The sequence below is a fragment of the Brevibacterium linens genome (assembly GCF_003999335.1).
GTDB lineage: Bacteria > Actinomycetota > Actinomycetes > Actinomycetales > Brevibacteriaceae > Brevibacterium > Brevibacterium linens.
Genome location: NZ_CP026734.1, coordinates 2,756,439 through 2,987,124, shown reverse-complemented (window position 1 = coordinate 2,987,124; position 230,686 = coordinate 2,756,439). Strand labels below are relative to the sequence as shown.

Here is a 230,686-nt window from a genome sequence, read left to right as displayed (position 1 = left end):
GCCCGGATGGTCACAGCGCGTGACAACGACATAACTGAGGTCGATGAGCCAGGCGATGACGCTGATGATGCCGATAGCGAGATAGAGCCTGACGGCAGTGCGGATGCTCGCGCGGAGTCGTCAGCCATCGGCGGAGGCGACACCGACGTGCCCGAAACAGATGCGGATCTGTCCGACACCAAAACGCCGTTGGCCACCCTGTCCCTGATCTATCGGAAGCTCGGTGGACGGACCCTCATCCCGGCAGGATTTGCATCACTGACATTCATCCTGGCGGCGGCCAGCGTCCCTGTGTTCTATGTGTGTCTCGCGGGCATGCTGGTCGGTCTGGGCTTCCTGTTCGTCCATCGGCGCAGCCTGAAATCGAAGAGCCGGCTGGCGGGGATTCTTCGTGCGAGCAATTCTGCAAGAGCACTGGCCGCAACGACGCTCGCAGCTTTCTGGACCGTCGAATACGGGATGAACTGGGCCGTCATCACGGCAGCCGTCATCCTGGTCGTCACGATCGTCATGGAATCCAGCCTGTCCAAGTCGTGGAAAGTGACCGGACTCGAAGCACGAAACCTGCCGAAAGCGGAGACGCGTGGTTTCCAGCCGATCGGACGCGGAATGGTTGCTGTGTCCAACGCGATTGTGATCACCGTGGGCTGGCTGCTGGCGAACTTCGGCATCCTCGAGTTCGCCTTGCTGGTTCTTTCCCTTGCCCCGGCACTCCTTGCGACAGTTCTGTTTGCATCCGGCCTCCGACGAGGGATGCGCAGTCTTGAACTGGACAACCGTCTGAATGAAATCCTGCGCGACTATGACGCCGAGTTCGTGGTCTACTTCGGCTCGAACGTCGGCATCGGCTATCAGCTTGGTATGTGGTTGCCATACCTCGAGCGGATCGGCAAGAGGTTCATCATCGTCACCCGCAGCCTGAAAATGATGAGGACAGCGGGGCAGATGACGGAGGCTCCGGTGATCTACCGCCCGACCTTGCGCAGCCTCGAGGACGTGATCACCCCTTCGGTCGGCGCGGCTTTCTACGTCAACAACGCGGGTAAGAACACCCATTTCATCGAACGTCGAGAGATGAAGCACGTCTGGCTCAACCATGGTGACTCCGAGAAGCCTGCCTGCTTCAATCCAGTGCATGCGATCTATGACGTCATCTTCACGGCAGGCCAGGCGGGAATCGACCGCTATGAACGGCACGGCGTCCGAATCCCGCGTGAAAAGTTCGAGATCGTCGGGCGCCCCCAGGTCGACCAGATCCGGTTCACGGAACGATCTTCTGCTGCACAGAGCACAGGCAAAACGGTGCTCTATGCGCCGACGTGGAAGGGCGCATACGAGGATTCGGAACTGTATTCGCTGCCATTCGGTGCTGAAATCGTACGGGAGCTCATCGGCAGAGGCTGCACTGTCATCTTCCGGGCGCACCCCCTCAACTACAGGTATGAGAACGCCAAGAAACACATCTACGAGATCCAGAGCATTCTCGCAGCCGATGCGGAGGTCAGCGGGCGACAGCATCTGTGGGGCGATATCGCAGAAAAGGAGATGACCACCGACGACTGCTTCAACGCATCGGAGGCCATGATTTCGGATGTCTCGGCAGTTGTCACCGACTACCTGCAATCAGGAAAGCCGCTGTCGGTCGTTTCCGTTTCTCGTACCAGGACCGCCCTGCTCAACGAGGTACCAGCGGCCAAGGCGGCTTACGTCCTCGAAGAAGACCTATCGAACCTCTCGGAAGTAATCGACGGTTTGCTCATCGACGACGTCAAGGCTGCTGAGCGCAACACAATGCGGAAGTATTACCTCGGAGATTTCCATGCTGAGACATATTCTGACGCGTTTCTCGCAGCCGCGAGACAGGTGATCGAAGTGGGACAGCAACGGCACAGAGACGACGATCTATCGAGTGGAGAACAGGACCGTAACAATGACTGATATTCTGCTTCGCGCCTCCAAAGAGCCCTGGGAGCCCGTTTCGGCGCCTGACGTGCTGAAGTCGAACACAATCGCGAACAACTCGGGGAATCTTCTGTTCGGCCAGTCCGTCTATCGCATGCTCTCGGCACCTGACGCGTCGATCACCCCCGACCGCTATGCGAGTCACAGGAAGAAGAACGCAGCAGATTATGCTGCCTGGGTAAACGAATCCTTCGACCACTTCGTCATCCCGCTGGCCAACGCGTTTCGTCCGGCGTTCAGACCGGCACTCAGACGACTGACCAAAGTCGTTCGAAGGCTGAAAACTCCGGTCACCGTCATCGGTGTCGGCAGTCAGCACAGCCTTGACGGCGGATCTTCGGATGATGAGCTCAGCCGAGACGTCCAGGCCTTCATGACAGCGGTGCTCGACCGTTCGGCCAGTGTCGGTGTGCGTGGGGCGAGGACCGCGGAATTCCTCGGTTCGCTGGGGTTCGGTGATGATCAGGTCGATGTCATAGGTTGTCCCTCCGTGTTCATGAACGGATATCCGCGGCCTGTCGAGAAGGCAACTCCATCCATTACCGATGGCTCGAAGATTGCAATGACGATCTCGCCTTACGTCAGAAAACTCAATAGCATAGTCGCTTCGCACACGAAGCAATATCAGAACCTCACCTATATACCGCAGAATCTCAAAGATCTGAACATGATGGTCTGGGGAGAGAACCGTTCGAATCCGAAGAATCGGTGGAACCCAACTCACGTCGCTCACCCGCTGTATACCGAGGACCGTATGAGGTTCCCGCTCGATCCCCGAACCTGGGTCGAGTACCTCACCGACTTCGACTTCGTTTTCGGCAGTCGCATCCACGGGTCCATCGCAGGCATTCTGGCCGGGGTTCCGACTATGCTGCTGGCCCACGACTCTCGCACTCTCGAACTCGCCGAATATCATGCGATTCCGCATCTGAAGGTGACCGAGCTGAGCTCGGAAACCGATGCGAAACAGCTGTACGAGCAGACGGACTATTCGGAATACAACGCACGAGTGCCCGAAATCCAGAGAGTCCTGGCCAGTTTCCTGGAGAAGAATGGACTCGACCACGTTCTGGCCGAAGCTGATGCGACGACGGAATTCGACAGAAAACTGGCTGAGGCCGAATTGCCGGAGATGGTGACTACGCTCTATGCCGCTGGACGTGACGGCAGAGCCGCAATTCTGGATCGAGTCCGCACACTGCACCGGGATCAGACCGCGCTCGAAGCGCGTGTCGCTGGATTGGAAAAGCACATCGCTGATTTCTCCTTTGAAGCCGAGGCACGGAAACTGTTCGGCACATGGCGAAGCCGAGCCAAACGCAAAATCGGGCTGCGCAGATGAAGAAACGACTTCGACGAGCAGTAAGAGCCCTGCTGGACTCCAGCGCTGGCGGTTATCTCAAATCTCTGATCAGTGACAGCGGTCCCGCCCGTCGGACTGGTATCCATACGCATGGTTCGGGCCGGTCGGCGGAGGTCATCGCCTATTTCGGTGACAGCCCCGACAAGCTGTACCAATTGGAGCAATGGCTGCCGGCACTGGAGCATCTCGACCAGAATCGCCCGGTTGCCCTCGTCCTGCGGAATGCGGAGTCTTTTGCGGCGATCAAGAGAGTCACAGGGCTTCCGCTGGTGCTGGCAGAGACGCAACCTGATCTCACCGACCTGTACGCGGAAACAGACTACAAGTTGGCGATCTACGTGAACAACAGCATGCGGAATTTTCAATCGATAGCTGAGCCATCGATCATTCACGTACACGTCGATCACGGGGAGAGCGATAAGATCAGTTCGATCTCGAACCAATTGAAGGCTTACGACAAGGTATTCGTAGCCGGCCGGGCAGCAGAGGAACGGTGCCTGAGGGCTCTCTGGGGATTCGACCGAAGCAGAATGGAGCTGATCGGGCGGCCGCCGTTGGACGGTGACTTCACGCCTGTCCTCCCGCCGGACGACCGGCTGACTGTGCTCTATGCTCCCACTTGGCAAGGAGAGAACGAAGGGAACAACTTCACGTCGGTCGACATTTTCGGCCCCGATATCGTACGCACTCTGTTGGAGTCTGGCGCCCGAGTGGTCTATCGACCCCATCCCCGGATGGCGGAGATGGGGGCATCCGCGGTCCAACGTGCAGACGAAGAAATCCGAACGCTTCTGTCGCGTGCGGGCGCAAGCCGTGGAGGCCATGTGACAGCGCTCCACCACCGGCTTTTCGACCTTTTCGAGGACGCAGATGCGCTGATCACCGATGTGTCCAGCGTCGGTCTGGATTTCCTCTACTTGCACCCGAGCAAGGCACTGCTGCTGACAGACCGGCATAACGACAGAGAGAAGATGAGGTCGCTGTCTCCCATCGGCGCCGAGCTGGCCGAAATCACCTCTGACACAATTCCAGATCTTCCTCGCCTTCTTGAGAACTCGAGAACGGACGAATCTGCTCTTGCCGCACGGGAGAAGCTGAAAGCTCACTACTTCGGTGAGCCTGCAAGCGATCAGTCAACCGCCAGATTCATCAAAGCCATCGAAAGCGCCATCAGCGAACGATTCGAAGCCAAGAGAGCATAGTTCGATCGGGTACTGGTCCAATTCGAACTCCGTGGCGCGGCACAGGACGGCCGCGACTGGAGGAGAGAACTGACCTCGTTATATCTCAACTTGGTGACGATTGACTACTCACGATATGAGTAACTCTTGCCAAAATCGCAATTTTTGTGCAGACTGTACGGGTGGTCACAGAAAGTAAGGGTGCTGTCAGCACACAGGTATCTCTGGTCGCCCGTGTCCGTGACGCCATTAAAAATGCCGGAATCAACCACAGCGAAGTCGCCCGACGGATAGGGCTCGATGCCAGCAAACTCTCGAAATCTCTGGCTGGAACACGGAAGTTCCGGGTCGAAGAGATCTCACGTATCGCCGAACTCACCGAGGTCAGCACCGATTGGATCACGACCGGGAGACCGGCTGAGTATTTGAAGCTTTGGGGACCACCCGATCGTGCGGTTGGGGACCACCGATATTGCCTGTGGGGGCCAGCAGCCGTGGACCTCGGGGCCACTGGCCGCCCATCAGCTCATCGTCACGGGTTCAAAGCAGCATGTTCTCTCATGTTGTGACTGCCGGTCTCGACCCAGACCGTGTTGTGCACGATCCGGTCCATGATCGCATCCGCGTGGACTCCGGATCCGAGTCGTTGATGCCAGTCCTTCTTCGCATACTGGGTGCAGAACACCGTCGACGCACAGTCGTAGCGGCGTTCGAGCAGTTCCAACAGCATGCTGCGCATCGACTCATCCGGATGATCGAGCAACCATTCGTCTATCACGAGAACGCTGAACGCGGCGTACTTCTTCAAGAACTTCGTCGTGCCCATCGGTTTGTCCAACGCCTGCGCCCAAGCTTCTTCAAGATCAGGCATGCGAATATAGTGCGCACGGATCCGGTGCTGGCAGGCCCGTTTGGCCAAGGCGCACCCCAGGTACGATTTCCCGGAACCGGTGAACCCTTGGAACACGACGTTCTGGCCCCGCTCGATGAAACTGCAGGTCCCCAGCTGGGCGATCACGTTCCGATCCAGGCCGCGTTCATCGACCCTATCGAGTTGACGCAGGTCGGCTGCCGGGTAGCGCAACCCGGCCCTGCGGATGAGTCCCTCGATTTTGGCGTGATTGAATACCGAATGGGCTTCATCGACGACCAGTCGCAACCGTTCGTCGAAGCTCATTCCCATGGTCAGATCCTCGTCTTGGGCCTCGAGTGCCTCCAGCAGGGCCATCGCGCCCATTTCGCGCAGTTTGCGCTTGGTCTCTGTATCGATCGAAGTCACCGAGTCCCTCCTGCATAGTAGGAGGCACCGCGGACGTAGCCGCCGTGCTCGACAGGTTCGGTCCGGGCGGGTCTGGTCTGGTCCTGACCGGTGGCAAGGAGCGGTTGCACATGCGCATACCGTGGCGACCGCACCGGCCCCGCCAGCGTAATCCGGCAAGCGGCTTCGACCCGGTCGGCAGAGTAGCGGCGAGAGAGTCTCAACACCGCCAACGCCGGGTTGACCCCTTGCTCGTCGATGGCTACGGACTCGAAGATGCGATTGATGACGACCAGCGTCGACGCCCCGATCCTCTCGGCCCATTGGCGTATCCGGGCCGCGTCCCACTGCTGGTATCTGTCCCCAGCAGGAAGGTCAGCATCATTCGTGCGATACTCATTGACCGCAGTCTCTGGCAGCAGCAGGTGAGTCGTGACTCGCTGGTCCCCGCGGTAGACTTCGAGGCTGCGGTCGGTGATGCGCAGATCGACTTTGGATCCGATGTGCTCAAACGGCACCGAGTAATAGTTGCGCGCCCAGCTCACATGCCCGTTCCTGGCCACACGCCGCCCATAGATCCACTGACTGATCTCGTAGGCCACCTGCGGCAGCGGTGTCAACAGCGGTTCCTCCTCCGTGGTGAAGACACTGAGCCTGGATCCGGGCCGCTTCTGGAAAGGTTCAGCATTATAAGCGCAGACTCTCTCCTCGATCGCGGCCGTCAACGTCGGCAGCGATGTGAACCGCCGGTCACGTAGCCCTGCGATCACCCATGTGGCGACATGTCCAACAGTATTCTCAACACTCGCCTTGTCTTTTGGTGCCCTGATTCTGCCCGGTAGAACAGCAGCCGAATAGTGGGCAGCCATTTCCCGATAGGCGTCGTTGAGCACGATTTCACCGTCGCGAGGATGAGTGATGACTCCGGTCTTGAGATTGTCGGGCACGATCCGCGGTGTTGAACCGCCGAAAGCGGTGAACATCGCCACATGCGCCCGGAGCCACGAGTCCTGACTCATGTCCAGGCTCGGGTGCACGAATGCGTACCTGCTGAAGGGCAGACACGCGACGAACAGATAGACCGTCTTCGGCTTGTCTGCCCCCGTGTGCAGTTGCATTGTCGGACCGGACCAGTCGACCTCGATGGTCTGGGCGGCTTTGTGTCCCACACGAGAAGCTGCACCGGTGACGAGGACGTGGCGCTGATAGGTGCGGCAGAACCGGTCATAACTCATCGCCGGATCACCAGCCGCAGCGCACTCATCGGCGTACTCGCCATGGAGGAGCTTCAGCGTCACCCCGACCCGGGCCATTTCCTTATGGATTGCCTTCCAGTCAGGTTGGGCGAACACGCTGTGATGGTCCCCGCGGCCCGGAAACAGGAGGCCATACACTTCACTGTCAGCACGGTCCTTGACATCATCCCACCCGAGTCCCGCAGCGTCGGCGGCCTCGAGGACCTGCGTGACCGATTTGCGTGACATTGCCTGGGAGCCAGCGATCGCTCTGCCCGAGAGCCCCTCGGCTCGAAGCTGTAACACCAGCTTGGCCCTGATCTTGCGTACCATTGATAATCTCCTTTCGCCGCGTGCCCAATACACGCGGTGAAAGGAGCTTATAGTTCGTGGCCCCCGCACACGCCATAGATGGTCCCGACGCCCACGATCACGCGACCAAGCAACTGGCCCCCGAGCTCACGATTGACGGCCCCCAACAAGACGGATATTCAACCGGCAGGGTCGCCTCGGCGGGGGAGGACCACAAGCGCTGCTGGAAACGTTCGCGCCGGCTCGACACTTACTGATGTATCGACAGACGGCGCAGATGTCCCAACGGCTTCCGGCCAGAGCGACAGCCCAGACGCACCCGCGGCTGACCCCACGCAGGAGTGGATGTCCAAAGGCACCCGCAACCGGGTGAGAATCATCGCCGCGGCCTGGGAACTCTACGCCGACCTCGGCATCGCCAAAGTGCGCACCGACGACGTCGCCCGCGCATCCGGCATGACCGCCTCGGCGGTGAACTACCACTTCCGGACGAAAGACCAGCTGCTGCAGGCTGCCCTGCGCCACTCCCTCGATGTCATCGCCGAGACCCGCCACCTCAACGATTCCGCCGACCCCATCGGCGTGCTCCGTCACTTCGCACGCATCCATGCCGGAGTCGACCCGAAGATCCGGAGAGTGTGGTCGATCTGGCTCCAATGCTGGGCCCGTGCAGCCACCGACGAAAGGGCCCGTGCGAACCTCACCGCCGTCTACCGCGAATGGATGGACATGATCACCACCGTCATCGACGGCGGCCAGCGCACGGGAACGATCCGGAAAGGCAACACCGCACTGATGGTGAAATCCCTGTCGATCTTCATCGACGGCCTCGGCGTTGCCCGCACCACCGAGCACATGCCCATCACCGATGACGAGGCACTGACCATGCTCGAGAACTACCTCGCTGCTCACATCCTCAACAGCGACGCGTCCACCGACGACACCCGACACCCGAAGTCAGACCGGGTCGCCGCAGCCAGCCGACCCGAACCGGCGTCCTAGGAAGAAGGCACATGAGAACACCGAACCGAAGACAAGCGCTGGGCGCAGGCCTTGCAGTGGCCGGGGTCGCGGGTCTAAGCGCCTGCGGCGGCGGGGAAGTCGGTGCCGCCGACGCCGGCGACCCCGTCAAAGGCGGAACCCTGCGCGTCGGGATCACCGGCGGCAACTCAGCCGACACCGTCGACGCCCACATCCCCGTCAACAACGGTGACGTCTGCCGCGCCGTCAACCTCTACAACGCCCTCTACGGCTGGGACGACGACGCCCAGGTCGTGCCCCTGCTGGCCGAATCGATCAAAGCCAACTCCGACTCCACCGTGTGGACGTGCACGCTGAAGGAGGGCATCAAGTTCTCCGACGGCAAGCCGATCACCTCCGAAGACGTCGTGTTCACCTTCGAGCGGATCAACGACCCCGACGATCCGAAGACCGCGGCCGCGAACTTCTCCATGCTCGAGAAAGTCGTTGCCAAGGACGAACGCACCGTCGAGTTCCGCCTCAACGAACCCAACGGCCTGTTCAAGGACGCCGTCGCGGAATACACCGCCGCCATCGTCCCCGTCGGCTACGACCCGGAGAACCCGGTGTGCTCGGGACCGTTCAAACTCAAATCCTTCACGGCTGCTCAGTCGACGGTGCTCGTGCCCAACGAGCACTATTTCGACTTCGACAAGATGTACCTCGACGAGGTGGAGTTGCTCAACTTCAACGACGACGATGCCCTCATCAACGCCCTCCTATCCACCCAGGTCGACGCGATCGCCGGCATCCCGCTCGCCCTCGTCGAAGTCATCGCCGCCGATGAGCGCATGTCCATCCTCAACTCGAAGACCGGTATGTGGCTGCCCTTCACCATGCGCGTGGATAAGAAGCCCTTCGACGACGTCAAGGTCCGGCAGGCGTTCCGCCTCGTCGTCGACCGCGAACAGATGATCGAACAGGTGCTGTCGGGCTTCGGCACCCTGGGCAACGACATGTTCGGTCCGCTGAGCGAGAACTACCCGAAGTTCCCCCAACGCAAACAGGACCTCGACAAAGCGAAGAAGCTCCTCGCCGAGGCGGGCTACCCTGACGGGCTCGACGTCGAACTCGTCACCGCCCCCATCCAATCCGGAGCAGTCGAGGCCGCCCAGGTCTTCGCCCAGCAGGCCGCCGACGCCGGAATCCGAGTCAAGATCCGCAAGGTCGACGCCACCACGTTCTTCGGCGACGGATACCTCCAATGGGACTTCGCCCAGGACTTCTGGTACACCCGTGACTTCATGCCGCAGGTCATCTCCTGCGCCCTATCCGAATCACCCTTCAATGAAACCCACTGGGACGAACCGAAGTTCAACACGGTCTTCGACAAAGCTCGAGCCATTCCCGACGCAGGGGAGCGGCGGGACCTTGAACACGAGCTGCAGAAGATGCTCTACGACGAGGGCGGCTACATCATCTGGGGCTTCGCCAACCAGGTCGACGCCTTCCAGAAGTACGTCGGAGGGCTCGTCCCCAACTCCACAGGACGTCCGCTGAGCGGTTGGAGATTCGACCGCGTGTGGATTGGAAAGGTGTGACATGTTCGGAAAAGTGATCGGAAAGCGGCTGCTCTTCTCCGCCTTCATCCTCATCGCAGTCTCCCTGCTCGTCTTCGGCGCCACCCTGCTGCTGCCCGGTGACGCGGCACGCGCGATCCTCGGCCAACAGGCCACACCCGAACGCATCGCGGCACTCAACGAACAGCTGGGACTCAACCAACCCGCCTGGCAGCGGTACCTCACCTGGCTGGGAGGCCTCTTCGTCGGCGACTTCGGCACCTCCTCGGCGAGTGGCGGCTCCGTGGCCGCACTCCTCGGTGATCGTGTGTGGGCGTCCTTCGTCCTCATGGGCCTGGCCGCGGTCATTTCCGTGCCGTTGGGCATCGGACTCGGTGTCTTTCAGGCCCTACATCGCGGGAAGCGGCGCGACCAGGCGATGACCGGCATCAGCCTGGTGCTTGCGGCCATGCCCGAGTTCGTCATCGGCATCGGACTCATCGCGATCTTCGCCACCTCGGTGTTCCAGATCCTGCCGGCCGTGACCCTGGCACCGCCGGGCGAACCCGTCTGGAACCGACCTCAGCAGCTCATTCTGCCGACCCTGACGCTCATCCTCGTCGTCACCCCCTACATCGTGCGGATGATGCGAGCGACGATGATCGAAGTCCTCGACTCCGGCTTCGTCGAAATGGCGCGACTCAAAGGCGTCCCGGAGAAACGCGTGATCATGCGTCACGCCGTGCCTCACGCCCTCGGACCGGTCGCTCAGGTCGTCGCGATCCAGCTGGCCTGGCTGGCCGGCGGTGTGGTCGTCGTCGAGTTCCTCTTCCGCTATCCGGGACTCGGCCAAGCACTCATCGACGCGGTGACCTACCGTGACGTGCAGGTCGTCCAGGCGATCTCCATGCTCGTCGCCGCCGTCTACGTCGTGGTGAATCTGGCGGCCGATGTCGTCGGCATCCTCACCAACCCGAAACTCAGGAGCGCAGCATGAGCACCGACGCCAACAGTCTTGATGACCTCAAGTCCGCGGCCACCGATGCCGCCGAGGTGCCCAAGGAATCCCAGACCACCTATGTGCCCTTCTACAAGCGGGTGCTCGCCCAGAAACAGGGCAAGATCGGCCTGATCATCACCGTGGTCGTCGTGGCGCTCGCCCTGTGCGGACCGCTGCTGCTGCCCTGGGCGACCGGCAACACCGCCACCGAATTCGTCACGAAGCCGTTCAGTCCCTATGGTCTGTTCGGCTCGGACAACCTCGGCCGCGATGTGCTTTCCCGGTTCCTGGCCGGAGGACTGACCCTCATCGTCTACGCGGTGCTCGCCACGGCGCTGGGCATGATCGTCGGTGCCCTCGTCGGCATGCTTGCCGCTTATATCGGCGGGACGTTCGATGCCGTGATCATGCGCATCAACGATGTCTTCCTCGCCATCCCACAGCTCGTGTTCGCCCTCCTGGCGATCACCGTGCTCGGACCGCAGGGATGGGTGCTCGTGACCGTCATCGGCCTCACCCACGCACCACGCATCGCCCGCGTCGCGAGGTCAGCGACCCTGGGCGTCATCACCGAGGACTACATCAAGGCAGCGGAGATGTACGCGATGCCCCGGTGGAAGGTGCTCATCCGTGAGCTGCTGCCCAACATCACCGGACCGCTGAGCGTGGAGGCAGGCCTGCGCCTGACCTACTCGATCGGCTACATCGCCTCGCTGTCCTTCCTCGGACTCGGCCTGCAGCCGCCCGCGGCTGACTGGGGTCTGATGATCAACGAGAACCGCATCGCCCTGTCCATCCAACCCTGGGGTGTGCTGCTGCCGGTCATCGCGATCGCACTGCTGACCATCGGCACCAACCTGCTCGCGGACTCCTTCGCCCGAGCCACCGCATCAACATCCGTGGAGGCATGATGAGCCCGAAGACAGAGACAGTTCGCCACGATGATGCGAACGAACCGAACGAGAAGATCGTCCTGCGTGTGTCCGACCTGCGCGTGCTGACGAACGCCGGGGACGAAATCCTCCACGGAGTCGACTTCGCCCTGTCCCGCGGTGAGATCCTCGGACTCGTCGGCGAATCCGGTTCCGGTAAGACCACGGCCGGCCTGGCCTGCATGGGACACTTCCGAGAAGGCCTGAAATTCGGATCCGGGTCCGTGAGCATCTGGCCGCGCGGTGATGCCTCCCATCTTGAGGTCGGGGACCTCGACGAGGTGGCCCTGCGAGATCTGCGCGGATCCCGAATCGCGTACATCCCGCAGGATCCGGCGCTCTCGCTCAACCCTGCCATGCGCGTGGGTGAGCAGATCCGGGAAGTCCTCGACATCCACGGCTTCGGAGCCTCCGACCGTGAGCGAGCCGATCGCGTCGCCGAGGTGCTCGTCGACGTCGGCCTGCCAGGAGATCGTGCCTATCAGCGACGGTGGCCCCATCAGCTCTCCGGCGGACAGCAGCAGCGCATCGGCATCGCCATGGCCTTCGCCATGTACCCTGACGTGCTCATCCTCGACGAACCGACGACCGGTCTGGACGTGTCCACCCAGTCGGTCGTGCTCGACACGATCCGGCAGATGACGGTGGCGAACAACGTCGCCGGTCTCTACATCACCCACGACCTCGCGGTGATCAAGGACATCTCCGACCGGGTCGCCGTGATGCTGCGCGGCAACCTCGTCGAAGAGGGCCCGGTGTCGGCAGTGCTCGAACGTCCGCAGCATGAGTACACGCACATGCTCATGGCTGCGGTGCCCGACCTCGCCGGCCGCAAGACCATCGGCGACGGCGCCGCCGAAGCGAAAGCCGTCACCGAGTCCGACGAGAAGACGCACGTCCTCGTGTCGGCCGGGGAGAAGCCGGTTGAGACGGATCGGGATCGGACCGAGGCCGACGGGGCGACCGCCTCGGCGGGGGATGGTGCTGCCCCGAACGCGCCTCTGCTCGAGGTCAGGGATGTGGCGCTGGCCTACGGAAAGGCGCAGATCCTCGACGGGATCAATATGGTCCTGGAGCCGGGGGAGTGCACGATGCTGCTCGGCGAATCCGGATCGGGTAAGACGACCCTGTCGCAGTGCGTGGCCGGGCTCAACGACGACTACAAGGGGTCTGTTCGACTGCGCGGCACGGAACTGGCACGGTCGACGCGCAAACGCACGAACGAGCAGCGCGTCGGCATCCAGTATGTGTTCCAGTCGCCGTTCTCCTCCCTCAACCCCAGGCGGTCGATTGGTCAGTCACTGACTGTGCCCTTGGAGATGAGCGGCCAGGGTACGGCCGCGAGCCGGAAGGCCGCTGTCGAGGAAGCACTCGATTCGGTGCGGCTGGGACGGACGTTCTACCACCGGCGCCCCGGTGACCTTTCCGGCGGTGAGCGGCAGAGGGCAGCGATCGCCCGCGCCCTGGTCAACGCGCCGTCGGTGATGGTCTGTGACGAGATCACCTCTGCGCTCGACGTCAGCGTGCAGGCATCGATCGTGGCGCTGCTGCGGAGCCTGCGGGAGGAGCGGCAGCTGGCGATGCTCTTCGTTACGCACAACATCGCACTCTCCCGGCACATCGCGGACAATCTTGCCGTGCTCAACAAGGGCAAGATCGTCGACTACGGGCCGACTGCCTCGGTGCTCGAGGATCCGTCGCACGAGTACACGCGGGCGCTGATCGCCGACGTGCCGAAGTTCTGAGGGGCAGCTATCCGGGCGGGCGGGGCGAGGTCAGCGCGGTACGGCCCCCGCCCGTTTTCTTGCTGAGGCAGTTGGTTGCTGAGTCTGAGGGGCGGGGACGACTGCACCGGGAGGGCGCAGTCAAACTGCGTCCCCTATGTCAGGGACGACAGATACAGTCGATCTATGGCACAGCAGAGACGCGCTGGCAGCGATTCGAGATGCTGCACCCGGCAAGATCCTCCCTTGATTTGGCGGGACTATGTTGATGATCTGCACCCCTCCGTTGTTGCAATGGACCGGTGGTTGGATGGCCTTGTTCCATTCGAGAGATTCCATCAAGAAGGGGAGAACGCCGAGCTGATGGAGGCTGCCGCGGCCGGGGAACTGTGGGACAGCGGCGACGAGACAGCCCGAATCAAGCCCATTTACAGTGATCCTGATGTCTACGAACTGCGGAGGCGGGCGCTGACCAAAGCACTGCGCTTCTATCACGCTGAACCAGTCGAACTGCCGACAGCATTGGTCTCACTGCACCGGCATATCAAGTCAGATTCTCCGAGCCAGCAGAGTGAGATCGATTTTGCAGTAGAGCGCTACCGAGCTGGTGCGGGGAACGGTTGGCAACCGCGCTCCTCGCCACCTAACAACCTGTAAGTTGTTTCTGTATAATGAACGATATGACTGCCGCGCGGACGAATGCTTTGTCGACCCTGAATCCAGAGCTCGTGCGAGCGCGCGCAAAAGTTCTTGCGCGTGAAGATCGGGAGCTCAAGGCAGAGTTGATCAGAATCCGCCAAGAGTCCGGTCTTACTCAGAAAGAGCTCGCCGACATCATGGGAGTGACGCAGCAGGCTATTCACAAACTTGAGCGCTATGACTCTGATCCGAAAGCGTCGACGTTGCGACGATACGCGAATGCCCTCGGCGCGTTTTATGAACACCAGGTGCATAAGGATCAGGGACAGTCGGTGTGGCTTGCAGCCCGCCGCGAGTGGGAGACTGCGCGAACGACAACTGTTTCAGTGTCTTCGGCTGGTGGTGGAGGTGCACCTGCCGCTGGTAGATCATGGCGCACCGTCAAGCAGTCCGACTTCGGGCTTGCGAGGTGATCTTCCATGACATTTGAAGGCGACGACCCTCTTGATGAAGTTCGAGCTCTCATTGACCAGGTGCAACTTGAATCAGTGGAATTCCATGAAGTGTCTGCCCGCCGTTTCGACTCCGGTTCGGACGGGGAGGACGGGGAGATCTCGATCGAAGTGCAGATCAGAGAAGGGTCAGGCGGGTTCGGCGTTCGGTTGATAGCCACCGCAGAAGTGGCAATCGGCGAAGCCGTCGTCAGCGTGGCGGGCGAGTATTCGATGTCTGAGGGCGCCGACCCCAGCAGTCGGACGATTAAGCAGTTCGTCAATGAAGTTGCTGTCATGACCGTGTTGCCCTACCTCCGTGAGGGGATGACCACGATCACCGCGAAAGTGTTCGGCAAGGCGCTGTACATACCGATCATTCCGCGTGGCGATATTGCCGTGGAGCTCGACGACGAGGACGCTGTGAGAGGCGACGCTCAAGTGTAGACGCAGCTGAAAGTGTGGCGGCGACAGCTATGGACCCCGCGCGGGCTCTGGCCGGCGACGTGCCGAAGTTCTAGTCGACGTCGGCGTTGGGGCCCTCATCGCTGTCGTCATCGTCGTCGGCATCGTCGTGCCGACCGAACTCCTCGGGATCGACGTTGTCGAGGTAGGCCGCCGACGGCGCTCCACCGGCATCGTGGTCGAGATTCTCCGCAGCCTTGCGCATACTGCCTGCGGTGCTGTCGTCAGTGCTGTTGTCTTCGGTCGACATGAAAGTCGCCTTTCGCTGGAAAGCGCGGGTGGAAAGTCAGTCTACGGGGTGGTGTTGAGCGCGTCGACCGAACATTTCGACAATCCGGTGGAGGGCCGGTCACTCACTCGGTGAACGGCGTTCGGGTTGACCGAGTGAGTCGACGAGGTCACCGGCGAGCGTGCGCAGTTTGATATTGCGATGCGATGACGCCTTCTTGAGAATGGCGACAGCTTCCTCCTGGCTGCAGGCCGCCTGGGCCATGGTGATTCCGATGGCCACGTCGATGACGGTACGCGATTCCATCGCCCGCTGTCGGTGTTCGGCTGCTTCGGCGAAGCGCGCGGTTCGGACTGCCACGCGCAGTGACCTCTTCACCGGTTCCACGAATCTTTGCACTTTCGACAGCATCGGCTCCCCGAGGCTGCGGGGTTGCATGGCGTAGAAGGTCATGACCGCTTGCGCAGTGTCATCGATGTCGAGCGGGACCGCCACCAAGCTTCGCAGATCGTCAAGCACAGCGATGTCCATGAAGTCTCGCCAGCGCTTCTCTTCCTCGGCGTCATCGACACAGATGATCGTGCGGCTCTTCGTTGCCTCCACACGCGGGCCGGCTCCGAGGTAGGTGTGGATGTCTTCGAATCGTCTCGCTGCGTCGTCGCTGCCGCCGACAATGGTGTTGCGTCTGTTGCGGACCAGCGTGATCCCGCACGAGACCGGAGAATCCTGACTGACTTCGGCGGCGGCCATGATTGCGAGCTCATCCACGAAGGTGCCGAGCTCGTCTTCTGAGGCCAGGAGCCTGATGAGGAGTTCTGCGACCGATTCGTGGTGGGGGTCGGACGCAGCAACGGTGTCTTTCAACGTCGGCGGTTCAGTTCTGAGCCGCTGGCGTTGATGATCCGCGCGAGAATCTGCGGGCAAAGGGGAAGGCGATACACAATCAGGGGTCCTCACATCTGGAGGCCGCCTGCTTAACCTTGCAACATCCTACGCAAGGCTGGTGCTGCGCCCAAAATCGGTTTCGGGCAATTGCTCAGGCGGTCAGACTGGGACACGATCGGTGTACCGGGCAGCACCCCTACCGAGTTGCCCGGAACAGTGTCAGCATGGGTGCATGCACTCGATAGAGAAGGGATGATCGTGATGAGCGATTCCAGCGAAGACCAGAAGGACCCGACAAAGATCCCCGAGGACGCCAAAGATGATGTTGCAGAAAGGCCCGGCACGGATTCCGCGTCGATACAGCATAAAGACAACTTGGTCGATGAATGGGAGGAAGAGTCCTTCCCCGCAAGTGATCCGCCGGCGCACTACTGACACCCGTAATCGCAGGGCCCGGCACCGTTGCACAGGTGCCGGGCCCTGTTTTGCCGCCGAGACGGAGCTCGAAGCCGCGGCGGCCCCGCCGCCAGCTCGGTGAGGACTGCGTTTCGTTTACTCGTCCATGGTGAGTACGAGTTTTCCGGTTGTGCGATTGGTCTCGCCCTCTCGGTGGGCTTCCGCTGCCTCTGTGAGAGGGAACGTCCCGGCGATGGTGGCACGCAGTGCACCATCGTCGACGAGTCCGGAGACGACTTCCAGCGTGCTGCGCGAGGAGTCCACGAGCATTCGAAGAGCTCTCACTCCGAGCTGATCTGCTTCGCGAAGGAGATCAGCGGAGCCGACGGGGATGAGCGACACGAGACAGCCGCCTTTGCGAAGAGTGTGCAGGGAGCGCATCGCTGTGTCACCGCCGATCGTGTCGAGCACCGCGTCCACGTCTCGCACTCGATCGGCGAAGTCGTCCGTACGGTAGTCGATGACCTCATCGGCGCCGAGTTCGCGCAAGAAGCTGTGTTTCTCCGCGCTCGCGGTTCCGATCACGTATGCGCCCCGCGCCTTCGCGGTCTGCACAGCGATGTGCCCGACGCCGCCTGCGGCCGCGTGGATCAGCACGCGCTGTCCCGACTGCACGTCCGCATTCTCGACGAGCGCTTGCCAGGCGGTCAGTGAGACGAGGGGGAGTGCTCCCGCCTGCACATGATCGACGGATCGGGGTTTCGCTGCGAAGAATCTGGACGGGGCGGCGACGTATTCGGCGTGGGAGCCGAGTCCGAACGGGTACGACAGCATGCCGAACACCTCGTCTCCGGGTGCGAACGTCGCGACGCCGATGCCGACATCTTCGACTACGCCAGAGACATCCCAGCCGAGCACCAAGGGCAACGTGTCAATGAAGCCGCGGCCGGAACGATGCTTCCAATCAGTGGGATTGAGGCCCGCCGCCTGAACTTTGACGAGGATTTCGTTGGGGCGGGGCTCTGGGCGCGGAATCTCGGTGATTTCGAGAACGTCGGCGCTGCCGAAAGTCTGCTGGCTAACGGCGCGCATCATCGCTTCGGTGTTCATGGTCCCATTGTGTCACTTCAGAAGCCGTAGCCGTCCTGACAATCCCCTGGGCGATGGTGCATTGCGGCCGAGTGCAGCGGGGCCCTGCTGTTCGATGGCGAAGTCGTCGATGAGCTGACCGTCTGTCTCCGCAGGGGTCCATTGTCAGGCTCGGGCCGTTGTCAGCGGGAGTGAGAGGTGTCACGATGAAGACCATTGTGTAGTTGGGCGAACCGACGAGCGAGACGTCCTGCCTCGCGGAGAGAAGGAGAATATCATGCTCATCGTCTTGTGGGTCATCGCAGGAGTTCTGGCGCTGTCTGGCGTCCTCGCTCTGTTCCGAAAGGAGTACAAATTGGGCATCGTCTGTCTCATCGCCGCCTGCATCGTCGGTCCTGTGCTGACCGCCTTCTTCGGAGGGCCTCCGGCCGGTCCGCGAAGTTGACCTGAGATCGTATCGCTAAAGGCCCGGCCCATGGTTGTCAAGACTGTTTACAGGGGTCTCCGCACAATGCCAGGCTAAGAAGACCGCGCACACCGCGGCGGGTCCCCGCGGGGTCCGGACAGATAAACACAGATGCTGAGGAGGAACAAGGGATGAACCACAGTCACTTGCGCACGGTCTACGAGAGCGGCGGTCCATATGCCACGGTCTACCTTGAGGGTCGTGCTCCTTCAGCGGATGCCGAGACGCAGCTGCGCCTGCGCTGGTCGGAGCTGCGGGACCAGCTGTCCGAAAGCGGGGCAGAGGAGTCGCTCCTCGAGCCCATTGACGCGATCATCCTCGTCGACGAACCCACCGAGGTGCACACGGACGGTCGGACCATCGTTGCGAACTCGGGGGGAGTTCTGCTTGACGAACACTGGGATGCGGCGTTGGGAGATGGCGACGCGGCGCACTACGGAGACGTGCCCGAACTCGGAGCCTACCTCCGCCAGGAATGCAGGCAGTTCGACGTCGTGCTTGTCATCGCCGGACAGGATGGAGCGGCCGTGCGTGAACTGAGCGTGACTCCGGATCGTGAACGCACCGAAAACGAGTCGGTCCACGTGACCGGCGACAACGACGAAGACATCAACAAGCCGCGGCGAGGAGCCTACTCACACAACCAGATCCGGCGTCGCGTCGACGAGATCATCAAAGACAACGCTCGCGCTGTCGCCGACTTCATCGACCGACTGATCACCGACCATGCACCGAACGCCGTCGTGTTGGCAGGAGAAGTGCAGGGCAGAACGGTTGTCAAGGCCGAACTGTCGGTGAGGGCCGAAGAGCTGCTGCACGAGATATCAGAAGGCGGCAACGACGATGATGGTGCCGAAGAGGCGATCGATGTGGCCATCAGGGCGTTGGCGACGAGGCTCGCCGAAGAACGAGAGGCTGAGAACTCGGAGCGTCTGGGCGAAAGCAAAGCACACGGCCGTGCGGTCGAAGGGCGAGCAGAAGTCGAAAAGGCAGTGGAACGCGGAGCGGTGGCGGTCCTGCTGCTCGATGATGCCGAGGCCTCAGCAGGAGAAGCGGAGATCGTCTCCGCGGCTATCCTGTCCTCAGCTGAGATCGGTCTCAGCCATGATCCGATGAGCGACGGCATTGCTGCGATCCTCCGCTACGACGTCGGCGCTGCGCTGGCGGACTGAGCAGCAGCTATACGATGGCCAACAGTATCCAATGGGTGACATGTGTATGGTTGGTCCGTGACAGCCGATCTCGGCAGGCCGGAAGGATCCCCTGATGAATCGCCCGACGGAACGCTCGACCCCGCCTGACCCGAAGTCGCTCGGCGACGAAGTCATCCGCCGAACCCGCACCCCGCGGCACGTGCTCGTGCTCGGGGCGACCGGTTACATCGGCGGTCGCCTTGTGCCGCGACTGCTGCAGGCCGGGCACCAGGTTCGGGTCGGGGTGCGGCGACCGGAGAAGCTCAAGCAGGTTCCATGGGCAGCCGACGTTGACGTGAGAACCGTCGACCTGGACACCGGTCGTGGACTGTCCGACAGCCTCACCGGCATCGACACGGCCTACTACCTGGTGCACTCCATGGGCTCTGGCGGGGACTTCGAAGCCGCGGAGTCCGCGGCGGCCACGCGTTTCGCCGACGAAGCCGCCGCGGCCGGTGTGGGCCGTGTCGTCTACCTCGGAGGGCTCCATCCGGATGGACGTGAGCTCTCGAAGCACATGCGTTCACGAGCGAACGTCGGACGGATTCTGCTCGACTCCGGGGTCGACGCGATCGTCTTCAACGCCGGCATCATCATCGGCTCCGGATCGGCTTCGTTCGAGATGATCCGCCACCTCGCCACGACCCTGCGCTGGATGCCGGCACCGGACTGGGTGTCCAACCGCGTCGAGCCGCTGTCGGTTCGTGACGCTCTCTACTATCTTCTCTCCGCGGCTGATGTGCAGGAGGCGGTCAACCGGTCCTTCGATATCGGTTCACGTCAGATCCTCACTTATGCGAACGTGATGCGTACCTTTGCTGCCGTTGCAGGGCTCAAGCCCCGCCACGTCATCGCTTTGCCTCTTCCCGCGCCGACGCTGTCAGGCATCTGGGTCGGGTTGGTCACCCCGTTGCCGTTCAGCCTCACCTTGCCGCTCGTCCAATCCTTGCAGGAAGACGCGGTGGCTTCGTCGCACGAGGTTGATGAGGTCATTCCGCCGCCCGAGTCCGGGCTCATCGGGTTCGCCGACGCCGTCCGACTCGCCCTGCGCCGCGAAGTCGAAGGTGCCGTGGATACGAACTGGGACGCCGACGCCGGAGAGCTCGACGAGGCGGCCCAGCCGTCGCCCAGCGATCCGAAGTGGTCCGGCCGGCGCACCTACAGCGATGAACGCTCGACGACGATCAGCGGTGTCAGCGCCGCCGAGGTGTGGCCTGTGATCGAGGGGATCGGCGGGTCGAACGGATGGTACTCATGGCCGTTGGCGTGGAAGATCCGAGGAGTCTGGGATAAAGCCGTCGGGGGAGCGGGCCTCAACCGGGGCCGACGGCTGCCCGACAGCCTGCGCATCGGCGACCCCGTCGACTGGTGGAGAGTCGAGGAGCTGGAGCCGAACTCTCGTCTTCTGCTGCGCGCCGAGATGAAGGTCTCCGGGCACGCGTGGCTCGAATTCGCTCTGACAGACTCAGTCGAAGGCTGTGAGTATCACCAGACGGCGACCTTCATCCCCACTGGAGTGCGAGGCCGCATCTACTGGGCCCTCGTCGCCCCGTTCCACCGATTCATCTTTCCCGCCATGGCGAAGAACATCGCAGCCGAGGCGCGGCGCCGGGCCTGAACGTCCCGAGTTTTGTTCATGATCAGGGGGCTGTCGTCAGGATCGAAGCGAAGCCGTGCCGGTACGTGGGGTAGCCGAGTTCGCCCATGAGCGAGCCGAAGCGAGTTCCGTCGATACGTTTGCCGCTCGGCGTCTCGTCCTCGGCATGGCCGGGGACGGGCACGCCGAGGCGGTCGGCGATGAAGGCGGCGACGTCGCCCATCTGAGCAGGAAGCGAATCGACAGCGTGGACCAGGTCCGGCGGTTCCGAGCCAAGTGCCAAGCGCTCGAGGCCGCGAACGAGGTCGTCTCGGTGGATGCGGTTCGTCCACCGCTGATGATTGAACTGCTGCCCGCGACGCACGGAGTCGATGAGACGAGTGCGGCCAGGTCCGTAGATACCCGCCGGGCGCACGATCGTGACGTGGTCGAAGAGTTCGGCCGCTTCGGATTCGGCTGCCGCGAGGACCTCACCCGGCCCGGACTCCGGGGCGCTCGGAGAGTCTTCGGTGATCACACGTGTCGGGTCCTCAGCGAGGACACGCGTGGAGGAGACCAGGATGACTCGGCCCGGCTGTGACTCGAGCACGCGCGCGAGACCTCTCAGCCCGTGGAGGTAGGACCGTTCGTATCCGGCCCGAGTCGGTTCGTCCGGAGTGAGGGTGATGACGACCGCGTCGAGTGCGTCCAGTCGTGGATCGCTGCGGACCGGGACGTCTGCCCCGCCGCGGTCGGGCGCTCCGAGGAGGGAGAGGTCCATGCTGATCGTCTCGAAGGCCTCGGGCAGTTCGGCGACGCGCCGGCGCAGTCCGATCACCTCGTGCCCCTGGTCGACCAGCCGCAGTCCCAACCGCGTGCCGAGGTCTCCGCACCCGGCCATGAGAATCCTGTGTCCGTTCGTCGTGCTCATTTCGCCTCACTCTTCATCCGGTCATAGGCGGCCAATGCCGCCTGGCGCGATGCCTTGAGATCGACGATCGGCTCGCGATCACCCCGCGAGCGTTTCGCCCGAGTGAGACCGCCCGGACCGCGGCCCAACCACCTGCCCACGTACTCGTAGTCGGGATCGAAACGCTCACGTTGGCGTTCGGGATTGAAGATCCGAAAATACGGAGCAGCATCGGCCCCGCACCCGGCCACCCATTGCCACGAGACGGGGTTGTTGGCTTCATCGGCGTCGACCAGCGTGTCCCAGAACCACTGCTCGCCGTGCCACCAGTGGATCAGCAGATTCTTCGTGAGAAAGCTCGCCGTGGCCATCCGCACTCGATTGTGCATCCATCCGGTCTGCCACAGCTGAGCCATGCCGGCGTCGACGAGGTCGATCCCGGTCGTACCGCTGCGCCAATGGTCGAGTGCCTCGGGGTCGTCCTCATAGGGGAAGGATGCGAATTCCGGCCGCATCGGCTCGGACTCGACGGCCGGCAGGTGATAGGTCAGGTGCCAGGAGAACTCCCGCCAGTAGAGCTGGCGGATCCATGCCTGCCGGTCATCATCGCTGACCGTCGGCAGGTCCAGGGCCGCGGCCAGCAGCTGCCGTGGGGAGAGTTCGCCGAAGCGCAGTCTCGGAGACAGGCCGGACGTGCTGTCGGGGTCGGCGGGGACATCGTGCGAATCTGCGTAGTCCTCGACCCCGTCGCTCACGTCCGCCAGCGCTCGCGCCGCCTCTCGACACCCGGGGCTCCAGTGCTCGGCCACGGTCGTCTGCCACCACTGCGGGGTCCTCGCCGAGGCGAATTCGCCCGAGCCCGTGTCTGTTCCGTCGAGAAGGCCGAGGCCGTCGAGGTTGCGCACCCACGAGTGCCCGTCGAGCGTCTGCCGGTGCGCCTTCGTCAGAGAGGTCTGTCTGCGCGGGGCCGGGAGGACGTCGCCGACGCTGCGATCGCGTACGGCGTTGAAATAAGGGGTGAACACCTTGTAGAAGTCTCCGCCCTGCGGGCTGATAGTCCAGGGTTCGACGAGCAGCGCGCCGGTATGGGAGTGCACGGCACGACCGGCATCAGCCAGGTCCGTCTTGATCTGCGCGTCGAGGCGACGTGCAGCCGGCGCATAACGGCGCGACCAACGCACAGCATCGACTTTCAGGTCCGCAGCCGCCTGCGGGACGATGTCGGCGGCGGAGCCTGCTGCGAAGAGCAGCGGGATACCGACCTGTGCGAGTTCGGTCTCCAGGACGCGCAGCGATTCGTGCGCCCACCACCGGGCCGCCCCGCCTAACGGGCGTGGGCCCAGGCCATCGTCGCCGCGGCACTCTCTGATCCAGAGGCCGATCACCTGCCCGTCGCCGCAGGCCGCTGTCAGGGCCTCGTGGTCCTCGACGCGCAGGTCGTCGCGAAACCAGACGAGGGTGAGGGACTCGCGGTCCTGGCTCATCGGCAGACTCCTCCCACAGCTGGTTCGCCCAGTCGGCATTTACACCAAAGTGTAGTATCCGAGCAGGGTTACTGGATTGTGAGGACGTCAGCTGCTGGTCGAGTAGACCTGCTGCGAGCCTCCGGCACGGGTGCGGTTGCGGCGACGAGTCTCGGGGCTGGTGCCGCGGGATTCGGACGCGCGACGGCTGCTCGGCTGACGACTCGAAGATTCCGCGCGCTGACCGCCCGAGCGGCCATTGCCGGAACGGCCGCCGCGGGAGTTCTCGCGACGACGATTTCTCTCGCCGGTGTGCCCGGCGCCCCGGCCGCGGCCGCCGCTCTCACTGCGACGCGATTCGCCGCTGCGACCGCCACCGGTGGCGGTCGAGTTCTCACGGCTGCGGTCGCTGCCGCCGTTGCCGGCCTCACCGCGACCCGAGCTTCCGCCGCGTCCGCCACGGCCGCCTCGGCGACGGCGGGATGAACGACCATTCGACGTGGAAGGTTCGGTCTTCTTCCGCGGCTGGATGGGGTCCTTCGGCTGCGGGGCGACGAACTCGGCGATCTCACCGACGAGCTCGGTCACCTCGGGGGACTCTGCGTTGACCTTCTGCGGGGTCGCCTTGATGGCGGCCTTGCGCAGGAGGATCTGAGTGTCCTTGCGCTCTTCGGCGGTCATCACCGTGACGACGTCACCGGCGCTGCCGGCACGTGCGGTGCGACCGGAACGGTGCAGGTACGCCTTGTGCTCGGTCGGGGGATCGACGTGGACGACGAGCTCGACGGAGTCGACGTGGACGCCGCGGGCCGCGATGTCCGTGGCCACAAGGACCTTCGCGTCACCATTCGTGAACGCGGCGAGGTTGCGGTCGCGAGCACCCTGGGACAAGTTGCCGTGGAGGTCGACAGCGGGGATTCCGGCTGCCGTGAGCTGGCGGGCGAAGCGTTTGGCCCGGTGCTTCGTGCGGGTGAAGAGGATGCGGCGGCCCGTGCCGGAGGCGAGCTTGTGGACGAGCGCGTTCTTGTCGTCGTTCGAGACCTCGAACACGTGGTGAGTCATGGCCGAGACGTGCGAGGTCGCCTCATCGACGGAGTGGAGGACCTCATTGTGGAGGAAGCGACGGACGAGCTTGTCGACGTCGTTGTCCAAGGTCGCGGAGAAGAACATCCGCTGCCCCTCGGCCGGGGTCTGCTTGAGGATGCGGGTGACACCAGGCAGGAAGCCCAGATCAGCCATGTGATCGGCCTCGTCGAGGATGGTGACCTCGATGTTCTCGAGCGTGAGGATGTCCTGCTGGAGCAGATCCTCGAGGCGGCCGGGGCAGGCAACGACGATGTCGACGCCCGCATTGAGGGCGTTCTCCTGTCGGCGCTGTTTGACCCCGCCGAAGATCGTCGTCGTCTTCAGACCGGCGGCCTTGGCCAACGGGTCGATGACCTCGGTGATCTGCGTGGCGAGCTCACGGGTGGGGGCGAGGACGAGTCCGCGCGGGTGGCGGACCTTCTGGGTGCCCTTGCCGGATTCGGCGAGGCGGGCGACGAGCGGGATGGAGAACGCCAGGGTCTTGCCGGACCCGGTCTTTCCGCGGCCGAGCACATCGCGGCCGGCCAGGGTGTCGGGCAGGGTGTCCTGCTGGATCGGGAAGGCCTGGGTCTTGCCCTCCTTGCTCAGCGTGTCGACCAGTTTCTGGGGGACACCGAGCTCGGCAAAAGTGGTCGGGGCTGGGGAGGCCTTCTTCGTGCGATCGCCCGAGGCGTCGGCGGCGGTTGTGGCGGTGTTTCTGTTGCTGCCTCCGCGGGTGCGGGTGCGGGTGCTGTTGGGATTGGTGCGAGTTTGTGACGTAGTGATGGGGTGGCCCTTCGACGTGCCGGAGGGCGTGCCGGTGCCGTGAATAGGTGGCAGGCAGCCGCTTCCGGTCATGGAATGAGCGCTGTCGGCGCTCTCGATCGCCGAGAGAAAACGGCTTCGGAAATGCGCGGGTTCTTTCACCCAGCTGCAGAGACGAGGCGTCCTGACGACGCAGGGAACCCGAAAACGGGTTCGCAAGTGATTACAGTATAGCCCCGGCGGTGCGTGAGACAGAATCCGCGGGCTTCGCGGCGGGCACGGAAACAGGCTCGGACACTGCGGCGACCGGCCGTCGGCGTGCTCTGCGGTGCCCGGTCACCCATGCGGAGAGTGCCACCGACGCCCAGCCGATGCCGATGCCCGCGATGTCGTCGAGGATGTAATGCCATCCGAAGTAGAGGGTGGCCACGACCGTCACACCGAAGAAGATCCAGGTGAACGCTCGAACGGCGCGATGCTGTTTCGTCAGCGTCATGAACAGAGCAGCGGCGAAGGTGACGGAGACGTGAAGCGATGCGAACGCGGCGACACCCTGGATGGAGTCACTGCCGATCGGGTTGCTCAGGTAGTCGAGGCGAGTGTCGATGAGTGACTCCTGGAGCTCACTGACTCCGGTCTCGGGCAGCGCCCGGAAGACCTCTGGGTGGCTGAATACCGGACCGACCGACGGCAGGAGATAGTAGCTGACGGTGCCGAGCACCCAATTGAGACTCAACATCGTCGTATACCAAGCGCCGACGGCGAGTCTGCGATTGAGCACGAGGACCGCGCCGAGGGTGATCGGGATGGCCGGAAGGTAGGCGAGGTAGGCGATGGACAGCAGATTCGCCGCGATGCCGGTGCCGAGGAGATCGTGCAGCAACACCGACGGGGTGTGTCCGAAGCTGAGCCAGTTGTCGAGTCGGAACAGCTGCCGATCGAAGAGCGTGCCTTCGCGGTACACCGGCAGCACGCTCTTGAGATTGCGATAGGCCACGTAGCAGATGTAGAAGCTCAGGAGTCCGGCGCCGATGCACAGCAGCCGGTGAGTGTTCCACTCTTTCCGGGCGACGTCGGCGATGGTCGTCGGCAGGTTCCGCCACCCGCTTCGCCTCACCGCTTCCACGACCAGACCGCCGCCGATGAATCCGAGAGCCAACAAGGGCAGCCGGATGTACGAGGGCCCGAGGAAACCGTCGGGATCCCGCAGCGGGAGATCGAGGTAGAGGGAGGAGAACATAGCGCCCGCTCCGACGAGGAGGGCGAGCGCCATGGCAAAGGTGTAGGGCCAACGTCGCAATCTGGTCATCGGAACACCGTAGTGATTCACTTTTAGTACATCTTCGGATTTTCCTCGGAAGCGGCTGATCGTAGCCCCGTCTCGCCCGCGCCGGCGGACCAGAACAGAATGGCCCACCCACTGTGCGGCTCGCGGCATTAGTGTTGGTTCATGACAGAAGGTCCATTGAACGCGCCTCCGAATCGCGATGATCCGATACCCGAGGGACTCAGACTCGGTGCCCGTTTCACCGGATACCTGCTGGTGATCATCGCGGGAATCACAGTCGCGATCTTCGTGGCACTGCAGGTCGCACAGATCGTCGTTCCATTCCTGGCCGGCCTCGTCCTCTCTGCCCTCCTGGTGCCCATGGCGACGTTCCTGCAGCGGCATCGGTGGCCGAAATGGTTGGCGGTGGTCACCGTCTGGGTCGTCGTCCTCGGCCTGTTGGCCGGGCTCGTCCTCCTCATCACCTTTCAGATCAGAAGTGAGATACCTGAGATCCAGAAGCAGGTGGCGACGACCCTGGACGCGGCGAAGCAGCTCTTGGCCACGCAGCCGTTCGGACTCACCGAAGCCAAACTCAATGATCTCGTCGATTCCTCGGGGAAGTGGCTGCAGGACAACGCCGCCGGTCTCGGCTCCGGTGCCGCCGAGGTGGGCACGACGGCGGCTCATGTCATCGAAGGCGTCATCATCATCCTGTTCGTCACCCTCTTCGCGCTCATCGACGGACGCGGCATCTGGACCTGGGTCGTCAACATCTGGCCGAAGAAGGCGCATGCGCGGATCTCCGCGGCCGGTGAGGCCGGTTGGAGGACGCTGACGAACTTCATTCGGATCCAGCTCGTCGTCGCGGCCAGCGATGCGATCGGAATCGGAGTGGGTGCACTGATCCTCGGCGTCCCCTTGGCGGTGCCGATCGCCATGGTGGTCTTCCTCGGTGCCTTCGTGCCGTTCGTCGGAGCGATCGTGGGCGGAGCGGTCGCAGTGTGCTTGGCACTGCTCTTCAACGGCTGGGTGCACGGCCTGATCATGCTCGGGATCGTCATCGTCGTCCAGCAGCTCGAAAGCCACGTCCTGCAGCCGTGGCTGACAGGACCCACAGTGAAGATCCACCCCTTGGCGGTGATCCTCGGTGTGACAGCGGGAGCAGCGGTGGCGGGTATCGCCGGGGCCTTCTTCTCCGTGCCGGTCATCGCGACTCTCAATGCGATGATCCACGCGGCCAAGGACTACAGAGTGGGACAGCGTTGAGACGGGCCGGGCCACGGCTGAATCGAGTGCGAATCGTCAAGGGCGCTCTTCGGCGTCTGCTCGACGACGAGTGCCTCGACAGAGCTGCCGGGCTGAGTTTCTACGCTCTGCTCTCTGCTGCCCCGGCGATCCTCGCCATGGTGTCGCTGCTCGGCGTGGTCGGGGAAGCCGAGTCGACCACGAAGGCGGTGCTCTCCCTGGTCCACGGAGTCTCGGCCGAGGCGGCCACGGCGATCCGCCCGTTCATCGTCGAACTCACCGAGTCGTCTTCGGCCGGAGTCACCCTCATCGGCAGCCTGCTGCTGGCGATCTGGTCGTCGTCGAAATACATCGGCGCGCTCGGCCGTGCCCTGAACGCTGTCTACCGGGTCGAGGAGACTCGGCCGTACTGGAAGTTCAAACCGCTCATGCTCCTGATGACCGTGGTCACGCTCATCGTCCTGGCCGCTCTGGGGCTGCTGCTCGTGCTGTCCGGGCCCATCGCCGAAACGCTCGGCGAGCTCATCGGAATGGGCGCGGTCGCCCTGCTGATCTGGAACGTGGTCAGATGGCCGGTCTTCGTCTTCTTCGTCATGCTGCTCATCGCCCTGCTCTACTACGTGACCCCGAACGTCAGGCGGTCGAAGTTCCGGTGGGTCAGCCTCGGTGCGTTCGTCGCGCTGCTCGTGCTGCTTACCGTGTCGGCCTGCTTCGTGCTCTACATCAACAACTTCAGCAGCTACAACGTCACCTATGGGTCGATCGGGGGAGTGATCGTCGGGCTCGCCTGGGTGTGGATGGTCAACCTCTCGCTGCTCCTCGGCGCCGAGTTCGACGCGGAGATCGAACGCGAGCGGCAGCGGCAGTCCGACGGTGCCGCAGACGAGCGGTTGCGACTTCCGTAGAGAGCCGGTCAGTCGAATGGAGACAGTCGTCGGCGCACAGCTGCCTGTAGTCAGAGCCGCCCGGGGTTGAGAAATCAGGTCCCGGGCCGCTGAACGTGTCCTCTCAGCTCTGTATTCATCGACGGATACGGTCGGCTGCGAAGTCGGCAGCGCTGGCCAGCACCTTGTTGGTTTCATCGACGAGGCGGCCGAAGTGGAGGAAAGAGTGGAGCACATTCGGGTACTCCTCGAACTCGACATCGTTGCCCGCCCGTGCCAGTGACCGAGCCAAGGCGCGGCTGTCATCGCGCAGCGGGTCGAGCCCGGCGCCGGCGACGAACACCGGAGGCAGACCGGACAGGTCAGCAGTGAGATGGGACGCGAACGGCGACTGCTCGTCCTCGGGGACGGCGAAGTAGTCGTCCCTGAAGTTGTTGAGATCGTTGGCGCCCATGCCGTCCCACTCCCCGCCGAAGAGCCTTCGGCTGGCGGAGTCGACCAGTCCGTGACTGCCGTAGACCGAGATGAGAGCGCGCAGCGAGGAGAATGCCGACGATCGTGCCCCGTCGGCGGTGGGGTCGTCGCGCAACAGCAGAGCGGTGCCCAGCGTCAGTCCGGCCCCGGCCGAGTCGCCGGCGACGGCCAATCGGGCACCATCGACGCCGAAGTCCACGCCGTGTGCGGCCAGGTGGTCGACGATGCCCGCGCATTCGTGGAGTGCCTGCGGGAACTTCGCTTCGGGGGACAGCGAATAGTCCACTCCGATGACGGCACTTCCGCTCGCCTCGGCGAGCACCCGCATGATGCGGTCATGGGTGTCGAGGTTGCCGACGGTGAACCCGCCTCCGTGGAGGAACACGATCCCGGGCAGGACCGCCTCGGCGAGGGGCCGGTGGATGCGGATCGGAACGTCGACTTCGGCGGCGCGGATATGCCCGTCATCAGTGCGGGCCATCGTCGGGCCGCCTTCGTTCCAGTAGGAGCGTTCGGCGCAGTATTCGGCACGGTTCGCTGTCAGGCGTGCCGTTTCGGGATCCATGTCGTCCTTCACCGCCCGCAGTCCTGCCTGGGCACAGTCCGCGGCGCGGGCGGCCTGGAGTTCGAGCACAGCCCGCATCTGGTCAGACATTCCGGTGAGGATGTCAGCGGGAATCGCAGTGCATGTCGCTCCAGCGGATGCCTCCCCGACGAGTTTCATAGACTCCTCCGTCACGACTTCAACTCTCTCGACTGTCCAGAGCAGGCGAGTCGTACACAGTGCTCGTGTCGACGACTGCCCCTGCCGCAGCGTGCGCCTCACTGCTGATTCCACCATACCCGCAGAAACCTTCGCGGTGGTCGAGGACCGGCTGCTCGGGCAGCCGGCTGAGGGGGCTTCCGTCCGATCGGCAGGCAGGTCCACAATGGCGTTCAGGCGGTATTCCGTTCGCACTTCCCGATGACGCGGCCGTGGCCGCAGGGGTGAGCGGACCAACCGTCGACAACGACGAGGCCGACGCTGAGGCGGCCACGGAGGTGAATATCCGATGAAGGCAGTCGTCTACAAAGGGCCGCTCGAGGTCGCGGTCGAAGAAGTCGAAGATGCGACGATCCAGGATCCGACAGATGTGCTCGTGCGCATCACCACCGCAGCGATCTGCGGTTCGGATCTGCATATGTACGAAGGGCGCACCGATGCCCGGCCGGGTATCACTTTCGGGCATGAGAACATGGGCATCGTCGAGGAGGTCGGCTCGGGTGTGTCCACAGTGAAGAAGGGCGACCGCGTCGTTCTGCCCTTCAACGTGGCCTGCGGGTTCTGCGACAACTGCCGTGCCGGCAAGTCGGCGTTCTGTCTGACGGTCAACGAGCCGGGAACCGCCGGTGGTGCCTACGGCTACGTCGGCATGGGACCCTACGGCGGCGGTCAGGCCGAATACCTGCGCGTGCCGTTCGCAGATTACAACTGTGTGCCGCTGCCGCCCGGAGACGAGCACGAGAAGGAATTCTCACTACTCGCCGACATCTTCCCCACCGGCTATCGTGCGACTGAACTGGCGGGAGTGCGGCCCGGCGAGACGGTGGCCGTCTACGGTGCCGGACCGGTGGGCATGATGGCCGCCTACTCTGCCCTTCTCAAGGGGGCGAGCCGGGTCTTCTCGGTCGATCACGTGTCCAGCCGCCTGGACCTCGTCAAAAGCATCGGAGCTGAGCCGATCAACTTCGACGACGGTGACCCGGTCGAACAGATCACCGAGGCTCTCGGCGACTACGGCGTTGATCGCGGAATCGACGCCGTGGGCTATCAGGCGACGGCGGCCGACGGCGATGAGCAGCCGGCCGCAGTGCTCAACCAGCTCGTCGGCACGGTCCGTCACACCGGTGGCATCGGCGTCGTCGGTCTGTACTTGCCCTCCGATCCGGGAGCTCCCGACGAACATTCGGCAAAGGGGGAGCTGCTGATCAGGATCGGCCGGTTGTTTGAGAAAGGGCAGTCGATCGGCACCGGACAGGCCGATGCCAAGCGCTATGCACATCAGCTGCGCGACCTCATCATCGCAGGACGGGCGCAGCCGGGCTTTGTCGTCTCTCAGGAGCTGCCGCTGTCCGACGCTCCGGATGCATACGCGAAATTCGACAAACGCGAAGAAGGCTATTCGAAGGTTCTGCTGCACCCCGGCCGAGGCTGATAACCCGATGAGGGTGCGTCAGCGCGTTCGCCACTGCGGCGCCGGGGGCACAGCGGCTTCGGCGCCGCAGTTGGTGTGCCGTCAGTGCGGGACTCGATGATGCACAGCTAGGATCGGCTCTATGACCGAGCACATGCGCCGACACGAAACCGACCATGAAGTCCCATGGTCACTGCCGGTCGTCGTGCGTCGGTCGAAGACCGCCATCGCCCGCCACATCGACGTCCTCGAAGCCACCGCCCGAGCCGTTGTGGCGTTCCTCGACGACCCGCGTGCCCAGGAGGGCGGTGAGTGGCACGATGCCGTCGAGTATTGGCGCGACGGAGCCATCCGCAAGGTCGTGCGCCGCGGTGATGGGAAGAAACTCGACGACGCCCGTACCCTCGGCTGTGTCGGTGTGACCCACGGCGGCACGGATGAATTCGCTCCCGCCGAGGCGTTCGTGTTCGCACCCGGCCCCGTCGAACCATTGCCTCACGAGCTGAACAAGCTCCAGGTGGGCGGCACCGAGTTCCCTGACGAGGGGGAGTCCTCGGTTCCCGATTCCGAGGCGGTCGTGACGATCGACCTCTCACCGGAGCTGACGCTGACGACCGGGAAGGCCGCCGCCCAATGCGGTCACGCCGCGCAGCTGGCGTTCGAACAGATGCCCGACGATGTGCGGAACCGCTGGCGTGAGTCCGGATTCAGTCTGCGCGTGCAGACTGCAACGGCGGACGCGTGGGCGGCGGACGACCAGCAGATCAGCGTCGTCGACGCCGGCTTCACCGAGGTCGACGGACCTACGGAGACCGTCCGAGCGTCGTGGTGACGTCGATTCCGAGACCACGCTGTGCGTCAACGGATTCGGGTGCCCGTGCGGGATCGGCAGACCTGTGCTGGACCCGCCTCAGTCTCTCCGCAGAGGAACGTCACGCAACGTCGTCTGCACGGTGTGTCCGCTCTCCCACGCGTTCGCCTCGGCGGCGACATGCGGCATCGGGATGTTCTCGCGGTGCGCGCGCCTCTCCTGTGTGGACACGCCCACGCGGGCGTCTCGGTCGCTGAGCAGCTCTGCCTGGGCCTGACCGTCGTCGGTGAAGCCCATCATCAGCTGAGGAATGCCGAAGGGGAAGTCGTCGCGGTCGTACTGCCAAGTATGGAAGGTCTTCCCATAGGTGGAGACGAGGTCCTCGAAGTAGGAGCGCTCGGCGAGCTTGGGCACGCCGGGAGCCGTGAGAATGCCCGATTTCACCTCATAGTGGTGACTGTGCCACAGTCGCTTCTCTTCGGCGGGCAGTGCGTCGAACCGTTCTGCACTGATGATGTACTCGATGCCGATGAGTCGGGCGTCGGGTTCATTGCGATCGAAGATGACGCACTGGTGCAGGTCGTGGCGCAGGTGAATGCAGAAGTGTGCCGCTTCGACCTGCCGACCCATGTCATCTGCGTACATGTGCAGGCCGTCGAGATAGGTGCTCATGGCCTCGAGCGGATACTTCGTCTGCAGAGCTTGCGATGACACGTCGAGCAGCCGATGCTTGAGCGGATGCCCCTTGCCGATCTTGGCCCACGTCGCCACCTTGCGCGACCCGATTGCCGCGAGTCCGGCAGCCACGGCTGTGGCTGCCCCGAGACTGAACGATTGCAGTCGTGATGTGCTCATCCATTCACGTTAGCCGCCGCCTGCGGATCTGGTAAGCCCCCTCGGATCGGGGAACGTCCCGCGCCCGCGGACGGGTCTTCCCGAGCCTCGCAAGAAGGTCGCGGGGGTGTTCGGTGAGGCGTTGATGCCAAGGGCCCGGGGTCTTGACAGCAGCCATATCGAGGGCAAGCCTGGAGGGCCAGGTCGGCGCACCGCGACGACCGCATCACATCTGCGACTCGAGACATCTGAGGAGAGTGCCATGGCGACGTCCGTGAGCGACTTCATCATCGATCGACTCATCGCCTGGGATCTGCGCCGGTGGTACGGATACCCCGGCGACGGCATCGGCGGTTTCGACGGGGCCATGGGCCGAGCTCAGGACGAGGGCAAGGACTTCACCTATGTGCGCCCCACCCATGAAGAGGAGGCCGCGTTCATGGCCACCGCCCACGCGAAGTTCACCGGGAACGTGGGCGTGTGCGTCTCGACTTCAGGCCCCGGAGCCATCCACCTCATGAACGGCCTCTACGACGCCAGGGGCGACAACGCGCCAGTCGTCGCCATCGTCGGCCAACAGGCGAGAGTGTCGCTGAACTCCGAATTCCAACAGGAGATCAACCTCGAACGCCTCTTCGCCGACGCGGCGGTGTTCGTGCAGACCGTGACCACCCCGATGCACGCCCAGCTCGTCGTCGACAAGGCCGTACGCATGGCCAAGGCCTATCGCGGACCGGCTGTCGTGGTCCTCCCCGCCGACGTACAGACGATGGACATGGAAGAGCCCACAGCCGAGCATTTCGTTTCCCGCACGGGCATCGGCCACGCCGAGGATCGGCTGCGGCCGGATGACGATGCGCTCGCCCGTGCGGCGGAGGTCCTCAACAGCGGCCAGAAGGTCGCCATGCTCGTCGGACAGGGAGCGATCGGAGCGACCGATGAGGTCATCAGCGTCGCCGAGCGCCTCGGTGCCGGTGTCATCACCACCCTCCTGGGCAAACAGGTCGTGCCGGGGGACGTCGGCTACCACACCCAGCAGCTGGGTCTGCTGGGATCGCGGCCGAGCTACGACATGATGCAGAAATGCGACACCCTGCTCATGGTCGGCACGAACTACCCCTACGGCGAGTTCATGCCACCGACCGGGCGGGCCCGAGCCGTGCAGATCGACCTGTCACCACGTCACTTGGGCCTGCGCTACCCCACCGAGGTCAACCTGTGGGGTGATGCGAAGACCACTCTGGCGGCCCTGCAGCCGCATCTGACCCAGCACGCGACCGAGTGGCAGGAGAAGATCGCCGAGGAGAACCGGGCGTGGGCGAAGGAGAACACGCGGGTCGCGCAGACCGAAGCCGATCCGATCAACCCCCGCCGGGTCTTCGTCTCCCTCAACGAACGTCTGCCCGAGAACGCGATCATCACCTGCGACGCCGGGAGCACGGCCGACTGGTACGGCTTCCATATCGAACTGGGGCCGAACCAGATGGGCAGCCTCTCGGGTCGGATGGCCTCGATGCTCGCCGCGATGCCCTATGCGCTGGCCGGCAAGTTCGCGCATCCCGATCGTCCGGTGGTGTGCACCATCGGCGACGGAGCCTTCCAGATGATGGGTATGAACGGTCTGCTCACCGTCAAACGTCACTGGCGGGAATGGTCGGACTCCACCTTCGTCGTCCTCGTCATCAACAACGGCGACCTCAACCAGGTGTCCTGGGAGATGCGGGAGGCCGGTGACCCGAGGTGGGACACGGCCCAGCTGGTCGAGTCGATGGACTACGCGGGCTATGCGGAGCTGCTCGGACTCAGAGGCATCACCGTCGACGATCCGGAGGACATCGACGCGGCCTTCGACCAAGCATTCGCCGCCGACCGGCCGGTCGTCCTCGACGTCCGCTGCGACCGCAACACGCCGCCGCTGCCCGCGCACATCGCCTTCGCACAGGCAAAAGGCCTCGCGGAATCCCTGCTGGGCGGGGATCCAGAGCTCGGGCAGGTAGTCAAACAGAGCTATCGCGCCACCGCCGCGCGACTGTTCGCGCGCATGGGTCTGACCTCGGATGACTGATGACGGCTCGTCGAGCTGCTCCATCACGCGGTGCAGCAGGACCCCTCAACCACGACCGCGCACACCGGTGATCCGGTGTCCGCGGTGGCAGCTGCTCTGAGTGAGCGCTGGTTCGAGGTCAGTCCTCGGGAGCCTCGTCGAGGTCTTCGAGCTCTTCTTCGGTCAGCGGCCGCGTCTTCGTGCCGTTGCCGAATTCGTCGAGGTAGATGATGTGTTTGACCATCTCGCCGGTCTCTTCGTCCTCGACTTCGATGATGTCGCCAGGCTGGGTCGCTGGCTGGTAGAAATCCTCATTGACTCCGGTCATCGTGACCACCTCCTATAGGTATTCCGACCATACGTCACTGTGACACGAGTCTCAACGACTCCCCTTGCTACCTGACGGGGGCCCAGCAACCTCGCGCCAGGTTGCTGGGCCCCCGTCAGGTAGCAATAAGGATGTGTGGGGGCTGGTATCGGTAGTCTGAGTTCATGGAACGCCAGAGATTTCACTTGACCGGGGGCCGCGATCGCAATGTCGCCGAGGAGGCCCGCCCGGGAGAGGACGAGTTCCGCGTCGATATCGAACGGATCCGTTTCTCCCCGTTCTTCTCCCGCCTGGCCTCGGTCACGCAGGTCATTCCGCAGGCCGGGTCCGGCACGGTCATCCACAACCGGCTGACGCATTCGCTCAAGGTCTCTGCGGTGGCCCGGTCGATCGCGATCACGTTGAATAACGCGGACGAGGCGACCCGGGATACGGTCAGCCGCCTCGGCGGGTGCGATCCTGTTGTCGTCCAGGCGGCCGCAGCCGCCCACGATCTGGGGCACCCACCGTTCGGCCACCTCGGCGAGAAGGAGCTCGACCGGGTGTCGCGGCAGGTGCTGCGCCTCGAGGACGGATTCGAAGGCAACGCGCAGACGTTTCGGATCCTCACTGCCCTCGACAGCTGCGAGGCCACGGCGCGCGGTCTCAACCTCACCCGAGCGATTCGGGCCGCGGTGCTCAAATACCCGTGGGAGCGCGGGGAATGGATCGGCGATCGGGCGTCGTCGGCGGCCAGGATGCCGCGCGGGGTCGGTGATGATGTCAGCGAGGGGGCGATGAAGTTCTCCGCCTATGCCACCAAGGTCGAGGAGATGGCCGACGTGCTCTCGGCGTTCCCGGCGATCGGGACGTATCAGCAGACGCTCGAGTGCGCGGTCATGGACGTCGCCGACGATATTGCGTATGCGGTGCACGACCTGGACGACTTCTACCGGTCGAACGTGCTCCAGTACACGGCTGTGTCCGCCGAACTCGGGCGCTGGCTGCGCGATCATCGGGAGTTGGCGGCCCTGGATTCTGCGGAATTGGATCGGCGCCGGCCCGGGCATGCGCTCGAGGCGATTCGCCGGCACATCGGGCAGAAGGATCCGTGGATCGCCTCGGAGGAGGCGTTCCGGGAGTCGGTGGAGCGGGTCAACCGGGATCTCGTCGAGGGGCTGCTCGGCGTTCCCTACGACGGGGGACTGGAGGCGGACCGGGCGGTCACCGGGTTCACGCGGCGGTGGATCGATCGGCTGCAGGCCTCGATCGTCGTCGACCCGGATCCGCATATCCGCAGCGGTCACGTGCGACTGAGCCAGGAGGCTTGGCACGATGTCGTGGTGCTCAAATTCGTGCATGCGCGATTCGTGCTCGAACGGTCTGACCTGGCGGTGTATCAGCGTGGGCAGACGCGGATCATCGCGTCCCTGGTCGAGGGATTCCATGAGTGGCTGCTCGACCCGGATGAGGCGACGCGGATTCCCCGGCGTCTGGTCGATTCCGTCGAGGCGGCCACGCAGGAGTATTCGGATCTGTACGCACGCAACCCTCAAGCGCTGGGGGAGGAGGGCGCGGCCGGGATCGTGCGGCGGGGCCGGGCACGGGCGGTCGTGGACTATATCGCCTCGTTCACCGATGCGCAGGCGATGTCGGTCAACGCCCTGATCACCGGTGCCTCGGAAGAGCCGTGGGAGGCTGGGCGCGGGTTGTAGGTCTTCGCTGGGGCGGCGTCGGGCGGATGCGTCCGTCGAGTCAATGACGAACGACGGGGGAACAGCCGAACGGCGAGACCGAAGATTTCTCTTCGATCCCGCCGTTCGCGGTTTCAGCTCAGTGCCTGAGCTGGGTCACCTTAGTGCCTGCCGGCTTCAGTGCTTACCAGCCGAGGCGCGGTAGCGGCGGGTTGCCCACACCGCTGCTGCACCGCCGGCGATGAGCAGAGCGGCGAATCCGGCCATGGCCGGGACGCCGTCGGCACCCGTCCGCGGCAGGTCGCCACCGGCGTTGCCCGAGGCGTTCGTGCTCGAACCCGCCGAGGCGTTGGCCGCGGATCCGGCGTTCGCTGCCGAACCTGCGTCCGACGACGCCGAGGAGTTCGCCGAGGCGGCCTTCTCAGAATCGCTCGAAGCGCTGGCGTTTGCCTCGTCACCGTCAGCCGAGGCGCTGGCTGCGCCTCCGTCGGCCGAAGCGTTCGCCTCGTCACCGTCGGCCGAAGCGTTCGCCTCGTCACCGTCGGCATTGGCCGCGGCTTCTGCCGAGGCTGCGCTCGACGCTTCGGCGTTGGCGGCCGCGGTTGCGGCTGCCGCCGTGTCAGCGTCTGCTGCTGCAGTGGTGTCAGCGCTTGCCGAGGCCTCATCGGTGGCATCAGCCGCTGCGGTAGCGGCTGCCTGTGCCGATGCGTTGGCCTCGTCGGTGGCATCGGCCGATGCTGTGGTCGAGGCTTCCTCTTCGGCTGCTGCTTCTGCTGCGGCTTCAGCGTTTTCGTTGGCTGCTGCGGATGCAGTGTCGTTGGCATCGGCGTCGGCGGCGGCTACTGCCGCTGCCTCGGCTGCTGCGTTGTTGTCCTCATCTGCATCAGCCGATGCTGCTGCGGAGGCCGACGCGTTGGTGTCCGTGTCAGCTTCCTCGGCTGCCGAAGCATCCGGATCAGCTGCTGCGTCCGGATCGGCCGAGGCATCGGCTTCTGCTGCTGCTTCAGCTGACGCATCATTGGAGGAGTCCGCGTTCGCCGCAACCGATGCGGCTGCTGCCGCGTCGGCATTGGCCGCCGCTGTGGTGTCAGCGTTGGTCTCATCCGAGTTGTCCGCGTTTGCTGCTGCAGTGGCTGCGGCCTGTGCGGATGCGTTGGCCTCGTCGGTGGCATCGGCCGATGCCGTGGTCGAAGCTTCCTCCTCGGCTGCTGCTTCTGCGGCGGCTTCGGCGTTCTCGTTGGCTGCGGCCGATGCGGTGTCGTTCGCGTCAGCGTCGGCGGCGGCTACTGCCGCTGCCTCGGCTGCTGCGTTGTTGTCCTCATCAGCATCAGCCGATGCCGCTGCGGAAGCCGACGCGTTGGTGTTCGTATCGGCTTCGTCAGCTGTAGTTCCGTCAGGATCGGTCGAGGCATCCGCGGTTGCGGCTGCTTCGACTGATGCTTCCGAGGAGGAATCCGCGGTCGAGGCTGCGGATGCAGCAGCTGCCGGGTCGGCATCAGCGGCGGCCGAAGCATCAGCATTCGTCGAGTCCGAGTTGTCGGCGTTTGCGGCAGCGTTGGCTGCCTGCTGTGCCGAGGCGTTCGGATCCGATGTCGCATCCGTCGAGGTCTCCGAGGAGGCCTCTTCGTTGGCTGCCGACTCTGCGGCTGCTTCGGCGTTCTCGTCAGCTGCTGCCGATGCCGTGTTGTTGGCATCGTCATCGGCAGCTGCTACTGCCTCAGCTGCCGCGTTGCTTTCGTCATCGGCGTTGGCCGAAGCGGCTGCGTTCACGTTGGCATTCGCGTCTGCCTCATTGGCGGCATCAGGATCTGCTGCTGCGCTGGCGTCAGACTCGGCTGCTGCCTCTGCGGATGCCTCGTTCGAGGAGTCAGCAGTGGAAGCCGCTTCCGAAGCGGCAGCGGAGTTCGCATCCGCCGCCGTCGATGCTTCAGCGTTCGTGTCATCGGTGTTGTCGGCCTGTGCGGCAGCCTGCGATGCAGCCGTCGACGAAGCGTTCTCATCCGAGGTCGAATCGGCCGAAGCTTCTGACGAAGCGTCCTCGGTCGCTGCTGACTCTGCAGCTGCTTGGGCGTTCTCGTCAGCTGCTGCCGATGCCGTGTTGTCGGCATTGTTGTCGGCAGCTGCCTCGGAGGCAGCCTGGGCGGCCGGGTTGTTGTCACCGTCGGCGTCGGCGGAAGCCGATGCCGAGGCTGCGGCGTTCGTATTCGCATCGTCATCGCCCGGATCGGTCGGCTCTTCGTCCTGAGCGCGAATAGATGACGAGGCAAGATTGACGTCAACGACCTTGTTCGCGACGTTCGGCAACAGTTCCAAACTCACAGCATTGACCGTGAAACCCGGATCCTCTGTACCGGTGACTTCGCTTTCCTGATTCTTCTTTGTGGGCTGCTCATTGATCGTCAGATCGACGACCTCGTTGAGTCCTTCAAAGAGTGGCGAGAGCCCGTCGAGCAGCGGATCGGTGATGCCTTCAAGCGCATTAGTCAGCTCTTCGGTCGTTGCCGACAGAAGGGGGCCGACGGCCTGCTTGACCGGTTCGAGCACCAGTGGCACCAGTCTGTCGGTCAGAGGATCCAGCAACGCATCAATCTTCAAGCCCAGAAGGTCGCCGGACGCATCGACTACAGGATCGCCGTCTGCCGTACCGGCGAATTGCCCCAGAGTTCCGTCGATGGTGATCTGGATGTTCGCAGAAGCGAGGGCAACCCGCAGCTTCGCGGGAATCTCAATGTTGAGCTCGACGTTGTTGATGACGTCGGTGACCGCATCAGTGGCTTTGCTCGTGACAGTGTCAAGAGCACCTTCGACTGCATCGACAATCGCCTCAGTCGTTGACGAACTCAGCACTTGGGTATTGGGGTCAAGGCCATTGAGATCTTTACCGTCTTCGCCTTTGACGATCTTGGCGAGGTCGATCTTGACCGTACCGTTCTTGAGATCGATCGACGCGATGCCACTCTCGTCGGTCAGCGGTTTCTCGATGAGAGTCTCGGCAGCATCTTCCAATGCCGTATCCACGCCATTGACTGCGACTGTTCCGCCGCTGAGGTCGACAGAAGCGAGTCCCAGGTCGAGGTTCGCTGCATCTCCGAGTCCGGAGACGATGGAATCTATTGTTCCGCCTTCTCCAACTGCATCGTTGAGGGTGGAACCGGAATCATTGATGACTCCCTGCAGAGTTGTTCCAAGATCACCGACAAGTGGGCTCGATACGGTCAGGATGCCATCGGCGACGACATACTCCGACGAGTAATCGCTGCCTTCGGCCTCGGCGGTTGAGCCGATCGCGCCGAGTTCGAGGCTCAGCTCGTCGACGATGTCGTCGGTCAAACCGTCAATGCCTGCTTGGCCGAGCACATCGGTGAGATCCACCTTTGCGTTCTTGAAGTCACCGTTGTTGGCATCGTCGACGTTGAGCGCGCCGTCTGCTCCAACAGCACCGGTGCTGGCCAGAGCCTGGTTGTAATCGGTTGACTGCGAATAGGAGTTGAGCACACCAGCATCGCCGAGGTGGATCAGCCCTTCACCATCGGAACCGCTGATCACGGGCAACGACACACCGGGCAGATCAAGACCGACAAGGCCGTCGAGCACCTCAGCGTTGATCGGGGTGACGGTCTCACCTTCGTTGGAAGACGAGCTGTTGTATGCAGAAGCGGCCTTGAGCGCGTCAAAGTCGCCAAGGGCACCGAGGTCGATCAGCTGTGCGTAGGCTTCCGCATTCTCATCGGGGTTGACTTCGCCGGCGCTGGCAGGTGACGTTATCAAGGCAGTGAGCCCCACAGCTGTCGCTGCGGCGACAGACCCCACCGCGATCTTCCGACCGGTTCCGGGCCGGCCTCTCAGTTTTCTCATGGTTCTCCACATCGTTCGGATCCTGATCATTTCCAAGCTTGGCCTGGACGGAAACGGGCAGTTTCCTGACAGATCCCTCACAACGTTACGGAGTAATGAAAAAGTAATCAGTGAATCACAAGAAAAGTTACCTCGTCGTTATAGTTACGTTGAAGTAGATGTAGGCGGGCGTTGTGAAATCCTGTCAGTCAGGTCTCGCGGGTGCTGTAGCCGACAAAAGGCCAGTTCACAGGTCTGACGATCGCAAGTGGATTCAGTGTTCCGGAAGATGCGACAGTCATGACCGAGTCATTGTGTTGCGTCCATATGTCACAAATTGGGATTGAAAGAGCTGCATGCGATGTCGACCTGTGACCAAGCCGTCAGTGGCAAGGTCACGGCTTCCGCGGTGTGGACGGACCGATGGTGACGCTTCGTCAGCATCTACAGTCGAGTCGAACGGCAGGAACGACGGAGATCGACGAGGGAGTTGAGACATGGCGAAGCACGCGCGATGGGCAGTGGTCGGAGCCGGCATCATCGGAGCCGCCGTGGCCCGCGAGATCCTGGGCCGCCACGACTCCGCCGACGTCACCCTCTTCGAAAAGGAAGACCACCCCGCCGCCCACCAGACCGGGCACAATTCCGGAGTCGTCCACGCCGGTCTCTACTACGAGCCGGGCAGCCTCAAAGCCACGCTCTGTCGCCGCGGTGTCGACCTCATCCGCGACTTCGCAAACGAACACAACGTCGCTTTCGACGAATGCGGCAAGGTCGTCGTCGCCACCGACGAGACAGAAGCCGAACGCCTTCACGCCATCCACAGCCGCGCTCTGGCCAACGGTGTCCCCGACATCGCCATGCTCGACCGCGACGGACTGCGCGACATCGAACCGAACGCCGAAGGCCTCGCCGCCCTCCACTCACCCCACACCGCAATCATCGACTACCGCGGACTCACCGACGCACTCGTCGCCGACTTCCGCGCCCACGGCGGCCGCGTCCGCTTCTCCACCCCGGTCAAAACCATCGATCGCCGAGGCGGCCCCACCGGTGACACCGCCATCGTCCGCACCCCGGTCGACGCCCAGGAATTTGACCACGTCATCGTCTGCGCCGGACTCCAATCCGACCGGCTGGCCGCGCGCTCGGGTCAGAATCGCACCCCGACCGTGGTGCCGTTCTTCGGCCAGTACTTCATCCTCGACGAGGAATACAGCAGCGCGGTCAACGGCCTCATCTACCCCGTCCCGGACCCGAAGTACCCCTTCCTCGGCGTCCACGTCACCCGCCGCATCGACGGCGGCCTGATGATCGGACCCAACGCCTTCCTCTCCTTCTCCCGCGAAGGCTACCGAGGTCTCGGCCTCAACATCCCCGATTCGCTGGCTGTGGCCGCCGACTCCGGATTCTGGCGCTTCGCCGCCGGCAACATGGCCACCGCGGCCCGTGAGCTGCCCGGGGTGCTCTCGATCGAGAAATTCGTCGCCGAGGCGGCCCGCTACGTCCCCGACCTGGCCGGGGCAGACGGCTACCGCGCCACCCGTGGAATCCGCGCCCAAGCCATGAACCGGGACGGCACACTCGTCGATGATTTCGTCATCGATCGGGCGGGAGCCGCGATGTTCGTAAGGAACGCGCCCTCCCCAGGGGCCACCTCGGCGCTGGCCATTGCCGAACACCTCGTCGCGATCATCGATGGCCGACGATGACGGTTCCGGGCGTCGACAACGAAAGGCCGCCTACCCGACCGTGACGACGGGGAGGCGGCCCGAACTGTTTCAGCAGCGGTTCAGCTCAGTGGCTCACTTGGGTGTGCGGGTCTCTGCGCTGATGAACCAGGCCTGCTGCTCAAGCTGCGCGATGTAGCTGTGGAAGATGTCGGCGGTCGTCGGGTCCGCCGAGTCGACTTCGTCGTGGCAGTCACGCATCGAAGCCACGGTCGCCTCGATCGACGCGACCATGTGATCGATGGCGTCGTGGGTGCTGATTTCGCCGTTCGGGAACTCCGGCAGTCCGGACTGTTCAGCGATCACGGCGGGGCGACCGTCGGGGGAGGCATGGAGGGCACGCATGCGTTCAGCGATCTCATCGCTGCCTGCACGGGCGATGTCCGTGACTTCGTCGAGGTTAAGGTGCAGGTCTCGGAAGTTCGTGCCCACGATATTCCAATGTGCCTGCTTGGCGGTCAGGCTCAGAGCGATGAAGTCGACCAGAACCGTTTGGAGGTTCTTGGTCAGGGCGTCGGAGGCGATGAAGCCGCGTTCGGCGTTCTCGCGAGTAGTCTTCTCTGAGCCATGGGGGTCGGGAACTGTCACTGACTGCGTCATGATTTTTGCTCCTGTTCTCTCCGGTTTCACGTTGACCCGGAGCCTATGATCACCATAACGCTGCCGCAGATGACGCGTAACCCCCCCCCCCCCCTCAGCGCCAGCTGGTGGTCGGCCTGGACATGCAACGTTTTCGTGCACGATGTTATCCCACCGCGCATTCAGCCCGAATCAGAGCTTCGGAGTCTGAGCGCGTATTCTGATACCGAGCATTCTGACAGTGAAGAGTCGTCGAGATGAAGGAGAGACCGGGCATGGCGGTACTGGTCACAGGCGGGGCAGGCTACATCGGTTCGCACGTGGTGCGGCTGCTCACCGAACGTGGAGACGATGTGCTCGTCGTCGACGACTTCTCCACCGGCATCGACGCTCGCGTCAAAGGCCTGCCCGTGGTCAACCTCGACCTGTCCGCAGCGGATGCCACCGACCGCCTCGTCGAGGCGATCAGGGAACACAGCGTCGACTCGATCATCCACTTCGCCGCGAAGAAGCAGGTCGGCGAATCCGTCGAAGAACCGGTGATGTACTACCGGCAGAACATCGGCGCGCTGACGAACATCCTCTCAGCCGTCGAAGCGACCGGCATCGAATCGCTCGTCTTCTCCTCCTCGGCCGCGACCTATGGCATGCCCGATGTCGACATGGTGCCCGAGGACCTCGACTGCCGACCCATCAATCCCTACGGTCAGACGAAGCTCATCGGCGAGTGGATGATCGACAACCAGATCACCGCCTCGGCCATGCGGGCGACGACCTTCAACGCCGTGAAGCTGCGCTACTTCAACGTCGCCGGCGCCGGTTGGAACGACCTCGCCGACACCGCCGTCATGAACCTCATCCCGATCGTGCTCGGACGGCTCAAGGACGGCAAGGCCCCGATCATCTTCGGCGACGACTACGACACCCCCGACGGCACGTGTATCCGCGATTACGTCCACGTCAAGGACCTCGCCGAGGCGCATATCGCCGCCCTCGACTACATGAAGGCCGGCGGCACCACGGAGACCGTGTTCAATGTCGGGACCGGAACCGGCGCCTCGGTGAAGGAAGTCATCGACACCATCGCCGAGGTGACCGGCCGTGACATCGTCCCCGACATGGGCGAGCGTCGTGCCGGTGACCCACCGGCGCTGGTCGCCGACGTCACCCGGATCTCGGCCCTGCTCAGTTGGAAAGCGGAGTTCGGTCTCGAGGAGATCGTCCGCAGCGCTGTCGAGGCCGCAGGAATGCTGCCCGAGCAGAAGCAGGGCTGATCAGGAACGGACCCTGGTGGTCACTCCACGGGTTTCATCTCGCTTTCGACGACCGATTTGTGGTTCGTCGTCTCCATCTCGTCTGCCTTTGCGTCGACCATGTAGACGGTCGCGTCGGAATCACTCGGCGGACGATGAGAGCATTTGAGGGCGTCCCATTCCTTGGGCCCGCCACGATCACCGTATACCCCGTGTGGGTATGATTGCCAAGACGGCAGAGGTGCTCTGCACCCGTAGTGACATGGGGAGATATATGAGAACGACGCAATTCGTGTTGGGTGCGACGGCCCTGGCTCTAGCACTGACCGGGTGTTCGGCTCCAGGGTCGGGTAGCGGGTCATCCGCTGATTCAGGAGAGTCCGCGGCAATGCAGCCGGGTTCGGCCGAAGAAATGCTGGCGGATCTCGATCTGGCCGACGAAGATGTCACCGGAGTCATCGATCACCTCGATCGCCTGCCTGTCGACGAGAGGCCCACCGACCTCATGGCCTCGGTGCAGCCGGACGAACTCGTCCTCACCGACGGGCAGCACGAGGCGACGATGGCACTGCCAAAGGGGAAGAGCTACGTGTCCATCGCTCCCTTCGTCGATGAGACACACGACTGCTTCTATCACAGCCTCACGACCTGCCTCGGCGAGATGAGCGGGAAGGACGTCGATGTGGTGATCACCGATTCGGCTTCAGGCGAAGCAGTGGTCGGTCAGTCGACGACGACCTTCGACAACGGTTTCGTCGGCTTCTGGGTGCCGTCCGACATCACCGGTACCATCGAGGTCACCGCCGAGGGCAGAACCGGTGCGACCGAGTTTTCGACGAGAAGCGATGGGCCCACCTGCGTGACCGACCTCGAATTGCAGTAGACACGATCAGGCGCGGCCGACCGATCACGCCCATCCAACAGGAGCGCAGCTTTGACCCACCACATCGTCATCGGAGCGGGCTTGGCCGGTGCCGCGGCCGCGTATTCCCTGGCTGCGCGCGGCGAGGACGTCACCGTGCTCGAGCGGCATACCCCGGCCAACGACCGCGGCAGCTCCCACGGTTCGGCCCGCATCTTCCGTTACGCCTACCCGGATCGTCTCTACACCGAACTCGTCGTGCGTGCCCGTGAGCTGTGGGACGACCTCGAGGCGAAATCGGGGATCGAGCTGATCACTCGCACCGGAGCTCTCGACTTCGGCGACGCCCAGCACACGGATCTGCTCGCCGAGATCTTCGAAGCCGTCGGCGTCGAGTACGAAGTCCTCGATCCGGCACGTGCCTCCGAACGGTGGCCGCAATTCGCCTTCGATACCGACGTCCTGTGGCACCCCGACGCCGGCGTCATCGACGCCGAATCCACGGTGACGACCATGCTCGACCAAGCGGTGGACACCGGGCGGGCTCGGATCCTCACCGATTGGACGGTCACCGAGGTGGCCCGACAATCCGCAGGCGGCTTCCGAGCCACCTCGGCGAAGGGGGATTCCGTCGAGGGCGACCATGTCATCGTCGCTGCGGGCGGGTGGCTGCCCGACCTCCTCGGCGATCTTGGCCTTCCGGAAGCGTTTCTCGATGCGCTGCCGAGGTTCGAAGTGCGGCAGGAGCAGGCCTTCCAAATGCCCTACCGCGATGCCGGTGAAGACGGACGGCCGAGCACACCCTGGCCGACGTTCATCCACAAATCCGGTGAGATGTTCACCTACGGGCTTCCCGGCGGTCGGGATGCCGGTTTCGCGGGGCAGAAGTTCGCGCAGTTCAACGGTGGGAAGGTGATCGGATCGGCGCTTGACCAGGACGGACAGATCACCGAGGAGATGCGGACCAGGATGATCGACTATGCGAAGCGGAATCTGCCGGGACTCATTCCGGAACCGTACGCGGAGACCACATGTCTGTTCACGAACACACCGAATGAGGACTTCGTCATCGACGAGGTCGATGGCCTGGTCATCGTGTCGGCCTGTTCGGGGCACGGAGCGAAGTTCGCGCCGCTGCTCGGTGAGTTCGCAGCCGACCTCGCCACGGGCGCCGGTGAAGTGCCGGACCGCTTCCGGGTGGGCGTTTCGGCTCGGTGAGCTGCCGACGAGGCGGTTCAGCGCGTCGACGCGATGAGTTGGCTCAGCGCGTTGACGCGATGATGAGGTGCCGGGTCGAATGCGCGACGAAGGGCTCGCCCCTGCGCATCCGCGTGTCGAGTTCGCGCAGCTGTGGCAGGTAGTCGGCGACTGTGAAATCGGGTACCCACCACGGGCACTTGCGCAGGATCCACACGATCGCACCGACGTCGAAGAACTCCATGCGGCAGCGTGCGGTGCGCAGCGTTTCGACCGTGAGTCCGGCCGCCTCGGCGGCGTCGGATTCGGTCTGCGGGTGCCGTGAGCGGCGATTTTCCGGCAGCGGTCCGAGGAAGAACTCGATGAGCTCGAACGCCGAGGCCGGGCCGACGTGTTGGGCGAGGTAGGTGCCGCCGGGGATGAGCACCCGGGCGATCTCCGACCACGCGGGATCCACGGGGTGTCGGGAAGTGACGAGGTCGAAGCTGCCGTTGGCGAACGGCAACCTGTCCGGGTCGGCTTCGACGACATCGACGCCTCGCGGGCCGAGCCGGTGACGGGCCACGGCGATATTGGGGCGGTGCGATTCGGTCACCGCCATGCGCGGCGGCAGCACGGGTGCCTCGTCGACGACCTCACCGCCGCCGGTGTCGATGTCGAGGGCCGCGGTCGCGGTCGACAGCCGCCTGGCGAGCAGCGTCGAGTACCTCCACGGAGGGCGTTCCTCGGTGGCGCGTCCGTCGAGCCAGTCGAATCCCCAGCCGGTGACATCGGCGGATTGTGCTTCGGTGACGAGCTCGTCGAATGCGCGCATGATTCCATCCTCGCGCACGCGGCTCTCACCTGTCGAGCGATGAGGCGGCGGGCCGCCTCGGCGAGGTTGATGTTGCGCTAGGCGGAACTCAGTGCACATTGCGCGAATTCTCGGGTCGGTGATGGTCACAAAATCTCGCGGAACGGGCATGATGGCCTTATGACCTCAGATATGGATATTGCGCTCAGCGCCGAGCTCGATCCCATCGTCGACATCGCCGCTGGGCTGGGTCTCGACGCGAAGGACATCATTCCCCACGGATGGACGAAGGCCAAGGTGCCCATCGATGTCCTCGACCAAGCGGCCGAAACCGCCACGGACGGGCGACTCATCCTCGTCACCGCCATGAGCCCGACCCCGGCCGGCGAGGGAAAGACCACGACGAGCATCGGCCTGGCCGACGGACTCAACGAACTCGCGCGGTCGAAATCCGAGGTCGGCAAGGCCGTGCTCGCGCTGCGGGAGCCGAGCATGGGGCCGGTCTTCGGAATGAAGGGCGGGGCAGCCGGCGGCGGATACGCGCAGGTCGTGCCGATGGAAGACATCAACCTCCACTTCACCGGCGACTTCGCGGCCATCGCTGCGGCGAACAACCTCGCCGCGACCATGCTCGACAACCACATCCACTTCGGCAACGACCTCGACGTCGACCCGCGGCGCATCCATCTCCGCCGCGTCGTCGACCTCAACGATCGAGCACTGCGGGGAGTTGTCGTCGGACTCGGCGGACTCAACGGGGGAGTGCCGCGCGAGGATGCCTTCGACATCGTCGTCGCCAGCGAGGTCATGGCTGTGTTCTGCCTGGCCACCTCGTTGGCCGACCTCAAGGAACGGCTGGGACGGATCGTGCTCGCCCACAGTAGGGGGCGGGAGCCGATCACCGTCGCGGACATCGGGGCGGCAGGGGCGATGACGGCGCTGCTGCGCAATGCACTGGCGCCGAACCTCGTGCAGTCCTTGGAGCATTCGCCGGCATTCATCCACGGCGGACCGTTCGCGAACATCGCCCACGGCTGCAACAGTCTGCTCGCGACAAAGGCCGGGCTGGCGCTGGGGGACTGGGTGGTGACGGAGGCCGGTTTCGGTGCCGACCTCGGGGCCGAGAAGTTCCTCGACATCAAGTGCCGCACCGCCGGGATCTGGCCCTCTGCCGTGGTCGTCGTCGCGACCCTGCGGGCCCTGAAATACCACGGCGGAGTCGACGTGGCCGACGTCAACTCTCCCAATGTGTCAGCGGTGCTTGAGGGGATGAGCAATCTCGAGCTGCACTGTCGGAACCTGCGTGAGATCTACGGACTGACCCCGGTCGTGTGCTTCAACCGGTTCCCCACGGACACCGACGAGGAGATGGCCGCGGCGATCTCGCACTTGGACGGTCTTGGGGTTGCGGCTGTGGAGTCCACACACTGGGCCGACGGCGGCAAGGGTGCTTTGGCACTGGCGGAGGCGGTTGTCGAGGCTGCGGGCGGGGCTGGTGCTGGGGGCGGGGCTGCTGCTTCTGCGTCGAACGGCGGCGACGCCGAGTTCCGGACGATTCGTGATGAAAATCGAGGCGAAGGGCCGCACGATTCGTCCGGAACTCGTCCGCCACGTGAGGAGCCGGCCGCCTCGGCGAGGTACTCGTACGAACTCGACCAGCCGCTGGAGGACAAGATCCGCACGATCGCGCAGCGGATCTACCAAGCCAAGGACGTCGACCTGCCGGCCAAGGTGAAACGGAAGCTCAAGCAGTTCACCGAGGAGGGCTACGGGGACGCACCCGTGTGCATCGCGAAGACGCAGTACTCGCTGTCGACGGACGCGAGTCTGCGTGGGGCGCCGACCGGCCACATCATCGAGGTCAAGGATGTGCGGCTGTCGGCCGGCGCCGGGTTCATCGTCGTCATCGCCGGTGACATCATGACGATGCCGGGCCTGCCGCGCGAACCCTCGGCGCTGAAGATCGACGTCACCGACGACGGCAACATCACCGGCCTCTTCTGAACCTTAATTACTACCTGACGGCGGCTCAGCAACCTCGCGCGAGGTTGCTGGGCCGCCGTCAGGTAGCAGATGGGGGAGCGGTGGTGTCAGCGAGGTCGCTGCAGCCAGGGGCGCAGCAGCCGCGTGCTCACCGGCAGGAAGATGTAGGTCATCAGCGGTGTGAGAATGCAGATGTTGAGGAGCACGGCGAGGACTTTCGGCCAGCTCTCCAGGTGAGGCATGAGGAGGAACGTCGAGAGCAGACTGAGCGGGAAGAACGGCAGGAAGATGCTCACGGCCTGCTTCCACCTCGGCGGGACGACCGTCTCCGGGATGGTGACGGACTCCTCCCCGTGCGGTTCGAACCAGCCCTCGATGCCGGTTCGATGCTCCACCCGGGTGGTCTCGACAATCTCTGCTGCGCTTTCGATCCACCACCGACGATCCTCGGATTCGTCCCACGCCCGCAGCGACTTCTCATCGGAGAACCGGTAGAGCACGTGCCATTCGTTGGAGTCCGGTGCAGTTCGCACCCATCCCGATCCCAGGTAGCCGTCGCGTTCACGGGCCAGCTCCTGGCCCGCCTGCACCCAGGCGTTGAAGCGCCGGTGGTTGTCGGGGCGGACGGTTCGGGTGATCGAGACAGTGACGGCAGAGTGCTGAGGCATAGTGGAAATCCTAAGGGATCGCCTCGGGCCTCATGCCCCGCAGACGCTCACTGCGAATGCCCTTGCGGATGCCCTATGGGCGTTCGATGACCTGTTTGATCGCTGCGAGAGTCTCGGGAATGCCGGTCCGCGCGGATTCGGCGCGTGCAGCGATCTCCTCGGTTGCCCGCGCACCGTACTTCTCTGCGAAGAATTCCTGCCCCGCGGGCAGAAACTCCCACGATTCGGTGAGCCGCGTGCCTTCCTCGGTTTCCTGCATACTGTAGGTCCAGTTGACTCGGCCGGGGCCCACGCTCCACCCGAATGCCCGTCCCTCGTCGGCGACGATGACCTGGCTGCGGGTCTGCCATTCTCGGTCAGGGGTGACGTTGCGGCCGGTGAACCAGGCTCCCACCCGTGGGCCATCGCCGTCGTCCCACCAGCATTCGCGGCAGACCGGAGACCATTCTCCGGTGCGGGTCACGTCCGCAACGGTCCGGTAGACCGTTGCCGGGTCAGCGTTGATGGAGATGGAATCTGCGAAGGTGAGAGACTCGGTCATGCCGATCATTCTAACGATCCGCAGAGTCGGACGAGCGGCCTCCCAGCCGGTCGCTCACATACCGACCGGTCAGAGACTGCTCGATCAGGCACCAACCGGTCGGAGACTGCTCGATCAGGCACCGGCCGGTCAGAGGACCACCCCGGAAATGTCAGTCTGCTCCGGTGACGCGAGCGAACACCCGGTCGAGGGAGGACGCGAGAGCGGCGCGGTTGGCTTCGTCCATCCATTCGTTGTTGAGCATCTCATTGAGACCGCCCGGGGTTTCGTGGGCGGCGACGAGGCCGTTGATGGACTCGGTCGTCTCGGCGAGCGTGGTGCCGAGGCCGACGAACTGACCGCGGATGAAATGATCGGCGTCGGCTCGATCCCAACCGCGGTCGACGAGCCACGCGGTGATCGTCTGCAGGAACGCGAAATGCGTCGACATCGTCGCGGTCACCGCCGAGAGTGTCGAGAACATCGTCTCGTCCGCGGCCGTCACCGACCCGCCGAGGCGGTTGAGGAGATCCTCGACCGTCTCGTTGGCCGGGTACATGGCGGTGACTCCCTTGCGCTCGCGGACAGCGGGCAGAGGAATGATCCGCACGATGGTCGGCGAATGCGGAAGATGTGCCCCGAGGGCCTCGGTCGGGACTCCGGCTACCGCGCTGACCAGGGTTTTCTCGGCCGGAATGTCGAGTTCGTCGAGCACGCTCTCCGACTGCTGCGGCAGCACCGCGAGGACGATGAGGTCGCTGCGGTCGACGACATCCTGATTGCTCTCACAGACGGTGGCGGTTGCGATGGACGCAGCGAGGCTCGCCGCGCGTTCGGCGTTGCGCGGGGAGAGGAAGAATCGGAGGCTGGCATTCGTCTCGCTGTGCGCAAGACCTTCGGCCATCGCCGAGGCGATCTCTCCGACTCCGATGAAGCCGATGCGTGTCATGTTCTCCTCCTTGAGGAACTCGCTCAGAGACGTTGGCAGGCGAATTCGCCTCCTCGCATTGTGTCATCGAATCGTGCCGGCAGGGCAGAGTTCTGAATTCGAGGCCGAGGTGCTCGATGTCTGAATATCACTGCGGTCGCCAGCCGCCATCCTCCCTGATCGCGGAGGTGATACGCCGACTGGCCCTGCCCAGCGTGCGAGCCTGAGCCGGGGATAGAGACTCGAAGACGACGCGTCGCACGAAGGCAACGTGCTCCGGAGCGGCCGCACGCATTGTTGCGAGACCGGAGTCGGTGAGGGAGGCGATCGTCGTACGCCCGTCTTCGGGGTCCGGGCGTCGAGTCACCCATCCCTGGCGCTCGAGGCGGGCGACTGCCCTCGACAGTCGGGAGAGAGTGCTGTTGGCGAAGCCGGCCAACTCCTTCATCGACAGGGATGCTTCGTCTGCCTGGGAGAGGGCAAAGAGGATTCCGTACTCGAAGTGGCTGATCTGCGAATCGCGTTGCATCTGCGCATCGAGTGCGGCCGGAAGCCACTCCAGCAAGGTCGCGACCGACGACCAGATCTCGAGTTCGTCCGCCGTGAAGGTGGGCGTATCGGAGTCTCGAGGGTTTCGTTCTGTGGCGCTGCTCGCAGGACTGCTCATGCAGTGCAGTCTAGCTGATTACTTGCCTGAGAAACTCAATCGATCTATTGTTGACTTTCCTAGGTAAGTAAAATCGGATTCGAGACGTCAAGGTGGGCATTACATGGACCTTCAACTGGCAGGCAAAACCGCATTCATCTCAGGCTCGACACAGGGGATCGGGTACGCGATCGCCTCCCTGTGCGCGCACGAAGGTGCGACGGTCATCATCAACGGACGCAATGAGGACAGCGTCGACGCGGCTGTTGCACGTCTGCAAGACGACAACCCGGCCGCCTCGGCGAGGGGGATCGCGGCGGACTTCGCCGACCCCGGGCAGGTCGACGAGCTGCTCGACCGCCTCGGCGACGTCGACATCCTCATCAACAACGTCGGTCTCTTCGACGTGGCGACATTTGCCGAGATCGACGATGCCGAGTGGACGCGCTGCTTCGAGATCAACCTCATGGGCGCGGTTCGCCTGTCCAGACGGCTGCTTCCGCGGATGCTTGCGGACGGGTGGGGCCGAATCATCTTCATCGGCACGGAATCGGCCATCGACGTGCCCGCGGACATGATCCACTACGGCGTGACGAAGGCCGCGGCGCTGGCGCTGAGCAACGGCCTGGCGAAACTCACCCGCGGCACCGCGGTGACCGTGAACACCGTGCTCGGCGGACCAACGTATTCGGACGGGGTTGCCGCCGTGGTCGAACAGAACGCCGCCGCACAATCTGTGCCTTTCGGCGATCTGCAGGACTCACTGGTGCGCGAATCCTCGCTGCTGCAGCGCTTCATCGACCCGGGCGAGATCGCCAGCCTGGTGGCCTATCTGGCCAGCCCGCTGTCTTCGGCGACGAACGGTGCGGCCCTGCGCGCAGACGGCGGGGTGCTGCGAAGTATGGTGTGATTCGGGCAGCGCCGGTCGTCCCGTCGAGCCCAGCCTCGGCGACGGTTGCGGTGCGCGAGGCTGAGCGTCACATCCACCCCTCACGGCGGGCGTTTCGCATCGCTTCGGCGCGATTGCGGGCCCCGAGCTTGCCGATCGCGCTCGACAGGTAGTTGCGGACGGTGCTCGGAGACAGATGCAGAGTCTCGGCCGCGTCGGCGATGGGGACTCCGTCATCAGTGGCGCGGAGTACCTGGCTCTCCCGGTCGGTGAGCGGATTCTCTCCTGAACTCAGTGCCTGGGCCGCCAGCAGCGGGTCGATGACCATCTCCCCCTGTGCGACCCGCCGGATCGACCCGGCGAGCGTCTCGACCGGATCATCTTTGACGAGGAAGCCCCGTGCGCCTGCGTCCATCGCACGCCTGAGGTATCCCGCTCGGCCGAAGGTCGTGACTATGATGACTGAGGAGCCGGTCGCGTCAGTATCGTCAGTGGTGGATGTGGTGCCGTCGGTCGCACGGTTGAGCTCTTCGAGAGCTTCGAGTCCGTTCATCCCCGGCAGATCGATGTCGAGGAGGACGACATCCGGTTTGAGTCCGCGGACCAATTCGGAGACTTCGTCGCCGCGAGCTGCTTCACCGACGACGGTGATGTCGTCTTCGAGGTCGAGCAGACTGATGAGGGCCGAGCGCATGAGAGCCTGGTCCTCGATGACGGCGATCCTGATCATTCCGATTCCTCTGTACTCGGTGCGTGGACGGTGAGCGTGAAGCCGCGCGGGCCCGAGCGTGTATGCACGTGACCGCCCAGACGTTCTGCCCTCTCTCGCACCCCGACCAGGCCCGAGCCGGTCGGATTCGAGCCCGTCCCGTGGCCGTCGTCGGTGATTTCGAGTGCTGCGGCTGACTCGTCGACCGTGATCTTCATCGTGCAGTGGGATGCGTGGGCGTAACGGAGAATGTTCGTCGCCGCCTCCCGGACAGCCCAGGCGAAGAGCGTGTCGGTGGGACCATCGAGGTGCGGCAGCGGAGTCGTCGTCTCGACTTCGATCCCGGCGTCCTCAAGGGTGTCGACTGCGTGGGACAGCTCATCGGCGAAGCGCATCTGCCGGTACCCGGCGACCGTCTGCCGGACATCGGCCAGGGCTGTGCGTCCGATGCCTTCGATCTCCTGCGCATGCTTGGCGGCAACTGCGGGATCACCGTCGGCGAGGCGACGAATGGCCTCGGCCTTGACCACGATCACCGAGAGAGTGTGGCCGAGCAGATCATGGAGATCTCTGGAGAAGCGCTGGCGTTCCTCGACGACCGCAAGCCCGGCCAGACGGCGGCGGGTGGCGCGCAGGTCATCGATCGTTCCCGTGAGACAGCGGATCAGGTAGGTGCTGGCGCCGGCCATGACGGTGGCGAAGCCGAACTGCAGAGCATTGCTGAGCGACATCGTGGAGAATCCTTCAGCGAAGGAGCCGCTGATGGCCAGGCCCATCACGATGCCGAGTGCGGCGCGAAGGCGGATCGCGGTTGCCGCTGCGATGGCGAGCAGCGGATAGAGGAAGCCTTGACCCCCGGGAGACAGGAAGAATTGGACGACGACGAGTGCCATGAGCCCGATCGTGCAGAGTTCTCCCACTCGCTGCGGCAGGCCGCGGTGGGCGATGACGACCGTGATGACATAGAGGGCAGCGATCGCCAGATGGACTGCGAGTATGACGGCCTTGCCGTCGAGAACAGCTGTCAGCATCGGGGACAGCATGAGGACCGGCAGCCAGATCAGCGCGAACCCCGGCCCGCGGGTTCGGGCGACCCACCGTGTGACTTCGTCGTCGCAGTCGGTCGAAATGGATTGCTTCGTCATTGTCGCCTCCGATTCGTACATTACTCGGAACCCGCCGCAGACGAGGCCGAATCAGATGCAGCGGTGCGCTGATCGAAAGCGCGGCTCATTCTGCGCGAGACGAAGCGCCGCAGGCCGACGATCATCGTGACGCCGACGGCCAGATGCATCAGCTCCAGTGCGACCAGAGCCGAGTCCCTGGCTCCTGACAGCAGCGGACCTGCCATGGACAGGACGAGGACAGTGCAGGCGATGACGGTCCACATGACCGCTCCGCTGCGAAAGCCTCTCATGATGAGGTAGGACAGGCTGGCTGCACACCCGCTGCCGAGGGACACGAGCGCGACAGCAGTAAGGGAGACAGTGAGGCCGCCGGCGGTCAGAGTGACGCCGGCGACCGGTACAGCGATCACCCACACCGCCAGCGCGGCGAAGACCGCGGTGAGGGTCACGGCGGCAGCGCTGATCGCAGGACTCCGCAGGGGAGTCGCAATCGGCTCGGCCGGTGGTTCGTGCCCTGCGCTCTGAATGGGGGCAACAGTGGACGGTGGTGCTGATGCCTGTTTGGTGCGACGGTTCATCACGTCCGCCTCCTCGTTCGAAGTGTCGTTGGTTTCTGACACCGTCGACGCTACCGAGGCCCGAGGCGGCGCTGTAGGGAGTGCGATCCCGACTGCGAAGTGACAAATGTCCTGACACACAAACCCCCTCCAGAACTACGTGACGGCGGCCCAGCAACCTCGCGCGAGGTTGCTGGGCCGCCGTCAGGTAGCAATAGAGGGTCAGAAGCTGGGGAGGACGGAGCCGTCGGCCCACTTGTCCTCGATGAACGTCTTCACTTCGGGGGAGTGGAGCAGCTCGTCGAGCTTCCCCAAGTTCTCGTCGTCCTTGTTCTCCGTGCGCACGGCGAGGAAGTTGCCATAGGGGTTGTCCTCGGCCTTCTCGAGCAGGATGCCGTCCTCGGCCGGGCTCAGTCCGGCTTCGAGGGCGTTGTTGCCGTTGATGACAGAGGCGTCGACGTCTTCGAGGGTGCGGGCCAGCTGCGCGGCGTCAGCTTCGACGAACTCGATGTTCTTCGGATTGTCCTCGACATCGGAGAGCTTTGCGTCGACCGCGTCCACTCCGTCCTTGAGGGTGATGAGCTTCGCCCCTTCGAGCAGCTTGAGCGCACGTCCCTGGTTCGACGGATCGTTGTTGATGCCGATCTTCGCGTTCTTCGGAATGTCCGCAACATCCGTGATGTCGTTCGAGAACAGTGCGAAGGGCTCGAGGTTGATGGGCTCGAAGCCGGTGATCTCGTAGCCCTGGCCTTCGACCTCGGAGTCGAGGTATGGCTTGTGCTGGAAGTAGTTCGCGTCGATGTCGCCGTCGTTGAGCGCCTTGTTCGGCAGCGTGTAGTCCGTGTACTCGGTGACCTCGATGTCGAGGCCGGCATCCTCGGCGAGGTTCTCATCCACGTAGCGCAGGATGTCGCCCTGCGGAACCGGGGTCGCACCCACGGTGAGCTTCGTGACGTCGCCGTCCTTCTCACCGACGGAATCGGTGCCGCCGCCGACGAGTCCGCAACCCGACAGCAGCAGAGTGGCGCTGGCCGCGATCGCAATGAGCTTGGTCTTCATAGTTCTCCTTCATGTGTGTTGAGTGATGTGCAGTGGGATGGGCAGTGGTGGCCGTCGTCACGACCGACGGAGCCGCCGCTGGGCCGGACGTGGCCGACCTCGCCGAGGCGGCTCACCGGTGGTCGACCGCGCGGGCCAGTCGGTCGCCGATGAACTGGATGAGCGTGACGATGAGGACGAGGACGATGATGCAGGCGATCATCGTGTCCGCCTGGTAGCGCTGATAGCCGTAGGAGATCGCCAGCGCACCCAGACCGCCGCCGCCCACGGCACCGGCCATCGCGGTGTAGGACACCAACGTCACCGAGGTGACCGTGGCGGCCCCGATCAGCCCTGGCAGAGCCTCGGGAACGTAGACCTGACGGATGACCTGGCCGTTCGATGCGCCCATCATCAGCGCGGCTTCGATCTTGCCCTCGGAGACCTCGCGCAGCGAGTTCTCGACCAGACGGGCGTAGAAGGGGATCGCGCCGATGGTCAGCGACACCACGGTCGCCTGCCAGCCGAGTGCCGAGCCGACGACGAATCGGGCGAAGGGGATGAGCGCGATGATGAGGATGATGAAGGGGATCGAGCGCGTGATGTCGACGATGAAGGACAGCACCCGGTAGACGACCGGGTTCGAGTTCAGCCCACCCTTCGAGGCGGTGAACAGCCAGATGCCCAAGGGCAGACCGAAGAGCACGGCCAGGCCGGTCGACCACGCCGTCATGAGCAGAGTCTCGATGGTGGCCGGCCACATCTGATCGGTGATCGCCGGGTTGTCGAACCATGTGGGATCGTTCATCAGGCAGCCTCCTCCGCGTAGATTCCATCGGCTTGCAGGGCGCTGATCAGCTCTTTCGCCTGGTCGGCGGAGTCGACGGAGAAGCGCAGCCGACCGACCTGACGGCCGTCGATGGTCTCCACGGCTCCGGCGAGGATCGCCTCGGCGCTCGCTCCGGCATTCCGCGCGGCGGTGAGCACGGTGGGCAGGTCCGTGCCGGCCAGAGAGACCTCGACGAGGCGGCTCGCCCCGTCATCGAGGCTGACCGGAGGCAGGGGGACGAGATCCTTGGCGAGCACCGACCCGGGCTCGGCGATGACCTCGGCGAGTTTCCCGGTCTTGGCCACGCGGCCGTCGGCCAGCAGCGTCACGGAGTCGCAGATCTCGCGGATGACGGACATCTCGTGAGTGATGATGAGGACGGTGATGCCCAGTCGGTCACGCAGCGAGCGGATGAGACCGAGGATCTGCTCAGTCGTCGTCGAATCCAGCGCCGAGGTGGGCTCATCGCACAGCAGCACCTTCGGCTCGGCAGCCAGGGCGCGGGCGATGCCGACGCGCTGTTTCTGCCCGCCCGAGAGCTGAGAGGGATAGTTGTCGACGCGGTCGCCGAGGCCGACGAAATCGAGGAGTTCACGGGCCTTGGCCAGACGGTCGGCCTTCGGCACGCCAGCGATCTTGAGCGGGTGGGCGACGTTCTTCAGCGCCGTGCTCGAGTCGAGGAGGTTGACGTGCTGGAAGACCATGCCTATGCTGCGGCGCGCCTCGCGCAGACCGGCACCGGACTGGTTCGTGAGGTCGACGCCGTCGATCGACACCGTCCCGGAGGTGGGGGACTCGAGCCCGGTCAGGCAGCGGATGAGGGTGGACTTGCCGGCGCCGGAGCGGCCGACGATGCCGTGGATCTCCGCGGCAGGGACCGAGAGGTCGATCTCCTCCAGGGCGACGGTGCCTCCGAACACCTTTCGCAGTGCGCGCAGTTCGATCACAGGCGCCTCCTCGTGTGGTTGGTCAGTGCCGCGCACGGTGGTGGACGGCAGGAATTGGGGATGGGCCGGTCTACGGTCCAGTAGGGCCGACGATTCAGGATGACAAGCAATCAGATGATCCTCACAGGCGGATGTCATAAATCGACGTATAACCGGGCGATCGTGACTGAGAACATACTCGCCGAGGCGGCCACGTGGCGTAGGGCCCCGCCCACGGGATGAGGTGAGGCGGCCACGTGGCGTGGGAGCCACGATCGCGGGACGAGGTGCGGCGGCCACGTGGCGCAGGGGCCCCGCCCACGGGACGAGGTGAGGCGGCCATGCGGCCATGCAGCAGCGCGTTCGGAGGAGACGGTATCCGTCTTGTCGGTTCATGCCCAGGGAAAGGTGCATTGCTATTTCCCGGTCCGTAACCCGCAGTCCACGTCGGAGGCGTAGACCGGTGGAATCGACAGATCTGCGCACCGGGCCGGGCTTGCCGGTGCTCACGCGACGATGGGATGGGCATGTCCGAAGTATCGAGCAGGATCGCGGCGATCGTTCCCTGCCACAACGAGGAGATCACCGTCGCCAAGGTCGTCGGCGACCTCAAGGCCGCCGTCCCCGGCATCACGGTCTACGTCTACGACAACTGCTCGAGCGATCGCACCTCGCAGCGTGCCGCCGAGGCGGGAGCCATCGTCCGCAGGGAGAACGTGCCGGGCAAGGGCAACGTCGTCCGCCGCGCCTTCGCCGACATCGACGCCGACATCTACGTGATGATCGACGGCGACGACACCTACGAGGCGGCTCACCTGCCGGAGATGATCGACACCCTGATCTCCGGCCCGTACGACCATGTTCTCGGGGTGCGCCAGGACAATCAGGAGACCACGTCGTACCGTCCCGGCCACGAGGCCGGGAACCAGATGTTCAACCGGATGACCGGGTGGCTCTTCGGATCCGAGGTCTCCGACATGCTCTCGGGCTACCGCGTGTTCTCTCGCCGCTTCGTCAAATCGTTCCCGGCGATCAGTCGCCGGTTCGAGATCGAAACCGAGCTGACCGTGCACACGATGTCCCTGCGCCTGCCCACCACCGAGGTGGCCGTGGACTTCCGCGACCGACCCGACGGAAGCGAGTCGAAGCTTTCGACCTTCAAGTACGGGTTCCGCATCCTCGGTCTGATCTCTGCGCTCGTGAGGCACGAACGACCCCGCCTGTTCTACGGCAGCCTCACCGTGTTGCTCGCGGCCCTGTCGCTGGTCTTCGGCCTGCCCGTGATCTGGGAGTTCTGGCAGACCGGTCTCGTGCCCCGGTTCCCGACCGCGATCCTCGCCGCTGCGCTCATGGGACTGGCGTTCCTGCTCGGCAGTGTCGGCCTGACCTTGGACGGTCTGCGCCGAGCCAGGCGGGAAACCGCGCGTTTGGCCTATCTCAGCCTGCCCGCCGTCTGTGACTCGGCAACGGGCACCTCCTGGGTCGACTCCGTCCAGAAGCCGAACGGTGCGATGGCAGACAGCGGATTCGACTCGCTCCTGACGGACTCTGCGCGCGCAGACGACCGGACACGAACCCGAGTGAGGACCGAGCTCGCCTCAAGAGCCGTTCTGCACTCCGCGAATGGTTCGAATGGTTGAGGACACCTCTGGCATGGGACCTGCTGCTGGCTGCCCTCACCGGCGTCTGGTCGTTCGTCTTCATCCGTCTGTTTGCTCCCGGCCGGATGAACGTCGACATCGCCGATCAGTACCAGCAGGCGACCGGGACGATCCCGTTCACGGACTGGCACGCGCCGGTGATGAGCGTCGTCTGGGGCCTGCCCATCACCGTCACCGGCCGACCGGGCAGTCTACTCGTCCTCCAAGTGGTGATGCTCGCCGCCGCGGCTCTCATCATCGGGGTCATCATCAATCGCCGAGGTGCACCGCGGTGGATCTCCCTGCTGGGCCCCGTCACCATGGCGACGCCTTGGGTGCTTTCGCAGCTGACGACTCTGTGGAAGGACACACAGATGGCGGTGGCATTGGCGCTGGCCGTGGCGCTGCTGGCCGTCACCCGGATGGTGCCGAGGAACCTGGGTGCTGTGGCTGCCGGCGCTGGTCCTGCTCGTCTACGCTCTCGGAGTGCGTAAGAACGCCGTCTTCGCTCTGGTCCCGATCGCCGTCTATGGGGCGTTCTGCCTGCGCGGACGGCTGCGGAGCGTCATGCGCGGCGGCCCTCGCGGCCGTGGGGGGCGGCCGACTGCGCGGCGGACTGCGCGGCGGACTGCGTGGCGGACTGCGCGGCGGGCTGCGCACGGCCGTGGACCGAGCGCCGAGGTGGTGCTTCGCCGGCCTGTCCGTGCTCGTCATCTGCGTGGTCGGGTTCGGCAGCGTTGCCACCGAGAAGCTCATCGAGTCGCGCGTCGACGTCGAGCACAATGGTCAGATCTCGCAGATCTTCCTCGACGATGTGATGTTCTCTGTGCCGGAATCTCGACTGCAGTCGTCTGACGCACCGAGAGAGCTCAAAGACCACATCAGTTCGGCCCGGGACACATGCCTCGACAAGGGCGTGATCTGGGATGCGTATTGGAACTGCTACGGCCGAGGGGACACCGGACGGGCATTCAGCCCAGTGGAGTATCAGGACGATCTCAAGCACCTCTGGCTGAACGAAGTGATCACCCACCCGGTCAGCTACCTCGAGTATCGATCGGCAGTGTTCTCGTATTACTTCTTCTCCTCGAAACTCGAATACTGGGAAGCGGACTGGGACGGCGACGCCGAGAAGGTCGGCTACGAGGCGGGCAGCGTCAAAGCCGATTTCATCTTCCGCCCGTATGTCGAGGACTTCGCGTTGGGAACGTTCCCGATGCTCTTCAAGCCCTGGTTCTGGACCCTCGTCGCCGCTGTGCTGGTGGGGCTGGCCGTTCGCGCACGTCGGCGGGACGAGACAGTGCCCGGAATTAGATCGGCGACGGCATCGGGAATCGCATCGGGACCCTCCGTGAGCCCTTCAGCGGGGTCGAAACTGAGCCACACGCCGACGTTCTGGCCCGAGGTCACGGTCCTGGCCACCTCGGCGCTGTGCTACATCGTCGGGTATTTCCCGATCGTTCCGGCCAATCATTTCCGATACACATACTGGCCGGCGCTGGCCGTCACCGTCGCGTTCGTCCTCTGGCTCGCCCAGCTCCGCATCCAGCGAGTCCGAAACATCGGGCCATAGACTGAGTGCAGTTATGAAAGAGTCATTCTCGGTCCGTCTCCGGCGCCTGGCGGTGGAAGCCTTCAAGTTCCTCACCGTCGGCGGGCTCGGCTATATCGTCGACGTCGGCCTGTCGAACCTGCTGGCCTACGGACTCGGGCCGATCCCGGCCCTCCTCGAGGGCAGCCCGATCAAGTCGAAGATCGTCTCGACGATCCTCGCGATGGTCGTCGTGTGGCTCGGCAACAGGCTCTGGACCTACGGGGACCGGACCACGAGCTCGAACATGCGCGGCGTCGTCCTGTTCGTCGCGGTCAACCTCGCCGGCATGATCATCACCGTCATCCCGCTCGGCGTGACCTGGTATCTGCTCGATATGCGCGACCAGCTCACCTACAACATCTCGACGAACGTCATCGGCATCGGACTGGCGATGGTCTTCCGCTTCTACGCCTACCGCACGTGGGTGTTCAAGGACGAAAACCCCGATACCGAGGTGGTCGTGCCCATGGAGGAATCGAGCCGAGTCCCCGACGACCGCGGCTGAGCCGATTCCTCCTGTGGCACCTCTGAAATTCAGGTCACTATCGGATAGTTTTTGGGGGTCAGAAGTATCCGGTAGTGACCTATTCTCGGACCCGACTATCCGATAGAGACCAATTCTCGGGGAGCCGAGCGTCGGCGGTGGAGGTTTCTGCCGCGGCCGGCAGTCAGCGGGTGCGACGCAGCTTGCGGTAGGCGCTGACGACCGGGGCCGGGGTGATGGTGCGCAGCTCGGCACGGAGCAGCATCCGCTTCTGCTTGAGCAGTGCGGCCCGCCGATTCGGCAGCTGACCGGTCTGCGCGCGGGTCGCCAGCAGCCCGAGGTCGCGGCGCAGCTGTCCATCGACAGGGTGGAAGTAGTTCTCGGTCAGCCATTCCGGGTCAGGGAATCCGATTGACCCGGCAGCGACATCGGCCAATGTGCCGGTGGCGCCGGAGCCTTCGAAGACCTCATTGAGCAGTCCGGCATCGAAGCCGAAGTCCGAGATGAGCAGGGTCGGAACGCCCCGGTCGATGGATTCGAGTGCGGCCGTCGACGACACTGTGACCAGGGCCGAGTCGTCGGTGAGGAAGTCGCTGAGGGGACCGTAGCCCAACTCGATGCGTGCCGCACCGGGGACTTCGCGGGTGCGGAAGTCGTCGAGGATCTCGAAGTAGGAATGCTGCTCGTGATGGGTCTCGAACTCACCGGGTCGCGAGCGCATCTTGATCACTGCCGTCGACTCCGGGTGCCGGTCGGCGAAGTCGGCCACGGCGGCGATGATCGCCTCGCGGTCGGCACGCTCGGTCGGGACCTTCGCCTGCGGAGCGAAGACGAGGGTGCGCGGGAGCGCAGGAGTGCCGGTCTGCGGGCCACCGACCGGGGATGGCGGGGATGCCGGGGAGGGCGGGGAGCCGACCGATGGTGGGGCCGCCTCGGCGGTGGGGGATGCGGTCAGGTGCGGGATGCCCTCCGAGCGCAGCATCGGCAGGCGCGCCAACAGCACCTCGCAGGGCACCTGTGACCGCGCGCTCGCCTCGGTGTAGGCGGTCACCTCGGCGGAGGAATGGGCGATGAACGCATCCATCAGCCGACGATAATTCATCCCTTTGCCGCTGGCGGGCAGGCCCATTCCGGGCAGCCCCGAGACCAACGCCGGCCTGTCGGTGCGGGTATGCGCAGTGAGGAAGACCTGGGCGACGATCGGGCCGGTGGCAGCGCCGAGGACGATGTCGGGGGAGTGGTCGGCGATGACGCGGGCAAGGTCGGACCGGGCGATGACGGGCACCTCGCGGTGTTCCCAGTCGGTGCCGGCGACGGCGCTGGCGATCTGCTCGTCGGTCGGCAGGATCGGATTGTCGACGAGGAACACGCGCCCCTCGACATCCGGCAGGGACGACAGCAGCTGGGTCGCCCACTTGAGGTAGGACTCGCTGTCGGAGATCGAGAGAATGCGGATCGGGGCGAGCCCGGCCGATCGCCGAGGCGGCAACACCGGCCCGTCCGGGTGGGTCGACTGCGACGACTGACCGTCCGCGCGGGTGCGCTCGGTCAGATGCGAAGGCCGCGGCGGGACGTCGGAGAGCGACGGCGGAAAGATCGGCCCACTGTAGTGGGGGTCGCCTGATTCAGGAATCGTCATCTGCCTTGACCGACTGGGCGTTGAGGGACTGTCGCAGACTATCGGGTGAGGCTCCGGTCCACCACTTCGCGGGGATCTCGGTGACATCGATCGTCACGTCCGGATTGAGCACGGCCAGGGACACCGCCGCGGTCGACGGCAGGCTGCGGATCGTCGAATTCGGCGGCAGATTGATCAGGCGCAGCTCGATCGGCAGACCGAGGTTCTTGATCCGCACCCGCTCATCCTGGGCGAGGTCGGTGAGGAACTCCTCGGTCTCACGTCGATGCGGGTAATACGTGATCGATCCGTGAGCGTCGATGATCTCATCGACCCAGGCCCGGTAGGCGAAGGCGTCGATGAGTCCGTCGGCGGCCAGGGACGAACCGATGACCGGGTTGTCGCGCGGGTGGCTGCCGCCGGTGGGCAGGGTCTGGAGGTGTTCGAACCGGTGGCGGGTGATCTCGCCGCCGGATTTGAGGAACGCCTTGCGCAGCGATTTGGCCACCGGCAGGGCGGTGTGCCAGCGCAGTTTGCCCACCGTCGCCAGGCCTCGCAGCCGGTCGGCGACGTGCGCGGCCATGACCGTGCGTGAGGCCTTGAGCTTCTGCCGGGGCCGCACGAGGGGACCGCGCTTGGCCGTGAGGATCTCGATCGCCGAATACGTGGCCAGACCGTCGTCGAGGATGACGACCTCGGGCATGCGACGCTCGAGATACGCCAGCGCCAAGGCTCTGTGCACCTGACCGGAGCAGGCATCGCCGAGGTAGATCCGGTCGAAGGCCGTCTTGCGCAGCAGCCCCGGCTTCGCTCCGTCACGGTCGAGGCGGACATTCTTCGGCAGCCAGGCCGGGTCGAAGGCGTCGAGGAAGGACGTCATCCCCTTCGCGCTCGCCCGAGCCCGAATGAGCATCTCCTCCGTCGGCTCATGTGATTCGAGCGCCGAAAGGAACTGCAGTGGGGATTCGACGAAAGCGACGGCGCTCCGGCGCTTCTTCTTCGGTGTCACCGCTGTTGGATCCGTTTCATGATGCGTTGTTGTTTTCTTGCCACCGCTTTGATCACGAGCGTTCCCGATCGTTTGATTATCCGCTTCGGAGCAAACGCCTTCGACGTGCTGCCCGGCAGAGCGAGCGCGGTGAGGCGTCGGCGTTTGAAATAGCGACTGAATCGGTCAGCTGACTCGCCGCGGCCTGTGCTGACCTCGAAGACCTCTGTGAGGAAGTCTGTTGCCGCGTCACGCAGATCGTGCGACAGCGTCGGTGCCATGCAGTAGGTGACGGCTGCGAGCAGACGCCCCAGCTGCGGATGCGCGTCGGTCTTGTCCGGGGCGCTGCCGTCGCAGATCTCGGAGATGATCGTCAATGGGATGCGATTGCTGTTCTGATAAGGAGCGATGGCTTCGAGCAGCAGATCCGTACCCACAGCCAGGGCGGGCACCTGATAGATCTGGCGAGCAGTCATCAGTGCGGTGGAGAACCCGCCGACGATGAGGTCGGGAGCCAGCCGATCGATGATGACCTCGGCCATGACGGGCAGGTCGAACAGCTGCAGTGTGATGCCGAGTCGTTGTGCCGCCTCGAACAGCGGTCCCGTCTGCGACGGCGGAGCGGCCGGGTGGGGTTTGAACACCACGACCTCCATGCCGCGGGCGGCAGCGGCCTCGATCATGTCGATGTGCAGCTGCGTCTCCTCCTCGGAGGTGATGAGTCCCAGCGCCGACAGATACTGGCCGACGACCAGTGCCCACGGACGAGTACCCGACGGCTCGGTGCTGAGAATCTCTCCCAGCTCCGCATCGAGAGTTTCGGCCGAATGCTCACCGAGCTCGCGCACCACACCGGTGAATGACTCGACACCCAGCGGGCGGTGGGCGATGCCGAATTCGCGGAGCAGCTTCGGCGAGATTCCCGGCACCAGCGGCAGATAATGCAGCACGGACATGCGCTGACCGTTCGTCAGCGGAATCTGGTTGCGGGTCGGACCGAAGCTCATCAGCCCGTCGGCATGCACCCTGATCGTCGCCCGGGAGAACACTCGGCCGAGTGCAATGGCCGGGTTGACCTGGGGTGATTCGAGCACGAGTTCGATCTCGTCGGTGTCGCCGAGACCCCAGCGGACGCGCAGATACGATTCCACAACGGGCAGATCCGCATGATCGGGTCGCCACGACGACGGATGGACGTGCAGAGGCGCGAGCGCTTCGTTGAGATCGACGACCCGATCGAAACGGGCGATCAACGAGGCGGCTCCCGGCGAATCGGCGAAGGATTCCGAGAGCTCCATGACCACGGCGTTGTTGCTGACCAGCAGGATCCGTTCGGTCGGAGCCGGGGTGTCCTCGGGCGCGAATCCATCGGTTCCCATCAGCGCCGGAGCCGCCGGCCGGTCGTAGTCACCGCCATCGATTCCTGCCGCCAAGCAGACGAGCTCGAACAGGGTCGAGGCCAGAAAGATCTGTTTCACTTCACCATCTCCAGCATTAACGAAGGTGCGTCATTGAGGTAGCTGCTGACGTTGAGCTGCCGTCCCTGTTTCTGCAGAACGAACTCCTCACGCAGATACTCTGGCGGAATCTTCGCCGAAATCGTTCGTGCACCCCTTCGCAACTGGTTTCGCAGGGACGCCGGCGACGCTGCGAAACGATTGATCTGATGGTCGAGGATGGCCAGCCAGTTGCGGATCGCCTTCGGCCACAGCCGGTCGGCGTCCGGTTCGGCGGCGACGAGGTCGAAGATCTGTCCGAAAGCGCGGATGAAATCCAGCTGTCGAATGTCGACGATCCGCGACAGAGAGCCCGCCATCCCTCTTCGATAGAGGATTCCCGGAGCATCGACGACGGCGAAGGACTCGGCCTGCAGGTGCAGTCGCCAGATCCAGGACCGGTCTTCGGCGGTCATGAAGTTCTCCGGGAAATGGAGGATCCCCTGTTCGAGCACTCGCCGGTGGAAGATGCCTGCCCACGCGAACGGATAGTCGACCATCGTCGATTCGTAGACGGGCAGGATCCCCACCTTGGGGTCCAACGCCACATCACGGACCGACATCGGCGCGAGTTTGCGCACCCGTTTGGTCCCCTCCACAGTCGTATGGTCGCAGCGGATGAAATCGACTCCGAGCCTGTGCGCCGCCGCCAGCATCGAGGACAGATGCCCCGGAGCCAGCCAATCGTCCCCATCGAGGAAGATGATGTGTTCGCCCCGAGCAGATGCCAGACCCTTGTTCCGGGCATTGGCGAGTCCCGTTGCCTCGGGGTTGGTGAGCACCTCGAAATGAGGGAACCACGTGCTGAATTCCTCCAGCAGCTCTGGCGTCTCATCGCTCGATCCGTCATTGACGAAGATCAGCTGAGTGCGGTCCCACACGGGGCCCTGCTGCCGCAGTGAGCGGAACAGTGTGCTCAGGTAGGGGGCACCATCTTTCGCGGGGATGATGATGCTCAAGTCGAAATCGGTCACGGTGCTTCTCCGGAAGGTGCGGTCACGGTCGGGTCACCCGACCGTCGGTGGGGCGGACAGGGAAGAGCCACCTCGGCGGGGGAAGAACCTCGCCGAGGTGGCTTCGCCGATTGCTCAGGCCGTGACCTTGCGCAGCGAATCGATCTTCGACTCCTCGCCCGGCATGACGCGCTTGACTCCGTCGCCGAACGCGGATTCGAGGACGCGGACGCCCTTGACGAGGGAGGCGAATTCGCGTGGTTCCATCGATGCGGACTGGTCGGATCCCCACATCGAGGAGTCCAGGGTGATGTGACGTTCGATGGTCACGGCGCCCAGAGCGGCGGCAGCGAACGAGATCTCGAGGCCGAGCTCGTGCCCGGAGTAGCCGACGGGAACTCCGTAGCGTTCGCGCATGGCCGGGATCGCCGTGAGGTTGACCTCTTCGGGAGGCAGTGGGTACGTGGAGGTGGCGTGCATGAGAACGAGCTTGTCACGGTCGAAGACCTCGACGGCCTTGTCCAGAGTCTCCCAGTCGGACATGCCCGAGGAGCACAGGACGGGCTTGCCAGTGGCGGCGATCGCGCGCAGCAGTTCGAAGTCCGTCAGCGAGGCCGAGGCGACCTTGTAGGTCAGGGCATCGAATTCGGTCTCGAGGAAGTCGACGGAGTCGGTGTCCCACGGGGAGGCGAACCACTGGAGTCCGACTTCCTTGGCATAGCGGTCGATCTCGGTGTACTCGTCGATGCCGAACTCGACGCGGTGCTTGTAGTCGATGTAGGTCATCTCGCCCCACGGGGTCGAGCGCATCTTCGACTTCTGGTGTTCGGGGACGGCCACCTCGGGGTTGCGCTTCTGGAACTTCACTGCCTGCGCACCGGCGGTGACGGCGACATCCATGAGCTGCTTGGCGATGTCGACGTCGCCGTTGTGGTTGATGCCGATCTCACCGATCATGTACACGGGCTGGTTCGGGCCGACGAGGTGCTCTCCGATGGCCACGGGGGCGAGTTGATCAGTCATGAAACCTGCTTTCGGTTGGCACGCGAATTCTCCGCGCGGTGGGTGAACTGCGGCTGCTGCCGCAGTGAGGTCAGGGTCGGATTCGGAAGGGGGTCGGCCGTCTCGGCGGGGATGGGAATGAGGTCGCAGACCTCACGCACCGCACCCCGTCCGCCCGGTCGGTCGAGGATGACGCGGGCGGCGGCGAGGACTCGCGGATGCGCGTCGGCGACGGCGACGGGCCAGCCGACGACGTCGAAGGCCTCGAGGTCGTTGATGTCGTTGCCGACGTAGGCGACGCGAGCCGGGTCGAGGTCGTTGGCGGTGATCCATGCGGCGAGGATGCCGGCCTTGTCGTCGATGCCTTGGGCGACGTCGACGCGCAGCTTCTCCGCCCTGCGGGTGACGACCGGGTTGCGTTCCTTCGACAGGATCATCACGGGCACCCCGGACTTCACGAGGCGGGAGACGCCCATGCCGTCGCCGCGGTGGACGCGAACCTGTTCGTTTCCGTCCTCGTCGACATAGGCGCCGTCGTCGGTGTGGACGCCGTCGAAGTCGGTGACCAGGGCGTCGACGTCGATGACCTGGGCGGTCTCCTGAGTCGAGGCGATGGCGCGGACGAGGGTGAGGTCGGACATGTCGTCGATCTCGCGGGCGTGTTCGGGCGGGACCTCCTCGATGCCGATGCGGCCGAAGAAGCGGTGCTCGTGTTCGATGAGGCCGGAGGTGCGCATGACGTAGAACGCGCCGGTTTCGTTGAAGTGCTTGGCACGGTCCTGGCGGCGCGGACGGAAGCTGGCCTCGTGTCCGACGGCCACGGCCCGGGTGTCGTCGTCGAGGCGCCACAGGAAGGAGTGGTCTTCGACGGCGGAGAAGACGACATCGGCGTGGTCGTCACGGACCGTGCGCACTGCGTTCTCGATCGAGGCGGAGTCGATGAACGGCGAGGTGCACTGCATGAACACGGTGATGTCGAAGTCCTCGTCGAGGGTCGACAGGGTGTGGATGAGTGCGGATTCGCTGGTGGCGGTGTCGCCGGCGATCTCGGCGGGACGGTGGGCCACCTCGGCGCCGGCGCGCAGGGCTTCGGCGGCGATTCCGTCGTGGTCGGTCGAGACGATCACGCGATCGATGCTCGGGCTGGCCTGGGCGGCGTTGATGGCGCGGGCGAGCAGGGAGATTCCGGCGACCTTCTGCAGGTTCTTCAGCGGAATGCCCTTGGACCCTCCGCGCGCGGGGATGATCGCGACTGTGCGGTGGGAAGTGGGGGAGGTGGTGCCTGCCGGGGTGGTGCTTTCTGCCGTCTGGTCCGCGGCCACGGTGGTGCGCGCAGCCGGCTTCATTTCTGACTGAAACTCGGTTGCGTTGGGCTCGTAGGTCGTCGAATGGTCATTCACAATGATTCGACGCTAACGACGGGGTGTTACCTCTAGGTGAATACGCCATGTCGCCGAGGCGACCCTGCGATGGCGAACCTGTGACGGATGTGCCGGCGGGCCGCGGGCGGTGGGTGCTGAGCGGGCAGAGCCGGTGGGCGCCTCATCGACTTTTGTGCAGGTGCGCGAAAAGGTCTCATCGACTTTTGGACGGATAATCCGGTTCGAACATGAGTATCTGATCAAAAGTCGATGACGAGTGGAACAAAAGTCGATGACGCTCGGGACAAAAGCCGCTGACGCTCGGCGCGCAGCTGTCAGCGGCGTGGTGTGGCTGCGCCAGTGCGGGGGGCGCAGGTGCGCGCCGACGTCAGCGACTCAGCGCCAGGTGATGTTCCACATACGGTTGTTCCAGGCCGAGAACGGGATGACCTCGCCGGTGTAGATGGGCCAGAAGTAGGCGAATGCGAGGATCGCCGCGACGAGGAACAGGCCGACGCTCAGCCGCCTGGCAAACAGGGTCGCGGGGATCCGTGCGAATCGCTGCTTCGCCGCGGGAGCCGACGGCGTGCGGTCGGTCGCCGACGCTGATGCCGCCGACGGCGCTGACCCCGACGGCGATCGGTCGGCCGCCGACGCCGACGCTGACCGTCCACGGCTAGCAGGCGGCGGATCGCCTCGGTGCTCGGCCGCGTGCTTGGTCACGCTCATCTGCCCGCCCCCGGGCGCTCGACCATGAGCGGGCGCTCGACCATTCACAGGCACCCGGCCCCACACCAGAGTCAGACAGTAGGTCACGGCCAACACGACGAAGGGCACCATGACGATGGTGTAGAAGGTGAAGATCGTCCGCTCCTGGTAGGCGAACCACGGCAGCCAGGTCGCGGCGAGGCCGGCGAGGATGACGGCCGGGCGGACGTCGCGGCGGATGATCCACACGACGAGGCAGACGAGCACAGCCAACGCGGCCAAGCCCCAGATCACAGGGTTGCCCACCGAGGTGATCGCCGACGAGCACTTCGCGACCGTGCACCCCATATCGCCCTTGTCGTAGGACTCGTAGTAGAACGACGTCGGCCGCCACTGCACGATCCAACCCCACGGGTTCGACATGTACGGATGTTCCGAGTCCAGCCCGACGTGGAACGAGTACGCGGTGTAGTGGTAGTGCGCCAACGACGGCAGCCAGTCCAACCACTTCGGCAGCGCACTCCACCAGCCGAAATTCTCCGCAGCCCACTGCCTGTCCCACGCGTCATCCGACCGGATCCACCCCGTCCAGCACGCCACATAGGTCACGAGCGCGATCGGCACGAGCTTGCAGAACGACGGGATGCTGTCGCGGATGAGCATCCCCAGCCACGGATGCACGACCCCGGCCCGAGACCGCGAATGCACATCCCACAGCACGAGCAGAATCCCGAACACCGCCAGCGCATACAGACCCGACCACTTCACTCCCGTAGCCAGGCCGAGGCTGATTCCTGCCGCGAAGATCCAGGGACGCGCGCCGAGGCGGGGCCCGAAGTTGATCACGTCCCTTGACCTGGTCCGACGCCGACGTCGGGCGGCTGCGGTGGGCGGGGCCGCCTCGGTGACGGGGGCGGCAGAGATCGACTCACTGAGTTCGGTCGGGAAGGTTCGGGGAACCTTTGATGGGGAGGATGAGGTGGAGACGGCCGCCTCGGCGGTGGTCGGTGGGGGAGTGGCGGCCGCCTCGGCGAGGGGATCTGGATTCTGCTGTGGGAGGGCCGGTGCGAAGCTGTCGATCTCCGCGGTGCGCTGGGTCCAGCTGGCCAGGCGCTTCGTCACCTGCTCGCGGTCGAGGAGGATGAAGAAGAAGGCGAGGAGGACGAAGGCCATGAGCACGATGTCGAGCAGGCTCGTGCGGGAGTGGACGAAGTGCTCGCCGTCGATGGCGAGCAGGCCGGCGGCGACGCAGGCGAAGAATGCCGAACGGAAGAGCTTCCACGCGATGACGCCGAGGAAGAAGATCGTCAGGGTGCCGATGATCGCCACGGTGAAGCGCCAGCCGAATGAATCGTCGGCGCCGAAGACGTCGATGCCCCACCCGATGAGCCATTTGCCCAGGGGTGGGTGGACGACGTATTCGGGGGTGGGCTCGATGACGCTGGGGTCGCCGGCGTTGAAGGAGTCGTCGGCGTTCTCGGGCCAGGAGCGTTCGTAGCCGAAGTTGAAGACCGAGTAGCCGTCCTTGACGTAGTAGGTCTCGTCGAAGATCAGGCGGTGCGGGAAGTCGAGGCGGAAGAAGCGCAGGGCCGCACCGATTCCGGTGATGACGAGCAGGGCGGGCCACATCCACAGCGGTGCGCGGGTGGCCCACATGCCGGCGTGGAAGGTTTCGCGGCGCATCGCAGCGGCGCCGGCACGCACCTTTTCGCGTTTCCTCGCCAGGCGCTCGCGGGCGATGCGCCGGGTGGGGGCCGGGGAGTCTGCGGTGTGTGTCATCGGAGTCCAGTTTAGAGATCTCGGCGGGCGGAGCACTCATACGACCCGCAGGGAAGGGCAGCGGTTGTTGACGGGCAGTCGGGCCGGGCATGAGGTTCGGCACCTTGAGCAGGATTCTTGGGCATTCGCCACTGCGCATCACTAGAGTAGTGGGAGACAGCCGGAGTCAGAGCGAATGGTGCACAACGTGTCGAACAACCCCAACTACCGCCCGAGCGACCCTCCCCAGGTCGGCTCGCAGCAGTTCAACAACAACTACGGATCCCAGCCGCAGTACGGTCAGGGACAGTCCGGTAAGTATGGATCCGGCGCGGGCCAGTACGGTTCGGGGCAGGCTGGATATAGTCAGCCGAGGGCCTACGGTCAATCGGGAACAAATAACCAGCTGGCTGGTTATAGCCAGCCCAACTCATACAATGGCTACGTTCAACAGGGCGGTTACAGCCAGCCGGTGACGTATGGTGCACCGCCGGTGATGGTTCGGTCCGCGTCGAATGGAATGGCCGTGTGGTCAATGTGGATGGGAATCATCGGTGTCGTCGGCGAATTAATCTGTATTCTGCTGGCTGTACTGACTTCTATCCTTCCTCTCATCGCGTTCATCTTCGTCGTATTGGCGATGATCATCGGGGTTGCCCCGATTCTTGCCGTAATTTTTGGACACATAGGGTTGTCTCAGATTAAACGCACGGGCCAAGAAGGCCGCGGACAGGGCATTGCCGGACTTGTGATCGGCTATGTGACTATCGGGCTCGCACTGGTGGTGCCTCTCGTCATCGTCGGAATCTTCGGAGTCAGCTTCTTCGCCATTTTAGGTGCGGTTGCGGGCAGCTGACCGGGTCGCCGTCAAGGGCGGAACTGTTGACCTTGACGTCGGGGGTGTTCTGCAACGCGTGGTGCAGGACTGCAACACGATTCGGCCACCGCGCTCGCCGCACGTGGGTAGCGTTGATCTCAGACATCGGGCCAACCGTTGAAGACGGCCCGGAACAGACCTGACGATCAACGACAGCCAGCGGAACGGAACGGACATGAACACTCGCGTACTGCCCCTCGGGAACACCTGCACCGGATCGAACGGTTCGGTCCACGCCCCCGTCGCGGTCCATTCGCCCGCACCGGTTCACTCGCCCGCACCGGTCCACGCGCCTGCCTTGGTTCAGGCGCCGGTGACCTACGGAAATCGGGCTCCGGTCGTCGTCTACCAACAGGTGGCGCCGACGAACTCCTCGTCGATCGTCGCGCTGGTGCTCGGCCTCATCTCGATCATCTCCACGTTCTTCCTCCTCGGCATCGTCGGCATCATCTTCGGCCATATAGCCCGCTCGCAGATCAAAGCTCGCGGTGAACGCGGCAACGGAATGGCCGTCGCCGGGCTGTGGTTGAGCTACCTGAGCGTGCTCTTCTGGGTTGCGTTCTGGCTGATCTACTTCGGCGTCATCGCCCTCATGATCGGCGCGGCGATCACCGCCGGAGGAGGAACCGTCAGCTGATGCCGCATCCCTTCGGGGGAGCCCGCCCCGGCAAGGCAGAACCGGCACCCCATCCCACGGCCCGCATCCCCAACTGTGATTGACCTGTAACCGCCCCACCTTTTGCCGCCACCGACGACTCTGTACCGTTGAAGGCAACCACAAGGAGACTTCGCTATGAGCAGCCAGAACAACTGGAACAATCCGGACATGTACTACCAGCAGCCCCAGTCGAACGCGGGCAGCTCATACAGTGCCCAGTCGTACAGCCAGAACAACGCCTACGCGGCCAATGCGCAGTACGCCGGCGGTCCCGGTTATGTGTACCAGCAGCTTCCGCCGACGAACGTGCTGGCTATCGTCGGCATGTGCGCCTCGATCTTCGGTGTCATCTCGTCGGTCTTCATCGGCGGCATCGCCGGCATCATCATGGGCCACATCGCCCGCAAGCAGATCAAGGAACGCGGTGAGCGCGGCGACGGCATGGCGATCGCGGCTCTGTGGGTCGGCTACATCGGCACCATCCTCTGGATCCTCTTCTGGGTCTTCATGATCCTCCTCTACCTCGGGATGTTCGCGCTGATCTTCGCTGCTGAAGGGGCTTCGTGACCGAGGATTCCTCGAATCCGAACTCTGAGTTCACCTCAGACGCGGATCCGGCCTCAGACGAGGACCCCACGGAGGCGGCCGGCCACGGAGCCGACGACAACCTCGCCGAGGCGGCGCCGTCCGACGACATCGACCTGACCGATGACGCGGGGCCAAGATTCGGTCCGAACCTCACCGGCGGCCGACTGATCCTGGTCGGGACTCCGATCGGCAACCTCGGCGATGCGAGCCCGCGGATGCGGGAGGCCATCGAAACTGCCGATGTCATCGCCGCCGAGGACACGCGTCGGTTCCTATCGCTCGCGCAGCGGCTCAACCTCACGCACACGAAGCGTGTCATCAGCGTCTTCGACCACAACGAGGGCCACCGCGCCCCCGAACTCGTCGACATCATCGCCGCTGGTGAGACCGTTGTTCTGCTCTCCGACGCGGGAATGCCCGCCGTATCCGACCCCGGCTACCGCGTGGTCAGGGCCTGCGCCGAGGCAGGACTTCCGATCACCTCGACACCGGGGCCGTCCGCGGTGCTCATGGCACTCGCGGTCTCGGGACTGCCGAGCGATCGGTTCAGCTTCGAAGGGTTCCTGCCGCGCAAGTCCGGGCAGCGCAAGACCCTGCTGACCGAGCTCAAGGCCGAGAAGCGGACGGTGGTCTTCTTCGAAAGTCCGCACCGCATCGCCGATGCGATGGACGACTTCGCCGAGATCATCGGCGCCGACCGGCCCATGGCCATCAGCCGTGAGCTGACGAAGACCTACGAGGAGACTCTGCGCGGAACCGTCGGTTCACTGCGCGATCGGGCCGCTGGAGGACTGCGCGGGGAGCTGACCCTTGTGCTCGCCGGCGCCACCGAGGTCGAAACGGCTCCGGAGGACCACCTCGGCGAGGTCAGCGCACTGGTCGACTCCGGAGTACGTGCCAAGGATGCGGCCGGGCAGGTGGCGAAGAAGTTCGGCCTGTCCAAGCGCGATGTCTACGAGGCCTGGCTCCACCGCGAGTGACGTGGGCGAGCGTGGCCGTGACTTGAACGTTTTCCGTTGTGGATTGCTGCGGCACACCTAGAGTCAGAAAGCACGGTTTCAAACAGGTGCTTTTCGACTCAAACCGGGCCGTCAGCGTCAATAGCCACCGATTCCGACGGTGAGGGGCAGTGGAACAGCGTTGCGACTCGTGCTCAGCGTGCTGTTGATCCGACCTTCACTGAGCCACCCTGCGCATGTGGACGTTCGGGTCGTATCCACAGTCTTCGAATCGGGTCTTGTCGCCGCTGACAGCATGTCGACATGGTGGCGACATGAAGAGCAATGTCGTTTACTTTCAGGACCTGCGGAACGTCGGAATCTCAACGACGGATATCAGAGGAGCGTTGGACTGCTGCCTGAAGAAGCTGTCTCGAGGCGTGTATTCGGTGATCCGACGGTGCAATGTCAGCTCACACCAGCGGTTCTCCGTTTTCGCGACGGACATCGCCTGGCTTGAGCAACACGAAGCGGGCCTGACCAGAGAACCTGATCAGGCGCGCAGGTATGAAGAACATCTGAAACGCCTGCAGATCATCCACTATCCGCACTTTCGCCCGGATGACATCGTATGCGGAGTCTCAGCTGCGCGATTACACCGGATCGGGATGTTCAACGAGCCGGATCAGCCAGTGTCGGTGTTCCATCCGGCGGCGAGCACGCGGACCAGTGAACTGGTGCGTCGGCGCAGGACGATCGCGGCGGAAGACATCTGCACTGTTGCCGGGCTGCGGGTGACGACCCCGGTTCGCACTGCGCTGGACCTTCGAAGCGAACTCGGAAACGCTGCCGGATTCGCAGCGATGGAACAAGTGCTCCGTCGCCGTATGCTCGGCGACGACGAGGACCTCATTTTCAGACTCGGGTATCCGCCCACTCTGCTCGGCGATGTTCCCCAAATGCAGATCGACCTCTTTCTGGAGCCGATCATACGTCTGGCCAAAGGAAAGAAGGTTGCGTCCAAGCTGGCAAGGCTTGCGTCGCCCCTTTCCGAAAGCTACGCGGAAAGCCGAGCGGCGTTCAATCTGCATCTGCTCGGACTGAGTGACTTTGCCCAACAGATCGAAATCCTCGACGGGGGTCGTCTGCTGACGAGACTCGATTTCCTTCTCCGTGAGGACCAGGTAGCTCTCTATGTGGACGGATCTCAGAAATATGTCGATGGAGGCTTCGACCTCATGAACAAGGAGAGCCGGCAGCACAATCGTCTGCTGGCGATGGGTTACAAAGTAGTGCGCTTCAAGTTCAATGAGGTCCAGTCGCCGAAGCAGTTCGGTGAGAAACTGTTCCACCAGGCTCCTGAGCTCCGTGGGCGGTGCCGCAATAGGCTTGTTCTCTGACTCCGTCTCTCGGTGTCTCCTCCTCCCGTCGTACGGAGCCGCGCAGTGCTGTCAGCGGAGTCGAGAGCGGCGGCTACACGGTTTGAGGCGCACAGCACGTGTTCAAACAGGGGCTATTCGACTCAAACGGTGCTTTCGCGGTCGAAGGTCCCGCACCCGCCCATGCGCGCCCGCCGCACCGCGTCCCTTAGACTGAGTTCCCTATGGGTTACTACTTGACGACAGCGATTGCCTACCCCAACGGGGCCATTCACATCGGGCATGCCTATGAGTACATTGCGGCCGACACGATCGCCCGGTTCAAGCGACTGGACAATCATGATGTCTTCTTCTGCACCGGCACGGACGAGCACGGACTGAAGATGCTGCAGGCGGCGAACAAGCTCGGTATCACCCCCAAGGAACTCGCTGACGACAACGCGAAGAACTTCCGCGACACCCAACTCGCCCTCGGCTCGACCTTCGACCGTTTCATCCGCACCACCGACGACGACCACTACACTGCGTCGCAGGCCATCTGGCGCAAGCTCGAAGAGGCCGGCGACATCTACCTCGACACGTACTCCGGCTGGTACTCCGTGCGCGACGAGGCCTTCTACACCGACGACGAAACCGAAGTCGTCGACGGCGTCCGCCTGTCCAAGGAAACCCGCACCGAGGTGACCTGGACCGAAGAGGAGTCCTACTTCTTCCGCCTCTCGAAGTACCAGGACAAGCTGCTCGAGCTGTATAAGAACCACCCCGAGTTCATCGGCCCGGACTCCCGCCGCAACGAGATCGCCTCGTTCGTCTCCTCCGGGCTCAAGGACCTCTCCGTCTCCCGCACCACCTTCGACTGGGGCGTGCCGGTGCCCGGCAACGACAAGCACGTGATGTACGTGTGGATCGACGCCCTGACGAACTACATCACCGCCGCCGGTTTCCCGGACGACGACGAGAAGTTCGCGAAGTGGTGGCCCGCAGACGTCCACATCATCGGCAAGGACATCATCCGCTTCCACTCGGTCTACTGGCCCGCGTTCCTCATGAGCGCCGGCATCGAGCTGCCGGGGCGCGTCCACGCCCACGGCTTCCTCTTCAACTCCGGTGAGAAGATGTCGAAGTCCGTCGGCAACGTCGTCGACCCCCTCGACCTCGTCGACGCCTTCGGCCTGGACACCCTGCGCTTCTTCCTCTTCCGTGAGTTCTCCTACGGCCACGACGGTTCGTACACGAAGGACTCGATCATCACCCGGAAGAACTCCGACCTCGCCAACGAATACGGCAACCTCGCCCAGCGTTCGCTGTCGATGATCCAGAAGAACTGCGACGCCCAGGTGCCGCAGCCAGGCGAACTCAGCGAGGCAGATGAAAAGCTCCTCGCCCTCGCCCGGGCCGTACCGGAGACCGCCCGACGTCACGTCGACACCCAGGCTCTCCACCTCTACGTCGAGGCCTGCTGGAAGGTGCTGTCCGAGGCCAACCGCTACTTCTCCGCTCAGGAGCCGTGGAAGCTGAAGAAGACCGACCCCGACCGCATGGCCACCGTGCTGTGGGTGACGATCGAGGTCGTGCGCATCATCTCCATCCTCATCCAGCCGGTCATGCCCGATTCCGCGGGCAAGATCCTCGACCTCCTCGGTGTGCCCGAAGGCAACGGTGAGGCCGGTGCGAAGGTCCTGCCGACCGCCGTTGATTCCGGCTCCGGCGCCGAGGCGATGGGCACCGTGTCCGCGGGTGCGGGCATCGGTGTCGCCGCCGGTGCCGCCTACGCGTCGGCCGCCCTGGCGCCGAATGTCGCCGAGGCCGCTGCCGATGGCATCGCCGCCGCCGAGGCGGATCCCCGGTCGTTCGCGGCCGTCGAGTTCCCGCTCGAGCCGGGCACACCCCTGCCGAAGCCCGAACCCGTGTTCCCGAAGTTCGTGGAGGAGACCGAATAATGGCCTCGCGCGCCGCCGGAACCTATCCACCGGTGCCCGAACCGCTCGCTCACCCCATCGTCGACACCCACACCCACCTCGACATCTGCACGGGTGTGCGGCTGCCGTTGGGTGCCGGCGAACCCGAACCCGAGGTCACCCCGGAGACGGACGAAGAGTTCCCGACGCTGGATTTCTTCCATGACACCGCCGCCGAGGCGGGCGTCCGTCGCATCGTCCAGATCGGCTGCGACCTGCCGGCAGCCCGGTGGACGACAGCGCTCGTGGCGTCCCAATTCTCAGCCACCCCCGCCGAGGCGGCCACGCAGGTGGGATCCCTCGCCGAGGCGGCCGACCCCCGCACTGTGCCCGCTCCTCCTGCCGAGGGGCGGACGTGGATGATCGGCGGAGCCGCCCTGCACCCGAACGAGGCACCGCGGCTGGCCGAACGCGGCCTGCTCGACGACGCGCTCACCGAGATCGAATCGCTCGTGTCCTCGCATGAGCGCATGCGTGTGGTGGGGGAGACCGGTCTCGACTACTTCCGCACAGCGGAGGATGGCGTCGCCGAACAGCAGCGCTCCTTCCGTGCCCACATCGAGATCGCCAAGCGCACCGGACGTGCCTTGCAGATCCACGATCGGGAGGCACACGCCGATGTGCTGCGCATCCTCAGAGAGGAAGGCGCCCCGGAGGTCACGATCTTCCACTGCTACTCCGGTGACGAGGCGATGGCCCGCGAATGCGCCGCGGAAGGCTACTACATGTCCTTCGCCGGCAACCTCACGTTCAAGAACGCCGACGAGCTGCGGCGGGCCGCGGCGGCCGCTCCACTGGAGCTGCTGCTGACGGAGACCGACGCACCCTTCCTCACCCCGCACCCGCACCGCGGGAAGCCGGGAGGTCCCTACCTCACGGCGATCACGGCGCGGAAACTCGCCGAAGTGCGCGGGATAAGCGAAGAGGAGCTGTGCGCGGCCGTGTGGAACAACGCGGAGCGAGCCCTCGGCAGCTGGGACTGAGCCGGACCCGGGGGAAGCGGGGACTGGACCTCGGCGCGCGAGGGGTCGGGACTGGGACCCAACCCGCGGCAAGCGTGAATCGGCACCCGGCCGGATGGCGCACAGTCGCACCTGGGCCGGACTCCGCCCCGCGTTCTGTGAGCGGGATAACGCGACGTGGGGCCGCCTCGGCGAGGAAATATCACGAGTGGGAACGCCCCGAAAACACGGGGAACTCCAGGTCAGACACGCCCTCAGGAAACTCGCACCGTTACATTTCCGTGATATTTTGCGAACCTTGTAACGAATCGGTTACAGTGAACAGGTCGATAAACTCTGCTCAGGGATATTTTTGTGATTGATTTTCTGAAGAACCGCAAGGTTCAGATCGCTGCACAGGCGGTCGTGATCACCGGACTCGTCGGTGGCACGGGCGCAGTTGTGACCATGAACAAGCCTGTGACCTTGGAGGTCAACGGACAGGCGGAAGAGATCCGGACCTTCGGTGGAACGGTCGGGGACATCCTCGACAGCCACGAAATCGATGTCGATAAGCGCGACCAGGTCAAGCCCGGCGTGGGCACCAAGGTCGACCGTGACATGACGATCACCGTCAACACGGCGAAGAAGGTGGCGCTGTCCGTCGATGGCAAGGAAACGAACGAATGGACCAACGCGAACACCGTGGGTCAGGCTCTGGCCGACCTCGGCGTCGACGCGAAGGGCGCCGACCTCAACGCGAAGGCCAGCCAGCGGCTGAAGGACGAGGGCAACGACATCGAGGTGACCACGTCGAAGGACCTCACCGTCGTCGCCGACGGCAAGGACCACAAGGTCTCGGCCGCTGTGGGCACCGCGAAGGAAGCCCTCAAGGACACGGGTGTCAAGCTCGATGGGGACGACTTCTTGTCCGTGCCGATGTCCGCCGAGGTCTCCGACGGCCAGGTGCTCACGGTCAACCGCGTGGAGAACGACACCGTCAAGGACAAGCAGGCCATCAAGGCCAAGGTCGAGACCAAGAAGTCCGACTCCCTCTACGAGGGCGAGACCAAGGTCGAGACCGAGGGCAAGGACGGCGTGAAGCAGGTCACCTACAAGGTCAAGACGATCAACGGCGAAGAGGTCAAGAAGGAGAAGAAGGACGAGAAGGTCCTCTCCGAACCCAAGACCAAGGTCGTCATCCAGGGCACCAAGAAGAAGGAAGAACCGGCTGACACCGGCGGCTCCGACTCGGGTGACTCCGGCGATTCCGGTTCGGGCGACTCCGGCGATTCCGGTTCGGGCGACTCCGGTGACTCCGGCGGCGACTCGAGCACCGGCGGCTCCGGCTCCGGAGGCGGCGACATGAGCACCGCAGAGATCAAGGCGATGCTCGGTGGACCCGGGTCGAAGTGGTACCAGATCGCCGAGTGCGAATCGAACTTCAACCCTCGTGCGGTGAACCAGTCGAACCGCGCGCACTTCGGTCTGTTCCAGTTCAAGCTCGCCACCTGGCAGTCCATGGGCGGCAGCGGCAACCCGATCGATGCCAGCCCGCGGGAGCAGTTCGAGCGCGCCAAGAAGCTCCAGGCCGCAGCCGGCTGGGGACAGTGGGCCTGCGCCTGATCTGAGATCGGAGCCGGGGTGCCGACTGGGCACCTGACGGCATTGAACTCTGGCCGCCATTGACAACAGATATCGACAACTGAGCTGAGGCGGTCAGCAAGGAGCGTGGGCCCCGAGGAAGAATCCTCGGGGCCCACGCTCTTTCGTGCCCGTCGGGGCAGGGTAGAGGTGCGAGTTGCGGACGATCCGTGTTGGAAAGGCCCGCGCATTCCCGCACGGATCGACCGGAACTCGACACCGGTGCCAACGGAAGTCCACACCGGTGCCACCCCCGCGCAGCCCCCACACGCAGCCCCCGAACTGAACTTTCGCCCAGAGCATGACGAATTGCTGGCACTCAAGTTGACCGAGTGCTAAGAGCGTTCTAGAGTCAGAATTAGCACTAGCACTCATTGAGTGCCAGTTTCATGAGACGGTCGAATCGCTCGGCACCCGCGACGACGAGAGGTTCATGGCAGCAGCCGCCGTCTGACTCGATGAAATAGAACCCAGCGAAGGGAGAGGGCCCGATATGTCGGTCTCCATCAAGCCACTCGAAGATCGGATTGTCATCCGTCAGGTCGAAGCAGAACAGACTACCGCCAGTGGTCTGGTCATTCCCGAAACCGCCAAGGAGAAGCCTCAGGAAGGCGAAGTTGTCGCAGTGGGCCCGGGCCGCGTTGCTGACAACGGCAACCGCGTGCCGGTCGACGTCGCCGTCGGCGACAAGGTCATCTACTCCAAGTTCGGAGGCACCGAAGTCAAGTACTCAGGCGAAGAGTTCCTCGTGCTCTCGGCTCGCGACGTGCTCGCCGTCATCGGCTGAATCCCCTGAACAACCACTTCACTGACAGGAGGACGAATGCCTAAATCATTGGAATTCAACGACGAAGCCCGTCGTGCACTCGAAAAGGGTGTCAACACCCTGGCCGACACCGTCAAGGTGACGCTGGGACCCAAGGGCCGCAACGTCGTGCTCGACAAGAAGTGGGGCGCTCCCACGATCACGAACGATGGTGTGACCATCGCCCGTGAGGTCGAGGTCGACGATGCGTACGAGAACCTCGGCGCACAGCTGGCCAAGGAAGTCGCCACCAAGACCAACGACATCGCCGGCGACGGAACCACCACCGCGACCGTTCTCGCGCAGGCCTTCGTCAACGAAGGACTGCGCAACGTTGCCGCAGGTGCCGCACCCGGACAGCTCAAGCGCGGCATCGAGACCGCCGTCGAGGCCGTCTCGCAGCAGCTGGGCACGATCGCCCGCGATGTCGCCGACTCCTCGGAGATCGCACACGTCGCCGGTCTGTCGGCTCAGTCGCCCGAGATCGGCAAGCTCATCGCCGATGCCTTCGACAAGGTCGGCAAGGACGGCGTGATCACGATCGACGAGTCGCAGGCCGCGTCCGTCGAGCTCGAGATCACCGAAGGAATGCAGTTCGACAAGGGCTTCCTGTCGCCGCACTTCGTGACCGATGCCGATCGCCAGGAGGCTGTGCTCTCCGACGCGCTCATCCTCATCAACCAGGGCAAGATCTCCAACATCCAGGAGCTCCTGCCCGTCCTCGAGAAGGTGCAGCAGGCCGGCAAGCCGCTGTTCATCATCGCCGAGGACATCGAGGGTGAAGCTCTGTCGACCCTGGTCGTCAACAAGCTGCGGGGTATCATCAACGTCGCCGCCGTCAAGGCTCCCGGCTTCGGTGACCGTCGAAAGGCCATCCTCGAGGACCTCGCCGTCCTCACCGGTGGCCAGGTCGTCACCCCGGACATGGGCATGAAGCTCGACCAGGTCACCCTGGAAGAGCTCGGCAACGCCCGCACCATCACCGTCACCAAGGACAACACCACCATCATCGATGGTGCCGGTGCCGACGATGCTGTTGCCGGTCGTGTCGCTCAGATCCGCGCCGAGGTCGAGAACACCGATTCCGACTGGGACCGCGAGAAGCTGCAGGAGCGCTTGGCCAAGCTCTCCGGCGGAGTCGCTGTCATCAAGGTCGGCGCCGCCACCGAGGTGGAGCTCAAGGAGCGCAAGCACCGCGTCGAAGACGCCGTGTCCGCTACTCGTGCCGCCATCGAAGAGGGCGTCGTCGCCGGCGGTGGATCGGCTCTGATCCACGCTGCGAAGGTCCTCGACGGCAACGACCTGGGACTGTCCGGTGACGCGCTCACCGGTGTCGAGATCGTCAAGCGCGGAGTCGTCCAGCCGCTGCGCTGGATCGCCGCCAACGCCGGCCAGGACGGCTACGTCGTCGTCGCCAAGGTCCAGGACCTTGAGTCCGGCCAGGGCTACAACGCCGCCATCGACGAATACGGCGACCTCATCGGCGCCGGAATCATCGACCCCGTCAAGGTCACCCGTTCGGCACTGCGCAACGCCGCTTCGATCGCCGCCCTGGTTCTCACCACCGAGACCCTGGTCGTCGAGAAGAAGGACGAGGAAGACGAGGACTGAGCCACCCGCTCGGACGTCAGTCAACTCTGACCACGACAGTGGCCCGGAACATCACGTTCCGGGCCACTGTCGCATTCACTCTCGCACGCATCGGCGTATGCACCCTCGCCGAGGCGGCCGCCGCTTTTTCGACGCATTCTGAGTGGCTGTGTCCGAGCCTGACCTCGGCGTCGGCTTGAACGCGAACGTATTCACCTCGGAGACAGGCGCTGTTCACGAGCGAACGCATCGCTGTCGTTACAGTGATCGGAACATTCGATTGAACTTCTGCAGTGCATGAAGTGAACAAGGGACCCATGAAGAGAATTACGATGATCGGCGATGTCGGGTGGAGCCAGTTCTACCACCTCGGCGATGAGGCGATGACGGAACTGGCCATCGATGAGCTTCGTGCCCGAGCGGATATCGCCATCACGCTTATCGCCGGTGAACCCCAGCACGCGAGCGAAATGTACGGCGTCGACGCTGTCAGACGCATCGGGTTCAGGCGCGACCGACGTCCCAATACCTCTCGGATGAAGAAGATCCTCGACTACGTTGCCGGAGATCGGAATGCGCTGAAGGCAGATGACCCGGCGATCGACGTCGTCGATGCAGTCCGGAATTCCGCGGCCGTCCTCATCGCGGGCGGTGGCAACCTCAACTCGATGTTCGCCCATCACATCTACGAGCGTGCGACCCTGGCGAAGATCGCCCGTGCCCTCGGCAAACCGTATGCGTTGACCAACCAGACTCTCGGCCCGCTCATCTACGACGAGGATCGGGACATCGTCCACGACCTCCTCGCCGAGGCGGAGTTCGTCGGAACCCGCGAAAGCTACACGACCCAGCTCGTCGACGATCTCGGACGAGGTTCCGCGACGGTGCGCCGTCAGGTCGACGACGCGTTCTCATTGACAGCCCGCGACGAGGACCGGTCTGCCGTGTCGGATCTGACCGAGCGTCCATTCATCCTGGCCAGCTTCGCCGAGAAGGCCTCGACCCCGATGTTCAGTGATGACGAATACCATGCGCGACTGGCGGAACTCACTCGTCGGCTCGCCGAGGTTACCGGGCTGCGGGTGCTGCTTGTGCCGCACGGAGGGGCGCTGCCCCCGGCACCGGAGACGAGAGACCAGCTCACCGACCCGAAGATCGCTCAGGCCAGCGGGCATGCCGAGGTCGTTCCCACGCGGATGCTCACCGCACGAGAGCTCATCGCTCTGACGGAGCAGGCCCAACTGGTCGTCGGCACCCGTTACCACGCGGCGATCTTCGCCGGAGCCGCGGGCATTCCCTCCGTCTCATTGGCACCCAACCTCTATTCGTCCATCCGGATGAGGGGAGCTGCGGAGAACGTCGGCATGGAGGATTACGTGCTGCCGCTCGATTCGGTCGACGACACCGTGTCGACTGCCGTCGGCGCGGTGGGAAACCGAGACGAGCTCACGGGCCGACTGAGTGCACAGTCGCAGAAGCGCCGCGCTGAGCATCAGCAGTGGTGGGACTTCGTCGTCGCGAAGACGCTGGGCGACAGCCCCGGAGCGGCGGAGACCGAAGCACCCGGCTTCTTCCACGCCGAAGCGATCGACAGCCCATACGTCGACGCCATCGGCGTAGTCCGTGAACGTCTCAACGCCGTCCAGAACTACGGGCTGGTGATGGCGCTCAAGGACCGGAAGGCGGCACGGGCGAACGAAGAGGTGCAGGCGGTGAAGTCGCAGTTGCAGCGCCTACGCGCCGAACGCGACGAGGCCCGCCGACGTGATGAGCGGCGCGAGTCCGAACCTGCTGTCCGAGCAGTCCGGCGCGTGGAGAGCACAGGTCGCCGAACCACGGAGTTCGCCCGTCGCGCATATCGCCGGCTGCGTGCCGCTCGCAGGTAGGGTCTCAGCTTCGATCTCGAAGGTGGGAGAGCCAGAAGGTACGCTCCGTAGGCGGGCCGAAGCGGATCTTGCCCTCCCACAGCTCGCTCACACCTACTGGCCAGTCGCTTTTCATGTTTCTGAGCGCTGATCCTCGTTAGTCTGGAAATGACAGCGTGCACCGACGCATGAGGAATCTATGACCACCGGCCCGACGATGCCCATCGCCCGACTTCGCGACGTTTCGAAGGTCTTCGATCCGAAAGGGGCAGCGGTCACGGCTCTCAGCGGGGTCAGCCTCGACATCGCACCGGCCAAGCTGACCGCGGTGATGGGGCCCTCGGGATCCGGGAAGTCAACACTCATGCACGTCCTCGCCGGACTCGACCGGCCGACTTCCGGAGAGGTCCGCCTCGGCGAGCAGGAGATCACCACGCTTGGCGACGACGATCTCACGGCTCTGCGCCGGCGCCGGATCGGGTTCGTCTTCCAGGCCTTCAACCTCGTGCCCACCCTCACCGTCAAAGAGAACATCCGCCTGCCCTTCGAACTCGACGACCGTCGGCCGGGTGCCGACGAGCGTGCCTGGATCACCACGATCGTTCACCGCCTGGGGTTGGAGGACCGGCTCAAACACCGACCCAACGAGCTCTCCGGCGGCCAGCAGCAGCGCACCGCCATCGCCCGGGCACTCGCGACCCGCCCGGACATCCTCTTCGCCGACGAACCGACCGGCAACCTCGATGCGAAGTCCGGTCGCGAGGTCATGGCGATCATGGTCGAGGCCGTCCGTGACTTCGGCCAGTCGATCGTGCTCGTCACCCACGACCCGATCGTCGCCGCCCATGCCGACCGCGTCATCTTCATCGCCGACGGCACCCCGGTGACCGAGCTGAACGACGCCATCACCGCCGAGGCGATCGCCTCGACCATGCTCGGCATCGACGAACGCGCCGACACTGCGGTGAGCCGATGAACCCGCTGCGCGAGATCCGGACCAACCCGCGGCAGTTCCTCCCCAGCGTCCTCGTCGTCTTCATCGCCGCCCTCTTCGGCACCGCGATCATGCAGGGCATCGCGATCCTCACGGCGTGGCTGTCGTCAGAGAAGATCATCGCCGAGTCCGAGACAGCGCAGAACTTCCTCTCGATGATCGGTGTCACCTTCTTCCTCATCGCCCTCTTCGTCTCCGCGATCGTCATCGCGAACACGTTCTCGATCATCATCGCCGGTCGCAGCCGCCAGCTGGCTCTGCTGCGCCTCATCGGTGCGTCGTCGAAACGGCTGCGCAGGGCCGCCTCGGTGGAGGGACTGATCATCTCCGTCCCCGCCGCGGTGCTCGCCTTCGCGGCATCGACCGGGCTGGCGAAAGCGGCCCAGAATTATCTGGGCAGCGCCATCACCGAGGAGGTCGCCCTCCTCACCCCGACCATGGCCGTTCCCGCCCTCGCCACGATCATCGTGACTTGGGCTTCGGCGTACCTGGGGGCGCGCCGCATCACCGGGATCTCGCCGATCGAGGCGACCTCGCAGGCGGTGGAGGTCCGGCCCGAGGATGCCCGGGCCTCATTGGGCGGACTCACGGCCTCGCTGATTCTGCTGTCGATGGGGCTGACGTTCCTCGTCAACGCCGTGATCGGGGCTGCCGACCATCGGATCAGCCTGATCAGCGTGGTGCTCACCGCATTGGGGTCGAGCCTGACCTTCCTCGGTGTCATCATCGGCCATCCGTGGATCCTGCCGCCCCTGCAGGCGGCGATCGGCTGGCTGTGCGGGCGCACCGCGGTGTCCCGGTTGGCCGCCTCGACGATCGCCCGCCATCCCACCCGGAATGCCCGCACGGTCATCGGACTCGTCATCGGCATCACGCTCATCGTCATGTTCGCTACCGCCATGACGACCTTCCGCGATCAGCTGCTGCGGTACGCGCGGTCGCTCGGCGAGGAAGGGTGGGGCGGCCTCGAGGACGCGCTGGCCACCGTCATCGACAAGTCGATGCTGTTCGCGCTGACCCTCATCCTCTTCTCCGTGATCATCGCCATCATCGGCGTCGCGAACACACTCATGCTCTCCGTGCGTCAGCGCACTCAGGAGATCGGGCTGCTCATGGCGCTCGGCCAGACCCCGAAGCGCGTGCGTCGGATGATCACCGCCGAAGGCCTGCAGCTGAGCCTGACCGCCTGCGCGGTCGCCGTCCCGCTGGGCATCGTCTTCGGGTGGGTCGGCGCACTGACCCTGCTCTCGCCCCTGCTCGGCCTCTTCGCACCGAGCGTGCCCTGGGCGGTTGTCATCGCGGTCATCGCCGTCATCGTCTGCACCCTCATCGCCGTATTCGTCGCCAGCCGCGAACCCGCCCGCGCGGCCACCTCGATCAGTCCCGTCGAGGCACTCGAAGCCGTGTGAGGTAGGCGCCGGGAAGGACGCCTCACCGAGGCTGTGCCCGGAGTCGGGATCGCCCTGCCGACCGCCGGACTGCGGCTGTTCATGCAGACACAGACGGACGGGCCTCAGTCGGCGGCCACCTCGCTGCGCAGCTTGTGCTTGAGCAGCTTGCCTGAGGGGTTGCGCGGCAGTTCATCGACGGTCAGTACTTCGCGCGGCAGCTTGTAGCGGGCGAGCTTGTCGGCCAGGTGGTCGCGCAGCTCTTCGACACCGAAGTCCTCACCATCGGTGGTCGTGATGAAGGCGACGACCTGCTCGCCCCACTGCGGATCCGGCTTCGCCACCACCGCGACGTCGGCGACCCGTTCGTGGGTGATGATAACCTCCTCGACCTCGAGGGAGAATACATTCTCGCCGCCGACGATGATGACGTCCTTCGAGCGGTCGACGATATAGAGATACCCGTCCTCGTCGAGCCGTGCGAGATCACCGGTCTTGTACCACTCGCCCTCGAAGGCCGCCTCGGTTGCTTGGGGATTGCCGAGGTATTCGCGCATCCGGGTGTCACCGGCGAACCAGATCTCGCCGGTCTGACCGGGACCTGCCTCGGCACCGTCGGCCGTGACCACGCGCATGGCGTTGCCGACCATGGCATGCCTGCCGACGGATCCGGCCTTGCGGAGCTGGTCCTCAGGTCCGAGAAGGCAGCCGGTCGGCCCCATCTCGGACATGCCGAAGAGGTTGTAGAACTGGTTCGTCCCATAGGCCTCGATGAGCATGGCCGCCGTCGCGCGGTCGATCGGAGCGCCGCCGTAGTTCCACCGGCGAATGGACGAGAAGTCGTAGTCGGAGAAATCGAAGCCGAGCTTCTTCGCGGTCATGATCGGCGCGACATAGGCGACAGTGGGTCCGAAGAACGTCGTGATCTGCTCCGCTGCGATGATCTGCATCGACTCCACCGGGTGATACGCCCGCTGGAGGACGACGGTCCCACCCATCTGGATCGTCGGGATGAGGGCGATATTCAGCGGCGCCGAATGCCAGATCGGCATGCAGATGAGGTACCGGTCGTCGCTGCGGTAGCCCATATTGAGGTTGATGAGAGTGCCGACTTGGACGATGTTGCGGTGCGAATGCACGCATCCCTTCGGTGAGCTCGTCGTGCCGGAGGTGTAGAGGATCTGCGCGACCTGTTCATCGGTGAAGTCCCCGGGGTCGGCCTCGGTCGCGGCATCGAGCTGGACATCGAAGCTGCCCGGGGTGTTGGGCTCGGTCTCCAGCCAGGCGATGTCCGGTGCCCCGGCCCGCGCGATCTCGGCGAGTTCGGTGCTGACGATGCCGAGCCTCGCTCCCGAGTGCTCGATCGTGTATTCGACCTCCGGAGCTTGGAACTTGTGATTGACCGGCACGACGGTCGCGCCGAGGTACCACGCACCGAAGGCGGCGAAGACGAACCCCGGGACGTTGAAGGTCATAATGGCAACGACATCGCCGGAGCCGACGCCGTTGTCGGCGAGCACCTGGGCTGCCTTGAGTGCTCGGTGCCGCAGCTCGGCGTAGGTGAGGCGCTGATCCTCATAGACCAGGGCTTCCTTGTCCGGGTTCCGCAGGACGGTGGTGTCGAGCATGGTTCCGAGCTTCATTGCTTCTCCTTGTGACGAGTGCCATACTGAAAACAATTGAACCACGATTCATTTCTTTGGGGAAGTGAGCCCTTCGACGATCCGAGGTGAGGATGGCGTATCGCGCAACCCAGCGCACTCGGGCCAATGCCGAGGCGCGTCGGGCCGGCATCGAACGCGCCACTCGACATGTCATTGCCCGCGGAGGATTCGCCTCGGCGAGTGTGGCCGCGGTTGCCGTCGAGGCCGATTGCAGTGCCGGGTCGATCTACACGTACTTCAGCAGCCGAGACGAGCTGCTGCGGCTGGTCTTCGCGCAGGCGGCAGGCCACGAGCTGGAGGTCATCGCCGGTACCGTCGCCGAAGCATCCACCGCCGCCGAGGTCGCGGAATCGACCGTCGAAGTCTTCGTCCGCCGCGCCGTGGCCGGTCGCCGGCTCGCCCACGCCCTGCTGCTCGAAGAGGTTCCCGAGCCTGTGCAGAGCGAACGTCTGCGGCTGCGCCGCGGATACGTCGCCGCCATCGGGGCAGCCCTTGACCGGGTGGGCAGCACGACGATCCCCGCCGAGGTGGTCGCCCGGTCGATCGTCGGAAGCGTCGGAGAGAACCTCGTCGACATCCTCGATCCGGCCACCCCGAATCCGAGCTCCGCAGAGATCGAGTCCCTCATCAAGGCACTGACCACCTACACCAGATCCGCATTAGGAGAACCATGACCACGACGCCCGACACCGCGTCAACGAAAGCGAACCCTGCAGCCGCACGCTCGGCAGACCCCGGGTCGGACCCCACCACCCCGCGGACGACGCATACGGTGTTCAACCAGGCGCCGCCTCGGCGAGATATCAACGAGTTCTCGCTGAATACGGCCCTGAAAGACGCGCTCGCCCACTATTCGCCGGGTGCCTCGCACGATGAGCTCGAGCGCATCGGGGCGCTCGTCGGCAGCGCCGATTTCATCAACGACGCACGCTTGGTCAACGTCCACGGGCCGGTGCTGCGGACCCACGACGACTGGGGCAATCGCGTCGACGAGATCGAATTCCACCCGGCTTACCACCGGATCATCGGCGATGCACTCGACGCGGAAGCCCACTCCTACGCCTGGACTCATCCCGGGCCGGGGGCGAACGTCGAACGCGCCGTGCGGTTCATGCTCTTCTCCCAGATCGAACCCGGCCACGCCTGCCCGGTGTCGATGACGCACGCGGTCGTGCCGTCCCTGCTCGTCGACTCCGCTCTCGCCGATTTCTGGGTGCCGCGTGCCACCGCCGCCGGGTACGATCCGCGGAGGGTCGACCCGGCGACGAAGTCCGCAGTGACCTTCGGCATGGCGATGACGGAGAAACAGGGCGGATCGGACATCCGCGCGAACACCACCACTGCGGTCCCGGTCGGCGACCACTACCTCATCACCGGCCACAAATGGTTCTGTTCGGCTCCGCAGTCCGATGCCTTCCTCGTCATCGCCCAACTTGATGAGGGACCGAGCTGCTTCGTCGTGCCCCGAGTGCTGCCCGGCGGTGACCTCAACTCGGTGCGGATCCAGCGGCTCAAGGACAAGTTGGGGAACAGATCCAATGCCTCCTCGGAAGTCGAGTTCGACGCCACCCAGGGGTGGCTGCTGGGGCAGCCGGGCAGGGGAGTGCGCACGATCATCGAGATGGTCGCCCAGACCCGGCTCGACTGCGTCCTCGGCTCGGCCGCGGGGATGCGCCAAAGTGTGGCCGAGGCGGCCTGGCACGCCCGTGGGCGCGCGGCCTTCGGCACCAAGCTCATCGACCAGCCGCTCATGCGCGCGGTCATCGCCGACCTCCAGCTCGAAACCGAAGCGGCCACCTACACGGCGCTGCATCTTGCCGCCGCCTACGACGACGACAGCCCCGAGGCGGCCGACTTCCGGCGCCTTGCCACGGCTGTCGGGAAGTACTGGATCTGCAAACGTGGGCCCGAGCACGCGTACGAAGCACTCGAGTGCCTCGGCGGCAACGGCTACACCGAAGCGTTCCCCCTGGCCCGCCGCTACCGGGAGCAGCCGGTGATGGCGGTGTGGGAAGGATCCGGAAACGTCATCGTCCTCGACGTGCTGCGTGCCTTGGCCCGTGAACCGCGAAGTGCCAAGTCGTTCCTCGGCTTCCTCGAGACCGGATTGGGCCAGCACACGGACTTCGATGCAGCCTACGAATCGCTGGCGCGGTCGCTGCAGTCAGCGGTGCAGGATCTGGATTCCGGGGATGCGGCCGCGCAGGCGGCGCTGCAGGGGCGAGGCCGAGTTCTCGTGGAGAAGATGGCGCTGCTCATGCAGGCGGCGATCCTCTTCGAATCCGCGCCATTTGAGGTGGCATCGAGTTTTGCGGCGGCCCGCCTCGGTGCCGATCGGGGCCGCGAGTACGGTGCCCTGCCCGACGGTGTCGACATCGACTTCCTCGTCGCCCGGGCGTGAGCGGGATGTCCTGTCGCTGAAAGCACAGTCTGAGTTGAACAGCACATGTTTGAAACTGGGCTATTCAACTCAAACTGTGCCGCGACGCGGGGCCTCCGGCGCGCAGCCGAGTGCGGTGGGGGCAGGGTGCAGCGGGGCGGTTGTTCAGCTGCGGCGGTGCGCGGAGACGCAGCGGCGGCGGTCGACGCGCATGACCCTCCCGCCGTTGCGCAGGCGACGCTGAACGCAGTCCGGCGGTCCGTCGAAATCCGGTCGCGGTGTGCGGGAGACGACAGCCGGCTTCTGTTCGAGATTGAACGAATCGGCTTCCCACTCCGAAGTGCGACGTGCCCCGAACTCGGATCTGTCGATGAACGCCCGGAACTCTGCGACCAGTCGTTCCTGCATGTCGTAGAGGTTCTCCTCGTTTCCGGGGAAGTCGAGGAGGACTTCAATGGCCTCCCCGGCGACGACGATCCGCGCAATGAGCCGACGCTCATCCTCGGTGTCTCGGAGCATCGCGATGCTGTCCCATTCGTAGTTCGCGAACATTCCGAGAACGATCGGGGTGACGACCTTCTCGCAGAGGACATCCTGCGTGAGTTCGATGCGGTCCATGTGTCCCACCATAGGTGCTCGGCCGGCGGGAATTCGAAGGCGTCTCGGAGTTTTGCGGAAACCGCGGCCGATCTGCGGTATCCGGCAGATTCTGTGCGGTTCCGCGCCAGAGCTTCCGCGCCGGTGCTTTCGCGACCGTGCTTCCGCGACGGTGCTTTCGCGACCGTGCTTTCGCGCGAAAGCTTCCGCGACCGTGCCGATGGCGGCACCGCATCGACTGGGGACGATTGTGGCGCCGCATCGGCTGGGGACGAAGGCGGCACCGCATAGACTTGGCCCCATGCCCCGCAGTCCGCTTCCGCCCCGAGAGGGAATCTCGGCGACCGCTCTGCGGGCCCCCGGTGGCAAGGCCACCCATGCGAAGAACCACCTGCCCGTTCCCGACTCGATCGGCGACTGGCTCGAGACCGAATTCCCCGAGGCGGCCCCCGAGTCCCGACAGGCGCTGCTGACTGATGGGGACATGTGCGACGAGGCGGGGCGCCCGGTGACCTGGGACGATCCGGTCATTCCCGGCGGGTTCTACTTCTTCCATCGCCCGGTCCCGGCCGAAGAGCGGATCCCCTTCGACGTCGGGATCGTGTTCGAGGACGAGGACCTGATCGTCGTCGACAAACCTCATTTCCTCGCCAGCACTCCGAACGGGCGCTTCGTGCGCGAATGCGTCGTCACCCGGCTGCGTGTCGATCTCGACCAGCCCGACCTCGTCGCCATCCACCGACTCGACCGGATCACCGCCGGTCTGCTGGTTCTGTCGAAACGGCCCGAGACGCGCGGCCGCTACCAGCGTCTGTTCCAAGACCGCAGGGTTCACAAGACCTACCGAGCTCTGGCGCCGGCCCCGCCGCCGGAGCTCGAATTCCCGATTGTCCGGGAATCGCGCCTGGTCAAGCCTGTCGGCGGACGCCAGGTGCTCGAAGTCGCGGGGGAGTCGAACGCGGTCAGTCGGATCCGACTCGTGCGCACGATCGGAGCACAGGGACTCAGCCCCAGCGGGACTCGAGTGGATACGGATGCAGTTGGGCCGCCTCGGCGAGGGGGAGGTGACCATGCACCGTCCGAATGGGCGGGAGACGAGGACGAAGGTCCGCCTCGGGGAGGGATTGCCGAGTACGAACTTGCGCCGGTCACGGGCAAGACCCACCAGCTGCGGGTGCACATGAACGGGCTCGGGCTGCCCATCCTCGGTGATCCGGTCTATCCGGTCGATCTCGGCCCGGATCCGTACGACTTCACGTCACCACTGCAGCTGTTGGCCGCGGAGATCGCATTCGACGATCCGCTGACGGGGTGCCCGCGCCATTTCAGCTCGCATCTGAGCCTCGACCCGGGTGCGGTCGCTGCGTCCTGAGCGGTCGGCTCAGGCAGAGTCGGCGGCGAAGTTCGCCCATGGTCGGCGGGGACACGGTAGCCTGGTGGTATGAGTCCACATTCCCCCGGCTGCACGTCAGAGGCGATCGTCGCCCTTGTCCGCACCCGCATCACCAGTGGTGAATACCCGGCGGGAAGCCCGGTCCGCGATGGTGCCTTGGCCAAGGAGTTCAACGTTTCGCGCAACACCGCCCGCGAATCGCTGAGCCTGCTGCGCCACGCCGGGCTGCTCACCCAGGAGCCCAACCGGGGTTTCTTCGTCTCCACCTTCGGCATCGACGAGCTCAAGGACCTCTACCGTGCCCGCCGAGTCTTCGAGATCCGCGCCGTCCAGGAATCGCAGGATGCCACCGACGAGGCGATGGCCGCCGTCGAAGCCTCCGTGGTCCGGGCCGAAACCGCACCGAAGAACGAAACCTGGGCCGATGCGCAGGAACACTCGGCATCGTTCCACCGCGCGATCGTCGGCCTCCTTGGTTCACCGCTTCTCAACGAGTTCTACCTCAACCTCATGGCTCGGCTGTCGACGACGTTTTCGCGCTCGCCCGAACCCGGCAAATACCATTCGCACTGGGCGAATCCGCACCGGGATATCCTCGAGAAGATGAAGTCCGGGGACCGGCAGGGCGCCGAAGGGCTGCTGCGCATCCACCTCGACGACTCCGAAGCCTCGACCCTCGACCTCGCACGGTCCGTGGGGGAGGGGCGGTAGAGCTTCGGTGAGGATGGGGCGGCGGCCACCTGTTTCGGTGATGGCTTGACGATGAGCCGCCTCGGTGAAGGTTTCCCGCACGAATCCGACAGCTTTTCCTGTGTAGCCAGTCTCACAGTGCTCGGTACTTGAACCCATAGCCGTCGGCTGTCGCGCTCCGATAGCATTGAGCCACCGTATCTTCGCGTCGAAAGGCTGTCTTCATGGGAAACCCTGAGCAGGAATCACAGGCCGCAAACGATCCGTTCTCGCTGACGGGACTCACGTATGACGATGTCCTCCTCCTGCCAGGCGACACCGATGTCATCCCTTCCGAAGCCTCCACGGCCTCCCGGGTGACCAAGGAGATCGAACTCAACATTCCGCTCGTCTCCGCGGCGATGGACACCGTGACCGAATCCCGGATGGCGATCGCCATGGCCCGCATCGGCGGCCTGGGCATCATCCACCGCAACCTCTCCGCCGAGGATCAGGCGAACCAGGTCGATTACGTCAAGCGCTCCGAATCGGGCATGATCAACGACCCGCTGACGATCACCGCGGACAAGACGCTGGAAGAGCTCGACGAGATCTGCGGCAAGTACCGCATCTCCGGACTGCCCGTCGTTGACGAGAACAATGTGCTCGTCGGCATCGTGACCAACCGCGACCTGCGCTTCGTCACCCGCAGCGAATTCCCCACGCGCACCGTCGCCGAGACGATGACGAAGATGCCGCTGGTCACCGCCCCCGTCGGCGTGGCCGCCGAGAAGGCCTTCGAGCTGCTCGCCGAACACAAGGTCGAGAAGCTGCCCCTCGTCGATGACAATAACGTCATCCAGGGCCTCATCACCGTCAAGGACTTCGTCAAGACCGAGGAATACCCGCTGGCGACCAAGGACGACGAGGGTCGCCTGCGTGTCGGTGCCGCCGTCGGATTCTACGGCGACGCCTACGAGCGTGCAGGACTGCTCGCCGAGGCGGGAGCCGACGTCCTCGTCGTCGACACCGCCAACGGTCACGCCCGCGGAGTCACCGACATGATCAAGAAGGTCAAGTCCGATCCGGCGTTCTCCGGCGTGCAGATCATCGGCGGAAACGTCGCCACGAAGGAAGGCGCGCAGGCGCTCGTCGAGGCCGGAGTCGACGCCGTCAAGGTCGGCGTGGGACCCGGATCGATCTGCACCACCCGCGTCGTCGCCGGTGTCGGCGTCCCGCAGGTCACCGCCGTCCACCTCGCCGCTCAGGCCGCCCGAGCCGCCGGCGTCCCGGTCATCGCCGACGGCGGACTCCAGTACTCCGGTGACATCGGCAAGGCGCTGGTCGCCGGTGCCGACACCGTCATGCTCGGATCCCTGCTGGCCGGGTGCAACGAGTCGCCGGGCGAACTCATCTTCGTCAACGGCAAGCAGTACAAGGCCTACCGCGGCATGGGCTCGCTGGGCGCGATGGCTCCGCGCAAGGGCAAGTCGTATTCGAAGGATCGCTACTTCCAGGCCGATATCGCCACCGACACCGACCTCATCCCCGAGGGCATCGAAGGTCGTGTCGCCTATCGCGGTCACCTCAAGCAGGTCGCCCACCAGCTCACCGGAGGTCTGCGCCAGACGATGTTCTACGTCGGCGCCCGCACCGTCGACGAGCTCAAGGCCAAGGGCAAGTTCGTCCGTCTGACCACGGCTGGGTTGAAGGAAAGTCACCCGCACGATATCCAGATGACCGTCGAGGCCCCGAACTACGTCGTGAAGTGAGGTAGGCAGGACCTCTGGCAGAGGGGACTCTGGTCGATGAGAAGCCGCAGTTTCCGCGTTTGCGCGGAGGCTGCGGCTTTTTCGTGCGTCTGCGAATGCGCGGGGGTTGCGGCTTTTTCGTGCGTTCGCGAGTGCGCGGCATTTCTAGGTCAGCTTCGGATACTGTCTGACCGAAAGTAGGTCAGCATCGGATACTTTTCCGGCGACAGAAGTATCCGATGGTGACCTAAGTTTGCTCAAGCGGAGGGGCGAAGGTGGAGTTCCGGACGATCCGTGCGGGATTCTGTGCTGAGACCCCGCACGGGGCGTCCGGAACTCAGCGAGCGTGGTGCCTCGCACTTGCCGTTCCTCTCTCCTTGCGCAGAGCTTCGGGTCGAGGCGCAGGCTCTTCTCCTTGCGCAGAGCAGCGGGTCGAGGCACAGACTCTCGTAGACTGACTAAATGTCGTTGAGCCGCAGCTTCCGAGTGCTGTGGGGAGCCAATGCACTCTCGAATCTCGCGGATGGCCTGGCCTTTGTCTCGATGCCTCTGCTCGCTGCGTCATTCACCGATGACCCGCGAATCATCGCTGGTTTGGCTACCCTCTATGCGGTCGTCCGCCTCTTCGTCGCATTGCCTATCGGTGTTGTCGTGGATCGACTTGAACGCCGGAAACTGATCGTCGTTGCCAATCTTCTGCGGGGACTCGCGCTGCTGGGATTCGCGCTCTCATTGCAGTTCGGGCTGTCGTCACTTGTCGCGCTCTACCTTGCCATGGCGGTGGTGGCCGCTTTGGAGAGCACTGCGGACAACGCTGCCGTCGCAATCCTGCCGTCGCTGTTCGACCGTGGAAGATTGGAGGCAGCAAATGGAAGAATCGCCGCTGCGCAACTCGTCGCCGATGAATTCGTAGGACCTCCGTTAGGAGGACTTCTCATTGCGATCGCAGCGTCAGCGCCGGTCTTCGCAATGGGAGGACTGTGGTCAGCAGCGGGTCTGATCGCTTTGGCTCTGCCCGCCCGCCGGGCCCGACGCGAACACGACCTGTCGTCACAGCAGCGGATCGCCGGGAGCTTCCCCTCGCCCATGGAGATGTACCGCGAATCCATGGACGGCCTTGCGTGGCTGGCTCGTCACAAACTCGTCGGTGGGCTTGCTCTGATCGGTGCCCTAGCCAGTATCGGATACATGCTGGCGTTTTCGATCCTCGTGCTGATCGCCCGAGACCGGCTCGGACTCGGTGAGACAGCCTATGGTTTCCTCCTCGCGTTCTCCGCACTCGGCGGTCTCCTCGCAACCTTTGCAGCACCCGCACTGCGACGCCGACTGGGCGCGAAATGGACCATCGCCGCGAGTCTTCTGCTCGGAGCGCTCTCGCTGGGTGGGCTCACATTCACAACAGACCCGCGGATCGCAGGAGCCTTATTGGCCGTCTACATCTTCCACGCGGTCGTATGGAACATCTGCTCGACTTCGCTCCGCCAGAGGCTCGTGCCCGATTCGCTGCTGGGAAAGGTCGGCGGCGCGACTCGCGTCATGGGGCTGTCCGGACTTGCCATCGGCTCCTTGGCGGGAGGCCTTCTGGGCACAATCAGCCTGATGATTCCTGTGGCCACAGCCTCTGGAGTCTTCGTGATCTGCACGGTCCTGGCGGCGGTGCTGATCGACGACGAATCGTTCTGTGAGGATTGATCCATGCGCCCAACGAGCGGCAGATCTAGGTCAGCATCGGATACTTTCCGGCGACAAAAGTATCCGATAGCGACCCATATTTGCTGAGGCGAAGCGGTAAAGGCCGAGTTCCGGACGATCTGTGCGGAATTATGCCTCGGGACTCCGCACGGGGCGTCCGGAACTCGGGAGCCGGATCCGCCATGAACGTCTCACGATGTTGGACAACACACCTGCATGTGACGAAGGCCACTCAGCGCTTTTCTGCCCGATGCGCCCGTAGTGCGAACAGCCTCCTTGCCGCATGAGACCTGGGCGCGGGCACGGTCTTGCCCGACGGATGCGCGACGCCCGTAGTTGTCGGATCGGCGAAGACTCTCTTCGCCAACCCGGAAAGTTAGGGTAGGTTTCCCTAATGCGAGCCGCGCTTCGCGGTGCGCATCATCGAAGGAGGAAACCTCACAGTGACGACTTCTCTGCTCTATGACACCGAAGCGACACCCACCTCAGCACCCCTTCAGACCCCCGAAATCCCCCACCCGGATGCCGTTGGCACCGTCAGCGCGAGTCGATGCCGCTCGGCACGACGAGCTCCTCAAGCGACCGGATGCGGCCCAAGCCGAGATGGGAACCGGGCGAAACATGGGGCCGGGATGGATCAACGTGAGCGCAGAGTCTGTCCGTGATGACGAACAGTTGGCGTTCTGGATCAAGACCGCCATGGACTTCAACCGGGCAGTGACGAGCCTGCCGGACTGATCCCGGGGACCGTTGACGCGGCCGCTATCTGCCGACCGCTCACCTCAGCGACACTGCAGCGAGCTATGCGGCGCGCGGTCGGTGCGGACTTGAGCGGTCGATGCGATGCGACCGAGCCGATGTGTGCGGTCGGCGCTGAGTTGAGCGGTGGGTGAGGCGCCGAAGTCCGAACACCGCGATCGCCGAGGTGGGGCTTCGCAGCGGAGCCCCACCTCGGCGAGTGCGTTCATCCTTCACCTCAGCGGTTAGTATCATTCCAACGGTTGCCTGCGCGTCGCTGCGCAGAGTCACGAATCGGTCCTCAGACTCAAAGGTGCGCACATGGCGAAGCAGAACGATCGGCCGACCCTGGCCACGGTCGCTGCCCGCGCCGGTGTGAGCATCAAGACGGCCTCCCGCGTCCTCAACGGCGAAAAGCACGTTGCCGCCTCGACCGCGGAGAAGGTCGAAACCGCCGCAGAAGAACTCGGATTCCGACTCAATTCCACAGCCCGGCGCTTGCGTGCCGGAGGCCGCTCACCCTATATCGGCGTGGTCCTCTCCGATGCCGGGGACGCCTTTCAGGCTCGTGCCTTCGCCGCCGTGGAAGCCGAACTCGCAGCCGTCGACCTGCGCCCTGTAGTGACCGTCGTCGGTGACGATCCCGACCGGGAGGAAGCCTTCCTCGACGAATGCCTCGCCAACGATCTGACCGGGATCATCGTCATCCGCGCCCACCCCGAGGCGGCCGAGACCTACGCACGAGCCGCCTCGGCGCCAGGCACCAGAATCGTCTCCCTGGACCCGGCGGTCGACAGTCCCGGCATCGGCATCGTCGCAGGTGATGACCGTGAAGCGGGACGCCTCGCGGCCGAGCAGCTGCTCGCACACGGACACATGGCACTCGGCGTCATCGGAGATCAATCGCCCAGCCTCATCACCACCCGCCGCCTGCAGGGAATCCAGGATGCCGTCGCCGGCCGTCGCGGTGTCGGCTGGCGCGCGTATATGCGCGAAGACGCCCACGACGAAGCCAGCGCAAAGAACGTCGTCGCCGCCTGGCTCGGCTCCCGCAGCGCCCCCGGTGCCCTCATCACCCTCTCGGCCACGCTCACGCAGGGCGCCATCGATGCCTGCCGCCGCCTCGGCGAATGGCCGGCCCTGGTGGGCATCGACGATTTCCCCACGGCCGAACTCCTCGACGTCACCGTCGTCGATCGCAACGTCGAGTCCTTTGCCGCCGAGGCGGTCCGCAGGCTCCGGGCCGGTGCGGAACCCAGCGGTGCGGGGGTGGAACCCAGCGCTGCCGGGGCCGGCGGGGGCCGCCTCGGTGAGGGAAACGGCCCGATCGCGGCGGAGACGATGGGGCATTGTCGTGTCGACGACAGCGTGCCCGATTTCGACAACGCGCTGTGCGTCATCGCTCGTGGCAGCGGTGAAGAGCCGCCGGACACCCGCTGAAAACTTTTGTCGAAACAGTTGACAGCAGACGGCGTTGAGCGAATCATATTCAACAGCCTGACAACGTTGTCAGATTGATTGAAAGGTTCACAATGAGGCACAACCTTAAGTCCCACAAGAAGCTGGCGCTCTTCGGCGCCTCGGTCGCGATCGGTGCTCTTGCACTCAGCGGCTGCGGCAATCAGAAAGGGCAGGGAAACGACGAGGCGGACAGCGGATCCGGCGGCGACGGAGACGTCACGATCGCACTGCTGCTGCCCGAGTCGAAGACCACCAGATACGAGTCGCTCGACAAACCGAACTTCGAGAAGTACCTCAAAGAGGCCAATCCGGATGCGAAGGTCGAATACCGCAACGCCAATCAGGATGCGACCCAGCAGCAACAGCAGTTCGAAGCCGCAGTGACCGAAGGTGTCGATGCCATCGTGCTCGACCCAGTCGATGCCTCAGCGGTGGCATCGGCGCTGTCGAAGGCAGAAGCGAAGAAGATCCCGGTCATCTCCTACGACCGTTTCTTCGAGGGCGCGGACTACTACACCTCGTTCGATAACAAGAAGATCGGCAACCTCCAAGGCCAGGCCGTGCTCGACGGGCTCAAGGAGGCCGGAGTCGACCCGAAATCGGGCCCGGTGTGGATGGTCAACGGTGACCCGAAAGACCCGAACGCCGCGGACTTCAAGGCCGGTGCCGAAGAGACTCTCAAAGGTGCCGGCGTCGATATCGCCGCCAGACATGACACCCTCGACTGGAACCCCGACGACGCCCGCCAGTGGGTCGAAGGCCAGCTGCAGGGCGACGGTGAGAAGCCGATCGCCATCTACGCGGCCAACGACGGCACCGCCGGCGGCGTCATCGCCGCGACGAAGAAGGCCAAGGTCGAAACCGTGGTGACCGGCCAGGACGCTGAGGTCGACGGTCTGCAGAACATCCTCAAGGGTGATCAGTTCGCCACGATCTACAAGTCGATCCCACCGCAGGCGGAGTTCGCCGCCAAGGCCGCTGTGGCTCTGGCTGCGGGCGAGGACGTCGAAGCGAGCACGACCTACAAAGACACCCCGACGGACTTCGTCGAGGCCAAGGTCGTGACCAAGGACAACATCAAGGACATCGTCGGCGACCAGATCAAGGCCTCTGATATCTGCACGAGCAAGGTGGAGAAGCTCTGTGCCGATGCCGGCGTGAAGTGAGCACGTGCGCGCTCACGATCTGATGCGACCGACCTCGAGCCGGCGACCATCACCGGTCGCCGGCTGCCGGGGTCAACGACTGCGACAAGTAGGAACAGATGACACCAGAGACACCTGACCAGGCATCTGCGGCGACGCGGACGCCGGGCAGCGACAGCGAGCCGGTGCTCGAACTGCGCGGAATCAACAAGCGATTCGGTGCCGTTCAGGCACTGACCGACATCAATCTCAGCGTCGGCCGCGGCGAGGTCGTCGGCCTTGTCGGCGACAACGGCGCCGGCAAATCGACGCTGATCAAGGTCATCGCCGGAGTCCATGCCGCCGATGAGGGCGAGCTCATCATGAACGGAACGGCGCAGAGGTTCTCCTCCCCGAAGGACGCGCAGAGGGCCGGAGTGGCCACCGTGTTCCAAGACTTGGCCCTGTGCGAGAACCTCGACGTCGTCGCCAACCTCTTCCTCGGACATGAGAAGACCCGCGGCGGAGTGCTCGACGAGGTGTCCATGGAGGCCAAATCCTGGGAGCTGCTGCGCAGTCTGTCAGCGAAGATCCCGAGCGTGCGAGTGCCGATCGCGGCCCTGTCCGGCGGTCAGCGTCAGACCGTCGCGATCGCTCGCTCGCTGCTGGGCGAACCCTCCCTGGTCATGCTCGACGAGCCGACGGCGGCGCTCGGTGTCGCCCAGACGGCCGAGGTGCTCAACCTCATCGAACGGCTGAAGGAACGTGACCTCGGGGTGCTGCTCGTCAGCCACAATATGGCTGACGTGCAGGCTGTGTGCGAGCGGGTGCACGTGCTGCGCTTGGGCAAGGACGCCGGTGACTTCCCTGGCGACGAACGCACGGACGTGCTCGTGGCCGCGATCACCGGGGCCAGCGACAACGTCGTGACCAAGCGTGCGGCACGGAGGGGTGAGCGTCGATGACCCGCAATTCCTTCATCACCGACGAACGGATCTCTCACGAAGGCGTCGTCGGAACGTTCCTGCGACGGGTCAAAGAGGGCCAGCTCGGATCGTTCCCGGTCATCTTCGCCCTCATCGTCATCGTCATCGTCTTCCAGACGGCCGACTCGAATTTCATCTCTCCGGCCAACCTCGTCAACCTCTCCACCCAGGTCGCATTCCTCGCGATACTTGCCCTGGGCATCAACCTCATCCTGCTCCTCGGCGAGATCGACCTCTCCCTGGCGCAGTTGGGCGGATTGGCCGCCTCGCTGCTCGGTGTTCTGGTGGTGAGGCAAGGTGTGCCGCCGGCCCTGGCGCTGGTCATCATGCTGCTGCTCGGCCTGGTCGTCGGTGCGATCCAGGGCTGGTTCTTCGCCGTCGTCGGCATCCCGGCGTTCGTGGTGACCCTGGCCGGCTTGCTCGCGTTCACCGGCCTGACGCTGACAACCCTGGGTACGCAGAAGAACCTGTCGATGTCGGACACCTTCGCCTTCGACTTCGCGAGCTTCTATTTCCCGGCGATCTGGGCCTATGTCTTCGGTGCGATCGCGATCATCGGATTCGGCGTCGGCATCATCTATTCGAAGTTGCGCCGCCACCGGGAGGGTCTCAGCGCTCCGAGCTGGACTTCGGTGATCGTGAGGATCGTCCTGCTGGCCGCGATCGTGTTCGGCTTCCTCATCCTCGTCAATCAGGACTTCGGTCTGGCGATGCCGTTCTTCCTCATGATCGTCATCGCGATCATCATCGACCTCGTGCTGCGCAAGACCCGTTATGGTCGTTCGATCTACGCCGTCGGCGGCAAGGTCGAAGCCGCCCGGCGTGCCGGCATCCGCGTGACCTGGGTGCGCATCAGCGTGTTCATGGCTGCCGGAGTGCTGGCCGCTCTGTTCGGATTCATCAAGACCGGAGTGACGACGAACGCGGGATCGACGCTGGTGAGCACGCAGGACCTGCTCAACGCGATCGCTGCGGCCGTCATCGGCGGCACCTCGCTGTTCGGTGGTCGCGGAACTGCCTGGGCGGCAGTGCTCGGCGCACTGGTCGTCGGCGCGATCAACAACGGTCTCTACCTCATCGGCTTCAACTCCGATGCACAGCAGATCATCACCGCGCTCGTCTTGCTCACCGCCGTCGTCATCGATGCGCTCAGCCGCCGAGGCCAGAGGTACGTCGGGCGCGGGTAGTGCCGGGTCGGCGGCACAGGGGCGTCCGCTCAGCGCTGAGCGCTCAAGTTGTCGTCGACCTCTCGGTTCCGCAAGAGCTCCCTCTGCCGACCGCTCGCCTGAGCGTCGAGCGCGCAATGCATTGCTTGATACAGCGACGTCAAGTCGAGCGGTCGGCACTGAGCATCCAAGGAGTCGCCGTGCCTCAGTCGGGCTGATACAGTCGAAGCCAATGACATGGGGTGCCTCACGAGGATCCGTTCGCACCGAAGAGCTGCGCACGGAGGACACCGAGGCTGAGAGAACACCCATCGAACCTGATCTGGGCCATACTAGCGAAGGGATCGTCATGGTTGACTTCGACCTGCGTTCTGCGAATGCGCGACTGCGCGCAAGCAATCCACTCATCCAATGCATCACGAACACCGTCGTGCAGCAGTTCAGCGCGAACGTGCTCCTGGCTGTCGGCGCCTCCCCGGCGATGCTCGACCACGAAGCCGACGCCGGACAGTTCGCCGGAATCGCCAGCGGAGTCCTCGTCAACTTCGGCACCGCCTCCAACCACCAGCTGCTCGCCGCCGATGCCGCCATCGACGTCGCCAACGCCGCCGGCAAACCCTGGGTCCTCGACCCCGTGAGCGTCGGCGCCGTCGACTTCCGCACCTCCCGCATCCGCCGCGCCGCCGCCGATCACCCCACCGCCATCCGCGGCAATGCCTCCGAGATCGCGGCTCTCGCCGGAGTCGGACTCGGCGGTCGTGGAGTCGACTCCACCGCTGAAGTCGATGCCGTCCTCCCCGCCGCCGCAAAGCTGGCCAGGGAAACCGGTGCGATCGTCGCCGTGTCCGGACCCACCGATGCCGTCGTCGCCCATATCGACGGCACCGTCCACGTCGCCCGCATCACCGGCGGACATGAGTTCATGCCGATGGTCATCGGCACCGGGTGCTCTCTCGGTGCCGTCACCGTCGCCTACCTGGCTGCCGCCCGGGCAGGACTGGCCGACCCCGACGCCGATGCCTCGGCCGTCAACGCCACGGACGGGTCCGCGAACGGTGGGGCCGCCTCGGCGAGGTTCGAAGCCGTCATCGCCGCCCACGCGCACTTCGCGGTCGCCGGTGAACTCGCCGCCGATGGTGCGAAGGGGCCGGGAAGCTACTCGGTGAACTTCCTCGACGCGCTCCACGCCGTCGACGGTGACCGACTCGCGCAGGCGAGAATCAGCCTCGACACGCTCACTTCTGCGAATGAAACCGCCGGCGAAAGCGTCCAGGCATGACCGCCGGATCCGCCCACATCGCTGACAACCCGAACGGCGCCGCCGCTAACGGCGCCGCCGCGACCGATGGAGCCGCCGCGACCGACCGCGCTGCCGCGACCGACCGCTTCGCCGGAATCGACACTCGCCTCTACCTCGTCACCGACTCCGCGCAATGCGAAGCCGCCGGTCGCAGCGTCGCCGAGACCGTGCAGGCCGCCGTCGCCGGGGGAGTGGGCATCGTCCAGGTCCGCGACAAGGACATCGACGACGCAGGGTTCTACTCGCTCACCCGCCAGGTCATCGCCGCCGTCGACGCCGCCACCCGCGGCACCGACCGCACGGTTCCCGTCGTCCTCAACGACCGCGTCGAGGTGGCCCGCCGCCTCATCGACGAAGGCGAGACCGTGCACATCCACGTCGGCCAAACCGATGCCACCGTCGCCGAGGTGCGCGCCGCCCTGGGTGCGGCACCGCTCATCGGTCTCTCGGCCGCCAACAGCGACGAATTCGCCGCCGCCCGCAACTCCGGAGTCGTCGACCTCGTCGGCATCGGACCGGTCTATGACACCTCCACGAAAGCCGACGCCCCCGACGGCATCGGACCGGACCGCCTCGGCGAGCTGGCGGCAGAAGCCGGAATCCCCGCCGTCGCCATCGGCGGTATCACCGCCGACCGTGCCCCCGACCTGCACGGACGTGGACTGATCGGAATCTGCGTGGTCTCGGCGATCTGCCTGGCCGAGGATCCGAAGTCGGCGGCCGAAGAGCTGCTCGCCGCTTTCACCGGGAGCGACCAGTGACGACCCGCCCGCCGATCACCTTGTCCATCGCCGGCACCGACCCCTCAGGCGGCGCCGGGATTCACGCCGACCTCAAGACCTTCACCGCGCGGAAGACTATGGGCACGACCGTCATCACCGCCCTCGTCGCGCAGAACACGCACGGGGTGTCGCGCGTCTATCCGATCGACGTCGATTTCGTCGCCGATCAGTTCGAGTCCGTGCTCGGCGACCTGCCCGTCGATGCGACGAAATCGGGGATGCTCGGCAGCCGTGACCTCGTCGAACTCGTCGTCGCCCGCGCCGCCGAAGGCCGGCTCGGCTTCTTCACCGTCGACCCGGTGATGATCGCGACCTCCGGCCATCGCCTCCTCGAGGCCGATGCCGTCGACGCCGTGCGCACCCACCTGCTGCCCGTCGCCGACCTCATCACCCCCAACCTCCCCGAGGCGGCCCTGCTCATCAGCGATGACGAACCCGAAGCGCAGACGACCGAAGCCATGCGTGACCAGGCCGGGCGCCTGCTCGAGCGCGGGCCCGGAGCGGTCCTGCTCAAGGGCGGACACGGTAGCGATGACGAGGTCATCGACATCCTCGCCACGAGCGACGGTCAGGTCCGGGAGTTCACCCACCCCCGCGTGACGACGATGAACACGCACGGAACAGGGTGCACTCTCTCGGCTGCGATCACCGCCGAGGTGGCCGTCCTCGGCCGTGAACGCGCAGCTGCCGCCGGGGGACCTGCCGATCCGGCGGCCCCGACCGGGGAAGATCGGTCACGCGCGGCGATCGGGTCCGACCTCCTCGGCGAGGCTGTCGGCAATGCCCTCGATTTTCTCGCTCGCGCCCTGAACTCGGCTGCGGACTGGCAGCTGAGTCTGGATCCGGAGGGCGCCCACGGACCCGTCGACCACCAGGTCGACATCGTCCGCGATCGACCCGCCTGAGGTATCCATCCCGCCTGACCACCACCTCACCGGAAGCGCCAACTCACTCGAACCGCCACGTCATACGAATCACCACGTCACACGAGCACAAAGAAGTTCCCATGACCGTCACCTTTACCGCCGGCCCACTGACCACCCAGCTGTGGGACCGCGTTCGCCCCATCGTCGAGCAGATCGAAGCCCTGCCGTTCCTCGCCCAGCTCGCCGACGGCAGCCTCGGTCCGAAGGCGTTCGCCAATTACATCTCGCAGGACAGTCTCTATCTCAACGGGTATGCGAAGGCCATGTCGTTCCTGGCCGCGAAGACCGTCGACCGTGACGAATCCCGATTCTGGGCAGGCTCCGCCGCCGAGGCGATCACCGTCGAAGAGGAGATGCACGCAGAGCTGCTCGCCGACGCCCGACTCGCCTCGGCGCTGGAGGAGCTCACCGCGGAAGGCTCCCGTTTCAAGGCCTCCCCGACGACGCTGGGTTACGTGTCCTTCCTCGTCGCCAACGCCGCCAGCCGATCCTACGGCGAAGGCGTGGCCTCAGTGCTGCCCTGCTTCTGGGTGTACGCCCATATGGGCAAGGTGCTTGTCGACCGGGCCGGGCAGATGGCCGACGACCACCCCTACCGCACCTGGGTGCAGACCTACGACTCTCCCGACTTCGACGAATCGACCCGCCACGCCGTGCAGATCCTCGAACAGGAACTCGCGAAGGCCCCGAGCGAGGAATCCGCCCGCATGCGAGCCGCCTTCGAACAGGCCTGCGTATACGAACTCCACTTCTGGGCGTCGGCCCACGCGATGCAGAACTGGGACGTCTCCGTGTTCCTGCCCCAAGAAGTCACCGTCTGACCCCGGGGAGCATCGGATCTCCCTCGCCGAGGCGGCCCTGACCTCTGGTCGGTCACCCCGGTGGGAGGGCGGGAGCGTTCCCACCCCTGCGGTCGGGATGGACCGCAGAGTCACCTCGGCGGGGTGGCCGTCGCCGACGACGCGGTCACCTCGGCGGGGTGAGTCTGCGGTAGAAGCGCCAGACGGCGAGTCCTGTGGCGACGAGGAAGACAGCCGTCGGCACGACGGTCAGCCATTCCGGCATCGTCGCCGAACGTGCTGTCTCCGCGATGATGACGAGGATGGCTGCGATGAGCAGTGCGGTGAGTCCGGCGGTGATGTGCAGGAGTTCCATGAGGCAGTCGACGAGGTAGGTCTTGTCGCCTCGCTCGATCCAATACTCCTTGTGTGGGGCATTGATGAGCGAGATCGGCAGCTTGGCAATCAACGGCCGGATCGACATGAGGGTGGGCAGGCCGAGCCCCACGGGCACGAAGATCCCCAGAAGTCCGGCCTTCGACGTCCAGTCATCGGGCTGACCGCCGGAATCGAAATGGGTGGCCACGGTGTCCGGGGCCTGCACCCAGAACCAGACGCAGAACCCGAGGAAGACGAGGATCGAGAGACACGCAAAGATGAGCGCGGCGGTTCCACTCGGTGGGTTCCGATGCGGTTGAGAACGGGAAGGCATGTTGTCACTCTAACAACAGCTGTGCGCAACTGGCCTGCGGCGATCGTCCGGGAGGTTCGCTCTGACTGAGGTGACGGAGGTTCGCCCCGACTGAGGAGGCAGAACCTCAGGCGCGGGATGCGCCCGAGGGATCCTCCGGGTAGGGAGTGAGCGGTCCGAAGGATCCGAGCACATGCCAACCGCGGCGCAGGGCGGTCCAGAGGAGCACATGATCGACCTCGATGAGGGGCACTCGGTCATGCTTCGGGCAGGCGTATCGTCCGATGACGAAGACGATCGTCGCGAACATCACTGCGATCATGAACAGAATCAATAGATCCATGGCGGCCCCCTCACACCCTGAGACGAATGCGTCTCTTTCAGTCTCGCCCCAAAGTACCGAGAAAGATAGGGGTATCCCACCTGGTGAGCGCGAAGGTGATCAAAAGCACGCCGGAGTGAGACGAAGCTCGCTTCAGCGGCCCCGAAAAGCCTCAGGCGAAGCTCGTGGCCAAGCTCCCGGCGGCGGCGATGACGGACTGCGCGGCAGCGCGTCCCTGCTCGCCGGTGATCGAGGACGGGAAGGTGAAGCGCACACTCGTCTGCGCGACCTCGGCGGCAATCCCCAATGCCGTGAGCACATGCGAGGGCTCGTCGGAGCCGACCGCGCAGGCCGAACCACTCGACGCCGTCACCCCGCGGCGGTCGAGCTCGAGCAGCACCGCCTCTCCGGAGGTATTCGAGAAACAGAACGACGCATGGTTCGGAGTCCGAGTCTCCCGACCGTCAGACCCGGCCGTGCCCGCCGCGCCTGTGAGGAACGCCCCGGGCACGCTGTCGACAACAGCGGCGATGAACTCATCGCGGACGGCCCGGACACGATCGGCGGCCTCACGCCGCTCCGCCTCGGCGAGTTCGAGGGCCGTGGCGAACGCGACGGCCAGGGCCACGTTTTCCGTGCCCGAACGGCGTCCGGACTCCTGCCCGCCGCCGTGGATGAGCGGTTCGACGGGGACGCGGGCGCGGATCGCGGCGACCCCGATGCCCTTCGGCGCACCGACCTTATGCCCGGCCAAACTGAGCGCATCGACGCCCAACCCGGTCAGCGGCAGCCAGCCGGCCGCCTGCACCGCATCCGTGTGGAAGAGGGCGCCGGCGTCATGGGCGATGCCGGCCAAGCTCGGAATGTCGGCGACGGTGCCGATCTCATTGTTCGCATACCCCACGGTCACGAGCACGGTGTCGGGGCGCACGGCCGCGGCCAGCGCCTGTTCGGTCATGGTCCCGTCGGAGGTCGGGGCCACCTCGGTGACGGTGAATCCGTGGACGCGGGCCAGGAACTCGACCGAGGCGAGCACCGCTTCGTGTTCGATGGGGGAGGTGACGATATGTCGCCGAGGCGGCACCGCGGTCCCGGCCCGACGCTGGGTCTGAGCCCGACCCTGGGTTTGGTGCCCGAGAGCCATGCCGATGATCGCGAGATTGTCCGCCTCGGTGCCGCCGCTGGTGAATGTGATGTCCGTGGCGCGCATTCCGAGCACCTTCGCTACCCGAGCCCGGGCGTCGGTGAGAGCGTCGGCGGGGCCGCGACCGAACTCGTGATGGCTCGACGGATTGCCGAACGCGCCGGCCAGATACGGCCACGCGGCTTCGAGGGCTTCCCTGCGCACGGGGGCCGCGGCCGCGGTGTCGAGGTAGAGGCGCCCGGTCATCTCAGGCCTCGAGGGTCAGGTCGAGACCGAGATCGATCGCACGGACACTGTGGGTCAGCGCGCCCGATGAGATGACGTCGACGCCGGTGGCAGCGATCTCCGGGATCGTCTCCAGGGTGACATTGCCGCTGGCCTCGACGACGGCACGACCATCGATGAGTGCGACGCCGTCGCGCAGCTGGGCCGGGGTGAAGTTGTCGAGCATGATGACATCGGCGCCGCCGTCGAGCACCGCGGGCACCTGGTCGAGCCGGTCGACCTCGACCTCGATCCTCGTCGTGTGCGGCAGACGGGCACGGGCGGTGCGGATCGCCTCGGCGACGGACAGCCCGGCACCGGTGAGAATGGCGAGATGATTGTCCTTGGCCATGACCGCGTCGGAGAGTCCGAAACGGTGATTGTGCCCGCCGCCGCAGACCACGGCGTGCTTCTCGAACGCCCGCAGGCCCGGGGTGGTCTTGCGGGTGTCGACGATGCGTGCCCGCCCCGCGGCGGCATCGACAAAGGCGTAAGTCTGGGTGGCGATTCCGCTCATGCGCTGGCAGAAGTTCAATGCGATCCGCTCCGCCTGCAGCACCGCTCGTGCAGGGCCCGCGACCGTGGCAAGCACCTGACCTGCGGTGAAAGAGTCTCCGTCGGCAGCGGCGAGGTCGACCGTGACGTTCGGGTCGACGAGGGCGAAGGCGCGGGCGAAGACCTCGATTCCGGCGAGCACTCCGTCTTCGCGGGCACGCAGTTCGGCCCTCGCCGAGGCGGTGGCGGGGATGAAGACTTCGCCGGTGATATCGCCCCAGGGAGCGTCTTCGTCGAGGGCGGTGCGCAGTGCGGAATCGATGGTTGATGCGGTCAGCATGCGGTGGCCTCCTGAAGCAGAGCGGTGGGCGGAGTGGCGGTGGACGGTGCGGTCGTCGACGAGGTGAGTGTCGTGTCGGTGCGGGTATGCGCGCCGAGGCTGTGCTCGCGGCCCAAGGCATGCCGAGCCATGTGCCAGGCGATGAGGGCGAGATTCGCGGTCTCGAGTGCCTCGATTCGGGCCGCAGCCGGGGCGGTGGGGTGATCATCGGCGTTGCGGGCACCGTCGGTGGTGGTGCCGGCTTTGCGGGCGCTGTTGGTGGTGGTGCCGGCTTTGCGGGCACCGTCGTTGAGGCGGTCGAGCAGGGTCCGCAGGCCCGCGGCCGTGCGCTCCACACCCAGATGAGCCCAGGTCAGGCCCTGCAACTCGGTTCGTGTCAGTGCCGTCTGGTGGAATGAACGGAACTGGGGGAGTGGGAGTTCATGGTCTCTGTTGACCGGCAGTGCGTCGATCGCCGCGGCGGCGCGGGCGGCGAAGACCGCGCCCTCGAGCAGAGAGTTCGAGGCCAGCCGATTGGCGCCGTGGACTCCGGTGCACGCGACCTCGCCGACAGCGAAGAGTCCCTCGATGCTCGTGCGACCGTCGCGATCCGTGGCCACCCCGCCCATGAAGTAGTGGGCGGCGGGAGTGACGGGAATGAGATCCCGGGACAGATCAAGTCCTTGAGAGGCCAGACCGGCGGTGATGCTCGGGAACTTGGCCTTCACATCCGGGACGGCCCGCGCATCGAGGAAGCACGGACGTCCGTCCTGCTCCGCCTGGCGCCGGTGCAGGGCGAGAGCGACGACATCACGGGAGGCGAGCTCGGCACGATCGTCGACATCAGCCATGAACCGGCGGCCCCGCTCATCGAGGAGGAGAGCGCCGGCACCGCGGACGGCCTCGGAGATGAGGAAGCCGGGGCCGACAAGGGCGGTGGGATGGAACTGGAAGAACTCGAGATCGGCGACCTCGGCACCGGCACGGATGGCGGCGGCCAAACCGTCTCCGGTAGCAGCTGCAGGGTTCGTCGTGTGTGCGAAGAGCTGTCCAGCACCGCCGGTGGCCAGCACGATCGCATCGGCAGCCCGGGTCTCGACGCTGCCGTCGCGGAGCACGGTGATCCCGGTGGCTGTGGCGACTTCGGTGGCTCGACCCGGCCGGCGATCGTCGTCGCTGGTGAGGATGTCGACGAGCATCGTGTCCTCGAGCAGGGTGACTCGTCCTGCGGCGACCTCGGTGCGCAGCTTCTGCGCCAGTGCGGTGCTGATCGCCTGTCCGGTCGCATCGCCTCCGGAATGGAAGATGCGCGGGTATGAATGCGCCCCCTCCATTCCCCTGGCCCAGACTCCGGCCGGGTCGGTGTCGAAGTCCACCCCAGCCTCGGCGAGGGAGACGATCGCGTCCGAACCGGCTTCGCAGAGGGTGTGCACGGCTTCCGGATCACAGTGTCCGGCACCTGCGGTGAGCGTATCGGCGACATGAGCGTCGACCGTGTCGTCGGGGCCGATGACACCGGCGATGCCGCCCTGCGCCCACTCGGTGTTCGACTCGCCGAGGCGATCCTTCGTCACGAGCGTGACCGTGTGACGGCCCGACAGGCGCAGTGCCGCGGTCAGCCCCGCGATTCCGGAGCCTGCGACGATGACGCGGCTCATCAGATCCGCGGCTTCGCGGCGAGCATCCGCTCCAGGGACACGCGGGCGGGATCGGCCACCTCGGCGTCGACGGAGATCTGGTTGACGACCTGTCCGTCGATGAGGGATTCGAGGACCCAAGCGATGTAGCCGGGGTGGATGCGGTACATCGTCGAGCACGGGCAGATGACGGGATCGAGGCAAAAGATCTCATGCTGCGGATGCTCGGCTGCCAGCCGCTGGACGAGGTTGATCTCTGTTCCGATGGCGAACGTGGTCGGTTCGGTCGCCTCGGCGATGGCCTTCGTGATGTACGCGGTCGACCCGGCCTCATCGGCGGCCTCGACGGTCTCACGCGGGCATTCGGGGTGGACGATCACGCGCACGTCCGGATGGTCGGTGCGGGCCTTGGCGATCTGGGCCGGGGTGAAGCGCTTGTGCACGGAGCAGAAGCCCTGCCACAGGATGACGCGGGCCTCACCCAGGGTCTGTTCGTCGTTGTTGCCCAGCGGCCGGGCCGGGTTCCACAGCGGCATCTCGTCCAGACCGATGCCCATGTTCACCGCGGTGTTGCGGCCCAGGTGCTGGTCGGGGAAGAAGAGGACGCGCTGTCCGCGTTCGAAGGCCCATTCCAGGACCACCTCGGCGTTCGAGGAGGTGCACACGATTCCGCCGTTGCGGCCGCAGAAGCCCTTGATCGCGGCCGAGGAATTCATGTAGGTGACGGGGATGACCGGGACGCGACCGTCGGCATCGGGCTCGGTGCCGAAGAGTTCGGTCAGCTGCTCCCAGCAGTCCTCGACCTGGTCGATGCTGGCCATATCGGCCATCGAGCATCCGGCGGCGAGGTTGGGCAGGATGACCGACTGCTCCGGTTTCGACAGCAGATCGGCGGTCTCGGCCATGAAGTGGACACCGCAGAAGACGATGGCTTCGGCCTCCGGATGATTCTGGGCAGCCCGGGCCAGCATGAACGAGTCGCCGATGTAATCGGCGTGTTCGACGACCTCGACCCTCTGGTAGTGGTGGCCGAGCATGACGACGCGATCACCGAGGGTGGCCTTGGCGGCGCGGATGCGGGCGTCGAGCTCCTCGGGCGAGGCCTGCTTGAATTCGTCGGGAATATCGCCCTGACGTGGAGCGGCGACCGGGATCGGGTCGGCCATCGAGGAACCGGGACCGTAGCCGGGGCGTTCGTCGACGTCCCACGGCGCATCGAGCAGCTCCGTCGAGCACATGTCGTCGTTCGCGCCCGAGGCAGAGATGTCCTTGAGGGTGAGTTCGATCGAAGCTGTCGTGGTCATCATCGTCCTTCGCTCGGTGGGCGGAACCCGCGCCTCGCACGAGGTGAAACCGCCCGAAATGTTTTGCGCACTTGTGCGTTTATTTGTTTGCGCAGATTTGAGCTTAATCCTGCGGCCGGGCAATATACAACTCGGCGGACGATGGCTCTGCGGTTCGGAAGTCGATGGCTCCGCGCCAGGCGATGCAATAGGCTGTGGTCTGGCTCGCAATCCGAGTCGATGCGCACTGCGGTGGGCGCCCCGTGAGAGTCACCGAGGCTTCGGACCGAAGCGTCGGTCTCGCCCCGCCCGCGCCGGCACCGACGACATCGCATATCCGAAGGATTCTCATGCCCGAAGCGGCACACTCGAACCAGTTCACCTCCACGCCCGACACCGACACGAACGGCAACGTGACTGCCGCCGGTAGTACACCTGCCGGCGGCAATGCCACGGCCGGTGCCGCCTCGGCGGAACAGCCCGCCCCATACGGCGGTCCGGCGTCGGCACCCGCAGCGCCGCCTCGGCGAATTCGCACCCTCGACCTCATCAAGGCCAAGGCGGAAGGCAGGCGGTGGGCGATGCTGACCAGCTACGACCAGTACACGTCGGCCCTGTTCGAACAGGCCGGGGTCGAGGCCCTGCTCATCGGCGATTCCGCGGCGAACAACGTCTACGGCCATGCGACCACCCTGCCGGTCACCGTCGACGAACTTATCCCGCTCGCCCGGGCCGTCGCCTCGGCGACGAGCCGGGCACTCGTCGTCGCAGACCTTCCATTCGGCAGCTACGAGATCTCCGATGAACAGGCCGTGGCCACGGCCGTGCGCTTCATGAAGGAAGCCGGAGTCCACGCGGTCAAACTCGAAGGCGGGGCGCGGATGGCCTCGCGGATCAAGGCGATCACGACGGCGGGGATCCCGGTCATGGCGCACATCGGCTTCACCCCGCAGGCCGAGCACAACCTCGGCGGTTACAAGGTCCAGGGCCGCGGCGACGCAGGCAGCGCCCTGCTCGACGACGCCCGCGCCGTCGCCGAAGCCGGGGCCTTCTCCGTGGTCATGGAGATGGTGCCTTCCGGTCTGGCAGGCCAGGTCACCGCCGAACTGCCGATCCCGACCGTGGGCATCGGCGCCGGTGCGGACTGCGACGCCCAGGTCCTCGTATGGCAGGACATGGCCGGCCTGCGCACCGGGAGGGCCCCGCGCTTCGTCAAGCGCTACGCCGACCTGCATTCCGTGCTCACCGAGGCGGTCGGCCGTTATGTCGAAGAAGTGAAGTCCGGGGTCTTCCCCGAACCTGAGAGGAGCTTCGACTGATGGAGGTCGGAGGCATCCAGGCACTGCGCCGGTGGCGGGCCGAGCAGTCGGGCTGTGTCGGTCTCGTCCCGACGATGGGCGCCCTGCACTCCGGGCACCAGGCGCTGATGACGCGTGCCCGCGCAGAGTCGGATCTCGTCGTGGCCTCGATCTTCGTCAATCCTCTCCAGTTCGGTGCCGACGAGGACTTCGTCCAGTACCCGCGGCCTATCGAAGCGGATCTGAGGAAGTGCGAAGAGGCCGGCGTCGACTTCGTCTTCGCCCCGGCGCTGGCCGAGATGTACCCGTCCGCACCCGAAGTGCGGGTCGTCGCCGGGCGCATGGGGGCCGTGTTCGAAGGTGCGGCCAGGCCCGGGCACTTCGACGGCGTGCTCACCGTCGTGGCGAAGCTCTTCACCCTCATCGCCCCCGACGTCACGGTATTCGGGCTCAAGGACATTCAGCAGTTCGTCCTGGTCAAACGCATGATCGCCGACCTCAACTTCGATATCGAACTCATCGGCCTGCCCGTCGTCCGGGACGCCGACGGTCTGGCCATGTCGAGCCGCAACTCCTACCTGGCGCCGGACGACCGTGCCCGTGCTCTGGCGATTCCGCGGGCTCTCACCGCCGCCTCCGAGGTGGCCGAGCGAGGCCGTGAGACGGCGGAGTCCGGCATCGGTGATAGTTCTGACTCTGGGGCCGGCACCAGTGATGTTTCTGCTGGCTTGCCCGCTGCCGTCGAGGCGGCCGCGCTCGCCGAGTTGGAGCCGGCCGCTGAACGTGGGGATCTCGAGATCGTCTACTGCAGCCTCGTCGAGGCCGCGACCCTTCGGCCGTGCCCACCGGACTTCACGGGACCGGCTCTGCTGCTCGTCTCCGCGACGGTCGGTGGGACTCATCTCATCGACAATCTGCCACTGGAATTCTGATCACGCAGGTGCGCCTCTGAACGCACCGGGCGACGATCAGCCTCGGCATCCGGCCTTTCGTTGTTCGGAGCGGCTCAGATGGGGATCGCGATGACGGCGATGCCGATGATGAGCAGGATGAGCGTGGAGGCGGCCTCGATGAAGAAATCAGCGCTGCGGTGGGCCATCGCCGACGCTGCGAGGCTGGCCAGGCAGGCGAGGATGAGCTGGTAGGACAGGAGCACGCCGAGGATCAGCGCGACGAGGACGGTGTAGTCGATGCCGGTCGGGGAGGCGGGCAGGAGGGTCGGCAGGATCGCGAGGAAGAACAGGCCGACCTTCGGGTTGGACAGCGAAGAGATGATGCCGCGGCGATAGGACACGAGCGAACGCAGGTGGCCCCACGAGGTCGATTCCATGACGTGGGCGATCTCGGTGACGGGGCTCTCGGGGGAGTCTGATTCGGACGACGGAGCCGGGGATGCGTTCGTGGTGGGTCCGTCTGTCGCCTCGGTGGCCTTAAGCTCACGGCGGAGGCGAAGGGCCTGCCGTCCCGCGAGGATGCCGAGGAGGCAGAGGTAGAGGCCGCCGCCGATCTTGAGTACCTGGACGGCGGCCGGGTAGACGGTGAGCAGGGCGGAGACGCCCGTGAGTGCGAGGATCATCCAGATCGCGGTGCCCGTGGCAGTGCCGAGCGCATAGACGAGCCCGGCCTTGCGGCGCAGCGAGGACAGGCGGATCGTCAGGATCGTCTCGGGGCCGGGGGTGACGGCCAGCGCAGCCGCGGCGCCGGTGATGGTGAGGATCTCGGGTCCGGTCACGGCACTCCTTCCGGGGGTGAGGACGGTCAGCGGGGATGAAGTATCACGGTGGTCTGCGATGTCGGCGGAGCCGAGCACCATTCTGCCGGAAACGATCAATCGGGAAAAGCAATTGATCGTGAACGATCATCAGGTCATGCCTAATGATATTCCGGGTGGTCGGCGACTACTCTTGAGGGCATGTGGGATCTCAATCGTCTGCGGGTCTGGCGGGCCGTCGCGGCCACCGGCTCCGTGGTCGCCGCGGCGAAGAACCTCAACTACACCCCGGCGACCGTCAGCCAGCACATCACCACCCTGCAGAAGGCCGTCGGGGCACCGCTCTACCGGCGGTCGGGCCGCGGCATCGAGATCACCGAACTCGGCCGACGCCTGGCCGATGACTCCGCGGAGGTCTTCACTGCTGTCGGCCGCCTCGACGATCTGGTCGAGGGATTCCGCAACGTCAGCAGGCCCCGGCTGCGGATCGCGGCGTTCACCTCGTTCAACGCGCGTCTGCTGCCGGGCATCATCCATGCTGTGGCCCGGGATCATCCGAATCTGCGATTCGATATCCAGCTCAACGAGCCGGCGAAGAATCGGCGCGGGCACTGCCTCATCGAGATCCGCGCCGAAGCCCCGCAGGACGGGGAGAACCACCTGCCGGAGATGACGCGGATTCCGCTCTTCGACGATGACTATCGGGTCGTGGTTCCCGAGGGGCACCGGTTCGCGAGTCGTCAGTCCGTGCCGTTCATCGATCTCGAGGACGAGCACTGGGTCGACTACGACATGTGGGCCGGGCCCTCGAGCAAGGTCGTCGACCATGCGTGCGCCGCGGCCGGATTCGAACGCAAGAGCTTCGCCGCCTGCGAGGACGACTTCGCGGCTCTGGCTTTGGTGGCGTCGCATATGGGCGTCACGGTCCTCCCGCGGCTCTCGACTCTGCAGCTGCCGCCGGGCCTGACCGCCGTTGACCTCACCGACCCCGTCCCGATGCGTCGAGTCGTCATGCACATCCGCGACAAAGACGCGCACTTACCCCACGTCCGTGCCTTCGCCACAGCAGCGAAGGAAGCCGTCGCACCCCACCTCACCCCTTAACTGCTACCCGACGGGGCCCAGCAACCTCGCGCCAGGTTGCTGGGCCCCCGTCAGGTAGTCCTGGGAGGGGAGATGCGCTGTTCCTCATAGTGGGCTGAGACCCCGCCGGGAGGGTGGTGGGATAGGCTGTTGGGGTGAGTTCTGAAATCGAAATCGGCAGAGGCAAGCGCGGCCGTCGCGCCTATTCGCTCGACGACATCGCCATCGTCCCCGCTCGCCGCACCCGTGACCCCGAAGACGTGTCCCTGAGCTGGCAGATCGACGCCTACCAGTTCGAGCTGCCCTTCATCGGCGCCCCCATGGACTCGGCCATGTCCCCGGAGACCGTCATCGCCCTCGGTCGATTCGGCGGCCTCGGCGTCCTCGACCTCGAAGGGCTGTGGACCCGGTACGAGGATCCGACCCCGCAGCTGGCCGAAATCGCCCAGCTGCCGGCGGAGATGGCGACCTCCCGGATGCAGGAGCTCTACTCCGCACCCATCCAAGCCGAACTCATCACCGCCCGCCTCGAGCAGATCCGCGAGGCCGGAGTCACCGTCGCCGGTGCCCTGACCCCGCAGCGGACTCAGGAGTTCTACAAGACCGTCATCGACGCCGGAGTCGACATCTTCGTCATCCGCGGCACCACGGTCTCGGCCGAGCACGTCTCGACCCACACCGAACCGCTCAACCTCAAGCAGTTCATCTACGAACTCGATGTTCCCGTCATCGTCGGCGGAGCCGCCACCTACACCGCGGCCCTGCACCTCATGCGCACCGGTGCCGCCGGCGTCCTCGTCGGCTTCGGCGGGGGAGCGGCGGCCACGACGCGGAAGACCCTGGGCATACACGCCCCGATGGCCACCGCCGTCGCCGACGTCCACGCCGCCCGGCGGGATTACATGGACGAATCCGGCGGCCGCTACGTCCACGTCATCGCCGACGGCGGACTCGGCACCAGCGGCGAAATCGTCAAGGCCTTCGGCGTCGGCGCCGACGCCGTCATGCTCGGCACCGCCCTGGCCCGATCGACCGAAGCTCCCGGTCGCGGAATGCACTGGGGCGCCGAGGCCCACCACCCGGACCTGCCGCGCGGCCACCGCGTGGAACTGGGCACCGTCGGCAGCCTCGAGCAGGTGCTCTTCGGCCCCGGCCGCACCGCGATCGGCGAACTCAACCTCGCCGGCGCACTGCGTCGGGCGCTGGCCACCACCGGCTATCTCGACCTCAAGGAATTCCAACGCGTCGACGTCACCGTCTCGCCCTACCAGACTGGTTCGGTGGTCTGATCTGTTCCGCCTGGCACTGACCCCCAAATGGCTGGGGTCCCTGCTCCTCGTCCTGGTGCTCGTCACCTGCTTCGTCGGACTCTCCGCGTGGCAGGTCGACCGCGCCCAGCACAAGAACGACGTCACGGAATCCGCTGAAGTCGATGAGCTCAAGGACTTCAACGACGTCATGGACGCCCAGGCCCCGATGCCCGGCATCCTCGCCGACCAGCGGGTCAGCCTGTCAGGACACTGGATCCCCGACGCTCAGGTCGTCATCCCCGGACGCGTCCAGGACGGGGACTCCGGATATTGGGTCGTGACGATGTTCGCCCCGGACGGGGGCCACCTCGGTGAGGGTGTCAAGGTCGCGAACGCCGATGAGAAGACGATCGCGATCCCCGTCGTCCGCGGTTTCACCACCGACGAGGATACGGCGATGACCTCCGAGGCCCGGGACGGCCAGGTCGAGCTGACCGCGCGGATCGGGCCCATCGAAGGCCCCGTCGAGGGCAATGACCTGCCCGAGGGTCAGGTGCACACGGTCTCGACCTCGCAGATCATCAATCTGTTCCCCGACCTGCTCACCTACTCCGGGTTCCTCATCCCCGAAACCGCCGACGGCGCGGCCGCCTCGGTGGGCACCGACGGCCTCGAACAGGTACCGACGACGACCACGCGCGACGAGGGCGGATTCGATCTGCAGTCGGCGGTCTACGCCCTCGAATGGATCATCTTCGCAGCCATGGCCCTCTACATGTGGGTCCAGTTGCTGCGTGACGACTTCGTCCGGCGCCGCCTCGACGAGGACTCCCAGGATTCGGAGAAGCGCGTCGAGTATGTTGTCGTCAAACCCGCAGGCGACGCGACCATCGACCCCGAGGTGATGTCCGGACTGACCGGACTGCCGGCCCATCGTCACGGTGGGAAGAAGCCGGGGAAGACACCCGGAAAGAAGGCCGGGAAGACGCCCGGAAAGACATCCGAACCGACCGACACTTCCACGACCGGAGGAAACTGAGCGTGAGCGAAGAACACGAGTCCTTGGACTCCCGCCCCGATTTCGACGAGAACGACGTGTGGAGCGTCAAACGCTTCACCTCCGCGCGCAATGCGCTGAAGTTCTACCGTGTGATGGCGTTCATCACCGGCACGATGCTGCTCATCCTCACGGTCGAGATGATCTACAAGTACCTCATCGCCGCCGACCCGGCCACCGCCCTGAATTTCGGCGGCTTCAACCTCGCCGCGGCCATCGCGATCTGCCACGGCTGGTGCTACGTCGTCTACCTCATCGGCTGCTTCTGGCTCAATCAGCAGATGCGCTGGAGCCTCGGCCGCTACCTCATCCTCGCCCTGGCCGGCGTCGTGCCCGTGATGTCGTTCATCCTCGAACGTCGCATCCACCGCCAGGTCGACGCGGAGCTCGAAGCCGCCGTCGTCGTCGCCCCCAAGTCCTAAGACAGAACCCACCCTCCCCGAGGTGGCCCACCGATCCGTGCGCAACCGCGGTGGTGAGGCCGGCCCAGTTCACCCCCCACCGAGGCGACCGTGCCCTCGTCTCCCACCCTCACCGAGGTGGCTCGTCGATGCGTGCGCAACCGCACTGAGATGGCCGTCTGACCCGAATTCGGGCGTCCGGTCGCCGACGCTTAGAATTGGATCATGACGCAATCCCAGAGCACGCAGGTGCCCCCTGTCCTCGTCGTCGATTTCGGCGCCCAGTACGCCCAGCTCATCGCGCGCCGCATCCGCGAAGCCGGCCTGTACTCGGAGATCATCGCCCACGACGCCCCCGCGTCCGAGTTCGCCGCGAAGAACCCCGTGGCCATCGTGCTCTCCGGTGGCCCCTCGAGCGTCAACGACGCCGCCGCCCCGAACTTCGACACCTCGGTGTTCGACCTCGGAGTGCCCACGATGGGCATCTGCTACGGCTTCCAGCTGATGTCGACCGCGCTCGGCGGTCGCGTGGCCAAGACCGATAAGCGCGAATACGGATCCACCCCGGTCTCCGTGGCCCAGACCGGGGCACTGCTGGCCGAGACCCCGGGCAACTACACGGTCTGGATGTCCCACGGGGACTCCGTCGCCGAGGCGCCCGCCGGCTTCGACGTGCTCGCCTCCACTCCGGACACCCCCGTCGCGGCCTTCGAATGCGCGGCGAAGAAGTTCGCCGGCGTGCAGTGGCACCCCGAGGTCCTCCACTCGGAGAACGGGCAGAAGATCCTCGAGAACTTCCTGTTCAACGTCGCCGGCCTCACCGCCGACTGGACGAACGAATCCGTCATCGACGAGCAGGTCGAACTCATCCGCGCCCGCGTCGGGAACAAGAAGGTCATCTGCGCCCTGTCCGGAGGCGTCGACTCCTCCGTGGCCGCAGCACTGGTCCACAAGGCCATCGGCGACCAGCTCACCTGTGTCTTCGTCGACCACGGTCTGCTGCGTCAGGACGAGCGCGTCCAGGTCGAGAAGGACTACGTCGATTCGATCGGCGTCCGCCTGGTCACCGTCGACGCCCGTGAGCAGTTCCTGTCCCAGCTCTCCGGAGTCACCGACCCGGAGGAGAAGCGCAAGATCATCGGCCGCGAGTTCATCCGCACCTTCGAGACCGCTGCCGCCGACCTCGTGCTCGAGGCCCAGGAGGGCGAGGGCGAAGAGATCGCGTTCCTCGTCCAGGGCACCCTCTACCCCGACGTCGTCGAATCCGGCGGGGGATCGGGCACCGCGAACATCAAGAGCCACCACAACGTCGGCGGCCTGCCCGATGACATCCAGTTCCAGCTCATCGAACCCCTGCGCGCCCTGTTCAAGGACGAGGTCCGCGCCATCGGCCGCGAACTCGGCGTCCCCGAGGTCATCGTCTCCCGCCAGCCGTTCCCCGGGCCCGGCCTGGGCATCCGCATCATCGGCGAAGTCACCGAGGAACGCCTGAACATCCTGCGCAAGGCCGATGCGATCGCCCGCGCAGAGCTGACGAAGGCCGGCCTCGACGGAGAGATCTGGCAGTGTCCGGTCGTGCTCCTGGCCGATGTCCGCTCCGTCGGCGTCCAGGGAGACGGCCGCACCTACGGCCACCCCGTCGTGCTGCGCCCGGTCTCGAGCGAAGACGCGATGACCGCCGACTGGACGCGCATCCCCTACGATGTGCTCTCCGTGATCTCCAACCGCATCACCAACGAGGTCGATGACATCAACCGCGTCGTCCTCGACGTCACCTCGAAGCCTCCGGGCACGATCGAATGGGAGTGATCCTCCGCGACCGTTGAGGGGGTCCTGCGCACGTGAACGTGCGGACACCCTCGCCGAGGCGGCCCCGACCGGGACCCCGACTACCGTTCCTGAACACCGTTCAGTTACAGTGGGAGGGTGCTCGGGGCCGCCTCGAGCGTCCCCGATCCCGGTCGGGGAGGATCACGACCGATGGAGTACTCATGACACCGACCCACAGCACCACCTCGGCGGGAATCACCCGTCCTCGCTCGGCCGGCAGCGATATCGCCCTCGTCGCAGTATTCGCGGCGATGCTCGCCGCCTTCGCGATGATGCCGCCGGTCCCGGTCGGTCCCCTCGGTGTGCCGATCACCCTGCAGACCTTCGCTATCGCCCTGTGCGGGATGGTGCTCGGACCCTGGCGCGGCTTCTCAGCCACCCTGCTCTACGTCGTCCTCGGGCTCATCGGACTCCCGATCTTCTCGGGGATGCGCGGCGGAATCGGCGTCCTCGCCGGCCCCAGCGCCGGCTATATCCTCTCCTTCGCCCTCTACGCACTGCTCGCCGGCCTCATCGCCCGCTGGGCCGTGCGCCGCTTCAGCGGAATGAAGCTCGGCGTGGTGCTGTTCGTCGGCGGCTTCGGCGGCAGCCTCCTGCTCAACCACCCGCTGGGCATCCTCGGCATGTCGATTAACGGCGACCTGCCCCTCGGCGTCGCCGCGGTCGCGGACCTCGCCTACTGGCCCGGTGACATTGTCAAGAACATCCTGGCCGCCTCGGTGGCGGTGCTCATCCACCGTGCGTTCCCCGATGTGCTGCGTCGTCGCGGCATCAGCGTCGAATCGGTAGCGGCCGAGCAGGTCCAGGGCGCGAAGTGACACGTGAGATCCGGTTGAGCGACGTCGGCGTCGGAGTCATCGACGACGGACCCGACGGCGATGTCGTGCGCCCGATCCTCACACACATCACCCTCACCCTCACCGAGGATGTCGTCGCCGTCATCGGCGCCAACGGCTCGGGAAAGTCGACCCTGCTGCAGCTGTTCAACGGACTGGTCACGGCGAACGCCGGCGAGGTCCTCGTCGACGGTATCGACCCGCGCCGGCAGCCGGCGAAGGTGCGCTCTCGCGTCGGTTTCGTCTTCACCGATCCGGCCGCGCAGCTGGTCATGCCGACCCCGATCGAGGACATCGAGCTGTCCCTGCGCAAGTCCGTGCCCAAGCGTGAGCGGCGGGCCGCGGCCCTGGCGGTGCTCGACGAGCTCGGCATCGCCGACCTCGCCGAACGCAGCGTCTACGAACTCTCCGGCGGTCAGCGTCAGCTCGTGGCCCTGGCCGCGGTGCTCGCGGTCGATCCGCAGATCCTCGTCCTCGACGAGCCGACGACGCTGCTCGACCTGCGCAACCAGGAGCGTCTGCGCGTGCATCTGCAGAATCTCGTGTCCAGGCGCGGGGTGCGCATCATCCTCACCACCCATGACCTCGAGTTCGCGCAGATCGCCGAGCGCGCGATCGTCGTCGACGACGGTCGGATCGCTGCTGATTCCACCCCCGCCGAGGCGGTCGCCGCCTACCGGAACCTCATCATGAGCGATACGCCATGACCCGGTCGGTGACGTGGCGGACGAACGCCGGCATCAAGGCCAGGCCGCAGCTCTTCGGGAAGGTGGCGCATCCTCGGGGATGGCTGCATTCGGTGCCGACGGGGGTGAAGCTGGCGGTGATCGCCGTTATCGGCATCGTCGCGCTCATCTTCCGCGACGCGGCGATCAACTGGTCGATGTTCGCTGTCCTCGTCGTCGTCGGCTTCACCGCCCGGCTGCGGGTGACGCACTTCCTGCGCACATGGATCTATGTGGCGGTGCTCGTGGCCATCGTCATGGGGCTGCAGTACCTCTTCGGGTCCGTGGAGTCGGGTCTGGCCGTCGGCGGGACCGTGTTCGCCTGTGTGCAGGCGGCCCTGATCCTCACCCTGACGACGTCGGTGGCGCAGCTGCTCGACACGTTCACGGTGCTGGTCTCACCCTTGCGCTTCGTCGGCGCGAACACCGAGGCGATCGCACTGACCGCGAGCCTCATGGTCCGGGCGATCTCGCATATCTCCGGTCTGCTCGGCGAGGCCGAACGCGCCGCCCGGGCCAGGGGACTGGACTCGAGCATCAAGGCCCGAGTGGTGCCGGCGATCCTGCGGTCGGTGAAATACGCGCAGGACACCGGTCGGGCACTCGATGCCCGCGGCATCGTGGACTGATCGTCTCCATCGACCGCTCGAGTTGCCGTCGATCGCTCATCGCACAGCTTGATACAACGACGCGGACTCGAGCTCTCGGCGAAGCGTGTGAATGAAAAGCCGGCGGGGCGGTGCTGTGTCAGCACCTCCCCGTAGTGTTCGTCGCACGTTGTCGAAAACGGACAGCTGTTTCGGATGAGAGCGGAGCCATGTCGAGCCCGAGCCTGCAGGCGCCTGCACTGGAGAGGTTCTACCTCTCAGCTGCCCCGAACCCGATCGCGTTCATCGACGAGTCGATGAGGCAGCCGGCCGTCGCGGGGGAGGACAGAGTCGGGCAGGAGGTGTCGTTCTATCAGATGGCCGCGGTCATCTTCTCATCTGCTCGCTTGGACTCCGTTCGCGAGCGACTCGTGGATGTGGCCGGCGGAACGTATTGGCACACGAACAGGAAGTTCCGCGGAAGCGATGTCGACCGTGGTGACATCGTCGAGATGATCGAGGCGGTCACCGAGGAATCGGTGTGGAACGTCATCGCAGTGAAGATGCCGATGGCAGGTGACGCTCGGAGAGACATAGCTCGCGCCAGGGCGCTGTGCCTGGACCGGCTCGTCCGCAACCTCACGAGCGGCACCGGAGACGAGGCCGTGCGCGGGATCGTCGCTGACAACAACAGGGATCAGAAGCTCAACTCTGTTGATGAGCAGGTCGTCGACAAGCTGCGCCGGTCGGGTGCGATTCACTCCGATGTGGCGTTTGCCCACGGTCGAATGGGGTCTGAACCGCTGTTGTGGTCGGCGGACGTGATGTCATGGGCGGTGCAGCGGAACCTCGCCCGGGACGATACGAGATTCATTGAGCCGACACTGCGAGAGGGAAAGCTGACGATGGTCAATGCCGTCGATGGAAAGTCCCTGAATATGAAGCACCCCCTGGGTGCTTCCGCATTCACCAGGGGGCCGTCTTCCCAAGGGCCGGGATTATCCGGTAGCCCGGGGCATGACGTTGCTTCACCATCCATGATACCAGCGCGTTTTTGGGTCGACAACGGCGCACTGTTCGCTCCCGGCCAGTCGGCAGGCCGTGATCTGCAGCGACAGATCCGCGCCCTGGGTGAAGCGGCTCGGCGGGCAATCGGACGATGAACCCGAAGACCCAGCGCATCTGAAGATCGGTCTCAGCGGATCATCCGGTATGAGGAGTAGCCTCGGCGACAGAGGGGACGAACCCCCACCCGAACCGAAGGAGACATGATGACCGGCACCGCGAACACCGTGCTGTTGGCCATGGACTTCCAGAACGGCATCGCCGGCGACGAGGCTTTCGCTGCGACCGGTGTGCTCGAACGCGCACGGGACGCCGTCGCCGCGGCCCGCAGCCACGACATCCCCGTCGTTTGGGTGCGGGTGGCCCTGCGCGAGGGACACCCGGAGTTGGCCGCAACGGCATCGTTCGTGCAGATCGCCGCCCATGGTGACCTCGATGAGGCGCATGCCTCGACGAGCATCCACGACACCCTTGACCGTCATCAAGGGGAACCGATCGTGACGAAGCGCCGCATCAGCGCCTTCACCGGCAGCGACCTCGAAGTTCTGCTGCGCGGCTACGGGGCGACGTCGCTCGTGCTCGCCGGTGTGGCCACGAGCGGTGTCGTGCTCTCGACGGTGCGTCAGGCTGCCGATCTCGACTTCGAACTCACGGTGCTCTCCGACGCCTGCGCCGACCGCGACCCCGAGGTCCACCAGGTGCTCACCGAGAAGGTGTTCCCCAAACAGGCGGCAGTGCTCACCGTCGCTGACTGGTCGGCGAATCTCGGCTGAGTGCACCAGCTACTCAGCGCCGACCGCTCACCTCAGCGTCGAGCGCTCACCTCAGCGGCTCGCGCTTTCGCCGACCGCTCACGTCAGCGTCGAGCGCGCGCCGTACAGCTTGATACAGCGACGGTAACCTGAGCGGTCGGTGAAAGACCCGCCGGTAGTCAGGCAGCGCGGGCACTGTCAGTAGGGCAGAGGGTTCTCCAGCCCGGAGTTGACCATCGAGCTGAACCCGCGGCCGAGCACCTGCGGGGCGGGATTCTCGATCGCCCGCGAATAGTGGCCGACGAGCTGTGAGCACACGCTCTTCCAACTCCTCGCCTGCACCTGCTCACGGCCGGCGACCCCGAACGCCCGCCGTTTCGCCTCGTCGCCGAGGAGGTCGGCCGCATGCGCTCGCATGGCACGCAGGTCCTTCGGGGTGTAGAGCCACCCGGTGCGTGAGGAGTCGACGAGGTCGAGCGGGCCGCCCCGGGCGGGAGCGATGACCGGCACCTCGGAGGCCATGGCCTCCTGGATGGTCTGGCAGAAGGTCTCGAGCTCGCCCGGTGCGACCATGAGGTCGAAGCTCGCCACCGCTTGGGCCAGGGCATCTCCGCCGAGGAACCCGGTGAAATGCGCCTCCGGCAGCAGCCGCTGCAGGCGCGTCCGCCAGGGACCGTCGCCGACGATGACGACCTTCGCCCCGGGCAGATCGGTGAGCGCGGCAAGGTCGTCGACCTGCTTCTCCGCGGCCAACCTGCCGACGAAGCCGATGATCTTCTCCCCCTCAGGGGCAACGGTTCGACGCCACGCCTCGGACCGGTGACCCGGGTCGAAGCGGGAGGAATCGACCCCACGGGCCCACAGGGCCACCTCGGCGACACCGAGCCCTTCCAGCTGGTCGATCGTGTACGACGACGGGGCCAGCGTCAGGGAGGAATGCTGGTGGATATTGCGCACATGGTTCCACAGCATGGCTTCGATGCCGTGCATGCCGTACCGGGCGGCATAGGCGGGAACCTCGGTCTGGTAGATGGCCACGGTCGGCAGATTGAGCGCCTGGGCGGCCAGCACCCCGCGCCAACCGAGGACGAAGGGGCTGGCCAGGTGGACGACGTCCGGGGCGAAGCGCTGCAGCAGCCGGCGGATGCGGGTGACGCCGCCGGGAGCCACACGGATGCGCCGATACTTCGGCAAGGCGATCGAGGGAACCCGGACGATGCGGGCGCCGGCGACCTCCTTCGGACCGTCCCTGCGCGTGCCCGGAGCGATGACGAGGACCTCGTCACCGCGGTCGGCCAGATGGTCGAGGACCCGTAGGAGTGAGTGGGTGACCCCATTCATATTGGGGAGGAAGGATTCTGCAATGATCGCTACTCTCACGATTCCCAGCTAAGGCCCGCCGGATGACGAATGCGTGACCCGAAGGCGACCGGTCGGCGACATCTGGCCGAAATCGGTCCAGCGCACAGACGCCCCGGTGTCCGGGTGGTGGCCTGTTCGCGACGAGTCTGAACCCCGCGTAAACTGAGGTGTCGGAAAAGCTCGCGCAGCACAGGGAACGAGGAGATCGGCCATGGTCTGGTTCATCGTCGGCGGTTGTGTACTCGCCGCCCTCATCGTCCTCTTCGTCGTCCTCATCGTCCTGCGCTTCAATCAGCTGTCCATGGCCCGGTCGCTGTGCGACGAGGCCAGACGCCAGCTCATCGGTGAGATCCGCGCCCGCCACGCTCTCGTACCCGCCTATATCGGCACGCTCCAGCAGATCGCCGGGCACGACCTGTCCCGGCTCGAACTCGCGCTCGCCTCCGCCGAACGGGCTCCCTTCGACCACCGTGGAGCCGCGGCCGAGAACGCCCTGACCGCCGCCGTCGACGACGCCGCCCTCATCCCCGCGACGCTGCCGGAGAGGTCCCTGACCTCGGACTCTGCCCGGTCCCAGCAGGCAGCGGTCAACGACGAGGTCGACACGACGATCCAGCTGCTGCACGGTCAGCTGCAGGTGCTCACCGAACGGATCCTCGCAGGCTCCCGCTTCTACAATACGAACGTCGACCGCTATCACCGACAGCGGGAGCGACTGGTCTCCCGTCTCTTCGGCGGGGTCTTCAAGCCCCGCGCCCCGTTCACCGAAGCGATCGATGACGACGGCGGGCCCGGCTTGGCGGGCCCCGCCTCGGCGAGGATGACTCCATGACCCGCTTCCGCCTCGATCTGGGCTACCGCGGCACGGATTTCCACGGGTGGGCCAAGCAGCCGGGGCTGCGTACTGTCCAGGCCGCCGTCGAATCCGGACTCGAGCGGATCACCGGCACCGAGGTGGCCACCGTCGTCGCCGGCCGCACCGACGCCGGCGTCCACGCCCGCCGCCAAGTCGTCCACATCGATCTCGGCGATGAGGCGATCGGCAAGCTCATCGGACAGTCGAATCGACCCGCCGAGGCGGCCCTCCTGTCCCGCCTTCGCGGAGTGCTGATCGCCGGTGAGTTCCACGACATCGTCGTCCACGCGGTGACCGAGGTGCCCGAGGACTTCGACGCCCGGTTCTCCGCGCTGTGGCGGTCCTATCGGTACCGATTGGCCGACCACCGGTCCTTCATCGACCCGCTGCTGACCCCGGTGACGCCACGCCACAAGGGCGAGCTCGACGCCGAAGCCATGGCCGAGGCCGCGAGCGAGGTCCAGGGACTCCACGATTTCCTGCCGTTCTGCAAACCCCGCGAGGGAGCGACGACGATCCGCACGCTCCATGAGCTGCGAGTCGAGCGTGACCAGGACGCTGTGATCACCATCGATCTGCGCGCCGACGCCTTCTGCCACCACATGGTCCGAGCCCTGGTCGGTGGGCTCATCAAGGTCGGTTCGGGCAGCTGGGACGTCACCCGCCCCGCCGAGCTCATCGCCGAGGCGGACGCCGGGCTGACCCCGGATGTGCCCATGTTCGTCACGCCTGCCGAAGGGCTCGTCCTCACGGAGGTCGGCTACCCGGCACCCGAGGGCTACGCGGCTCGGAACGCCCAGACGATGGCCCGCCGCGACGAGGAATGAGCCGACGGTTCGCCGTGGGCGTCGGCCGAAGCATCAAGACGCCTTTATCACGCAATTCTCGATTATGTGAGAATTCCTCTTTCCAGGTGTGAGAATCCTGTGTAGATTCACATGTAAGTAACTTTCAGTTCGCATTGGCACTGCAGGATGGAACCTGTCTTCATCCCCACCAGCACGGTTGATGTGCGCCTCACTGAACGATCGAAGGAACCGAATCTATGTCGAAACTTGTGACCAAAGTGCTGGGTGCCGGCGCTGCAGTGTCGATGCTGACCCTGCCCGGCCTCTCACCGGCCGTTGCGGCCCCCTCTCTGGGAGACGGAAACTCCGCCGCAGGCAGCATTACGACGCCGAGCGAATCGGCGCCCGCTGACCCCGAGCAGTCATCGAGCGAATCATCCACCGGCAAGTCCGAGACAGCGGAGGATGCCGCCGGCGATGAGCAGGACTCCGGCAGCGCTGCGCAGTCGGCGCCCGAGGGCACCGCGGTCCAGCTGCTCAACATCACCGACTTCCATGGGCGCATCTCCGAGGCAGGCACTCAAGTCGCCTCGGTGGTCGAAGACGAACGCGCGCAGTTCGGCACCGGCGGCGACAATGCGGGCACCGCGCTGCTGTCGACCGGTGACAACATCGGCGCCTCGACCTACACTTCCTCGTCGCAGAACGACACCCCCACCCTCGAGGTCCTGGGCGCCATGGGACTCGACGCCTCGGCTGTCGGCAACCACGAATTCGACAAAGGCCTCGACGACCTGACAGGCCGCGTGAGCGACGAAGCCGATTTCCCGTACTCGGCAGCCAACGTCTACGACAAAGGAACCCAGAACGTCGTCGACGGTCTCGACGAGTACTCCATCGTCGACGTGGCGGGGGTCGAGATCGCCGTCATCGGCGTCGTCACCAAGGACACGACCTCGCTCGTCTCACCGGACGGCATCGCCGACCTCGATTTCGGCGATCCTACGGACGCAGTCAACCGCGTCGCTGACGATCTCGAGAACCTGCCCGACGACGAAAAGCCGGATATGACAGTCGTCGAGGCCCACCTCGGCGCCTCATCGGCTGAGAGCCTCGAGGACGCGGAGGCGTCGAACGCCGAGTTCAAGAAGCTCGTGACAGAGGCCGACGCCTCGGTCGACGCCATGTTCACCGGCCACACCCACATGCCGTATGCCTTCGAAGCGCCCGTGCCGGGAGAGTCCGACCGAACCCGTCCCGTCATCGAAGCCGGCAGCTACGGCGAATACGTCGGGCAGGTGACCATGCGCGCCGACGGCAACGGCGACTGGCAGGCAGGCGGCATCAATCTCATCGAGACCGAAGACAAGAGCTTCGACTCCGAGGTCGTCGACAAGGTCGCCGCCATCGTCGACGACGCAGAGGACAAGGCCAAGGAGCTCGGCTCCGAGGTCACCGGCTCGATCAGCGAGGACATCACCCGCGCGAAGACGGACGGCGAGGAGGACCGCGGTGCCGAGTCCACGCTCGGCAACCTCGTCGCGGATGCACTCAAGGAAGGCGTCGAGGAGACCCAGCTCGAGGAAGCCGATTTCGGGATCACCAACCCGGGCGGACTGCGCACCGACCTGCTCTGCGATGACATCTACAACACCGAGGACGAGTGCGAAGTCACCGTCGCCGAGCTCAACAGCGTGCTTCCCTTCGCCAACGACCACGGGGTGGTGACGATGAAGGGGTCGGACGTCATCGGCCTCTTCGAGGAGCAGTGGCAGCCCGACGACGCGTCCCGCCCGTTCCTGCACCTGGGCATCTCCGACGACCTGGACGTCGTCTACGACACGGACGCCGACAAGGGCGAGCACGTGAAATCCGTCAAGGTCGATGGCAAGGACCTCGACCCGAACAAGGACTACCGGGTCGCAACGCTGAGCTTCCTCGCCACCGGCGGTGACAACTTCTTCTCCTTCGCCAAGGGCGACTTCGAACAGTCGGGGCTGACCGACTTCGAGGTCTGGGAGAACTACTTCAACAAGCACCAGGCCGAGGGCGAGGACGTCACCCCGGACAAGAACGAGCGCCAGGCCGATGCGGCCAAGGACGTCATCGACAGCGGCGACCTCATCGCGGAGCTGACCGGTCCGTCATCCATCAAGCCCGGTGAGAGCGCTGAGTTCGCGCTCAAGACGAATGCGAAGTCCGAGGTCGCCGGCCCCATCGACGTCACCGTCGATCTGCCGGAGGGATACACCGCCGAGGTGGCCCAGCAGTCCGGAGCCCAGTCGGCTTCCGCGAAGGCTGCCAAGAGCGCGTCCTCTGAGGTCAGCGCCGAGGCGGCTGCCACGACGATCACGCTCGACTCGATTCCGGCGGGGGAGTCCGAGACTCCGGTGACCGTGACCGCGCCGGACGATGCGTCCGGCGAAGTGACCGTCACGGTCAGCGTGCAGGCGAACGCCGAGGGTCCGTGGTGGGATGACAACCCGCTGCCGCTGGCTCACGAGTTCGAAGCCACCGCTGCCGTCGGTGACGACGCGAACGCCTCGGCCGGCGACGACGGTTCGGCCGACGGCGGCAATGCCGACGGCGGTGCCGCTGACGGCGGAGACAGCGCGGCCGATGGATCCGATAACGGTTCGTCGAATGCCGGCAGCGGAGCCGACGGCGCGAACGCCTCGGCCGACGGCGGTGCGGCTGATGGTTCGGGCGCCGATGCGAACGGTTCGAAGGACGGCGGGGACCTGCCGCGCACCGGCTTCGAGACCGTCAACATCGTCGCCGCGGCCTTGGCGCTCATCGTCGCCGGCACCACTGCGGTCACGATCGTCCGCCGTCGCAAGCTCAGCCTCCAGAGCTGAGTCGGGCTGCTCAGAAGCACCTGACACTCAGGCGAGACCATCGCCGAGACCGGCGGGGCCGGAGAGTTCATCTCTCCGGCCCCGCCGGTCTCGGCCCTGCCGTCGTCCGCAGACGCTTTTCGATCGGAGAGTCGTCTTCGCGGGGTATCCCTCACCGGTAGTGCCGCACCCGCGCGCTGCTTGCAATAAGCGCCGCTGCACAGGGGCGTTGTGTCGCTGCGGGGGTGGTTTGCGAGGAAGTGCGGCTGCTGACGCTGCCGGTGCGTGATGCTCGCAGAGTCAGGAGTGCTGCGTTGCGTCACCGGAGGCGTCACCGGCCGCCGGGACCGGTGGGCGGCCGGCGCGGAAAGTCTCGAGGTGAGTGAGCACCGGGACGAGGAAGAGGATGCCGACTGCCGGGACCACGATGCCCGAGTCGTTGATGAGGGTGCCGACGCCCAGCAGGATCGCCGAGCTGATCATCGCAGCTCTCAACAGCGGAACCCGCCGGTAGGTGTCTTGGAGTCCCCGCAGCCGGAAACGCTGCGGATCCAGCGCCATCCAGAACACGCCGATGATGATGAGCGGGAGCACCAGAGTCATCCACGACTGGGTGAGGATGTCGATGTTCATCCCGATCTTGCGAGCCAGCACGCTGAGCGCCTGCCCGCTGATGATCGAATCGAAGAACCGTCCGAAGTGCGTGCGCTGATCGGCCGGTCGCAGCCAGTCGAGGAACAGCACGGCGAGCATGACGAAACCGGCGATGCCCACCGTCAGCCCCAGCCGTTTGAGTGAGAACCGGATGCTCGCCGCAGCCAGCACGAGGTAGGCCACCCCGATGATGAGCGTCGGCACGGACCCGAACTTCGTCCCCAACCCCGGAGCGGCCAAGATGACGCACGAGACGAGGACGGGCACAGTGACGACGAGAACACGGTGCAGCGGCTTCGACACCAGGGACGCGAAGCCTGCGACCGCCAGCAGCAGCGCACAGCAGTACAGCGCCAGCGCCGAGTTCCCGATCCCGTAGAACCGGGAGGCGATGAGCAGCGGCTCGCCCAGCAGCGTCGACATCTGCAGCTGGGACCCGGTGAGGACGTCGTAGGCGAGCACGGCGACGGTCACGGTGGACACGAAGAGCACCGGCCCGAACGTGTGCCGCCGCCAGGGGCCGAGCACGGCCAGCACGCCGAGCAGCAGCGACCACCCCGCCAGAGCACCGAGCATCGCGATGTCCGGATTCGTCGCTCGCTCCCACGGCACGGTGTTGACCAGATACGTCGAGATCGGCATCGCCGCGAACACGACACCGAGGCGGTACGCCCCGGAATGGACGAGCTCCCGGTGGTTCTTGCGCATGAACCACGCCAATGCCAGCAGCCCGACCATGAGCGTGGCAACGACGGGGAAGAACCAAGTCGACAGATCGTCCTGCGTCTTCACCGCCACCTGGCGGTCGAGCACGGCCTGATAGCGCGAGTGCCAATCGGATCCGTGCGCTCCCGAGGTCATCGGTGCCCCGGCCGCATTGTCCATCTCCTCGGCCCCTGACAGAGCCACGAGCGTCGGTGCCAGGTCGGGCACCTGCACCAGCCCCGGCTGCCGCGTCGACGAGGAGGTGAGCAGCCCCGCCGGCGCTCCCGGTTCGACCATCATCGTCGCCTGCATCGACGAGCCTTCGTGCGTGCCGTCGGCGATCGAGGAGAACACCACGGGAACGGTTCCCTCGCCGAGGCGGTTCGGCCGATCCGCACTCATCCACCCCGTCGATTCGAGGATGTCCCCGACCTGTGCATCGAGATTCTTCAGAGAGTAGCCGTCGGCGGCGGTGTTGCCGAGATCGACGAGGGTGAGCTCACCGTCAGAGGCCGATTTCGCCACGTCCGTTCCCAGGTCGGGCCCGACGGGCGACCAGTTCTCGACATGGCCGGAAGGGGAGGCGGCGGCGATCGCGGCACCGTTGCCGAAGGCGCGGATATCGGGCACGGCCTCGGCCAGCGCCCCGAGGGACGCATCGTAGTTGTCACCGCGGGCCACCTGCGCGTAGACATCCCAATCGGCGACCCAGCCGTCGAGCGGCGAGGCCGGTACGCGGCACTGATCGCGGGGTTCATCGGCGGCTCGCCGTCCCGATCCGAGCCCCAGCCAGCCGTCGACCGGGCAGCTCGTCGAGCGCACGCTGCGCGGGGTGATCGTCCCGATCTGCCCGCCCTTCATCAGCACCCACAGGTGCGGTGTGGTGCGCGGGTCGAGGTCCTCGAAGCGGAACCCGGAGACGTTGATCGACACGACCCCGGACTTCGCCGAGGCGGCCCCGCCCTCACCCTCACCCTCGCCCGAAGCCGGGGCCGCGTCGTCCGACACTGCTTCCGCCTGTGCGTCGGCCCGTGCCGACGGGCTCGCAGCCGGGTCCGCGGCCGGGGCCGCCTGCCCGGCGTGGGGCAGGCCGATTACGAGCAGCGCGATGGCGAGCATCCCGAGGAGAATCCGGGTGGCCGGGGAGGTCACGGGGGCGCTCATCGGTGGGCCTCCTCGGCGTGTTCAGCACTGAGCGCCAGCAGGAAGGGCAGGAGAACCATGGCCCCGGTCGAGGGCACGGCGACACCGGAATCGGTGAGCACGAGCCCGACGCCGAGCCCGGTGGCGGCGGCGAGGAATCCATAGTGCAGGTCGGAATCGGCGAAGAGCTGGGGGAGCCGACCCCGCCACTTGTTGACCAGGCGCCCGGTGCGGCTGCCCGCGTGGACGCGCGGGAAGTGAAGGAGGTAGCGGAGGAAGATGAGGATCGCGATGACCGCGAGCGGGGTGACGATCGCCAGGGCCGGGTTGATCTGGATGATGTGGAGGTTCGCGCCGAGCTTGCGGCCGATCACCTGCAGGGCCTCACCGGTGACGATCTGGTCGAAGAACGTGCCGAAGTGCGAGCGTGCCCCGGCCGGGCGCAGCCAGTCGAGGAAGGCGATGCCGATGAGGATCGCCAGCGAAGTCAGACCGATGAGGGCGAGGCGCAGCAGAGTCAGTCGGATCTTCGTCAGCAGCGCCACCAGGACCATGAGGCCGGCGAGGATGGCGATCGTGCCGCCGAATTTCGCACCCCAGGACGGGTTCCCGGAGACGAACACGGCGGCCAGACCGATGACGAGCGGCACGATGATCACGGCTTTTCGCCGGCCGCGCGCCCGCAGCCACGACACCACGACGCCTAGGAAGATGAAGAGGCTGACGATGAAGATCGCCGCACCCTGATTGCCGAGCCCGTAGTAGCGGCCGCCGACGATCGGGTTGTAGCCGAGCAGCGAGTTCGCCTGCAGGTGGGACCCGGTGGCCAGGTCGGCAGCGAGGATGAGCAGGTTCGCCCCGGCCAGGGCCCCGATCCGTCCCCGCCAGGTCCGCCCCCACGGCGGAATGAGGGCAAGGACGAACAGGACGGCGGCCGTGCCGAGGACCGAGAGGAACAGGCCGAGTCCGGGATCGGCCGTCCGCGACCAGGGGACGAGCCCGGCGAGGAACGCCCCCATCGGCAGCGACGCGACGGCCAGGGACACCCAGCCGAGGAAGCGGTGGACGTGGGCAGCTCGGGTGGCGCCGCCTCGGCGACCGAGGATGGAGCGGTTGAGCAGAACCGCACACGCGATGAAGAGGACGTAGAAGATGATGTCGAGGGTGATGGAGAACGTCGAGAGATTCTGGTGGATCGTCGTCGACTTCTGCGCCTCGGCGACGAGATCGTCGATGCGCTGCTGCGGATCATCATCGGTGGGGGTGGAATCGAAGCCGACGGCGCGCGGGGAATCGACGTCGAGGACATCGAGGATGCCGGGTGCCAGATCCGTGATCTGCAGCAGCCCCGGGGTGCGGGTCGTCGCCGAGGACAGCGACCCGGGTTCGAAGCCGGGGCCCGCGGCGATGAACGCGCGCAGCTGCGGCAGACCCGAACTGTCACCGAGGCCGGCGACGATGATCGTCGGATCCGCGGCCCCGTCCTTCGCGTTCTCCCGCATCTCCTGCAGACGCACGCCGAGGCGGCGGTCGGCTTCGGCGACGCGGGTGTCCCGATCGAAATCCGGCGGAACCGTATAGGAGTAGTTCGGGATCGGGTCGAACAGCCAGGAGCGGATGCCGATCGCACCGAGGTCGACGATGCCGAGGCGGCAGTCCGTGGCGGTCGCGTCCTCCGTGAAGTTCGTCACCACCCCGTCGTCGTCCGCGGTGGCATAGGCGGCGCCGGGGCCTTCGGCGGCGACGCAGGGTTCGTGCGCGGAGTCCTCACCGGCTGCGTCGGTGCCGGCGGGCACGTCGTCGCCGGCGCCGGCGACGGTGCGCGCAAGCATTCCGTAGTCGACGGTGTAGCCGGAGCCGATGTTGGGCTCCGTGACCGCGTCGAAGCCCTCGATCCGCGCGGTCGTCGCTCCCGCAGCGGATTCGTCGGCATGAGCTTCATCACTGTTCTCGGCGTCCTTCGCCGAGGCGGCCCCGTCCTCGGCGTCCGCGGAACCGTCCGTGGTGGGGGTGATCATCGTCGGGCATCTGGCCGAGTCATCGGGGTCGGCATCCTCGGCGGCGGGTGAGGGACCGGCCTGCGCGCGGGCGCCCGCGCCGAAGGACAGCCAACCCGACGCCGGGCAGGTGGCCGCGCCGATCGTGCGCACGTTGAGGTTCGCGGCCGCACCCTCGGAGAGCAGGCGGTAGAGGTTCGGAGTGCGCTCGGGATCGATATCATCGATGGTCAGGCCCGGAATGCCGAAGACGACCGTCTGCCCGGCCGCAGGCCCGCCGGTGTCCGCGGCCTGAGCGGAGGATGCGCTGACGTTCGCAGCCGAATCGTCGGTCGATGCCGTGCTGTCCGTTGATGCCGACGCGGAGGCGGGGCCGAGTCCGAGGCCTGCCGTCAGGAGCCCGACCAGCAGACCCAGCATCAGGATTCTCAATGCGGGAAGTCGGAAGAGCAGGCTGGAGTGAGTCGGCACAGATCAATACTATCGGCTCAGGTTTCGAGCCGCCCTGGGACCGCTCTGGGCGTTTGCTCCCCGGGCCTGCGGCCATGTATATTTGATTGTCGTTGTGTGTGCTTGTCGCACTCCCTTACATAGCCTCATGCGTTGCAGGCCCGTAGGTGAGGGGAATGCGTCGATAGGCTCACCCGATTGAAGACAACCAGCGCTTGAGACCCATTGGACTCACGACCCGATGCGGACCCGGCGCTGCACTGAACACAGATACGAAAAGAAGGCTACTTTTGCGTACGTATACAGCTAAGCCCGGTGACGTTGAGCACCAGTGGCACGTCATTGACGCCACTGACCAGGTGCTCGGTCGCCTTGCTTCGCAGGTGGCACGCCTCCTGCGCGGCAAGCACAAGACCACGTTCACTCCGAACACGGACACCGGTGACTTCGTCATCATCATCAACGCCGACAAGGTCGCGCTGACAGGTGCGAAGCTCGAGAAGAAGCGCGCTTACCGTCACTCCGGTTACCCGGGTGGCCTCAAGAGCGTGAACTACGCCGAGCTCCTCGCCACCCACCCCGAGCGTGCAGTCGAGAAGGCTGTCGCCGGTATGGTCCCGAAGACTCGTCTCGGACGTGCCCAGATGCAGAAGCTGAAGGTCTATGCAGGTGCCGAGCACCCGCACGCCGCTCAGAATCCGCAGCCGTACGAACTCAGCCAGGTCGCGCAGTAAGCGCCTGAGCTCTAGACATCCCGAGGAGAACCGTGGCTGATACCACCAACGCGACAGAAACTGTCGAAGAAGAGATCACCGAATACACTTCCGAGACTCCCGCATCCGCTGGCCTGGGCGAAAGCACCGCCGGTGGACGTGGACAGTCCCTGACCGCTCCCGGCAACGGAGTCGGCCGCCGCAAGCAGGCAATTGCTCGCGTGCGCCTCGTCCCCGGCACCGGTGAGTGGACCATCAACGGACGTACTCTCGAAGAGTACTTCCCGAACAAGCTGCACCAGCAGCTCGTCAACGAGCCCTTCACCCTGCTCGACCTGGGCGGACGCTTCGACGTCATCGTCCGGATCTCCGGCGGTGGACCCTCCGGCCAGGCCGGCGCCGTCCGCCTCGGCGTGGCCCGTTCGCTCAACCAGATCGACGCGGAGTCCAACCGCGCCGAGCTGAAGAAGGCCGGATACCTCAGCCGCGATGCTCGCGTTCCTGAGCGCAAGAAGGCCGGTCTCAAGAAGGCCCGTAAGGCACCTCAGTTCTCGAAGCGCTGATCTCGCTGGCGAACCGACTGCGGCTGGTCTGCCACTGAGTCGCAGTCATCGACAGTTCAGCATCATGAACATGAGAATGCGGTCCCGAACCTGGTTCGGGGCCGCTTTTCTCATATCCGGACTCATCTCACACGGTCACTGACGTGGCCACGGGTGCACTCGGCCGCCTCGGCGAAGGTGCCGATATCACGGCCGACACCCCGCGGATCGACTAAGATCGACTCCGACATTGACGAAAGGATCCCCCACCATGTCTCGACTCTTCGGCACCGATGGAGTGCGCGGACTGGCCAATCGCGACATCTCGGCCAAACTCGCGCTCCAGCTCTCGGTCGCAGGTTCGCGCGTGCTCAGCCGCGGCTGGACGGGCGAGAAGCGCCCCTTCGCCGTGGTCGGACGTGACACGCGCGTGTCCGGCGAATTCCTCTCCGCCGCACTGAGCGCCGGCATCGCCTCGACGGGAGTCGACGTCCTCGACGCGGGCATGCTGCCGACGCCGGGCATCGCCCAGGTCGTCAAGGACACCGGTGCCGCCTTCGGCGTCGTCATCTCCGCCTCCCACAACCCCATGCCCGACAACGGCATCAAATTCTTCGCCGCAGGCGGAACGAAGCTCGACGACGCCGTCGAAGACGAGATCCTCGCCATCTTCGACCAGGACTGGGACCGTCCGACCGGCGCGGACGTCGGTCGCATCGCGCGCTACCCGGCCGCTGCCGACGAGTACACCGAACACCTTGTGCGCTGTGTCGACGCCGACAATGTGCGCCCGCTGTCGGGACTCAAGGTCGTCGTCGACTGCGCCCACGGTGCGGCCTCCGTCGTCGGACCCGCCGCACTGCGTCAGGCCGGCGCCGAAGTCATCGTCTCCGCCGCCGAACCCGACGGCTTCAACATCAACGACGGTGTCGGTTCGACCCACCTCGAACCGCTGCAGCGCCTCGTCGTCGAGACCCAGTCCGATCTGGGCGTGGCCTTCGACGGTGACGCCGACCGCTGCCTGGCCGTGGACTCGCTGGGCCGCGTCGTCAACGGCGACCAGGTCATGGGCATCCTCGCGATCGGGCTCAAGGAGCTCGGTGAGCTGCGTGGCAACACGCTGGTCACCACCGTCATGTCGAACCTGGGCCTGACGCAGGCGATGGACAAGTACGGCATCAACACCGTGCAGACGGCTGTCGGCGACCGCTACGTGCTCGAACGGATGCTCGCCGACGGGTATGCACTCGGCGGGGAACAGTCCGGACATGTGCTCATGCTCGATCACGGCACCACCGGCGACGGTGTGCAGACGGCCCTGCACCTGATGAAGCGGATGGCCGATGCCAAGCGCACCCTGGCCGACCTCGCCGCGGAGATCCCGCAGCTGCCTCAGGCGCTCGTCAACGTCAAGGGCGTGGACAAGAACAACGTCGATCACCCGCAGGTCGCCGCCGCGGTGGCCGCCGTCGAAGCCGAACTCGCCGATACCGGTCGCGTGCTGCTGCGTGCCTCGGGCACCGAACCGCTCATCCGCGTCATGGTCGAAGCTGCCACCGAGGACGCCGCCGCCGCCCAGGCCGAGCGCCTGGCCGCGTCGGTCAAGGAGCACCTCGCGCTGTAGAGCGGTCGTGCCAACGGCTGCGGCAGTGCCTTGCGGGGCGTCCTCAGCTCGAGGCGAACTGGGTGGCGTAGAGCTCGGCGTAGCGACCGCCGCGGCCGACCAGCTGCTCGTGGGTGCCGGATTCGACGATGCGACCGGCCTCGACGACGAGGATCGTGTCGGCCTGCCGGATCGTCGAGAGGCGGTGGGCGATGACCAGAGCCGTCCGCCCGTGCATCGCCTGGGCCAGGGCCCGTTGAATCGCGGCCTCATTCGTCGAGTCCAACGCCGAGGTGGCCTCGTCGAGCACGACGATCTCCGGGGAGGCCAACAGCATCCGGGCGATCGTCAGCCGCTGACGTTCGCCCCCGGAGAGCCGGTACCCGCGCTCACCGACGACCGTATCCAGTCCATCGGGCAGAGCATCGATGACACCACGCAGCTGTGCCCGGTCGATGGCATCGAGCATCTGCTCCTCGGTGGCGTCGGGATTGACCAGCGCCAGGTTGGCCCGGATCGATTCGTGGAAGACATGGCCGTCCTGAGTGACGACGCCGACGGCCTCGCGCAGATCGGCGAACGACAGATCGCGAACATCGACACCGCCGATGGTGATCGTCCCGCCCGTGACGTCGTAGAGCCGCGGCAGCAGCGACGCGATCGTCGACTTTCCCGCACCCGAGGATCCGACGAGGGCGACGGTGTGCCCGGCAGGAATGGTGAAACTCAGGTCGTGGATAACCTCATCGCCGCCGCGGGTGTCGAGCACGGAGACGTCCTCGAGACTGGCCAGGCTGACCTGAGAGGCGCTGGGGTAGGCGAAGTCGACGTGATCGAAGGTCACATCCAGCCCACCGGCGGGCAGAGCCTTCGGCTGCGAGGGTTCCTTGAAGTACGGCACGAGGTCGAGGATCTCGAATACGCGTTGGAAGGACACGACTGCGCTCTGGATGTCCAGGCGCGCGTTGGCGAGCATCGTCAGCGGCGTGTAGAGCCGGGTCAGCAGCAGTGCCAGGGTCACAACCTGACCGGCGTTGAGGTTGCCGACGACGGCCTGTGCACCGCCGACGCCGTAGACGAGAGCCAGCGCCAGGGCGGAGACCAGAGTTAGCGAGGACACGAACGTGGACTGCAGCATCGCAACCTTGACCCCGATATCGCGGACCTGGCCGGCACGGTCGGCGAACTCCTCGTTCTCCTGGCGGGGATTGCCGAAGAGTTTGACCAGGGTGGCACCGGCGGCGGAGAAGCGCTCGGTCATGCGGGTCGACATGTCTGCGGAATTGTTGGCCGCTTCGAACTGCAGGGATGCGAGCTTTCCGCTGAGCATTCGGGTGGGGATGATGAACAGCGGCAGCAGCAGGATCGACAGCACGGTCACCTGCCATGAGATCGTGACCATGACGCCGACTGTCAGGGCCAGGGAGACGAAGTTCGACACGATGCCGGACAGGGTGTTCGAAAACGCCCGCTGCGCACCGATCACATCCGTATTCAGTCGGGAGACCAGGGCGCCGGTGCGGGTGCGGTTGAAGAATGCGATCGGCATCGACTGGACGTGATCGTAGACGGCCGTGCGCAGATCGAAGATGAGCCCCTCGCCGATCCGTGAGGACAGGTACCGGTTCGTGATCGAGATGCCCGCATCGGCGATGGCCAACCCGCCGATGGCCACAGCCAGCCACACGACCGTGGACACGGGACCGCCGCCGGTGATTGCGTTGACGACGTTACCGGCGAGCACCGGATTGAGGACGCCGATGCCAGCGGTGAGCACGGACAGCAGCAGAAAGACGATGAGTTTGCGCTTGTGGCGAGTCGCATACCCGCCGATCCGCTTGTAGATGCCCGGTTGGATGCGCGTTTCGGGGGTCTTCTTGCTCTTGACCGAGGAGTACATGAGGTGATGTGCGGACGGCACACTCATAGTGGGTCCCTTTCTCCTGCCGAAACGACCGAGCATGCACGGGGACTCCCGTGACGGTGCGGGGGTCGCCCGCCTCCGGTCGCCGCCGCAGGCAGGTGGCCTGCCGACGGTGAGTGGTTCAGTGCACCCAGTGCAACCGTCGGAGGGGTGAAACTATTTCCTCACCTCCCGGCGACTCCCGTCGCTGGTCCGCTTACGAGCTCGCCGAGGCGGCCGCCAAGTCCTGATGCTCCGACCCGGCGACCCCCGTCACAGCTTCCGCAGCTGCACCTTCCGGATCGTGTGGTCGGAGGATTTGTGGAGCACGAGATCGGCTCGGCCGCGGCTGGGCTGGACGTTCTCGCGCAGGTTCGGGAAGTTGATGGAGTCCCAGATCTCCGTGGCCAGGGTGATCGCTTCGTCATCGTCGAGCTGCGAGTAGCGGTGGAAGTAGGAGTCCTCGTCCTGGAACGCACCGTGCTTGAGTTTGAGGAACCGCGAGATGTACCACTGGCGGATATCACGGGAGCGCGCATCGACGTAGACGGAGAAGTCGAAGTAGTCGCTGATGGCCAAGCCCACGGTCCCGTCCTGACGGGGGCGGGCGGGTTGGAGGACGTTGAGGCCCTCGACGATGAGGACATCGGGGGAGCGCACGACCACCTCGGCGCCGGGAACGATGTCATAGGTGTGGTGCGAGTACACAGGTGCACGGACCTCGGGGGCCCCGGATTTCACTGCGGAGATGAACCTGAGCAGCTTGCGCCGGTCGTAGGATTCGGGGAATCCCTTCCGCCCGTTGAGGCGGCGCCGGTCGAGTTCGGCATTGGGGTAGAGGAATCCGTCGGTGGTGATGAGCTCGACGCGCGGAGTGTCGGGCCAGCGGGCGAGCAGCTCGCGCAGCACACGCGCCGTCGTCGACTTGCCCACGGCCACCGATCCGGCGACGCCGATGACGAAGGGCGTGCGCTTGGCATCCTGCGGTTCCAGCCCGCGCTCGTGCAGCGGAGAGAAGAACTCCCTGGTCAGGTCGTGCTTCGCCCGCTGTGCGGAGACGTAGAGGTTGAGCAGCCGTGACAGGGGCAGATAGACCTGGGCCACCTCGTCGAGGTTGATCCGGTCGCCGAGTCCGCGCAGCCGTTCGATGTCGCGCTGCTTCAGCGGAAGCGGCGTGGCCTGGGCGAGCGTGCCCCACGCCTCCCGGTCGAATTCCCAGAACGGGGACGTCGTGTCCGGTTCGCTGCGCCGGGCGGTATTGAGTCCGGCGAGCTTGCGCGCACGGTCCAACTGAGGGTCGACATGGCTCATCCCACCATTGTGTCACGCGTCATGTTCTGCCCCCGCGCCAGGTCGGACACCGGACTCACCCTCGCCGAGGCGGTCCCACCGCGCCCGCGTGCGCGTGCGGTTGGTCACGTTGACCCCATCGTGACTCGCCGAAATACACGAGATCGGCTATCAGCGCGTAAAATCTCCCTCATGTGTGGAATCGTTGGCTATGTATCCAAGGCCCCCGTTGACAATGCCGATCACACGGCGCTCGATGTCGTGCTCGGCGGCCTGAAGAGGCTCGAATACCGCGGCTACGACTCGGCCGGTGTCGCGCTCGTGACCGAAGACGGTCAGCTCGCCTCGGCGAAGAAGGCCGGAAAGTTCTCCGCCCTGACCGAGGAGATCGAGGCCAACCCGCTGCCTGCGGCGCAGACCGGAATCGGCCACACCCGCTGGGCCACCCACGGTGGACCCACCGACGTCAACGCCCACCCGCACCTGGCCGACGGTGGGAAGCTCGCGCTCATCCACAACGGGATCATCGAGAACTTCGCCCACCTGAAGAAGGACCTCGTCGCCGAGGGCGTCGAATTCCTCTCCGAGACCGACACCGAGGTGGCCGCCGCCCAGTTGGCGAAGAACTACCGGGAGACCGGCGACCTCACCGCCGCGATGCGCAGGACCGCGACCGAACTCGAAGGCGCGTTCACCCTGCTCGCCGTCCACGCCGACGCTCCCGGCCGGGTCGTCGCCGCCCGCCGGAACTCGCCGCTGGTCATCGGCCTCGGCGAGGGGGAGAACTTCCTCGGCTCCGACGTCGCCGCGTTCATCGACTACACTCGCACAGCCGTTGAGATCGGCCAGGACGAAGTCGTCACCATCACCCCGGAGACGGTCACGATCACGGACACCGACGGCAACCCCGTCGAAGGTGAGCAGTTCGAGGTCGACTGGGACACCGCATCGGCGGAGAAGGGCGGCTTCGCGTCGTTCATGGACAAGGAGATCCACGATCAGCCGCAGGCCGTGGCCGACACCCTGCTCGGCCGTCTCGACACCGAGGGCCGCCTGACGCTCGACGAGATGCACATCGACGAGAACGTGCTCAAGTCCGTGGACAAGATCGTCGTCATCGCCTGCGGCACCGCCGCGTACGCCGGTCAGGTCGCGAAGTACGCGATCGAGCACTGGTGCCGCATCCCCACCGAGGTGGAGCTCGCCCACGAATTCCGCTACCGGGATCCGGTGGTCACGGAGAAGACGCTCGTCGTGGCGATCTCGCAGTCCGGGGAGACCATGGACACGATCATGGCCGTCCGCCACGCCCGTCAGCAGGGCGCGAAGGTCATCGCGATCTGCAATACCTTCGGCTCGACGATTCCGCGCGAATCCGATGCCGCGCTCTACACCCACGCCGGCCCGGAGATCGCCGTGGCTTCGACGAAGGCCTTCCTGTCGCAGGTCGTCGCCTGCTATCTGCTCGGCCTCTACCTCGCCCAGCTGCGGGGCAATAAGTTCCGCGATGAGATCGCATCCATCCTCGCCGAGCTGCAGTCCATCCCGGAGAAGATCCAGCACATCCTCGACGAGACGAAGTCGCAGGTTCTGGCGCTGGCCGACCGCAATCAGGACGTCGACTCGGTGCTGTTCCTCGGCCGTCACGTCGGCTACCCGGTGGCGATGGAGGGTGCGCTCAAGCTCAAGGAGCTCGCGTACATCCACGCGGAGGGCTTCGCCGCCGGTGAGCTCAAGCACGGACCGATTGCGCTCATCGACGACGGTCAGCTCGTCATCATCGTCGTCCCCTCCAAACGCGGCCGCGATTCGCTGCATGCGAAGGTCATCTCGAACATCCAGGAAGTCCGCGCCCGCGGTGCGAACACCGTCGTCATCGCCGAGGAGGGCGACGAAGAGGTCGATCAGTTCGCCTCCGAGGTCATCTTCGTGCCCGAGACGACGACGCTCATGGCGCCGCTGCTGACGACCGTTCCGCTGCAGATCTTCGCGATGGAGCTGGCCACGGCCAAGGGCCTCGACGTCGACCAGCCGCGCAACCTCGCGAAGTCGGTCACGGTCGAATGATCCGCCTCGGTGCCGGGCACGACAAGGGTCGGTCCGGCATCTGAGCCGGTGGGGTATCTGAGGAGGTTCGAGTATGGCGATTCTGGGCATCGGCACGGACATCGCCGACGTGCCGCGTTTCGCCGAGCACATCGAACGCGTGCCCGAACTCCTCGATCGCCTGCTCACCCCCGGTGAACAGCTCAAACGCAACGGCAAACGTCGGACCGATGCCTCCCTGGCTGCGCGGTTCTCCGCCAAGGAGGCGCTGAAGAAGGCGATCGGCTTCCCCGGATGGCTGCCGTGGCAGTCCGCCGAGGTGGTCCCCGCCAGATCCGGTGCGCCGAGTTTCCGTCTGCGCGGGCTCGTCCTCGAGCATTTTCGTGCCATCGGGGGCACGAACATCCACCTGTCGATCACCCATGATGCGCACCTGACGATGACGTTCGTCATCGCCGAGGGCGACGGGCCGTCGCTGAGTCCCGACATCGAGGGGATCGCCGAGCACTTCACCCACTCGATGTACGGGAAGGGATCGCGCCTGGGGGAGCGGCCGGAGCAGTAGTTGTTTCGGGGCGCAAGTCAGTGAGCAGGGTCGACATCCCGGCTGCGGTGGCAGCCGGTGGTAATAGACTCAAGGCATGAGCTCACTTCCCAACGCCGCCACCACCGCCGCCGACGACACCGTCACTCACACGATCCCGACCCCCGCCGAGGCGGCCGCCACCTCCGTCCACCTGCCCACCGCCGATGACGCGAATGACATCGCGCCCGGCCTGGTCACCCTGCGCCGGGCGCTGCACGAGAACGTCGAGGTCGGACTCGACCTGCCGGTGACGCAGAAGCTCGTCCTCGACGCCATCGAAGGCCTCGACGTCGAGGTCACAACGGGGGAGGGGCTGTCGTCGATCGTCGTCGTTCTGCGCGGCGGTGCCCGCAAGGAGGACTCGACCGGGGTCGTGCCCGCCGTCCTCCTGCGCGGGGACATGGACGGACTGCCCGTCACCGAGGCGACCGGATTCGACTTCGCGGCCACCTCGGGGAGGATGCATGCCTGCGGCCACGATCTGCACACCGCCGGCCTCGTCGGGGCACTCAAACTCCTCCACCGTGACCGCGACTGCCTGCCCGGCGACGTCGTGTTCATGTTCCAGCCCGGTGAAGAGGGCTTCGACGGTGCCGGAAAGATGATCGACGAAGGAGTCCTCGACGCCGCGGGTCCCCGCGTCAAAGCCGCCTTCGGCATCCACGTCTCCGCCGACGCCGACCTCGGGGTCGTCAGTTCCCGCCCCGGGTCGTACATGGCGGCGTTTTCGAAGATGACGATCACCGTCAACGGCAAGGGCACGCACGCCTCCCGTCCGGCCACCGGCAAGGACCCCATCCAGGTCGGGGCCATGCTCGTGGGCCAGCTGCAGGAATACGTCACCCGCCGCTTCGACATCTTCGACCCGCTCGTGATCACCGTCGGCCAGTTCAACGGCGGCACCGCTCCCAACGTCGTCCCCGACTTCGCGACCTTGGTCGTCAGTGTGCGCACGTTCTCGGAAGCTGTGACGACCCGCGCCGAGGCGGACCTGCCTCAGCTCGTTCGTGATCTCGTCGCCGCCCACGGCCAGTCGGCCGACGTCGAGTACGAGCAGATCCTGCCGCCGACGATCAACGACGATGCCGAAGCCGAATTCTTCCTGGCGACCTTCACCGACCTCTTCGGTGAGGAGAGGACCGTGCGCAAGGCGAATCCGCTGCCCGGGTCCGAGGACTTCTCCCGGGTACTGGACGCCGTGCCCGGAGCCTATGGACACTTCGGAGTCGCGTTGCCGAATCTGCCGGTCTCCGAACGCGAAGCCAATCATTCCCCGCGCGCCCGCCACAGCGACGACGGCCTGGCCGATCAGGCACTGTTCCTCGCGCATCTGGCCGGGCGCCGGTTGGCGCAGTTGGCCGAGAGCTGAAGCGTTCGACCCTGGCACCGGTGCGTGAGAAGGCATACGGTGCAGGGATGAGCCCTGTGCAGGGCGACAACGAAGCAGGACCCGCGTCGTGAAGAGGAGCAGTCGATGAGTGTGTTCGCCTACCCGAGCGAGACCATCAGGGAGGCCGAGAAGCCGCTGCTCGAAGCCGGCATCCCGCTCATGGCCCGGGCGGCCCGAGCGCTGGCGAACAGTGCGGCCGCCATGCTGAAGGCCGACTACGGACAGGTCGCCGGCACCAGGGTGTGCGTGCTGGCCGGGCCGGGCAACAACGCCGGGGACGCGCTCTTCGCCGCGGCGACACTGGGCAGGCGCGGTGCCGCCGTCACCATCATCACTCTCTTCGACCGCACTCACGGTGAGGGGCTGACTGCCGCGCGCCGTGCCGGGGCACAGGTCATCGCGTTCACATCGTCCGAGACCGAGACCGAGGCCGACGCCGAGGCCGCCCGGGCCGACGCTCTGCGGGAACTCTCCCGCGCCCATCTCGTCCTCGACGGCATCCTCGGCACCGGCGGGCGACGCGGACTGCCCGACCACATCAGCTCACTCATCGCCGATTGGGCCCCGCACCGCACCGGCCGCCTCATCGCCGTCGACATCCCATCCGACCTCGACCCGAACCACACCGGAGCCGAGAAACGACTCCACGCCGACCGCACTGTGACCTTCGGCGGCCTCAAGACCGAACTCATCGATCCGCGCGCGGACGCGTTCACCGGAACCATCGACGTCATCGACATCGGCCTCGGCCTCGACCCCCGCTCGGCCGCCGCAGAGTTGCTCGATCGCGATGATCTCGTCTCTGAATTCCCCCGCCCCGATGCGACCGGGCACAAGTACTCCCGCGGTGTCACCGGGGTCCTCGCCGGCTCCGAGGACTACCCGGGCGCGGGAATGCTCACCACCACCTCGGCGGTGAACACCGGAGCCGGGATGGTCCGTTACCTCGGCTCCCCGCTCGTCGCCGAATACGTCCTCGGCCTCCACCCCGAGGTCGTCAACGCCTCCGGCCGCATCGACTCCGTCGTCCTCGGCCCGGGCGACCCCGAGACCGAATTCGTGCAAGGCGTCGCCGAGGCGCTGGCCGGCAACCGCACACCGGTCGTCGTCGACGCCGGCGGCATCGACATGATCGCCCGCGCGGAATCGATGGCAGGCACCTGGCTGGCCGACCGCCCGCTCATCATCACCCCGCACGCCGCCGAGCTGGCGCGGCTGCTCAGCCGCCTCCTCGGCGAGATCATCACCGCGGGTCGGATCGGGGCGAACCCGATGTGGTGGGCACAGCGGGCCGCGGAGCTGACGGGTGCGATCGTCCTGCTCAAGGGCCATCACACGGTCATCGCCGCTCCCGACGGACACCTCGTCCTGCCGGCGCCCGGGCCGGGCAGCCTGGCCACGGCGGGCTCCGGGGACGTGCTCGCCGGGATCCTCGGCACGCTCGCCGCGATCACCGCCGCCCACAGTCGCTACGACAGCGACGACCGGATGCATCCGCCCCGGGAGTGGGCTCGCCTGGCCGGACTCGCAGTGCTTTTGCACAACGAGGCCGGTCGGCGTGCGGTGACCGCGTCCGGGTTCGCCGATGCCCTCGCCGAGGTGGTCGGCGAACTCATCCACGGCACCGACGCTGTGGGATCGGCCTCGTCCGGCCCCGGCAGCAGATCCCGATACTGCTGACGGGCGAGGGTCGGCGGTAGTCTTATCCAGTGACATCTTTCGACATCCCCGAGGCTCTCGTGCGGGCCGAGATCGACGAGGCGGCGCTGCGCGACAACGCCGCCGTCCTTGCCGATCGCCTCTCACCGGCCCGCCTCAAATGCGTCGTCAAGGCAAACGCCTACGGCCACGGCATCGACCTCATTGCACCCGCCCTCTTCTCGGCCGGATGGCGCGAGTTCTGCGTGGCCACGATCCCCGAAGCCCTTCGTCTGCGCAGCCTGCTCGGCCCCGAAGCGCAGATCCTCGCCTGGCTCTACGGACCCACCACCGACCTCGACGAAGCGGTGCGCGCCGACATCGAACTGGGCATTTCGACGGTCGGGGCTCTCGAACGGCTCGCCGAGGCGGCTCGCCGCACCGGCGTCACCGCCCGAGCCCATCTGAAGATCGACACCGGTCTCGGCCGCAACGGTCTGTCCCCGGAAGCCCTCGTCCGCGCCTTCGACTGGCTGCGCCGCCACGCCGACGACAGCCGCACTGATGACGCCGAAGCTCGCGCCGCCGCTGCCGATATCCGCGTCGTCGGGATCATGAGCCACTTCGCGGTCGCCGACGAACCCGAACGCCCAGAGACCGCAGCGCAGAGCGCGGTCTTCTCCTCCGCCCACGGGCAGCTGCGGGCAGTGCTCGACGCCGCGGACGGCCGCCTCGGCGAATCGGACGACCTGGATGTGCACATCGTGAACTCACCGGGTGCGCTCACCCTGGGACCGTGCCCGGGCACCTCGGCGCGGGTGGGGCTCGCCCTCTACGGTCTGTCCCCGCTCGACGACGGCGATCCGACGGTTCTCGGACTGCGACCGGTCATGCGGCTGGTCTCCACCGTCATCAATCTCAAGGACATTCCCGCAGGTCACGGTGCTTCCTACGGGCTGACGTTCACCGCTGCGACCGACACCCGGTTCGCGCTCGTGCCCGGTGGGTACGGGGACGGACTGCCGCGGGCGGCATCTAACCGCGCCGAGGTGGCCATCCGGGGTCGCCGCTATCCCGTCGTCGGGCGCATCGCCATGGATCAGATGATCATCGACATCGGCGCCGGCAACGAAGAGGTGGCCATCGGCGACGAGGTCGTCATCTTCGGTCCCGGTGGGCCGAGCGCGGCCGAATGGGGGACCTGGGCGAACACGATCAATTACGAAATCGTCACCCAGCTCAGCGCCCGCGTCGACCGGGTCGCCCGGAAGGGAGACGGACGATGAGGGTCCATCTCGAATCCCTGGAGCAGATGCGCACGTTCGCTGCGGCCCTGGCCGAGCACCTGCGCGCCGGTGACCTGCTCATCCTCACGGGCAACCTCGGTGCGGGGAAGACGACATTCACCCAATCGCTGGGCAAGACCCTCGACGTGGCCGGGCGGATCACCTCACCGACGTTCGTCATCGCCCGCGAACATCCGTCGCGGACGGGCGGACCCGCCCTCGTCCACGTCGACGCGTACCGCTTGGCCGACGGGGAGGAGCTCGAGGACCTCGACCTCGACTCCGAACTGGACGAGTCGATCACGGTCGTCGAATGGGGTGCCGGGATGGCCGAACAGCTCAGCAGCGATCATCTCGACATCACCATCACCCCGGTATGGGACGAGATCGCCGAGGGCGGGAAGGCCGACGGTGAGCCGGTCGGCGCGAATGACGAGGACGAACCCGAGGACGAGCCCGGGGACGCACCCGAGGACGAGCCCGAGGACGCACCCGAGGACGAGCCCGAGGCCGAGCGGCGCACCGTCGACCTCACCGGTCGCGGAGCTGCCTGGGCCGAGCGGATGCCCGCGGTTGAGGCCGCTGTCTCAGCACTGGCAGGCGTGAGAGTCGACGACCTGAGCCCTGCAGATCTGCCTGCCGAGGACTTCGCGAATGAGGGAGACGAATCATGATCATTCTGGCCATCGACACCTCGCAGTCGGCCTCCGTGGCGCTGGTGGACACGGACACCGGTTCGATCATCGCTGCCGAACACGCCGATGACCAGCGGCGGCATGTCGAGTTCATCGGTCCCGCGCTCGCCAGTGTGCTCGCCGAGGATTCCCAACCCGAACTCGTCGTCGTCGGCATCGGTCCTGGTCCCTTCACCGGACTGCGGGTCGGCATCGCCGCCGGAATCGCCGTCGGTCAGGCCCACGGGATCCCCGTCAAGGGACTGCTGTCCCAAGCCGCGATCGCCGAAGAGTTCGTGCGCAGCGCCGCTGACCTGGCGACGCCTGCATCTCAGGTCGCATCGCCCGCGGCGAACGAATCCGGCCGGCCCGTCCTCATCGCCTCCGACGCCCGCCGCAAAGAGGTCTACTTCAGCGTCTACGACTCCACCGATGCCACACTGAGCGCAGGACCTTTTGTGGCGAAACCGGCCGAGGTCGCCTCGGTTCTCGCCGACAACGGCTTTCGGCTCGAAACGATCGAGGAGAGGCTCGGCCGTGGGTTCCTCCTCTATCCGGACATTCTCGGAGAGCCGAGCGTCGAGTTGATCACCGATCCCCGTGCCGAGTACCTCGCCCTCGCCGCGGCACGGGAACTCACCGCCGGCCGAGAACTGCGCGAACCGATTCCCGAATACCTGCGCGAAGCCGATGCGAAGGCAACCCCGGTGCGGGAGAGCTCACTGAGATGACGTCCACGACCATCGCTGAGCTTCCCTGGTGGGACCTCGCCGAGGTGGCCGACCACGATGCGGCGATCTTCGGCCCGACCGCGTGGACGCTCGGCTACTACTGGTCGGTGAAGGCACAGAACGGCACGATCATGCTCGCCGCCAGAGCCGCCTCGGCGGACGATTCGGATGCGGACTCCACAGCCTCAGGCGAGGACGCCACCGCCTCGGCGGGGGAGCTGGCCGGATGGATCGTCATGTCAGGGGCCGGTGCGGAAGCCGATGTGATGACGATCGCCACCACCGAGGCGGCACGCGGCCAGGGCATCGGCCGCGCCCTGCTGCGGGCGGGAATCGACTGGGCGAAGGACCGCGGGGCCGAGGTCGTCCACCTCGAAGTCGACGAACGCAACACCGCGGCGCTGGAGATGTACGCAGCCTTCGGATTCGAGGAATGGGGACGGCGCCCGGACTACTATCCGGGAGCCGCGGGAATCCTCATGCGTCTGCGGATCCGAACCTAGGCCACCGCAGCCGCGCGGTGGCCGGTCGCCTCGGTGAGGCCGACCATGAACACGGTGTGCTCGGCATCAATGCACAGCGATGCCGTGGCCTGACCCGAGCTCCGGGTTGATGATCCGGTCCCGAAGTCGTGGAGGTCGAACGGGTAGTCTGGAGGGTATGACACGTGTGCAATTGGCAGATACCGATCTCTTCGTCCACCCTCTTCAGCTGGGCGGCAACCCCTTCGGCTGGGGTGCGGATCGGGATCAGAGCTTCGCCGTCCTCGACGCCTATGCCGAGGCCGGTGGAAATTTCATCGACACCGCGGATGCGTATTCGGCCTGGGTCGAGGGGAACTCGGGCGGAGAGTCCGAGACCATCATCGGCGAATGGATGAAGGCGCGCGGGAACCGCGACGACATGGTCATCGCCACCAAGGTCGGCATGCACCCGAAGGGCCGGGGCCTCGACCCGGCGAACATCCGCAACTGCGTCGACGACTCGCTGCGCCGACTCGGCACCGACCACATCGACGTCTACTACGCCCACAGAGACGATGACGAGGTCGACCAGGTCGCCGTCGCCGAGACCTTCGACGCTCTCGTCCGCTCCGGCAAGGTCAGCTACCTCGGAGCATCGAACTTCAGCCTCGAACGTCTGCAGAAGGCCCGGAAGATCTCGACGAAGTTCTCGCTTGCCTGCTATCGGGTCGTCCAGGACCGGTTCAACCTCGTCTCCCGTGCCGCCGTCGATCCGCAGAAGCAGGCGTACCTGCGCGCTGAGGGCATCGCCGAACTGCCGTTCCACTCGCTGGCGTCGGGGTTCCTCACCGGCAAACACACCGGCGGAGACGCCACCGGCAGCGTCCGCGGTGACCGTGTGGCCGATTTCGTCGACGACCAGAAAGCCCTCGGCGCCCTCGAAGCCCTCCATGATGTCGCCGCCGACCACGGAGCGTCGATGACGGCCACGGCCATCGCCTGGCAGCTCACGCACGATTTCATCCCCTCGACGATCGCCTCGGCACGTGTGCCCGAACAGCTCACCGAGCTGCTTGCCGGCACGGAGCTGCAGCTGAGCGCGGATGAGAAAGCCACCCTCGACGGAGCCTGGGTCGAAGCATGAGCGAGCCCAGCCCCCGCCTGGTCACCTGGGAAAACGGCACCGACCTCGTCATCGAGCTGCTCCTGGCCCGCGACGTCGAAACGGTGTGGAACGCACTGACCGATGCCGAGACCGCAGGAACATGGTTCGCGCCGTTCCGCCTCGGCGAGGAAACGGCAGATACGGGCGACGACGGCGATGGGCCAGCTTCCCGGCCGCTGACCTTCGAGCTCGAAGACGCCGACTTGGACGGCTCCGTCCTCAGCTGCGACGACTACGACCACGTGCTGCTCGAACTCGAAGCCTTCGGAGTCCTCGGCATTCGACTCCTGCCGGTCGAAGGAGATTCGGGTGACGAGAGCCTGCTGGTGTTCACCCACACCGCCGCCGATGTCAAATCTGCCCGAGGCCAGGCAGCCGATTTCGGTCCCATGTGGGACACGCACCTGCGCCTGTTCGCCCGCGCCCTCGGCATCGACATCGCCGAGGCGACCGAACCCGAACTCGTCGCCGCCTATTCCGATCTCTCGCTCGAGGCTGCGGATACCGGGGACGGCACGGATTCGGCCGGCGCTGACGAGGACGAAGCATGAGCGAACCACTCGTCCTCGGCATCGAATCCTCGTGCGACGAGACCGGGGTCGGCATCGTCCGCGGCCGCACGCTGCTGACGAACACCGTGTCCTCGTCGATGGACGAACATGTCCGCTTCGGCGGAGTCGTGCCCGAAGTCGCCTCCCGCGCCCATGTGCAGGCCATCGGCCCGGCCATCGCCTCGGCATGTGAGGCCGCCGAGGTGGAGCTGTCCGACATCGACGCCATCGCCGTCACCGCCGGGCCGGGTCTCTCCGGTGCACTCATGGTCGGGGTCGGTGCGGCCAAAGGCCTTGCCGCCGCTCTGGGCAGACCTCTCTATGGCGTGAACCATCTGGCCGCGCACGTCGCCGTCGATCTCGTCGCCGAGGATGTCGACGGGCTGACCACGCCGACCATCGCCCTGCTCGTCTCGGGCGGTCACACCGAGATTCTGCGCATCGGAGATGTCGTCGACGACATCGAGCTCCTCGGTGCCACGATCGACGATGCCGCAGGCGAGGCCTTCGACAAGACCGCGCGTCTGCTGGGGCTGAACTATCCCGGCGGCCCGAACATCTCGAAGGCGGCCCTCGGCCTGCTCGACGGCACCGGAGTCCCCGGCGACCGGAAGGCAGTGAAGTTCCCGCGCGGACTGGCGAAGAAGCAGGACCTGCGCGATCCCGAGCGCCGATACAACTTCTCGTTCTCCGGGCTCAAGACCGCGGTCCTGCGTGAGGTGACGAAGGCCGAGACGCTCGGTGCGGACCTGCGGGTGGCAGATATCGCCGCCGGGTTCGAAGACGCCGTCGTCGACGTCCTCGTGACGAAGACCCTGCTCGCCGCGGCCGACACCGGCATCAACCATGTCGTCCTCGGTGGGGGAGTGGCCGCGAACTCTCACCTGCGTGAGGTGCTCGCGGCTCGCTGCGCCGAGGCGGGCGTGACTCTGCGGGTGCCGCCCTTGACACTGTGCACGGACAATGGAGCCATGGTCGCAGCCCTCGGCGCGGAGCTCGTCTCCCGCGGAATCGGGCCGAGCGACCTGTCCTTCGCCGCCGTCTCCTCTTTGGATGTCGATCATGTCCTCGTCTGAGAACGAAGAGACTCGAGCCGACGACGAGGCTGCCAGCAGCGCTGCGCACGATGCAGCGACCGACGCCGCCGAACGCAACGCACAGGCGGCGAAGTCCACACATCTGCCTGACGGTCGGCCGCCTCGGCGATCCGGTGATGGGTGGACGTACGGGTCCGATGGGAAGAAGCATTGGGGGCTCAACGGGGCCGCTGGGCTCATGCTCGTCGATCCCGAGCGCGGGGTGCTCATGCAGCACCGGGCGCTGTGGTCGGTCGAGGGCGGGACCTGGGGGTTCCCCGGCGGCGCCCGCGATATGGGCGAGTCGGCCGTCGACGCCGCGGTCCGGGAGTCGTGGGAAGAAGCCGGGGTGCCTGACCAGGACGGATCGGGCATCGAGATCCTCGAGACGCATGTCCTCGACCTCGGCACCTGGAGCTACACCACGGTGATCGCGAAGACCCTGCGCCGCTTCGACGCTGTCATCAATGACCCCGAGAGCATCCAGCTGTCGTGGGTGCCGGTGGACGAGCTCGAGGATTTTGAGCTGCACCCGGGAGTCGCCGCTGCGCTGCCGACGCTGTTGGAACTGCTGCGCCCGCACCTGTGAGGGGGCGCCCGCCTGCCTGCTGCCGAGAAACGGGTGGAGTGTCGAAAAACGGGTGCGCACGTGCGTTTCTCGACACTCCACCCGTGTCTCGACGGACGGCTGCTCGCCCAGCCCCTCAGCTGTACGAGTTGCGCAGGTCGCCGATGAGCGAGCGGGTCACCTCGGTGAGCGAGCCCGTGGTCCCAAAGACCTTCTGTAGGCGCTGGTAGGGCACGCCTCGTTCGATGATCGAGGTGATCGAGTGCAGCTCGTCGACACAGCCGAGGCGTTCGGCAACGGGCGTGAGTCGTTCGACCTCGTCGGCGAGGCACTCGGTGACGAGACGCTCGTCGGCCGCGGCGTTTTCGATGATGATCGCGTCCATGCCGTAGCGGGCGGCGCGCCATTTGTTCTCGTTGTGGAACCAATCCGGCATCGTCGGCAGGGTCTCACCGGCGTCGAGGCGTTCGGACATGTCATCGACGAGGCACTGGATGAACGCAGTGACAGCGAGGATCTCCTCGAGGGTCGGCAGTCCGTCGCAGACGCGGACCTCGACGGTGCCCCAGTGCGGGGCGGGGCGGATGTCCCAGCGGATCTCGTTGATGTTGTCGATGATCCCGGTGGTGAGCATATCGTCGACGTACTTCTCGTAGTCCGCCCACGCATCGAACTGGAACGGCAGACCCGCCGTGGGCAGCTGCTGGAACATCATCGCCCGGTTCGAGGCATAGCCGGTGTCAGTCCCGCCCCAGAACGGAGACGATGCGGACAGTGCCTGCAGGTGAGGGACATAGGCGAGCAGCGCGTTGACGATCGGCAGCACCTTGTCGCGCGAGTCGATGCCGACGTGGACGTGGACTCCGAAGATCAGCATGTTCCGCCCCCACCACTGGGTGCGATCGACGAGTTCGAGGTAACGGTCCTTCGCCCTGACCTCCTGCGACTGCCACTGGGCGAACGGGTGGGTGCCCGCCGACATCAGTTCGACGCCGCGCGCCTCGGTCAGCGTCCGCAGCGCTCCGAGCGAGGTGGCCAGGTCATCCGCAACGGTCGACACCTGGGTGTGCACGCCGGTGACGAGTTCGATGGTGTTCGTGAGCATCTCACCGACGATGTGCTTCTCGAACTCGGGCGCATGCTCGGCCACATCCGCCAACAGAGTCTCGGCAGCCGGAGTCAGGTCCAGGCTGCGAGAATCCAGCAGAGCCAGTTCCCACTCGACACCGAGGGTGGAGCGGGCAGAGCGTGCGAAATCGACCATGATCCGATCATAATCGCGCACGCTCGATTCGCCTGACTCAGCGGCGAGATTCGGCCTGTGTGATGTCCCGCATTCGCTCCCCGAGGCGGCTCTGCCGTCCCGCGATGCGCTCGCTTCCCTTGCCCCGCCGATCACGGCGCCCGACCAGCCAAGCATGGCCCCCGGCCCGCCGATCACGCAGCGCGACCCGTCGATCACGCAGCGCGGCGTGCGTCCTCGGCCAGGCGGCTGCCCGAAGCGGTGTCGAAGAGGTGCAGGCGTGCGGCATCGGGAGCCACGCGCACGGTGTCACCGCGGCGAATGGTCGACCGACCGGCGACACGTGCCACGACCGTCTTCACGCCCGAGGCCAGTCCCGCACGACCGTGGACGAAGGCATCGGCGCCGAGCTCCTCGACGAGATCGACGGTGACCTCGAGGCCTTGAGTCTCGGTGACCTGCAGGTCCTCCGGTCGGATGCCGACGGTGACGGTCTCACCCGTGACCTGGTCACGCTGCTCCGCCGTCAGGGACAGTTCGACATCGCCGAGGCGCAGCGACGTTCCCTCGACAGACACGTCGATGAGGTTCATCGCCGGCGAGCCCATGAAGCCCGCGACGAAGAGATTCGCCGGACGATCGTAGAGATTCGCTGGAGTGTCCACCTGCTGCAGCCGGCCATCGGCGAGGACCGCGACCCGGTCGCCCATCGTCATCGCCTCCACCTGATCGTGGGTGACGTAGACCGTGGTGACACCGAGGCGGCGAGTCAGGGAGGCGATCTGCGCGCGGGTCTGCACACGCAGCTTCGCATCGAGGTTCGACAGCGGCTCGTCCATGAGGAAGACCTGCGGGGAGCGGACGATGGCGCGTCCCATCGCCACCCGCTGTCGCTGACCGCCGGACAGTGCCTTGGGTTTGCGGTCGAGGTACGGCTCCAGGTCGAGCAGCCGCGCGGCTTCGGCGACGCGCTGATCGCGTTCCTGCTTGGCGACTCCCGCGATCTTGAGCGCAAACGCCATGTTCTCGCGCACGCTCATGTGCGGGTAGAGCGCATAGTTCTGGAACACCATCGCAATGTCCCGTTCCCTCGGGGAGAGGTCCGTGACATCGTGGTCGCCGATGCGGATGTGCCCGGAGTCGACGGGTTCGAGCCCGGCGAGCATGCGCAGGGTCGTCGACTTCCCGCAGCCCGAGGGGCCGACGAGGACGAGGAACTCCCCGTCGGCGATATCGAGGCTGACCTCGTCGACGGAGGGTTTGAGCGCCTCGGGATACTGACGCAGTGCTTTGTCGAAGGTGACAGTGGCCATTGTTCTCAACCTTTCACGGATGCGTGCGCACCCGAAGATCCACGGTGATCGGGCAGTGATTGATCGGACGATGAGCGTTCGGACGTAGAGGACTTGGACGAAGACCGTTCCTGCGTTGTGCGGTCGGGCGAGACGAGACCCGCCGTCTGCTGAGCAGCCGTCTGCGCTGCAAAGGACCGGTACTGCTGCCGCACCTGGGATGGCCGCGGATGCAGCGTGGCGACGAGCTCGACGGTCCAGTCGGGCAGGGCTCCCGACAGTGTCCACGCCGCCTGCCGAGCCGCCCCGATGGCGACGTATTCGGCCTGTTCGGGAACGTCGATGGGTACGGTGAAGATATCGCGGGCGACCTCCCGGACGGCAGGATTGCGCGCCGCCCCGCCGATGAGCAGCAGCCGTCCGGCCTCCAGACCCTGCGCCTGCACGGCATCGAGTCCGTCGGCCAGACCGCACAGCATGCCTTCGACGAAGGCGCGAGCGACGTTCTCCGCCGAGGAGTTGCCCAGAGTCATCCCCTCGAGGCGGGCCGTGGCATCGGGCAGGTTCGGGGTGCGCTCGCCCTCGAAGTACGGTACGAGCGTGAGCCCGTCCGCTCCCGGCCGGGACGCCAGCGCCAGGGCCGCGAGTTCGTCGTGGCTGACCCGCAGGAGCGTCGCCGCCGAATCGAGGACCCGGGCGGCGTTGAGTGTGGCAACCAGCGGCAGGCGCCCGCCGTCGGCGGAGGCGAATCCGGCCACCGCTCCGGACGAATCGGCGATGGGCAGGTCGGTGGTCCCGAAGACCGTGCCCGAGGTTCCGATCGAGATGACGAGATCCCCCGAGGTGACCCCGAGTCCCAGTGCCGCGGCCGCATTGTCGCCGGCCCCGGGCCCCACGACGATTCCGTCCGGGCTGTGCCCGGCCGCCTCGTTGGGGGTGAGGACGCGGGGAAGGATGATCGCCGAGGCGGCGTCGCCCTTTTCGTTCACGTCCGGTGAATCCGCCTCGACGTCCGTATCCGCGGCACATGGCAGACCTGCGGCCTCACGAGCGGACGCACCGAAGGCGATGCGGAAGAGATCGAGATCGTAGCGTGAAGTGGAGGGGTCGAAGTAGGCGGTGCCGCTGGCATCGGAGGCGTCGGTGACCAGAGCATCGAGCACGGGACCGCGTGCGGAGGATTCGGCGGGGCCGTATCCGAGGAAGCGCCAGCTCAGCCAGTCATGGGGCAGGGCGACGGCGGCGACCCGGGCGGCATTGTCCGGTTCGGCGACTCGGAGCCATCGCAGCTTGGCGGCGGTGAAGGAGGCGACGGGCAGGATCCCGGTGCGTGCGACATAGTCGGCGGCTCCGACCTCGGCGATGAGGTCTCTGGCCGCGGCCTTGCTGCGCAGATCGTTCCACAGCAGGGCATCGCGGATGACCCGGCCCTCGGCGTCGAGGGCGACGAGTCCATGCTGCTGACCGCTGATGCTCAATCCTGCGACGTCGTCGAGTCCGCCGGCGGCCGCGATCGCCTTCTGCAGGGCAGTCCACCATGCCTCGGGGGCGACCTCGGTGCCGGGAGGGTGCGGGGCCGAACCGGTGCGGATGATGTCCCCGGAGTCCGAGTCGGCGATGACGACCTTGCAGCTCTGCGTCGAGGAGTCGACACCGGCGACGAAACGACGGATGCTCATCGGGACTCCTCGGCGGCGGCCGAGGCGACCTCGGACGGTTCGGCGGAGGACGGGGCGACCTCGGACGGTTCGGCGGCGGGCGCACCGGGGCCGGCCGCCTCGGCGAGGATCTCATCGGCCAGCGCTCGGTCGATGATCGCGATATCGAGGATCCCGGCAGCACAGGCCGCGCGGACCGCGCGGGCGCGTTCGGCTCCGCGAGCGACTCCGACGGTCGTCGTGGCGCGGCGGAGCTGATCGAGGGTGACGGCGATGACGCGGTCGTCGATCGTGGTGACATCGGATCCGTCGGCGGCGAACAGACGTCCGGACACCTCGGCGATGGCACCGTCATCGATGCCCGCCTGCCGCTGGGCGGGGGAGCACTTCTCCCACACCGAGGACAGGCCCTCGGCCCAGGAGGCCACGGAGACCACGGCGAGGTCGAGGTCATCGGCGGCGGCCAGGGTCCCGGAGATCTCGGGCAGGGCACGCAGGTCATCGGCGGTACCGGCCTCGGTGACGAGCAGCGGGGCGGGGAGCCGAACCATGCTCACGGCCGGATCCTGGCCCAACCGGGTGAAGATCTCCGAGCTGGGACGATGCGATTCCAAACGGAGGGCACCGGCGAGCTGGACGATCGTGCACCGGGGCAGAGCCGGGGTGAACGCGGCCGCCGAATCGAGGGTGCGTGACCAGGACAGGCCGATGCGCATCCCGGCGCGAGCCTGCCGGCCGACCAGTGACAGGGCGGCGCGGCCCATCTGCTGGGAAGCCTGGGAGGCATCGGGGATGTCGACGATGACGACCGAGTCGAGACCCAAGGTCGCGGCGACCTGCTCGGCCACGCCGTCCTCCTCACCGGCATCGGCTTCGATGGTGATGGTCACGACGCCGGTGTCGACGGCCTCTTGGAGGAGGCGGGCGACCTGGAACCGGCTGAGTCCGTGCGCCTTGCCGATCTCGACCTTGGAACGGCCCTCGAGGTAGTGATCGTGGGCCAGCTGCGCGAGAAAGCGGCGGTGGCGGGCGGTGGGCACCGTGGGCATGGTCCTCCCTTCGGCGCCGACGTCTCTGTGTTCGCTCATATGTGAAGTGTTGCACATCTGATTGGTTCGTGACACAGTATTGCACATATGAGCACAGATGCTCATATGATTTTCTCGCAGCGAACCGATGGCGGGCTGCAATCCCGCAAGGACGAGGGAAGGCACAACGATGAAACACCTGATCACAGGCCGGAGAGTCACATGGGCGGCCATCGGCATGGTCGGAGCGCTGGCATTGTCCGGCTGCGGCGGCGCCGGCGGCAGCTCGGCCGGAGGCGGCGGCGATGAAGTCAACGTCCTCATGGTCAACAATCCGCAGATGCAGGATCTGCAGAAGCTCACGGCCGACCATTTCACCAAGGACACCGGCATCAAGGTCAACTACACCGTGCTGCCTGAGAACGAGGTGCGGGCGAAGATCGGCCAGGAGTTCGCCGCTCAGGCCGGCAACTACGACGTCGCCTCGCTGTCGAACTACGAGATCCCGACCTATGCGAACAACAAGTGGCTCACGCCCATGGACGAAGGCGTCGCCGATGCCGAAGGCTTCGACCAGGACGACATCCTCGCCCCCATGGCCGAATCGATGACGGTCGACGACAAGATCTACGGTGAGCCGTTCTATGGTGAGGGCTCGTTCCTCATGTACCGCACGGACATCTTCGACAAGGCCGGTGTGGAGATGCCGGAGAAGCCGACCTGGGACGAAGTCGCGAAGCTCGCGGCGAAGGTTGACGGTGCGGAGAAGGGCACGAAGGGCATCTGCCTGCGCGGACTGCCCGGCTGGGGTGAGATGTTCGCCCCGCTGACGACCGTGGTCAACACCTTCGGCGGAACCTGGTTCGACGAGGACTGGAATGCCCAGGTCGACTCCAAGGAATTCAAGGAAGCGACGAACTTCTACGTCGACCTCATCAAGGACCACGGCGAATCCGGCGCCCCGCAGGCCGGCTACACCGAATGCCTGACGAACCTGCAGCAGGGCAAGGTCGCCATGTGGTACGACTCGACGGCCGCCACCGGCACCCTCGAAGCCGATGACTCTCCCGTCAAGGGCAAGATCGGCTACGTCGCCGCCCCGGTGAAGGAGACGGATTCGAGCTCCTGGCTCTACACCTGGGCATGGGGAATCCAGGCAGCGGGCAAGAACCAGGACGCGGCGAAGCAGTTCGTCGCCTGGGCCTCGTCGAAGGACTACGAGGAGACCGTCGCCGAGGAGCTCGGCTGGCAGCACGTGCCGGCCGGCAAGCGCACCTCGACGTACGAGAACCCCGAGTACCAGAAGGCCGCCGAACCCTTCTATCAGCAGACGGAGGACGCCATCAACTCGGCCGATCCCGAGAACCCGGGCGTGCAGCCGCGCCCGACGCTGGGCGTCCAGTTCGTGACGATCCCCGAATTCGCGGACCTCGCCACGGGCATCTCCGAAGACGTCAGCTCCGCCATCGCCGGACGCACGACCGTCGACAAGGCACTGGAGAAGGGACAGAAGGAAGCCGAGAAGGTCGGAGACAAGTACAAGAAGTGACCGATCGCCTCGGGGCGGGTGAGCATTGCCCTCCCCGAGGCGGCCCCGGTCGGTCCGTGACACCGGACCGGCCCCGGCCCTGCCGAACCACTCACCCGACGAAGGATGTTCGAAGTGTCAGCTCCCGCCGCCGAGCGTGCATCGCAGCCGATCACGCCGCCGAAACCCCGTGCCAAGGACCGATGGCTCAAACGTGCGCCCATGCTGCCGGCGCTGATCTTCGTCATCCTCGTCACCCAGATTCCGTTCGCGATCACGATCATCATCTCGTTCATGAACTGGAACGCCGCCTACCCCGATGACATCAGCTTCGGCACCGTGGCCAACTATGTCACCGTCTTCACCGATGCAGACCTGCTCAAGGCCGTCATGGTCACCGTCGGGCTCACCGTCGGCGTCGTGCTGGCCTCGGCACTGCTGGGCCTGGGCATCGCCCTGCTGCTCGATCGGAAGTTCATCGGCCGCGGCTTCGTCCGCACCCTGATGATCACCCCGTTCCTCGTCGTCCCCGTCGCCGCGGCACTGCTGTTCAAACATGCGATCTTCAACCCCTCGTACGGACTGATCAACGGGCTGCTGACGACCGTGTTCGGTGACAACGCCCCGCAGCCGGACCTCATGACCTCGAACCCCCTGCTGGGCATCGGGATCGTCCTCGTCTGGCAGTGGACGCCGTTCATGATGCTCATCATGCTCGCCGGACTGCAGTCACGACCCATGGACGTCTACGAGGCGGCCCTGGTCGACGGGGCCGGACATTGGCAGACCTTCCGCTTCATCACGCTGCCCCACCTGCGTCGATACATCGAACTCGCCGCACTGCTGGGCACGATCTACATCGTCCAGAACTTCGACATGGTCTTCACCATGACCTCCGGCGGGCTCGGCACCGCCACCCTGCCGTACGTCATCTACCAGGAGTTCTTCGTCGCCCAGGACTACGGAGTCGCCTCCGCCGTCGGCGTCATCGTCGTCATCGCCTCGCTCATCATCGCGACCTTCGCACTGCGCACCGCATCGACCCTGCTCAAGGAGGAGAACTCATGAGCACCCCCGAGACCCGGGTGCCGCTGAACACGCGCCCTGCCCCCGGCGTCACCCCCGCCGCGACCGAGCCCGGCTCACCCGGATCGGTCGAGCCGCCTCGGCGAAAGGCGAACGCACCGAGGCGGCCCGGCCAGGGGCGGGCCGGCAAGATCCTGCTCGGCCTGTTGGCCTGGTTCGTCGGACTCCTGTTCGTCTCACCCCTGCTGTGGATGCTGCTGACCAGCCTGCACGCCGAAACCGACGCCTCGACGAACCCGCCGAGCTACTTCGCCCCACTGACGCTGGAGTCGTTCGTCAACTTCTTCGGCGGCGGCAACGGCGCGAACCCGTGGCCGTTCCTCATCAACTCCGCGGTCGCCGCGATCGTCTCGACGCTCATCGTCCTCGTCCTGTCCACGATGGCCGCATACTCGCTGGCGATCCGCCGCATCGAACGCTGGTCGGACGTGCTGTTCTTCCTCCTGTCGACGAAGATGCTGCCGATGGTCGCGGGCCTCCTGCCTGTCTACCTCGTCGCGAAATCCTTCGGCATCCTCGACACCTGGCTGCTGCTCATCATCATCTACTCGGCGATGAACATGCCGATCGCGGTGTGGATGATGCGCTCCTTCCTCGCCGAGGTGCCCGTCGAAGTCCTCGAAGCCGCCGAACTCGACGGTGCCCGACTGCCGCGCGTGTTCGTCCAGATCCTGCTGCCGCTGACCGCCCCCGGACTGGCCGCGACCGCCCTGATCTGCTTCATCTTCTCGTGGAACGAACTCCTCTTCGCCACCGTGCTCACCTCCACGGCGGCGTCGACGGCACCCGTGTTCCTCACCAGCTTCGTCACCTCCCAGGGCCTGTTCCTGTCGCAGGTGTGCGCGGCCTCGCTCATCATCTCTGTGCCCGTCCTCGTGGCCGGAATCGCCGCCCAGGACAAACTCGTCCAGGGCCTGTCCATGGGAGCCGTCAAATGACCGCACCACACACCGCACCGTCCGATCCTCGCCGAGGCGCGACCCCCTTGGCCCTGACCACGGAGAACCTCGCCGAGGTGGCCGACCACGGCATCGCCGTTCCCACCTATGATCGCTCGGCCGTGAGCCCCGGCATCGTCCACTTCGGAGTCGGCGGATTCCACCGCGCGCACATGGCGATGGTCCTCGACGACCTGCTCGGGGCTGGGCTCGCCGCCGACTGGGGGATCGTCGGAGCCGGTGTGCTGCCCCACGATGTGGCTATGCGCGATGCGCTCGCCGACCAGGATCACTTGTACACGCTCACCCTCAAACATGCCGATGGAACCAAGGAACGGCGGGTGATCGGGTCGATCATCGACTACCGTTTCGGGCCCGATGACCCGGCCGGACTGCTCGATCTGCTCACCGACGAGGCGATTCGGATCGTCTCGCTCACCGTCACCGAAGGCGGATACAACGTCAACCCCGTCACCGGAGAGTTCATCGCGCAAGAGCCGACGATCGTGGCCGATGTCGAGGCGCTGCGGGCGGGCGCACTGCCGGCGACGGTCTTCGGCTATGTCGTCTCCGCGCTGCGGGCGCGACGCGCGGCCGGTATCGCTCCGTTCACCGTGCAGTCGTGTGACAACATCTCGGAGAACGGCGATGTGGCGGCGAAGATGTTCTCGGCTTTCGCTCGTCTCGTCGATGCCGAACTCGCCGACTGGATCGCCGAGTCCGTGGCGTTCCCGAACTCGATGGTCGACCGCATCACCCCGGCCACCACCGACGGTGACCGCGCCGATCTGGTGGCCGACACGGGCGTGGCCGATGCCTGGCCGGTCGTCGCCGAACCGTTCTTCCAATGGGTGCTCGAAGACGAATTCACCTCTGGTCGTCCGCCCTATGAGGAGGCATGGGTGCAGGTCGTCGACGATGTGCAGCCCTATGAGCACATGAAGCTGCGCCTGCTCAACTCCGGGCATCAGGGGCTCGCGTACTTCGGACTCCTCGGCGGATACACCTTCGCCCACGAGGCGATGGCGAACCCGGACATCCCCGTCTACCTGCGCCGATACATGGATGAGGAAGGCACACCGAGTCTGGCACCGCTGCCCGGAATCGACTTGGACGCCTACAAGGACTCCCTCATCGAACGGTTCAGCAACCCGGAGATCCGCGACACCCTCGCCCGCCTCGGCGCGGAGTCGTCTGACCGGATCCCCAAATGGCTGCTGCCGGTCGTCAAGGACAACCTCGCCTCGGGCCACCCGATCGAGGTGGCCGCGGCGATCTGCGCCTCGTGGGCCCGCTATGCCGAAGGGCATGATGAGACCGGCGGTCGGTTCACCATCGTCGACCGCTATGCCGACGAACTGCAGGCAGTGGCGGCGACACAGGGAGAGGACCCGCTGGCATTCGTCCGGCAGGAACAGTTCTTCGGACCGCTGGCCGAGGAGCCGAGGTTCACCGAACCGTATCTCAAGGCACTGACATCGCTGCACGAACGGGGAGCGAAGCAGACCGCCCGCCGCCTGGCCGCTCACGACGAGCTCTGACTCAGGCGGCACGCAGGCGAGAACGTCTAGCATGGGGACATGTTGCGTTCTCGCCTGAGTTTTCTGGCCCTGACCACGACTCTCGCGCTCGTCGGTTGTTCCGGCGGAGCGTCAGCCCCCGAATCCTCCACGGCCGGACAGAATTCCTCCGCCGATTCGGGTGCTCAGACCCAAGCACAGTCTGAAGCCCAGACCGAATCGTCCCTCGACGACCCTGCCGACGCGGATTCGGCCGATTTCGAGGACGAGGCCGCGGACATCGTCGCAGGCTTCTCCGACGAGGAGCTCGCCGGGTCTCTCATCATCGGCACCTGGGAAGGCACGGACACGCAGACCCCGGTGGACATGGTCAAGCAGAACCACCTCGGCGGGGTCATCGTCATGGGCTACAACGTGTCGGAGAACCCGACGAAGGACCAGGTCACGGAACTGACCGGTCAGATCTCCGGGGCACGGACGAAGGGGCAACCCGTGTCGATCGGCGTCGACCAGGAGGGCGGCCCGGTGTCACGCCTGGGCACCGCTGCGCTGCCGTTCCCGCCGCTCATGGGCTTAGCCGCGACTGATGATTCCGGTCTCATCACCGACGCCACGACCGTGCAGGGGCGGAACCTCACCGATCTGGGCTTCACCATCGACTTCGCTCCGGACTCCGACGTGACGGTCGGGCCGAAGGACAAGGCGATCAACGTCCGTTCGGGCGGCACCGACCACGAGGATGTCGCCGAGGTCGTCGCCGACGCCGTCGAGGGATACCGGTCCGGTGGAGTGTCGAGCTCGGCGAAGCACTTCCCGGGACACGGCCGCCTCGGCGTGGATTCGCACGAGAGCCTGCCGGTGTCGGAGAAGTCGATCGAGGAGATGGAGGATTCGGATCTCCTGCCGTTCAAGTCCGCGGTCAAGGCCGGAGTGCCGATGGTGATGATGGGGCATATCGGTCTGCCCGATGCGAAGACGACGCCCGCGACGTTGAACAAGAGGGCCTACTCGGCGCTGCGGGAGACCCTCGACTATGACGGTGTCATCACCACGGATGCCCTGAACATGAAAGCCGTGCCGCAGAACCTCAAGGGCGGAGAGACCGTCAAGGCGCTCGCCGCAGGAGCCGATATCGCGCTCATGCCCCCGGATTCGGCGGCCGCGCAGAAGGCGATCGTCACGGCGATGGGGGACGGGACGCTGAAGAAGAAGGACCTCGTCGAGAAGTCCGAACGCGTCGTCGCCGCACAGCTGGCCACCGCCGAAGCGCAGAAGAGCGTGCGGGCCGGGGACTCGGATGCGAAGGATCCGCAGAAGGTCCTCACCGAAGTCGCCGACAAGTCGCTGACCGTGCTCAAGGGCGAATGCTCCTTCACAGGCACCGATTCGATCTCGATCGTCGGCGGCAGCGACAAGGAGAAGGCAGCGCTGAAGGAAGCGGCCGAGGCCGAAGACCTCACCGTCGGATCCGGTGGAACCTCCGTGAGTCTGAGCCCGTCGACGTCGGCCGAGGTGGCCGTGGGCACCGCCGCTCCATGGACGATGCGCAGCACTCCGGCGAAGTCTGCGGTGACCGCATACGATTCGAACCCGTATGCGCTGCGGGCCGTGGCGAAGTGGCTGAAAGGCGACCTCGAAGCATCGGGTCAGCTGCCTGCCGAATACGACGGCAGCGACAAGGCCCCCGACTGCGGGTGAGCACGGCCGGCCGGGGCTGACCAGGGCCGAACGGGGCCGACCGGGGCTGACCAGGGCCGACCAGGGCCGACCAGGGCCGGCCGGGGCTGACCAGGGCCGACCAGGGCCGACCGCAGCCGACTGTGCGAGTTCCGGACGATGCGTGCTGGAAAACCACCTGGAATCCCGCACGGATCGTCCGGAACTCGCTCCTGTGACCCCTCGGGGCCGAGGAGCACAGCAGCGCCAAGGATTCGGAGACGAGAACACCCCTCGCCAGCCGGCGAGGGGTGTCCCTGTAGTTGAGAGGGCTCCTCTGAGTTGAGAAGACAGCTCAGAGCCGCCGCGGGACTCAGTGCTGTTGTGGGAATCAGAGGACGCGGACGAACTGGGCGCCCTGCTGAGTCATCCAATCGACGCTGCGGTAGCTGGTGTTCACGCGCGTGTTCCCTGCGTCGTACATCATTCCGTCGCCCGCGTAGATGCCGACGTGCCTCGGCGACCAGATGATGTCTCCGGCCTTCGCCTCGGATGCCGAGACGATCTGCCCGGCACCCTTCTGAGCCGAAGACGTCCGCGGAAGATTCACCCCCACCTTGCCGTAGACGTAGGAGGTGTAGCCCGAGCAGTCCCAACCGCTGGGCGACGTCCCGCCCGACACATATGGCGTGCCGACGTACTGTTTTGCGATGGCGATGACCTGCTCGGCCTTCGAGCCGTCCGGGACCTCGACACCCCCGGAACCCGAGTCCGCGCTGTCGTCCTTGCTCTTGTCATCGCCCGAATCGGCTGGACCCTCATCGCTGGTGCCGGGGGAATCGGACGAACCATCGTCCGAGGACTCGCTCGGCTCCTCCTCCGGCTCCTCGGCAGGCGCCGGCTCTGCGACGGTCGTCTCCGGCTCCTCCTTCGGCTCAGGTTTCGGCTTCGGTTTGGGCTTCGGCTTGGGAGCGGCTTCGGCGGTGACGAGGTCTGTGTCGACGGTGACCTCAGCCTCCTGGTCGCCCTTCTCCGATGAACCGCCGGCGTCGATCGTCGGTGTCTGGTTCTTGAACTCGACGGGCGCCTGCTTCTCGGACTCAGCCGCGACCTTCGCCTCGTCGTCGGTTCCCTGTCCGGCAGCGGGGAGGACCGCTGCGGTGAGCAGTCCGCCGCTGGCGGCGACGACTGCGGCGCGGCGGCCGAATGCGCCGGAGTTCGCAGCGAGCAGTTCGCTCAACTCGGTCAGTGGTGTTTTGGCCTTGACGTTCGCGGCGCGGCGGCCGTGCTGCTGGGATGCCACGATTTCCTCTCGTTGCCTGGCTGTCTGTGACGATGTGCTCCACTGTAACTACTTCGTGATCTTCTGTCACGTTTTTGTTACAAAAGGATTCCGCGGCAGGGGCGGATGCATAATCCCAGGTCGCACGCTTATTGCTGGAAGGAATGGCTGGTGAGGGGCCGTGTTTCCGTCTGCTTGTGCCTGTGGTTCGGCACGCAGTCGCAGCCGTGAATAACGGTTCGTGACATTGGCGAAGCGTGATTCTCAGGACGATCCGCGTCGTTTTTCACGCCCAGACCATCGTGGATCGACCCAAGAATGCCGATGGCGTCGGCGGCGGCGGTGAAGGAGTCTCAGGCTCCGGTTTCGGCAGGTCGGTCGGGATCGGACGACCAACCGGACCAGCTCGCGGGGTAAAGGCTGGCGTCGACTCCGAGGGTCGCCAGCGCCAGAGCGTTGTGGCAGGCGGTGACTCCCGAACCGCAGTACACGCCGACGGGACCATCGAGGGCGCCCAACTCATCGAAGCGTTCGCGCAGCAGCGCCTCGGGCAGGAATGTCCCCGCGGGGACGTTGTCCGTGGCAGGGGCACTCTTCGCCCCGGGAATATGACCGGCCCGCGGATCGAGCGGTTCGGTATCCCCACGGAAGCGCTCACCGGCGCGGGCATCGAGCAGGACTCCGTCGAAGCCGGCCGCCGCCTCGGCGTCGATGACGGGCAGTGAGTCCGGGCTGATCTCCACGGCACTGGGGACGAGGTCGGGGGAGTCGCCGGTCTCGAGTGTCCCGCCGGCATCACGATAGGCGGCGAGTCCGCCGTCGAGGACCCGCGCGCTCAGCCCGGCCCAACGCAGCAGCCACCAGGCCCGGGCCGCACCGAGGGAGGAGTTGTCGTCATAGACTACGACCTCGGTGCCTTCGTCGATGCCCCAGGAGCGTACCGTCTTCTGGAAGGCTTCGGCGCTCGGCAGCGGATGCCTGCCCGCCGTCGGGTCGGTGGTGTCGTGGTCGGCGAGTTCGGTGTCGAGGTCGACATAGAGTGCGCCGGGGATGTGTCCGGCGGCGAAGTCCTCGCGGCCATCGGGTTTCGGCAGGGTCCAGCGGACGTCGAGCAGTCTCGGCGCGGGGGAGTCGGCCATTCGGGCGAGCAGGTCATCGGCGCTGATGAGAACGTCGGAGCGGGTCATTTCGATCTCCTTCACGGGCAGGTGGGGCAGGGTTGCACCGGTGGGCGAGCAAAGTCGTACCGGTACTGGGGCAGGGTCACACCGGTTGGGTGAGCAGGACGACGTGCTTGTCGCCGAGCCGGGTGAACACGAGCGTGGCTTTGTCGCCCTTGGGCAGCTTGAGTTGGCGTCGGACCTGGTCGGGCACGATGTCGGCCCCGCGCTTCTTGATCACGACCGAGCCGATTCCGCGGGAGACGAGCTCCTTGCGCAGGCTCGGGACCTTCGCGGGCAGAACGTCGACGACCTCATAGGCGGTGACACCTGCCGATGCTGGGCCGCTCGGTGCGACATCGGTGGTCAGATACGCGATCTTCGGGTGGAGTCGGCGGGCCTGCAGCGGTGCGCACAGGGCGGCGACGAGTCCGGCGCGCACGATCGCCCCGTCGGGTTCGAGGAGGTACTTTCCGAGCTCCCCGATGCCCGCTTCGTCCTCGTCGGGCAGGTCGTCCTCGTGGACGAGGAGGGTGCGCTCGCCCATGACGAGGGCTCCGCGGCCCGGTCGCTGCCGGGCAGCACCGAAGTAGAGGCAGACCTCGACGACCTCGCCGTTATGGGAGACCCACTGGGCTTCGGCGTCCTCGGGCACGAGGTCGTGGTCGAGTGCCGGGCCGAGCTTCACTCCGGCCGACTTCGCCGCGCTCGCCTGCTCGATCACCCACGACAGTGAGGGGGAGAACGCCTCGGGGTCGGTGATGCGGGCGGTCGATCCGCGTTTGTCGGCCTTGCCGACGGTTCGCCGGGCCGGATCGAACCAGAGGGCATCGAATCCGGCGAGGTCGACATCCTCGGCGCGCGCGTGGTCGACGGCGGCATCGGGCAGATGGCGGAGGTTGAAGGCGGCGATGGCGGCGGTGACCTCGTCGGCGTCGACGGCCGAGACCTGCGCACCCATTCCGGCGAAGGCGACCGAGTCCGCGCCGATCCCGCACCCGAGATCGGCGATGCGGAAGGACTCACCCTCGGCCGCGTCCCCGATGAGGCGACGCGCATGATGAGCGGCGACCGGCAGCCGCGTGGCCTGGGCCAGCCCGTCACGGGTGAAGAGCATGTCCTCGGCGAAGGGACCGAGCTTCGCGGCCGCCTCCTGCCGCAGCCGCGCCTGAGTGAGCAGGGCCGCGGTCACCTCGGCGGAGTAGCCCTCCTTCCGCAGGGCCGTCGACCGGGCGAGCTCATCGCCTGCGAGGTCGTCGATGCGGTCGAGCCGGTCGAGGACGGCGACGTCGAGCAGTTCGGTCAGTGTCTGCGGATCCATAGGCTTCACCCTATCGTCTGCGCGGTGGAGCGATCCCCTCGCCGAGGCGGCCCACCGCAACCGTGCCCACGCCGTCCGCGCTTCGCCGGGGTTCGCGCCCGCTGCCCTCACCGCAGCAGCCCGCCGAACCGCCGGGCGGCTGCGGTGATTGTGCGAGCCGAGCGGTGCGGTAAGTTGTTGGCTGTGACGTTATTGACCGCCCGCGATATCCGCGAATTAGCCGCTGACATCGGTCTGCGCCCGACTAAGCAGAAGGGCCAGAACTTCGTCATCGACCCCAATACCGTGCGCTCGATCGTCACCGCCGCAGGCCTCGAGGAGAACTCGAACGTCGTCGAGATCGGCCCGGGCCTCGGTTCGCTCACTCTCGGTCTGCTCGAGGCCGGTCATACCGTCACCGCGGTCGAGATCGACGAGGTGCTCGCGCAGAAGCTGCCGAGCACGGTCGCGACGTTCGCCGGCAGCGACGCGCCGTTCCAGCTGGTCAATGCCGATGCGCTGCGGGTCACGACGCTTCCGGCCCTGGAGCACACCACCGAAGCCGCGGTTGCCGCACCCGAAGCCGGCGGGAACCAGCCCGATGCCCTTGTGGCGAACCTGCCCTACAACGTGGCCGTGCCCGTGCTGCTGCACTTCCTCGAGACCTTCCCGAGCCTGAAGACCGTCCTCGTCATGGTCCAGCTCGAAGTCGCCGAACGCCTCGCTGCCGCTCCCGGCTCCCGCACCTACGGAGTTCCCAGCGTCAAAGCCCAGTGGTACGGGGACGTGAAACTGGCAGGCAAGATCGGCAAGAATGTGTTCTGGCCGGCCCCGAACATCGACTCCGGACTCGTCCGCATCGACGTCACTCGCACCGACCGCGACCCGACTGTCCGCAGCCGCCTCTTCACCCTCATCGACGCCGCTTTCGCCCAGCGTCGCAAGACCCTGCGCGCCGCCCTATCCGGCTGGGCCGGCAGCCCGCAGCAGTCCGAAGACCTCCTGACGGCGGCCGGAATCGACCCGAAGACCCGCGGTGAGGCACTCACCGTCGCCGACTTCGAACGCCTCGCCGCCGTCGACGGCGGCGCCACCGCACCGGCCGCGCCGAGCGAGGACCCCTCACCATGACCACCCTGCTGCACCCGCGCGCGACGATCCCGGCTCCGGTGAGAGTACAGGCGCCGGGCAAGATCAACATCCACCTCGGTGTGGGTGCGGCGAACGACGGATATCACGAGCTCGCGACGGTGTTCCAAGCGCTCAACCTCGGCGAGACCCTGACCCTCATTCCGGGCGGAACACGATCGATCATCGTTCAGGGGCGGTATGCGGATGCCGCGGTCCCGCGCGACGAATCGAACTTCGCCAGGCGCGCCGTCGACCTCCTCATCACCGCGCTCGAAGGCGACCGTGACGTCGATGTGCTGCGCGATCTCGACATCGTCATCGACAAGCAGGTGCCCGTGGCCGGCGGAATGGGCGGGGGATCGGCCGACGCGGCTGCCGCACTCGTCGGAGCCGCCCACCTCATCGGTGACGTCGACGAGGCGATCGTCCACGAATGTGCGGTCGCCGTCGGAGCCGACGTCGCGTTCCTCCTGCGCGGAGGAACGGCCATCGGCCAGGGCCGCGGGGAACAGCTGAGCCCCGTGCTCACCCGCGGAACCTTCCACTGGGTGATGGCCACCTCGGCGTCGCCCCTGCCCACTCCGGACGTCTACGCCCGCTTCGACGAACTCAACCCCGACCCGGCCCCCGCGGCAGTGCCCGATCAGGTGCTCAAGGCGCTTGCCGCCGGCGAACCGGACGCGCTCGCGGAATCCGCGGCGAACGACCTCACCGAGGCGGCCGTGTCGTTCATGCCCGAAATCGCCGAGGTGATGGAGGCCGGCCGTGACGCCGGCGCCGTCCTGCCCCTGCTCAGCGGGTCGGGGCCGACGCTCGGCTTCCTTGCCCGCGACGCCCACCACGCCCTCGAACTGGCCGTGCTCCTGCAGGCCACACGAGGCGTCAACGAAGCGCTGCGCACCACCGGCCCCGCGCCCGGAGCGCACATCGTGGACGGCGGCTGACCGTGGGGGAGAACCGCGGGAGCCTCCACGAAACGCTGCGTGATCAGGTCGGACAGGACATCGTCGCCGGACGGCTCGCCGCCGGGACGATCATCAAGGCCGAGGATCTGCGGGCCCGCTATGACGTGTCGCTGTCGGTGGTGCGCGAGGTCGTCCGAGTCCTCGAATCCCTCGGCATGCTGCAGCCGATCCGTCGCGTCGGTCTCGTCGTGCTCGCCATGAGCGAATGGATGCTGCTCGACCCGCTCGTCATCCGTTGGAGGATGACCGAAGCTCCGGCGAGGCAGCTGCGGTCGCTGACCGAGCTCCGAGTGGCCATCGAGCCCGAGGCTGCGGGGCTCGCCGCCCAACATGCTCCGGCGGAAGCCGCCGAGGAGATCATGGGCCTGGCCGCCCGCATGCGGGCATCGGGCAGGCAGGGCGATGTCGAAGCGTTCCTCGAAGCCGATGTGGCGTTCCACCGGGCAGTGCTCGGCGCCGGAGGCAACGAGCTCTTCGCCGCCTTCGACACCGTCATCGGTGAGATCCTCGCCGGCCGCACGGGGGCGGGACTGATGCCGAAGTTCCCGCACCCGGATGCCCTGCAATGGCATTTCGACGTCGCCGATGCCATCGGCGGACAGAACGCCGAGCGCGCCCGAGAGGCGATGGCGAAGATCGTCGCCAAGGCCGATGCGGAGATGGGCGCCGTCTGGGCCGACGAACCCCGGCATCAGGGGAGCTGAGGACCGAAGCACTCGAGTGGCAGGAAACCCTGTCGCCTTGCCGCCCGGCACCCGGGCGGCCGAGAAACTGCCTCAGAACAGGCTGACGACTCCGTAGAGGGCGAGGCTGAGCAGGAATCCGACGGTGCCCAGCAGCGTCTCGGCGACTGTCCAGGTCTTCAGCGTCGTCTTCGTGTCCATGCCGAAGAAGCGGGAGACGAGCCAGAAGCCAGAGTCGTTGACGTGGCTGGCGAAGACCGAACCGGCGGCCAGCGACAGCACGATCGCCACGACCTGCAGGCTCGAGAAGTCCGGGTTGCCGACGACGATGGGCTGGACGAGCGCCGCCGCTGTCGTCAGCGCCACGGTGGCCGAACCCTGTGCGATGCGCACGATCGCGGCGATGACGAAGCCGGCGACGATGACGGGCAGGCCGAGGGCGGACAGTGAATCGGCGAGGGAATCGCCGATGCCGCTGGCACGCAGCACTCCGCCGAACATTCCGCCGGCTCCGGTGATGAGGATGATCGAGCACACCGGGCCGAGGGCTGAGTCGACGACGGTCTCGATGAGCGACTGGTCCTTCTTCTGCTTCCACCCGAGCAGCCACATGGCGATGACGACGGTGATGAGCAGGGCGATCGGGGTCTCGCCGAGCAGCCGCAGGGAGCTGATGAACACCGATTCGATATCGACCCACCCGGCCTCACCAGCGAAGTTCAGTCCGGTGTTGAGGAAGATGAGCACGAGCGGCAGGACGAGGAGGAAGATGACGTGGCCGAGTTTCGGACGTGAGGCGAAATCGGCGTACGAGTCGTCCTTTCCGGCCGAGAGCACCGTGGGGACGGCGACGTCGATGCGCTTTCCGATGATGAGTCCGAACAGGTATCCGGTGAGATACCAGGCTGGGATGGCGATGATGATTCCGCAGATGAGGACGAGTCCGACGTTCGCGCCGAGCAGTCCGGAGGCCGCGACCGGGCCGGGGTGCGGGGGCACGAAGATGTGCATGGCGGAGAACGCCATGGCCGCAGGCATCGCGTAGAGCAGCAGAGATCCGCCGAGGCGGCGTGCGATCGTGAAGATGATCGGCAGCATGACGACGAGCCCGGCATCGAAGAAGATCGGGAAGCCGAAGAGCAGAGAGGTCACACCGAGGGCGAAGGGTGCTCGTTTCTCACCGAAAAGACGGATGAGAGCGTCGGGTGAGCACCTCGGCGCCGCCGGAGAGTTCGAGCATCCGTCCGAGCATCGCACCGAGTCCCACGAGCAGGGCCACGCTGGCCAGGGTGGATCCGAAGCCGTCGTAGAGGACGTCGATGAGGTCACCGGGCATGATTCCCGCGGCCAGGGCCGTGATCACGGAGACGATGACGAGAGCGATGAAGGCATGGACTCGTGCCTTGATGATGAGCAGGAGCAGCACGGCGATGGCAGCGGCTGCGATTCCCAGGAGGGCTGGAGTCGACAGAGTCCAGGCCAATTCGAGTTCGGTCATTGTTCCTCTTCCTTGAGGTCAGGTGGATGGGCGGACGGTGGACGGGGCGATCATGGGCTCATCCGGTTCACGGACTCGAGGATCGCATTCAGGACATCGGGAATCGACTGGTCGACGTCGACGGTGGCATGTGCCTCCTCGGCAGCGAGCGGTTCGAGTGTGGCCAGCTGCGAGTCGAGCAGATCCGGGGACATGAACTCGTGGTCGCGGCGGGCCAGATGGTCGGCGATGACCTCGCGGGGGCCGTCGAGGTGGATGAAGACGAGCGAAGGTGCGGACCTGCGCAGCAGGTCACGGTAGGAGCGTTTGAGGGCGGAGCAGGCGATGACCGGGGCTGGGGTGCGGGCTGCTTCGATAGCGACGCTGTCGAGCCAGGGTGCCCGATCCTCATCCGTGAGCGGCACACCGGAGCCCATCTTCGCTTTGTTCTCACCGGAGTGCAGATCGTCGGCGTCGACGAACCGACGGTCGAGGGCATCCGCCACTTGCGCGCCGAGGACGGTTTTGCCGGTTCCCGAGACACCCATGATGACGAGCGGTGGAAGGAAAGGGCTGTGACCCATTACCGAAACCTCTCGATAAAATATGAAGAAATATCTATAATCAGTTATTAAAACAGATTTATAGCACCGTAGTGCTGGTGGGAAGCGACTGTCAACACTGCTGATCACAGGGAAGAGGAATGCTCATGAAGGCCGATGTCGCGGTGATCGGAACCGGCGTGATGGGGTCGAACCTGGCCCGCAACCTCGCCCGTCAGTCGGGCCACCGAGTCGCCGTCTACGACCGCGACGTCGAGCGCGCCCAGAGGCTGGCCGCTGACTTCCCCGAAGCCGAGTTCATCGTCGCCGCCGATCCGGCCGACCTGGCCGAGAAACTCGCCGAACCGCGGGTGGCCATCCTCATGGTCAATGCCGGAGGAGCCACGGATGCGGCGATCGGCGATCTCGCCGAGGCGTTCGTTCCCGGTGACATCATCGTCGACGGCGGCAACTCCCACTTCCGGGACACGATCGTCCGCGGGGCCCGCCTCGAGGGCACCGGCGTCGAGTTCGCCGGGGTCGGCATCTCCGGGGGAGAGGTCGGCGCTCTGCTCGGACCCTCTCTCATGGTCGGCGGAACGGAGACCGCGTGGCAGCGCCTGTGTCCCCTGCTCGAACCCATTGCCGCGAAGGTCGGAGACGAAGCCTGCGTCGATCACGTCGGCACCGACGGAGCCGGGCACTTCGTCAAGATGGTCCACAATGGCATCGAATACGCCGATATGCAGCTCATCAGCGAGGCCTTCACGCTCCTGCGCGACGACCTGGGGATGACGCCCGCCGAAATTGCTGAGGTCTTCGCCGACTGGAACACCGGAGAGCTCGAGTCCTACCTCATCGAGATCACCGCCGACGTCCTCGCCCATGTCGATGAGGCGACCGGTCGACCCTTCGTCGACATCGTCGCCGACGCCGCGAAGGCCAAGGGCACGGGTGCATGGACGGCGCAGGTCGGTCTGGACCTTGGGGTCCCGGTGCCCACCATCGCCGAGGCGGTCTTCTCCCGTTCGCTGTCATCGGCCGTCGATCTGCGCGCCGAGGGACTCAACCTGGCCGGTCCCCGGCCAGGCGCCGAGCCATCTTCACTGTCTGCGGACGATCGTGCGGCCCGCATCGACGAGATCGGCAAGGCCCTGCTGCTCGGCAAGGTCATGGCCTACGTCCAGGGCTTCCACGAGATCGCCGTCGGCGCCCGCGAGAACGACTGGGACATCGATCTCGGGGCACTCGCCGGAATCTGGCGGGCCGGCTGCATCATCCGGGCCCGCCTGCTCGATCGCATCGTCGCGGCCTTCGACTCCCCGACCCCGCCCGAGAACCTGCTCGGCGCCGATTTCGTGCGAGAGATCGCCGGGAGCTGCCAGGGATCCCTGCGCTCGACGGTCGTCCGGGCCATCGGTCACGGAATCGCCGTGCCGGGACTGTCCTCGACGCTGTCCTACTTCGACGGTCTGCGCACCGAGGCGGGCAGTGCCGCTCTCATCCAGGCGCAGCGTGACCGCTTCGGTTCGCACACCTATGCGCGCACCGACCGTCCCGGGACCTTCCACACTCTGTGGTCCGGCGATCGCAGCGAAGTCGAGGTCTGAACGACGGGGCCGCCTCGGTGAGGGTCGACCGGTACGACGGGGCCGCCTCGGTGCAGGTCGACACCGACGTTCTGCCGCCTCGGCGACGGTCGCCGCGGTCTCACTGATCGACTCTGGTGGCCCGGAAGGCGGACTGTCGATATGTTAGAGCCATGACTTTGCCACACGAAGATGTTGACCCAGACGGACTGCTCGAATACTCGGTGGTCTTCACCGACCGATCGCTTAACCACATGTCGCAGCGGTTCGTGTCTGTGATGCAGGAGATCAACCGGATCCTGCGCTCGGCCTACGATGCCGATTCCGCTGCCATCGTCCCCGGCGGCGGCAGCTACGCCATGGAGTCCGTGGCACGTCAGCTGGCCACCGGCAAGAAGGCGCTGATCGTGCGCAACGGTCTGTTCTCCTTCCGCTGGTCGCAGATCCTCGACGCCGGGGCCATCGCCTCGGAGACGACCGTGCTCAAGGCCTCCCCGGACAGCACCGAGCACCAGTCGCCGTGGTCGCCGGCCCCCATCGCCGAGGTGGTCGCCGCCATCGAGCGCGAGAAGCCCGCCGTCGTGTTCGCTCCCCACGTCGAGACCGCCTCGGGGATGCTCCTGCCCGATGACTACGTCCGCCAGGTCGCCGAAGCCGTGCACGCGGTCGGCGGAATCTTCGTTCTCGACTGCATCGCCTCGGGTGCGGTGTGGGCGTCGATGACCGATCTCGGTGTCGATGTGCTCATCTCCGCCCCGCAGAAGGGCTGGAGCGGATCGCCGTGCGCCGGCTACGTCATGCTCAGCAAGGCCGGCCGCGCCGCCGTGGAGGCATCGACCTCGACGAGCTTCGCGATGGATCTGAAGAAGTGGCTGTTCATCGCCGACGAATACGAAGAGGGCCGTGCGCCTTACCACGCGACGATGCCCACCGATGCTCTGGCGCACAATGCCAAGCTCATGGCCGAGAGCGAGGAGCGCGGCTTCGACAAGCTCGCCGCTGCACAGGCCGAACTCGGTGAGCGGGTGCGCACCGTCTTCGCCGAACGCGGACTGCCTTCGGTGGCTTCGGACGAGTTCGCCTCGCCGAGCGTTGTCGTCGTCCACACCGACAACCCGAAGCTCGCCACCGGCGCCAGCTTCAAGGAAGTCGGCGTGCAGATCGCAGCCGGAGTGCCGCTGCAGTGCGATGAGCCCGAGGACTTCTCGAGCTTCCGCATCGGCCTGTTCGGTCTCGACAAGCTCGGCGATATCGACGGCACGATCACGCGCCTCGAGGCGGCTCTCGACTCGATCGGCGTGACCGCGGAAGCCTGAGTGGCTTCAGCAGACACTGAACCTCCTGCCATGGGTAAGACGTGATGGTCGCGGGCCTTGCACAGGTCGCCCAGAAGGTGAAGGACCTCGACGACACGATCGCCGACAGTGCCGCCGATCGGATCTATTCCGAGTTGGCCAGCTATGTCGACGTGCCGCGTGATCAGCTGCTCGCTTCGGTGCGCACGAACGCGGCCCGTGCCGTCGAGGTCCTCACCTCAGGCACCATCGCCGAGGCGGAGGAAGTCCCCGAATCGCGGGCGACCACGCGTGCCCGAATCGACCAGAACGTCCCCATCGAGGACATCATCCGGGCGTACCGCATCAGCCTCAACGTCGTCCATGAGGCTTTCATCGCCGAGGCTGCCGACCAGGGGCTCGAACCGCAGCTGACCTTGGAAGGGTCAACCCTGATGTGGCAGCTCGGCGACTGGTTCACGACCGGTGCCGCCGCAGAGTTCCGCTACCAGGCAGGAGCGGCCGCGTTGCGCGAATCCTTCGCTGCCAGCGCCCTTATCCGCAGTCTCATCGAATCAGAGGATCCCGGGCCGGAGACCCTGCTCAAGGCGCGCCGCTACGGACTCGACTTCGATCGCGACTACGCCGTCATCATCTGCGCCGCACCGGAAGAGTCGGGAGGCCGACCAGGGCCCGGTCGGGGCGAGCCGAGCGTCGAGTCCCTGAAGGTAGCCGGTTCGGATGGCAGGCGGTCGGCTGTTGTCGCGCAGATGGATGCACGCATCATCGGGATCGTGGCACGAACCCCCGTGACCGCCTCGGTGCCGGTGGCCATCGGACCTTTCGTCCCGCTGTCACGGATCACGGAATCCGCGCGGATCTGCGAGAACGTGTGGACGATCGCCCATCGTGGCGAACCGGGAGTCCACTCCCTGACCGACCTGTCCTGGCAGGTGGCGGTGCCTGGGCAGTCCGACCTCAACCGTCACCTAATCGACCGATTCATCCTCCCGCTGCGCCCGGACACCGCCGCGGGCGCGGATGTGCTCGAGACCGTGCGCATGTGGATCAGGACGGTGATGAGCGTGAAGAAGACGGCCGAGGTGCTGCACGTGCACGAGAACACCGTGCGCTATCGTCTCCAGCGCTTTCATGACGCCGTCGGCATCACTGAGCTGGGGACGAAGGAGCTGCTCGACATCGCGTGGGCGCTGGCCGCGTTCGACCTCGGCGAGGTTTGAGCAGGGCGGCTGCGCGTCGACGAATCCTGAGCGGGGCTCGCTTGGATGACTAGCTTCTCGCATTTGGAGAGAACTCCAAAAGTGCGTCGAATCTTTCAGAGTCCTCACCGTTCATTCGGGAGCTGTTGCATGCGACGATTGTCACATTCTGCAAATCAGGCCACCGTCAAAGACGACAACGGAGATCACCAGTGACATCATCGCACCACCCGTCATCGACTCAGGACGCATCGACTTTCGCGCAGCTGTGGTCGACAGCCGCGACTCAGGCAGCCGACCGAGAGTTCCTCCTCTTTCGGGACAGGACCGGCCACGTCACCTCATGGACTTATCGCGAGTTCGACAGGATCGTCGACCGGACGGCAGTCGCGCTGACCGACCGTGGTGTGCGACCGGGTACCGCGATCCATCTGTGTCTGAAGAACTGCCCGGGATTCGTCGCGGTATGGCTGGCCGCCGCGCGGATCGGTGCATGGATCGTCCCCGTCGACCCCGACTCGGCGAAGGCCGACATCGCCAGCCAGATCTCGAGGGTCGCGCCCGTGCTCGGCATCTGCAGCACCGATCGCGGCGATGTCTATCGCCGGGGAGCCGCCGAGCACCCGCAGCTGGTGATCCTCGAAGTCTCCGAGACCGCGGCCGACGTCGCCGCCGGAGCTCCGCTGCTGCAGGCTCTGACCACCTCGACCGGGCGGGATGCAGAGCACCCGTCGCCGGGCATGGATGACGCCTCCGGAGTGGAACCTGGACCCGAGGACAGGCTCGCGGTGATGTTCACCTCGGGCACCACCTCGCAGCCCAAGGGAGTCGTGCTCACCCAGGCGAATTACCTCGAGGTCGCCGACCGCATGGCCGCAGCCGCCGATCTGCAGGCTCACCACCGGTGGTACGTCACCCTACCGCTGTTCCACGCGAACGCACAGTACTACTGCTTCTCCTCGGCGATCCGCGCAGGCGCCTCGGTGGCGCTGACCGCGGGCTTCTCCGCCAGCCGCTGGGTCGAATGGGCACGGGAGCTCGAGGTCACCCACGCAAGCCTCTTCGCCGCCCCGATCCGGATGATCCTCGCACGCACTCCCGTCGCGCAGGTGCCGGCCGAACTCACACACGTCTGGTACGCGCAGAACCTCGCTCCCGATCATCACGTCAGCTTTGCCGAGATCGTCGGCGTCGCGGCCCGACAGCTGTACGGGATGACGGAGACGATCGCGATCGTCAGCTATGACCAGTCCGAACCGCCGCGCTGCGATGTCATCGGCCAGCCGCTGGAGGGCCGGCGGGTCGAGCTGCTCGACCCGCTCACACGGGAGCCCGTTGCCGTGGGCGAGAGCGGAATGATCGCAGTGGCCGGCACCCGCGGGAAGGATCTGTTCCTCGAATACCTCGATGATCCGGCGACCACGGACAGGGCCTTCCACACGGGGGCCGACGGCACCGATTGGTTGCTCACCGGCGATCTTGCCAGACGTGACGATGAGGGAGTCCTGTCCTTCGTCGGTCGCGTCGATGATGTCATCAAAGTCTCCGGTGAGAACGTCAGCCTCACCGAGGTCGAAGCCGCTCTCGCACAGGCCCCCGGGGTGCTCGAAGTCGCTGTCGTCGCCGTGCCCGACCCGATCCGCGATGTGGTTCCACACGCCTACGTCGTCCCCGCAGAGGCGGCAGCCGGCGTCGACCTCCCCACGCTGGCGCAATGGGCGGAGGAGAACCTCTCTCCGGCCGCCCGACCGCGGGAATGGCACGTCCTCGACGAGCTGCCGAGGACGAGCGTGGGCAAGATCCGTCGTTTCAAGATCGGAGCGCAGACGCAGAACGCGTCCTGAGCCGCCCGGATCGCATCCCGACCACTCGTGACGCACCACGACAAGTGAATCGAACCACCACCATGCATGAATCACCACCAGGCTTGAAGCACCACTACAGGTGAACCACCACCACTGAGTGTGTTCGACGATGACACATATCATTTCAGCGCAACGATGCGCGAGAGAGGAACAGCAATGGCCGACATCACGATCACCGAGGCTGACGGGATCCGCCGCAGGCGGGCCTTCGTCGGAGCTGTCACCGGGCACGTCATCGAATGGTACGACTATGGGATCTATGGATTCCTCGCCGTGTACATGGGGCAGCTCTTCTTCGCCTCGGAGAATCCGACGATCTCGCTGCTGAGCAGCTTCGCCGTCTTCGCTCTCAGCTTCTTCATCCGGCCGCTCGGCGGACTGGTCTTCGGGCCGATGGCCGACCGGATCGGGCGCAAGCAGACTCTGCTCATCGTGCTCATCTGCATGGCCGGGTCGACCTGCCTCATCGGTCTGCTGCCGACCTACGCCACCGTCGGCCTCGCCGCTCCCGTTCTGCTGGTGCTGCTGCGCTGCATCCAGGGATTCTCCGCCGGCGGCGAGATCGGAACGGTGACGAGCTTCATCGCCGAATACGCCGGCCCCGGAAAACGCGGCCATTCGACGAGCTGGCTGATGACCACGGCCGTCCTCGGGCTGCTGCTCGGCAGCCTCGTCGCCAACGGTATGTCGGCGGTCCTCGGCGAAGCGGCGATGCTGGCCTGGGGCTGGCGGATCCCGTTCCTCTTCGCCGGGGTGCTGGGTATGATCGCCATCTATATCCGGCTCAAGCTCGAAGACAGCCCGGAGTTCCTCGCCATCGTCGCGGCCGGCGAGAGCTCGAAAGCACCGCTTCGTGAGACCATGGCCTGGGGCAGGGCGCTCATACTCGTATTCTGCATCATCACCGTCCACGCCTCGATCTTCTACCTCGTCCTCACCTACGCCTCGACGTTTATCGGCGAGCTGCTGCAGTTCTCCGGCACCGTGCGCTTTTGGTTCATCATCTCCGCCTGCCTGCTTGCCGCGGCGGTCATGCCGATCGGCGGAATCATGTCGGACAAGTGGGGCCGAAAGCCCGTGCTGCTCGTCTCCGGTGCCGCGGCGACGGTGTCGATGCTGTGGTTCTTCCTGGCCGCGCCCGGTGCGACGCCGTTGAGCTTCTTCTTCCCGCTCATGGCGTGCGCACTGTCGTTCGGGTTCTACGCCTCCTCGACATACGCGACGATGACTGAGCTGCTGCCCACGAAGATCCGGTCGACCGGCATCGCTGTCGCCTACAACCTTCCCGTCGCGATCTTCGGCGGCAGCGCCCCGCTCATCGCCGCCTGGTTCATCTCGGCCACCGGCGACATCACCTCGCCGTGGTACTTCTTCGTCGGCACAGGTGTGGTCTCTCTCGCGGCTCTGCTCGTCCTCCGCCGCGATGACTTCACGAAGGCTGAGCAGGTGCAGGCGGTCGCAGCAGACCGGACCTCCGACGTCGAAGTCGTCTGAACCGAGGGAGAGGCCGATCTTGATCAGTCACACTGATCGAACCCGCTGACCGGACGATCTGGGCAAAACCGAACTTCAAGCACCATTGCCGTCACCGACCGCACCTGAAAGGACAGAGACGCGTCACGCACCGCCGGTGCCTTGTCCTCCACGTAGGCGCACAACACACATTCAGCGCCATAACCTCCCGTTGCAACGAGGGGTTATGGCGCTGACTGTATGTTTCGGCACTACCGGTGCGGGATGCTCAGCTCTGACGCGGAGTGGACCTGTATCACGAGCTGCTGCCGAATCTCACCCGTCCCTGGACACGAAAGTCGGCTGCGGTCACATTTCGAAACCAGACACTGCAGGTGCTGATCGGCCTCGCGCGGCGCTTGTGCCTGAATTGTTGGGTCGATCCACGGTGGTTTTCGAGGTCAGAACACCGCGGATCGACCCAACAATGCACACTGTCGGCGACCAGCTCGTGCCTCGCGGTCCCTAGACCTTTCCCGAGGCGTGCGTGAACAGCCGCGCACCGTCTTCTCGGCTCGACTCAGGCGGTGTCTCCGAGGGCGACGACGTTGTCGGCGAGCCGTTCGTTGCTGCCGTACATGAAGTGGTTGGCCATGTTCTCGGAGAACCGACTGGCTTCTGTGGTCAGCCCGACCGCCTCGGCGACCTCGCGGATGTGCATCGGGGTGGCGCCGCAGCACACGCCGATGTAGTTGACGCCCAGGTCGTAGGCCTCCTTCGCGAACGCACCGATCTCGTAGCGGTTGGTCTGCAGGGGATCGAGAGCGGTGGGGAACGTGCGCCCGTGCGGGGAGGCCACCTCGGCGCGGGGGTCGGAGAGGTTGAAGAACGTCGGCTCGTCCTCCGTGGTGCGGTAGGGGATCGGCAGGGCACCGACGTGACAGGACACGGCCGCTCGGATCTCCTTGAGCCACGGCAGCATCGTCGTCGGCCCGCGGAAGCAGTTGAGGCCGACGACATCGACGCCGAGCTGCTCGAGGCGCTGCGCGGTCTCGACGATCCCGACCCCGTCGGCCATCTCCTGGAAGGCCATCGGTGCCAGTGTGAGCACGACGGGCAGTCCGCTGGCCTTGGCGATCTCGGCGGCGGTGATGGCCTCACCGGCGAAGTAGAAGGTCTCGCCGATGATGAGGTCGGCACCTTCCTCGACCGCCCAGCCGACCATCTCGGCGAACATGGCCCGCACCTCGGCCTGCTTGGACTCATCGGCCGGGTCCCAGATGTTCGAGTTCGAGATGTTGCCGGCCATGAAGTTCCCGGGCTCGGCATCGGCGACGGACCGGGCGATCTGCAGGGCGGCGCGGTTGAGAGGCTCGAGCAGGTCCTCCTTGCCGATCACGCGCATCTTCTCGCGGTGTCCGTTGTAGGTGAAGGCCTCGACGATGTCGGAGCCGGCCCGCTGGAAGTCGACGTGCAGCGACCGCAGGGCATCGGGGAATTCGAGGGCCACCTCGGGGACGAACTCGCCGGCGGACAGGTATCCGCGTTTCTCGAGCTCGAACAGGAAGCCTTCCGCGCAGATCACGGGGCCGGCATCGAGGCGTTGGGTCAGTGCGTTGGTCGCGGTCATGGTTGCTCTCCGATTCGATGATGTGGTCGAGCCCGGGCGAGCGGCCCGAACTCTGGTATCACACCATCGATCGGCGCAGCGACGTCCGTCACATCGACATAAATCGTCGCCGATCGCCATGAAAGGACACGACATTCGCCGAGGCGGCCCGCCGAAGAGCGCTCACAGCTGGGCTCCGGTGGGGCCCGGTCGGGGGCAGGCACCGCCGGTTGCGGACCGAGGGTCAGCTGTCCTCGTCGCCGCTGAGGTAGACCGGCAGGCGACGGTAGCGCATTGCCCGCTGGGCGGCTCCGGCGGGAACCTCCTGCGTGGTTTCGTACGTGGCGTTGTTCTGCGGAACCTCGTGCGAACCCGGCAGCGGGTACGCCTCGCCCGCGACCGGTGCCGGCGAGGCGAAGGACTGCTGCTGGCCCGGCTGCTGTTCGAAGCCGGGGGAGTGCTGGTAGCCGACTCCGGGCAGCGGCTGCAGGCCGAGTCCCTGCCGGTCCGGTCCGTCGCCCTCGCTGTAGGCGTTGCCGGGGTGATGAGCGTCGCCGGAGTAGTAGGCATCTCCACGTCGGCTGCCGCGGCCACGTCCGCCGCGCCGGTCGGAATCCTCCGGTCGCAGGAACGGGAACGGTTTGAGCAGCAGGCCCGTGACGGTCGACGACCACCAGCGCAGGGCGCGTTCGAAGGGTCCCCAGGACAGCACGACCGTCCACACCACGGCCAGGGCCACGCAGATGAGGAGGACGACGGCGTCGTGGAGGACGGTGCGGCTGTCGTCGAGGACCGGCTGCAGACCGCGGACGACGAAGCCGTGAAGGATGTAGACAGCCAGGCTGTGCTTGCCGATCGTGGCGATCGTGTCCTTCGTGTTCGACAGCCACGTCAGCAGCGCCAATGTCAGCAGCACCGCTCCGAGGTCGACGATGAGACGCAGGCCCACGCCTTCGGGAACGCTGACGCCGAAGTGGGCGAAGTTGAGGCTGCCGTAGAGCCAGTAGTGATCGACCTGGTCGAGGTAGAAGTATCCGACGGCGGCGAGTGCGGCGACGCTGAGGCCGAGCTTCTGCCAGAGGGCAAGGCTGCCCGCCCAGCCGATGATCTGCTTGCCGTAGAGCTTGCCGATGACGAAGAACGGCCAGAACGCCATCGTCCGAGCCGCGGAGAGTTCGGTGTCGAGGATCGGCAGGAGTCCGCCGAAGAGCCCGACGACGAGCGAGGCGACGAGCATCGTGCGGGGGAAGCGCTCGATGAAGGGGACCGTGATCATCCACCACGCCATCGACAGCAGGAACCACGTGTACCAGAACGGTCTGAGGAAGTCGTAGCCGGGATTGAGCCCGAAGATCCACATCCACCCCCACATGAGCGGCAGCACCGTGGCGAGGAGAACGAAGTAGGTCAGCACCCGTTCGGCCAGCTTGTTCGACTTCGCCGTGATTCCGGCGAGGAAGACGAACGCCGGCATGTGGAACATGTAGATGAAGTACATCGGTGCGCCCAGGATCGGCGACTCCCACGGAGAGGTTCGAGCGAGAAGGTGGCCCAAAACCACCAGGAAGATCAGTATTCCCTTGGCGCGGTCGATGCGATAGTCCCGTGATGACACGCCGATACACTACCGCACCCGGCAGGCTTTGGGGAAAGATCACACCATCGCCGAGGCGGCCGCACAGCCCCGTGCGCCCGCGCACTTCCGCTCGCGGACAGGGGAGAGCTCCCGCTCGCGACCAGGGGTGTGAACGCGACCAGGGGTGTGAACGCGACCAGGAGTGTGAACGCGACCAGGAGTGTGACCGCGACCAGGGGTGTGAACGCTCAGCCGCGGGCGGCGCAGACCACGCATGTCGCCGCGTAGGGGCGGGCCGTCAGCCGCGCCTCGGCGATCGGCTCACCGCAGTCGATGCAGATCCCGAACGTGCCCGCGGCGAGGCGGTCGACCGCCTCGGCGATCTCATCGAGGCGATTCTCGGACTGTTCGAGCAGGGTCGCGGCCTGCGACCGTTCGAAGGCCAGCGTCGCGCCTTCCGGGTCGTGCTCGTCGTCGCTGTTGTCACCGTCGCGGGCGGCCGAGACCTCGTCGATACCTTGGGTCAGGCGGCCGATGAGCGCCTGCGTCTCCGCCCGCTCATCCTCGAGCCGCTCCCGCATCTGCGCTTCGTCGATCATCGTCGTCTCCTCGGCTTCGACTGGTCCGTCGTCCCGCGTTATCGTCGTTCGTCGCCTCGAACCCTCAGGCTTCCAGCGCCTCGGACGCTTCGAGCCAGCGCATCTCGAGCTCGTCGAGTTCGTCCCGGGACTCGCGGATCGCTGCCGTGAGCTCAGCCAGTCCTTCGAAGTCGGTCTGGTCGTGGGCGGCCATCTCCTCGTGCTTCTGCGCGATCTGATTGTTCAGCTTGTCCATCCGCCGTTCGATCGCGGACACTTCCTTCTTCGCCGCCCGGGCTTCCGCACCGGACAGTTTCGGAGCCGACGTCACTCCCTCGCTCGCCGAGGCGGCCCCACCGGAACCGTCCCCGCCGGCTCCCGTCGCGGCCCCGTTCGAACTGCCGGACGCCTTGTTCGAACCGGCGGCACCCCGGCGTTCCTCTTCGGCTCGCAGTCGCAGGTACTCCTCGACGCCGCCGGGAACATGGCGCAGTCCGTGATCGAGGATCGCGTACTGCTGATCGGTCACGCGCTCCAGCAGGTACCGGTCGTGGGAGACGACGATGAGGGTGCCCGGCCAGGAATCGAGGAGATCCTCCATGGCCGCAAGCATGTCCGAATCGACGTCGTTGGTCGGCTCATCGAGGATGATGACATTGGGTTCGGCCATGAGCAGCAGCAGAAGCTGGAGGCGGCGCTTCTGTCCGCCGGAGAGCTCCTTGACCCGTGCGGACAGATGTTCCTTCGCGAAGCCGAGCCGTTCGAGCAGCTGAGCCGGGGTGAAGTCCTTGCCTTCGATGGTGAACGAAGTCTTCGACTCGGCGAGGACTTCGCGCACACGGGAGTCGGCGATCCGGGCCAGATCCTTGAACTGCTGATCGAGCACGCCGATCTGCACGGTCTTGCCGCGCTTGACCCGTCCGGCATCGGGGTCGATCTCTCCCGAGATCAGACCCAGCAGGGTCGACTTCCCGGCGCCGTTGGGGCCGAGGATTCCGGTGCGTTCGCCGGGACCGATACGCCAGGTGACATCGTCGAGGATCGTGGTCTCACCAAAGTGCTTGGACACGTCGAGCAGATCGACGACGTCCTTGCCCAGGCGGGCCGTGGCCATCTTCTTCAACTCGATCGGATTGCGGACCTCGGGCATGTCGGCGATGAGCTGGTTGGCCGCCTCGATGCGGAACTTCGGCTTCGACGTCCGAGCGGGTGCGCCGCGCCGCAGCCATGCGAGTTCCTTGCGCATGAGATTCTGTCGCTTCGCCTCGGTGGCGGCAGCGATCCGGTCGCGTTCGACGCGCTGGAGGACGTAGGCGGCATAACCGCCTTCGAAGGGCTCGACGATGCGGTCGTGGACCTCCCAGGTCTTCGTGCACACCTCGTCGAGGAACCACCGGTCGTGGGTGACCAGCAGCAGGGCTCCGGCGTTCTTCGGCCACCGGCCGCGCACATGCTTGGCCAACCATGCGATGCCGTCGACGTCGAGATGGTTCGTCGGCTCGTCGAGGATGATCATGTCCCAATCGCCGATGAGCAGCGCCGCCAGGGCCACCCGGCGGCGCTGACCGCCGGAGAGCGAGGAGATCTGCGCATCCCAATCGAGATCGGCGATGAGTCCGGAGATGATGTCACGGGCCCGCGGATCGGCCGCCCATTCGTGATCGGCGGCATCGCCGACGACGGAGAAGCCCACGGTCGCTTCGTCATCGAGGTCATCGCTTTGGCCGAGCATGCCCAGACGCAGACCGCCGCGATAGGTCACGCGTCCGGAATCGGGTTCGATGGTGCCGGCGAGCATGCCGAGCAGACTCGACTTGCCGTCGCCGTTGCGGCCGACGATGCCGATCATGTCGCCGGACTCGACGCCGAGGGTGACGGAGTCGAAGACGACACGCGTGGGATATTCGAGGTGGAGGGCTTCTGCCCCGAGGAGATGTGCCATAGCACTCCCTAGCCTAGTTCACGATGACCGGGTCCCGGCCACTGCTGGGGCTCTGCTCTGTGCCCCAGCGGAGTGTCTGCTCTGTGTCGGCAGGCGGTCTCCGCGCCACGGTCGACTGTCTCAAAGATGGAGGTCTGTGCGTTCGCATTGCGGACCGCGAACGGCCGTGCGTGACGGAATATTTCTTTTTCATATCGGTGTCCGTGATTGAGGTGCTAGCGGAGCCGCCGAAACGACTTCGGTGCATTAGACTGACCGAAACTCATCAAAATATGACAGTTCGTCCAGTGGTTTCACATCTTCGGTAGGGGCAGACAGCGCCCTCATCCGTGTGCACTGTCTGTATCAGAAAAGAGAAAACGTGAAGAAGCTCGCTTCAGCGGTGTCGATGATCGCCGCATCCGCCCTCGTCCTCTCGGCCTGCGGTTCAGGCGAAGGAGGCGAATCCGGTTCGGATTACCTCGCCTGCATGGTCTCCGACTCCGGCGGTTGGGACGACCAGTCCTTCAACCAGTCCGGGCGGGAGGGCATGGAGAACGCGAAGAAGAACCTGGGAATCGAAGAGAAGCTCGCCGAATCGCAGGGCGACGCGGACTTCGGGCCGAACGTCGACAACATGGTGCAGCAGGGCTGCAACCTCACCTTCGGCGTCGGATTCCTCCTCGAGGACACGATCCAGGAAGCCGCCGAAGCGAACCCGGACCTCAACTTCGCGCTCATCGACTCCACATTCTCCGACGCCGACGGCAAGCCGGTGACGATCGACAACGCCAAGGCAGTCGTCTTCAACACCGCCGAGGCCGCGTATCTGGCCGGCTATGTTGCGGCCGCGACCTCGGAGTCGGGCAAGGTCGGCACCTTCGGCGGCATCCAGATTCCGTCGGTGACGATCTTCATGGACGGCTTCGCTGACGGCGTGGACAAGTTCAACGAGGACAACAACAAGGACGTCAAGCTGCTGGGCTGGAACAAGGAGAAGCAGGACGGATCGTTCTCCGGTGACTTCGAGAACCAGGGACAGGGCCAGGAGTTGACCAAGCAGCTCATCTCGCAGGGCGCGGACGTCATCATGCCCGTGGCCGGACCCGTCGGCCTCGGTGCCGCAGCGGCGGCGAAGGAAGCCGGCGACGTCAACCTCGTGTGGGTCGACTCCGACGGCTACGAGTCGACCGAATACGGCGACATCATCCTCACCTCGGTGGTCAAGCAGATCTCGCAGGCCGTCGAAGACACCATCAAGGAAGGCACCGAGGACAACTTCACCAATGAGCCCTACGTCGGCACGCTCGAGAACGAAGGTGTGGGCATCGCTCCGTACCACGACTTCGAGGACAAGGTTCCCGAAGACGTGAAGAAGGACGTCGAAGAGCTGAAGAAGCAGATCATCGACGGCAGCCTCGTCGTCGAGTCGGAGAGCACACCGAAGTAAGCTCGTCGGATAAACTGCAGGGCCGAATTCTTTCGGCCCTGCAGTTTTCAAGTTTGTGAGGAGAACCGGAAGCAGTGAAACTCGAGCTTCGCGGGATGACCAAGGTGTTCGGATCGTTCGTGGCCAACGACCACATCGATCTCACCATCCAGCCGGGCGAGATCCACGCCCTGCTGGGTGAGAACGGCGCCGGCAAATCCACCATGATGAACGTCCTCTACGGACTCTACGACGCCGATGGAGGAGAGATCCTCATCGACGACGAGCCGGTGAAGTTCTCCGGCCCGGGCGATGCCGTGGCCGCGGGAATCGGCATGGTCCACCAGCACTTCATGCTCGTGCCCGTGTTCACCGTGGCCGAATCCGTGGCGCTGGGCTACGAACCGACGAAGAGCCTCGGACTCCTCGACATCAACGAGGCGCGCAAGAAGGTCAAAGAGATCTCGTCGCGCTTCAACTTCAATATCGACCCCGACGCCCTCATCGAGGACCTGCCGGTCGGCGCCCAGCAGCGCGTGGAGATCATCAAGGCTCTGTCCCGGGACGCCGAGATCCTCATCCTCGACGAGCCCACGGCCGTGCTGACTCCGCAGGAGACCGACGAACTCATCTCGATCATGCGCCAGCTCAAAGAGCAGGGCACCTCGATCGTGTTCATCACCCACAAACTCCGCGAAGTCCGCGCGATCGCCGACGCCATCACCGTCATCCGCCGCGGCAAGATCGTCGGCGAGGCCTCCCCGGACTCGACCGAGACCGAACTGGCCAGCCAGATGGTCGGCCGCGCCGTGTCGCTGACGACCGAGAAGGACGCCGCCGATCCGGGTGACGCCACCTTCCAGGTCCGCGGACTCACGGTCGTCGACAAGGCCGAGAACGTCGTCGTCGACGACGTGTCCTTCGACGTCCGTCGCGGCGAGATCCTCGCCGTCGCCGGTGTCCAGGGCAACGGGCAGACCGAACTGGCCGAGACGATCATCGGTCTGACCGAACCGCGGTTGGGCACGATCACCCTCGATGGGAAGATGCTCGTCGGGGATTCGGTCAAGGACCGCCTCGGTGCCGGTATCGGATTCGTTCCCGAAGATCGGTCGACCGACGGCATCATCGCGGAGTTTGCGATCCGCGAGAACATGATCCTCGACGTCTACGATCGTGAGCCCTATGCCAAGGGCCTGAATATGCGGTCGAAGGTCATCAACGAAGAGGCGAAGAAGAAGGTCGAGGAGTTCGACATCCGCCTTGGCAGCGTCTCCGATCCGATCTCGACCCTCTCCGGCGGAAACCAGCAGAAGGTGGTGCTCTCCCGTGAGCTCGGCCGCGATCTGCGACTGTTCATCGCCAGCCAGCCCACCCGCGGACTCGACGTCGGATCGATCGAATTCGTGCACAAGCGCGTCATCGCCGAACGCGATTCCGGCACCCCCTGCATCATCGTCTCGACCGAGCTCGACGAGGTCTACGGCCTCGCCGACCGCATCGCCGTGATGTACGCCGGACGCATCGTCGGCATCGTGGGACCCGAGACCTCCCGCGAGGCACTGGGCCTGATGATGGCCGGCGTTCCCGCCGACGAAGCCCTCGAAGCAACGGACGACGACTCAGCCACCACCTCGGCGGAGGAGACCAAATGACGACTGATATCGCGCCGACGGCTCCTTCGCCGGCACCGCCGCCGAAGTCCGAGGCCGCAGACGGCAGGGAACAGACCCTGCTGCAGCAGATCCTGTCGGGATCCTGGCTCGTCTCGCTGCTGGCGATCGTGCTCGCCCTCCTGTTCGGCGGCGTCCTCATCGCCGTGTCGAACGCTGAGGTCGTCGCGGCGGCCGAGAACTTCTTCGCCGCGCCCGGCGAGTTCTTCGCCACGCTCTTCCAGACCGTCGGCAACGCCTATTCGGCGCTGTTCCGCGGGGCTGTCTTCGACTGGGAAGCACGCACCACCGAACGCGCCATCCGGCCCTTGACCGAGTCGATGGTCTCGGGCACCCCGCTCATCCTCACCGGTCTCGGCATCGCCCTGGCCTTCCGCTGCGGTCTGTTCAACATCGGCGGTCAGGGCCAGGTCATCCTCGGCGCGACCATCGCCGGATTCCTCGGCTATGCGCTGCCGCTGCCTCCCGTCGTCCACATGCTCGTCGCCGTCGTCGGCGGCATCATCGGCGGTGCGATCTGGGCCGGCATCGCCGGCGTGCTCAAGGCGCGCACCGGCGCCAACGAGGTCATCGTGACGATCATGCTCAACTCGATCGCCGGCTATGCACTGGGCTACCTGCTCAAGCAGAACTGGTTCACTCACACGAGCTCGGCCAACCCGCAGTCACGTGTCATCGATGACTCCGCGCAGATGTTCCTGCTGCTGCCTGCGCCATTCCGCCTCCACTTCGGCTTCATCATCGCCATCCTCGCCACGATCTTCGTGTGGTGGCTGCTCGAGCGGTCGACGATCGGCTTCGAGTTCAAGGCCGTCGGTGCGAACCCGCACGCGGCCCGGACCGCCGGCATCTCCGTGTCCAAGGTGACTGTGACGGTCATGATCGTCGCCGGCGCCCTGGCCGGACTCGGCGGCGCCGCCCAGGTGCTCGGCACCGAATACAAACTCACCGGCGGCATCAGCGGGTCGATCGGCTTCGACGCGATCACCGTCGCCCTGCTGGGACGGTCGAAACCGCTGGGGACGTTCCTCGCCGGTCTGCTCTTCGGTGCGTTCAAGGCCGGCGGCTACCTCATGCAGTCCCAGACCGGTACGCCGATCGACATCGTCCTCGTCGTCCAGTCAGTCATCGTGCTGCTCATCGCGGCCCCGCCGCTGGTGAGGTCGATCTTCCGGTTGCCCACACCGGTGCTCAAGCGGAAGGAGGACTGAGATGACCGCTCAGACCATGGATAAGACACCTTCGACCCAGGTCAAGGCGCTTGCGCCGATCGCCTGGAAGTTCCCGATCGTCTATACGATCCTGGCGCTGGTCTCGCTCATCTTCTTCGGCCTCATCGGCCGTGACGGACAGACGACCTTCCGCGTGGCCACCGGCGGAGACTTCTTCGCCATCCCCGACTTCGCCATGTCTTCGACTGCGGCGGGGCTGACGCTGGGCATCCTGCTCGTCATCATGGCCTCCGTGTCGATCTATGTGGCGATCAAGCGCATCGACACGGGCTCCTGGTTCCCGATGCTCTTCGGCGTCATCTTCGTCCTGTCCTTCCTCGCCTGGGCAGGCGGCGGATCCGGTGGCGTGATCCCGCTGACCACGCTGCTCGCCGGTGCCCTGGCACTGTCCGTGCCGCTGATCTTCGGCGCCATGTGCGGACTCGTGGGAGAACGGTCGGGCATCATCAACATCGCCATCGAAGGCCAGCTGCTGGCAGGCGCCTTCCTCGCCGCGGTCGTCGCCTCGGTGGTGAAGAACCCGTACGCGGGTCTGCTCGCCGCCCCCATCGCCGGGGCGCTCGTCGCCGTGGTGCTCACCTTCTTCGCGGTGAAGTACTGGGTCAACCAGATCATCATCGGCGTCGTCCTCAACGTCCTCGTCGTCGGCATCACGAGCTTCCTGTACTCGACGGTGCTCACCCAGGATCCGGGACTGTGGAACTCCCGGCAGAAGCTGCCGAATCTGCCGATCCCGCTGCTGTCGGACATTCCGGTGCTCGGACGGGTGCTGTTCGACCAGAACATCCTCGTCTACATCATGTACGTCGTCGTCATCGCCCTGCAGATCTTCGTCTTCCGCTCGAAGTGGGGACTGCGGATGCGCGCCGTCGGCGAGCACCCGAAGGCCGCGGACACCGTCGGCATCAAGGTCAACTTCACCCGCGTGCGCAACACTCTGCTCGCCGGTGCCATCGCCGGTCTCGGCGGTGCCTTCTTCACCGTCGGCTCCGGACTGGCATTCGGCAAGGAGATGTCGGCCGGGCAGGGCTATATCGCCCTGGCCGCGATGATCCTGGGCAAATGGAACCCGAAGGGTGCGCTGCTGGCGGCCCTGCTGTTCGGCTTCTCCAAGAGCCTCGGCAACACTCTGCAGTCCATCGGCACCCCGGTGGCCAACGAGCTGCTGCTCATGCTGCCCTACATCGTCACCGTCTTCGCCGTCGCCGGCTTCGTCGGCAGGGTCCGCCCGCCCGCCGCGGAAGGTGTGCCCTACGTGAAGTGATCCCCGCCTCGGCGACGGATCTGCATTTCCCCTCGATCATCCCACAGTCACCACCCGAAGGAAGAGATATCCCCATGACTGCCCCCGAACCCCGCGCATCCGCACCCGAGTCGACCGACCCGGTCTGGAGCGAGGAACCCACCCCGGTGAGCCCCGAAGACCTCAGCGAAGGCACTTGGGAGCTGCTGCGAGCCGAGGCGACACGGGCGATGGCGAGCGCCTATGTGCCGTACTCGGACTACCCTGTCGGAGCCGCCGGACTCGTCGACGACGGTCGCATCGTCGGCGGCTGCAATATCGAGAACGCTTCGTTCGGGGTGACCCTGTGCGCGGAATGCTCATTGGTGTCCGAGCTGTTCATGACAGGCGGGGGCCGCCTCGTCGCCTTCGACTGCGTGGACGCGCAGGGCAACACCCTTGTCCCCTGCGGGCGATGCCGACAGCTGCTGTTCGAACACGGCGGCAACGACCTCGTCATCAACATGCCCAGCGGACGTGAGCCGATGTCCGTGGTCCTGCCGGAAGCCTTCGGACCCGACCATCTGGCCGCCGCACGCCGCGACCATGAGGCCAAGCACTGACCGATCGTCCCCCGCGCCGAGGCGGTCGTGGCCGGAACGAGACGGCAGGGCCTTGAGAGCGACGACTGAGCCGACAACGAAGATTTCGACGACAACGAAGGATTGAGACCGTGAGCGTAGAAGCATTCGACACCGTCGACGTCATCGCCGCCAAACGCGATGGCCGGGCCCTGAGCAAGCAGCAGATCGACTGGGTCATCGACGCCTACACCCGCGGCGCCGTCGCAGAAGAGCAGATGGCGGCCCTGGCCATGGCGATCTTCATCAACGACATGGCACCGGTTGAGGTCGCGCATTGGACGCAGGCGATGATCGACTCCGGTGAGCGCATGGACTTCTCGTCCCTGTCCCGGCCCACCTCGGACAAGCATTCGACCGGGGGAGTCGGCGACAAGATCACCCTGCCCCTGGCACCGCTCGTCGCCGTCTTCGACGTGGCCGTCCCGCAGCTCTCCGGCCGCGGTCTCGGCCACACCGGCGGCACCTTGGACAAACTCGAATCGATTCCCGGGTGGCAGGCGGGACTGAGCAATGAGGCGATCGTCGACCAGCTCGAGGATGTCGGCGCCGTCATCTGCGCCGCCGGATCCGGATTGGCGCCGGCCGATAAGAAGCTCTACGCACTGCGCGACATCACATCGACGGTCGACTGCATTCCGCTCATCGCCTCGTCGATCATGTCGAAGAAGATCGCCGAGGGCACCTCCGGGCTCGTCCTCGACGTCAAGGTCGGCTCCGGAGCGTTCATGAAGGACCTGACGAAGGCCCGCACGCTCGCCGAGACGATGGTCGAGCTCGGCAAGGCCGCCGGGGTGAAGACCTCGGCGCTGCTGACCGATATGTCCACGCCCTTGGGGCTGACCGTCGGCAATGCTCTTGAGGTCCGCGAATCCGTCGAGGTCCTGGCCGGCGGCGGACCCACCGACGTCGTCGACCTCACCGTCGCCCTGGCCGAGGAGATGCTGCGCCTGGCGGGCAAGACCGATGTCGACGTCCGCGCCGCCTTGGCCGACGGGCGCGCCATGGACAAGTGGAAGCAGATGATCCGCGCCCAACACGGCGACCCGGATGCCTCTCTGCCGGTGGCCGAGCACACCGAAGTCGTCACTGCGACCGATTCCGGGGTGCTTACGAAGCTCGATGCGCTGTCGGTGGGAGTCGCCTCGTGGAGGCTGGGCGCCGGACGAACACGGAAGGAAGATCCGGTCCAGGACGTCGCGGGAATCGAACTCCACGCCAAACCCGGGGACACCGTCACGGCAGGTCAGCCGCTCATGACACTGCACACGGCGACCCCGGAACGCTTCGAACGCGCCATCGAAGCGCTGGAGTCCGCGGTCGAGATCGGCGGGGATGCCGCCTCGGTGCCGGAATCGATCATCTTCGACACGATCACCTGAGCCGAATCGCACACTCTCAGCACTGCCGCGCGGCCGCTGGCCTCGCTACGCTGGACCTGACGACACTTCGCGCGTCATCGGCACGCGCAGCCATGCACGACCACGCAACCTTGCTTGTCCACGCAACCTTGCTCGACCACTTCTGGAGGACCGAATGACCAGCCGCACCGATGTCGCGAACATCATCGACCACACCCTGCTCAGGCCCGAAGCGACCCCCGCCGACGTCGACGCCCTCGTGGCGGAGGCGAAGGAGCTGGGCGTGCTCGCGATCTGCGTGTCACCGTCCATGCTGCCGGTCACCGATCCGGGTGAGCTCGTCGTGGCGACCGTCGTCGGATTCCCCTCCGGCCAGGTGAAGCCGGAGATCAAGGCCGCCGAGGCCGCTCAGGCGGTCGCCGACGGCGCCGCCGAGGTGGACATGGTCATCAATATCGGACAGGCCGTCGCCGGGGACTTCGACGGACTCGAGGCCGATATCCGCGGCGTCGTCCAGGCCAGCGGGGACGCCCTCGTCAAGGTCATCATCGAGTCGGCGGCGCTGGGTGACGAGCAGATCGTCGAGGCCTGCCGCCGCTCGGAGTCCGCCGGAGCCGGATTCGTCAAGACGTCGACCGGTTTCCACCCGGCCGGAGGCGCCAGCGCTCACGCTGTGTCACTGATGCGCGAGACCGTGGGCGACCGCCTCGGCGTTAAGGCCTCCGGCGGAATCCGCACTGCCGAGGCAGCCGAAGAGATGATCGCCGCCGGCGCGTCCCGCCTGGGCCTCTCCGGCAGCCGCACCATCCTCAACTCCCTCTAATTACTACCTGACGGCGGCCCAGCAACCTCGCGCGAGGTTGCTGGGCCGCCGTCACGTGGTAATTGGGGTCAGAGGCCGAAGAAGGTTTTGAGTTCGGTGCTCAGCGAGGTCAAGCGTTCCTTGAGGGCCGGTTTGAGGGAGGCACTCGCCGAGGCGGCCGGCAGACGCACTCCTGCGCTGGCGGCCGCACGGGCATCGGCATCGGTCGCAGCCTGGAGCTCGGAGGGCTCGGCGACGACTTCGAGATAGCACTTGAGCTTCGGTTCGGTGCCCGAGGGACGCACGATGACCCGCGAGTTCGACTCCGAGAGCAGCAGGATTCCGTCGGTCGGCGGCAGACCCTCGTACCCGGCGGAGAGGTCGTGGACCTCGGCGACGGGGGAGCCGGCCAGCGTGGCCGGAGGATTCTCGCGCAGCTTCGCCATCGACGTGGCGATGAGGGAGACATCGTCGAGGCGGAAGCTCAAGGGAGCGGTGGCGAAGTAGCCGTCGCGGGTGCGGATCCGGTCGAGTTCGGCCTCGATGCTGCTGCCCGCTGCCTTGAGACGCGATGCCAGGGCCGCGAAGGTCACCGCCGCGGAAATTCCGTCTTTGTCGCGTACGATCAATGGATCGACGCAGTAGCCGAGCGCCTCTTCGTAGCCGAAGGCAAGCCAGAGACTGGCACGAGAGATCCACTTGAATCCGGTGAGCGTGTTCACTGAGGCGAAACCGTGGCTCTTGACCGCGGCCGCGAGAGCCCGTGAAGACACGATCGAATTCGCGAAGACCGTGCCGACCGCTCGGTTCTCTTCGAAACGGCCAGCAAGGTCCTCGCCGAGGAGGAGCCCCACCTCGTCGCCGGACAGCTGCCGGTACCCGGCCGCTGCCGACTCATCTGGGATGGCCGCGGAGAACCGGTCGGCATCCGGGTCGTTGGCGATGATGAGTTCGGCACCGACCTCACGGGCCAACTCGTAGGACTCATCGAGGGCCCCGGCCTCTTCGGGATTCGGAAACGACACTGTGGGGAAGTCCGGATCCGGTGCCTGCTGCGAGACCACCGGGTGAAGGTTCGTGAACCCGGTGCGGGTCAGGGCCGCCTCGGCGACACCGGCACCGACACCGTGCAGGGACGTGAGCACGATCGACAGGTCCCCGCTCGCCCGCACCCCCAATTCGTCGATGCGCGACAGATACTGCTCGACGATCGACTCGTCGAGGTGCTCCCACCCGGACTCGGCCCTCGGCACAGACGCCACGGACTCGATTCCGGCGATCTTCTCCGCGATGAGCCCGTCGGCGGGACTGACGATCTGGGCCCCGGCACCGGCAAGGGCAGCGACGGGGTCTGACTCGATCGCCTGCAGCGGACGCTGCCCCAGGTAGACCTTGTATCCGTTGTCAGCTGGTGGGTTGTGGCTGGCTGTGACCATGACACCTGCATCAGCCCCGCGCTTCGATAACGCATAAGCGAGCAGCGGGGTCGGCAGCTGTTCGGGCAGCTGAATCGCGACCCCACCGGCGGCGGTGATGACGGCGGCGGTATCACGAGCGAACTCCGCGGACTTGTACCGGGCATCGCAGCCGATGACGACGCGGAAACCCTCACCGACGGTTTCGGCGAGGAACGCGGCCAACCCTGCGGCAGCCCGGATGACGACGGCCCGGTTCATCCGGTTCGGGCCGGCGGCGATCTCGCCGCGCAGGCCGGCGGTGCCGAAGACGAGGGGACCGGAGAATCGGTCCTCGAGGTCGGCGATCGCCGCCTCGTCGCCGTCCTCCGCGGAGGCGAGGATGTGTTCCAGGGTGGTGGCCGTCTGCGGATCGGGGTCATCGGCGATCCAGGCGCGGACCACCTCGGCGTCGAATCCATGTCTGAAGCGATCGGCTACGCGGGTCATATGAGTCCTTTGCGTGTTCGCGGTGGCGGGTTGGGGAGTGCGGAGTCGGGCGGGCCGTCTCAGAGCTTCGCGACGATGTCGGCGAGCAGGCGAGAGATGCGCGGGGCGGCCGCGGCTCCGGCTTCGATGACTTCGGCATGGGAGAGCGGGGTCTCCTGAATTCCGGCGGCGAGGTTCGTCACCAGGGAGATGCCCATGAGTTCGAGCCCGGCCTGACGTGCGGCGATGGCCTCCAACGTCGTCGACATGCCCACGAGGTCGGCACCGAGGATCCCGGCCATGCGCACCTCGGCGGGGGTTTCGTAGTGGGGTCCGCGGAACTGTGCGTACACGCCTTCGTCGAGCGTCGGGTCGATCTCTTTGGCGATGGTGCGCATGCGCGGGGAGTACAGATCGGTGAGATCGACGAAGTTCGCGCCCTCGATGGGGGAGGTTCCGGTGAGGTTGATGTGATCGGAGATGAGCACCGGGGTGCCGGCTGCCCAGTTGCGGTTGAGACCGCCGCACCCGTTCGTCAGCACGAGTGAGGAGCAGCCGGCCGCAGCCGCGGTGCGCACACCGTGAGCGACTGCGCGGACTCCCTTGCCTTCGTAGTAGTGGGTGCGCGATCCGAGGACGAGGGCATGCTTGCCGCTGGCCTCGATGCGCACCGTGCGCAGGGTTGCGCCGTGGCCTTCAACGGCCGGAGCGTGGAATCCGGGGACCTCGGCCGCGGAGATCTCGGCAACGGTTTCGCCGAGGAGGTCCGCCGCCCCGCCCCAACCGGAGCCGAGGACAAGCGCGACGTCATGGGCGTCGATGCTCGCGTTCGCGTTGATGGTCGTGGCCGCGGCGTGCGCGGCGGCGGTAGGATCGCTTAAGTCAGTCATGACGCCAAGATTATCAAGTTCCCCACCGCCCAAGGAGCGAGCACATGCCGATTCGAGAGCTGACCGACGGTGACGATCTGCGCCTGAATGAGGTGTTCGCCGATGCGACCACCCCGGCCGGTCATATGGCCAGGTCCCTGTTCCGTCCGTCCTCGGATTCGCCGCTGATCCGCTCCGTCATCGCCGAGGTGGTCCCCGACGTTCCCGTCGGAGCCGCCGCGATCGCCGAATCTCCGTTTCACCCCTACCGGGCGTGGGTCAATGTGGAGGTCGCCGCTGAGGAACAGGGCCATGGTCAGGGACGTGAGCTCTTCGAGGCGGTGTGTGCCGAGACGCGGGGAACCGCGCTCGAAGGCCTCGATCTGCGCGCCCGCGTGCATGCCGGCAGCCCGGGTGAGGGCTTCGCGCAGGCACTCGGCTTCACCCCGCTGACGACGACCCGCGTGATCAAGGTGCCCGCCGGTGCTCTGCCCCCGGCAGGAGGCGGTCGGGCCGAGGACCTCGAGATCGTCGCCACCGGTTCGGTGAAGCTGACGAAGGCCTTCCTCAACTGGTACACCGCAGTCAACCGCGACGATGCCGTCGGCCCACTGACCATCGGACAGGTGAACAACGCGTTCCTCTCCGAGGCGGCCGGTGCTCACGGTGCTGCTCTGCTGAACGGCGCGGCCGGAACCACCGAGGCGGGTGGGCTGAGTGCCTTCGCCTTGTCGTATGCGAGGGAAGCCGATGAGACAGCCGGTGTTCTGCCCTCGGCCGGTGAACCAGGTGCCGGAGACGGGACCGCTGTCGTCGATCAGGTCGACGAGGAGCCGCCGACCGAGCTCATCCTCGGATCGATGTTCGAAACCGGCGATCATGCCGCCGACACGACGGGCGAGGACTTCGCCGCGGCCGTCGCCGATGCCGAACTCCTGCTGGCCCGGCTGTCGGTCGATGCCGATGTCGTCATCGAAGTCACGAGCGGAATGCCCGTGATCTCCGCTCTCGCCGACCGGCTGCTCGAAGCGGGAACCGCGACCGAGCTCTACCGTTACGAGACTCTCTCAGGACCTCCTTCCGACGTGAGCTGAATCAGGTGCGACTCCCGTTGGGCTGAAGACGCGGACGGGGCGGGCCTGATCCTCGGTGACGAACCAGCCCGTCCCAGCCAGCCCATCGAGCGGGGCCCGTCGCAGCACCCCGAGCCCGGTGAGATCCTGCCCGGTGTGTACGCCGAGCACGAGCAGCGGCCCGAGATTCTGAGCCTTGGCCAGCGGGGAACCATAGCCGGGAGTGAACCGTGTCGGCGCGGTGAGCACATGGTCGTGTCCGTCGAGCAGATCCCAGTCGAGCGGGTCCGACTCCAGATGGGCATCATCGTGGACATCGACCACGCCGAGGCTGCCCAGGTAGGTCGCGAATCCGGTCTTGCCGCTCTGCGGAGAGCCGCGAACCGTGAGCACCGAACCGTCCCGCCGGGGATCCCACATGACAGGGTCGCCGAATGCGTCGACACCGATGGGGATGCCGCCCGGCATGCTGCCGAAAGGTTCCTCGGACGCGACCGCAGGTTGGTCAAGACCCCGCCAGCGTGGAGCGAATCCCTTTCGGGACTCCGGAATGCCGGGTGGTCCGCCGAGGATGCTCGTGCCCGCCCCGGACATCGACGAATCGAATCGTGCCGCGACGTCGGGTGCGAATTGCACATCGGCACCGTCCCCGCCGGCAGCCTGTGCGCAGGGGCCGCGGATGACGGCGCGCAGATCCGGCCATCTGCCGGCGAATCGCTGGCGGCTGAGTCCGACACTCGTCCCGTCGTCCCCGGCCTCGGGAGGGAAGACGATCTGAGTGGCGAACCGCGAGCTTCTGCTCGTCATGTTCCGGCACCCGGCGAGCAGGAAAACGAGATCTGATCCGGCACCGTGCCCGAGCAGACGTTCGGCTCGTTCGGCCCAGCAGTGGTCGAGCGAGTCGACGAATTCGGCCCAATTGCTGCACACGAGCAGGCTCGGCGGCTGTCGACTCGGCCCCGAACTCGTCGGGGCATCGGCGCCTCTGCCGTCGTGCGGGGACCTGCCCGGATCCGCGCCGGCCGCGAGATGGTCGAGAACCGCCTGAATCTGCCAGCCCGTGTTCATGCCGCAGCTGATCTCGGCCCAGTCGAGGGCTGGGGCGATCCTGCCGATTGCGATGATCCGTCGGGTCGGGGCGGCCGCTCGTGTCATGGTCGCGAGCACGGATTCCACGGTGTCCGGGCTGCCGCCCGTGAGGATCGTGGAACCGTCCGCATCCGGGTCGAATGTCCACATCTCCTGCCGCTGCTGACTGGGAACATCGACGATCCCTGTGACCCCGGCGAAAGGTTCACCGCCTGCCACCTCATCCGGTTCCGGCAGCGGCGGCAGGACCACCTGCCGCTGAACCGACGGTTCCCCGGGATCGGCACTGTCCCCGGCCGCTGTGACGATGTTGTCGACGTCGACGCCGACGACGCCGCCGGCCAGGGACGGAACCGGTCCCCGACCCCAGGAGCGAATACGGGGTCGGAGGGCCGCCTCGGCGTGGGTGTCATGTCCGAACGGCACCGCCACGCGGAACCGGGTGACGCCGATCCCGGAGTCCAGGCAGGCGGCGCCGGGTTTGTCCGCGGGCAGGAACGCGCCCGCCTCGGAGCCGATGACGTCGAAGGAATCGGTCTCATCGCGCACTCGCAGGCACACGCGGACGTTGATGTTCGCCTTCATCTGCCCGGTCACGACGCCCATGGGGCGCTGAGTGGCGAGAACGAGATGAACGCCGAGGGACCTGCCCAGGGCGGTGAGGTGTTCAAGCAGGTCGGCGGCTCGCGGGTGGGTCGCCATGAGTGCATGGAACTCGTCGATGACGACGACGAGGCGTGGGGGAGGGTCAGCGAGGTCGGCGACATCGGCGCACCCGTGATCGGCCAGCAGTCGTTCCCGATGGGTGATCTCGGCGCGCACCGAGACGAGAGCGCGAAAGGCCAGACCGGAGTCGAAATCGTCGAGCACACTGTCGGTGTGCGGCAGCTTCTGTAGTGGTGAGAACGTGGCCCCGCCCTTGAAGTCGATGAGCACGAAGCGCAGTCGCCGAGGCGGCTGTGCCAAGGCCATCGACAGCAGCCATGTCTGCAGGAGCAGGGATTTCCCGCTGCCCGTGGTGCCGGCGACGAGAGCGTGGGGACCGTCGGAGAACAGATCGATGCCGGTCTCACCGTCGGTTCCGCGACCGATCGGCACCGGCCCCGCGGCGGGAGACCGCCACCGGTTCCGAATGGATTCGGGCGCATCGTCGCAGAGTTCGCCGAGCCCGTGGTCGGGCCAGGCGCGGGTGCCGGTATCGGCAGAGCGGCCACAGTTCAGGGTGACGAATCGTGCGGCCGGCATGAGCGTGGCGATGAACGTCCGTCCGGGTACCGGGCCGCCGGGGGCGGTCGAGGAGTCGGCGCGAGCCTGCGCGAGGGTGCCGACCGTCATCGAGACCGCAGAGCCGGCATGCGGGGCGGTGAGCGTGAGAACGGCGGGGTCGACCTCCTCGTCGAGGGTGACCGAGATGGGATCGTCCATGTTGGTGTCTGCGCGGGTACCGGACCGGACCGTGGTCGATGCGCAGTCGTCGGAGAACTCGGTGCCTGCCAGTTCCGGCAGCAGTGCCAGTTCGGACTCCGGCCGCCATCTGAATCGCCGGTCGGCCAGCCAGGCAAAGGCCATAGTGCGCAGGACTGTCGGTGTCCCGCTGACGGTGACCGTCGTTGTGCGCGGATCGATGCGGATCGGCATATCGGCGCAGACGACTCGACCGTCGACGTGGTCGGTTCCGTCCTGCAGCTGTTCGTCGATGGTGAGGTCGCTGAAGACCGTCCCGAAACCCAGGCACAGGCCAGGGGAAGAGAAGATCCTGTGTCGCTGCGCCGCCTCGAGCCGGCGCAGCCTGGCTCGCGCCTCGGCCAACGCTTCGTCACGGTCGAGTCGGCATTGTGCGCTGTCACGAGTGAAGCGCTTCTTCTCCACCAGGTAGGCGACCCACCCGGAGAGCGGGGCCGAGACGCTGAAGAGGAGGAACCACCACATTCCGGTGGCCACGGCCAGCACCACGCCGATGCCGACGGGGATGAGGAACGTCCACCATTGTGGGGGTCTGGCCGGCCGAGGATCGTCGATCGTCTTCGGGGCGATGTGGATGTCATCGCTGTGGTGCAGCGGCGGGGACCGGATCGGCGGAGTCGAATGGGCGGTCGAGGACGAATCACGGGCGGACGAACCATCTGCTGTGCCCGGTGCGAGCACAGTCGTTCCCAATCGCATTGTGGGCTGATCTCCTGTGGCATCGAGTCGCAGCGGCTGTGGGGTGCGGGAGATGCTGGGGTCGATGACGGTCAGGCAATCGGTGTGGGACAGTCGGGCCAGGCAGGCTCGCCGAGGGTCGAGGCTCAGAGTGAAGCCGGAGTCGGGCCCCGCCAGGACGGATACGCTCGTCCGTGCGGAGACGGCACAGGTGTCGGCAGTGCGCAGAGAGTCCGCCCCGACGACGGTGATCGGATTGAGTCGCTGCCAGTGACCCCAGCTGATCGACTCGACGCTGCGATTCTCGAGCCGGTTGCCGGTGATGAGGTCCTGATGCGTCAACTCGGGTCCGAGAGCAGACCGGAAGACGGCGACGGCCGGTTGGGCTGAATCAGCTTCGAGGCTGATGCTCGTGACGGCTCCGTTCGTCTCGAGGCGGTGGACGAGGCCCAGAGTTCTCATGCCCACAGACTCACCGCGATCGCACTGTTCGGGCAAGAGAGAGAAGACATCCTGTGGAAACGGTGCGGGCATCCACAGCCTCAAGGCGTGTGAGTGGGCCCGGAATCCACAGGTATCGGAGGCGAAGTGACGACGACGGGCCACGATCAGTCGAGGCGCAGGGCGCCCCGGGCATAAGCGGTGGCGTGGAGGTCGATGAGACCGGGCACGAACGGTGAGAGCAGCGCCGGAGAGTAGCGTGCCTCGATGCGGATGCGCACCGAATGCGCCCCATCCGCATCGGCACTCAACCGCAGATCGCCCATGTCCTTCGGAGTCGGCACCGCGTCGAGGTACCGTCCGGCGGCGCGTTCGGCCGCCGGAGGTGAGAACACGAGCCCGGGATCGTCACCGGGAGCCGGTTCGAACGAGTCGGAGGCAGCCAGCGCCGCAGAGTCGGCCAGCCCCTGCAGCTCACGGCGGGCCATGTGCAGATCGGTCAGGGCTGCGATGAGGAAGGCCAGCAGCAAGGCGATGACGACGAAGCCGATGGCCAGCGGCGTGATGGACCCGGCATCCGAATCATGATCCGACTCTTGACCGCGCGTCGAATCCTCGCGTCGTTCCGATCTGTGCTCTCCCGTGGTCGACATATCACTGGCCGCCTGCGGCGACGACGTCGGTATGGTTCGCGCGCAACGTGATGTGCGGCGAACGGTCGGGGCCGAAGAGGAGCGGGAACCCGGGCAGAGACACCTTCGTTTCGACCCTTGCGGTCACGAGGGACCCGGCCTGTCCACAGGGCCCGGCGCACGAGTAGGTGATGGAAGTCGGCGCATCCCGCAGCCCGAAGTCCGCGAAATGCATCTTCGCGACCGCGTGGGCTCGAGCCTCCGAAGGGTTCGCGTCGCGGGCGGCGATGCGTGAGGCCGACATCGCCGCCGAGGTGGTCGCATAGCTGGCCGCCTGCAGCTGAGACAGGGTGAGCATGAGGTAGATGACCGGGATGAGCAGGACGATGGAGGCGAAGACGAACTCGATGACCGCTGTTCCCTCGTCTGCGTCGTCGGCCGCGACTCCCTGAGCAACCTCGGGCTCAGTCACGGTCGATGTCCTCGACGATGGATCGACCGCGCAGGTCCCAGACCTCGGGCGGTCCCCACAGGCCGAGGACCGGCAGCGGGGTCGTCACCTGCACCTCGACGATCTCGACGGCACCGCGCTGCGACGTCGAGACGGTGACCTTCTGGGCATAGCGCTCGCCCACGGACACACGGATGAGGTCGCGGGTGAGCTTCTGTCCGTCGCGGGGAGTCTGATCGGCCAGGCTCGCCTGCCTCGCTCCGGCGATGGCGGAGTCGATGACCGTGTTGCGGACATGGATGACGAGACCGATCTGCAGGGCTCCGGCCAGGATGAGGGCCAGCAGCGAGGCGATGAGCGCGAACTCGGCGACGGCGGATCCCGAATCGCTGCGCTCGCCTGCCGCCGTCACCGAATCAGCCCTCCTCCGGCCGCCCGGTTCCGTCTCGTCATCTGTGGTCACCGCCTGGTCACCCGGCCCCGCGGACCTTGTTCATCGCATCTTGGAACATCGAGGTGAAGGCTTCGCCGGCCAGCGCCCACAGGGCAACCACCAACCCTGCGGTCATGAGAGTGATGAGGACCCAGCCGGGAACGTCCCCGCGATCGGGTCGGTCGACATCGGTGGTGAGGTTCGCGTCGATGTCTGTCTCGGCCGCCTCGGTGATGGTGGTTCCCCCTGGTGGAGGGGGACCGGGGATGAGCCCGAGCATGAACGGGACGAGGCGGTAGGTGAACTGGCGGAACATCGTGTCTCCTTCATCGGCGAGGTCGAGGTTTCGATCCGCGTGGTCGGTGGTGCGGGACTGGCTTTGGGAGCGGGGAATGGTCGGTGGTGCGTGGCGTGGACGTTACGGACTGAGGTCGAGGACGGTCAGGGACGGGAAGACGGCGAAGATCACGGTGACGGGAAGCACGAAGACAACGACCGGAATCAGCATCCCGATCTCCTTCTTCCCGGACAGTTCGAGCAGCCGCCGTCGGGACTGTTCGCGCACGTCAGCGGCTTGGGAGCGGAGCACTTCGGCGAGCGGCGTACCGCGGGTCATCGACACTGCGAGGCCGTCGACGAATTGGACGATCTCCGGGATGGCGATACGCGTGGCCATCGCGTCGAGCGCTTCGACCAACGGCGTGCCGGTGCGGGTGTCCGCCAGAGCCGCGCGGAGTTCGTCGACGAGCTCGCCGGAGCAGGTACGGCACACGCGTTCGAGGGCCTCCACGATCCCCTCTCCTGCGGTGATGGACAGTGCGAGGAGTTCGGCGACGGTGGGGAATTCGGCGAGCACGCGGGATTCGTGGCGGGCGATGGCCTGGCTGAGTCGCCAATCGTTGAAGACGTGCCCGGCGATGCCGCCGCTGATGACGAGGACGACGGTGACGATGGGGGAGAAGCCGCGTTGTGCCGACAGCGCACCGGCCAGACCGCCGGCGACGATCATCCCGACGAGGATGCTCAGCACCTGGCTGATGCGGAACCGTTCGACCGTGGCATTGCCGCCGAGGCGGTCGATGCGCAGCCGCAGACTCGCATCCGTGGTGATGCGCGACGTCACCCACAGGGTCGAGGTGACCAGCCATGACTTCGCCAGCCCCCAGAAACCGTCGGCGCGCGGGGTCGGCGGAGCGTAGATGTCGACCAAAGACTCCTGATCCCGCAGGTAGGGTGCGATCCGTGAGGACAGCGTCGGCCTGCGCAGCGGCGGAAGGGAGAGGACGAAGACACAGAGAGCGAAGCCGTTGAAGAGTCCGAGGGCCAGGATCGACAGTGGCTCGCCGAGGAGACTCATGCTGCCCGTCCGTCCGAGGAGTCGTCGCTGTCGGCGGAGAATCCGCTGCTCAGGCCGGCGTTGTCTGCGAAACGTCGGTGGGCGGCGCTGAGCGAGGACCCCTCGATGACCCGGGGTTCGGCCGGGAGCCGGCCGATGCGCTTCATCGCCTGATATGCCAGCAGAGACACGACGAAGCCCGCCGCCAGGAGGATCAGCCCGGTTCGCGAGTTGTACGCAACTGCCGTTTCGGGTCGAGTCGACAGGAATGCGAGGACCACCCACGGCGCTGCGACGGCCAGTCGGGCGCCGTTGACCGTCCACTGCTGCCGGGCGGAGAGCTCGTTGCGGGTGCGGGCATCATCACGGACGAACTGTGCCAGGGCCCGCAGCATGGTGCCCAGGTCGCTGCCGCCGACCTGCCGGGTGACGCTGAGTGCGACGACGATGCGGTCGGCCACCGGGTCGGCGCTGACCTGTCTGAATCGTTCCAACGCCAAGGCGAATGACCCGCTGGCCCGATATTCCTCGGCGAAGACTTCGAACAGCGGCCGCAGCGGTTCGGGTCCGCGATGGGCCAGAGAGCTCAGCGCTTCGGGCAGAGACAGTCCCGCGCGGACTCCGGAATTGAGATGGTCGAGGGTTTCGGGCCACAGCTCACGCCGCATCACCTGTCTGCTGCGCGCCCGATGCTGCAATGCCCGGTGCGGCAGCCAGGAGGCGAAGAGGCCGAAGCACAGCGCGATCGCCCACGATCCTGTGAGCACCGTCGAAACGACGGTCACGATACAGAACGCCGCGACCGAGATGAGCAGCAGATGGGCCGGACGCAGCCTGGGGAATCCGGCACCGGTGAGCATGTCATCGAGTTCGCGCACCCACCGCGACTGAGTCCGCTTGCTCTGCGGTCGCTGCCACAGTGACATCCAGATGAGGAAGAGCCCTGCCCCGAGGCAGGCACCGCTGAGCAGAGCGAACTGCGAATAGCTCATGCCGCCTCCAGAATGGAGTGCAGATCGCGGCCGATGGCCGCAAATCGCTCGCCGAGGTGGCCGAACCCCTGACCGCGGATGAGCTGTCCTCGGGGCGAATGGAAGATCGTGTCGAGTTCGACGACGTCGCCTTCGACTCCGCCTGGCACCGCGCAGATCTCATCGACCCGGCGTACCCCGGACGGATCCCTGCGCAGGTGGACGACGACGTCGAGGCTGACGGCGACCGTGGGAACGACGAACGCCGAGGAGATGTTCGCTCCGGCCAGCAGCGGCAGAGTGCAGATCTTCGTGATCGCCGCCCGGGCGGAGTTCGCGTGGATGGTGCCCATCCCGGGCAGCCCCGAATTCAACGCCACGAGGAGGTCGAGGCTCTCGGCCTCTCTGACCTCGCCGACGATGATGCGCGTCGGCCGCATCCGCAGTGCCTCTTTGACGAGGGCGCGGAGGGTGACTTCGCCGGTGCCTTCCAATGAGGGCTGGCGACACTGCATGGGGACCCAGTCGCGGCTGGGCAGATTCAGTTCGAAGACCTCTTCGCAGGAGATCGTGCGTTCACGGGCCGGAATCGAGCCGGCCAAGGCGTTGAGCATCGTGGTCTTGCCCGCCTGAGTGGCCCCGGAGACAAGGATATTGGCCCCACTGGCCACGGCAGCGTCGAGGAACTCGGCGGCCCCGGCCGTCAGCGATCCATGCGCGATCAGATTGGCGAGATTGCGCGGTCGGGCGATGAACTTGCGGATATTCACGGCCGGATGGGTGCGAGTGATATCGGGCAGCACCACATGCAGACGGGACCCGTCGGGCAGGATGGCGTCGACGAACGGCTGCGACAGATCGACGCGGCGGCCCGAGGTGCGCAACATCCGCTCGATGAGGTCATCGAGTTCACCCGAACTGAGTTTCGTCGTCGTCAGCTGATGGATTCCGTCGACGGCGATGAACACCTCGCTCGGTGAGTTCACCCAGATCTCTTCGACGTGCGGATCGTCGAAATAGTCCTGCAGGGCACCGAAACCCGAGAGCTGATGATCGATATGCCGGAACGTCGCCTCTTTGTCCTCGAGCAGGGGGAGATCGGCGACGAGGCTGCGCTCGTCGTATTCGGCGATGACGGTGCGAATGAGCTCACGAGAGCGCTGAATATCGGCGCGGGGATCCACATCGAGATCTCTGATCCGTTTGTGAACCTCGCTGGTGATGACTTCGGTGGCTTCCACTCTGAACCCTTGCCTGATCATTCAATAGACAGCGTGATTTGGTGTTTAACCTATCTGTAGTCGAATGAAGAATCTAGTGAAAAACCAAATCTGTGGATAACGGAGAATCGGTTCGGCAAATGCCCGCCGTGTAGTTTCACGAATGTCACTATGGGGCTGTTCGTCTTGCGCAAGGGTGGGTTTCGATCTATATTTCCCTCACCAGTCTTCGTGTGAAGCGATGTGAGCAGCGCCGCCGGCGGGATGAATGAGATCTCCCGCCGGCGGCGCTTTTTGCCTGTGCGTTTGCGCCCTGCCGCGCCGCCGTGCAATGGCGATGGTACAGAAAATCTCATATTCTACAATTCGTAGAATTCGGCATGGTGGTCCGCGTAACGTCGAAAGCGCACGAAGAACAGCGACCTGTGAAGGCCGTTCCAACTGCGCGGTGACCACGCCGCAAAAGGAGCAGAGTTGATCTCGCAACCCGCACTCACCATCGTCCGGGACACCCTCCCCGTCATCGGATCGGCCATCGGCGACATCACCCCGATCTTCTATGACCGGATGTTCACCGCCCGTCCCGACCTGCTTGCTGACCTGTTCAATCGCGGCAATCAGGCCCAAGGCGAACAGCAGAAGGCGCTGGCCGGCGCGATCGCCGCCTATGCCAGCCTGCTCGTGTCCGAGGATGCGCCGAACATCGACGCGATGATGAGCCGGATCGCGAACAAGCACGCGTCGCTGGGCATCACCGAAGACCAGTACCCGATCGTCTACGAGCACCTCTTCGCGGCCATCGGCGAGGTCCTCGGCGAGGCGGCCACCCCCGAGGTCGTCGACGCGTGGACCGAGGTCTACTGGGATATGGCGAATACCCTCATCGCCGCCGAACGAACGCTCTACGCCCACCACGACGTCGACCCCGGTGACGTTTGGTCCGACCTGGTCGTCAGCCGCCGCCGGCAGGAATCACCGCACACCGTCAGCCTACTCCTCGCTCGCCCCGATGGTGGAGCTCTGCCGCAGGCCCGTCCCGGGCAGTACATCTCAGTCCAGGTGCAGCTGTCTGACGGGGCGCGGCAGATCCGCCAGTACAGCCTCACCCGGACGAGTTCGAACGACTCCTGGGCGGTGACGATCAAGGCCGAACCGGGCCGCGCGGAAGCGGGCGTCCCTGCTGGTGAGGTGTCGAACTTCATCCATGAAATGTCTTCGAAGGCGACCGGGTCCGCTGCTCGCTGCCCTACGGCGACCTCGTCGTCGAAGAGGCCGAGACCCCGCTGCTCCTCGTCTCTGCGGGCATCGGCTGCACCCCGATCCTCGGTGCGCTCAATGACCTCGTGTCCAAGGAATCCCGGCGCGAGGTCACGGTCCTCCACGCCGACCAGTCGATGGCCTCCCACGCCCACCGGCAGGAGATGGTACAACTCGTCGCCCAGCTGCCGGGTGCCCGGATGCACCACTGGTACGAACAGCTCGGTGCGCGCACGGCGACTGAGACCGTCCATGAAGGCTTCATCGATCTCGCCGAGGTGGGCGTCCCCGTCGACGCGCAGGTGTACCTGTGCGGTCCGCCACCATTCATGAAGGACGTGTTCCGCGGACTCGATGCGCTCGACGTGCCCGAGGACAATATCCACTTCGAGGTCTTCGGCCCCGACACCTGGGCAACCGTGCCCGAACTCGTCCCCGCCTGACCTCAACCGGGGGACTGTGCAGATGCGCGCCGAGGCGGTCCCACCTCGGCGCGCATCCGTCGGTTCTGGGCAGGGCGGGGGCATGCACTAGAATCGGATCATTATGGCCACCACTGATTACTCTTCTGAAATCGCCAACCTCCGCCAGACGTACAAAGCGATTCTCGACGTGTCCGATCTGGACAATCTGCGCGACGAGGTTGCCGAGCTCACGGAGCAGGCGTCGTCGCCGACATTCTGGGACGACCCCGATTCGGCGCAGAAGACCTCGGCCAAGCTCTCGCACAAGCAGGGCACCCTGGAGAAGCTCGAGAAGTTCGGACAGCGCATCGACGATGCCGAACTCCTCGTCGAGATGTCCCAGGACGAAGGCGACTCGGACTCGCTCGAAGAAGCCGACCGCGACATCAAGAAGCTGCGCGATCAGTTGGCCGAACTCGAGATCTCGACCCTGCTCAGCCACGAATACGATGAGCGCTCCGCCGTCGTGACCGTGCGCTCGGGCGCCGGCGGCGACGACGCGACCGACTGGGCGCAGATGCTCACCCGCATGTACGTCCGGTGGGCGGAGAACCGCGGCTACAAGGTCCAGGAGCTCGACACCTCCTATGCCGAAGGTGCGGGCATCAAGTCCGCGACCATCCAGATCGACGCGCCCTACGCCTACGGCACGCTGTCGGTCGAAGCCGGCACTCACCGTCTCGTGCGGATCAGCCCCTTCGACAACCAAGGCCGCCGCCAGACCTCCTTCGCGGCCGTCGAGGTGGTCCCGCTCATCGAATCGACCGACCATGTCGAGATCGACGAGAACGATCTGCGCATCGACGTCTACCGGTCCTCGGGCCCCGGCGGACAGTCGGTGAACACGACGGACTCGGCCGTGCGCATCACGCACATCCCCACCGGCGTGGTCGTGAGCATGCAGAACGAGAAGTCCCAGATCCAGAACCGTGAGGCCGCGATGCGCGTCCTCCAGTCCCGCCTCCTCGACCTCAAGCGCCAGGAAGAGGCTGCACAGAAGAAGGAGCTGGCCGGCGACATCAAGGCCAGCTGGGGCGACCAGATGCGCTCGTATGTGACCCATCCGTACCAGATGGTCAAGGACCTGCGCACCGGCTACGAGGTCAACAACCCCTCGGCGGTCTTCGACGGCGACCTCGACGGACTCATCGAAGCCGGCATCCGCTGGCGCAAGGAACAGGAGATGGCCGAAGAAGCCGAGGCCTGAGCCTCCGGCCGCGACCTCTCCCGGTCCGCCCGCCCCCGGTCTGCCCGGCCCCGGTCTGCCCGCCCCCGGTCCGCCCGCCCGTCGGCAGCCGGACTATCCGGCGCGCATCCGCCTCGGCGACGGTTCCCCTGACGGGGCATCGCCAATTGCAGGGAAGAGACTGTTGATTTTCGCCGCCGAAACCAACATTCCCTTCCCTGGGAATTCCGGGCTCGCGGGCGGCTCGCCGGCCCGACTGTGAACTTCATCAGATCGCACCACACGCCCGGCCGCCTCCGCGAACATCACGGAACTGTTACGTACAGTGGAAGCGGCCGAGCCACCCGCAACATGATTGAAGACCGACTTGATCAGATTCGACTCCGTTTCGAAATCCTACGACACGCGTTCCCGCAAAGCACTCGACGACATCTCGTTCGAGGCTGACCGCGGGGAATTCGTGTTCCTCGTCGGGGCATCCGGATCGGGAAAGTCCACAGTCATCCGACTCATTCTGCGTGAAGAGGCCCCCAGCGCCGGACGCATCCACATCGCCGGAAAGTCCGTGGTGAAGATGCCCAGCTGGAAGGTGCCCTACCTGCGGCGGGGGATCGGAACCGTGTTCCAGGACTTCCGCCTGCTGCCGAACAAGACCGTGTTCGCCAATGTGGCCTTCGCCCTCCAGGTGATCGGAAAGTCCCGCGCGGCCATGTCGACACTCGTCCCCGACGTCCTCGAGACCGTGGGCCTGGCCGGTAAGGAGAAACGGTACCCCAGTGAGCTCTCCGGCGGTGAGCAGCAGCGTGTGGCCATCGCCCGCGCCGTGGTCAACAAACCCGGAATCCTGCTCGCCGACGAGCCGACGGGCAACCTCGACCCGGCCACAAGCGCCGACATCATGAACGTGCTGGAGAAGATCAACCGCAACGGCACCACCGTGCTTATGGCCACTCACGACGGAGAGATCGTCAACCGGATGCGTCGGCGGGTCATCGAACTGCGCGAAGGCGAAATCGTCCGCGACGTCGAAGAAGGCACCTACGGAGTCGCCTCATGAGGGCCGGGTTCATCCTCTCCGAAGTCTGGTCGGGTCTGCGCCGGAACTTCTCCATGGTCATCTCCGTCGTGCTCGTGACATTCGTGTCCCTGCTCTTCGTCGGAGCCGCGATCCTGCTGCAGATGCAGGTCGGTCAGATGAAGGACTTCTGGTACGACCGTGTGCAGGTCTCCGTGTTCCTGTGCCCGCCGGATTCGGAGGCGACGAACTGTGTCGACGGTGAGGTCACGGGCGACCAGAAGGATCAGATCCGGGCCGAACTCGAAAGCTCCGATCTGGCCCCCTATGTCGACAAGGTCTACTTCGAGGACAAGACCGAGGCCTACGAACACTTCCAGGAGCAGTTCAAGGGCACCAGCCTCGAAGGCACCGTGCCCGAGGATGAGATGAACGAGTCCTTCCGGGTCAAACTCAAGGACGCCGAGAAGTACGACATCATCAAGGAGACGTTCTCGTCGACTCCCGGGGTGGAAGAGGTCGTCGACCAGAATCAGCTGCTCGACCGTCTGTTCGGGGTGCTCAATATCGCGACGATCGTCGCGATCGCGATAGCCGGCATCATGCTGCTGTGCGCGATGCTGCTCATCGCCACCACCATCCGACTCTCCGCGTTCTCGAGACGCAGGGAGACCGGCATCATGCGACTGGTCGGTGCGTCGAACACCTTCATCCAGATGCCGTTCCTGCTCGAGGGGGTCATCGCTTCGGCCATCGGGGCGACTCTGTCCGCCGGTGCTCTGGGCCTGCTCGTCCGCTTCGGTGTCAGCGGCTGGCTGCAGTCGCAGGCCACTGGATTCAGCCTCATCTCCGGATGGGACGTCCTCCTCATCACCCCCGTGCTCATCATCATCGGCGTGCTCATGGCCGGAGCCTCGTCGCTGATCACGCTGAACAAGTACACGAAGGTCTGAGATGAGACGCAGACTGGGACTCGTCGTCACGGCCGCCGCATTGGCGGTGATCATGCCGGTCACCTCGGTGGTGGCCGACCCGCGCGACGACAAGAGCGAGGTCGACGAACGCGTCAAGGAACTCCAGCAGGAGTTCGAGGGCCTCGATGAGGAACTCGCCCGCGTCATCGCCGAACGCGACGCCGCGCAGGAGAAGCTGCCGGATGCCGAAGCCGAATCGAAGGCCGCCGACGATGCGTTGGCGAAGGCGATCGAAAAGGATGAGGACATGGCTGCGCGCCTGTCCTCGGCGGAGAACGCGCAGAAGGACCTCAAGGATAAGATCACGTCCGGCACCGAGGAGATCGACAAGCACAAGACCTCGGCCGCGCGCATCGGGCGGCAGGCCTACCAGAATTCGGGCATCACCTCAGATCTCGCGATGCTGCTGCAGATGGCCGAGGGCACGAGTGCCGACGGCGGTATCGGCCGCGTCGACTCAGCGGTACGGTCCCAGCAGCGCACGATCGACGAACTCTCCGAACAGCGGGCGCTGAACAAGAACAACGAAGAGCGGCTTTCGGGCGTGACGGAGAAGATCTCCGACCTCAAGGACGAAGCCGCCGAAGCGGTGCTGGCCAAAGAAGCCGCGCAGGTCGATGCGAAGAAGAAGGCCGACAACCTCAACGACCTCATCTCCGCGAAGGACGATGCGGAGAAGACCATCTCCGACAACAAAGCCAAGACCGAGAAGGAGCTGGCCGACGAGAAGGCCGAGCAGGATCGTCTGGCCAAGAAAGTCCGCGAATGGGAGAAGGAGCAGGAGAAGAAGGGCAAGTTCGTCTTCGGTGACGGAGACTTGGCCAACCCGGCCAAGGGATACCCGATAACGTCTCCGTTCGGATACCGCATCCACCCGATCACCGGCGCCCGGAAGCTGCATACCGGAATGGACTTCGGTGTGCCCTGCGGAACACCGATCCGCGCGGCCGGCGACGGGATCGTCGTCACCTCCGGCTGGACCGGCGGGTACGGCAATCGCGTTGTCATCTCCCACGGCAAGATCGAGGGCAATTCGATCGCGTCGACCTACAACCACAACACGAAGCTCAAGGTCCACGACGGGCAGAGGGTCAAGAAGGGCGACATCATCTCGTACTCCGGTACGACGGGCGCATCGACCGGTTGCCACCTGCACTTCGAGATCATGAAGAACGGCACCTACGTCGATCCCAAACCCTACATCTCCTAATTCCTACCTGACGGCGGCTCAGCAACCTCGCGCGAGGTTGCTGAGCCGCCGTCAGGTAGTTCTGGGAGGGGTTTCGAGGAATAGGGGAGTCGACGGTGTCGTTGCCTCATCCGGAGACGGTCCCCGGCGTTGGGACGTGGTCCGCTTTGGGATAGAATGGATGGCTGTGCGCGCGAACGCGTGCACAGGCGATCGGGAGCAGAGAGGAGGCCGGTCATGCCAAAGGACACTGGCAAGAAAGTCATTGCGAGGAACCGCAAGGCACGCCACGACTACCACATCGAAGACACGTGGGAGGCCGGGCTAGTGCTCACCGGCACCGAGGTGAAGTCGCTGCGCGAAGGCAGGGCCTCACTGACCGACGGCTTCGCCCTCATCTTCCAGAACGAAGCATGGTTGGAGAACGTCTACATCCCCGAGTACCTGCAGGGGACCTGGACGAATCATTCGGCCAGGCGTCGCCGGAAGCTGCTGCTCCACCGCGAGGAGATCCTCAAGCTCTCGCAGAAGGTCAAGGAGTCCGGCCGGACTCTGGTGCCGCTCGAACTCTACTTCGACGGGTCGCGGGTCAAGGTCGAGATCGCTCTGGCCAAGGGCAAGCGCGACTGGGACAAACGTCAGGCCCTGCGTGAGGCGCAGGACAAGCGCGAAGCCGAACGCGCGATGAAGGCCAAGCAGTTCCTCTGAGGCCTGCTCGGCACCTTTCGTGAACGGCCGGGAATGCAATTGGCTCGGTCTGCGTTGTAGGAGTATGCTGGAGTACCTGATCGGCGCCAGCAGCCTCCTCGGCGGATGAAACAGCTGATCAGTTTTGGTAACAGAATATGGGGATGATCGGTTTCGACGTCGGACACTGCGTCGGGAGAAGCGGGCCGAGAATGCAGAGTCATCTCGTTAATGTCCTCTGCAAAACAATAGGTGCTAAGTCTAACAACCGCACCGATTTCGCCCTCGCTGCCTGATAGAGCGCGAGCTGCGAATCCGTCAGCCTAGAGTTGCCTCTGCTCTAGTGTCTGGCGTCGCTTAAGAGGCCACTGCTTCAGACACATGTTGGGGGTGTCTGAGGAACTTTCACTCAACTCCGTTCGTTGGTCCATGTGTTCGTGCAAGGGCCAGAACCTAAGAGACATTTTCACGAACTGCGCCCGGAGAAGTCCTGACAATCTGCCGACGGACGCGGGTTCGATTCCCGCCATCTCCACGTGTCTAAGCCCCGGATTCCTTAAGGATCCGGGGCATTTCGCTGTCCGGAGATCCCCAGAGCTGCCACTTTGCCCCGTCGAAGTCGACGAAGCGTCGAATAGAGCGAACACCATCGCCGAGGCGGCCGGACAGGGCCGTTCCCACCTGTCCCTTGGAGATCGGCTGAGTTCAGCCCCGATGAGATACGGTGGATCCGAGCTCAGAGAGGGGACCGGTACCGATGTTCTATCCGCCGCTGATCGGTTGCCTGCTCCTTGCCGTTGTCTGCGTCGTTCTCGTGTTGGTCATCCGCGGCGACCGTCTGCCCCGCAATCGTGCAATCGGAATCCGGTCGGCGCTGACGCTGCGGTCCGAGGCCGCTTGGAAAGCTGGCCACCGTGCGGCGATTCCCATGCTGATCACCATCAGCATCATCGCCGTCGGCTTCTCGATTGCACTGTTGAGCCTTGAGAAATTCGCCTGGCCGAAGGCAGTCGGAGCCGTTCTCGCGGTCTCGGGGTGGCTTCTCATCCTCGGCCTCTTTGTCAGAGTCTGGACGACGGCCCACCGCGCGGCGCGGTCCGCAGACAACTGACCTCCCACGGCGACGACCTCCCACGGCGACGACCGCCGTACCAACATCTGGGCACCCTCTTCGCGACGCCCTCGCGAGACCCCGGAGTTCCGACCACTCGGCCGATCACGATCGTCATCGCCGTGGCCGTCGGCTTGCCCATCCTCATTCGAGCTCAGTTGCGTCCGGGACGGGCTGCACGGCTGGAGTGGGCAGTCCTCGGACTGCTCGGCGGCCTCGCCTTGGCCGCCGTCGCCGCCACGCTGGGTCTGTCGACTCTGTGGCTGAGCCTGACGGTGCTGGCGATGCTCGCCCGAACGTCGTCGAGCCGGATGAGCCTCGCCGTCATTGTCATTCTCGCAGTCGCGAACATCGTCTGTCCCCTGGTCACGGCCGACGGTGCGACCTTTGCGCTCATGGGGTTCGCCCTGGTCATCGCCGCGATCGCGATCGGTCTGATGCTGCGATCGAATGACTGCACCCTGATCGAACGACAGGCCACCGCCACCGAGGCGGAACGACGTCGCATCGCCACCGTCGAACCGGGCGAAGTCGGGCACTGCCAGCCGAACGGCGACAAAGATCACGGTAGCGCCGACGTAGTTGCTCAGCGCCAACGGACGCAGCGGTACGAATATGGACAGTCGTCGTCTCAACTCTGTGGCTGCGCCGTTTCTGACAGGGCCGGCTGGAGAAGTTGTGGCGCCTCGTCACCTGGGGTCGGTCGGCACAGCAAGACCAGCGTCTGCACCCGGGCCGCCACCAGCTGTGCAACCGGCCAGGCGCGGTCACGAGTGCACGCGAATGACCTCTTCCTGGTACGGCGCGATGACCTCGCCGGAGATCCGCAGGTCGAGAAGCAGGAAGGGCCGTTCGTCGACCGGACGAGCCTTCCACTCCTCGATGATGTCGAGATCGGACAGGGATCGGACGACGACGCCGTGTCCGCCGGCGGCCGTGGCCAGGGCCGCGAAGTCGATCTCGTCGATGAGCATGGGTGACTTCTCCAGCCCCTTGAGCCCGTACAAGTTGACCTCGGCGCCATAGGCCGCGTCGTTGAAGACCACGGCCATTCCGCGACCGTCGGCGACCCGGATCGCGGTGTCGAGGTCGGACAATGCCATGGCTCCGCCGCCGTCACCGCTGGTGAGCACGATCGTCGACTCCGGGTTCGCGCGGGCGGCTCCGGCGACGGAATGCCAGCCGAGTCCGATCGATTGGAACGCGGTGCCGACCATCGCCAGCCGGTCCGGGGCGCTGGGTTCCCAGAACATGTTCGCCCAGGCGATGAAATGTCCGCCGTCGGAGACGACGACCCGATCTTTCGGCAGAATCTCGCCGAGGCGGCTCGCCGCCGCACGTGGATCGAGCCGACCGTCCCCGGCGAGCTCCGACCCGACGGCGTAGGCACGGTCGGCGGTGGTGTCGACGGAATCGTGCCAGCGCGGAGCGCCGCTGTCCGAATATTTCGCACCGTCGATTCCGGTCGACTTCAGCCGTGCCACGAGGTCGGCGGCAGCGAGTTTCGCATCGGCTCGGATGAAGCCGCCGACGCGGGCGTTCGTGGCACGGTCGTCGGTGTCGATCTGCCACACCGTCGTCGAGGGATGGAAGAGGTCTCCGAAACGCATCGTGAACTGATTGAGCGAGGCTCCGAAGACCACGGCGACATCGGCTTCCCGGACGCGATCCATCGCGGCCGGGGCGCCGAAGCCGCCGGCGACTCCCAGGTCGTGTTCGGCAGCCGGGAAGAGATTGCGGCCCAGCGCGGTCGTCACACTCAGCGCACCCGTGAGCTCGACGAGTTGACCGAGCTCGTCGCTGGCTCCGGCCAACCAGGCTCCGCGACCGGCGAGCAGCAGCGGGCGCTTCGCCGCAGCCAGATCTGTGGCGAGACGATCCAAGGCCGCATGAGTGAACTCCCCGGTCGGTGCTGTCGGTGCCGGACGGCTGGGACCGGGGACGGCCGGAATCTCACCGATCTGAAGAGTCGCGACATCGCAGGGGATCGCGAGCACCACGGGCACCCGGTAGGTCAGCGCGTGCTCGATCGCGGTCACGGTCGCGGCGGCCGCATCGACCCGACCGACGGTGTACGTGCGTACACCCACCGCCGAAGCCATGGCGATCTGGTCGACGTCCCACGGCCGCGGACCCGATGTCGGCTCATCCCCGACGACGAGGACGAGGGGAACTCTGGCTTGGGCCGCCTCGGCGAGGGCGGTGAGCGTATTCGTGAACCCGGCACCATAGGTCGTGGTGGCGGCGGCGATCCGCCCGGATGTGCGGAAGTGAGCGTCGGCGGCGACGACGGCTCCGGCCTCGTGGCGGACGGCGGTGTAGGTGGCCGAGGTGCCACGCAGCAGGGCGTCGAGGAAGTAGGCGTTGCCGTTGCCCATGAGGCCGAAGACCTCGTCGATGTGGGCGGCGAGTGTGTGCGCGACGTGCGCGGAAGTATGAGCCATGGCTGGCCTTTCGCGAATGAGATATGGAAACGAGGGATCCATATATGTCTCACACGCGCGACTCGGCGGCTTCGTGCCCCTTTTTCGGGCACCGGCTGATGTGCCGCTCGCCCTGGGGACCCAATTCCGAGGGTTGCCGCGGTCGGCTCAGCCTGACCCTTCGAATATAGGTGACTGTGGCCTGAGGCACCAAGTCGGGCGACGTCCCGGCACGCAGATCGCACCGTCCAGAACTACCTGACGGCGGCCCAGCAACCTCGTGTGGAAACTCGCGACCTTGCTGACAACCTCACTCATTACCTTGCTGACAACCTCGCTCATTACCTTGCTGACAACCTGACTCACTAGGTTGCAGACACTCTGGGCGGGGTTGTCTTTTCTTCAGTGACATATCGTGACGGTCCGGTCAGCTGGTGCCTCGGATGGGAAATGCTTGAGCAGATAGTCATGCTGTTTCGTCAGCCACGTCTTCGTAGCTCCACGCATTCTGGCTCCAACGACTCTCCACAACGGATACCGCCTGACTGTTTCAGCGGTGCGAATTGGCAGCGGAAAATACACCGCTTCCTCACCAGTGGTCGGGTCGAACAAGGTGTAAGCGTCCTCGGTGACCACTGACTGATAGGTCCCGACCAGGGATTTCGGTACTCCGAGTCCGACAGCGTGGACATAGAGCTGTGGATTGCCCGCGGCAATCACAACACGGTCTGGCACTGCATCGGCGGCTTCTGGAAAGGGTTCGCCGGCAAACCTGTTCTGATCGGGAAGTGGTTGGTTCAACGCGGCCTGAACTCGGCGGCGTTGAGCATACTCACGTGCGATCGCTTCGACCTCAGTGCGCGGGATCGGTGTGCCGTTTGAGGGAGTATGCACGGCGGCTTCCCACGCCTGTCGCGGAGTCATATTTCCTGGCAATGCCTGATGCCGTCGGCGATTGTTGTAGCGGTCGCGGAAAGCCACGATCACCTTCTGCGCTTGCTCAAGACTGCGGGGACGGTTGGCGTCGAGGACTCTCAGCAGTGTCTGGTGGCCACGTTCGTTCTTGCCCTGGGTTTGCGGGTGTCCGGGCATGCCGGAGATTCCTCGGCAGCCGTGGTCGGCGAGGAAGAGTTGAGTGGTCACGACCCAGCCCTGACGGTTGCCGTTGAACGCGTTGCCGTTGTCAGTCAACAGCTCCTGGGGCACTCCATAGTCAGTGAAGGCAGCGGAGATGGTCTGGATCGCGTCGGCACTGTTTTCCACGCCGTGGAAGGCTTGTGTGCCGACGTCGAAGCGGGTGGAGTCATCAAGGAGCTGATACACCGTGATCTTCGTCTTACCGCCGGTGAGTGTGTATTCGAAGGCATCGAGTTGCCACATCTCCATGGCGTTGGCACGGACGAATCGGATCAATGATGATCGCGGGCGCTTCTTCGGGTTCGTTTTCACTCGCCCAGCGTCGGAGAGGATCCGACCGATCGTGGCCACAGAAGGGACGGGTTCGGTGAACTGACCGGTATCGACTCCGTGGAACCAGATCGATTTCGGGCCGGCATCCCACCCGGTGGACTCGAGTTCGGTGCGGATCTTCAGGACGAGGTCGGTGGTGGTCTGGTCATAGATTCGTACGGTGTTCTTCGGTGCCGATGAGTGGGGGTGGAGTGCCAGGAGTCCTTCGGTTTTGTAGCGTTTGCGGATCGCGTAGAACGTGGTTCGAGTGATGCCGTGGTGGCGGCAGAACTCGGTGATCGGTGGAGAGTCTGATGCGTTGGGGTCGAAGTCGATGATCGCGCGGCGGGTGGCCAGTGAAAGAGGTTCGGGCATGACCCGAAGTGTGCTTCATGGTGTCAGCAACGTCATGAGACATGGTGTCAGCAATGTGTTGAGACAGGTTGTAAGCAAGGTAGTGAGACAGCACAGCCCAGCAACCTCGCGCGAGGTTGCTGGGCCGCCGTCAGGTAGTAATCAGCGGTTGATGCGTTCCTTCCAGGCGGCCATGACCTCGGGGGAGGTCGGCTTCGATGCGAAGGACCCGACGAGGTAGCCGACCAGCGAGGCGATGAGGCCGAGGTAGATCGCCTCGTTCGAGTAGATGCCCATCGTGATCATCACCACCACGGTGGTCACGGCGCCGAGGATCATGCCGGCCATGACGCCGACGATCGTGCCCCGCTTGAACACGAGGCCGCCGAGGATCGGGATGAACAGGCCGGCCACCAGCAGGTTGTAGGCCACGGTGAGGGCCTCGACGACGCTGGGCATGATCATCGCGAGCACCAGGGTGACGACACCGAGCACGATGAGGTAGATGCGCGAGTCGCGCACCTCGTCACCGGTCTCGCGCACCAGCGACCGTACGAGCGTCGACCTCGCGCTCGTTCCCGATCCGGTTCCATTCGCCGAGGCGGCCGACCCATCCGTCGCTGCGCCGTCCGCAGACGATCCGGCCGAAGCCGGCACGATGTCCTTGCGGGCGAGGATCGGTTCGACGATGTCCTGGCGGCAGACGGTCGAGGCGGCCATGAGCGAACCGGACGCCGTCGACATCATTGCGGCCAGCGCCGCAGCCAGCACGATTCCGCCGAGCACCGGCGACATGGAGGCATCGACGACGGCGGCGAACACATCGTCCTGGACCTCGATGCCGGGCACGATCGTGGTCGCGGCCATGCCGATGAGCGCACCGGCCGCGGCGTAGAGCAGGCAGTAGACGCCCGCGGAGAATCCGCCCCACCGGGCCACTCCCGGGCTGCGGGCGGTGAACACGCGCTGCCAGATGTCCTGGCCGATGAGCAGACCGAGGGTGTAGATGAGGATGTAGCCGAGGATCGCCTGCCAGCCGATGCCCACCGGTGAGGTGTGCGTGTCGGGCAGCGAGGAGAACAGCTGACCGATGCCCCCGGACTTCGAGAGCACGAACGGCAGCATGATGAGGAAGATGCCGATCGTCTGGATGAAGAACTGCACGAAGTCCGTCAGCGTGATCGACCACATTCCGCCGAGCATCGAATAGAGGATGACGATGCCGCCGCCGATGAGCACCGACCACACCTTGTTGAGGTCGAACAGGGTATGGAAGACCGTCGCGTAGGCGACCGTCGACGTCGTCGAGATCATCAGACCGTAGGCGGTCATGATCGCTCCGGAGACGAACCGGGAGCCCCTGCCGTAGCGGAGTTCGAGCATCTGCGAGACCGTGTAGATCTCGAGCTTCTGAATCTTCGGCGCGAAGAACAGCGACAGCGCGATGATGCCCAAGCCGATCGACAGCACGAGCCACATTCCCGACAGCCCGGCCGTGTAGCCGAGGCCCACACCGCCGATCGTCGACGCGCCGCCGAGGACGACGGCCGACATCGTGCCGGTGTAGAGCACAGCCCGCCGAGGCGGCGCCCGGCGACGAGGAAGTCCTCCTGGTTATGGGCCTTGAATCGGCCCCAGACTCCGAATCCCACCATGGCGGCGAGATAGATGATGACAATTGCAGAGTCCACGGTGACCCTCTCTGTTGGATCGGCTCAGTGGCCGACGGTGATGTGAATGGCGGTGGGCACCCTGCGATCGAGCGCCTCGGCGATGGCGGCGGGCAGGGCGGAGTCGATGTCCGCCTCGGCGATCGTCACCCCGGCCCCGCCCATGGACTGACCGAGCTTCGCGAAGTCCGGGCGGGCGAGCCTGACGGCGAAGGGTTCGATGTCGCGGTCGACCATCTGTCCTTCGATCTCCGCGTATCCGCCGTTGTCGACGACGACGAAGGGGATGCCCAGTCCCAGCTCGGCCGCGGTCATGAGCTCCTGGATGGAGAACATGGCCGCACCGTCGCCGAGGATGCACACGACCGGTCGCGCCGGATCGGCGAGCTTCGCCCCGAGCGCGGCGGGAATGCCGTAGCCCAGGGTCGCGAATCCGGGCATGTACAGCAGCTGATCGGGCGTGCTCGCCGTCAGCGCGTGCACCGTGCCATCGTAGGTGACCTGCGAGGAATCACCGGCGATGACGACGTTCGCTCCCGCACCGTCTTCGACGAGCCGGGTGACCCTGGCCCCGATCGCGTCGAAGTCGAAATCGGTGGCCCAGCTCTGCCGGATCCGGGTGACCCGATCGGCCCCGGATTCCCTCGCCGAGGCGGCCGATCCGTGTCGTTCGGACGCATCCGTTCCGGCATTCCTCGCCGAGGCGGCGGTGGCCGTTGCTGACTCGAGCGCGGTCATGAGCGCGGTGAGGAACTCCGCGGTGTCCGCGCAGGCGAGGATGTCACCGGGCAGGTTCTTATTCAGCTGGTCGGGGTCGATATCGCAGCGGATGACGGTCTGCCGGGCAGACTCATCACGGACGCCGATGCGTGTCTGCGCGCCGATGGCTCCGCCCCACAGGTCGGAGTCGGCCAGTTCGGAGCCGAGCACGATGAGCACATCGGCAGCCGCGGACTCGGCCTGCACGCTGGGGAAGCGCACGTTCGAGCCCAGTGACAGCGGATGCGTCTCGGACACGATGCCCTTGCCGTTGGCCGTCGTCGCCAGGGGAGCGTCGAGGGCCTCGATGAGACGGGCGACCTCGGCGTGAGCGCGCCGGGCTCCGCCGCCGGCGATGACCAGCGGGCGCGTGGCCGCACTGATCACCTCGGCGGCGCGGGCCACGACATGCTGGTCGAGTCCGGGGCGGCGTCCCGCGAACGGGACCGGGACGCTGCCGTTCCATGCCCCCTCGAGCACGTCGAGGGGAACCTCGATGTGCACGGGTCCGGGACGGGCCGAGTCGAACATGGCGAACGCCTCGGCGACGGCCTGAGCGGCGCCTTCGGCGGTGCGGGTGCGCTGGGAGGACACGAGGAGGTGACCCACCGCCCCGGAGGAGTCCTTCGTCTCGTGGAGCATGCCGACGTCGGCGCGCTCGAACCCGGTGGGCACACCGGGGGAGAGGATGAGCATCGGGCGGGACTCGGCATAGGCGGTCGCGGCGGCGGTGATGACATTGGTCAGTCCCGGCCCCGAGGTCGTGATGACGACCCCGGGTTTGCCGGAGACGAGGTAGTACCCGTCGGCACCGTAGCCGGCTCCCTGCTCGTGCCGCGGTGTCACGGCGCGGATCCCGAACTCCGGCAGATGCCGATAGAACTCGAGGTTGTGGGTGCCGGGGATGCCGAAGATCGTATCGACACCGTGGGCGGCCAGGGTCGCCACCACTGCGCGACCGCCGTTGCGGACATTCGTTTCGGTACTCATTCAGATACCGAGGGCGCTGCCGGACGGGCCGGAGGGCGCCGTGATTCCGTTGTTCTCGGCCGCCCACAGGGACAGGATCTCGTAGCCGACATGGGCGGCGGCGAGTCCGGTGACCTCGGCGTGATCGTAGGCCGGGGCGACCTCGACGATCTCGGCGCCGACGACACCCAGTCCCTGGAGTCCGCGGATCGAATTGAGCAGCTCACGGCTGGTCATTCCGCCTGCCTCGGGGGTGCCGGTGCCGGGAGCGGCCGCCGGATCGAGGACGTCGATGTCGACGGAGATGTAGACAGGGGCATCACCGAGTCGCTTGCGCATGCGGGCGACGACGTCGGCGACAGAGGTGAACTGGTATTCGTCGCTGCGGATGATCTGGAAGCCGAGCACCTCGTCGTCTTCGAGGTCCTTCTTCCCATAGAGCGGACCGCGGATGCCGATGTGCATCGACGCGGTCATATCGATGAGACCCTCTTCGCTGGCGCGGCGGAACGGAGTGCCGTGGGTGTAAGGCGCACCGAAGTAGGTGTCCCAGGTGTCCAGATGCGCATCGAAGTGGAGGACGGCGATCTTCCCGTGCGTCTTGTGCAGGGAACGCAGGTTCGGCAGGGCCAGGGTGTGGTCTCCGCCGAGGGTGAGCAGCTTGGCGCCATCGGCGCGCATCGCGTCGGCGTTGGCCTCGACGGTGGTGATAGCCTCTTCGATGTCGAAGGGGTTGACGCCGAGGTCACCGCAGTCGGCGACCTGCTGCCAGGTGAACGGGTGGACGTTCGTGGCCTGGTTGTAGGGGCGCAGCAGCTTCGAGGACTGGCGGATGTGAGCGGGTCCGAAGCGGGCGCCGGGACGGTAGCTGACGCCGGCGTCGAAGGGGATGCCGATGACCTTGACGTCGATCTTCTCGCCGGGACGTTCGGCTTCGACCTCGTCGATGCGAGGCAGCAGTCCGAACGTCGGGGGGCCCGCGTAGCGGGGTGTCTTGCTGTAGTCGGCAGGGCCGAGCGGCTGAGACGTCACTGGCTTCTCCTTCGTCGTGGCAGCTGACCCGACCCGGACGGGTCGGTGGTCGTGCCCTCAGCCTAGGACCTGGGTCACACAACACCGATATCCAAAGTGGAGTAATTGAACTCGGTGCTGTCCGATGTGGATAGAATCGGGTGCATGGTCACCTTGGAACAGATCTGGTCACGCACCGAACTCGCGCTCGACGTCATCGTCGATTCGCCCACCGCAGCTGAGCAGGATGTCACGATCGTCCATTCCTCGGAGCTTCCGGAGGTCGACGAATGGCTTGCCGGCGGTGAGGTGCTGCTGACGATCGGGGTCGGCCAGGACCTCGGCGGGGACACGGTCGCGGACTATGTGCGCCGCCTCAAGTTCGTCGGCGTGCATGCGCTCGGCATCGGTCTGGGCTCCGACCTGCCGTGGCAGCAGGTCCCGCCGAAGCTCGTCGCCGCCGCGCAGGAGGCGGGGCTGGCGCTGTTCGGAGTGCCCGAGCCGGTGCCGTTCGTCGCCGTCGTCGATGCCTTCACCCGGATGCGTGAGGCCGAGACCAACAGGGAGCTGACCCGGGCGAGCAGCGCCGCACGTCGTTTCGCGACCGCGTTGGCCGGTGAGGGGCCTGCTGCTCTCGTGGCCGATCTGGCGGAGACGCTGGAGGCTCCGGTCCGGTTCGTCTCGCCGACCGGGCGGGCGTTGAGCGGGGACGATGCCGAGGCCGACGTGCGTTCGGCGCTCATCGAGGAGTCGTTGAAACCGACGGCGGGACCTCGACTGATCCGCACCGGTTCGCGGATCGTCGAGGCCGTTCCGATCGGCGGTGACCATCCGCTCGGGTGGATTCTCACCCCCGCCGAGGCGGCCGGATCCCCGAAGACACGTGCCCTGCTGCTGTCGACCGCCGCGGCGCTGTTGGCGATGTCGTTGGCGGATCTGCCCGTTCCCTCCGGTCGGTCGCTGCTCTTCGACACCGATCTGGCCGATGGTCAGGCGCGCGGGGAGTGGACGCGGGTGACGGGACTGGCGCCGGTGGCGACAGTGGGGATGCACATCTTCGGCGGTGTCCGCGGCGACTCCGCCGAACGCCTCATCGCCGACATCGTCGGGCGGAGTCTGCTCACCCGCACCGGTTCGCTGCTCGGAGTCGTCGGGGCGCAGGAGCGTGGGCTCGATGAGCTGGTGGCGAAGGCAGCCGAGGTCACCGGCCTGGACGTGCTTGCGGAGAAGAGACTGCCATTGGGGCAGCTCCATCACACGTGGATGCTGTGGCGGACGCAGCATGAGTCCGAGGCGTCCGAGGTCAGGGCGCTGCTCTCGGCCGTCGATGAGGAGGCTGCCGACCGGTTCGTCGAGCGCATCCTCGGCGAGCTCTTTCGGGCCCGTGGTGGTCAGGAGCTGTTGGAGACTCTGCGGGTGTTCATCGCCGCCTCCGGGGCACGGGAGCGCATCGCCGCCGAATTGGGAGTCCACCGGCATACGGTGCGGGCACGGTTGGCGAAGATCGAGAAGCTGCTCGGCCGCGACCTCTCCCGTGCCGAAACGCGTCAGGCAGTGTCGATGGCCCTCGAACTCGCCGAACTCTAGGCTCACCTCTCAAGGCTGACCTCTCACCGGCTGCCCGGCACAGTGTTCTGCGCGGCAGTCTTCTGCCCGGCTGTGCTCGCTGACTACTCCTCGAAGTGTTCGATGCGGAAGCGTTCGGCGATCTCAAGCACCCGGGCCAGCGCTTCGTCCTCGCCGATGCTGATGCGCACACCGGCACCGAGGTTGCGCACCGCTACGGCTTGTTCGACACACGCATCTTCGAAGGCATCGGATTTCTCACCCAACGGCAGCCAGACATAGTTCGCCTGTGCTTCGGGCACGTCCCACCCCTGTTCGCGCAGAGCGGCCGCGAAGGCATCGCGGGTCTGTGCGATCTCGCCGGCCCGCTCGAGCACGTCGTCCCAGTGATTGAGGGATTCGAGGGCGGCGGCCTGGCTGAGGTCGGTGACGCCGAAGGGGACGACGGCCTTGAGCAGTCCTGCTATGACCGGCGGATGGGCGACGGCGTAGCCGACGCGCAGTCCGGCGAGCCCGTGGGCCTTGGAGAAGGTGCGCAGCAGAACGAGATTCGGATAGTCGCGGACGAGACCGAGTCCATCGGCTCGGCCGGGTGCGGTGGCGAACTCCCAGTAGGCTTCGTCGAGGGCGACGAGGACGTGGGCAGGGACTGTGTCGAGGAAAGCGCGGACCTCGTCATCGCGCAGCACCGGGCCGGTCGGATTGTTCGGTGAGCACAGGATGATGAGGCTGGTGGCCTCGGTGATCGCCGCCGCCATCGCGGCGAGGTCCTGACGGCCGTCGGCCGTCAGCGGCACCTCGTGGCGAGTGGAACCGGCGAGCCCGGTGGTCTGCGGGTACATCTCGAACGACGGCCACGGATAGATCGCCTCGGTGGTGGCATCCGAGGTGATCTGGGTCAGCGCGACGAGCAGTTCGCTGGCTCCGGTGGTCACGACGAGCTGATCCAGTCCGACGCCGAGGCGGTCGGCCAGTCCCTGACGCAGGGCCAGTGCGGCATCGTCGGGGTAGAGCGCGGGGTTCGTCGCATGGGCGACCATGGTGTCGAGGACTGCCGGCAGAGGAGGCAGGAAGTTCTCGTTCGAGGAGAGTTTGAACGACTCCAAGCCGTCGACGCGGCGGGGAGGTTTGCCCGGAATATAGGGAGGGAAGGTCTCCAGAGCGGCCCGCAGCCGCGGCACGGCCGCGGGGGAGGGGGACGCCGAAGCGGCGGAGCCGGATGCGTTCGACGACGACGTTCCGGGCGAGGAGGACGGAGCAGGATCTGAGGCGCTGGGGTCGGAGACGGTCATGGACTCATGATGTCACAGGGCAGCGGCGCCGCAGCCTCTCGCCGGAGCGATCGGAGGCCCGCGCCGGTGATCACCAGGGTTTCTCCGGGGTCGACCGGCCGCCGTCGCCGCCTGGGCCCTGCTGTCGCTGCTGGCGTTCGGAGTCCTCGCGGCGCTTCTCGAGCTCGTCTCGCTTCTTCTCACGTTCGGATTTGCCGGAGGTATCGTCCGGCTTCTTCTCCTCGTCGGAGTCCTGGCCCTCGTCTCCGGAGGATGTGTCGTCGTCGGAGTCCTGATCCTGCGAATCCTCGTCATCGGACTCGCTGTCGTCGGTTCCCTCTTCCTTGGCCTTCTCGCCCTGCTTCTTGTCCTCGACGCGTTCCTTCGCCTGGTTGCTCTTCTGCTTCTCTTCGCTCTTCTTCGGCTGGCATTCCTCGGGCGCGTCCTCGAGCGTCTTCAGCGATCGGTCGTAGAGCTCCTGCGACTGGTCGGGGTCCTGCGAGGCGATCTGATCTGCCTGCTTCTCGTAGACATAGGACAGGTTGATCCGCACCGCACACTCGGCCGAGGTCGGAGCGATCTCCAGAGCGGATTCGAGGTCGGTCTGGGCGGCATCGAAATCGCCGACGGCCGCCTCGGCGGTGCCGCGGTTGAAGTAGCCGATGTGACGTTGGAACGGGCTGACCCGAAGGAACGCCGTCGCCGCCTTCTTCGCACCGGGGAAGTCATTCGAGGTGTATCGGACCTGCGAGGCCGTTCCGAAATAGGTGGCCATCGCGATATAGCCGAACACCAGGGCGAATATCGTGCCGAGGATGAGGTTGATCTTCGTGATCCGGCGCCGCCGTGACCACAGTTTCTTCACACGGTTCATCGCGGACCTCCCCGGTAGGGCGCCGATTGGTGAGGCGACGGCCCATGGGGAACCGCCTGATGGGGAACCGCCTGATGGGGAACGGCCGGCTGGGGGACCTGCTGGTAGGGAACCGGGCCGCCGGGACCGGGCGGACCGCCTCGGCGAGGGCGTTTCGGGGTGATCGCCTTGAGGCGAAGATATTCGCGGACTCCGAAGACGAGCTCCACGGCGATCCACGCGAAGACGAGGATGAGCGGGACCCAATAGTATTCGTCGACGGTGACCCGGCCGTCCTTCCTCACCAGGGCCTGATCGTATTTCGGAGCGGTGTAGACGCTGGAGATCGCGCCGTTTCCGTCGCGGTGGTGGTAGTCGACGCCGAGGTCCGAGGCGATCCGGCGCAGGTTGCCCTCGTCGATCGTCGAGATCCCGGGTTCGCCGTTGCGGTCCTGGACGTATTCGGGTGGTGCCTGATCGTCGTCGGGGTCATCGGGGTCGCCGATGCCGGGCGCAGTGCCGGGATCACCGACTCCGGACCCGTAGCCGAACGGCTGGCTGTCGCGCATCTTCCCGCCTTGTTCGGTGCCGTATCCGAAGACGGCTCCGCTGTCGATGCGGGACGCGAACGACGACCACGAGTCCGGGGTCTCCGACACGGTCTGCTCACCGTCGCCGAAGTAGAACACGACGTTCTTGTTCTCCGGGCGGTCCTCATCGTTCGACGTCATCCGCTTCTCGAGCTCCTCACCGGCCTCGGTGATCGATGAGCCCCTCGAGTTCATCGACGACTCGGGTTCGAGGACGTCGACGGCGGAGGCGAAGGCGGCGTGATCGGTCGTCAGCGGCATCACGGTGGCTGCGGTCGACGCGAAGGTGATGATGCTCAGCCGGGTGCCGGGGAAGGCATCGGCGAGTTCGAGCATGTCCTCCTTGACCCCGGTCAGACGGGTGTCGTTGCCGTCGAAGTCCTCGGCGGCCATCGACGTCGTGACATCGACGACGAAGTACACATCGGCTCGCGTCTCGTACTCCTCGGTCGAGGATTTGATGGGGACGCCGGGGCGGGCCAGAGCGAGCGCGAGCAGGGCGACGACGCCAATGCGGGCGAACCACCTCCAGCGCGGACCGTCGCCGCGGATGACCGGGATGATGCACACGGTGAGCAGGGCGAGGACGAGGAAGCCCCAGCCGAACCAGGTGAACACGGGATCGAAGATCATGATTTCGTCCTCCATGCCAGCACGAACACTCCGGCGAGGCCGAAGACGGCGATGCCGAGCGGAACCATCGGCATGTCATGGACGATCGTGTACGACCGCCCGGGCGTGTTCGCCGCCTCCTGGCTCTGGATCTCTTCGACGATGCGGTCGATCGTCGAGGCCGAGCCCATGTCGAACTGTTCGCCGCCGGTGCGGTCGGACACGGAACGCAGCTCCTTCGTCTGAGTGGTCGTCAGCACCGAGGGAGGGGAGAGGCTGTAGACGCGGACCTTCGCGTCGACGGCGATATCGGCGGCTTCGTTGAGTTCGAAGAGCGGCTGACCGGCGAGCATATTGTCCGTGGCGAAGATGATCGACCGGGACCGGTCCTCGTCCTGTCGGTCGAAGTTGTCGACGCAGCTGACGAGCCCGTCGCCGATGAGTGAGGAGCCGCCGATGTTCGGGGGCGAGGTCGAC

General features: G+C 65.6%; 195 protein-coding genes, 1 other RNA gene, 3 pseudogenes and 1 riboswitch (2 of these 200 only partly in view). Of the genes and pseudogenes, 120 read left to right on the top strand and 79 right to left on the bottom strand.

The features are described 5' to 3' along the window. From CXR29_RS13500 to CXR29_RS17715, 4 genes are all read left to right on the top strand, one after another. A protein-coding gene (locus tag CXR29_RS13500) for a CDP-glycerol glycerophosphotransferase family protein (protein WP_127364791.1) crosses the window boundary here: on the top strand, positions 1-1,938 show its 3' portion. It extends 1,698 nt beyond the left edge of the window; only the last 1,938 of its 3,636 coding nucleotides appear in the window; the start codon falls outside the window, past its left edge; it ends in the stop codon at positions 1,936-1,938. Next, complete coding sequence (locus tag CXR29_RS13495; protein ID WP_127364790.1) at positions 1,931-3,304, top strand: polysaccharide pyruvyl transferase family protein; 1,374 nt, start codon at positions 1,931-1,933, stop codon at positions 3,302-3,304. The genes CXR29_RS13500 and CXR29_RS13495 overlap by 8 nt, the downstream gene beginning before the upstream one ends. Further along, positions 3,301-4,527, top strand: a complete 1,227-nt coding sequence (locus CXR29_RS13490; protein ID WP_164742826.1) for a CDP-glycerol glycerophosphotransferase family protein — start codon at positions 3,301-3,303, stop codon at positions 4,525-4,527. The genes CXR29_RS13495 and CXR29_RS13490 overlap by 4 nt, the downstream gene beginning before the upstream one ends. 146 nt (positions 4,528-4,673) lie before the next feature. Continuing rightward, a complete protein-coding gene (locus tag CXR29_RS17715; protein WP_338142527.1) occupies positions 4,674-5,075 on the top strand; it encodes a helix-turn-helix domain-containing protein in 402 nt (133 codons plus the stop codon). On the opposite strand, the gene CXR29_RS13480 is transcribed toward CXR29_RS17715, so the two are convergent. Then, a complete protein-coding gene (locus tag CXR29_RS13480) occupies positions 5,039-5,785 on the bottom strand; it encodes an ATP-binding protein (RefSeq protein ID WP_009883781.1) in 747 nt (248 codons plus the stop codon). The genes CXR29_RS17715 and CXR29_RS13480 overlap by 37 nt on opposite strands. After that, positions 5,782-7,332 carry an IS21 family transposase gene (gene istA, locus CXR29_RS13475; protein WP_009884100.1) on the bottom strand — a complete coding sequence of 517 codons (1,551 nt, stop codon included), beginning with the start codon at positions 7,330-7,332 and terminating at the stop codon, positions 5,782-5,784. Before istA ends, CXR29_RS13480 begins: the two co-directional genes overlap by 4 nt. Before the next feature lie 324 nt (positions 7,333-7,656). Here istA and CXR29_RS13465 point away from each other — a divergent pair, with 324 nt between their 5' ends. The 8 genes from CXR29_RS13465 (at position 7,657) to CXR29_RS13430 (ending at position 15,063) form a co-directional block, all read left to right on the top strand. Continuing rightward, positions 7,657-8,313, top strand: a complete 657-nt coding sequence (locus tag CXR29_RS13465; protein ID WP_241241457.1) for a TetR/AcrR family transcriptional regulator — start codon at positions 7,657-7,659, stop codon at positions 8,311-8,313. A gap of 11 nt (positions 8,314-8,324) precedes the next feature. Then, positions 8,325-9,872, top strand: a complete 1,548-nt coding sequence (locus tag CXR29_RS13460) for an ABC transporter substrate-binding protein (RefSeq protein ID WP_127364787.1) — start codon at positions 8,325-8,327, stop codon at positions 9,870-9,872. Position 9,873: 1 nt separating this feature from the next. Next, positions 9,874-10,827 (top strand): ABC transporter permease, encoded by a 954-nt coding sequence (locus CXR29_RS13455; protein ID WP_127364786.1) that lies wholly within the window; start codon positions 9,874-9,876, stop codon positions 10,825-10,827. After that, the gene (locus tag CXR29_RS13450; protein ID WP_206516218.1) at positions 10,824-11,741 is read left to right on the top strand and encodes an ABC transporter permease; all 918 of its coding nucleotides are present in this window, start codon (positions 10,824-10,826) and stop codon (positions 11,739-11,741) included. Before CXR29_RS13455 ends, CXR29_RS13450 begins: the two co-directional genes overlap by 4 nt. Then, positions 11,741-13,507, top strand: coding sequence for an ABC transporter ATP-binding protein (locus CXR29_RS13445; protein WP_101594312.1), 1,767 nt, complete (start codon positions 11,741-11,743; stop codon positions 13,505-13,507). The genes CXR29_RS13450 and CXR29_RS13445 overlap by 1 nt, the downstream gene beginning before the upstream one ends. Before the next feature lie 165 nt (positions 13,508-13,672). Next, positions 13,673-14,143: a hypothetical protein gene (locus CXR29_RS13440; RefSeq protein WP_101555558.1), complete on the top strand. Its 471-nt coding sequence runs from the start codon at positions 13,673-13,675 to the stop codon at positions 14,141-14,143. Between the two features lie 23 nt (positions 14,144-14,166). Next, positions 14,167-14,598 carry a helix-turn-helix domain-containing protein gene (locus CXR29_RS13435; protein WP_127364785.1) on the top strand — a complete coding sequence of 144 codons (432 nt, stop codon included), beginning with the start codon at positions 14,167-14,169 and terminating at the stop codon, positions 14,596-14,598. 6 nt (positions 14,599-14,604) lie between these two features. Beyond that, entirely contained in the window at positions 14,605-15,063 is a 459-nt protein-coding gene (locus CXR29_RS13430; protein ID WP_101555560.1) for a hypothetical protein, read from the top strand. Between the two features lie 70 nt (positions 15,064-15,133). On the opposite strand, the gene CXR29_RS13425 is transcribed toward CXR29_RS13430, so the two are convergent. Together CXR29_RS13425 and CXR29_RS13420 are read right to left on the bottom strand one after the other, a co-directional pair. After that, complete coding sequence (locus CXR29_RS13425) at positions 15,134-15,331, bottom strand: hypothetical protein (RefSeq protein ID WP_101555561.1); 198 nt, start codon at positions 15,329-15,331, stop codon at positions 15,134-15,136. A 99-nt stretch (positions 15,332-15,430) separates the two neighbouring features. Then, positions 15,431-16,174: a GAF and ANTAR domain-containing protein gene (locus CXR29_RS13420; protein WP_101555562.1), complete on the bottom strand. Its 744-nt coding sequence runs from the start codon at positions 16,172-16,174 to the stop codon at positions 15,431-15,433. Between the two features lie 282 nt (positions 16,175-16,456). Here CXR29_RS13420 and CXR29_RS17345 point away from each other — a divergent pair, with 282 nt between their 5' ends. Then, positions 16,457-16,630, top strand: a complete 174-nt coding sequence (locus CXR29_RS17345; RefSeq protein ID WP_164742825.1) for a hypothetical protein — start codon at positions 16,457-16,459, stop codon at positions 16,628-16,630. Between the two features lie 117 nt (positions 16,631-16,747). Here the strand turns inward: CXR29_RS17345 and CXR29_RS13415 are convergent, their stop codons facing one another. After that, complete coding sequence (locus CXR29_RS13415) at positions 16,748-17,701, bottom strand: NADP-dependent oxidoreductase (protein ID WP_101555564.1); 954 nt, start codon at positions 17,699-17,701, stop codon at positions 16,748-16,750. A gap of 256 nt (positions 17,702-17,957) precedes the next feature. Between CXR29_RS13415 and CXR29_RS17340 the strand changes: the two genes are divergently transcribed. From CXR29_RS17340 to CXR29_RS13405, 3 genes are all read left to right on the top strand, one after another. After that, positions 17,958-18,125: a GPGG-motif small membrane protein gene (locus CXR29_RS17340; RefSeq protein ID WP_162835618.1), complete on the top strand. Its 168-nt coding sequence runs from the start codon at positions 17,958-17,960 to the stop codon at positions 18,123-18,125. A gap of 152 nt (positions 18,126-18,277) precedes the next feature. Further along, positions 18,278-19,318, top strand: a complete 1,041-nt coding sequence (locus CXR29_RS13410; protein WP_127364784.1) for a baeRF2 domain-containing protein — start codon at positions 18,278-18,280, stop codon at positions 19,316-19,318. A 94-nt stretch (positions 19,319-19,412) separates the two neighbouring features. Then, a complete protein-coding gene (locus tag CXR29_RS13405; protein ID WP_127364783.1) occupies positions 19,413-20,957 on the top strand; it encodes an SDR family oxidoreductase in 1,545 nt (514 codons plus the stop codon). A 22-nt stretch (positions 20,958-20,979) separates the two neighbouring features. Here CXR29_RS13405 and CXR29_RS13400 read toward each other — a convergent pair whose 3' ends face one another. The 4 genes from CXR29_RS13400 to CXR29_RS13385 all read right to left on the bottom strand — a co-directional run bounded on the left by CXR29_RS13400 (position 20,980) and on the right by CXR29_RS13385 (position 26,427). Further along, on the bottom strand, positions 20,980-21,846 hold the full coding sequence (locus CXR29_RS13400) for a Rossmann-fold NAD(P)-binding domain-containing protein (RefSeq protein WP_127364782.1): 867 nt from the start codon (positions 21,844-21,846) through the stop codon (positions 20,980-20,982). Further along, on the bottom strand, positions 21,843-23,309 hold the full coding sequence (locus CXR29_RS13395; RefSeq protein WP_127364781.1) for a cryptochrome/photolyase family protein: 1,467 nt from the start codon (positions 23,307-23,309) through the stop codon (positions 21,843-21,845). Before CXR29_RS13395 ends, CXR29_RS13400 begins: the two co-directional genes overlap by 4 nt. Positions 23,310-23,396: 87 nt before the next feature. Then, a complete protein-coding gene (locus CXR29_RS13390; protein WP_127364780.1) occupies positions 23,397-25,211 on the bottom strand; it encodes a DEAD/DEAH box helicase in 1,815 nt (604 codons plus the stop codon). Between the two features lie 130 nt (positions 25,212-25,341). Beyond that, positions 25,342-26,427 carry a phosphatase PAP2 family protein gene (locus CXR29_RS13385; RefSeq protein ID WP_241241456.1) on the bottom strand — a complete coding sequence of 362 codons (1,086 nt, stop codon included), beginning with the start codon at positions 26,425-26,427 and terminating at the stop codon, positions 25,342-25,344. Positions 26,428-26,568: 141 nt separating this feature from the next. On the opposite strand from CXR29_RS13385, the gene CXR29_RS13380 reads away from it, so the two are divergent. Both CXR29_RS13380 and CXR29_RS13375 read left to right on the top strand, forming a co-directional pair. Then, positions 26,569-27,654, top strand: coding sequence for an AI-2E family transporter (locus CXR29_RS13380; RefSeq protein WP_127364779.1), 1,086 nt, complete (start codon positions 26,569-26,571; stop codon positions 27,652-27,654). A 26-nt stretch (positions 27,655-27,680) separates the two neighbouring features. Further along, positions 27,681-28,538: a YihY/virulence factor BrkB family protein gene (locus CXR29_RS13375; protein WP_164742824.1), complete on the top strand. Its 858-nt coding sequence runs from the start codon at positions 27,681-27,683 to the stop codon at positions 28,536-28,538. A 115-nt stretch (positions 28,539-28,653) separates the two neighbouring features. Here the strand turns inward: CXR29_RS13375 and CXR29_RS13370 are convergent, their stop codons facing one another. After that, positions 28,654-29,715, bottom strand: a complete 1,062-nt coding sequence (locus tag CXR29_RS13370) for an alpha/beta hydrolase fold domain-containing protein (protein ID WP_241241455.1) — start codon at positions 29,713-29,715, stop codon at positions 28,654-28,656. Between the two features lie 328 nt (positions 29,716-30,043). On the opposite strand from CXR29_RS13370, the gene CXR29_RS13365 reads away from it, so the two are divergent. Together CXR29_RS13365 and CXR29_RS13360 are read left to right on the top strand one after the other, a co-directional pair. Continuing rightward, positions 30,044-31,186 carry a glutathione-independent formaldehyde dehydrogenase gene (locus CXR29_RS13365; RefSeq protein ID WP_101594292.1) on the top strand — a complete coding sequence of 381 codons (1,143 nt, stop codon included), beginning with the start codon at positions 30,044-30,046 and terminating at the stop codon, positions 31,184-31,186. A 121-nt stretch (positions 31,187-31,307) separates the two neighbouring features. After that, positions 31,308-31,997 (top strand): aminoacyl-tRNA hydrolase, encoded by a 690-nt coding sequence (locus CXR29_RS13360; RefSeq protein ID WP_101594290.1) that lies wholly within the window; start codon positions 31,308-31,310, stop codon positions 31,995-31,997. A 78-nt stretch (positions 31,998-32,075) separates the two neighbouring features. On the opposite strand, the gene CXR29_RS13355 is transcribed toward CXR29_RS13360, so the two are convergent. Further along, positions 32,076-32,831, bottom strand: coding sequence for an OBAP family protein (locus tag CXR29_RS13355; RefSeq protein WP_127364777.1), 756 nt, complete (start codon positions 32,829-32,831; stop codon positions 32,076-32,078). 241 nt (positions 32,832-33,072) lie between these two features. Here CXR29_RS13355 and CXR29_RS13350 point away from each other — a divergent pair, with 241 nt between their 5' ends. Next, a complete protein-coding gene (locus tag CXR29_RS13350) occupies positions 33,073-34,875 on the top strand; it encodes a thiamine pyrophosphate-requiring protein (RefSeq protein WP_127364776.1) in 1,803 nt (600 codons plus the stop codon). 118 nt (positions 34,876-34,993) lie between these two features. Here the strand turns inward: CXR29_RS13350 and CXR29_RS13345 are convergent, their stop codons facing one another. Continuing rightward, positions 34,994-35,182 carry a hypothetical protein gene (locus CXR29_RS13345; protein WP_101555578.1) on the bottom strand — a complete coding sequence of 63 codons (189 nt, stop codon included), beginning with the start codon at positions 35,180-35,182 and terminating at the stop codon, positions 34,994-34,996. Between the two features lie 164 nt (positions 35,183-35,346). Between CXR29_RS13345 and CXR29_RS13340 the strand changes: the two genes are divergently transcribed. Then, the gene (locus CXR29_RS13340; RefSeq protein ID WP_127364775.1) at positions 35,347-36,876 is read left to right on the top strand and encodes a deoxyguanosinetriphosphate triphosphohydrolase family protein; all 1,530 of its coding nucleotides are present in this window, start codon (positions 35,347-35,349) and stop codon (positions 36,874-36,876) included. A 156-nt stretch (positions 36,877-37,032) separates the two neighbouring features. Here CXR29_RS13340 and CXR29_RS17335 read toward each other — a convergent pair whose 3' ends face one another. Beyond that, complete coding sequence (locus tag CXR29_RS17335) at positions 37,033-40,710, bottom strand: choice-of-anchor G family protein (RefSeq protein ID WP_164742823.1); 3,678 nt, start codon at positions 40,708-40,710, stop codon at positions 37,033-37,035. Between the two features lie 476 nt (positions 40,711-41,186). Between CXR29_RS17335 and lhgO the strand changes: the two genes are divergently transcribed. Further along, a complete protein-coding gene (gene lhgO, locus CXR29_RS13330) occupies positions 41,187-42,401 on the top strand; it encodes an L-2-hydroxyglutarate oxidase (RefSeq protein ID WP_127364774.1) in 1,215 nt (404 codons plus the stop codon). A gap of 93 nt (positions 42,402-42,494) precedes the next feature. Here lhgO and CXR29_RS13325 read toward each other — a convergent pair whose 3' ends face one another. Further along, the gene (locus tag CXR29_RS13325; RefSeq protein ID WP_101556157.1) at positions 42,495-43,019 is read right to left on the bottom strand and encodes a Dps family protein; all 525 of its coding nucleotides are present in this window, start codon (positions 43,017-43,019) and stop codon (positions 42,495-42,497) included. 254 nt (positions 43,020-43,273) lie between these two features. On the opposite strand from CXR29_RS13325, the gene galE reads away from it, so the two are divergent. The 3 genes from galE to CXR29_RS13305 all read left to right on the top strand — a co-directional run bounded on the left by galE (position 43,274) and on the right by CXR29_RS13305 (position 46,331). After that, positions 43,274-44,272, top strand: coding sequence for a UDP-glucose 4-epimerase GalE (gene galE, locus CXR29_RS13320; protein ID WP_127364773.1), 999 nt, complete (start codon positions 43,274-43,276; stop codon positions 44,270-44,272). Between the two features lie 367 nt (positions 44,273-44,639). Then, the gene (locus CXR29_RS13310) at positions 44,640-45,134 is read left to right on the top strand and encodes a CueP family metal-binding protein (protein ID WP_241241454.1); all 495 of its coding nucleotides are present in this window, start codon (positions 44,640-44,642) and stop codon (positions 45,132-45,134) included. Positions 45,135-45,185: 51 nt separating this feature from the next. Further along, positions 45,186-46,331, top strand: a complete 1,146-nt coding sequence (locus CXR29_RS13305) for an FAD-dependent oxidoreductase (RefSeq protein ID WP_127364770.1) — start codon at positions 45,186-45,188, stop codon at positions 46,329-46,331. Positions 46,332-46,374: 43 nt separating this feature from the next. Here CXR29_RS13305 and CXR29_RS13300 read toward each other — a convergent pair whose 3' ends face one another. Beyond that, positions 46,375-47,124 carry a class I SAM-dependent methyltransferase gene (locus CXR29_RS13300; protein ID WP_127364769.1) on the bottom strand — a complete coding sequence of 250 codons (750 nt, stop codon included), beginning with the start codon at positions 47,122-47,124 and terminating at the stop codon, positions 46,375-46,377. 159 nt (positions 47,125-47,283) lie between these two features. On the opposite strand from CXR29_RS13300, the gene CXR29_RS13295 reads away from it, so the two are divergent. Continuing rightward, a complete protein-coding gene (locus CXR29_RS13295; RefSeq protein ID WP_127364768.1) occupies positions 47,284-49,107 on the top strand; it encodes a formate--tetrahydrofolate ligase in 1,824 nt (607 codons plus the stop codon). Between the two features lie 86 nt (positions 49,108-49,193). On the opposite strand, the gene CXR29_RS13290 is transcribed toward CXR29_RS13295, so the two are convergent. The 4 genes from CXR29_RS13290 to CXR29_RS13275 form a co-directional block, all read right to left on the bottom strand. Beyond that, on the bottom strand, positions 49,194-49,754 hold the full coding sequence (locus tag CXR29_RS13290; RefSeq protein ID WP_101554185.1) for an antibiotic biosynthesis monooxygenase: 561 nt from the start codon (positions 49,752-49,754) through the stop codon (positions 49,194-49,196). 73 nt (positions 49,755-49,827) lie between these two features. Next, positions 49,828-50,295 (bottom strand): SRPBCC family protein, encoded by a 468-nt coding sequence (locus tag CXR29_RS13285; protein ID WP_127364767.1) that lies wholly within the window; start codon positions 50,293-50,295, stop codon positions 49,828-49,830. 151 nt (positions 50,296-50,446) lie between these two features. Beyond that, complete coding sequence (locus tag CXR29_RS13280) at positions 50,447-51,223, bottom strand: NAD(P)-binding domain-containing protein (protein ID WP_127364766.1); 777 nt, start codon at positions 51,221-51,223, stop codon at positions 50,447-50,449. A gap of 127 nt (positions 51,224-51,350) precedes the next feature. Further along, the gene (locus CXR29_RS13275; protein ID WP_127364765.1) at positions 51,351-51,869 is read right to left on the bottom strand and encodes a MarR family winged helix-turn-helix transcriptional regulator; all 519 of its coding nucleotides are present in this window, start codon (positions 51,867-51,869) and stop codon (positions 51,351-51,353) included. Between the two features lie 103 nt (positions 51,870-51,972). Between CXR29_RS13275 and CXR29_RS13270 the strand changes: the two genes are divergently transcribed. Next, the gene (locus CXR29_RS13270; RefSeq protein WP_127364764.1) at positions 51,973-52,758 is read left to right on the top strand and encodes an SDR family NAD(P)-dependent oxidoreductase; all 786 of its coding nucleotides are present in this window, start codon (positions 51,973-51,975) and stop codon (positions 52,756-52,758) included. 67 nt (positions 52,759-52,825) lie between these two features. Here the strand turns inward: CXR29_RS13270 and CXR29_RS13265 are convergent, their stop codons facing one another. The 6 genes from CXR29_RS13265 to CXR29_RS13240 all read right to left on the bottom strand — a co-directional run bounded on the left by CXR29_RS13265 (position 52,826) and on the right by CXR29_RS13240 (position 57,944). Beyond that, on the bottom strand, positions 52,826-53,467 hold the full coding sequence (locus CXR29_RS13265) for a response regulator transcription factor (protein WP_127364763.1): 642 nt from the start codon (positions 53,465-53,467) through the stop codon (positions 52,826-52,828). After that, the gene (locus CXR29_RS13260) at positions 53,464-54,591 is read right to left on the bottom strand and encodes a sensor histidine kinase (protein WP_164742822.1); all 1,128 of its coding nucleotides are present in this window, start codon (positions 54,589-54,591) and stop codon (positions 53,464-53,466) included. Before CXR29_RS13260 ends, CXR29_RS13265 begins: the two co-directional genes overlap by 4 nt. Before the next feature lie 20 nt (positions 54,592-54,611). Next, a complete protein-coding gene (locus CXR29_RS13255) occupies positions 54,612-55,151 on the bottom strand; it encodes a DUF6069 family protein (protein WP_206516217.1) in 540 nt (179 codons plus the stop codon). A gap of 201 nt (positions 55,152-55,352) precedes the next feature. After that, positions 55,353-56,189 (bottom strand): MetQ/NlpA family ABC transporter substrate-binding protein, encoded by an 837-nt coding sequence (locus tag CXR29_RS13250; RefSeq protein ID WP_101594266.1) that lies wholly within the window; start codon positions 56,187-56,189, stop codon positions 55,353-55,355. Between the two features lie 112 nt (positions 56,190-56,301). Continuing rightward, complete coding sequence (locus CXR29_RS13245; RefSeq protein WP_025778297.1) at positions 56,302-56,976, bottom strand: methionine ABC transporter permease; 675 nt, start codon at positions 56,974-56,976, stop codon at positions 56,302-56,304. Further along, entirely contained in the window at positions 56,976-57,944 is a 969-nt protein-coding gene (locus CXR29_RS13240; RefSeq protein ID WP_101554177.1) for a methionine ABC transporter ATP-binding protein, read from the bottom strand. The genes CXR29_RS13245 and CXR29_RS13240 overlap by 1 nt, the downstream gene beginning before the upstream one ends. A gap of 506 nt (positions 57,945-58,450) precedes the next feature. On the opposite strand from CXR29_RS13240, the gene CXR29_RS13235 reads away from it, so the two are divergent. From CXR29_RS13235 to CXR29_RS13220, 4 genes are read left to right on the top strand one after another with little or no spacing between them, the layout of a single operon-like run. Further along, positions 58,451-59,563, top strand: a complete 1,113-nt coding sequence (locus tag CXR29_RS13235; RefSeq protein ID WP_127364762.1) for a glycosyltransferase — start codon at positions 58,451-58,453, stop codon at positions 59,561-59,563. Further along, positions 59,560-60,057, top strand: coding sequence for a hypothetical protein (locus CXR29_RS13230; protein WP_127364761.1), 498 nt, complete (start codon positions 59,560-59,562; stop codon positions 60,055-60,057). Before CXR29_RS13235 ends, CXR29_RS13230 begins: the two co-directional genes overlap by 4 nt. Positions 60,058-60,092: 35 nt before the next feature. Beyond that, positions 60,093-61,136, top strand: a complete 1,044-nt coding sequence (locus CXR29_RS13225; protein ID WP_127364760.1) for a hypothetical protein — start codon at positions 60,093-60,095, stop codon at positions 61,134-61,136. 13 nt (positions 61,137-61,149) lie between these two features. Next, on the top strand, positions 61,150-61,662 hold the full coding sequence (locus tag CXR29_RS13220; RefSeq protein ID WP_101554175.1) for a GtrA family protein: 513 nt from the start codon (positions 61,150-61,152) through the stop codon (positions 61,660-61,662). A gap of 163 nt (positions 61,663-61,825) precedes the next feature. Here the strand turns inward: CXR29_RS13220 and CXR29_RS13215 are convergent, their stop codons facing one another. The 7 genes from CXR29_RS13215 to CXR29_RS13185 all read right to left on the bottom strand — a co-directional run bounded on the left by CXR29_RS13215 (position 61,826) and on the right by CXR29_RS13185 (position 71,546). Continuing rightward, positions 61,826-63,280: a DUF6716 putative glycosyltransferase gene (locus CXR29_RS13215; protein ID WP_241241453.1), complete on the bottom strand. Its 1,455-nt coding sequence runs from the start codon at positions 63,278-63,280 to the stop codon at positions 61,826-61,828. After that, positions 63,267-64,268 (bottom strand): polysialyltransferase family glycosyltransferase, encoded by a 1,002-nt coding sequence (locus tag CXR29_RS13210; protein WP_101554174.1) that lies wholly within the window; start codon positions 64,266-64,268, stop codon positions 63,267-63,269. The genes CXR29_RS13215 and CXR29_RS13210 overlap by 14 nt, the downstream gene beginning before the upstream one ends. Continuing rightward, complete coding sequence (locus tag CXR29_RS13205; RefSeq protein WP_127364759.1) at positions 64,265-65,725, bottom strand: polysialyltransferase family glycosyltransferase; 1,461 nt, start codon at positions 65,723-65,725, stop codon at positions 64,265-64,267. The genes CXR29_RS13210 and CXR29_RS13205 overlap by 4 nt, the downstream gene beginning before the upstream one ends. Further along, entirely contained in the window at positions 65,722-66,717 is a 996-nt protein-coding gene (locus tag CXR29_RS13200) for a glycosyltransferase family 2 protein (RefSeq protein WP_127364758.1), read from the bottom strand. The genes CXR29_RS13205 and CXR29_RS13200 overlap by 4 nt, the downstream gene beginning before the upstream one ends. 114 nt (positions 66,718-66,831) lie before the next feature. Then, positions 66,832-67,719 carry an N-acetylneuraminate synthase family protein gene (locus tag CXR29_RS13195; RefSeq protein ID WP_101594259.1) on the bottom strand — a complete coding sequence of 296 codons (888 nt, stop codon included), beginning with the start codon at positions 67,717-67,719 and terminating at the stop codon, positions 66,832-66,834. Beyond that, positions 67,716-69,044: an acylneuraminate cytidylyltransferase gene (locus CXR29_RS13190; protein ID WP_127364757.1), complete on the bottom strand. Its 1,329-nt coding sequence runs from the start codon at positions 69,042-69,044 to the stop codon at positions 67,716-67,718. The genes CXR29_RS13195 and CXR29_RS13190 overlap by 4 nt, the downstream gene beginning before the upstream one ends. A gap of 411 nt (positions 69,045-69,455) precedes the next feature. Next, positions 69,456-71,546, bottom strand: coding sequence for a dolichyl-phosphate-mannose--protein mannosyltransferase (locus CXR29_RS13185; protein WP_241241452.1), 2,091 nt, complete (start codon positions 71,544-71,546; stop codon positions 69,456-69,458). A 187-nt stretch (positions 71,547-71,733) separates the two neighbouring features. On the opposite strand from CXR29_RS13185, the gene CXR29_RS13175 reads away from it, so the two are divergent. From CXR29_RS13175 to CXR29_RS13115, 13 genes are all read left to right on the top strand, one after another. Then, positions 71,734-72,381 carry a DUF4190 domain-containing protein gene (locus tag CXR29_RS13175; protein ID WP_241241451.1) on the top strand — a complete coding sequence of 216 codons (648 nt, stop codon included), beginning with the start codon at positions 71,734-71,736 and terminating at the stop codon, positions 72,379-72,381. Between the two features lie 196 nt (positions 72,382-72,577). Further along, a complete protein-coding gene (locus CXR29_RS13170; RefSeq protein WP_127364756.1) occupies positions 72,578-73,039 on the top strand; it encodes a DUF4190 domain-containing protein in 462 nt (153 codons plus the stop codon). Between the two features lie 156 nt (positions 73,040-73,195). Then, positions 73,196-73,627 (top strand): DUF4190 domain-containing protein, encoded by a 432-nt coding sequence (locus CXR29_RS13165; RefSeq protein ID WP_101554169.1) that lies wholly within the window; start codon positions 73,196-73,198, stop codon positions 73,625-73,627. A 128-nt stretch (positions 73,628-73,755) separates the two neighbouring features. Further along, entirely contained in the window at positions 73,756-74,628 is an 873-nt protein-coding gene (rsmI, locus tag CXR29_RS13160) for a 16S rRNA (cytidine(1402)-2'-O)-methyltransferase (protein ID WP_101554203.1), read from the top strand. A 293-nt stretch (positions 74,629-74,921) separates the two neighbouring features. Continuing rightward, positions 74,922-75,986 (top strand): hypothetical protein, encoded by a 1,065-nt coding sequence (locus CXR29_RS13155; RefSeq protein WP_127364755.1) that lies wholly within the window; start codon positions 74,922-74,924, stop codon positions 75,984-75,986. A gap of 203 nt (positions 75,987-76,189) precedes the next feature. Then, positions 76,190-77,905, top strand: a complete 1,716-nt coding sequence (metG, locus tag CXR29_RS13150; RefSeq protein WP_127364754.1) for a methionine--tRNA ligase — start codon at positions 76,190-76,192, stop codon at positions 77,903-77,905. Then, a complete protein-coding gene (locus CXR29_RS13145) occupies positions 77,905-78,906 on the top strand; it encodes a TatD family hydrolase (protein WP_127364753.1) in 1,002 nt (333 codons plus the stop codon). Before metG ends, CXR29_RS13145 begins: the two co-directional genes overlap by 1 nt. Before the next feature lie 333 nt (positions 78,907-79,239). Further along, on the top strand, positions 79,240-80,490 hold the full coding sequence (locus CXR29_RS13140; protein ID WP_127364752.1) for a resuscitation-promoting factor: 1,251 nt from the start codon (positions 79,240-79,242) through the stop codon (positions 80,488-80,490). Between the two features lie 511 nt (positions 80,491-81,001). After that, positions 81,002-81,295: a co-chaperone GroES gene (groES, locus tag CXR29_RS13135; protein ID WP_127364751.1), complete on the top strand. Its 294-nt coding sequence runs from the start codon at positions 81,002-81,004 to the stop codon at positions 81,293-81,295. Between the two features lie 36 nt (positions 81,296-81,331). Next, positions 81,332-82,924: a chaperonin GroEL gene (gene groL, locus CXR29_RS13130; RefSeq protein ID WP_127364750.1), complete on the top strand. Its 1,593-nt coding sequence runs from the start codon at positions 81,332-81,334 to the stop codon at positions 82,922-82,924. Positions 82,925-83,220: 296 nt separating this feature from the next. Next, on the top strand, positions 83,221-84,789 hold the full coding sequence (locus CXR29_RS13125; protein WP_127364749.1) for a polysaccharide pyruvyl transferase family protein: 1,569 nt from the start codon (positions 83,221-83,223) through the stop codon (positions 84,787-84,789). 178 nt (positions 84,790-84,967) lie between these two features. Then, positions 84,968-85,744 carry an ABC transporter ATP-binding protein gene (locus CXR29_RS13120; protein ID WP_127364748.1) on the top strand — a complete coding sequence of 259 codons (777 nt, stop codon included), beginning with the start codon at positions 84,968-84,970 and terminating at the stop codon, positions 85,742-85,744. Continuing rightward, positions 85,741-87,171, top strand: coding sequence for an ABC transporter permease (locus tag CXR29_RS13115; RefSeq protein WP_127364747.1), 1,431 nt, complete (start codon positions 85,741-85,743; stop codon positions 87,169-87,171). Before CXR29_RS13120 ends, CXR29_RS13115 begins: the two co-directional genes overlap by 4 nt. A gap of 104 nt (positions 87,172-87,275) precedes the next feature. Here the strand turns inward: CXR29_RS13115 and CXR29_RS13110 are convergent, their stop codons facing one another. Further along, the gene (locus CXR29_RS13110) at positions 87,276-88,793 is read right to left on the bottom strand and encodes a class I adenylate-forming enzyme family protein (protein WP_127364746.1); all 1,518 of its coding nucleotides are present in this window, start codon (positions 88,791-88,793) and stop codon (positions 87,276-87,278) included. Positions 88,794-88,885: 92 nt separating this feature from the next. On the opposite strand from CXR29_RS13110, the gene CXR29_RS13105 reads away from it, so the two are divergent. Together CXR29_RS13105 and CXR29_RS13100 are read left to right on the top strand one after the other, a co-directional pair. After that, positions 88,886-89,488, top strand: coding sequence for a TetR family transcriptional regulator (locus tag CXR29_RS13105; protein WP_127364745.1), 603 nt, complete (start codon positions 88,886-88,888; stop codon positions 89,486-89,488). Continuing rightward, positions 89,485-91,215: an acyl-CoA dehydrogenase family protein gene (locus CXR29_RS13100; RefSeq protein ID WP_127364744.1), complete on the top strand. Its 1,731-nt coding sequence runs from the start codon at positions 89,485-89,487 to the stop codon at positions 91,213-91,215. Before CXR29_RS13105 ends, CXR29_RS13100 begins: the two co-directional genes overlap by 4 nt. 144 nt (positions 91,216-91,359) lie before the next feature. Here CXR29_RS13100 and CXR29_RS13095 read toward each other — a convergent pair whose 3' ends face one another. Further along, complete coding sequence (locus tag CXR29_RS13095; RefSeq protein WP_127364743.1) at positions 91,360-91,812, bottom strand: hypothetical protein; 453 nt, start codon at positions 91,810-91,812, stop codon at positions 91,360-91,362. 280 nt (positions 91,813-92,092) lie between these two features. On the opposite strand from CXR29_RS13095, the gene CXR29_RS13090 reads away from it, so the two are divergent. The 12 genes from CXR29_RS13090 (at position 92,093) to CXR29_RS13030 (ending at position 106,600) form a co-directional block, all read left to right on the top strand. Continuing rightward, positions 92,093-93,163, top strand: coding sequence for a pseudouridine synthase (locus CXR29_RS13090; protein ID WP_127364742.1), 1,071 nt, complete (start codon positions 92,093-92,095; stop codon positions 93,161-93,163). 69 nt (positions 93,164-93,232) lie between these two features. Next, entirely contained in the window at positions 93,233-93,895 is a 663-nt protein-coding gene (locus tag CXR29_RS13085; RefSeq protein ID WP_127364741.1) for a GntR family transcriptional regulator, read from the top strand. A gap of 203 nt (positions 93,896-94,098) precedes the next feature. Next, on the top strand, positions 94,099-95,625 hold the full coding sequence (gene guaB / locus CXR29_RS13080) for an IMP dehydrogenase (RefSeq protein ID WP_127364740.1): 1,527 nt from the start codon (positions 94,099-94,101) through the stop codon (positions 95,623-95,625). A gap of 441 nt (positions 95,626-96,066) precedes the next feature. Then, positions 96,067-97,296, top strand: a complete 1,230-nt coding sequence (locus CXR29_RS13075; RefSeq protein WP_127364739.1) for an MFS transporter — start codon at positions 96,067-96,069, stop codon at positions 97,294-97,296. A gap of 1,059 nt (positions 97,297-98,355) precedes the next feature. Continuing rightward, the gene (locus CXR29_RS13065; RefSeq protein WP_101554152.1) at positions 98,356-99,474 is read left to right on the top strand and encodes a LacI family DNA-binding transcriptional regulator; all 1,119 of its coding nucleotides are present in this window, start codon (positions 98,356-98,358) and stop codon (positions 99,472-99,474) included. A gap of 92 nt (positions 99,475-99,566) precedes the next feature. Next, a complete protein-coding gene (locus tag CXR29_RS13060; RefSeq protein ID WP_127364738.1) occupies positions 99,567-100,661 on the top strand; it encodes a substrate-binding domain-containing protein in 1,095 nt (364 codons plus the stop codon). A 98-nt stretch (positions 100,662-100,759) separates the two neighbouring features. Further along, complete coding sequence (locus tag CXR29_RS13055; protein ID WP_101554150.1) at positions 100,760-101,584, top strand: ATP-binding cassette domain-containing protein; 825 nt, start codon at positions 100,760-100,762, stop codon at positions 101,582-101,584. Further along, complete coding sequence (locus tag CXR29_RS13050; protein ID WP_101554149.1) at positions 101,581-102,792, top strand: sugar ABC transporter permease; 1,212 nt, start codon at positions 101,581-101,583, stop codon at positions 102,790-102,792. The genes CXR29_RS13055 and CXR29_RS13050 overlap by 4 nt, the downstream gene beginning before the upstream one ends. 207 nt (positions 102,793-102,999) lie before the next feature. After that, a riboswitch (TPP riboswitch) is annotated at positions 103,000-103,133 on the top strand. Continuing rightward, positions 103,121-104,050 (top strand): hydroxyethylthiazole kinase, encoded by a 930-nt coding sequence (gene thiM, locus CXR29_RS13045; protein WP_127364737.1) that lies wholly within the window; start codon positions 103,121-103,123, stop codon positions 104,048-104,050. (Overlaps the previous riboswitch by 13 nt.) After that, positions 104,047-104,832, top strand: a complete 786-nt coding sequence (thiE, locus tag CXR29_RS13040; RefSeq protein WP_127364736.1) for a thiamine phosphate synthase — start codon at positions 104,047-104,049, stop codon at positions 104,830-104,832. Before thiM ends, thiE begins: the two co-directional genes overlap by 4 nt. After that, positions 104,829-105,758: a bifunctional hydroxymethylpyrimidine kinase/phosphomethylpyrimidine kinase gene (gene thiD, locus CXR29_RS13035; protein ID WP_127364735.1), complete on the top strand. Its 930-nt coding sequence runs from the start codon at positions 104,829-104,831 to the stop codon at positions 105,756-105,758. The genes thiE and thiD overlap by 4 nt, the downstream gene beginning before the upstream one ends. A 101-nt stretch (positions 105,759-105,859) precedes the next feature. Further along, on the top strand, positions 105,860-106,600 hold the full coding sequence (locus CXR29_RS13030) for a TenA family protein (RefSeq protein ID WP_127364734.1): 741 nt from the start codon (positions 105,860-105,862) through the stop codon (positions 106,598-106,600). 145 nt (positions 106,601-106,745) lie between these two features. Here the strand turns inward: CXR29_RS13030 and CXR29_RS13025 are convergent, their stop codons facing one another. The 6 genes from CXR29_RS13025 to nadA form a co-directional block, all read right to left on the bottom strand. Beyond that, positions 106,746-107,270, bottom strand: coding sequence for a DUF1648 domain-containing protein (locus CXR29_RS13025; protein ID WP_127364733.1), 525 nt, complete (start codon positions 107,268-107,270; stop codon positions 106,746-106,748). Positions 107,271-107,376: 106 nt separating this feature from the next. Then, on the bottom strand, positions 107,377-107,592 hold the full coding sequence (locus tag CXR29_RS13020) for a hypothetical protein (protein ID WP_127364732.1): 216 nt from the start codon (positions 107,590-107,592) through the stop codon (positions 107,377-107,379). A 151-nt stretch (positions 107,593-107,743) separates the two neighbouring features. Then, a complete protein-coding gene (locus CXR29_RS13015; protein WP_127364731.1) occupies positions 107,744-108,961 on the bottom strand; it encodes a cysteine desulfurase family protein in 1,218 nt (405 codons plus the stop codon). A 1-nt stretch (position 108,962) separates the two neighbouring features. Beyond that, entirely contained in the window at positions 108,963-109,814 is an 852-nt protein-coding gene (nadC, locus tag CXR29_RS13010; protein ID WP_127364730.1) for a carboxylating nicotinate-nucleotide diphosphorylase, read from the bottom strand. Beyond that, positions 109,808-111,451: an L-aspartate oxidase gene (nadB, locus tag CXR29_RS13005; protein WP_127364729.1), complete on the bottom strand. Its 1,644-nt coding sequence runs from the start codon at positions 111,449-111,451 to the stop codon at positions 109,808-109,810. Before nadB ends, nadC begins: the two co-directional genes overlap by 7 nt. After that, entirely contained in the window at positions 111,451-112,734 is a 1,284-nt protein-coding gene (gene nadA / locus CXR29_RS13000; protein ID WP_127364728.1) for a quinolinate synthase NadA, read from the bottom strand. Before nadA ends, nadB begins: the two co-directional genes overlap by 1 nt. 329 nt (positions 112,735-113,063) lie before the next feature. Here nadA and panB point away from each other — a divergent pair, with 329 nt between their 5' ends. Together panB and panC are read left to right on the top strand one after the other, a co-directional pair. Further along, positions 113,064-114,032 (top strand): 3-methyl-2-oxobutanoate hydroxymethyltransferase, encoded by a 969-nt coding sequence (panB, locus tag CXR29_RS12995; protein WP_241241450.1) that lies wholly within the window; start codon positions 113,064-113,066, stop codon positions 114,030-114,032. Next, positions 114,032-114,943: a pantoate--beta-alanine ligase gene (panC, locus tag CXR29_RS12990; protein ID WP_127364727.1), complete on the top strand. Its 912-nt coding sequence runs from the start codon at positions 114,032-114,034 to the stop codon at positions 114,941-114,943. Before panB ends, panC begins: the two co-directional genes overlap by 1 nt. 74 nt (positions 114,944-115,017) lie before the next feature. Here the strand turns inward: panC and CXR29_RS12985 are convergent, their stop codons facing one another. After that, on the bottom strand, positions 115,018-115,743 hold the full coding sequence (locus CXR29_RS12985) for a LysE family translocator (RefSeq protein ID WP_241241449.1): 726 nt from the start codon (positions 115,741-115,743) through the stop codon (positions 115,018-115,020). A gap of 180 nt (positions 115,744-115,923) precedes the next feature. Between CXR29_RS12985 and CXR29_RS12980 the strand changes: the two genes are divergently transcribed. The 10 genes from CXR29_RS12980 (at position 115,924) to CXR29_RS12935 (ending at position 125,329) form a co-directional block, all read left to right on the top strand. Then, a complete protein-coding gene (locus CXR29_RS12980; RefSeq protein ID WP_127364725.1) occupies positions 115,924-116,826 on the top strand; it encodes a LysR family transcriptional regulator in 903 nt (300 codons plus the stop codon). A 134-nt stretch (positions 116,827-116,960) separates the two neighbouring features. Then, on the top strand, positions 116,961-118,094 hold the full coding sequence (locus CXR29_RS12975; protein ID WP_025776834.1) for a GuaB3 family IMP dehydrogenase-related protein: 1,134 nt from the start codon (positions 116,961-116,963) through the stop codon (positions 118,092-118,094). Positions 118,095-118,149: 55 nt separating this feature from the next. After that, positions 118,150-119,094 (top strand): SURF1 family protein, encoded by a 945-nt coding sequence (locus CXR29_RS12970; protein WP_240812011.1) that lies wholly within the window; start codon positions 118,150-118,152, stop codon positions 119,092-119,094. A 2-nt stretch (positions 119,095-119,096) separates the two neighbouring features. Beyond that, on the top strand, positions 119,097-119,534 hold the full coding sequence (locus tag CXR29_RS12965; RefSeq protein WP_101554133.1) for a DUF3817 domain-containing protein: 438 nt from the start codon (positions 119,097-119,099) through the stop codon (positions 119,532-119,534). 204 nt (positions 119,535-119,738) lie between these two features. After that, entirely contained in the window at positions 119,739-121,322 is a 1,584-nt protein-coding gene (guaA, locus tag CXR29_RS12960) for a glutamine-hydrolyzing GMP synthase (protein ID WP_127364724.1), read from the top strand. A 182-nt stretch (positions 121,323-121,504) separates the two neighbouring features. Further along, positions 121,505-122,161 carry a biotin transporter BioY gene (locus tag CXR29_RS12955; protein ID WP_127364723.1) on the top strand — a complete coding sequence of 219 codons (657 nt, stop codon included), beginning with the start codon at positions 121,505-121,507 and terminating at the stop codon, positions 122,159-122,161. Beyond that, positions 122,158-122,886 (top strand): energy-coupling factor ABC transporter ATP-binding protein, encoded by a 729-nt coding sequence (locus tag CXR29_RS12950; protein WP_180956943.1) that lies wholly within the window; start codon positions 122,158-122,160, stop codon positions 122,884-122,886. The genes CXR29_RS12955 and CXR29_RS12950 overlap by 4 nt, the downstream gene beginning before the upstream one ends. Next, positions 122,883-123,533, top strand: a complete 651-nt coding sequence (locus CXR29_RS12945) for an energy-coupling factor transporter transmembrane component T family protein (protein WP_240812012.1) — start codon at positions 122,883-122,885, stop codon at positions 123,531-123,533. The genes CXR29_RS12950 and CXR29_RS12945 overlap by 4 nt, the downstream gene beginning before the upstream one ends. 188 nt (positions 123,534-123,721) lie before the next feature. After that, positions 123,722-124,654 carry a hypothetical protein gene (locus CXR29_RS12940; RefSeq protein ID WP_127364722.1) on the top strand — a complete coding sequence of 311 codons (933 nt, stop codon included), beginning with the start codon at positions 123,722-123,724 and terminating at the stop codon, positions 124,652-124,654. Positions 124,655-124,759: 105 nt separating this feature from the next. Then, positions 124,760-125,329: a cysteine hydrolase family protein gene (locus CXR29_RS12935; protein ID WP_240812013.1), complete on the top strand. Its 570-nt coding sequence runs from the start codon at positions 124,760-124,762 to the stop codon at positions 125,327-125,329. Between the two features lie 177 nt (positions 125,330-125,506). Here the strand turns inward: CXR29_RS12935 and CXR29_RS12930 are convergent, their stop codons facing one another. After that, positions 125,507-126,688 (bottom strand): glycosyltransferase family 4 protein, encoded by a 1,182-nt coding sequence (locus tag CXR29_RS12930; RefSeq protein ID WP_206516215.1) that lies wholly within the window; start codon positions 126,686-126,688, stop codon positions 125,507-125,509. A 193-nt stretch (positions 126,689-126,881) separates the two neighbouring features. Between CXR29_RS12930 and CXR29_RS12925 the strand changes: the two genes are divergently transcribed. From CXR29_RS12925 to CXR29_RS12915, 3 genes are all read left to right on the top strand, one after another. Beyond that, the gene (locus tag CXR29_RS12925; RefSeq protein WP_101554127.1) at positions 126,882-127,502 is read left to right on the top strand and encodes a LemA family protein; all 621 of its coding nucleotides are present in this window, start codon (positions 126,882-126,884) and stop codon (positions 127,500-127,502) included. Further along, positions 127,499-128,353: a tRNA pseudouridine(38-40) synthase TruA gene (gene truA, locus CXR29_RS12920; RefSeq protein ID WP_101594206.1), complete on the top strand. Its 855-nt coding sequence runs from the start codon at positions 127,499-127,501 to the stop codon at positions 128,351-128,353. Before CXR29_RS12925 ends, truA begins: the two co-directional genes overlap by 4 nt. Positions 128,354-128,571: 218 nt before the next feature. Further along, positions 128,572-131,172, top strand: a complete 2,601-nt coding sequence (locus CXR29_RS12915) for a bifunctional metallophosphatase/5'-nucleotidase (protein ID WP_127364721.1) — start codon at positions 128,572-128,574, stop codon at positions 131,170-131,172. Between the two features lie 279 nt (positions 131,173-131,451). Here CXR29_RS12915 and CXR29_RS12910 read toward each other — a convergent pair whose 3' ends face one another. Together CXR29_RS12910 and CXR29_RS12905 are read right to left on the bottom strand one after the other, a co-directional pair. Further along, a complete protein-coding gene (locus CXR29_RS12910) occupies positions 131,452-133,674 on the bottom strand; it encodes a hypothetical protein (RefSeq protein ID WP_241241448.1) in 2,223 nt (740 codons plus the stop codon). Then, a complete protein-coding gene (locus tag CXR29_RS12905) occupies positions 133,671-136,121 on the bottom strand; it encodes a hypothetical protein (RefSeq protein WP_127364720.1) in 2,451 nt (816 codons plus the stop codon). The genes CXR29_RS12910 and CXR29_RS12905 overlap by 4 nt, the downstream gene beginning before the upstream one ends. Positions 136,122-136,390: 269 nt before the next feature. Here CXR29_RS12905 and rplM point away from each other — a divergent pair, with 269 nt between their 5' ends. From rplM to glmM, 3 genes are all read left to right on the top strand, one after another. Further along, on the top strand, positions 136,391-136,834 hold the full coding sequence (gene rplM / locus CXR29_RS12900; protein ID WP_101554123.1) for a 50S ribosomal protein L13: 444 nt from the start codon (positions 136,391-136,393) through the stop codon (positions 136,832-136,834). A gap of 32 nt (positions 136,835-136,866) precedes the next feature. Then, positions 136,867-137,376: a 30S ribosomal protein S9 gene (gene rpsI, locus CXR29_RS12895; RefSeq protein WP_025779545.1), complete on the top strand. Its 510-nt coding sequence runs from the start codon at positions 136,867-136,869 to the stop codon at positions 137,374-137,376. A gap of 250 nt (positions 137,377-137,626) precedes the next feature. Next, on the top strand, positions 137,627-138,979 hold the full coding sequence (glmM, locus tag CXR29_RS12890) for a phosphoglucosamine mutase (protein WP_101554122.1): 1,353 nt from the start codon (positions 137,627-137,629) through the stop codon (positions 138,977-138,979). 43 nt (positions 138,980-139,022) lie between these two features. Here glmM and CXR29_RS12885 read toward each other — a convergent pair whose 3' ends face one another. Both CXR29_RS12885 and coaA read right to left on the bottom strand, forming a co-directional pair. After that, on the bottom strand, positions 139,023-140,885 hold the full coding sequence (locus tag CXR29_RS12885; protein WP_127364719.1) for an ABC transporter ATP-binding protein: 1,863 nt from the start codon (positions 140,883-140,885) through the stop codon (positions 139,023-139,025). Positions 140,886-141,134: 249 nt separating this feature from the next. Beyond that, on the bottom strand, positions 141,135-142,172 hold the full coding sequence (coaA, locus tag CXR29_RS12880) for a type I pantothenate kinase (RefSeq protein WP_127364718.1): 1,038 nt from the start codon (positions 142,170-142,172) through the stop codon (positions 141,135-141,137). A 171-nt stretch (positions 142,173-142,343) separates the two neighbouring features. Between coaA and glmS the strand changes: the two genes are divergently transcribed. The 8 genes from glmS to CXR29_RS12840 all read left to right on the top strand — a co-directional run bounded on the left by glmS (position 142,344) and on the right by CXR29_RS12840 (position 151,005). Continuing rightward, positions 142,344-144,218, top strand: a complete 1,875-nt coding sequence (glmS, locus tag CXR29_RS12875; protein WP_025779537.1) for a glutamine--fructose-6-phosphate transaminase (isomerizing) — start codon at positions 142,344-142,346, stop codon at positions 144,216-144,218. A 73-nt stretch (positions 144,219-144,291) separates the two neighbouring features. Next, complete coding sequence (locus CXR29_RS12870) at positions 144,292-144,762, top strand: holo-ACP synthase (RefSeq protein WP_025779535.1); 471 nt, start codon at positions 144,292-144,294, stop codon at positions 144,760-144,762. 76 nt (positions 144,763-144,838) lie between these two features. Further along, positions 144,839-146,152, top strand: coding sequence for a M20 metallopeptidase family protein (locus tag CXR29_RS12865; protein WP_127364717.1), 1,314 nt, complete (start codon positions 144,839-144,841; stop codon positions 146,150-146,152). Positions 146,153-146,257: 105 nt separating this feature from the next. Continuing rightward, on the top strand, positions 146,258-147,853 hold the full coding sequence (locus CXR29_RS12860; protein ID WP_127364716.1) for a bifunctional ADP-dependent NAD(P)H-hydrate dehydratase/NAD(P)H-hydrate epimerase: 1,596 nt from the start codon (positions 146,258-146,260) through the stop codon (positions 147,851-147,853). 29 nt (positions 147,854-147,882) lie between these two features. After that, complete coding sequence (gene alr, locus CXR29_RS12855) at positions 147,883-149,097, top strand: alanine racemase (RefSeq protein WP_101554116.1); 1,215 nt, start codon at positions 147,883-147,885, stop codon at positions 149,095-149,097. Continuing rightward, the gene (gene tsaE / locus CXR29_RS17940) at positions 149,094-149,771 is read left to right on the top strand and encodes a tRNA (adenosine(37)-N6)-threonylcarbamoyltransferase complex ATPase subunit type 1 TsaE (protein ID WP_101594194.1); all 678 of its coding nucleotides are present in this window, start codon (positions 149,094-149,096) and stop codon (positions 149,769-149,771) included. The genes alr and tsaE overlap by 4 nt, the downstream gene beginning before the upstream one ends. After that, the gene (gene tsaB / locus CXR29_RS12845; protein WP_101554114.1) at positions 149,768-150,502 is read left to right on the top strand and encodes a tRNA (adenosine(37)-N6)-threonylcarbamoyltransferase complex dimerization subunit type 1 TsaB; all 735 of its coding nucleotides are present in this window, start codon (positions 149,768-149,770) and stop codon (positions 150,500-150,502) included. The genes tsaE and tsaB overlap by 4 nt, the downstream gene beginning before the upstream one ends. Continuing rightward, positions 150,499-151,005 carry a GNAT family N-acetyltransferase gene (locus CXR29_RS12840; protein WP_101554113.1) on the top strand — a complete coding sequence of 169 codons (507 nt, stop codon included), beginning with the start codon at positions 150,499-150,501 and terminating at the stop codon, positions 151,003-151,005. Before tsaB ends, CXR29_RS12840 begins: the two co-directional genes overlap by 4 nt. On the opposite strand, the gene CXR29_RS17330 is transcribed toward CXR29_RS12840, so the two are convergent. Next, on the bottom strand, positions 151,002-151,169 hold the full coding sequence (locus tag CXR29_RS17330) for a hypothetical protein (RefSeq protein ID WP_164742821.1): 168 nt from the start codon (positions 151,167-151,169) through the stop codon (positions 151,002-151,004). The genes CXR29_RS12840 and CXR29_RS17330 overlap by 4 nt on opposite strands. Between CXR29_RS17330 and CXR29_RS12835 the strand changes: the two genes are divergently transcribed. Genes CXR29_RS12835 through CXR29_RS12820 form a run of 4 tightly spaced genes read left to right on the top strand, consistent with a single transcriptional unit; the run spans position 151,163 to position 154,347 of the window. Beyond that, positions 151,163-152,110, top strand: coding sequence for an aldo/keto reductase (locus CXR29_RS12835; protein WP_164742820.1), 948 nt, complete (start codon positions 151,163-151,165; stop codon positions 152,108-152,110). The genes CXR29_RS17330 and CXR29_RS12835 overlap by 7 nt on opposite strands. Further along, positions 152,107-152,682: an SRPBCC family protein gene (locus CXR29_RS12830; protein ID WP_127364715.1), complete on the top strand. Its 576-nt coding sequence runs from the start codon at positions 152,107-152,109 to the stop codon at positions 152,680-152,682. Before CXR29_RS12835 ends, CXR29_RS12830 begins: the two co-directional genes overlap by 4 nt. Then, positions 152,679-153,758: a tRNA (adenosine(37)-N6)-threonylcarbamoyltransferase complex transferase subunit TsaD gene (gene tsaD / locus CXR29_RS12825; protein WP_127364714.1), complete on the top strand. Its 1,080-nt coding sequence runs from the start codon at positions 152,679-152,681 to the stop codon at positions 153,756-153,758. The genes CXR29_RS12830 and tsaD overlap by 4 nt, the downstream gene beginning before the upstream one ends. Next, positions 153,745-154,347, top strand: coding sequence for an NUDIX domain-containing protein (locus tag CXR29_RS12820; protein ID WP_127364713.1), 603 nt, complete (start codon positions 153,745-153,747; stop codon positions 154,345-154,347). Before tsaD ends, CXR29_RS12820 begins: the two co-directional genes overlap by 14 nt. Positions 154,348-154,462: 115 nt before the next feature. Here CXR29_RS12820 and CXR29_RS12815 read toward each other — a convergent pair whose 3' ends face one another. The 4 genes from CXR29_RS12815 to CXR29_RS12800 form a co-directional block, all read right to left on the bottom strand. Then, positions 154,463-155,590, bottom strand: coding sequence for a glutamate--cysteine ligase (locus CXR29_RS12815; protein WP_101554109.1), 1,128 nt, complete (start codon positions 155,588-155,590; stop codon positions 154,463-154,465). A 194-nt stretch (positions 155,591-155,784) separates the two neighbouring features. Beyond that, positions 155,785-156,882 (bottom strand): ABC transporter ATP-binding protein, encoded by a 1,098-nt coding sequence (locus CXR29_RS12810; protein ID WP_101554108.1) that lies wholly within the window; start codon positions 156,880-156,882, stop codon positions 155,785-155,787. 5 nt (positions 156,883-156,887) lie between these two features. After that, entirely contained in the window at positions 156,888-158,540 is a 1,653-nt protein-coding gene (locus CXR29_RS12805; protein WP_127364712.1) for a xylulokinase, read from the bottom strand. Further along, positions 158,537-159,607 carry a sugar-binding domain-containing protein gene (locus CXR29_RS12800; RefSeq protein ID WP_164742819.1) on the bottom strand — a complete coding sequence of 357 codons (1,071 nt, stop codon included), beginning with the start codon at positions 159,605-159,607 and terminating at the stop codon, positions 158,537-158,539. The genes CXR29_RS12805 and CXR29_RS12800 overlap by 4 nt, the downstream gene beginning before the upstream one ends. Before the next feature lie 130 nt (positions 159,608-159,737). Between CXR29_RS12800 and CXR29_RS12795 the strand changes: the two genes are divergently transcribed. The 5 genes from CXR29_RS12795 to CXR29_RS12775 all read left to right on the top strand — a co-directional run bounded on the left by CXR29_RS12795 (position 159,738) and on the right by CXR29_RS12775 (position 166,317). Further along, entirely contained in the window at positions 159,738-161,096 is a 1,359-nt protein-coding gene (locus CXR29_RS12795) for an ABC transporter substrate-binding protein (RefSeq protein ID WP_101554106.1), read from the top strand. 105 nt (positions 161,097-161,201) lie between these two features. Further along, positions 161,202-162,143 (top strand): carbohydrate ABC transporter permease, encoded by a 942-nt coding sequence (locus tag CXR29_RS12790; RefSeq protein WP_240812016.1) that lies wholly within the window; start codon positions 161,202-161,204, stop codon positions 162,141-162,143. Then, positions 162,140-163,099 carry a carbohydrate ABC transporter permease gene (locus CXR29_RS12785; RefSeq protein ID WP_241241447.1) on the top strand — a complete coding sequence of 320 codons (960 nt, stop codon included), beginning with the start codon at positions 162,140-162,142 and terminating at the stop codon, positions 163,097-163,099. The genes CXR29_RS12790 and CXR29_RS12785 overlap by 4 nt, the downstream gene beginning before the upstream one ends. Further along, positions 163,096-164,640, top strand: coding sequence for a mannitol dehydrogenase family protein (locus tag CXR29_RS12780; protein WP_101594187.1), 1,545 nt, complete (start codon positions 163,096-163,098; stop codon positions 164,638-164,640). The genes CXR29_RS12785 and CXR29_RS12780 overlap by 4 nt, the downstream gene beginning before the upstream one ends. Before the next feature lie 39 nt (positions 164,641-164,679). Then, positions 164,680-166,317 (top strand): glycoside hydrolase family 3 N-terminal domain-containing protein, encoded by a 1,638-nt coding sequence (locus tag CXR29_RS12775; RefSeq protein ID WP_241241446.1) that lies wholly within the window; start codon positions 164,680-164,682, stop codon positions 166,315-166,317. 349 nt (positions 166,318-166,666) lie between these two features. Here CXR29_RS12775 and CXR29_RS12770 read toward each other — a convergent pair whose 3' ends face one another. The 3 genes from CXR29_RS12770 to CXR29_RS12760 all read right to left on the bottom strand — a co-directional run bounded on the left by CXR29_RS12770 (position 166,667) and on the right by CXR29_RS12760 (position 170,038). Next, entirely contained in the window at positions 166,667-167,578 is a 912-nt protein-coding gene (locus CXR29_RS12770; protein ID WP_127364710.1) for a C40 family peptidase, read from the bottom strand. A gap of 332 nt (positions 167,579-167,910) precedes the next feature. Further along, positions 167,911-168,744, bottom strand: coding sequence for a sulfurtransferase (locus CXR29_RS12765; protein WP_127364709.1), 834 nt, complete (start codon positions 168,742-168,744; stop codon positions 167,911-167,913). A gap of 76 nt (positions 168,745-168,820) precedes the next feature. Beyond that, positions 168,821-170,038 (bottom strand): class I SAM-dependent methyltransferase, encoded by a 1,218-nt coding sequence (locus CXR29_RS12760; RefSeq protein ID WP_101594182.1) that lies wholly within the window; start codon positions 170,036-170,038, stop codon positions 168,821-168,823. Between the two features lie 183 nt (positions 170,039-170,221). Here CXR29_RS12760 and rsmA point away from each other — a divergent pair, with 183 nt between their 5' ends. Genes rsmA through CXR29_RS12745 form a run of 3 tightly spaced genes read left to right on the top strand, consistent with a single transcriptional unit; the run spans position 170,222 to position 172,817 of the window. After that, a complete protein-coding gene (rsmA, locus tag CXR29_RS12755) occupies positions 170,222-171,148 on the top strand; it encodes a 16S rRNA (adenine(1518)-N(6)/adenine(1519)-N(6))-dimethyltransferase RsmA (RefSeq protein ID WP_127364708.1) in 927 nt (308 codons plus the stop codon). Then, positions 171,145-172,092, top strand: coding sequence for a 4-(cytidine 5'-diphospho)-2-C-methyl-D-erythritol kinase (locus CXR29_RS12750; RefSeq protein WP_127364707.1), 948 nt, complete (start codon positions 171,145-171,147; stop codon positions 172,090-172,092). The genes rsmA and CXR29_RS12750 overlap by 4 nt, the downstream gene beginning before the upstream one ends. A 2-nt stretch (positions 172,093-172,094) precedes the next feature. Continuing rightward, positions 172,095-172,817, top strand: a complete 723-nt coding sequence (locus CXR29_RS12745) for a FadR/GntR family transcriptional regulator (protein WP_241241445.1) — start codon at positions 172,095-172,097, stop codon at positions 172,815-172,817. 72 nt (positions 172,818-172,889) lie between these two features. Here the strand turns inward: CXR29_RS12745 and CXR29_RS12740 are convergent. Both CXR29_RS12740 and CXR29_RS12735 read right to left on the bottom strand, forming a co-directional pair. Continuing rightward, positions 172,890-174,294 (bottom strand): annotated as a pseudogene (locus tag CXR29_RS12740) (GntP family permease). Between the two features lie 50 nt (positions 174,295-174,344). Then, a complete protein-coding gene (locus CXR29_RS12735; RefSeq protein WP_127364705.1) occupies positions 174,345-174,857 on the bottom strand; it encodes a gluconokinase in 513 nt (170 codons plus the stop codon). A gap of 125 nt (positions 174,858-174,982) precedes the next feature. On the opposite strand from CXR29_RS12735, the gene gndA reads away from it, so the two are divergent. The 5 genes from gndA to CXR29_RS12710 all read left to right on the top strand — a co-directional run bounded on the left by gndA (position 174,983) and on the right by CXR29_RS12710 (position 182,257). After that, a complete protein-coding gene (gene gndA / locus CXR29_RS12730) occupies positions 174,983-176,425 on the top strand; it encodes an NADP-dependent phosphogluconate dehydrogenase (RefSeq protein WP_127364704.1) in 1,443 nt (480 codons plus the stop codon). 152 nt (positions 176,426-176,577) lie between these two features. Beyond that, complete coding sequence (locus CXR29_RS12725) at positions 176,578-177,720, top strand: aminotransferase class V-fold PLP-dependent enzyme (RefSeq protein ID WP_127364703.1); 1,143 nt, start codon at positions 176,578-176,580, stop codon at positions 177,718-177,720. A 44-nt stretch (positions 177,721-177,764) separates the two neighbouring features. Next, positions 177,765-178,919, top strand: a complete 1,155-nt coding sequence (locus tag CXR29_RS12720) for a PucR family transcriptional regulator (protein ID WP_127364702.1) — start codon at positions 177,765-177,767, stop codon at positions 178,917-178,919. 191 nt (positions 178,920-179,110) lie between these two features. Then, the gene (locus CXR29_RS12715; RefSeq protein WP_206516214.1) at positions 179,111-180,742 is read left to right on the top strand and encodes a class I adenylate-forming enzyme family protein; all 1,632 of its coding nucleotides are present in this window, start codon (positions 179,111-179,113) and stop codon (positions 180,740-180,742) included. Between the two features lie 177 nt (positions 180,743-180,919). Beyond that, positions 180,920-182,257 (top strand): MFS transporter, encoded by a 1,338-nt coding sequence (locus tag CXR29_RS12710; protein ID WP_127364701.1) that lies wholly within the window; start codon positions 180,920-180,922, stop codon positions 182,255-182,257. A gap of 538 nt (positions 182,258-182,795) precedes the next feature. Here the strand turns inward: CXR29_RS12710 and CXR29_RS12705 are convergent. From CXR29_RS12705 to CXR29_RS12690, 4 genes are all read right to left on the bottom strand, one after another. Continuing rightward, positions 182,796-183,845, bottom strand: a complete 1,050-nt coding sequence (locus CXR29_RS12705) for a homocysteine S-methyltransferase family protein (protein WP_127364700.1) — start codon at positions 183,843-183,845, stop codon at positions 182,796-182,798. 223 nt (positions 183,846-184,068) lie between these two features. Then, the gene (locus CXR29_RS12700) at positions 184,069-185,439 is read right to left on the bottom strand and encodes an acyltransferase family protein (RefSeq protein WP_127364699.1); all 1,371 of its coding nucleotides are present in this window, start codon (positions 185,437-185,439) and stop codon (positions 184,069-184,071) included. A gap of 209 nt (positions 185,440-185,648) precedes the next feature. Beyond that, entirely contained in the window at positions 185,649-185,999 is a 351-nt protein-coding gene (locus CXR29_RS12695) for a TraR/DksA family transcriptional regulator (RefSeq protein WP_101594176.1), read from the bottom strand. A gap of 64 nt (positions 186,000-186,063) precedes the next feature. Then, positions 186,064-187,920 carry an ABC-F family ATP-binding cassette domain-containing protein gene (locus CXR29_RS12690; protein WP_127364698.1) on the bottom strand — a complete coding sequence of 619 codons (1,857 nt, stop codon included), beginning with the start codon at positions 187,918-187,920 and terminating at the stop codon, positions 186,064-186,066. A 361-nt stretch (positions 187,921-188,281) separates the two neighbouring features. On the opposite strand from CXR29_RS12690, the gene CXR29_RS12685 reads away from it, so the two are divergent. The 7 genes from CXR29_RS12685 to deoC all read left to right on the top strand — a co-directional run bounded on the left by CXR29_RS12685 (position 188,282) and on the right by deoC (position 196,280). Then, positions 188,282-189,349 carry a BMP family lipoprotein gene (locus CXR29_RS12685; RefSeq protein WP_241241444.1) on the top strand — a complete coding sequence of 356 codons (1,068 nt, stop codon included), beginning with the start codon at positions 188,282-188,284 and terminating at the stop codon, positions 189,347-189,349. A gap of 74 nt (positions 189,350-189,423) precedes the next feature. Continuing rightward, positions 189,424-190,983 (top strand): ABC transporter ATP-binding protein, encoded by a 1,560-nt coding sequence (locus tag CXR29_RS12680; RefSeq protein ID WP_127364697.1) that lies wholly within the window; start codon positions 189,424-189,426, stop codon positions 190,981-190,983. Then, a complete protein-coding gene (locus CXR29_RS12675) occupies positions 190,980-192,212 on the top strand; it encodes an ABC transporter permease (RefSeq protein WP_127364696.1) in 1,233 nt (410 codons plus the stop codon). The genes CXR29_RS12680 and CXR29_RS12675 overlap by 4 nt, the downstream gene beginning before the upstream one ends. Position 192,213: 1 nt before the next feature. Then, a complete protein-coding gene (locus CXR29_RS12670; RefSeq protein WP_127364695.1) occupies positions 192,214-193,497 on the top strand; it encodes an ABC transporter permease in 1,284 nt (427 codons plus the stop codon). Positions 193,498-193,571: 74 nt separating this feature from the next. After that, positions 193,572-194,078, top strand: a complete 507-nt coding sequence (locus tag CXR29_RS12665) for a cytidine deaminase (protein WP_127364694.1) — start codon at positions 193,572-193,574, stop codon at positions 194,076-194,078. Positions 194,079-194,188: 110 nt separating this feature from the next. Next, on the top strand, positions 194,189-195,478 hold the full coding sequence (locus CXR29_RS12660; protein WP_127364693.1) for a thymidine phosphorylase: 1,290 nt from the start codon (positions 194,189-194,191) through the stop codon (positions 195,476-195,478). 154 nt (positions 195,479-195,632) lie between these two features. After that, positions 195,633-196,280, top strand: coding sequence for a deoxyribose-phosphate aldolase (gene deoC / locus CXR29_RS12655; protein ID WP_127364692.1), 648 nt, complete (start codon positions 195,633-195,635; stop codon positions 196,278-196,280). Between the two features lie 68 nt (positions 196,281-196,348). Here the strand turns inward: deoC and CXR29_RS12650 are convergent, their stop codons facing one another. Then, a complete protein-coding gene (locus tag CXR29_RS12650) occupies positions 196,349-198,163 on the bottom strand; it encodes a phospho-sugar mutase (protein WP_127364691.1) in 1,815 nt (604 codons plus the stop codon). 59 nt (positions 198,164-198,222) lie between these two features. After that, positions 198,223-199,032, bottom strand: a complete 810-nt coding sequence (locus CXR29_RS12645; protein WP_127364690.1) for a purine-nucleoside phosphorylase — start codon at positions 199,030-199,032, stop codon at positions 198,223-198,225. A gap of 44 nt (positions 199,033-199,076) precedes the next feature. Here CXR29_RS12645 and CXR29_RS12640 point away from each other — a divergent pair, with 44 nt between their 5' ends. After that, the gene (locus CXR29_RS12640) at positions 199,077-200,105 is read left to right on the top strand and encodes a GNAT family N-acetyltransferase (protein WP_127364689.1); all 1,029 of its coding nucleotides are present in this window, start codon (positions 199,077-199,079) and stop codon (positions 200,103-200,105) included. Here CXR29_RS12640 and CXR29_RS12635 read toward each other — a convergent pair. The 8 genes from CXR29_RS12635 to CXR29_RS12600 form a co-directional block, all read right to left on the bottom strand. Beyond that, positions 200,079-203,777: an FtsK/SpoIIIE domain-containing protein gene (locus CXR29_RS12635; protein WP_127364688.1), complete on the bottom strand. Its 3,699-nt coding sequence runs from the start codon at positions 203,775-203,777 to the stop codon at positions 200,079-200,081. The two genes, CXR29_RS12640 and CXR29_RS12635, sit on opposite strands and share 27 nt — an antisense overlap. A 146-nt stretch (positions 203,778-203,923) precedes the next feature. Continuing rightward, positions 203,924-204,409: a pilus assembly protein TadG-related protein gene (locus CXR29_RS12630; RefSeq protein ID WP_101554084.1), complete on the bottom strand. Its 486-nt coding sequence runs from the start codon at positions 204,407-204,409 to the stop codon at positions 203,924-203,926. A 1-nt stretch (position 204,410) separates the two neighbouring features. After that, positions 204,411-204,860 carry a hypothetical protein gene (locus CXR29_RS12625; protein ID WP_101554083.1) on the bottom strand — a complete coding sequence of 150 codons (450 nt, stop codon included), beginning with the start codon at positions 204,858-204,860 and terminating at the stop codon, positions 204,411-204,413. Continuing rightward, positions 204,853-205,302, bottom strand: a complete 450-nt coding sequence (locus CXR29_RS12620) for a TadE/TadG family type IV pilus assembly protein (protein WP_241241443.1) — start codon at positions 205,300-205,302, stop codon at positions 204,853-204,855. The genes CXR29_RS12625 and CXR29_RS12620 overlap by 8 nt, the downstream gene beginning before the upstream one ends. Before the next feature lie 7 nt (positions 205,303-205,309). Continuing rightward, positions 205,310-205,588, bottom strand: a complete 279-nt coding sequence (locus CXR29_RS12615; RefSeq protein ID WP_164742729.1) for a hypothetical protein — start codon at positions 205,586-205,588, stop codon at positions 205,310-205,312. A 102-nt stretch (positions 205,589-205,690) separates the two neighbouring features. Continuing rightward, complete coding sequence (locus tag CXR29_RS12610; RefSeq protein ID WP_101594163.1) at positions 205,691-206,629, bottom strand: type II secretion system F family protein; 939 nt, start codon at positions 206,627-206,629, stop codon at positions 205,691-205,693. Next, positions 206,626-207,600 (bottom strand): type II secretion system F family protein, encoded by a 975-nt coding sequence (locus CXR29_RS12605; protein ID WP_101554080.1) that lies wholly within the window; start codon positions 207,598-207,600, stop codon positions 206,626-206,628. Before CXR29_RS12605 ends, CXR29_RS12610 begins: the two co-directional genes overlap by 4 nt. Beyond that, positions 207,597-208,820, bottom strand: coding sequence for a TadA family conjugal transfer-associated ATPase (locus CXR29_RS12600; RefSeq protein WP_101554079.1), 1,224 nt, complete (start codon positions 208,818-208,820; stop codon positions 207,597-207,599). The genes CXR29_RS12605 and CXR29_RS12600 overlap by 4 nt, the downstream gene beginning before the upstream one ends. Before the next feature lie 546 nt (positions 208,821-209,366). On the opposite strand from CXR29_RS12600, the pseudogene CXR29_RS18055 reads away from it, so the two are divergent. The 9 genes and pseudogenes from CXR29_RS18055 to CXR29_RS12560 form a co-directional block, all read left to right on the top strand. Next, positions 209,367-209,663 (top strand): annotated as a pseudogene (locus CXR29_RS18055) (globin domain-containing protein); the annotation flags it as partial. Between the two features lie 479 nt (positions 209,664-210,142). Continuing rightward, a pseudogene (locus CXR29_RS18050) lies at positions 210,143-210,337 on the top strand (hypothetical protein); the annotation flags it as partial. A gap of 265 nt (positions 210,338-210,602) precedes the next feature. Then, positions 210,603-211,727, top strand: coding sequence for a peptide chain release factor 2 (prfB, locus tag CXR29_RS12590; RefSeq protein ID WP_127364687.1), 1,125 nt, complete (start codon positions 210,603-210,605; stop codon positions 211,725-211,727). Between the two features lie 346 nt (positions 211,728-212,073). Continuing rightward, the gene (gene ftsE, locus CXR29_RS12585) at positions 212,074-212,763 is read left to right on the top strand and encodes a cell division ATP-binding protein FtsE (protein ID WP_101554193.1); all 690 of its coding nucleotides are present in this window, start codon (positions 212,074-212,076) and stop codon (positions 212,761-212,763) included. Further along, positions 212,760-213,674: a permease-like cell division protein FtsX gene (gene ftsX, locus CXR29_RS12580; protein ID WP_101594162.1), complete on the top strand. Its 915-nt coding sequence runs from the start codon at positions 212,760-212,762 to the stop codon at positions 213,672-213,674. The genes ftsE and ftsX overlap by 4 nt, the downstream gene beginning before the upstream one ends. 1 nt (position 213,675) lies before the next feature. Next, on the top strand, positions 213,676-214,905 hold the full coding sequence (locus CXR29_RS12575; RefSeq protein ID WP_127364686.1) for a M23 family metallopeptidase: 1,230 nt from the start codon (positions 213,676-213,678) through the stop codon (positions 214,903-214,905). Between the two features lie 216 nt (positions 214,906-215,121). Next, on the top strand, positions 215,122-215,592 hold the full coding sequence (gene smpB, locus CXR29_RS12570; RefSeq protein WP_127364685.1) for an SsrA-binding protein SmpB: 471 nt from the start codon (positions 215,122-215,124) through the stop codon (positions 215,590-215,592). 139 nt (positions 215,593-215,731) lie between these two features. Beyond that, positions 215,732-216,109, top strand: a transfer-messenger RNA (tmRNA) gene (gene ssrA, locus CXR29_RS12565). Between the two features lie 186 nt (positions 216,110-216,295). Continuing rightward, positions 216,296-216,682 carry an SdpI family protein gene (locus tag CXR29_RS12560; protein ID WP_127364684.1) on the top strand — a complete coding sequence of 129 codons (387 nt, stop codon included), beginning with the start codon at positions 216,296-216,298 and terminating at the stop codon, positions 216,680-216,682. Positions 216,683-217,449: 767 nt separating this feature from the next. On the opposite strand, the gene CXR29_RS12555 is transcribed toward CXR29_RS12560, so the two are convergent. From CXR29_RS12555 to speB, 5 genes are all read right to left on the bottom strand, one after another. After that, positions 217,450-219,126, bottom strand: a complete 1,677-nt coding sequence (locus CXR29_RS12555) for a thiamine pyrophosphate-binding protein (protein ID WP_127364683.1) — start codon at positions 219,124-219,126, stop codon at positions 217,450-217,452. A gap of 381 nt (positions 219,127-219,507) precedes the next feature. Further along, positions 219,508-220,929 (bottom strand): integrase core domain-containing protein, encoded by a 1,422-nt coding sequence (locus CXR29_RS12550; protein ID WP_127363809.1) that lies wholly within the window; start codon positions 220,927-220,929, stop codon positions 219,508-219,510. 141 nt (positions 220,930-221,070) lie between these two features. After that, the gene (locus tag CXR29_RS12545) at positions 221,071-222,462 is read right to left on the bottom strand and encodes a sodium:solute symporter family transporter (RefSeq protein WP_420897583.1); all 1,392 of its coding nucleotides are present in this window, start codon (positions 222,460-222,462) and stop codon (positions 221,071-221,073) included. A gap of 161 nt (positions 222,463-222,623) precedes the next feature. Next, the gene (locus CXR29_RS12540; protein ID WP_127364682.1) at positions 222,624-224,327 is read right to left on the bottom strand and encodes a thiamine pyrophosphate-binding protein; all 1,704 of its coding nucleotides are present in this window, start codon (positions 224,325-224,327) and stop codon (positions 222,624-222,626) included. After that, on the bottom strand, positions 224,328-225,338 hold the full coding sequence (speB, locus tag CXR29_RS12535; protein ID WP_127364681.1) for an agmatinase: 1,011 nt from the start codon (positions 225,336-225,338) through the stop codon (positions 224,328-224,330). A gap of 144 nt (positions 225,339-225,482) precedes the next feature. Between speB and CXR29_RS12530 the strand changes: the two genes are divergently transcribed. Continuing rightward, the gene (locus tag CXR29_RS12530; protein WP_101554070.1) at positions 225,483-226,904 is read left to right on the top strand and encodes a PucR family transcriptional regulator; all 1,422 of its coding nucleotides are present in this window, start codon (positions 225,483-225,485) and stop codon (positions 226,902-226,904) included. 83 nt (positions 226,905-226,987) lie between these two features. Here the strand turns inward: CXR29_RS12530 and CXR29_RS12525 are convergent, their stop codons facing one another. The 4 genes from CXR29_RS12525 to CXR29_RS12510 all read right to left on the bottom strand — a co-directional run. Beyond that, positions 226,988-228,175 carry a histidinol-phosphate transaminase gene (locus tag CXR29_RS12525; protein WP_101594153.1) on the bottom strand — a complete coding sequence of 396 codons (1,188 nt, stop codon included), beginning with the start codon at positions 228,173-228,175 and terminating at the stop codon, positions 226,988-226,990. Between the two features lie 70 nt (positions 228,176-228,245). Next, entirely contained in the window at positions 228,246-229,028 is a 783-nt protein-coding gene (locus tag CXR29_RS12520; protein WP_127364680.1) for a hypothetical protein, read from the bottom strand. Beyond that, positions 229,025-230,230 (bottom strand): vWA domain-containing protein, encoded by a 1,206-nt coding sequence (locus CXR29_RS12515; RefSeq protein ID WP_127364679.1) that lies wholly within the window; start codon positions 230,228-230,230, stop codon positions 229,025-229,027. Before CXR29_RS12515 ends, CXR29_RS12520 begins: the two co-directional genes overlap by 4 nt. Then, on the bottom strand, positions 230,227-230,686 hold the end of the coding sequence (locus CXR29_RS12510) for a vWA domain-containing protein (RefSeq protein ID WP_127364678.1). 515 nt of this gene lie beyond the right edge of the window; the window shows 460 of its 975 coding nt (coding positions 516-975); its start codon lies beyond the right edge, outside the window; its stop codon occupies positions 230,227-230,229. Before CXR29_RS12510 ends, CXR29_RS12515 begins: the two co-directional genes overlap by 4 nt.

Bases quoted from the DNA above. Each gene is read 5' to 3' on its own strand.
- CXR29_RS13495 (WP_127364790.1), top strand. From the start codon at position 1,931: ATGACTGATATTCTGCTTCGCGCCTCCAAAGAGCCCTGGGAGCCCGTT.
- CXR29_RS13490 (WP_164742826.1), top strand. From the start codon at position 3,301: ATGAAGAAACGACTTCGACGAGCAGTAAGAGCCCTGCTGGACTCCAGC.
- istA (WP_009884100.1), bottom strand. From the start codon at position 7,332: ATGGTACGCAAGATCAGGGCCAAGCTGGTGTTACAGCTTCGAGCCGAG.
- CXR29_RS13465 (WP_241241457.1), top strand. From the start codon at position 7,657: ATGTCCAAAGGCACCCGCAACCGGGTGAGAATCATCGCCGCGGCCTGG.
- CXR29_RS13460 (WP_127364787.1), top strand. From the start codon at position 8,325: ATGAGAACACCGAACCGAAGACAAGCGCTGGGCGCAGGCCTTGCAGTG.
- CXR29_RS13455 (WP_127364786.1), top strand. From the start codon at position 9,874: ATGTTCGGAAAAGTGATCGGAAAGCGGCTGCTCTTCTCCGCCTTCATC.
- CXR29_RS13450 (WP_206516218.1), top strand. From the start codon at position 10,824: ATGAGCACCGACGCCAACAGTCTTGATGACCTCAAGTCCGCGGCCACC.
- CXR29_RS13445 (WP_101594312.1), top strand. From the start codon at position 11,741: ATGAGCCCGAAGACAGAGACAGTTCGCCACGATGATGCGAACGAACCG.
- CXR29_RS13440 (WP_101555558.1), top strand. From the start codon at position 13,673: ATGGCACAGCAGAGACGCGCTGGCAGCGATTCGAGATGCTGCACCCGG.
- CXR29_RS13435 (WP_127364785.1), top strand. From the start codon at position 14,167: ATGACTGCCGCGCGGACGAATGCTTTGTCGACCCTGAATCCAGAGCTC.
- CXR29_RS13430 (WP_101555560.1), top strand. From the start codon at position 14,605: ATGACATTTGAAGGCGACGACCCTCTTGATGAAGTTCGAGCTCTCATT.
- CXR29_RS13425 (WP_101555561.1), bottom strand. From the start codon at position 15,331: ATGTCGACCGAAGACAACAGCACTGACGACAGCACCGCAGGCAGTATG.
- CXR29_RS17345 (WP_164742825.1), top strand. From the start codon at position 16,457: ATGAGCGATTCCAGCGAAGACCAGAAGGACCCGACAAAGATCCCCGAG.
- CXR29_RS13415 (WP_101555564.1), bottom strand. From the start codon at position 17,701: ATGAACACCGAAGCGATGATGCGCGCCGTTAGCCAGCAGACTTTCGGC.
- CXR29_RS17340 (WP_162835618.1), top strand. From the start codon at position 17,958: ATGCTCATCGTCTTGTGGGTCATCGCAGGAGTTCTGGCGCTGTCTGGC.
- CXR29_RS13410 (WP_127364784.1), top strand. From the start codon at position 18,278: ATGAACCACAGTCACTTGCGCACGGTCTACGAGAGCGGCGGTCCATAT.
- CXR29_RS13405 (WP_127364783.1), top strand. From the start codon at position 19,413: ATGAATCGCCCGACGGAACGCTCGACCCCGCCTGACCCGAAGTCGCTC.
- CXR29_RS13400 (WP_127364782.1), bottom strand. From the start codon at position 21,846: ATGAGCACGACGAACGGACACAGGATTCTCATGGCCGGGTGCGGAGAC.
- CXR29_RS13395 (WP_127364781.1), bottom strand. From the start codon at position 23,309: ATGAGCCAGGACCGCGAGTCCCTCACCCTCGTCTGGTTTCGCGACGAC.
- CXR29_RS13390 (WP_127364780.1), bottom strand. From the start codon at position 25,211: ATGACCGGAAGCGGCTGCCTGCCACCTATTCACGGCACCGGCACGCCC.
- CXR29_RS13385 (WP_241241456.1), bottom strand. From the start codon at position 26,427: ATGACCAGATTGCGACGTTGGCCCTACACCTTTGCCATGGCGCTCGCC.
- CXR29_RS13380 (WP_127364779.1), top strand. From the start codon at position 26,569: ATGACAGAAGGTCCATTGAACGCGCCTCCGAATCGCGATGATCCGATA.
- CXR29_RS13370 (WP_241241455.1), bottom strand. From the start codon at position 29,715: ATGAAACTCGTCGGGGAGGCATCCGCTGGAGCGACATGCACTGCGATT.
- CXR29_RS13365 (WP_101594292.1), top strand. From the start codon at position 30,044: ATGAAGGCAGTCGTCTACAAAGGGCCGCTCGAGGTCGCGGTCGAAGAA.
- CXR29_RS13360 (WP_101594290.1), top strand. From the start codon at position 31,308: ATGACCGAGCACATGCGCCGACACGAAACCGACCATGAAGTCCCATGG.
- CXR29_RS13355 (WP_127364777.1), bottom strand. From the start codon at position 32,831: ATGAGCACATCACGACTGCAATCGTTCAGTCTCGGGGCAGCCACAGCC.
- CXR29_RS13350 (WP_127364776.1), top strand. From the start codon at position 33,073: ATGGCGACGTCCGTGAGCGACTTCATCATCGATCGACTCATCGCCTGG.
- CXR29_RS13345 (WP_101555578.1), bottom strand. From the start codon at position 35,182: ATGACCGGAGTCAATGAGGATTTCTACCAGCCAGCGACCCAGCCTGGC.
- CXR29_RS13340 (WP_127364775.1), top strand. From the start codon at position 35,347: ATGGAACGCCAGAGATTTCACTTGACCGGGGGCCGCGATCGCAATGTC.
- CXR29_RS17335 (WP_164742823.1), bottom strand. From the start codon at position 40,710: ATGAGAAAACTGAGAGGCCGGCCCGGAACCGGTCGGAAGATCGCGGTG.
- lhgO (WP_127364774.1), top strand. From the start codon at position 41,187: ATGGCGAAGCACGCGCGATGGGCAGTGGTCGGAGCCGGCATCATCGGA.
- CXR29_RS13325 (WP_101556157.1), bottom strand. From the start codon at position 43,019: ATGACGCAGTCAGTGACAGTTCCCGACCCCCATGGCTCAGAGAAGACT.
- galE (WP_127364773.1), top strand. From the start codon at position 43,274: ATGGCGGTACTGGTCACAGGCGGGGCAGGCTACATCGGTTCGCACGTG.
- CXR29_RS13310 (WP_241241454.1), top strand. From the start codon at position 44,640: ATGCAGCCGGGTTCGGCCGAAGAAATGCTGGCGGATCTCGATCTGGCC.
- CXR29_RS13300 (WP_127364769.1), bottom strand. From the start codon at position 47,124: ATGCGCGCATTCGACGAGCTCGTCACCGAAGCACAATCCGCCGATGTC.
- CXR29_RS13295 (WP_127364768.1), top strand. From the start codon at position 47,284: ATGACCTCAGATATGGATATTGCGCTCAGCGCCGAGCTCGATCCCATC.
- CXR29_RS13290 (WP_101554185.1), bottom strand. From the start codon at position 49,754: ATGCCTCAGCACTCTGCCGTCACTGTCTCGATCACCCGAACCGTCCGC.
- CXR29_RS13285 (WP_127364767.1), bottom strand. From the start codon at position 50,295: ATGACCGAGTCTCTCACCTTCGCAGATTCCATCTCCATCAACGCTGAC.
- CXR29_RS13280 (WP_127364766.1), bottom strand. From the start codon at position 51,223: ATGACACGCATCGGCTTCATCGGAGTCGGAGAGATCGCCTCGGCGATG.
- CXR29_RS13275 (WP_127364765.1), bottom strand. From the start codon at position 51,869: ATGAGCAGTCCTGCGAGCAGCGCCACAGAACGAAACCCTCGAGACTCC.
- CXR29_RS13270 (WP_127364764.1), top strand. From the start codon at position 51,973: ATGGACCTTCAACTGGCAGGCAAAACCGCATTCATCTCAGGCTCGACA.
- CXR29_RS13265 (WP_127364763.1), bottom strand. From the start codon at position 53,467: ATGATCAGGATCGCCGTCATCGAGGACCAGGCTCTCATGCGCTCGGCC.
- CXR29_RS13260 (WP_164742822.1), bottom strand. From the start codon at position 54,591: ATGACGAAGCAATCCATTTCGACCGACTGCGACGACGAAGTCACACGG.
- CXR29_RS13255 (WP_206516217.1), bottom strand. From the start codon at position 55,151: ATGAACCGTCGCACCAAACAGGCATCAGCACCACCGTCCACTGTTGCC.
- CXR29_RS13250 (WP_101594266.1), bottom strand. From the start codon at position 56,189: ATGAAGACCAAGCTCATTGCGATCGCGGCCAGCGCCACTCTGCTGCTG.
- CXR29_RS13245 (WP_025778297.1), bottom strand. From the start codon at position 56,976: ATGAACGATCCCACATGGTTCGACAACCCGGCGATCACCGATCAGATG.
- CXR29_RS13235 (WP_127364762.1), top strand. From the start codon at position 58,451: ATGTCCGAAGTATCGAGCAGGATCGCGGCGATCGTTCCCTGCCACAAC.
- CXR29_RS13225 (WP_127364760.1), top strand. From the start codon at position 60,093: ATGGGGCGTTCTGCCTGCGCGGACGGCTGCGGAGCGTCATGCGCGGCG.
- CXR29_RS13220 (WP_101554175.1), top strand. From the start codon at position 61,150: ATGAAAGAGTCATTCTCGGTCCGTCTCCGGCGCCTGGCGGTGGAAGCC.
- CXR29_RS13215 (WP_241241453.1), bottom strand. From the start codon at position 63,280: ATGACGATTCCTGAATCAGGCGACCCCCACTACAGTGGGCCGATCTTT.
- CXR29_RS13195 (WP_101594259.1), bottom strand. From the start codon at position 67,719: ATGACTGATCAACTCGCCCCCGTGGCCATCGGAGAGCACCTCGTCGGC.
- CXR29_RS13190 (WP_127364757.1), bottom strand. From the start codon at position 69,044: ATGAAGCCGGCTGCGCGCACCACCGTGGCCGCGGACCAGACGGCAGAA.
- CXR29_RS13185 (WP_241241452.1), bottom strand. From the start codon at position 71,546: ATGACACACACCGCAGACTCCCCGGCCCCCACCCGGCGCATCGCCCGC.
- CXR29_RS13170 (WP_127364756.1), top strand. From the start codon at position 72,578: ATGAACACTCGCGTACTGCCCCTCGGGAACACCTGCACCGGATCGAAC.
- CXR29_RS13165 (WP_101554169.1), top strand. From the start codon at position 73,196: ATGAGCAGCCAGAACAACTGGAACAATCCGGACATGTACTACCAGCAG.
- CXR29_RS13155 (WP_127364755.1), top strand. From the start codon at position 74,922: ATGAAGAGCAATGTCGTTTACTTTCAGGACCTGCGGAACGTCGGAATC.
- metG (WP_127364754.1), top strand. From the start codon at position 76,190: ATGGGTTACTACTTGACGACAGCGATTGCCTACCCCAACGGGGCCATT.
- CXR29_RS13145 (WP_127364753.1), top strand. From the start codon at position 77,905: ATGGCCTCGCGCGCCGCCGGAACCTATCCACCGGTGCCCGAACCGCTC.
- groES (WP_127364751.1), top strand. From the start codon at position 81,002: ATGTCGGTCTCCATCAAGCCACTCGAAGATCGGATTGTCATCCGTCAG.
- groL (WP_127364750.1), top strand. From the start codon at position 81,332: ATGCCTAAATCATTGGAATTCAACGACGAAGCCCGTCGTGCACTCGAA.
- CXR29_RS13125 (WP_127364749.1), top strand. From the start codon at position 83,221: ATGAAGAGAATTACGATGATCGGCGATGTCGGGTGGAGCCAGTTCTAC.
- CXR29_RS13120 (WP_127364748.1), top strand. From the start codon at position 84,968: ATGACCACCGGCCCGACGATGCCCATCGCCCGACTTCGCGACGTTTCG.
- CXR29_RS13115 (WP_127364747.1), top strand. From the start codon at position 85,741: ATGAACCCGCTGCGCGAGATCCGGACCAACCCGCGGCAGTTCCTCCCC.
- CXR29_RS13110 (WP_127364746.1), bottom strand. From the start codon at position 88,793: ATGAAGCTCGGAACCATGCTCGACACCACCGTCCTGCGGAACCCGGAC.
- CXR29_RS13105 (WP_127364745.1), top strand. From the start codon at position 88,886: ATGGCGTATCGCGCAACCCAGCGCACTCGGGCCAATGCCGAGGCGCGT.
- CXR29_RS13100 (WP_127364744.1), top strand. From the start codon at position 89,485: ATGACCACGACGCCCGACACCGCGTCAACGAAAGCGAACCCTGCAGCC.
- CXR29_RS13095 (WP_127364743.1), bottom strand. From the start codon at position 91,812: ATGGACCGCATCGAACTCACGCAGGATGTCCTCTGCGAGAAGGTCGTC.
- CXR29_RS13090 (WP_127364742.1), top strand. From the start codon at position 92,093: ATGCCCCGCAGTCCGCTTCCGCCCCGAGAGGGAATCTCGGCGACCGCT.
- CXR29_RS13085 (WP_127364741.1), top strand. From the start codon at position 93,233: ATGAGTCCACATTCCCCCGGCTGCACGTCAGAGGCGATCGTCGCCCTT.
- guaB (WP_127364740.1), top strand. From the start codon at position 94,099: ATGGGAAACCCTGAGCAGGAATCACAGGCCGCAAACGATCCGTTCTCG.
- CXR29_RS13075 (WP_127364739.1), top strand. From the start codon at position 96,067: ATGTCGTTGAGCCGCAGCTTCCGAGTGCTGTGGGGAGCCAATGCACTC.
- CXR29_RS13065 (WP_101554152.1), top strand. From the start codon at position 98,356: ATGGCGAAGCAGAACGATCGGCCGACCCTGGCCACGGTCGCTGCCCGC.
- CXR29_RS13060 (WP_127364738.1), top strand. From the start codon at position 99,567: ATGAGGCACAACCTTAAGTCCCACAAGAAGCTGGCGCTCTTCGGCGCC.
- CXR29_RS13055 (WP_101554150.1), top strand. From the start codon at position 100,760: ATGACACCAGAGACACCTGACCAGGCATCTGCGGCGACGCGGACGCCG.
- CXR29_RS13050 (WP_101554149.1), top strand. From the start codon at position 101,581: ATGACCCGCAATTCCTTCATCACCGACGAACGGATCTCTCACGAAGGC.
- thiM (WP_127364737.1), top strand. From the start codon at position 103,121: ATGGTTGACTTCGACCTGCGTTCTGCGAATGCGCGACTGCGCGCAAGC.
- thiE (WP_127364736.1), top strand. From the start codon at position 104,047: ATGACCGCCGGATCCGCCCACATCGCTGACAACCCGAACGGCGCCGCC.
- CXR29_RS13030 (WP_127364734.1), top strand. From the start codon at position 105,860: ATGACCGTCACCTTTACCGCCGGCCCACTGACCACCCAGCTGTGGGAC.
- CXR29_RS13025 (WP_127364733.1), bottom strand. From the start codon at position 107,270: ATGCCTTCCCGTTCTCAACCGCATCGGAACCCACCGAGTGGAACCGCC.
- CXR29_RS13020 (WP_127364732.1), bottom strand. From the start codon at position 107,592: ATGGATCTATTGATTCTGTTCATGATCGCAGTGATGTTCGCGACGATC.
- CXR29_RS13015 (WP_127364731.1), bottom strand. From the start codon at position 108,961: ATGACCGGGCGCCTCTACCTCGACACCGCGGCCGCGGCCCCCGTGCGC.
- nadC (WP_127364730.1), bottom strand. From the start codon at position 109,814: ATGCTGACCGCATCAACCATCGATTCCGCACTGCGCACCGCCCTCGAC.
- nadB (WP_127364729.1), bottom strand. From the start codon at position 111,451: ATGAGCCGCGTCATCGTCGCAGGCTCCGGAATCGCGGGGCTGACCGCG.
- nadA (WP_127364728.1), bottom strand. From the start codon at position 112,734: ATGACCACGACAGCTTCGATCGAACTCACCCTCAAGGACATCTCTGCC.
- panB (WP_241241450.1), top strand. From the start codon at position 113,064: ATGCCCGAAGCGGCACACTCGAACCAGTTCACCTCCACGCCCGACACC.
- panC (WP_127364727.1), top strand. From the start codon at position 114,032: ATGGAGGTCGGAGGCATCCAGGCACTGCGCCGGTGGCGGGCCGAGCAG.
- CXR29_RS12980 (WP_127364725.1), top strand. From the start codon at position 115,924: ATGTGGGATCTCAATCGTCTGCGGGTCTGGCGGGCCGTCGCGGCCACC.
- guaA (WP_127364724.1), top strand. From the start codon at position 119,739: ATGACGCAATCCCAGAGCACGCAGGTGCCCCCTGTCCTCGTCGTCGAT.
- CXR29_RS12955 (WP_127364723.1), top strand. From the start codon at position 121,505: ATGACACCGACCCACAGCACCACCTCGGCGGGAATCACCCGTCCTCGC.
- CXR29_RS12945 (WP_240812012.1), top strand. From the start codon at position 122,883: ATGACCCGGTCGGTGACGTGGCGGACGAACGCCGGCATCAAGGCCAGG.
- CXR29_RS12940 (WP_127364722.1), top strand. From the start codon at position 123,722: ATGTCGAGCCCGAGCCTGCAGGCGCCTGCACTGGAGAGGTTCTACCTC.
- CXR29_RS12935 (WP_240812013.1), top strand. From the start codon at position 124,760: ATGATGACCGGCACCGCGAACACCGTGCTGTTGGCCATGGACTTCCAG.
- CXR29_RS12925 (WP_101554127.1), top strand. From the start codon at position 126,882: ATGGTCTGGTTCATCGTCGGCGGTTGTGTACTCGCCGCCCTCATCGTC.
- truA (WP_101594206.1), top strand. From the start codon at position 127,499: ATGACCCGCTTCCGCCTCGATCTGGGCTACCGCGGCACGGATTTCCAC.
- CXR29_RS12915 (WP_127364721.1), top strand. From the start codon at position 128,572: ATGTCGAAACTTGTGACCAAAGTGCTGGGTGCCGGCGCTGCAGTGTCG.
- CXR29_RS12910 (WP_241241448.1), bottom strand. From the start codon at position 133,674: ATGAGCGCCCCCGTGACCTCCCCGGCCACCCGGATTCTCCTCGGGATG.
- glmM (WP_101554122.1), top strand. From the start codon at position 137,627: ATGTCTCGACTCTTCGGCACCGATGGAGTGCGCGGACTGGCCAATCGC.
- CXR29_RS12885 (WP_127364719.1), bottom strand. From the start codon at position 140,885: ATGAGTGTGCCGTCCGCACATCACCTCATGTACTCCTCGGTCAAGAGC.
- coaA (WP_127364718.1), bottom strand. From the start codon at position 142,172: ATGAGCCATGTCGACCCTCAGTTGGACCGTGCGCGCAAGCTCGCCGGA.
- glmS (WP_025779537.1), top strand. From the start codon at position 142,344: ATGTGTGGAATCGTTGGCTATGTATCCAAGGCCCCCGTTGACAATGCC.
- CXR29_RS12870 (WP_025779535.1), top strand. From the start codon at position 144,292: ATGGCGATTCTGGGCATCGGCACGGACATCGCCGACGTGCCGCGTTTC.
- CXR29_RS12865 (WP_127364717.1), top strand. From the start codon at position 144,839: ATGAGCTCACTTCCCAACGCCGCCACCACCGCCGCCGACGACACCGTC.
- CXR29_RS12860 (WP_127364716.1), top strand. From the start codon at position 146,258: ATGAGTGTGTTCGCCTACCCGAGCGAGACCATCAGGGAGGCCGAGAAG.
- tsaE (WP_101594194.1), top strand. From the start codon at position 149,094: ATGAGGGTCCATCTCGAATCCCTGGAGCAGATGCGCACGTTCGCTGCG.
- tsaB (WP_101554114.1), top strand. From the start codon at position 149,768: ATGATCATTCTGGCCATCGACACCTCGCAGTCGGCCTCCGTGGCGCTG.
- CXR29_RS12840 (WP_101554113.1), top strand. From the start codon at position 150,499: ATGACGTCCACGACCATCGCTGAGCTTCCCTGGTGGGACCTCGCCGAG.
- CXR29_RS12835 (WP_164742820.1), top strand. From the start codon at position 151,163: ATGACACGTGTGCAATTGGCAGATACCGATCTCTTCGTCCACCCTCTT.
- CXR29_RS12830 (WP_127364715.1), top strand. From the start codon at position 152,107: ATGAGCGAGCCCAGCCCCCGCCTGGTCACCTGGGAAAACGGCACCGAC.
- tsaD (WP_127364714.1), top strand. From the start codon at position 152,679: ATGAGCGAACCACTCGTCCTCGGCATCGAATCCTCGTGCGACGAGACC.
- CXR29_RS12820 (WP_127364713.1), top strand. From the start codon at position 153,745: ATGTCCTCGTCTGAGAACGAAGAGACTCGAGCCGACGACGAGGCTGCC.
- CXR29_RS12815 (WP_101554109.1), bottom strand. From the start codon at position 155,590: ATGGTCGATTTCGCACGCTCTGCCCGCTCCACCCTCGGTGTCGAGTGG.
- CXR29_RS12810 (WP_101554108.1), bottom strand. From the start codon at position 156,882: ATGGCCACTGTCACCTTCGACAAAGCACTGCGTCAGTATCCCGAGGCG.
- CXR29_RS12805 (WP_127364712.1), bottom strand. From the start codon at position 158,540: ATGAGCATCCGTCGTTTCGTCGCCGGTGTCGACTCCTCGACGCAGAGC.
- CXR29_RS12800 (WP_164742819.1), bottom strand. From the start codon at position 159,607: ATGAGCGAACACAGAGACGTCGGCGCCGAAGGGAGGACCATGCCCACG.
- CXR29_RS12795 (WP_101554106.1), top strand. From the start codon at position 159,738: ATGAAACACCTGATCACAGGCCGGAGAGTCACATGGGCGGCCATCGGC.
- CXR29_RS12790 (WP_240812016.1), top strand. From the start codon at position 161,202: ATGTTCGAAGTGTCAGCTCCCGCCGCCGAGCGTGCATCGCAGCCGATC.
- CXR29_RS12785 (WP_241241447.1), top strand. From the start codon at position 162,140: ATGAGCACCCCCGAGACCCGGGTGCCGCTGAACACGCGCCCTGCCCCC.
- CXR29_RS12780 (WP_101594187.1), top strand. From the start codon at position 163,096: ATGACCGCACCACACACCGCACCGTCCGATCCTCGCCGAGGCGCGACC.
- CXR29_RS12775 (WP_241241446.1), top strand. From the start codon at position 164,680: ATGTTGCGTTCTCGCCTGAGTTTTCTGGCCCTGACCACGACTCTCGCG.
- CXR29_RS12765 (WP_127364709.1), bottom strand. From the start codon at position 168,744: ATGACCCGCTCCGACGTTCTCATCAGCGCCGATGACCTGCTCGCCCGA.
- CXR29_RS12760 (WP_101594182.1), bottom strand. From the start codon at position 170,038: ATGGATCCGCAGACACTGACCGAACTGCTCGACGTCGCCGTCCTCGAC.
- CXR29_RS12750 (WP_127364707.1), top strand. From the start codon at position 171,145: ATGACCACCCTGCTGCACCCGCGCGCGACGATCCCGGCTCCGGTGAGA.
- CXR29_RS12735 (WP_127364705.1), bottom strand. From the start codon at position 174,857: ATGGGTCACAGCCCTTTCCTTCCACCGCTCGTCATCATGGGTGTCTCG.
- gndA (WP_127364704.1), top strand. From the start codon at position 174,983: ATGAAGGCCGATGTCGCGGTGATCGGAACCGGCGTGATGGGGTCGAAC.
- CXR29_RS12725 (WP_127364703.1), top strand. From the start codon at position 176,578: ATGACTTTGCCACACGAAGATGTTGACCCAGACGGACTGCTCGAATAC.
- CXR29_RS12720 (WP_127364702.1), top strand. From the start codon at position 177,765: ATGGTCGCGGGCCTTGCACAGGTCGCCCAGAAGGTGAAGGACCTCGAC.
- CXR29_RS12710 (WP_127364701.1), top strand. From the start codon at position 180,920: ATGGCCGACATCACGATCACCGAGGCTGACGGGATCCGCCGCAGGCGG.
- CXR29_RS12705 (WP_127364700.1), bottom strand. From the start codon at position 183,845: ATGACCGCGACCAACGCACTGACCCAACGCCTCGATGCCGGCCCCGTG.
- CXR29_RS12695 (WP_101594176.1), bottom strand. From the start codon at position 185,999: ATGATCGACGAAGCGCAGATGCGGGAGCGGCTCGAGGATGAGCGGGCG.
- CXR29_RS12690 (WP_127364698.1), bottom strand. From the start codon at position 187,920: ATGGCACATCTCCTCGGGGCAGAAGCCCTCCACCTCGAATATCCCACG.
- CXR29_RS12675 (WP_127364696.1), top strand. From the start codon at position 190,980: ATGACGACTGATATCGCGCCGACGGCTCCTTCGCCGGCACCGCCGCCG.
- CXR29_RS12670 (WP_127364695.1), top strand. From the start codon at position 192,214: ATGACCGCTCAGACCATGGATAAGACACCTTCGACCCAGGTCAAGGCG.
- CXR29_RS12665 (WP_127364694.1), top strand. From the start codon at position 193,572: ATGACTGCCCCCGAACCCCGCGCATCCGCACCCGAGTCGACCGACCCG.
- deoC (WP_127364692.1), top strand. From the start codon at position 195,633: ATGACCAGCCGCACCGATGTCGCGAACATCATCGACCACACCCTGCTC.
- CXR29_RS12650 (WP_127364691.1), bottom strand. From the start codon at position 198,163: ATGACCCGCGTAGCCGATCGCTTCAGACATGGATTCGACGCCGAGGTG.
- CXR29_RS12645 (WP_127364690.1), bottom strand. From the start codon at position 199,032: ATGACTGACTTAAGCGATCCTACCGCCGCCGCGCACGCCGCGGCCACG.
- CXR29_RS12640 (WP_127364689.1), top strand. From the start codon at position 199,077: ATGCCGATTCGAGAGCTGACCGACGGTGACGATCTGCGCCTGAATGAG.
- CXR29_RS12635 (WP_127364688.1), bottom strand. From the start codon at position 203,777: ATGAGAACTCTGGGCCTCGTCCACCGCCTCGAGACGAACGGAGCCGTC.
- CXR29_RS12630 (WP_101554084.1), bottom strand. From the start codon at position 204,409: ATGTCGACCACGGGAGAGCACAGATCGGAACGACGCGAGGATTCGACG.
- CXR29_RS12615 (WP_164742729.1), bottom strand. From the start codon at position 205,588: ATGTTCCGCCAGTTCACCTACCGCCTCGTCCCGTTCATGCTCGGGCTC.
- CXR29_RS12610 (WP_101594163.1), bottom strand. From the start codon at position 206,629: ATGAGTCTCCTCGGCGAGCCACTGTCGATCCTGGCCCTCGGACTCTTC.
- CXR29_RS12605 (WP_101554080.1), bottom strand. From the start codon at position 207,600: ATGAGCTATTCGCAGTTCGCTCTGCTCAGCGGTGCCTGCCTCGGGGCA.
- prfB (WP_127364687.1), top strand. From the start codon at position 210,603: ATGGCCACCACTGATTACTCTTCTGAAATCGCCAACCTCCGCCAGACG.
- ftsX (WP_101594162.1), top strand. From the start codon at position 212,760: ATGAGGGCCGGGTTCATCCTCTCCGAAGTCTGGTCGGGTCTGCGCCGG.
- CXR29_RS12575 (WP_127364686.1), top strand. From the start codon at position 213,676: ATGAGACGCAGACTGGGACTCGTCGTCACGGCCGCCGCATTGGCGGTG.
- smpB (WP_127364685.1), top strand. From the start codon at position 215,122: ATGCCAAAGGACACTGGCAAGAAAGTCATTGCGAGGAACCGCAAGGCA.
- CXR29_RS12555 (WP_127364683.1), bottom strand. From the start codon at position 219,126: ATGGCTCATACTTCCGCGCACGTCGCGCACACACTCGCCGCCCACATC.
- CXR29_RS12550 (WP_127363809.1), bottom strand. From the start codon at position 220,929: ATGCCCGAACCTCTTTCACTGGCCACCCGCCGCGCGATCATCGACTTC.
- CXR29_RS12545 (WP_420897583.1), bottom strand. From the start codon at position 222,462: ATGTCGGCCGTCGTCCTCGGCGGCGCGTCGACGATCGGCGGTGTGGGC.
- CXR29_RS12540 (WP_127364682.1), bottom strand. From the start codon at position 224,327: ATGAGTACCGAAACGAATGTCCGCAACGGCGGTCGCGCAGTGGTGGCG.
- CXR29_RS12530 (WP_101554070.1), top strand. From the start codon at position 225,483: ATGGTCACCTTGGAACAGATCTGGTCACGCACCGAACTCGCGCTCGAC.
- CXR29_RS12525 (WP_101594153.1), bottom strand. From the start codon at position 228,175: ATGACCGTCTCCGACCCCAGCGCCTCAGATCCTGCTCCGTCCTCCTCG.
- CXR29_RS12520 (WP_127364680.1), bottom strand. From the start codon at position 229,028: ATGAACCGTGTGAAGAAACTGTGGTCACGGCGGCGCCGGATCACGAAG.
- CXR29_RS12515 (WP_127364679.1), bottom strand. From the start codon at position 230,230: ATGATCTTCGATCCCGTGTTCACCTGGTTCGGCTGGGGCTTCCTCGTC.